At 61.3% G+C, this 227,012-nt stretch carries 215 protein-coding genes and 3 tRNA genes (1 of these 218 running past the window's edge); 107 read left to right on the top strand and 111 right to left on the bottom strand.

Annotation, left to right across the window (positions count from 1 at the left end):
• A protein-coding gene (locus tag E4P32_RS14490; RefSeq protein WP_116435339.1) for an ABC transporter transmembrane domain-containing protein crosses the window boundary here: on the bottom strand, positions 1-16 show its start. Its footprint begins 1,790 nt before the window's first position; the window shows 16 of its 1,806 coding nt (coding positions 1-16); it begins with the start codon at positions 14-16; its stop codon lies off the left edge, out of view.
• A gap of 303 nt (positions 17-319) precedes the next feature.
• On the opposite strand from E4P32_RS14490, the gene egtD reads away from it, so the two are divergent.
• Complete coding sequence (egtD, locus tag E4P32_RS14485) at positions 320-1,264, top strand: L-histidine N(alpha)-methyltransferase (RefSeq protein WP_116435340.1); 945 nt, start codon at positions 320-322, stop codon at positions 1,262-1,264.
• A gap of 48 nt (positions 1,265-1,312) precedes the next feature.
• A complete protein-coding gene (gene egtB / locus E4P32_RS14480) occupies positions 1,313-2,536 on the top strand; it encodes an ergothioneine biosynthesis protein EgtB (protein WP_116435112.1) in 1,224 nt (407 codons plus the stop codon).
• Positions 2,537-2,608: 72 nt separating this feature from the next.
• On the opposite strand, the gene leuA is transcribed toward egtB, so the two are convergent.
• Together leuA and E4P32_RS24365 are read right to left on the bottom strand one after the other, a co-directional pair.
• Entirely contained in the window at positions 2,609-4,312 is a 1,704-nt protein-coding gene (gene leuA / locus E4P32_RS14475) for a 2-isopropylmalate synthase (protein ID WP_116435113.1), read from the bottom strand.
• A 92-nt stretch (positions 4,313-4,404) separates the two neighbouring features.
• Complete coding sequence (locus tag E4P32_RS24365; RefSeq protein WP_255419426.1) at positions 4,405-4,527, bottom strand: hypothetical protein; 123 nt, start codon at positions 4,525-4,527, stop codon at positions 4,405-4,407.
• Between the two features lie 395 nt (positions 4,528-4,922).
• Here E4P32_RS24365 and E4P32_RS14470 point away from each other — a divergent pair, with 395 nt between their 5' ends.
• The 4 genes from E4P32_RS14470 to E4P32_RS14455 are packed head-to-tail and all read left to right on the top strand — an operon-like array spanning position 4,923 to position 8,551.
• Positions 4,923-5,564: a paraquat-inducible protein A gene (locus tag E4P32_RS14470; RefSeq protein ID WP_116435114.1), complete on the top strand. Its 642-nt coding sequence runs from the start codon at positions 4,923-4,925 to the stop codon at positions 5,562-5,564.
• The gene (locus E4P32_RS14465; RefSeq protein WP_199525651.1) at positions 5,561-6,292 is read left to right on the top strand and encodes a paraquat-inducible protein A; all 732 of its coding nucleotides are present in this window, start codon (positions 5,561-5,563) and stop codon (positions 6,290-6,292) included. Before E4P32_RS14470 ends, E4P32_RS14465 begins: the two co-directional genes overlap by 4 nt.
• Positions 6,285-7,928 (top strand): MlaD family protein, encoded by a 1,644-nt coding sequence (locus E4P32_RS14460; RefSeq protein ID WP_116435115.1) that lies wholly within the window; start codon positions 6,285-6,287, stop codon positions 7,926-7,928. The genes E4P32_RS14465 and E4P32_RS14460 overlap by 8 nt, the downstream gene beginning before the upstream one ends.
• Positions 7,928-8,551, top strand: coding sequence for a PqiC family protein (locus tag E4P32_RS14455; protein ID WP_116435116.1), 624 nt, complete (start codon positions 7,928-7,930; stop codon positions 8,549-8,551). Before E4P32_RS14460 ends, E4P32_RS14455 begins: the two co-directional genes overlap by 1 nt.
• 109 nt (positions 8,552-8,660) lie before the next feature.
• On the opposite strand, the gene E4P32_RS14450 is transcribed toward E4P32_RS14455, so the two are convergent.
• Together E4P32_RS14450 and fabI are read right to left on the bottom strand one after the other, a co-directional pair.
• Complete coding sequence (locus tag E4P32_RS14450) at positions 8,661-10,103, bottom strand: DEAD/DEAH box helicase (protein ID WP_116435117.1); 1,443 nt, start codon at positions 10,101-10,103, stop codon at positions 8,661-8,663.
• A gap of 408 nt (positions 10,104-10,511) precedes the next feature.
• Positions 10,512-11,294, bottom strand: coding sequence for an enoyl-ACP reductase FabI (fabI, locus tag E4P32_RS14445; protein WP_116435118.1), 783 nt, complete (start codon positions 11,292-11,294; stop codon positions 10,512-10,514).
• Between the two features lie 288 nt (positions 11,295-11,582).
• Between fabI and E4P32_RS14440 the strand changes: the two genes are divergently transcribed.
• The 4 genes from E4P32_RS14440 to E4P32_RS14425 are packed head-to-tail and all read left to right on the top strand — an operon-like array spanning position 11,583 to position 17,143.
• A complete protein-coding gene (locus tag E4P32_RS14440; protein WP_116435119.1) occupies positions 11,583-13,400 on the top strand; it encodes an extracellular solute-binding protein in 1,818 nt (605 codons plus the stop codon).
• A 37-nt stretch (positions 13,401-13,437) separates the two neighbouring features.
• Positions 13,438-14,496, top strand: coding sequence for an ABC transporter permease subunit (locus tag E4P32_RS14435; protein ID WP_116435120.1), 1,059 nt, complete (start codon positions 13,438-13,440; stop codon positions 14,494-14,496).
• On the top strand, positions 14,493-15,554 hold the full coding sequence (locus E4P32_RS14430) for an ABC transporter permease (protein ID WP_116435121.1): 1,062 nt from the start codon (positions 14,493-14,495) through the stop codon (positions 15,552-15,554). Before E4P32_RS14435 ends, E4P32_RS14430 begins: the two co-directional genes overlap by 4 nt.
• Positions 15,551-17,143 carry an ABC transporter ATP-binding protein gene (locus tag E4P32_RS14425; protein WP_116435122.1) on the top strand — a complete coding sequence of 531 codons (1,593 nt, stop codon included), beginning with the start codon at positions 15,551-15,553 and terminating at the stop codon, positions 17,141-17,143. Before E4P32_RS14430 ends, E4P32_RS14425 begins: the two co-directional genes overlap by 4 nt.
• A gap of 40 nt (positions 17,144-17,183) precedes the next feature.
• On the opposite strand, the gene rbsD is transcribed toward E4P32_RS14425, so the two are convergent.
• The 6 genes from rbsD to E4P32_RS14395 all read right to left on the bottom strand — a co-directional run bounded on the left by rbsD (position 17,184) and on the right by E4P32_RS14395 (position 23,190).
• The gene (gene rbsD / locus E4P32_RS14420; RefSeq protein WP_116435123.1) at positions 17,184-17,576 is read right to left on the bottom strand and encodes a D-ribose pyranase; all 393 of its coding nucleotides are present in this window, start codon (positions 17,574-17,576) and stop codon (positions 17,184-17,186) included.
• 15 nt (positions 17,577-17,591) lie between these two features.
• Positions 17,592-18,506, bottom strand: a complete 915-nt coding sequence (gene rbsK, locus E4P32_RS14415) for a ribokinase (RefSeq protein WP_116435124.1) — start codon at positions 18,504-18,506, stop codon at positions 17,592-17,594.
• Between the two features lie 43 nt (positions 18,507-18,549).
• On the bottom strand, positions 18,550-19,557 hold the full coding sequence (locus tag E4P32_RS14410) for a LacI family DNA-binding transcriptional regulator (protein WP_116435125.1): 1,008 nt from the start codon (positions 19,555-19,557) through the stop codon (positions 18,550-18,552).
• Positions 19,558-19,585: 28 nt separating this feature from the next.
• Positions 19,586-20,560 (bottom strand): ABC transporter permease, encoded by a 975-nt coding sequence (locus E4P32_RS14405; RefSeq protein WP_116435126.1) that lies wholly within the window; start codon positions 20,558-20,560, stop codon positions 19,586-19,588.
• Between the two features lie 38 nt (positions 20,561-20,598).
• The gene (locus tag E4P32_RS14400) at positions 20,599-22,137 is read right to left on the bottom strand and encodes a sugar ABC transporter ATP-binding protein (protein ID WP_116435127.1); all 1,539 of its coding nucleotides are present in this window, start codon (positions 22,135-22,137) and stop codon (positions 20,599-20,601) included.
• A gap of 90 nt (positions 22,138-22,227) precedes the next feature.
• The gene (locus E4P32_RS14395; protein ID WP_116435128.1) at positions 22,228-23,190 is read right to left on the bottom strand and encodes a sugar ABC transporter substrate-binding protein; all 963 of its coding nucleotides are present in this window, start codon (positions 23,188-23,190) and stop codon (positions 22,228-22,230) included.
• Positions 23,191-23,339: 149 nt separating this feature from the next.
• Between E4P32_RS14395 and E4P32_RS24125 the strand changes: the two genes are divergently transcribed.
• Positions 23,340-23,498 carry a hypothetical protein gene (locus E4P32_RS24125; RefSeq protein WP_158559732.1) on the top strand — a complete coding sequence of 53 codons (159 nt, stop codon included), beginning with the start codon at positions 23,340-23,342 and terminating at the stop codon, positions 23,496-23,498.
• A 51-nt stretch (positions 23,499-23,549) separates the two neighbouring features.
• On the opposite strand, the gene E4P32_RS14390 is transcribed toward E4P32_RS24125, so the two are convergent.
• Positions 23,550-25,076, bottom strand: a complete 1,527-nt coding sequence (locus E4P32_RS14390) for a transglycosylase SLT domain-containing protein (RefSeq protein WP_116435129.1) — start codon at positions 25,074-25,076, stop codon at positions 23,550-23,552.
• A 329-nt stretch (positions 25,077-25,405) separates the two neighbouring features.
• Positions 25,406-26,188: a hydroxyacylglutathione hydrolase gene (gloB, locus tag E4P32_RS14385; protein ID WP_116435130.1), complete on the bottom strand. Its 783-nt coding sequence runs from the start codon at positions 26,186-26,188 to the stop codon at positions 25,406-25,408.
• 64 nt (positions 26,189-26,252) lie between these two features.
• Here gloB and E4P32_RS14380 point away from each other — a divergent pair, with 64 nt between their 5' ends.
• From E4P32_RS14380 to E4P32_RS14365, 4 genes are all read left to right on the top strand, one after another.
• Positions 26,253-27,044 carry a class I SAM-dependent methyltransferase gene (locus tag E4P32_RS14380; RefSeq protein ID WP_116435342.1) on the top strand — a complete coding sequence of 264 codons (792 nt, stop codon included), beginning with the start codon at positions 26,253-26,255 and terminating at the stop codon, positions 27,042-27,044.
• A 99-nt stretch (positions 27,045-27,143) separates the two neighbouring features.
• Positions 27,144-27,578 (top strand): ribonuclease HI, encoded by a 435-nt coding sequence (rnhA, locus tag E4P32_RS14375; RefSeq protein ID WP_116435343.1) that lies wholly within the window; start codon positions 27,144-27,146, stop codon positions 27,576-27,578.
• 68 nt (positions 27,579-27,646) lie between these two features.
• A complete protein-coding gene (dnaQ, locus tag E4P32_RS14370) occupies positions 27,647-28,372 on the top strand; it encodes a DNA polymerase III subunit epsilon (RefSeq protein ID WP_116435131.1) in 726 nt (241 codons plus the stop codon).
• Positions 28,373-28,496: 124 nt separating this feature from the next.
• Positions 28,497-28,571, top strand: a tRNA-Val gene (locus tag E4P32_RS14365).
• A gap of 35 nt (positions 28,572-28,606) precedes the next feature.
• Here E4P32_RS14365 and E4P32_RS14360 read toward each other — a convergent pair.
• Together E4P32_RS14360 and E4P32_RS14355 are read right to left on the bottom strand one after the other, a co-directional pair.
• On the bottom strand, positions 28,607-30,001 hold the full coding sequence (locus tag E4P32_RS14360) for a sensor histidine kinase (protein WP_116435132.1): 1,395 nt from the start codon (positions 29,999-30,001) through the stop codon (positions 28,607-28,609).
• A gap of 15 nt (positions 30,002-30,016) precedes the next feature.
• Positions 30,017-30,691, bottom strand: coding sequence for a response regulator (locus E4P32_RS14355; RefSeq protein WP_116435133.1), 675 nt, complete (start codon positions 30,689-30,691; stop codon positions 30,017-30,019).
• 171 nt (positions 30,692-30,862) lie between these two features.
• Here E4P32_RS14355 and E4P32_RS14350 point away from each other — a divergent pair, with 171 nt between their 5' ends.
• From E4P32_RS14350 to mdtD, 5 genes are all read left to right on the top strand, one after another.
• On the top strand, positions 30,863-31,900 hold the full coding sequence (locus E4P32_RS14350; RefSeq protein WP_116435134.1) for an ABC transporter substrate-binding protein: 1,038 nt from the start codon (positions 30,863-30,865) through the stop codon (positions 31,898-31,900).
• Positions 31,901-31,933: 33 nt separating this feature from the next.
• Positions 31,934-32,947: an ABC transporter substrate-binding protein gene (locus E4P32_RS14345; protein ID WP_116435135.1), complete on the top strand. Its 1,014-nt coding sequence runs from the start codon at positions 31,934-31,936 to the stop codon at positions 32,945-32,947.
• A 161-nt stretch (positions 32,948-33,108) separates the two neighbouring features.
• The gene (locus E4P32_RS14340; protein WP_116435136.1) at positions 33,109-33,930 is read left to right on the top strand and encodes an ABC transporter ATP-binding protein; all 822 of its coding nucleotides are present in this window, start codon (positions 33,109-33,111) and stop codon (positions 33,928-33,930) included.
• Positions 33,931-33,993: 63 nt separating this feature from the next.
• A complete protein-coding gene (locus tag E4P32_RS14335; RefSeq protein WP_094563118.1) occupies positions 33,994-34,848 on the top strand; it encodes an ABC transporter permease in 855 nt (284 codons plus the stop codon).
• A 40-nt stretch (positions 34,849-34,888) separates the two neighbouring features.
• The gene (gene mdtD / locus E4P32_RS14330) at positions 34,889-36,256 is read left to right on the top strand and encodes a multidrug transporter subunit MdtD (RefSeq protein ID WP_116435137.1); all 1,368 of its coding nucleotides are present in this window, start codon (positions 34,889-34,891) and stop codon (positions 36,254-36,256) included.
• Between the two features lie 21 nt (positions 36,257-36,277).
• Here the strand turns inward: mdtD and E4P32_RS14325 are convergent, their stop codons facing one another.
• Positions 36,278-36,964, bottom strand: a complete 687-nt coding sequence (locus tag E4P32_RS14325) for a Fe2+-dependent dioxygenase (protein ID WP_116435138.1) — start codon at positions 36,962-36,964, stop codon at positions 36,278-36,280.
• Between the two features lie 25 nt (positions 36,965-36,989).
• Positions 36,990-39,224 carry a TonB-dependent receptor gene (locus E4P32_RS14320; protein WP_116435139.1) on the bottom strand — a complete coding sequence of 745 codons (2,235 nt, stop codon included), beginning with the start codon at positions 39,222-39,224 and terminating at the stop codon, positions 36,990-36,992.
• Between the two features lie 345 nt (positions 39,225-39,569).
• On the opposite strand from E4P32_RS14320, the gene E4P32_RS14315 reads away from it, so the two are divergent.
• The 5 genes from E4P32_RS14315 (at position 39,570) to E4P32_RS14295 (ending at position 43,233) form a co-directional block, all read left to right on the top strand.
• Complete coding sequence (locus tag E4P32_RS14315) at positions 39,570-40,238, top strand: response regulator transcription factor (RefSeq protein WP_016833287.1); 669 nt, start codon at positions 39,570-39,572, stop codon at positions 40,236-40,238.
• A 63-nt stretch (positions 40,239-40,301) separates the two neighbouring features.
• Positions 40,302-41,663, top strand: a complete 1,362-nt coding sequence (locus tag E4P32_RS14310; RefSeq protein ID WP_116435140.1) for a sensor histidine kinase — start codon at positions 40,302-40,304, stop codon at positions 41,661-41,663.
• A gap of 82 nt (positions 41,664-41,745) precedes the next feature.
• Positions 41,746-41,964, top strand: a complete 219-nt coding sequence (locus E4P32_RS14305; protein WP_116435141.1) for a hypothetical protein — start codon at positions 41,746-41,748, stop codon at positions 41,962-41,964.
• Complete coding sequence (locus E4P32_RS14300) at positions 41,964-42,455, top strand: hypothetical protein (protein ID WP_116435142.1); 492 nt, start codon at positions 41,964-41,966, stop codon at positions 42,453-42,455. The genes E4P32_RS14305 and E4P32_RS14300 overlap by 1 nt, the downstream gene beginning before the upstream one ends.
• Positions 42,456-42,579: 124 nt before the next feature.
• Entirely contained in the window at positions 42,580-43,233 is a 654-nt protein-coding gene (locus E4P32_RS14295) for a DUF1345 domain-containing protein (protein ID WP_116435143.1), read from the top strand.
• A gap of 90 nt (positions 43,234-43,323) precedes the next feature.
• On the opposite strand, the gene mgtA is transcribed toward E4P32_RS14295, so the two are convergent.
• Positions 43,324-46,086: a magnesium-translocating P-type ATPase gene (gene mgtA / locus E4P32_RS14290; RefSeq protein WP_116435144.1), complete on the bottom strand. Its 2,763-nt coding sequence runs from the start codon at positions 46,084-46,086 to the stop codon at positions 43,324-43,326.
• 191 nt (positions 46,087-46,277) lie between these two features.
• Positions 46,278-46,409 carry a hypothetical protein gene (locus E4P32_RS24360; protein WP_255419427.1) on the bottom strand — a complete coding sequence of 44 codons (132 nt, stop codon included), beginning with the start codon at positions 46,407-46,409 and terminating at the stop codon, positions 46,278-46,280.
• 458 nt (positions 46,410-46,867) lie between these two features.
• Between E4P32_RS24360 and E4P32_RS14285 the strand changes: the two genes are divergently transcribed.
• The gene (locus E4P32_RS14285) at positions 46,868-47,050 is read left to right on the top strand and encodes a hypothetical protein (RefSeq protein WP_053199787.1); all 183 of its coding nucleotides are present in this window, start codon (positions 46,868-46,870) and stop codon (positions 47,048-47,050) included.
• A 196-nt stretch (positions 47,051-47,246) separates the two neighbouring features.
• On the opposite strand, the gene E4P32_RS14280 is transcribed toward E4P32_RS14285, so the two are convergent.
• Positions 47,247-48,410, bottom strand: a complete 1,164-nt coding sequence (locus E4P32_RS14280) for a diguanylate cyclase (RefSeq protein ID WP_116435146.1) — start codon at positions 48,408-48,410, stop codon at positions 47,247-47,249.
• 206 nt (positions 48,411-48,616) lie between these two features.
• Here E4P32_RS14280 and dacB point away from each other — a divergent pair, with 206 nt between their 5' ends.
• Positions 48,617-50,050: a D-alanyl-D-alanine carboxypeptidase/D-alanyl-D-alanine-endopeptidase gene (gene dacB / locus E4P32_RS14275; RefSeq protein WP_116435147.1), complete on the top strand. Its 1,434-nt coding sequence runs from the start codon at positions 48,617-48,619 to the stop codon at positions 50,048-50,050.
• Between the two features lie 10 nt (positions 50,051-50,060).
• On the opposite strand, the gene E4P32_RS14270 is transcribed toward dacB, so the two are convergent.
• From E4P32_RS14270 to E4P32_RS14255, 4 genes are all read right to left on the bottom strand, one after another.
• On the bottom strand, positions 50,061-51,101 hold the full coding sequence (locus E4P32_RS14270; protein WP_116435344.1) for a diguanylate cyclase: 1,041 nt from the start codon (positions 51,099-51,101) through the stop codon (positions 50,061-50,063).
• A gap of 63 nt (positions 51,102-51,164) precedes the next feature.
• Positions 51,165-51,665 carry a TPM domain-containing protein gene (locus E4P32_RS14265; RefSeq protein ID WP_116435148.1) on the bottom strand — a complete coding sequence of 167 codons (501 nt, stop codon included), beginning with the start codon at positions 51,663-51,665 and terminating at the stop codon, positions 51,165-51,167.
• A complete protein-coding gene (locus E4P32_RS14260) occupies positions 51,665-52,507 on the bottom strand; it encodes a TPM domain-containing protein (RefSeq protein ID WP_199525653.1) in 843 nt (280 codons plus the stop codon). The genes E4P32_RS14265 and E4P32_RS14260 overlap by 1 nt, the downstream gene beginning before the upstream one ends.
• Positions 52,508-52,524: 17 nt before the next feature.
• Positions 52,525-53,118 (bottom strand): LemA family protein, encoded by a 594-nt coding sequence (locus E4P32_RS14255; RefSeq protein WP_116435150.1) that lies wholly within the window; start codon positions 53,116-53,118, stop codon positions 52,525-52,527.
• Positions 53,119-53,238: 120 nt separating this feature from the next.
• On the opposite strand from E4P32_RS14255, the gene pyrF reads away from it, so the two are divergent.
• Positions 53,239-54,057 carry an orotidine-5'-phosphate decarboxylase gene (gene pyrF, locus E4P32_RS14250; protein ID WP_116435151.1) on the top strand — a complete coding sequence of 273 codons (819 nt, stop codon included), beginning with the start codon at positions 53,239-53,241 and terminating at the stop codon, positions 54,055-54,057.
• 102 nt (positions 54,058-54,159) lie between these two features.
• On the opposite strand, the gene E4P32_RS14245 is transcribed toward pyrF, so the two are convergent.
• The 3 genes from E4P32_RS14245 to thiL form a co-directional block, all read right to left on the bottom strand.
• The gene (locus tag E4P32_RS14245) at positions 54,160-54,639 is read right to left on the bottom strand and encodes a CinA family protein (protein WP_116435152.1); all 480 of its coding nucleotides are present in this window, start codon (positions 54,637-54,639) and stop codon (positions 54,160-54,162) included.
• Between the two features lie 137 nt (positions 54,640-54,776).
• Entirely contained in the window at positions 54,777-55,313 is a 537-nt protein-coding gene (locus E4P32_RS14240; protein WP_116435153.1) for a phosphatidylglycerophosphatase A, read from the bottom strand.
• Positions 55,310-56,275 carry a thiamine-phosphate kinase gene (gene thiL, locus E4P32_RS14235; RefSeq protein WP_116435154.1) on the bottom strand — a complete coding sequence of 322 codons (966 nt, stop codon included), beginning with the start codon at positions 56,273-56,275 and terminating at the stop codon, positions 55,310-55,312. The genes E4P32_RS14240 and thiL overlap by 4 nt, the downstream gene beginning before the upstream one ends.
• Before the next feature lie 252 nt (positions 56,276-56,527).
• Between thiL and E4P32_RS14230 the strand changes: the two genes are divergently transcribed.
• On the top strand, positions 56,528-58,840 hold the full coding sequence (locus E4P32_RS14230; protein WP_116435155.1) for an NADP-dependent malic enzyme: 2,313 nt from the start codon (positions 56,528-56,530) through the stop codon (positions 58,838-58,840).
• 111 nt (positions 58,841-58,951) lie between these two features.
• Here the strand turns inward: E4P32_RS14230 and E4P32_RS14225 are convergent, their stop codons facing one another.
• Positions 58,952-59,968 (bottom strand): NAD(P)-dependent alcohol dehydrogenase, encoded by a 1,017-nt coding sequence (locus tag E4P32_RS14225; RefSeq protein ID WP_199525654.1) that lies wholly within the window; start codon positions 59,966-59,968, stop codon positions 58,952-58,954.
• Positions 59,969-60,086: 118 nt separating this feature from the next.
• On the opposite strand from E4P32_RS14225, the gene E4P32_RS14220 reads away from it, so the two are divergent.
• Together E4P32_RS14220 and E4P32_RS14215 are read left to right on the top strand one after the other, a co-directional pair.
• Positions 60,087-60,995 (top strand): LysR family transcriptional regulator, encoded by a 909-nt coding sequence (locus E4P32_RS14220; RefSeq protein ID WP_116435156.1) that lies wholly within the window; start codon positions 60,087-60,089, stop codon positions 60,993-60,995.
• 140 nt (positions 60,996-61,135) lie between these two features.
• A complete protein-coding gene (locus E4P32_RS14215; RefSeq protein ID WP_116435157.1) occupies positions 61,136-63,262 on the top strand; it encodes a TonB-dependent siderophore receptor in 2,127 nt (708 codons plus the stop codon).
• 104 nt (positions 63,263-63,366) lie between these two features.
• On the opposite strand, the gene E4P32_RS14210 is transcribed toward E4P32_RS14215, so the two are convergent.
• Positions 63,367-64,044, bottom strand: a complete 678-nt coding sequence (locus tag E4P32_RS14210; RefSeq protein WP_116435158.1) for an alpha/beta hydrolase — start codon at positions 64,042-64,044, stop codon at positions 63,367-63,369.
• Between the two features lie 126 nt (positions 64,045-64,170).
• Between E4P32_RS14210 and E4P32_RS14205 the strand changes: the two genes are divergently transcribed.
• Complete coding sequence (locus E4P32_RS14205) at positions 64,171-64,806, top strand: hypothetical protein (protein ID WP_116435159.1); 636 nt, start codon at positions 64,171-64,173, stop codon at positions 64,804-64,806.
• 10 nt (positions 64,807-64,816) lie between these two features.
• Here the strand turns inward: E4P32_RS14205 and mog are convergent, their stop codons facing one another.
• The gene (gene mog / locus E4P32_RS14200) at positions 64,817-65,431 is read right to left on the bottom strand and encodes a molybdopterin adenylyltransferase (protein WP_116435160.1); all 615 of its coding nucleotides are present in this window, start codon (positions 65,429-65,431) and stop codon (positions 64,817-64,819) included.
• Entirely contained in the window at positions 65,415-66,017 is a 603-nt protein-coding gene (gene yjgA / locus E4P32_RS14195) for a ribosome biogenesis factor YjgA (protein ID WP_116435161.1), read from the bottom strand. Before yjgA ends, mog begins: the two co-directional genes overlap by 17 nt.
• A 70-nt stretch (positions 66,018-66,087) precedes the next feature.
• Between yjgA and pmbA the strand changes: the two genes are divergently transcribed.
• From pmbA to E4P32_RS14180, 3 genes are all read left to right on the top strand, one after another.
• Positions 66,088-67,452, top strand: a complete 1,365-nt coding sequence (gene pmbA / locus E4P32_RS14190) for a metalloprotease PmbA (RefSeq protein WP_116435162.1) — start codon at positions 66,088-66,090, stop codon at positions 67,450-67,452.
• Between the two features lie 260 nt (positions 67,453-67,712).
• Complete coding sequence (locus tag E4P32_RS14185) at positions 67,713-68,477, top strand: carbonic anhydrase family protein (RefSeq protein WP_158559733.1); 765 nt, start codon at positions 67,713-67,715, stop codon at positions 68,475-68,477.
• A gap of 181 nt (positions 68,478-68,658) precedes the next feature.
• Positions 68,659-70,257, top strand: a complete 1,599-nt coding sequence (locus E4P32_RS14180; RefSeq protein WP_116435164.1) for an MDR family MFS transporter — start codon at positions 68,659-68,661, stop codon at positions 70,255-70,257.
• Positions 70,258-70,334: 77 nt separating this feature from the next.
• On the opposite strand, the gene E4P32_RS14175 is transcribed toward E4P32_RS14180, so the two are convergent.
• The 4 genes from E4P32_RS14175 to puuE all read right to left on the bottom strand — a co-directional run bounded on the left by E4P32_RS14175 (position 70,335) and on the right by puuE (position 73,205).
• On the bottom strand, positions 70,335-70,517 hold the full coding sequence (locus E4P32_RS14175; RefSeq protein WP_116435165.1) for a 4-oxalocrotonate tautomerase: 183 nt from the start codon (positions 70,515-70,517) through the stop codon (positions 70,335-70,337).
• A gap of 18 nt (positions 70,518-70,535) precedes the next feature.
• Positions 70,536-71,273: a class II aldolase/adducin family protein gene (locus E4P32_RS14170; RefSeq protein ID WP_116435166.1), complete on the bottom strand. Its 738-nt coding sequence runs from the start codon at positions 71,271-71,273 to the stop codon at positions 70,536-70,538.
• A 65-nt stretch (positions 71,274-71,338) separates the two neighbouring features.
• On the bottom strand, positions 71,339-72,184 hold the full coding sequence (locus E4P32_RS14165) for an outer envelope protein (RefSeq protein ID WP_116435167.1): 846 nt from the start codon (positions 72,182-72,184) through the stop codon (positions 71,339-71,341).
• 73 nt (positions 72,185-72,257) lie between these two features.
• Entirely contained in the window at positions 72,258-73,205 is a 948-nt protein-coding gene (puuE, locus tag E4P32_RS14160) for an allantoinase PuuE (RefSeq protein WP_116435168.1), read from the bottom strand.
• Positions 73,206-73,359: 154 nt separating this feature from the next.
• Between puuE and uraH the strand changes: the two genes are divergently transcribed.
• From uraH to E4P32_RS14140, 4 genes are all read left to right on the top strand, one after another.
• The gene (gene uraH / locus E4P32_RS14155) at positions 73,360-73,713 is read left to right on the top strand and encodes a hydroxyisourate hydrolase (protein WP_116435169.1); all 354 of its coding nucleotides are present in this window, start codon (positions 73,360-73,362) and stop codon (positions 73,711-73,713) included.
• 418 nt (positions 73,714-74,131) lie between these two features.
• A complete protein-coding gene (locus E4P32_RS14150) occupies positions 74,132-74,854 on the top strand; it encodes a DUF4198 domain-containing protein (protein WP_116435170.1) in 723 nt (240 codons plus the stop codon).
• 227 nt (positions 74,855-75,081) lie between these two features.
• Positions 75,082-75,489, top strand: coding sequence for a DUF2946 domain-containing protein (locus tag E4P32_RS14145; protein WP_116435171.1), 408 nt, complete (start codon positions 75,082-75,084; stop codon positions 75,487-75,489).
• A 102-nt stretch (positions 75,490-75,591) separates the two neighbouring features.
• Positions 75,592-77,853, top strand: coding sequence for a TonB-dependent receptor (locus tag E4P32_RS14140; protein ID WP_116435172.1), 2,262 nt, complete (start codon positions 75,592-75,594; stop codon positions 77,851-77,853).
• Between the two features lie 70 nt (positions 77,854-77,923).
• On the opposite strand, the gene E4P32_RS14135 is transcribed toward E4P32_RS14140, so the two are convergent.
• On the bottom strand, positions 77,924-79,297 hold the full coding sequence (locus tag E4P32_RS14135) for an SAF domain-containing protein (protein ID WP_199525663.1): 1,374 nt from the start codon (positions 79,295-79,297) through the stop codon (positions 77,924-77,926).
• Positions 79,298-79,453: 156 nt separating this feature from the next.
• On the opposite strand from E4P32_RS14135, the gene E4P32_RS14130 reads away from it, so the two are divergent.
• Entirely contained in the window at positions 79,454-80,422 is a 969-nt protein-coding gene (locus tag E4P32_RS14130) for a LysR family transcriptional regulator (protein ID WP_116435174.1), read from the top strand.
• A gap of 23 nt (positions 80,423-80,445) precedes the next feature.
• Here the strand turns inward: E4P32_RS14130 and E4P32_RS14125 are convergent, their stop codons facing one another.
• The 4 genes from E4P32_RS14125 to E4P32_RS14110 all read right to left on the bottom strand — a co-directional run bounded on the left by E4P32_RS14125 (position 80,446) and on the right by E4P32_RS14110 (position 84,418).
• A complete protein-coding gene (locus tag E4P32_RS14125) occupies positions 80,446-80,634 on the bottom strand; it encodes a hypothetical protein (protein WP_029363234.1) in 189 nt (62 codons plus the stop codon).
• 190 nt (positions 80,635-80,824) lie between these two features.
• Positions 80,825-81,475 carry a DUF1120 domain-containing protein gene (locus E4P32_RS14120; RefSeq protein WP_116435175.1) on the bottom strand — a complete coding sequence of 217 codons (651 nt, stop codon included), beginning with the start codon at positions 81,473-81,475 and terminating at the stop codon, positions 80,825-80,827.
• Between the two features lie 228 nt (positions 81,476-81,703).
• A complete protein-coding gene (locus E4P32_RS14115; protein ID WP_116435176.1) occupies positions 81,704-83,455 on the bottom strand; it encodes a methyl-accepting chemotaxis protein in 1,752 nt (583 codons plus the stop codon).
• Positions 83,456-83,653: 198 nt separating this feature from the next.
• Positions 83,654-84,418: a YdcF family protein gene (locus E4P32_RS14110; protein WP_116435177.1), complete on the bottom strand. Its 765-nt coding sequence runs from the start codon at positions 84,416-84,418 to the stop codon at positions 83,654-83,656.
• A 203-nt stretch (positions 84,419-84,621) separates the two neighbouring features.
• Here E4P32_RS14110 and E4P32_RS14105 point away from each other — a divergent pair, with 203 nt between their 5' ends.
• Together E4P32_RS14105 and E4P32_RS14100 are read left to right on the top strand one after the other, a co-directional pair.
• Positions 84,622-85,935, top strand: a complete 1,314-nt coding sequence (locus E4P32_RS14105) for an MFS transporter (RefSeq protein WP_116435178.1) — start codon at positions 84,622-84,624, stop codon at positions 85,933-85,935.
• Positions 85,936-86,305: 370 nt separating this feature from the next.
• Positions 86,306-87,145, top strand: a complete 840-nt coding sequence (locus tag E4P32_RS14100) for an alpha/beta hydrolase (protein WP_116435179.1) — start codon at positions 86,306-86,308, stop codon at positions 87,143-87,145.
• A 95-nt stretch (positions 87,146-87,240) separates the two neighbouring features.
• On the opposite strand, the gene E4P32_RS24355 is transcribed toward E4P32_RS14100, so the two are convergent.
• The 4 genes from E4P32_RS24355 to E4P32_RS14085 form a co-directional block, all read right to left on the bottom strand.
• Positions 87,241-87,372: a hypothetical protein gene (locus E4P32_RS24355; RefSeq protein WP_255419428.1), complete on the bottom strand. Its 132-nt coding sequence runs from the start codon at positions 87,370-87,372 to the stop codon at positions 87,241-87,243.
• Positions 87,373-87,822: 450 nt separating this feature from the next.
• On the bottom strand, positions 87,823-89,223 hold the full coding sequence (locus tag E4P32_RS14095) for a diguanylate cyclase (protein ID WP_116435181.1): 1,401 nt from the start codon (positions 89,221-89,223) through the stop codon (positions 87,823-87,825).
• A 276-nt stretch (positions 89,224-89,499) separates the two neighbouring features.
• The gene (locus E4P32_RS14090; RefSeq protein WP_116435182.1) at positions 89,500-89,937 is read right to left on the bottom strand and encodes a hypothetical protein; all 438 of its coding nucleotides are present in this window, start codon (positions 89,935-89,937) and stop codon (positions 89,500-89,502) included.
• A gap of 95 nt (positions 89,938-90,032) precedes the next feature.
• Positions 90,033-90,737, bottom strand: coding sequence for a metalloregulator ArsR/SmtB family transcription factor (locus E4P32_RS14085; RefSeq protein ID WP_116435183.1), 705 nt, complete (start codon positions 90,735-90,737; stop codon positions 90,033-90,035).
• A gap of 84 nt (positions 90,738-90,821) precedes the next feature.
• On the opposite strand from E4P32_RS14085, the gene E4P32_RS14080 reads away from it, so the two are divergent.
• Both E4P32_RS14080 and E4P32_RS24120 read left to right on the top strand, forming a co-directional pair.
• Positions 90,822-92,240 carry an MFS transporter gene (locus tag E4P32_RS14080; RefSeq protein ID WP_233526682.1) on the top strand — a complete coding sequence of 473 codons (1,419 nt, stop codon included), beginning with the start codon at positions 90,822-90,824 and terminating at the stop codon, positions 92,238-92,240.
• A 53-nt stretch (positions 92,241-92,293) separates the two neighbouring features.
• Positions 92,294-92,452 (top strand): hypothetical protein, encoded by a 159-nt coding sequence (locus tag E4P32_RS24120; protein ID WP_233526683.1) that lies wholly within the window; start codon positions 92,294-92,296, stop codon positions 92,450-92,452.
• On the opposite strand, the gene E4P32_RS14075 is transcribed toward E4P32_RS24120, so the two are convergent.
• Both E4P32_RS14075 and E4P32_RS14070 read right to left on the bottom strand, forming a co-directional pair.
• Positions 92,392-92,982, bottom strand: coding sequence for a YigZ family protein (locus E4P32_RS14075; protein ID WP_116435185.1), 591 nt, complete (start codon positions 92,980-92,982; stop codon positions 92,392-92,394). The genes E4P32_RS24120 and E4P32_RS14075 overlap by 61 nt on opposite strands.
• 31 nt (positions 92,983-93,013) lie before the next feature.
• Positions 93,014-93,901 (bottom strand): hypothetical protein, encoded by an 888-nt coding sequence (locus E4P32_RS14070; protein WP_116435186.1) that lies wholly within the window; start codon positions 93,899-93,901, stop codon positions 93,014-93,016.
• A 150-nt stretch (positions 93,902-94,051) separates the two neighbouring features.
• Here E4P32_RS14070 and E4P32_RS14065 point away from each other — a divergent pair, with 150 nt between their 5' ends.
• Positions 94,052-94,693 (top strand): LysE family translocator, encoded by a 642-nt coding sequence (locus E4P32_RS14065; RefSeq protein ID WP_116435187.1) that lies wholly within the window; start codon positions 94,052-94,054, stop codon positions 94,691-94,693.
• 7 nt (positions 94,694-94,700) lie between these two features.
• Here the strand turns inward: E4P32_RS14065 and E4P32_RS14060 are convergent, their stop codons facing one another.
• The 3 genes from E4P32_RS14060 to E4P32_RS14055 form a co-directional block, all read right to left on the bottom strand.
• Positions 94,701-95,318 (bottom strand): gamma-glutamylcyclotransferase, encoded by a 618-nt coding sequence (locus tag E4P32_RS14060; protein WP_116435188.1) that lies wholly within the window; start codon positions 95,316-95,318, stop codon positions 94,701-94,703.
• Positions 95,319-95,498: 180 nt separating this feature from the next.
• The gene (locus E4P32_RS24115) at positions 95,499-95,651 is read right to left on the bottom strand and encodes a hypothetical protein (protein WP_167321460.1); all 153 of its coding nucleotides are present in this window, start codon (positions 95,649-95,651) and stop codon (positions 95,499-95,501) included.
• Between the two features lie 208 nt (positions 95,652-95,859).
• Complete coding sequence (locus E4P32_RS14055) at positions 95,860-96,726, bottom strand: LysR family transcriptional regulator (RefSeq protein WP_116435189.1); 867 nt, start codon at positions 96,724-96,726, stop codon at positions 95,860-95,862.
• Between the two features lie 122 nt (positions 96,727-96,848).
• Between E4P32_RS14055 and bla the strand changes: the two genes are divergently transcribed.
• The 6 genes from bla to E4P32_RS24110 all read left to right on the top strand — a co-directional run bounded on the left by bla (position 96,849) and on the right by E4P32_RS24110 (position 104,972).
• On the top strand, positions 96,849-97,751 hold the full coding sequence (gene bla, locus E4P32_RS14050) for a class A beta-lactamase (protein ID WP_116435190.1): 903 nt from the start codon (positions 96,849-96,851) through the stop codon (positions 97,749-97,751).
• Between the two features lie 316 nt (positions 97,752-98,067).
• The gene (locus E4P32_RS14045) at positions 98,068-99,681 is read left to right on the top strand and encodes a methyl-accepting chemotaxis protein (RefSeq protein ID WP_116435191.1); all 1,614 of its coding nucleotides are present in this window, start codon (positions 98,068-98,070) and stop codon (positions 99,679-99,681) included.
• A 426-nt stretch (positions 99,682-100,107) separates the two neighbouring features.
• Positions 100,108-101,430: an MFS family transporter gene (locus tag E4P32_RS14040; RefSeq protein ID WP_116435192.1), complete on the top strand. Its 1,323-nt coding sequence runs from the start codon at positions 100,108-100,110 to the stop codon at positions 101,428-101,430.
• A 92-nt stretch (positions 101,431-101,522) separates the two neighbouring features.
• Positions 101,523-103,334: an ATP-binding protein gene (locus E4P32_RS14035; protein WP_116435193.1), complete on the top strand. Its 1,812-nt coding sequence runs from the start codon at positions 101,523-101,525 to the stop codon at positions 103,332-103,334.
• A gap of 3 nt (positions 103,335-103,337) precedes the next feature.
• A complete protein-coding gene (locus tag E4P32_RS14030; protein ID WP_116435194.1) occupies positions 103,338-104,687 on the top strand; it encodes a sigma-54 dependent transcriptional regulator in 1,350 nt (449 codons plus the stop codon).
• 138 nt (positions 104,688-104,825) lie between these two features.
• Complete coding sequence (locus tag E4P32_RS24110; RefSeq protein ID WP_167735766.1) at positions 104,826-104,972, top strand: hypothetical protein; 147 nt, start codon at positions 104,826-104,828, stop codon at positions 104,970-104,972.
• Between the two features lie 33 nt (positions 104,973-105,005).
• On the opposite strand, the gene E4P32_RS14025 is transcribed toward E4P32_RS24110, so the two are convergent.
• Complete coding sequence (locus E4P32_RS14025) at positions 105,006-105,461, bottom strand: hypothetical protein (RefSeq protein ID WP_116435195.1); 456 nt, start codon at positions 105,459-105,461, stop codon at positions 105,006-105,008.
• 272 nt (positions 105,462-105,733) lie between these two features.
• Here E4P32_RS14025 and E4P32_RS14020 point away from each other — a divergent pair, with 272 nt between their 5' ends.
• Positions 105,734-106,615, top strand: a complete 882-nt coding sequence (locus E4P32_RS14020) for a dienelactone hydrolase family protein (RefSeq protein WP_233526684.1) — start codon at positions 105,734-105,736, stop codon at positions 106,613-106,615.
• Between the two features lie 16 nt (positions 106,616-106,631).
• Here the strand turns inward: E4P32_RS14020 and E4P32_RS14015 are convergent, their stop codons facing one another.
• Positions 106,632-107,291: a thiopurine S-methyltransferase gene (locus tag E4P32_RS14015; RefSeq protein ID WP_116435347.1), complete on the bottom strand. Its 660-nt coding sequence runs from the start codon at positions 107,289-107,291 to the stop codon at positions 106,632-106,634.
• 124 nt (positions 107,292-107,415) lie between these two features.
• Between E4P32_RS14015 and E4P32_RS14010 the strand changes: the two genes are divergently transcribed.
• On the top strand, positions 107,416-107,850 hold the full coding sequence (locus tag E4P32_RS14010; protein ID WP_116435196.1) for a hypothetical protein: 435 nt from the start codon (positions 107,416-107,418) through the stop codon (positions 107,848-107,850).
• Between the two features lie 111 nt (positions 107,851-107,961).
• Here E4P32_RS14010 and E4P32_RS14005 read toward each other — a convergent pair whose 3' ends face one another.
• From E4P32_RS14005 to E4P32_RS24290, 3 genes are all read right to left on the bottom strand, one after another.
• On the bottom strand, positions 107,962-108,231 hold the full coding sequence (locus E4P32_RS14005; RefSeq protein WP_135008748.1) for a hypothetical protein: 270 nt from the start codon (positions 108,229-108,231) through the stop codon (positions 107,962-107,964).
• Positions 108,232-108,514: 283 nt separating this feature from the next.
• Positions 108,515-108,751 carry a hypothetical protein gene (locus E4P32_RS24295; RefSeq protein ID WP_233526697.1) on the bottom strand — a complete coding sequence of 79 codons (237 nt, stop codon included), beginning with the start codon at positions 108,749-108,751 and terminating at the stop codon, positions 108,515-108,517.
• A gap of 38 nt (positions 108,752-108,789) precedes the next feature.
• Positions 108,790-109,287: a hypothetical protein gene (locus tag E4P32_RS24290; protein WP_233526685.1), complete on the bottom strand. Its 498-nt coding sequence runs from the start codon at positions 109,285-109,287 to the stop codon at positions 108,790-108,792.
• Positions 109,288-109,380: 93 nt separating this feature from the next.
• On the opposite strand from E4P32_RS24290, the gene E4P32_RS13995 reads away from it, so the two are divergent.
• Complete coding sequence (locus tag E4P32_RS13995; protein WP_116435197.1) at positions 109,381-110,088, top strand: hypothetical protein; 708 nt, start codon at positions 109,381-109,383, stop codon at positions 110,086-110,088.
• Positions 110,089-110,253: 165 nt separating this feature from the next.
• On the opposite strand, the gene E4P32_RS13990 is transcribed toward E4P32_RS13995, so the two are convergent.
• Complete coding sequence (locus tag E4P32_RS13990) at positions 110,254-110,712, bottom strand: hypothetical protein (RefSeq protein WP_116435198.1); 459 nt, start codon at positions 110,710-110,712, stop codon at positions 110,254-110,256.
• A 170-nt stretch (positions 110,713-110,882) separates the two neighbouring features.
• On the opposite strand from E4P32_RS13990, the gene E4P32_RS24105 reads away from it, so the two are divergent.
• From E4P32_RS24105 to E4P32_RS13960, 4 genes are all read left to right on the top strand, one after another.
• Positions 110,883-111,878, top strand: coding sequence for a DUF1488 family protein (locus tag E4P32_RS24105; RefSeq protein ID WP_158559734.1), 996 nt, complete (start codon positions 110,883-110,885; stop codon positions 111,876-111,878).
• A gap of 6 nt (positions 111,879-111,884) precedes the next feature.
• Positions 111,885-112,592 (top strand): hypothetical protein, encoded by a 708-nt coding sequence (locus tag E4P32_RS13970; RefSeq protein WP_116435201.1) that lies wholly within the window; start codon positions 111,885-111,887, stop codon positions 112,590-112,592.
• 51 nt (positions 112,593-112,643) lie between these two features.
• Entirely contained in the window at positions 112,644-112,934 is a 291-nt protein-coding gene (locus E4P32_RS13965) for a hypothetical protein (protein WP_116435202.1), read from the top strand.
• A 118-nt stretch (positions 112,935-113,052) separates the two neighbouring features.
• The gene (locus tag E4P32_RS13960; RefSeq protein ID WP_116435203.1) at positions 113,053-113,793 is read left to right on the top strand and encodes a TraB/GumN family protein; all 741 of its coding nucleotides are present in this window, start codon (positions 113,053-113,055) and stop codon (positions 113,791-113,793) included.
• Between the two features lie 161 nt (positions 113,794-113,954).
• On the opposite strand, the gene E4P32_RS13955 is transcribed toward E4P32_RS13960, so the two are convergent.
• A tRNA-Lys gene (locus tag E4P32_RS13955) sits at positions 113,955-114,030 on the bottom strand.
• A gap of 171 nt (positions 114,031-114,201) precedes the next feature.
• Positions 114,202-115,044 carry a spermidine synthase gene (locus E4P32_RS13950; protein ID WP_116435348.1) on the bottom strand — a complete coding sequence of 281 codons (843 nt, stop codon included), beginning with the start codon at positions 115,042-115,044 and terminating at the stop codon, positions 114,202-114,204.
• Between E4P32_RS13950 and E4P32_RS13945 the strand changes: the two genes are divergently transcribed.
• Together E4P32_RS13945 and E4P32_RS13940 are read left to right on the top strand one after the other, a co-directional pair.
• Entirely contained in the window at positions 115,034-115,324 is a 291-nt protein-coding gene (locus tag E4P32_RS13945; RefSeq protein ID WP_135008747.1) for a hypothetical protein, read from the top strand. The genes E4P32_RS13950 and E4P32_RS13945 overlap by 11 nt on opposite strands.
• 92 nt (positions 115,325-115,416) lie before the next feature.
• On the top strand, positions 115,417-116,112 hold the full coding sequence (locus tag E4P32_RS13940; protein WP_116435204.1) for a mobilization protein: 696 nt from the start codon (positions 115,417-115,419) through the stop codon (positions 116,110-116,112).
• Between the two features lie 55 nt (positions 116,113-116,167).
• Here the strand turns inward: E4P32_RS13940 and E4P32_RS13935 are convergent, their stop codons facing one another.
• Positions 116,168-116,653, bottom strand: coding sequence for a DNA-deoxyinosine glycosylase (locus E4P32_RS13935; protein ID WP_116435205.1), 486 nt, complete (start codon positions 116,651-116,653; stop codon positions 116,168-116,170).
• 157 nt (positions 116,654-116,810) lie between these two features.
• Here E4P32_RS13935 and E4P32_RS13930 point away from each other — a divergent pair, with 157 nt between their 5' ends.
• From E4P32_RS13930 to E4P32_RS13920, 3 genes are all read left to right on the top strand, one after another.
• Positions 116,811-117,560 (top strand): SDR family oxidoreductase, encoded by a 750-nt coding sequence (locus E4P32_RS13930; protein ID WP_116435206.1) that lies wholly within the window; start codon positions 116,811-116,813, stop codon positions 117,558-117,560.
• A 28-nt stretch (positions 117,561-117,588) separates the two neighbouring features.
• Entirely contained in the window at positions 117,589-118,032 is a 444-nt protein-coding gene (locus E4P32_RS13925) for an Mpo1-like protein (RefSeq protein ID WP_116435207.1), read from the top strand.
• A 163-nt stretch (positions 118,033-118,195) separates the two neighbouring features.
• Positions 118,196-118,648, top strand: a complete 453-nt coding sequence (locus E4P32_RS13920) for a hypothetical protein (protein WP_116435208.1) — start codon at positions 118,196-118,198, stop codon at positions 118,646-118,648.
• Between the two features lie 110 nt (positions 118,649-118,758).
• Here the strand turns inward: E4P32_RS13920 and E4P32_RS13915 are convergent, their stop codons facing one another.
• The 3 genes from E4P32_RS13915 to htpG all read right to left on the bottom strand — a co-directional run bounded on the left by E4P32_RS13915 (position 118,759) and on the right by htpG (position 121,873).
• A complete protein-coding gene (locus E4P32_RS13915; protein ID WP_116435209.1) occupies positions 118,759-119,355 on the bottom strand; it encodes a GNAT family N-acetyltransferase in 597 nt (198 codons plus the stop codon).
• Positions 119,345-119,851, bottom strand: a complete 507-nt coding sequence (locus E4P32_RS13910; RefSeq protein ID WP_116435210.1) for an FUSC family protein — start codon at positions 119,849-119,851, stop codon at positions 119,345-119,347. Before E4P32_RS13910 ends, E4P32_RS13915 begins: the two co-directional genes overlap by 11 nt.
• Before the next feature lie 108 nt (positions 119,852-119,959).
• Positions 119,960-121,873 carry a molecular chaperone HtpG gene (gene htpG / locus E4P32_RS13905; RefSeq protein ID WP_116435211.1) on the bottom strand — a complete coding sequence of 638 codons (1,914 nt, stop codon included), beginning with the start codon at positions 121,871-121,873 and terminating at the stop codon, positions 119,960-119,962.
• A 642-nt stretch (positions 121,874-122,515) separates the two neighbouring features.
• On the opposite strand from htpG, the gene E4P32_RS13900 reads away from it, so the two are divergent.
• The 6 genes from E4P32_RS13900 to E4P32_RS13875 all read left to right on the top strand — a co-directional run bounded on the left by E4P32_RS13900 (position 122,516) and on the right by E4P32_RS13875 (position 137,805).
• Positions 122,516-124,057, top strand: coding sequence for a TolC family protein (locus tag E4P32_RS13900; protein ID WP_116435212.1), 1,542 nt, complete (start codon positions 122,516-122,518; stop codon positions 124,055-124,057).
• A 17-nt stretch (positions 124,058-124,074) separates the two neighbouring features.
• Positions 124,075-124,857: a cell envelope biogenesis protein OmpA gene (locus tag E4P32_RS13895; RefSeq protein WP_116435213.1), complete on the top strand. Its 783-nt coding sequence runs from the start codon at positions 124,075-124,077 to the stop codon at positions 124,855-124,857.
• Positions 124,854-126,233, top strand: a complete 1,380-nt coding sequence (locus E4P32_RS13890) for an HlyD family type I secretion periplasmic adaptor subunit (RefSeq protein ID WP_116435214.1) — start codon at positions 124,854-124,856, stop codon at positions 126,231-126,233. Before E4P32_RS13895 ends, E4P32_RS13890 begins: the two co-directional genes overlap by 4 nt.
• 64 nt (positions 126,234-126,297) lie before the next feature.
• Positions 126,298-127,971 carry a biopolymer transporter ExbB gene (locus E4P32_RS13885; protein WP_116435215.1) on the top strand — a complete coding sequence of 558 codons (1,674 nt, stop codon included), beginning with the start codon at positions 126,298-126,300 and terminating at the stop codon, positions 127,969-127,971.
• A 41-nt stretch (positions 127,972-128,012) separates the two neighbouring features.
• Complete coding sequence (locus E4P32_RS13880) at positions 128,013-129,731, top strand: ATP-binding cassette domain-containing protein (RefSeq protein WP_116435216.1); 1,719 nt, start codon at positions 128,013-128,015, stop codon at positions 129,729-129,731.
• A gap of 121 nt (positions 129,732-129,852) precedes the next feature.
• Positions 129,853-137,805 carry a calcium-binding protein gene (locus E4P32_RS13875; protein ID WP_233526687.1) on the top strand — a complete coding sequence of 2,651 codons (7,953 nt, stop codon included), beginning with the start codon at positions 129,853-129,855 and terminating at the stop codon, positions 137,803-137,805.
• 78 nt (positions 137,806-137,883) lie between these two features.
• On the opposite strand, the gene E4P32_RS13870 is transcribed toward E4P32_RS13875, so the two are convergent.
• Positions 137,884-139,398 carry a PLP-dependent aminotransferase family protein gene (locus E4P32_RS13870; protein ID WP_116435217.1) on the bottom strand — a complete coding sequence of 505 codons (1,515 nt, stop codon included), beginning with the start codon at positions 139,396-139,398 and terminating at the stop codon, positions 137,884-137,886.
• A gap of 187 nt (positions 139,399-139,585) precedes the next feature.
• On the opposite strand from E4P32_RS13870, the gene E4P32_RS13865 reads away from it, so the two are divergent.
• The 7 genes from E4P32_RS13865 to E4P32_RS13835 all read left to right on the top strand — a co-directional run bounded on the left by E4P32_RS13865 (position 139,586) and on the right by E4P32_RS13835 (position 144,773).
• Positions 139,586-140,632, top strand: coding sequence for a threonine dehydratase (locus E4P32_RS13865; RefSeq protein WP_233526688.1), 1,047 nt, complete (start codon positions 139,586-139,588; stop codon positions 140,630-140,632).
• Complete coding sequence (locus E4P32_RS13860; RefSeq protein ID WP_116435218.1) at positions 140,629-140,985, top strand: DUF2917 domain-containing protein; 357 nt, start codon at positions 140,629-140,631, stop codon at positions 140,983-140,985. The genes E4P32_RS13865 and E4P32_RS13860 overlap by 4 nt, the downstream gene beginning before the upstream one ends.
• Positions 140,985-141,575 (top strand): LysE family translocator, encoded by a 591-nt coding sequence (locus tag E4P32_RS13855; protein WP_199525655.1) that lies wholly within the window; start codon positions 140,985-140,987, stop codon positions 141,573-141,575. The genes E4P32_RS13860 and E4P32_RS13855 overlap by 1 nt, the downstream gene beginning before the upstream one ends.
• A 39-nt stretch (positions 141,576-141,614) precedes the next feature.
• Positions 141,615-142,517 (top strand): DMT family transporter, encoded by a 903-nt coding sequence (locus tag E4P32_RS13850; protein ID WP_116435220.1) that lies wholly within the window; start codon positions 141,615-141,617, stop codon positions 142,515-142,517.
• 159 nt (positions 142,518-142,676) lie between these two features.
• Positions 142,677-143,135 (top strand): RidA family protein, encoded by a 459-nt coding sequence (locus E4P32_RS13845; RefSeq protein WP_053201751.1) that lies wholly within the window; start codon positions 142,677-142,679, stop codon positions 143,133-143,135.
• A gap of 115 nt (positions 143,136-143,250) precedes the next feature.
• Positions 143,251-144,444 carry a PLP-dependent aminotransferase family protein gene (locus tag E4P32_RS13840; protein WP_116435221.1) on the top strand — a complete coding sequence of 398 codons (1,194 nt, stop codon included), beginning with the start codon at positions 143,251-143,253 and terminating at the stop codon, positions 144,442-144,444.
• Complete coding sequence (locus tag E4P32_RS13835) at positions 144,444-144,773, top strand: DHCW motif cupin fold protein (protein WP_116435222.1); 330 nt, start codon at positions 144,444-144,446, stop codon at positions 144,771-144,773. Before E4P32_RS13840 ends, E4P32_RS13835 begins: the two co-directional genes overlap by 1 nt.
• Positions 144,774-144,855: 82 nt before the next feature.
• Here E4P32_RS13835 and E4P32_RS13830 read toward each other — a convergent pair whose 3' ends face one another.
• Positions 144,856-145,947: an MBL fold metallo-hydrolase gene (locus tag E4P32_RS13830; RefSeq protein WP_116435223.1), complete on the bottom strand. Its 1,092-nt coding sequence runs from the start codon at positions 145,945-145,947 to the stop codon at positions 144,856-144,858.
• A gap of 121 nt (positions 145,948-146,068) precedes the next feature.
• A complete protein-coding gene (locus E4P32_RS13825) occupies positions 146,069-146,452 on the bottom strand; it encodes a tautomerase family protein (protein WP_116435224.1) in 384 nt (127 codons plus the stop codon).
• A gap of 138 nt (positions 146,453-146,590) precedes the next feature.
• On the opposite strand from E4P32_RS13825, the gene E4P32_RS13820 reads away from it, so the two are divergent.
• Entirely contained in the window at positions 146,591-147,463 is an 873-nt protein-coding gene (locus E4P32_RS13820) for a LysR family transcriptional regulator (protein WP_245192557.1), read from the top strand.
• A gap of 225 nt (positions 147,464-147,688) precedes the next feature.
• On the top strand, positions 147,689-148,141 hold the full coding sequence (locus E4P32_RS13815; RefSeq protein ID WP_116435226.1) for an Hsp20 family protein: 453 nt from the start codon (positions 147,689-147,691) through the stop codon (positions 148,139-148,141).
• Between the two features lie 218 nt (positions 148,142-148,359).
• On the opposite strand, the gene E4P32_RS13810 is transcribed toward E4P32_RS13815, so the two are convergent.
• Positions 148,360-149,571, bottom strand: coding sequence for a LysR substrate-binding domain-containing protein (locus E4P32_RS13810; RefSeq protein ID WP_116435227.1), 1,212 nt, complete (start codon positions 149,569-149,571; stop codon positions 148,360-148,362).
• Between the two features lie 159 nt (positions 149,572-149,730).
• Between E4P32_RS13810 and E4P32_RS13805 the strand changes: the two genes are divergently transcribed.
• The 6 genes from E4P32_RS13805 to ligK all read left to right on the top strand — a co-directional run bounded on the left by E4P32_RS13805 (position 149,731) and on the right by ligK (position 155,884).
• A complete protein-coding gene (locus tag E4P32_RS13805) occupies positions 149,731-150,597 on the top strand; it encodes an amidohydrolase family protein (RefSeq protein ID WP_116435228.1) in 867 nt (288 codons plus the stop codon).
• A complete protein-coding gene (locus tag E4P32_RS13800) occupies positions 150,594-151,511 on the top strand; it encodes a hypothetical protein (protein ID WP_116435229.1) in 918 nt (305 codons plus the stop codon). The genes E4P32_RS13805 and E4P32_RS13800 overlap by 4 nt, the downstream gene beginning before the upstream one ends.
• Positions 151,512-151,611: 100 nt before the next feature.
• Positions 151,612-152,946, top strand: a complete 1,335-nt coding sequence (gene dctA / locus E4P32_RS13795; RefSeq protein ID WP_167747549.1) for a C4-dicarboxylate transporter DctA — start codon at positions 151,612-151,614, stop codon at positions 152,944-152,946.
• Positions 152,947-153,062: 116 nt separating this feature from the next.
• On the top strand, positions 153,063-154,100 hold the full coding sequence (locus tag E4P32_RS13790; protein WP_116435231.1) for a porin: 1,038 nt from the start codon (positions 153,063-153,065) through the stop codon (positions 154,098-154,100).
• Between the two features lie 57 nt (positions 154,101-154,157).
• Entirely contained in the window at positions 154,158-155,186 is a 1,029-nt protein-coding gene (locus tag E4P32_RS13785; protein ID WP_116435232.1) for an amidohydrolase family protein, read from the top strand.
• 2 nt (positions 155,187-155,188) lie between these two features.
• Entirely contained in the window at positions 155,189-155,884 is a 696-nt protein-coding gene (ligK, locus tag E4P32_RS13780; RefSeq protein ID WP_280649907.1) for a 4-carboxy-4-hydroxy-2-oxoadipate aldolase/oxaloacetate decarboxylase, read from the top strand.
• Between the two features lie 95 nt (positions 155,885-155,979).
• On the opposite strand, the gene E4P32_RS13775 is transcribed toward ligK, so the two are convergent.
• Entirely contained in the window at positions 155,980-156,264 is a 285-nt protein-coding gene (locus E4P32_RS13775; protein ID WP_116435233.1) for a hypothetical protein, read from the bottom strand.
• A 96-nt stretch (positions 156,265-156,360) separates the two neighbouring features.
• Here E4P32_RS13775 and E4P32_RS13770 point away from each other — a divergent pair, with 96 nt between their 5' ends.
• Positions 156,361-157,554: an MFS transporter gene (locus tag E4P32_RS13770; protein ID WP_116435234.1), complete on the top strand. Its 1,194-nt coding sequence runs from the start codon at positions 156,361-156,363 to the stop codon at positions 157,552-157,554.
• Between the two features lie 6 nt (positions 157,555-157,560).
• Here the strand turns inward: E4P32_RS13770 and E4P32_RS13765 are convergent, their stop codons facing one another.
• The 3 genes from E4P32_RS13765 to E4P32_RS13755 all read right to left on the bottom strand — a co-directional run bounded on the left by E4P32_RS13765 (position 157,561) and on the right by E4P32_RS13755 (position 161,056).
• Positions 157,561-159,522, bottom strand: a complete 1,962-nt coding sequence (locus tag E4P32_RS13765) for a sensor histidine kinase (protein ID WP_116435235.1) — start codon at positions 159,520-159,522, stop codon at positions 157,561-157,563.
• 12 nt (positions 159,523-159,534) lie between these two features.
• On the bottom strand, positions 159,535-160,242 hold the full coding sequence (locus E4P32_RS13760; RefSeq protein WP_116435236.1) for a response regulator transcription factor: 708 nt from the start codon (positions 160,240-160,242) through the stop codon (positions 159,535-159,537).
• 79 nt (positions 160,243-160,321) lie between these two features.
• Positions 160,322-161,056 (bottom strand): siderophore-interacting protein, encoded by a 735-nt coding sequence (locus E4P32_RS13755; protein ID WP_116435237.1) that lies wholly within the window; start codon positions 161,054-161,056, stop codon positions 160,322-160,324.
• 104 nt (positions 161,057-161,160) lie between these two features.
• Between E4P32_RS13755 and E4P32_RS13750 the strand changes: the two genes are divergently transcribed.
• On the top strand, positions 161,161-161,553 hold the full coding sequence (locus E4P32_RS13750) for a MarR family transcriptional regulator (protein ID WP_116435238.1): 393 nt from the start codon (positions 161,161-161,163) through the stop codon (positions 161,551-161,553).
• Between the two features lie 168 nt (positions 161,554-161,721).
• Positions 161,722-162,633, top strand: coding sequence for an alpha/beta hydrolase (locus E4P32_RS13745; protein ID WP_116435239.1), 912 nt, complete (start codon positions 161,722-161,724; stop codon positions 162,631-162,633).
• A 347-nt stretch (positions 162,634-162,980) separates the two neighbouring features.
• Here E4P32_RS13745 and E4P32_RS13740 read toward each other — a convergent pair whose 3' ends face one another.
• From E4P32_RS13740 to E4P32_RS13725, 4 genes are all read right to left on the bottom strand, one after another.
• Positions 162,981-164,189 carry a multidrug effflux MFS transporter gene (locus E4P32_RS13740; RefSeq protein ID WP_116435240.1) on the bottom strand — a complete coding sequence of 403 codons (1,209 nt, stop codon included), beginning with the start codon at positions 164,187-164,189 and terminating at the stop codon, positions 162,981-162,983.
• A gap of 250 nt (positions 164,190-164,439) precedes the next feature.
• The gene (parC, locus tag E4P32_RS13735) at positions 164,440-166,752 is read right to left on the bottom strand and encodes a DNA topoisomerase IV subunit A (RefSeq protein WP_116435241.1); all 2,313 of its coding nucleotides are present in this window, start codon (positions 166,750-166,752) and stop codon (positions 164,440-164,442) included.
• Between the two features lie 31 nt (positions 166,753-166,783).
• Entirely contained in the window at positions 166,784-167,524 is a 741-nt protein-coding gene (locus tag E4P32_RS13730) for a lytic transglycosylase domain-containing protein (RefSeq protein ID WP_233526689.1), read from the bottom strand.
• A gap of 105 nt (positions 167,525-167,629) precedes the next feature.
• A complete protein-coding gene (locus E4P32_RS13725; protein ID WP_116435243.1) occupies positions 167,630-169,618 on the bottom strand; it encodes a DNA topoisomerase IV subunit B in 1,989 nt (662 codons plus the stop codon).
• 272 nt (positions 169,619-169,890) lie between these two features.
• On the opposite strand from E4P32_RS13725, the gene E4P32_RS13720 reads away from it, so the two are divergent.
• Both E4P32_RS13720 and E4P32_RS13715 read left to right on the top strand, forming a co-directional pair.
• Positions 169,891-170,070 carry a hypothetical protein gene (locus E4P32_RS13720; protein ID WP_116435244.1) on the top strand — a complete coding sequence of 60 codons (180 nt, stop codon included), beginning with the start codon at positions 169,891-169,893 and terminating at the stop codon, positions 170,068-170,070.
• Positions 170,067-170,750, top strand: a complete 684-nt coding sequence (locus E4P32_RS13715; protein WP_116435245.1) for a nitroreductase — start codon at positions 170,067-170,069, stop codon at positions 170,748-170,750. The genes E4P32_RS13720 and E4P32_RS13715 overlap by 4 nt, the downstream gene beginning before the upstream one ends.
• Positions 170,751-170,756: 6 nt before the next feature.
• Here E4P32_RS13715 and E4P32_RS13710 read toward each other — a convergent pair whose 3' ends face one another.
• The 9 genes from E4P32_RS13710 to E4P32_RS13670 form a co-directional block, all read right to left on the bottom strand.
• Positions 170,757-171,923 (bottom strand): acetyl-CoA C-acyltransferase, encoded by a 1,167-nt coding sequence (locus E4P32_RS13710; RefSeq protein ID WP_116435246.1) that lies wholly within the window; start codon positions 171,921-171,923, stop codon positions 170,757-170,759.
• Entirely contained in the window at positions 171,920-173,323 is a 1,404-nt protein-coding gene (locus E4P32_RS13705; protein ID WP_116435247.1) for an AMP-binding protein, read from the bottom strand. The genes E4P32_RS13710 and E4P32_RS13705 overlap by 4 nt, the downstream gene beginning before the upstream one ends.
• Positions 173,323-173,916 carry a biotin transporter BioY gene (locus tag E4P32_RS13700; protein WP_116435248.1) on the bottom strand — a complete coding sequence of 198 codons (594 nt, stop codon included), beginning with the start codon at positions 173,914-173,916 and terminating at the stop codon, positions 173,323-173,325. Before E4P32_RS13700 ends, E4P32_RS13705 begins: the two co-directional genes overlap by 1 nt.
• A 30-nt stretch (positions 173,917-173,946) precedes the next feature.
• Complete coding sequence (locus E4P32_RS13695) at positions 173,947-174,540, bottom strand: energy-coupling factor transporter transmembrane protein EcfT (RefSeq protein WP_116435249.1); 594 nt, start codon at positions 174,538-174,540, stop codon at positions 173,947-173,949.
• Positions 174,540-175,325, bottom strand: coding sequence for an ABC transporter ATP-binding protein (locus E4P32_RS13690; RefSeq protein ID WP_116435250.1), 786 nt, complete (start codon positions 175,323-175,325; stop codon positions 174,540-174,542). Before E4P32_RS13690 ends, E4P32_RS13695 begins: the two co-directional genes overlap by 1 nt.
• 147 nt (positions 175,326-175,472) lie before the next feature.
• Complete coding sequence (locus E4P32_RS13685; protein WP_116435251.1) at positions 175,473-176,834, bottom strand: amidase; 1,362 nt, start codon at positions 176,832-176,834, stop codon at positions 175,473-175,475.
• Between the two features lie 18 nt (positions 176,835-176,852).
• Positions 176,853-177,527, bottom strand: coding sequence for a DUF2848 domain-containing protein (locus tag E4P32_RS13680; protein ID WP_116435252.1), 675 nt, complete (start codon positions 177,525-177,527; stop codon positions 176,853-176,855).
• A gap of 94 nt (positions 177,528-177,621) precedes the next feature.
• Entirely contained in the window at positions 177,622-178,944 is a 1,323-nt protein-coding gene (locus tag E4P32_RS13675; RefSeq protein ID WP_233526690.1) for an MFS transporter, read from the bottom strand.
• Between the two features lie 351 nt (positions 178,945-179,295).
• Entirely contained in the window at positions 179,296-180,225 is a 930-nt protein-coding gene (locus tag E4P32_RS13670; protein ID WP_116435351.1) for a LysR family transcriptional regulator, read from the bottom strand.
• A 365-nt stretch (positions 180,226-180,590) separates the two neighbouring features.
• Between E4P32_RS13670 and E4P32_RS13665 the strand changes: the two genes are divergently transcribed.
• The 9 genes from E4P32_RS13665 (at position 180,591) to E4P32_RS13625 (ending at position 190,748) form a co-directional block, all read left to right on the top strand.
• Entirely contained in the window at positions 180,591-180,959 is a 369-nt protein-coding gene (locus tag E4P32_RS13665; RefSeq protein ID WP_116435254.1) for a glyoxalase, read from the top strand.
• Between the two features lie 379 nt (positions 180,960-181,338).
• Positions 181,339-182,313, top strand: a complete 975-nt coding sequence (locus E4P32_RS13660; protein WP_233526691.1) for a MurR/RpiR family transcriptional regulator — start codon at positions 181,339-181,341, stop codon at positions 182,311-182,313.
• Positions 182,310-183,302, top strand: a complete 993-nt coding sequence (locus E4P32_RS13655; RefSeq protein ID WP_116435255.1) for an isoaspartyl peptidase/L-asparaginase — start codon at positions 182,310-182,312, stop codon at positions 183,300-183,302. The genes E4P32_RS13660 and E4P32_RS13655 overlap by 4 nt, the downstream gene beginning before the upstream one ends.
• A 23-nt stretch (positions 183,303-183,325) precedes the next feature.
• Positions 183,326-185,218 (top strand): dipeptide ABC transporter ATP-binding protein, encoded by a 1,893-nt coding sequence (locus tag E4P32_RS13650; protein WP_116435256.1) that lies wholly within the window; start codon positions 183,326-183,328, stop codon positions 185,216-185,218.
• A gap of 43 nt (positions 185,219-185,261) precedes the next feature.
• A complete protein-coding gene (gsiB, locus tag E4P32_RS13645; RefSeq protein WP_116435257.1) occupies positions 185,262-186,830 on the top strand; it encodes a glutathione ABC transporter substrate-binding protein GsiB in 1,569 nt (522 codons plus the stop codon).
• A 182-nt stretch (positions 186,831-187,012) separates the two neighbouring features.
• Positions 187,013-187,933 carry a glutathione ABC transporter permease GsiC gene (gsiC, locus tag E4P32_RS13640; RefSeq protein ID WP_116435258.1) on the top strand — a complete coding sequence of 307 codons (921 nt, stop codon included), beginning with the start codon at positions 187,013-187,015 and terminating at the stop codon, positions 187,931-187,933.
• A gap of 8 nt (positions 187,934-187,941) precedes the next feature.
• Entirely contained in the window at positions 187,942-188,847 is a 906-nt protein-coding gene (gene gsiD / locus E4P32_RS13635) for a glutathione ABC transporter permease GsiD (protein ID WP_116435259.1), read from the top strand.
• Between the two features lie 24 nt (positions 188,848-188,871).
• Positions 188,872-189,927 (top strand): P1 family peptidase, encoded by a 1,056-nt coding sequence (locus tag E4P32_RS13630; protein WP_116435260.1) that lies wholly within the window; start codon positions 188,872-188,874, stop codon positions 189,925-189,927.
• Entirely contained in the window at positions 189,924-190,748 is an 825-nt protein-coding gene (locus E4P32_RS13625; protein ID WP_116435261.1) for a M55 family metallopeptidase, read from the top strand. Before E4P32_RS13630 ends, E4P32_RS13625 begins: the two co-directional genes overlap by 4 nt.
• A 73-nt stretch (positions 190,749-190,821) precedes the next feature.
• Here the strand turns inward: E4P32_RS13625 and E4P32_RS13620 are convergent, their stop codons facing one another.
• The 24 genes from E4P32_RS13620 to E4P32_RS13505 form a co-directional block, all read right to left on the bottom strand.
• Positions 190,822-191,484 (bottom strand): DUF799 domain-containing protein, encoded by a 663-nt coding sequence (locus tag E4P32_RS13620; RefSeq protein ID WP_116435262.1) that lies wholly within the window; start codon positions 191,482-191,484, stop codon positions 190,822-190,824.
• A gap of 11 nt (positions 191,485-191,495) precedes the next feature.
• The gene (locus tag E4P32_RS13615; RefSeq protein WP_348533510.1) at positions 191,496-191,858 is read right to left on the bottom strand and encodes a DUF4810 domain-containing protein; all 363 of its coding nucleotides are present in this window, start codon (positions 191,856-191,858) and stop codon (positions 191,496-191,498) included.
• A gap of 18 nt (positions 191,859-191,876) precedes the next feature.
• Positions 191,877-192,563, bottom strand: coding sequence for a CsgG/HfaB family protein (locus E4P32_RS13610; RefSeq protein ID WP_116435263.1), 687 nt, complete (start codon positions 192,561-192,563; stop codon positions 191,877-191,879).
• Between the two features lie 355 nt (positions 192,564-192,918).
• Complete coding sequence (locus E4P32_RS13605; RefSeq protein WP_135008746.1) at positions 192,919-193,599, bottom strand: 4'-phosphopantetheinyl transferase superfamily protein; 681 nt, start codon at positions 193,597-193,599, stop codon at positions 192,919-192,921.
• Entirely contained in the window at positions 193,577-194,026 is a 450-nt protein-coding gene (locus E4P32_RS13600) for an excinuclease ATPase subunit (RefSeq protein WP_116435265.1), read from the bottom strand. Before E4P32_RS13600 ends, E4P32_RS13605 begins: the two co-directional genes overlap by 23 nt.
• A 38-nt stretch (positions 194,027-194,064) precedes the next feature.
• Positions 194,065-195,327 (bottom strand): beta-ketoacyl-ACP synthase, encoded by a 1,263-nt coding sequence (locus tag E4P32_RS13595; protein ID WP_116435266.1) that lies wholly within the window; start codon positions 195,325-195,327, stop codon positions 194,065-194,067.
• A complete protein-coding gene (gene fabG / locus E4P32_RS13590) occupies positions 195,324-196,061 on the bottom strand; it encodes a 3-oxoacyl-ACP reductase FabG (protein WP_116435267.1) in 738 nt (245 codons plus the stop codon). The genes E4P32_RS13595 and fabG overlap by 4 nt, the downstream gene beginning before the upstream one ends.
• On the bottom strand, positions 196,058-196,471 hold the full coding sequence (locus tag E4P32_RS13585; protein WP_116435353.1) for a 3-hydroxylacyl-ACP dehydratase: 414 nt from the start codon (positions 196,469-196,471) through the stop codon (positions 196,058-196,060). The genes fabG and E4P32_RS13585 overlap by 4 nt, the downstream gene beginning before the upstream one ends.
• 70 nt (positions 196,472-196,541) lie before the next feature.
• Positions 196,542-197,732: a beta-ketoacyl-ACP synthase gene (locus E4P32_RS13580; RefSeq protein ID WP_116435268.1), complete on the bottom strand. Its 1,191-nt coding sequence runs from the start codon at positions 197,730-197,732 to the stop codon at positions 196,542-196,544.
• Entirely contained in the window at positions 197,729-198,268 is a 540-nt protein-coding gene (locus E4P32_RS13575) for a DUF3261 domain-containing protein (protein WP_233526692.1), read from the bottom strand. Before E4P32_RS13575 ends, E4P32_RS13580 begins: the two co-directional genes overlap by 4 nt.
• Before the next feature lie 41 nt (positions 198,269-198,309).
• Positions 198,310-199,548 (bottom strand): NAD(P)/FAD-dependent oxidoreductase, encoded by a 1,239-nt coding sequence (locus E4P32_RS13570; protein ID WP_116435270.1) that lies wholly within the window; start codon positions 199,546-199,548, stop codon positions 198,310-198,312.
• Positions 199,532-201,979, bottom strand: a complete 2,448-nt coding sequence (locus E4P32_RS13565) for an MMPL family transporter (protein WP_116435271.1) — start codon at positions 201,977-201,979, stop codon at positions 199,532-199,534. The genes E4P32_RS13570 and E4P32_RS13565 overlap by 17 nt, the downstream gene beginning before the upstream one ends.
• A complete protein-coding gene (locus tag E4P32_RS13560) occupies positions 201,972-202,601 on the bottom strand; it encodes an outer membrane lipoprotein carrier protein LolA (RefSeq protein WP_233526693.1) in 630 nt (209 codons plus the stop codon). The genes E4P32_RS13565 and E4P32_RS13560 overlap by 8 nt, the downstream gene beginning before the upstream one ends.
• Complete coding sequence (locus tag E4P32_RS13555) at positions 202,598-203,059, bottom strand: acyl-CoA thioesterase (RefSeq protein WP_116435272.1); 462 nt, start codon at positions 203,057-203,059, stop codon at positions 202,598-202,600. Before E4P32_RS13555 ends, E4P32_RS13560 begins: the two co-directional genes overlap by 4 nt.
• Entirely contained in the window at positions 203,052-204,641 is a 1,590-nt protein-coding gene (locus E4P32_RS13550; RefSeq protein WP_116435273.1) for an aromatic amino acid ammonia-lyase, read from the bottom strand. Before E4P32_RS13550 ends, E4P32_RS13555 begins: the two co-directional genes overlap by 8 nt.
• Positions 204,628-205,539, bottom strand: a complete 912-nt coding sequence (locus E4P32_RS13545; RefSeq protein ID WP_199525665.1) for an acyltransferase — start codon at positions 205,537-205,539, stop codon at positions 204,628-204,630. Before E4P32_RS13545 ends, E4P32_RS13550 begins: the two co-directional genes overlap by 14 nt.
• A gap of 80 nt (positions 205,540-205,619) precedes the next feature.
• Positions 205,620-206,378, bottom strand: coding sequence for a glycosyltransferase family 2 protein (locus tag E4P32_RS13540; RefSeq protein WP_116435274.1), 759 nt, complete (start codon positions 206,376-206,378; stop codon positions 205,620-205,622).
• Positions 206,375-208,174, bottom strand: coding sequence for an AMP-binding protein (locus E4P32_RS13535; RefSeq protein WP_116435356.1), 1,800 nt, complete (start codon positions 208,172-208,174; stop codon positions 206,375-206,377). The genes E4P32_RS13540 and E4P32_RS13535 overlap by 4 nt, the downstream gene beginning before the upstream one ends.
• Positions 208,167-208,724, bottom strand: coding sequence for a hypothetical protein (locus E4P32_RS13530; RefSeq protein ID WP_116435275.1), 558 nt, complete (start codon positions 208,722-208,724; stop codon positions 208,167-208,169). The genes E4P32_RS13535 and E4P32_RS13530 overlap by 8 nt, the downstream gene beginning before the upstream one ends.
• Positions 208,711-209,007: an acyl carrier protein gene (locus E4P32_RS13525; protein WP_116435276.1), complete on the bottom strand. Its 297-nt coding sequence runs from the start codon at positions 209,005-209,007 to the stop codon at positions 208,711-208,713. The genes E4P32_RS13530 and E4P32_RS13525 overlap by 14 nt, the downstream gene beginning before the upstream one ends.
• Before the next feature lie 10 nt (positions 209,008-209,017).
• Positions 209,018-209,284, bottom strand: a complete 267-nt coding sequence (locus E4P32_RS13520; RefSeq protein ID WP_116435277.1) for a phosphopantetheine-binding protein — start codon at positions 209,282-209,284, stop codon at positions 209,018-209,020.
• A 3-nt stretch (positions 209,285-209,287) separates the two neighbouring features.
• Positions 209,288-210,118: a lysophospholipid acyltransferase family protein gene (locus E4P32_RS13515; protein ID WP_116435278.1), complete on the bottom strand. Its 831-nt coding sequence runs from the start codon at positions 210,116-210,118 to the stop codon at positions 209,288-209,290.
• On the bottom strand, positions 210,111-210,896 hold the full coding sequence (locus E4P32_RS13510) for a beta-ketoacyl synthase chain length factor (RefSeq protein ID WP_116435279.1): 786 nt from the start codon (positions 210,894-210,896) through the stop codon (positions 210,111-210,113). Before E4P32_RS13510 ends, E4P32_RS13515 begins: the two co-directional genes overlap by 8 nt.
• A gap of 333 nt (positions 210,897-211,229) precedes the next feature.
• Positions 211,230-211,316, bottom strand: a tRNA-Leu gene (locus E4P32_RS13505).
• Between the two features lie 151 nt (positions 211,317-211,467).
• Between E4P32_RS13505 and E4P32_RS13500 the strand changes: the two genes are divergently transcribed.
• A complete protein-coding gene (locus tag E4P32_RS13500) occupies positions 211,468-213,423 on the top strand; it encodes an APC family permease (RefSeq protein WP_116435280.1) in 1,956 nt (651 codons plus the stop codon).
• A 17-nt stretch (positions 213,424-213,440) separates the two neighbouring features.
• Here the strand turns inward: E4P32_RS13500 and E4P32_RS13495 are convergent, their stop codons facing one another.
• From E4P32_RS13495 to E4P32_RS13485, 3 genes are all read right to left on the bottom strand, one after another.
• Positions 213,441-213,839, bottom strand: a complete 399-nt coding sequence (locus E4P32_RS13495) for a surface-adhesin E family protein (RefSeq protein ID WP_116435281.1) — start codon at positions 213,837-213,839, stop codon at positions 213,441-213,443.
• Between the two features lie 312 nt (positions 213,840-214,151).
• Complete coding sequence (locus E4P32_RS13490; protein WP_199525656.1) at positions 214,152-215,174, bottom strand: DctP family TRAP transporter solute-binding subunit; 1,023 nt, start codon at positions 215,172-215,174, stop codon at positions 214,152-214,154.
• Positions 215,175-215,272: 98 nt separating this feature from the next.
• Entirely contained in the window at positions 215,273-216,349 is a 1,077-nt protein-coding gene (locus E4P32_RS13485) for a tartrate dehydrogenase (protein WP_116435282.1), read from the bottom strand.
• An 86-nt stretch (positions 216,350-216,435) separates the two neighbouring features.
• On the opposite strand from E4P32_RS13485, the gene E4P32_RS13480 reads away from it, so the two are divergent.
• Entirely contained in the window at positions 216,436-217,359 is a 924-nt protein-coding gene (locus E4P32_RS13480; protein WP_233526694.1) for a LysR family transcriptional regulator, read from the top strand.
• Positions 217,360-217,374: 15 nt separating this feature from the next.
• On the opposite strand, the gene E4P32_RS13475 is transcribed toward E4P32_RS13480, so the two are convergent.
• Positions 217,375-218,442, bottom strand: a complete 1,068-nt coding sequence (locus E4P32_RS13475) for a substrate-binding domain-containing protein (protein WP_116435283.1) — start codon at positions 218,440-218,442, stop codon at positions 217,375-217,377.
• 161 nt (positions 218,443-218,603) lie between these two features.
• On the opposite strand from E4P32_RS13475, the gene E4P32_RS13470 reads away from it, so the two are divergent.
• The 7 genes from E4P32_RS13470 (at position 218,604) to E4P32_RS13440 (ending at position 226,837) form a co-directional block, all read left to right on the top strand.
• Positions 218,604-220,247: an OFA family MFS transporter gene (locus E4P32_RS13470; protein ID WP_116435284.1), complete on the top strand. Its 1,644-nt coding sequence runs from the start codon at positions 218,604-218,606 to the stop codon at positions 220,245-220,247.
• Positions 220,248-220,375: 128 nt separating this feature from the next.
• Complete coding sequence (locus tag E4P32_RS13465) at positions 220,376-220,654, top strand: hypothetical protein (RefSeq protein WP_135008745.1); 279 nt, start codon at positions 220,376-220,378, stop codon at positions 220,652-220,654.
• Between the two features lie 74 nt (positions 220,655-220,728).
• Positions 220,729-221,208, top strand: coding sequence for a formate dehydrogenase subunit gamma (locus tag E4P32_RS13460; RefSeq protein WP_116435285.1), 480 nt, complete (start codon positions 220,729-220,731; stop codon positions 221,206-221,208).
• A 2-nt stretch (positions 221,209-221,210) separates the two neighbouring features.
• Positions 221,211-222,779, top strand: a complete 1,569-nt coding sequence (locus E4P32_RS13455; RefSeq protein WP_116435286.1) for an NADH-quinone oxidoreductase subunit NuoF — start codon at positions 221,211-221,213, stop codon at positions 222,777-222,779.
• A 39-nt stretch (positions 222,780-222,818) separates the two neighbouring features.
• Positions 222,819-225,698, top strand: a complete 2,880-nt coding sequence (gene fdhF, locus E4P32_RS13450) for a formate dehydrogenase subunit alpha (RefSeq protein WP_116435287.1) — start codon at positions 222,819-222,821, stop codon at positions 225,696-225,698.
• 31 nt (positions 225,699-225,729) lie between these two features.
• The gene (gene fdhD, locus E4P32_RS13445; RefSeq protein ID WP_116435288.1) at positions 225,730-226,569 is read left to right on the top strand and encodes a formate dehydrogenase accessory sulfurtransferase FdhD; all 840 of its coding nucleotides are present in this window, start codon (positions 225,730-225,732) and stop codon (positions 226,567-226,569) included.
• Between the two features lie 31 nt (positions 226,570-226,600).
• Positions 226,601-226,837 (top strand): formate dehydrogenase subunit delta, encoded by a 237-nt coding sequence (locus tag E4P32_RS13440; protein WP_116435289.1) that lies wholly within the window; start codon positions 226,601-226,603, stop codon positions 226,835-226,837.
• Between the two features lie 90 nt (positions 226,838-226,927).
• Here E4P32_RS13440 and E4P32_RS13435 read toward each other — a convergent pair.
• Positions 226,928-227,012: IS3 family transposase (locus tag E4P32_RS13435; RefSeq protein ID WP_135008724.1), on the bottom strand; the 85-nt coding region annotated here is incomplete at its 5' end.

Below are 227,012 nucleotides of genomic sequence, written 5' to 3'. Positions count from 1 at the left end.
TGACGCTTGATGACATGTTAGCAAGATTCTTGATGTTGATGAAGCAACTTTGGCGGCTGGATGTCGGATTTTTTATCGGGCGGTGAACCACGCGATTGATTGCAAGTCGATAGAATGCATAAGTATATGCATTCATCAGATATGCAAGCCGCTGTTCTTTTCCTGGCGCAGAGCTTGAAATGCGCAGGGTGCACGCCATATCTGGTTCTTTAAACGCGATCTAGTGTATTGCATGCGCGGCTACCGTGCCGATCGCGTTCATGATGTTTCATGCTGTTTCAACCAGGAGAGCAAATTGGCTCAACGATTGTTGCAGGGCATGCAGGACGATTGGTCAGAACCCTGTCCCATCCGGAGTGAATTGCAAGACGGCCTGATGGCCGACGTTGCCAGCATTTCTCCCAAATATTTTTACGACGCGCTCGGCTCCACCTTGTTCGAGGCGATCTGCGCGCTGCCGGAATACTATCCGACCCGCACCGAGGCGCAAATCTTCGAGCAGCATGCCGACGACATTGCCGCGACGGTCGGCAAGGGCGTGACGATGATCGACCTCGGCGCCGGCAATTGCGCCAAGGCGGCGCGTCTGTTCCCTTCGCTGCAGCCGCGCCAATATGTGCCGATCGATATCTCGACGGAATTCCTGCGCGAGGCGGTGAACGGCTTGCGGCAAAAATTCCCGGCGATTCCGATGCAGGAAATCGCGATGGATTTTTCCGCCTCGCTGCAATTGCCGTCGACGGTCGGACGCGAGAATCGCCTGTTCTTTTATCCCGGCTCATCGCTCGGCAATTTCGCGCCGGAAGAGGCGCTGCAATTCCTCCGTCGCATGCGTCATGGCTTGCAACTGGGCGAAGGCGGCGGCATCTTGCTGGGCATTGACCTGGTCAAGGAAAAGGCGGTGCTCGACGCGGCCTACGACGACGCGCTGGGCGTGACGGCGGCGTTCAACCGCAACGCGCTGTTGCACGTCAATCGCCTGCTCGGCAGCGATTTCGTGGTCGCTGACTGGCAGCATCGCGGTTTCTTCAATCCGGAACTGTCGCGTATCGAGATGCACCTGGAAGCGCGCCGCGACCTGACGGTGACCTGGTGCGGCGGCGAGCGGACCTTCCGCCAGGGCGAACGCATCCATACCGAAAATAGCCATAAATTCACACCGGACGGTTTCAGCGACCTGTTGCACCAGGCCGGTTTCGGTCAGGCCAAGATGTGGTTCGACCCGCAGAAATGGTTCATGCTATGTTACGCGCGACCGGTGTAAGCAGACCTTGGCCTCACGGGCGAAGAGCTACAAAAGGAGATAAGCAGCATGCATAACGAGACGGCAGTACTGGCGGCAACGAATGCGGCCATCGTCGACGATTTTCTGCGCACGCGCGAATATTCGATGATCCTCGCAACGCCTTTGTCCGACGAGGATTGCGGTGCACAGTCGATGCCGGACGCCAGTCCGGTCAAGTGGCACCTGGCGCACACCAGCTGGTTCTTTGAAACCTTCATCCTCGAAACGTACGAGCCCGACTTTGCGCCGTTTCATCCGGCCTTCCGGGTGCTGTTCAATTCGTATTACGAAGGCGTCGGCGACAAGCATCCGCGTCCGCAGCGCGGCATGCTGACGCGCCCGTCGCTGGCCGAGGTCCGCGCCTATCGCGCCAACATCGACCTGCGCATGCAAGCCCTACTGCTGTCGGATGTGTGCGATGACAATTGCCTGCGCCTGCTGGAACTGGGCATGCAGCACGAGCAGCAGCATCAGGAACTGATACTGACCGACCTCAAGCATTTGCTGTCGCTCAATCCGCTCAAGCCCGCTTACCTGCCGCGCGCCTTGCAGGCCATGCCGGTGCAGACCGAGCTGGAGTGGAATACCTTCGACGCCGGCGTGGTGGAAATCGGTTACGGAAATAAGGAACGTGGCGGATTCTGTTTTGACAACGAGCTGCCGTCGCATCGCCAGTTCGTCGAAGCATTCGCGATCGGCTCGCGCCTGATCAGCAATATCGAGTACCTGATGTTCGTCGAGCAGGGCGGTTACGAGAATCCCGCTTATTGGCTGTCGGCCGGCTGGGACTGGCGCAGCAGCAATCACATCACGCATCCGCTGTACTGGCAGCGCCAGGAGGATGGCGCCTGGCGCGAGTTCACGCTGCACGGCATGCTGCCGCTGGACCCGCATGCGGCGGTGCTGCATTTGTCCTATTACGAAGCTGATGCGTTCGCACGCTGGGCCGGTGCGCGCTTGCCGACTGAGGCGGAGTGGGAATATGCCGCCGGCGAGTTGGGCAACGAGGGGCGGCAGTTCTTCGGCACGGCGTGGCAGTGGACTTCGAGCAGCTATGCGCCGTATCCGGGCTATGCGATTCCCGACGGTGCGGTGGGCGAGTACAACGGCAAGTTCATGGTCAATCAATACGTCTTGCGCGGCTCGTCGGGTGCGACGCCGCTCGGGCATTCGCGCATGAGTTATCGCAACTTCTTCCCGGCCACGGCTTGCTGGCAGTACAGCGGGATTCGATTGGCGCGATCGCTGTAACGACGACGCTGAAGTACAAATAAAAAAGCCGCCGGTTGGATAAACCGGCGGCTTTTTTTGCGTGATCCCGAATCAGGCGGCTTTCGCTTTTGGCGAAGACGGCTGATTTGCGCTCTGGTCGATCGCGATCTGGCGATTGACGGCGCTGAGGACGGCTTTGAACGAGGCGGTAACGATGTTGGCGTCGATGCCCACGCCGAAACCGGTCGGCGCTTCGTTCAAGCGCAGTTCGATGTAGCTGGCGGCTTGCGCGTTGGCGCCGGCGCCGATGGCGTGTTCGTGGAAATCCATCAGCTTGATGTCCAGGCCCAGCGCATTGACGAAGGCGTCGATAGGACCGTTGCCGGTGCCGCGCACGGTGGTCTTTTCGCCGTTGCGCTCAATGTCGACTTCGATCTTGATCGATTCTTCATGCGAGGTGTCTTCCGACATGCGGTGCGCGCGGTAGACGTACGGGGCACTGCGGTCCAGGTACTCGGTCTTGAAGATCGTGTAGATGTCGGTGGCGACGATTTCCTTGCCGCTGGCGTCGGCTTCGCGCTGGATCGCGCGGCTGAACTCGATCTGCAGGCGGCGCGGCAGGGCCAGGCCGTATTCCTGTTCCAGCAGGTAAGCCATGCCGCCCTTGCCGGACTGGCTGTTGACGCGGATCACTGCATCGTAGCTGCGGCCCAGGTCGGCCGGATCGATCGGCAGGTAAGGCACTTCCCAGATGGCGTCGGCTTGCTGCTTGGCGAAACCCTTCTTGATCGCGTCCTGGTGCGAGCCGGAGAAGGCCGTGAAGACCAGGTCGCCGACGTAAGGATGGCGCGGGTGGACCGGGATCTGGTTGCACTCTTCGACGCATTGACGCACGGTGTCGATGTCGGAGAAGTCCAGGCCTGGGTTGACGCCTTGCGTGTACAGGTTCAATGCCAGCGTGACCAGGTCGACGTTGCCGGTGCGTTCGCCGTTGCCGAACAGGCAGCCTTCGACGCGATCGGCGCCGGCCATGACGGCCAGTTCGGCGGAGGCGACGGCGGTGCCACGGTCGTTATGCGGGTGCACCGAGATGATGGAGGACGAGCGGTATTTCAGGTTGCGGCACATCCATTCGATCTGGTCGGCGTAGACGTTCGGGGTGCTGCATTCGACGGTCGACGGCAGATTGAGGATGACCTTGCGTTCCGGAGTCGCGCCCCAGGTTTCGCAGACGGCGTCGCAGATTTCCTTGGAGAAGTCGAGTTCGGTGGTGCTGAAGGACTCCGGCGAATATTCATAGCGCCATTGGGTTTCCGGACGCGCATCAGTCAATTCCTTGACCAATTGGGTGCCGGTGACGGCGATGTTCTTGATTTCGTCGCGCGACATGTTGAAGACGATCTTGCGGAAAGCCGGTGCGACCGAGTTGTACAGGTGGACGATGGCTTGCTTGGCGCCGGCCAGCGAATCGACGGTGCGGCGGATCAGTTCTTCGCGCGACTGGGTCAGCACGATGATGGTGACGTCGTCCGGGATGCGGTTTTCTTCGATCAGCTTGCGCACGAAATCGAAATCGGTTTGCGAGGCGGAAGGGAAGCCGACTTCGATTTCCTTCAGGCCGATTTGCAGGAGCATTTCAAAGAAGCGCAGCTTGCGTTCCGGGCTCATCGGCTCGATCAGCGCCTGGTTGCCATCGCGCAGGTCGGTGCTCATCCAGATCGGCGGCTTGGAAATGAACTGATTGGGCCAGGTGCGATCAGATAACGGGATCGTCGGGAATGCGCGGTATTTTGCTGCCGGGTTGCTTAACATCATGGTGGAACCTCTTTAATTGGTCACTGCTGTACAGAGAAACGTAACTGGGGAAATCATCTGATGTGGCTGGAAGTAGGGCCGCCTGACTGCCACTAACGCAAGGCCAGGCGACCGATCGGTAGTTTTAGCAGCAAACGCGCCGGCGCACGTGCAATGACCATCGCAGCGATCAATTCGCCGGAAATCAGGAATGCAGTGATGGACGTGAAATGCATGGACGGCTTTTCAGGAAAAATTTACAACTTTTTAATTGTGCCGCCATGTGTGCCTGAAGACCCATTTCGGATGCTTTTCAGACCATGACCAGCGAGGAAACTGCAAAAACCAGGGGAGAAACTTGGATCAGCGTTGGATCAGCGCGAAGCTGGTAGTAGCGTCACTAGTAGCAACGCTAGCAGGGCGCCAGCGAAGTGCGATAGTGTCAGGGAGAATTGTGTTGCGGAGTTCATTAGGCCACTTTAGAAGATTGCCGTTTGAATTGTCAAGCTTTATTCGCCCGGTCAGGCCCAATATCCCCGGAAAGCGAGCCGATCCGGTCATTTTTTGTTGTTAGAATCCAAGTTTGCCTAATTAACCAATAAGTCATCAATTTGAACCTCTCTCCCTCTCCATGCAAGAGCGCACCGACCTGATCGTTTGCGAAGAGTGCGATGCCGTCCATCGCCGGCCGGTGCTCGCACATGCCGAGATCGCCCGCTGCCTGCGCTGCGGCGCCGAGCTCGAGCGCGATACCGGCAGCCGCCTGGAGCGCTTGCTGCCGCTGACGGTGGCGAGCCTGATCATGTTCGTGATCGCCAACAGCTTTCCCATCGTGCAGATCGAGCTGCAAGGCCTGACCAGCGACACCACGCTGTTCGGCGCGGTGATGGTGCTCAGCGGCGAGGGCATGTCGCTGGTGGCGATGCTGGTGCTGGCGACGACCATTCTGTTCCCGCTGATGCAGATGCTGGTGTTGCTTTACCTGCTGCTACCGTTCGCGCATGACGTGCACGATGGACATCGTCCCGGCGTGAAGATATTGCTGCGCCTGATGCAGATAGTGCGGCCCTGGGGCATGGTCGAAGTATTCCTGCTCGGCGTGCTGGTGGCGCTGGTGAAACTGTCCAATATGGCGGCCGTGGTGCCGGGCGTTGCCTTGTGGGCGTTTGGCGCGCTGACCATCCTGCTGACGGTGGTGGTGTCGTTCAACCCGCGTTACCTGTGGCGCATCCTGGTCAGCGAACGCCGCAATAGCGGGGAGCCGGTGCGATGAGCGCGGGTACGCACAACGCCGGCGTTGACGGGATGGACGATGCGTCGCAACCAGTCGCGGCCGTACCTCAGCTCGACAGCGCCATCGGCACCGATATTTTCCCCTGCCACCACTGCGGCACGGTCTGGCAGGGCGCGCAGCAGGATGAACAATGCGGCGTCTGCCATGCGCCGCTGCACCGGCGCCGTATCGACAGCCTCAATCGCACCTGGGCGTTTCTTATCGCCGCCTGCATCATGTATATCCCGGCCAATCTGATGCCGGTGATGATCACTTCGACGCTGCTCGATGAGCAGCGCGACACCATCATGAGCGGCATCGTCTATTTCTGGGCGTCGGGTTCATGGGAGCTGGCCATCGTGGTGTTCGTCGCCAGTTTCATGGTGCCGCTGTTCAAGTTGGTGGCGCTGATCATCCTGACCGTCAGCGCGCGCCGTCGCAGCAGCTGGCAGCGCCTGCAGCGCGCCAAGCTGTACCGGGTGGTGGAAACCATCGGCCGCTGGTCCATGCTGGACGTCTTCGTCGTGTCGCTGCTGACCGGACTGGTGCAGATAGAAGGATTTGCCAAGATTACCGCCGGCATCGGTGTGGCGGCGTTCGGCTCGGTGGTGGTGTTTACCATGCTGGCGTCGCTGAGCTTCGACCCGCGCCTGATCTGGGATGAGGTCGATCCGCAAGACGAGCAGGTTACAGATATAGAGCAACAAGAAAAGGATCGCAATGACTGAACCAACGACGCCGACATCGCCACCGTCGCCTTCACCTTCACACCGGCCGGAACCGAAACGCGAGCGCCGCCGTAATTGGCTGCCTTCGCTGGTCTGGCTGATTCCCATCGTCGCCGCCGTGGTCGGCCTGACGCTGGTGGCCAAGATCCTGGTCGAACGCGGCCCGATCATCACCATCAGCTTTGTCTCGGCCGAAGGCCTCGAAGCCGGCAAGACCAAAGTCAAGTACAAGGACGTCGACATCGGCCAGGTGCAGTCGATCACGCTCAGCAAGGATCGCTCGCACGTCATCACCACTGTGCAGCTGACCAAGGAAGCGGAAAGCTTCACCGCCGACGATACCCGCTTCTGGGTGGTGCGTCCGCGCGTGGCGGCATCGGGCATTTCCGGCTTGAACACCTTGCTGTCGGGCGCCTACATCGGCGCCGACGCCGGCAAGTCGGAAGAAACCAAGAAAGAATTCGCCGGCCTCGAGCAACCCCCCATCATCACGCGCGACACCTCGGGCAAGCAGTTCGTACTGCATGCTTCCGACCTCGGCTCGGTCGACATCGGTTCGCCTGTGTTCTATCGCCGTATCAAGGTCGGCCAGGTCGCGGCGTATGACCTCGACCAGGATGGCCGCGGCGTGACGCTGCGCATCTTCATCAATGCACCGTACGACAAGTTCGTCGGCATCAGTTCGCGCTTCTGGCACGCGAGTGGCTTCGACATGCAGATCAACGCCAGCGGATTCAAGCTGCATACCCAGTCTCTGGCGACGGTGGTGCTCGGCGGCATTGCGTTCAAGAGCATCGACGATCTCGATTCGCCGACGCCCGCCAAGGAAAACACGAGCTTCCGCCTGGCCGAAGACGAAGCGGCGGCGATGAAGGAACCCGACGGCCGCTCGCAAACCGTGCTGCTGTACTTCAACCAGTCCTTGCGCGGCCTGGAGCCGGGTGCAGTGGTGGACTTCCGCGGCGTGGTGCTGGGCGAGGTCAAGTCGATCGGCATCGAGTACGACGACAAGACCCGCGAGTTCGTGATGCCGGTGGTGGTGCAGCTGTATCCGGATCGCCTCGGCCGCAAGTTCAACGAGCAGCAGGAGTCGCGCTATACACCGCGTCAACGCTTGAAGTATCTGGTCTCGCGCGGCCTGCGTGCACAGCTGCGCAGCGGCAGCCTGTTGACCGGGCAGGTGTACGTGGCGCTGGACTTCTTCCCGAACGCAGCGCCGACGCAGATCGATATCGAGAGGACGCCGCTGGTGTTCCCGACGATACCGAACAGCCTTGACGAGATCCAGAACCAGATCGGCGACATCACGCGCAAGCTCAGCAAGGTGCCGTTCGACAAGATCGGCGACGACCTGCGCAAGACGCTGGCGACGCTCAACCGCACCCTGACCAGCGCCGAGCAGACCATGAACAAGCTCAACAACGACGTCGCGCCGGAAATCACCGCCGCCATGCGCGATGCACGCAAGACGCTCAGCGCCGCCGAACGGACGTTGTCCGAAGACGCGCCGTTGCAGCAGGATGTACGTCAGACCATGCAGGAGCTGTCACGCGCGGCGGGATCAATCCGCGTGCTCACCGATTATTTGCAGCAACATCCGGAATCGCTGATTCGCGGCAAGCAGGAGGATAAATAATGCAGCGCAGTTTCACTCTCATCTCGACGGCAACAGCAGCAACAGCAGCAGCGGTGCTGCTGAGCGCCTGCGCATCGGCGCCGACGCGCTTCTACACGCTGGCTGACGCTGCCACACCTGCGGCAGCAGCAACTGCAGCGGCCGGACAGACCTTCATCGAGGTCGCCCCGGTCAGCGTGCCGGAACGCCTGGCGCGACCGCAAATCGTGGTGCGCACCGACGCCACGCGCGTGGATATTCTGGAGCAGGATCGCTGGTCGGCGCCGTTCAACAATGAGTTGCGCGACGCACTGGCGAGTGGTGTGGCCAACCGGCTCGGCGCGGTCGACGTGACGCGCGGCGGCCGTCCCAACAACCAGCCGGTCTATCGCATCGTGGTCGAATTGCGCCAGCTCGATGCGGTGAAGGGCGGCAAGGTCGATGCCACGTTCGGCTGGACCATCACGCGCAGCGACAACACCAACAGCGCGGTGTGCCGCCTGACGGTGGTGGAGCCGGCATCGGGATTGAGCGTGGATGGCGTAGTGCAAGGAATGCAGCGCGCGGTGGGCAATGCCGCCGACGCCATCGCCGCCGACGTGACGGCCTTGCGTGCAGGGAAGACGGGAGTCTGCAGCCGCTGACACTGCGCAGTTTTACCCTGCCGGAAATGACAAAGGCCGCTTCATCGAAGCGGCCTTTTGTTTTGCTGCACCGGCAAACATCACCGGTACGGTCAGTCTTTAATGCAGATCAGCGATCGCCGTACGAGCGACGTGCGCCGCCGTCGGAAGAACGTGCGCCAGTACCCTTGTAGCCGCCACCGCCGCCTTCTTTGCGTGGACCACCGCTACCGGCAGGCTTGCCGCCGAAGCTGCGACCGCCGCCATTGCCATTACCGTTGCCGGCAGGACGAGCAGGACCGCTGCGGTTGTCGCCTGGACGCCAGCCGCCCGGCTTGCGCGCGGCGCGTGCAGGAGCTGCTGTCTTCTTTGGCTCGTAGCCTTCAACGACGTCGATAGGAATCGGTTGCTTGGTGAAGCGCTCGATACGTTTGACGTGCATGCCTTCAGCATGGTTGACCAACGAGATGGCAACGCCGTTACGGCCGGCACGACCGGTGCGGCCGATGCGGTGAACGTAGTCTTCCGGGAATTTCGGCAGATCGTAGTTGAACACGTGGGTGATGCCTGGCACGTCGATGCCGCGGGCGGCAACGTCGGTTGCCACCAGCACGCGCACCTGGCCGCGGCGCATGCCGTCCAGTGTACGGTTACGTGCGCCTTGATGCATGTCGCCATGCAGAGCGGCGGCAGCGAAACCGGCGATGTTCAGACGGTCGGCGATGGTGTCGGCGTCACGCTTGGTGGCGGTGAACACAACGGCCTGATCCATGGTCACGTCGCGCAGCAGGAAGTCGAGCAGGCGATTCTTGTGCGACAGGTCGTCGACGAAGTGAACGCGCTGGGCGATGTTTTCATGCTTGGTGGCGGAACCGGCGATCTGGATGATCTGCGGTGCATTGGTGATGCGCTTGGCCATGTTGCCGACGACGCCGTCCAGCGTTGCCGAGAACAGCATGGTCTGACGCGTTGCCGGTGTAGCGGCGACGATCTTTTCGATGTCTTCGATGAAGCCCATGTCCAGCATGCGGTCGGCTTCGTCCAGAACCAGGATTTCCAGTTCGGAGAAATCGATCTTGCCCGAATCCATATGGTCGATCAGACGGCCAGGTGTCGCCACCAGGATTTCAGGATTGCGCGACAGCAATTGCATCTGCTTCGGATAAGGCATGCCGCCCAGGATCGACACGGCCTTCAGACGGCGCATGTGGGCGCAGTACTTGTCGGTCGCGGTGGTCACTTGCAGGGCCAGTTCGCGAGTTGGCGTCAGCACCAGCATCTTTGGCTGTGCAGGACGGAAACGTGGACGGTCACCGCGAGCCTTGGCGGCTTGCGATTCCTGGTTAGGCGTCTTGGCGCCGGGAGCGGCAGGCGGCATAGAGGCGAATTTGTGCAGCGCCGGCAGCATGAATGCTGCGGTCTTGCCGGAGCCGGTCTGCGACGACACCAGCAGATCCTTGCCGGCGATGGCGGCAGGGATCGCCTGTTCCTGGACCGAAGTCGGCGCGGTGTAGCCGGAGTCGGTCAAGGCTTTGATGATCGATGGGTGCAGGCCTAGTGATTCAAAAGTCATGTTTTCTTTCGTTTAGTATGAGCGCCAGACAAATGCTATGCAGCGCAACGATTGCGTCGGTTTGAACGAACGCAACGAGCGCACAGCAAAAGCGGTGAACGCAAAAAAGCAACGCCAACCAACGAAATGACTATGAAAAACAAAGAAATTTCGGCACAAAAGCTTTGCGCCGGGACGGTGTCGCTTAAAAAGTAAGGACACTCAAGGCGGGAGGGCTTTTACTACGTACTGTCGACTGTCTAGCGCGACAATTAGGGCTTGCGAAGCTACTGAGTAATCCGGTAGACCGGATGACGGTTTGTACGTCGTATTGCAACGCACAAACCGAATCATACAGGAAAATGTCGAAGTTGGCACTAGGACTTGTTCGGAGATTTGCCTCGAACAAGCCCTGAACTTTAATGCGTCTTACTCCGAGATACCACCGACGACACGCGAGAAGCCGCCGTCCACGTAGGTGATTTCACCGGTAATGCCGCCGGCCAGGTCCGACAGCAGGAAGGCCGATGCATTGCCAACGTCCTCGATAGTTACGTTGCGGCGCAACGGAGCGTGATCGGAGACGAAGCCGAGGATCTTGCCGAAGCCCTTGATGCCGCTGGCTGCCAGGGTCTTGATCGGGCCGGCGGAAACGCCGTTGACGCGCACGCCCTTGGGACCCAGCGATTCGGCCAGATAGCGCACGCTGGCTTCCAGCGATGCCTTGGCCAGGCCCATGGTGTTGTAGTTCGGGACGACGCGCTCGGAGCCGAGATACGTCAGCGTCAGCAGCGCCGAGTTTGGGCGCAGCAGCGGCAGGGCAGCCTTGGCCATGGCCGGGAAGCTGTAGGCCGAGATATCGTGGGCGATCTTGAAGCCTTCGCGCGAGAAGCCTTCCAGGAAGTCGCCGGCAATCGCATCGGCCGGCGCATAGCCGATCGCGTGCACCAGGCCGTCGAGTTGATCCCAGGACTTGCCGAGGTCGGCGAACAGGGCGTTGATCTGCTCATCGCTGCCGACGTCGCAATCGAAAATCAGCTTGGTGTCGAATTCTTCCGCAAACTTGGTGATGCGGTCCTTGAAACGCTCGCCGACATAGGTGAACGCCAGTTCCGCGCCTTCGCGCTTGCATGCCGTGGCGATGCCGTAGGCGATGGAACGATTCGATAACAAACCTGTGATCAGGATTTTTTTGCCTTGCAGAAATGCCATGTTGACTCCGAGTGATTCGCCGTGCAGCGGCAGCAGGCTGAAAGCCGCGCCGGAACAGGCGAAATAAGGGGGATTCCGGTTCTATGCAGTATATTTGCGCTTGAACTGGGCAAGATTGTAGGGGCTTGCGACGGCGGGGGCAACTTCTGGCGTTTTTACGGCTGCCTGTTATTGCCATTGTGTAAAAATTTATTCTGTAAAATGATCGAATTGCTTTCAAATAGCTCATAAAGCACATCACTTAGCACATCACTTTCAGGAACCAGAAATTCGACATGACAAGTACGCATGCGTAAATTCACCCTCTCCACATTGCTCCTGAGCTTCGCGGCAACACTCGGATTCAGCGGCCCGGCCTTCGCCGACCACGCTTTCTCGCTGTACGACACCCCCAAGTATCCCGCCGGTTTCACCCACTTCGATTATTTCAATCCCGACGCGCCCAAACGCGGCACGCTGTACCTGGCCAATCCGGATCGCCGCACCAGCTTCGACAAGTTCAATCCGTTCTCGCTCAAGGGCGTGGCGGCGGCGGGCGTGTCCACGCTGATGTTCGAGACCCTGGCGGTCGGCTCGTCCGATGAAGTCGCCACCATGTACGGCCTGCTGGCCGACGACATGACGCTGGCGCCGGATCGCATGGCGATGACTTTCCATCTGAACCCGAAGGCGCGCTTCAACAACGGCGACCCGGTCACCGCGGCCGACGTCAAATATTCCTACGACACACTGCTGGCCAAAGGCGCGCCGCAGTTCAAGTCGATGTTCGCCGACGTCAAACAATGCGTGGTGGTCGATGCACAGACCGTGCGCTTCGAATTCAAGACCAGGAACCACGAGCTGCCGCTGATCGTCGGCGGCGTACCGGTGTTCTCCAAAAAATGGGCGGCCGGTACGGCGTTCGACAACATCCAGCTGACGCCGCCGATCACCAGCGGCCCGTATCTGATCGACACCTACGATGTCGGCCGCAACATTACCTACAAGCGCAATCCGGCCTATTGGGGCACGGATATCCCGACGCGCAAGGGCAGCTTCAATTTCGAACGCATCGCCTATCGCTTCTACAAGGACGATGTGGCGCGGCTGGAAGCCTTCAAGGCCGGCGAGTTCGACGTGGTGGTGGAATACAGCGCCAAGAACTGGGTGCGCAACTACAACGGTCCCAAATTCGTCAGCGGTGAAATCGTCAAGCGCGAACTCAAGCACTCCAACGGCGCCGGCATGCAGGGCTTCGTGATGAACCTGCGCCGCGACCAGTTCAAGGATGCCCGCGTGCGCCAGGCGCTGGGACTTGCGCTCGACTACGAATGGATGAACCGGCAACTGTTTTACGGTCAGTATTCGCGCATCTATTCCTTCTTCAACAACAGCACGCTTGCCGCCACCGGCGCACCGGAAGGCGACGAGCTCAAATTGCTGGAGTCGATCCAGGCTTCCGGCACGAAGATCGATCCGGCCGTGTTCGGTCCGGCCCCGGTGCCACCCAACACCAATCCGCCCGGCTCGCTGCGCGCCAACCTGCTGCAGGCGCGTGAGCTGCTGCGTCAGGCCGGCTGGGAATACCGCGACGGCGCCCTGCGCAACGCCAAGGGTGAAGTGTTCGCGTTCGAGGTCCTGGATGATCAGTCGGCGCTGTCGCGCGTGATCAGCATCTACGTCCGCAACCTGCAAAAGCTGGGCATCCAGGTGACGCAGCGCACCGCCGATTTCGCCCTGGTAGCCAAGCGCATGGACGAGTTCGATTACGACATGACCAGTATCCGCTTCCCCGACGTCAGCAGCCCCGGCAATGAAATGTTCGACATGTTCGGCTCCAAGGCGGCCGATGAAAAAGGCTCCAACAATGTGTGGGGCCTGAAGGACAAGGCCGTCGACAAACTGGTCGAAGCGCTGGTCGCCGCCGAAACGCGCAAGGACCTGGTCGCGGCCGCGCGCGGGCTGGACCGCGTCTTGCTGCACAAATACATCGTGGTGCCGCAGTGGTATTCGTCGACGCACCGCGTGGCCTATCGCAACCGCTTCGGCATTCCCGCCGTGGCGCCGCTGTACTACCAGGCCGATCCTTACGTGATCTCAAGCTGGTGGGAAGTGTCGCCGAAATGAATGTCGTGATTACTATTTTTAACCTGCCGGCGCTGCCATGAATATCTGGTCCTATATCCTCAAACGCATCCTGCTGATGTTGCCGACATTGCTGGGCGTCGTCGTGATCACGTTCGCCGTGATCCAGTTCGTGCCGGGCGGCCCGGTCGAGCAGGCGCTGATCGAAATGAAAGGCCTCGGCGGCGGCGGTGAAGCCTCCGGCGGCGGCGCCTCGCAATACCGCGGGCGCCAGGGCATCGACGCCGAGCGCGTCAACGAGATCAAGGCGCTGTACGGCTTCGACAAGCCGCCGGTCGAGCGTTTCTGGCAAATGCTCAAGGGCTTCGCCACCTTCGACCTGGGCAAGAGTTTTTACCATCACGGCGATGTCTGGCAACTGGTGAAATCCAAGATGCCGGTGTCGATCACGATCGGCCTGTGGACCTTTTTCCTGACTTACCTGATCTCGGTGCCGCTGGGCATCGCCAAAGCGGTGCGCGAGGGCAGCGGCTTCGATTCGGCCACCAGCGCGCTGGTGCTGGTCGGCTATTCGATCCCCGGTTTTGTGCTGGGTGTGTTCCTGCTGGTGGTGTTCGGCGGCGGCAGTTTTGTGCAGTGGTTCCCGCTGCGCGGACTGACTTCGGATGACTGGGCCACGCTGTCGCTGGTGGGCAAGGTCAAGGATTACCTGTGGCATATCACCTTGCCGGTGATTGCTTCCGTGGCCGGTTCGTTTGCGGTCATGACCATGCTGACCAAGAACACCTTCCTCGAAGAAATTCGCAAGCAATACGTGCTGACCGCGCGCGCCAAGGGCCTCTCCGAAAACAAGGTGCTCTACAAGCACGTGTTCCGCAATGCGCTGATCCCGCTGGTGACCGGTTTTCCGGCGGCCTTCATCGGCGCCTTCTTCGCCGGCAGCCTGCTGATCGAGACACTGTTCTCTCTCGACGGCCTGGGTCTGCTGTCGTATGAGTCGGTGATCCGGCGTGATTATCCGGTCGTCATGGGTACGCTGTACCTGTTCACGCTGATCGGGCTGGTGGTGAAGCTGCTCGGCGATCTCTGTTATGTCTGGGCCGACCCGCGCGTCCAGTTTGAAAGTCTGGCCAAATGAGCGCGACCATTGTGACTGCTTCTCTTTCTTCCGCTCCTTCGATTTCTCCGGGTCGCCGTATCTGGCTGCGCTTCCGCCAGAACCGCAACGGCTACGTGAGCTTGATCCTTTTCCTGATCCTGTTCGTGATCAGCCTCGGCGCAGAACTGGTCTCCAACGACAAGCCGCTGGTGGCGAGCTATCACGGCAAGATCCTGTTCCCGATTGCACATGATTATTCGGAGAAGACCTTCGGCGGCGACTTCGAATCGCCGGCCGACTACCTCGATCCCTTCATCCAGGATCAGTTCAAGAAGGACGGCAATTGGGCGATCTATCCGCCCAACCACTATCGCTTCGATACGCTCAACTATTTCGCCAAACAACCGAATCCGGCGCCGCCGTCTGCGGAGAACTGGCTGGGCACCGACGACCGCGGTCGTGACGTGTTTGCGCGCTTGCTGTACGGCTTCCGCATTTCCATCCTGTTCGGCCTGGCGCTGACGGTCACCGGCGTGGTGCTGGGTTTGCTGGCGGGCGCGGTGCAGGGTTACTTTGCCGGCCGCACCGACTTGTTCATGCAACGCATCCTGGAAATCTGGGGCTCGATGCCGGAGCTGTACCTGCTGATCATTTTTTCCTCCATCTTCGAGCCCAGCATCAGCCTGCTGCTGGTGCTGTTGTCACTGTTCGGCTGGATGGGTTTGTCGGATTACGTGCGCGCCGATTTCCTGCGCAACCGCAATCTTGAATATGTGCAGGCGGGGCGCGCGCTCGGCCTGTCGAACATGCAGATCATCTGGCGCCATGTGCTGCCCAACAGCCTGACGCCGGTGGTCACTTTCCTGCCGTTCCGCATGAGTGCATCGATCCTGGCGCTGACCAGCCTCGACTTCCTCGGTCTCGGCGTGCCGCCTTCGACGCCCAGCCTCGGTGAGCTGCTGGCGCAGGGCAAGAACAATCTCGATGCCTGGTGGATTGCCTTGTCGACCTTTCTCGTGCTGACCATCACCTTGCTGCTGCTGACCAATATCGGCGACGCCTTGCGCAATGCCCTCGACGTGCGGAGGAAAGCATGAGCCTGCTCGATATTCGCAATCTCTCGGTGCGCTTCGGCGACGCCACGGTAGTCGACGACGTCAGCTTCGGCATCGAGCCCGGTGAAAAATTTGCGCTGGTCGGCGAATCCGGTTCCGGCAAGACGGTCAGCGCCTTGTCGGTGCTGCGCCTGAACCAGGATGCGCGCTACGACGGTCAGATTCTGTTCAACGGCGCAGACATCCTGCAAAAGAGTGAAGCGGCCATGCGCGGCGTGCGCGGCATGGATGCGGCGATGATTTTCCAGGAGCCGATGACAGCCCTGAACCCCTTGTTCACCATCGGCAACCAGATCGCCGAAGTGCTGATGCTGCACGAAGGCCTGAACGCCAGGGCGGCTGCACAACGCACCGTGGCCTTGCTGGAAAAGACCGGCATTCCCGAGCCTGCCCGACGCGCATTGGCTTACCCGCATCAATTGTCCGGCGGCCAGCGCCAGCGCGCGATGATTGCGATGGCGCTGGCATGCCATCCCAAGCTGCTGATCGCCGATGAGCCGACTACCGCACTGGACGTGACGATCCAGGTGCAGATCCTGGAGTTGCTCAATCAATTGCAGCGCGATGAAAACATGGCCGTGCTGCTGATCTCGCACGATCTCAACCTGGTGCGCCACTTTGCCGACCGTGTCGGCGTGATGGAAAAAGGCAAGCTGGTCGAGACCGCCGCCACCGCTGATTTGTTCGCAGCGCCGCAGCAGGCTTATACGCGCAAGCTGCTGGCCAGCCAGCCGCAGCGCAATGTCGACGAGATCGCGCCGGATGCGCCGGTGCTGCTGACCGGCACCAATGTGCGTTGCACCTTTTCGATCAAACAAGGCTGGCTGCGCAAGAAAAAATTCGCCGCCGTCGACGACGTCAGCCTGACGCTGCGCAAGGGTGAAACGCTCGGCATCGTGGGCGAGTCGGGTTCCGGCAAGTCGACGCTGGGCATGGCCTTGCTGCGCTTGTCGACGGCCACGGTCGAAGGCGATATCCGTTTCGACGGCCAGCCGGTCAGCGCCATGAGTTCGGCCGCCGTGCGCCCTCTGCGTGCACGCATGCAGGTGGTGTTCCAGGATCCGTTCGCTTCGCTGTCGCCGCGTCGCACGGTCGCCCAGATTGTCGGCGAAGGACTGGCCTTGCATCAGCCTCAGCTGAGCGCGCAACAGCAGCGCGCCGAAGTAGTCGCGGCGCTGCACGAAGTCGGCATGTCGGAAGACATGCTGCAACGCTATCCGCACGAATTCTCCGGTGGGCAGCGCCAGCGCATTGCGATTGCGCGTGCGGTGGTGTTGAAGCCGGATCTGTTATTGCTGGACGAGCCGACCTCGGCGCTCGACGTCACCGTGCAGCAGCAGGTCTTGCAACTGCTGGCGCAATTGCAGCGCAAGCATGGCCTGGCGTATCTGTTCATCAGCCACGACCTCGCCGTCATCCGCGCCATGGCGCATCAGGTGCTGGTGATGAAGGACGGCAAGGTGGTGGAAGGTGGCGCAGTTGCCGACGTCCTGCAGCAGCCCTCGCATGCTTACACCCAGCGCCTGCTGGCGGCGGCAACTTATGCGGCTGACAACGTAGCAGGGACGTGAGGAGTCTGCCTTTAATTGAGATTGCTTCGCCGGGTCTGACTCAGAACGTCACGCCGGCAATCAGGATGATGTTCGCATACGGCGTGAACTCGCCGGTGCGAATCACCGCCCGCGCCTGTTGCGTGCGGCGCTTGAATTCCTCATGCGACAGGGTCTGCTTGCCGGCCAGTCCGAGCTGCCCGACTTGCTGCGCCAACTGCGGGCTGCGTTCAGCCAGTTCATCGGCCAGCAAGTGATGTTCGACGTGCATTTCAGCCAGCACCGTCTGCAACGTATCCATGAAACCGGGGATGCCGCGCGTCAGCGCCAGGTCTATCAGCGGCACGCCGGGCGGCACCGGTAGGCCGGCGTCGCCGATCACGATGCTGTCGCCGTGGCCGAGCGAAGCAATCAGTTGCGACAGCGCGATGTTGAGTAGTGGTGTCTTTTTCACGTCGGTTCTCCTTGCTCAGTCCGCGACTTCCCGGCGGAAAGGAATGGAAGTCTGTGCACCCATGCGTGCCACGCTGATGGCGGCCGCGCGCTGACCCAGCGCGATGGCGTCGGCTTCGCTGCGGCCTTCCGCCAGCGCGGCGACAAAGCCGCCGATGAAGGTGTCGCCGGCGGCGGTGGTGTCGACCGCCTTGACGGCTTGCGCTGCGAAATGCGCGGAGCCTGATTCCAGCGCCGCGTAGACGCCTTTGTCTCCCAGCGTGACCAGCACGTTGGTCGAGCCGGCCGCGCGCAACTTGCCGATCACGGCGGCAATCTGTTCGTCATTGTCAATGCCACTTGCGGGCATGCCGGCCAGCATTGCGGCTTCGATTTCGTTGGGCACCAGGTAATCGATTTGTCCCAGCAACTCGGTCGGCAAGGCTTGCGCCGGCGCCGGATTGAGCACCACGGTCTTGCCCAGCGCATGCGCCAGTTTGATGGCGTGGATCACGGTCGGTAGCGGCGACTCCAACTGCAGGACCACGATGCGCGCCTGTTCGATCAGGCTGCGCGCAGCGTCGATGTGGGCCGGGCTGAGCTCGGCATTGGCGCCGGACGCCAGCACGATGCTGTTCTGGCCGCTGTCGTCCACCAGGATGGAGGCGATGCCGGACGCCGTGCCGGGTATCGTCGTCACATGGCTGTCGTCGATGCCGTCTTTGCGCAGCGCCGTACGCAGCTCTGCACCGAAGGCGTCATCGCCCAGGCAGGCCACCATCGCGACCTTGACGTCGTCGGCGCTCAGGCGCGCACAGGCCACCGCCTGGTTGGCGCCCTTGCCGCCGGGGATGGTGCGGAACTGGCCGCCGGTGATGGTTTCGCCCGGGAGCGGCATGCGCGGCACGCGCAAGACCAGATCCATGTTGATGCTGCCGATGATAACTATCATGTGTTTCCGACGGTTGATGAAGTGAATTGTTGAACGGTTGTCGTCACGTGCCTACGTCCGACGAACGTACGGTAGAACCGCGCACATGCAATTGCGGCGTGATGGTCTGGCGTTGCACGGGGCGGGTCGGATCGGCGATGCGTTCGAGCAGACATTGCGCAGTCAGCTGGCCCAGCGTGCGCGTGTTCTGCGAGACGCTGGTCAGCGGCGGATGCACGAACTGGGCCAGGTCGATATCGTCGAAGCCGATCACCGACAACTGGTCCGGCACGTCGATGCCGCGCTCGGCGGCGGCGCGCAGGGCGCCGATCGCCATCAGGTCGTTGCAGCAGAAAATGGCGTCAGGCGGCTGCGCGGCAGAGAGCAACGCGCGCGCTGCGGCATAACCGCCTGCGCTGGTGAAGTCGGCGTAGGCCAGCAGCTCCGGTGCAATCGTGATGCCGGCGGTTTTCAGTTTGCCGCGCAGGCCGGCGATCCGTTCGGCGGAAATATCCAGACTCTCCGGACCGCCGATACAGGCGATGCGACGGCGACCAAGCGTGAGCAAATGTTCTGCCGCCAGCACTCCGCCGGCGGCATTGTCGACCGCCACCAGGTCGATCGCCATGTCTTTCGGCGCGCGGTCGAGCAGCACGGTCGGCACCTTCATCTTGCGCAGCAGTTCGCCGTCGGTCTGCGCCAGCGTTGCCACGATCAGGCCATCGCAGCGCTTGGTCAGCAGCACGTTGAGATAGTCGCGCTGCTTGGCCGGATCGTCGTCGGAATTGCACAAGATCACGCTATAACCCGCCTCGTAGCAGCTGTCTTCGATGCCGCGCGCGACTTCCGAAAAGTACGGATTGGTGTTGTTCGGGATGATCAGGCCGATACTGCCGGTGGCGTTGCTGCGCAGCGAGCGGGCAAGTGCGCTGGGCACATAGGCCAGCGCCTCGACCGCCACCAGCACGCGGTCGCGCGCCTCGGCGCTGACCGGGCGGGTCTTGTTCAGCACGTGCGACACGGTGGTGTACGAAACACCGGCGTGGCGCGCTACATCCTTGATGGTTGCCATATTTTTCTTATCGCTGAATGTTCGTTGATTAGTGAGTGTTTCGTTCGCCGCGACGGCGATAGGTATCGAGCACCACGGCGGCGACAATCACCAGGCCGGTAATGATGCGCTTCATCGGTTCGGACACGCCGATCTGGGCCAGGCCGGCTTCCAGCACCGAGATGATCAGCACGCCGATGAAGGTGCTGATGACCGAGCCGCGTCCACCCATCAGGCTGGTGCCGCCGATGACTACGGCTGCGATCACCTGCAGCTCCATGCCGACGCCGCCGTTGGGATCGGCCGCTTCCAGACGCGACACCTGAAACAGCGCGCCTACGCCGGCCAGCAAGCCCATCAGTGCAAATACCAGAATCTTGCTTGGACGCGGATTGATGCCCGCCAGACGCACCGCCTCTTCATTGGTGCCGATGCCGATCCAGTGGCGTCCCAACACCGTGCGCGTCAGCACCAGGTGGCCGATGACCACGACCGCAATCGATGCAATGAAGGCAGGCGACAGGCCGAGGAAGATCGGCGAGCTGATGCCGTCGACGGCGCTGCCGATGTATTCGGTGCGTGAGTTGGTGACCTGGTAGGCCATGCCGCGCGCCATTTCCAGCACGCCCAGCGAGACGATGAAGGAGGGGATGCGCCAGCCCACCGAAATCAGGCCGGTCAGCATGCCGCACAAGCTAGCTACGAGGATGCCGAGCAAGCCGGCGGCAAACAGCGGCCAGCCCCAGCGCACCATCGCCATCGACAGGATCGATGCCGCCAATGCCATCACCGAGCCCACCGACAGATCGATGCCGCCGACGATCAGCACAAAGGTCATGCCGACCGCCATCACCACCAGCGTCGGGATGTCGTTGGACAAGGTGCTGAAGGTCCCCAGCGTGAGGAAGTTTTCGCTCAGGAAGGAGAACAGCACGCACATCGCGAGCAGGGCGCCGATCAGGCCGAGGTAGTTCTTGACGGCGGACAGGCCGTAGACGGAGAAGGTGCGGGTGGGATGGGTCATGATCTTTGTCTGTTTTGCTTGTGTGGGTGTCGTCATGGTCAGGCGGCTTGAGTAGCTGTAGCCGGCGAGTTCATGTAGCCGCTGAACGCCGAGGCAAGGATCGCTTCCTGGCTCCACTGGCCGCGCTCGAAAGTATCGACCAGCTTGCCTGCGCTCATCACGGCGATGCGGTCGCAGATCAGCATCAGTTCGCGCAGGTCGCTGGACACGATCAGCAGGCCCTTGCCCTGGCGCGAGAGGTCGGCCAGCAGTTTGTAGATGTCGAATTTTGCGCCGATGTCGATGCCGCGCGTCGGCTCGTCGAACAGCATGATCGGGCAATCGCGGTAGAGCCAGCGCGCGATCACGACTTTCTGCTGGTTGCCGCCGGACAGTTCGCCCGCTGCCTGCGCGCCGTCGCGCGAGCGGATGCGCAGGCGCTTGATGTAGTCGGCGGCGACCGCGCTTTCGGCGTCGCCGTCAAGCAGGCCCATCTTGCTGACGTCACCTAGTTTGGCCAATGTGGTGTTGACGGCGATCGACTGCGGTAGCAACAAGCCCTGGCTCTTGCGGTCTTCGGTGATCATGGCGATGCCGGCTGCGATCGCGTGTTTGGGCGAGCGGATGTCGGCGGCTTGCGTCCGGTCGCCGATGAAGACTTCACCTTGGTCGGCGTGGTCGGCGCCGAAGATCAGGCGCAGCAGTTCGGTGCGGCCCGAGCCGATGAGGCCGGCGATGCCGAGGATTTCCCCGGCGCGCAAATCGAAGGAAGCCGGCGCCACGACGTCGCCGCGACCGAGACCGCGTACGCGCAGCAGCGGTGCACCGATCTCGCGATGGCCGAGATCGAGTTCCGCTTCTGCCGCGCGGCCCACCATCAGTTGCACCAGCGCGTCGCTGCTGTAGCCGCCGATGGCGTCGTCGCAGACCAGTTTGCCGTCACGCAGCACGGCGATGCGGTCGGCGACCTGTTTCAATTCTTCCAGGCGATGCGAGATGTAAATGATCGCCACGCCTTCCGATTGCAGGCGCGCGATCTGCGCGAACAGCAATTCCACTTCGCGGCTGGTCAGCATGGCGGTCGGTTCGTCCAGCACCAACAGGCGGCAGCTGCCGATCAGGTTGCGTGCGATTTCCACCATCTGCTGATGGCCCACGCCGAGCTCGCCGACCGGCGTCCACGGATCGATGTCGGTCAGGCCGACCGCCGCCATTTGCGCTTGCGCCAGCGCTGCCAGTTTCGGCCGGTCGATCCAGCCGAAGCGTTGCGGCAGCTGGTTCAGGAACAGGTTTTCGGCGATGCTCAGTGTCGGGATCAGGTTCAGCTCCTGCATCACCATGCGGATGCCGAGCTGTTCCGCTTCCGTGCGCGAGCGCGGCTGGTAAGGCAGGCCGTCGAGCAGCATGGCGCCCGTGGTGGATTGCACCAGGCCGCAGACGATCTTCGACAGCGTGCTCTTGCCGGCGCCGTTTTCGCCGGTCAGCGCGAGGATCTGGCCGGGACGGATTTCCAGCGCGACGTCGCTGAGCACCGGTTCGACATAGGTCTTGCCGATGCCGCTGAGCGACAGCAAAGCCGGGGATGATGGATTGGACATGCAGTCTCCACCGTGAAGGTGTGGTTCAGAAATTCGGTGTTGCGGGAAGGGCGGAACGCACACGCGTCCCGCCCGATGCTTCTCTATGGATTACTTGCTGTCCTTGGTCACCAGCTGGACCTTGGTTTCAACCGCACCGCTCAGGCTGCTTTGCTTCTTCTTGTCGGTCAACGCCTTCAGCACGGTTTCGATGCCGAACACGGCTTGCTGCGAAGCGAACTGATCGGCGGTCGCCAGCACGCGGCCATCCTTGAGCATCGGCTTGATGGCGTTGATGTTGTCGTAGCCGACCACCAGCACCTTGCCGGCCTTGCCTGCCGCCTTGACCGCGGCAACCGCGCCCAGCGCCATGTTGTCGTTGCCGGCCAGGATCGCCTTGATGTCAGGATTGGCGTTCAGCATCGAGGCGGCGACCTTGTTGCCCGGATCGATTTCCCATTGGCCCGATTGTACCGACACTACCTTGGCGCCGGCCGCGCCCATGGCGTCCTGGAAGCCCAGCGTGCGTTGCTGCGCATTGAAGGTGGTCGAGACGCCTTCGATGATCGCGACCTTGTCGCCGCTCTTGATCTGCTTGGCCAGGAAGTCGCCGACCAGCTTGGCGCCCTTGCGGTTGTCAGGACCGACGAACGGCACCGTGATGCCCTTTTCCTTCAGTGCGGCATCGTCGAACTTGTTGTCGATGTTGACCACGATGATGCCGGCGTCGATGGCCTTCTTGATGACTGGCACCAGCGCCTTGGAGTCAGCCGGTGCGATCACCAGGCCGCTGACCTTGGAGACGATCATCTGTTCGACGATCTTGATCTGGTTGGCGGTGTCCTGCTCGTCCTTGATGCCGTTGGCGATCAGGTCGTATTGCGCGGCGTGGGCTTTCTGGTGTTCCTTGGCGCCGTTTTCCATGGTCAGGAAGAATTCATTGGCCAGCGACTTCATCACCAGCGCGACCTTGGGCTTGGCGGCTGTTTGGGCTTGTGCCAGCACGGGCAGGGCCGGCAGGGCGCAGGCCAGGACGGCGGCGGCAATCAGCTTGAGGCGGATACGTTTATTCATGATGTCTCCAGATTCCAGATATTCGGGGTGAGCAGCAATTCGTGTGGATCGGCATGCTGTTATTGGTGTGTTTTGCTTGCGATTTACGACAATTTACTTATGCGCGCAAACGTTTGCGCGACTGAATCATAGCACCGGATTTCGGGAAAATGAAGGCGCTGAACATAAGGATTCATGCGGCGATGCGGCAGGCGATGCGCTGGCTTGTTGATACATTCTCAAGAAAACACATCGGGTTGATGGGCATGCGTGGGCAAAGGCGCGCTGAAGCCTGCCGTTTTGCAGTGCGGGAAAATCCGCCGAAATAAAAAAGGCCGGGAACGCATCCCGGCCTTTTTTACAATCCAAAACTGCCGATATCAGCGGCGGCGGTTGCCGCTTTCCGATGCCAGCGTGATCGGCGCCGAACCCTTGCGCGCCTGCGCTGGTGCCGCGCGGGTGTTCTTCGCCACCACGGCAGGCGCCTTGCGGATCGGCTTGGCCGGTGCATGGATTACCTGGCGTACGCGTACCGGCGCTGCAGAAGGCGTCTGGTAAGGCACTTGCAGCTGCAGGCTCTGACCATTGGCCAGGGTGTCGTGATGCAGGCTGTTCCATTGCTTGATCTGGACCACGCTCACGCGGTAACGGCCGGCGATCGAGGCCAGCGTGTCGCGCTTGCCGGCCTTCACGTAGATGCGCTTGAAGTCGGGCACGTCCGGCGCCACGGCCAGGCGGGCGCTGTTGGCCATTTCCGGCGTGATGTCTGCTTCCATCGAGGTTTCGGTCTTCGGCACCAGGATCATGGAGCCGGCTTTCAGGACCATCTTCGGCGGGATCTGGTTGACGCTGCGGATCACGTCCGGCGTGGTGCCGAAGCGGCTGGCGATGGTTTCGATGCGTTCCCGTGCGCTCGACACGGTATGCGAAGTCCACGAGGTCAGCGCTTGCGTGAACTTGGACATGTTGGTCTTGAATTTCTCGGCATTGCTTTCCGGCAGCAGGATCTTGGTGTCGTCGCCGCCGATGATGACCGGGCGGTTGAACTGCGGATTGAGCGCCTTGAATTCGTCGAGCGACAATTCGGCCAGTTGCGCCGCCACCTTCACGTCGATGTTGCGGGTCTTGCCGATGGTGACGAAGTAGGGCTGGTTGTCGACCTTGGGCAGCTCGATGCCGAATTCTCCCGGCACGGCGATGATGTTCTTGACGGCTTGCAGCTTCGGCACATAGTTACGCGTTTCATTCGGCATCTGCGCCGACAGCGTGTTGAAGTCGATCGGCAGGCCGGCGGCCAGGTTGCGGTTGACGGCGCGCTGCACCGAGCCTTCGCCCCAGTTATACGCTGCCAGCGCCAGTTGCCAGTCGCCGAACATGCCATACAGCTTCTGCAGGTAGGTCAGCGCCGCATCGGTCGAGGCCAGCACGTCGCGGCGCTCGTCGGTGAACAGGTTCTGCTTCAGGTTGTAGTCGCGCCCGGTCGATGGGATGAACTGCCACATGCCGGCCGCTTTGGCGGTCGACAGCGCTTGCGGATTGAAGGCGGATTCGATGAACGGCAGCAGCGCCAGTTCGGTCGGCATGCCGCGCTTTTCGAGTTCCTGCACGACGTGGAACAGATAGCGCGAAGCGCGCACGGTGGTGCGCTGAATATAGTCGGGACGCGAGCTGTACCACTGGGTCTGGTTGTCGACCAGCGGGTTTTCCAGATTCGGAATGCCGAAGCCTTTGCGGATGCGTGCCCAGATATCGATGTCTTCCATGCCCGGCAGCGCGGACGAAGGATCGTTTGGATTGATGGCGTTGAAGGCGGCGGGATAAATCGAGATGTCGTTGGCGTGGGCCAGGAGTGGAGTACCGAGAGAGAAAAGCGTTGCGATCGCCAATTTCCGAAATGTTAGCTGCATGGGTACGTGATCCTGTGCCTGAGGCTGAAGAAAAGTTGAGCTTCGCGTTTACATTCGCGTTGCAAATTCACCGGTCGTCTCGGATGGACAGCACCTCCTGCCAGGAAGTATGTGTCCGAACGGAAATAATGAAGCATCCGACGGTTCTGTTATTAAAAAACAACAAAAGCGCCCGTTTATCTAAAAACGGCTTGCAAGCCGGTGGATTTGGAGACTAGACGGAGTGTACGTAAGCCCCTTTTCACTCGTCAAGTAAAAATTCACTTATGTTACAAAGCTTAAGCCCTTGATTCGTTTGGTATTTGTCCGAAAAAAGGCCTATACACCCTCTATTTGTAGGTATTCTTCCATTCGCGCAACGCGCCGAATGTTTCTGCCGGATCAACTAGTTTCCCTGAGGCAGGTAAACGGCCGGCTTCTTGCAGGCGGGCGATGACGGCGCTTTCCTTGTAACGGAGGAAAGGGTTGGTGGCGATTTCGAGTCCGATGGTGGTGGGCACGGTCGGCTCGTTGCGGGCGCGCTTGGCCTGTTCCACACCGATGCGTGCGGCCAGCGCGGCGTTGCCCGGTTCGATTTCACGCGCGAAGCGCAGGTTGGACAGGGTATATTCGTGGGCGCAGTAGACTTTGGTGTCGGCCGGCAGGGCGGTCAGCTTGTTGAGCGAGGCCACCATCTGCTGCGGCGTGCCTTCGAACAGGCGGCCGCAGCCGCCCGCAAACAGCGTGTCGCCGCAGAACAGCCAGCCCTGGCGCGCGGCGTAGTAGGCGATATGGCCCTTGGTGTGGCCGGGCACATCGATCACCTTGAGGTCGAGGCCGAGGGCCGCCAGGTGCACCAGATCGTCTTCCCACAAGGGCTGGGTAATCGTCGGAATCGCTTCACCGGCGGGGCCGTAGACCGGAACTTGTCCATGTTGCAATAAGGCCGGAACACCGCCGACATGGTCAGCATGATGATGAGTCAGTAGAATAGCGGCCAGCGTCAGGCCATGTGCCTTGAGCGCTGCCAGGACCGGAGCCGCATCGCCGGGATCGACGACCGCCGCATTGACGCCGTCATGAATCAACCACAGGTAATTATCGTCAAATGCAGGAACAGTCAGGACACTCAAGGATGTGGATGAATCGGACGATGCTGCTGGCGGGATGGCTGACATGGCTGGATGGGTGCGCGTGATGGCGGAAGTCGATACGGATTCGGGAAAGGCCATTATAGCCCTCGACGACTGGCTGCATACGCCGATGGGCAACTACGTTCGCGCCTGGGAACAGAAGCACCTGGACGCGCTCACGGCCGACATCTTCGGATTCAACGCGGTGCAGATCGGCATGCCGCAGATCAACGCACTGCAGGCCAATCGCATGCCTTACCGCTGGCTCACCGACAACTGCCTGCCGATCGAAGCCTCGGCCGGCATGCAGGAAGGCCGCGAGATCCCGCTGGTGGTGGCGCATGATTTTTCCGAGCTGCCGTTCGCCACGCAAAGCCTCGACCTGGTGGTGCTGCCGCACGTGCTGGAGTTCAGCGCCGAGCCGCATCAGGTGCTGCGCGAAGTCGAGCGCGTGCTGATCCCCGAAGGCCAGGTCATCATCTGCGGCTTCAACCCGACCAGCCTGTGGGGTGCACGCCAGGCCGCAGGACGGCTGACCGGCGCGCACTTCCTGCCGCAGGACGGCGAATTCATCCGCCTGCCGCGCCTGAAGGACTGGCTCAAGCTGCTCAACATGGAAGTCAATCGCGGCCATTTCGGCTGCTATGCGCCGCCGTGCGCCACCGACAAATGGCTGGACCGTTTCAACTTCATGGAAAAAGCCGGCGACCGCTGGTGGCCGTATTTCGGCGCGGTCTACATCGTGCAGGCGATCAAGCGCGTCAAGGGCATGCGCCTGATCGGCCCGGCCTGGAGCAAGCAAAAGGTCAAGGTGCCCAAGGGCATGCCCGCGACCAATCGCATCCATAAGGAATAGAATGCCGCCTCTCCGCAAAAAAGCGGGGCATCATCAACGATCAACATCAACGAACAAAGTAATCAGGAAATGACAGACGCAAGCATGAACAAAGACGAGTTGGAACGTGTAGAGATTTACGCCGACGGCGCCTGCAAGGGCAATCCCGGCACCGGCGGCTGGGGCGCGCTGCTGATCGCGGGTGGCCGCGAGAAGGAATTGTGCGGCGGCGAACGCAACACCACCAACAACCGCATGGAACTCAAGGCCGTGATCGAAGCGCTCGGCGCCTTGACCCGCCGCTGCGACGTCACCGTCTACACCGACAGCCAGTACGTGCAAAAAGGCATCAGCGAATGGATCCACGGCTGGAAGGCGCGCGGCTGGAAAACCGCGGCGCGTGAACCGGTCAAGAACGTCGACCTGTGGCAGGCGCTCGACGCCGCCCAGGCGCAGCACAAGATCGAATGGCGCTGGGTCAAGGGCCACTCCGGCCATCCCGGCAACGAGCGCGCCGACCAGCTCGCCAACCGCGGCGTTGAAACCGTCCTCTGACCTCAGAGTCAGCATCAGAGTCAGCATCAGACTCAGCACCCGACTCAGCACCAGCTAACGGAATTATCATGCGACAAATCGTCCTCGACACCGAAACCACCGGCCTGAACCCCCGCACCGGCGACCGCGTCATTGAAATCGGCTGCGTTGAACTGCTCAACCGCCAGTTGACCGGCAACAACCTGCACTTCTACATCAACCCCGAGCGCGACTCAGAAGAAGGCGCGCTGGCGGTGCACGGACTGACCACCGAGTTCCTCAGCGACAAGCCCAAGTTCGCGGCCATCGTCGACGAGTTCCGCGACTACGTGCGCGACGCCGAAATCATTATCCACAACGCGCCCTTCGACGTCGGCTTCCTCGACGCCGAGTTCAAGCTGCTCGGCCTGCCGCCGTTCAAGGAACACGTCGACAACGTCATCGACTCGCTGCAAATGGCCAAGGAGCAGCATCCCGGCCGCCGCAACTCGCTCGACGCGCTGTGCGACCGCTACGGCATCTCCAACGCCCACCGCACCTTGCACGGCGGCTTGCTCGATGCCGCCCTGCTGGCTGAGGTGTACCTGGCCATGACGCGTGGCCAGAACAGCCTGACCATGGACCTGGCCGCCGGCGGCGATGATGAAGACGGCGCCGTCAAACTCGAACTGGCGCCGCTCGCCGACGTCATCGTGGTGGCCGCCAGCGAAGCCGAACTGGGCCTGCACGAAACCGTCCTGAACGCGCTCGACAAGGAAGTGCGCGGCACCTGCGTATGGCGCAAGGAACCCGAGGCGGAAGCGCCGCCGGCGTAAATTGTTTGAGGAAAATGACAGGGAATTGGGAAGAAATGAAGAGCAGCTTGCCCGTGTCGTCAATTCTGTGTCATAATTCGGGCCGCTTCACACCAACCCTCGCGGTCGGTGGCGACAGCAAAATGGAAGGTTAGCTCAGGGGTAGAGCACTGCATTCACACTGCAGGGGTCCGCAGTTCGAAACTGCGACTTTCCACCAGAATTCAAAAAAGCCAGCGTTCGCGCTGGCTTTTTTCATTTCGGCGACGGCGCCTTCCACGCCGGCAGTCTGACGGTCACCGTCAATCCCTTGCCGTCCCGGTCCGTCCCCAGCGTAATCGTCCCCTGCGCCGCCTGCACGATTTCCTTTACGATCGCCATGCCGAGGCCGGCGCCGTGCTGATCCGGTGCAGCGTTCCGGTAGAAGCGTTCGAACACGCGCTCGCGCACTTCGGCGGGAATGCCCGGTCCGTTGTCGGCCACGGTGATCACTACTTCCTTGTTGTCTTCCAGCGCCACACCCACCGTCACCTTGCCGTGTTCCGGCGTATAGCGCAGCGCGTTGTCGATCAGGTTCATCAGCATGCCCGAGAACAGCGCCTGGCTGCCCATGGCCCAGGCTTCGTCGACGGCGGTTTCCATGCCGAGGTCGATGTGCTTGCGTTGGGCCAGGCTGACCAGTTCTTCCAGCACGGTCGCCGCCAGTCCTACCAGCTCGATCGGCTGGCGCGGGAACGCGGTGCTGTTGGACGCCTCCGCCTGTGACAGTTGCAACAGCTTGTTGGTCAGGTCGGTCATGTTGCGGCTGCTGTCCTGCAAGGCCTGCAAGACTTGCGGCAGGCGCTGCGGATCGTTGAGCTGGCGGGCAAACTGGATCTGCGAATCGATCAGCGTCAGCGGCGTGCGCAACTGGTGCGCGGCGTCGGCGATGAAGCGCTTCTGCACCGCGACCTGGGTGTTGAGGCGCTGGATGTACTGGTTGATGGCGACCACGATGGGACGCAGTTCCACCTGGAGTTCACCGGCGCGCAGGGGCGTGAGCGAGTTGGGTTCACGCGTGGCGAGCTCGTCCTTGACGCGCAGGATGGGGCGCAGCTCCATCGTCAGACCGACCACCACCAGTGCGATCGCCAGCAGCAGCATGATGATCTGGCGGTGCAGGGCGGGGCGCCACAATTCATCCAGCAGTTGCGCGTGGCCGCGCATGGTCTGGCCCACCGACACGGCGACCATGCGCAGCGTGCCGTTGTCGTAGAGCGCGCGTACGTAGCTGACCACGCGTAGCGGCTGGTTGTTGAAATACGTGGTGGCGTAAGCCGGTGCGACCAGCGCAAAGTCGACGTCGACCGGGAAGTCCGGACGCCCGGCCAGCAGCGTGTTGTCGTCCATCAGGACCTGGTAATAGACCTCGTCGTGATCGGGCGAAGCGAACATTTCCAGCGCAGCCGGCGGGATGTTGACCACCGGCGCGCCGTCTTCCCACGTCACCTGGCCGGCCATCATGCGTGCCGAGGCCAGCAGCGCACGATCCTGCACCAGGTCGGCGCTGGTGACCGCGCTGTCGTGCGTGAAGCTGGCGCTGACGCCGACATAGACGGTAAGCGGAATCAGCAGCCACAGCAGCAGCCGCAGTCGCAGGCTAACTATCATCTTTGACGATCATCTCTAACTATCATCTTTTTGTTTTAGCAGGTAGCCGAGGCCGCGCAGCGTCATGATGGCTGCCTGCGACGGTTCCAGTTTCTTGCGCAGGCGCGAGATGTAGATTTCGATGGCGTCGGCGCTGGGCTCGTCGGACAAACTGAAGATGCCGTTCACCAGTGCATTCTTGGACACCGTCTTGCCCTGCTTGAGCATGAGGATTTCGAGTACGTCGTGTTCGCGTGCAGGCAGCGCCAGCGTCTTGCCGGCGATGGCGAACTGACGCGTGTTGCTGTCGTAGCTGAGGTCGCCGCAATGGATTTCGGCGGCCTTGTCGGGCGTCTGGCGGCGGATCAGCACCTTGATGCGGGCGACCAGTTCGCGCACTTCAAAGGGTTTGACCAGGTAGTCGTCGGCGCCGGCGCCCAGGCATTCGACCTTCTCGTCGATGGAGCCGCTGGCGGTCAGGATCATCACCGGCACCGCGTTGTGGCGCTCGCGCAGACGGCGCAGCACGTTCTTGCCGTGCATCTTGGGCAGCATCAGGTCGAGCAGCACGACGTCGTAGTTTTCCGTATGCAGCACGTGATCGGCCATCTCGCCGTCGCTGGCGACGTCGACGCTGAACTTGTTCTCCCTGAGGATCTGCGTGAGCCAATGCGCCAGCGGCGGGTTGTCTTCGATCAGCAGCAATTTCATGCAAAAGGCCCATATTTTTGTTGCGGTGCACAGAAGAAACACCGGATTTGGAAAGCTGGATGAAGGTTTCCGGTTCTTAGAATAGCGGCACTATATTAATAAGAACTTGAGCTGGCTGCTTGCATGCTGACATCGTGCGGCAGTCTTCCATCTCATTCAGGAGGCATCATAATGCGTCAACGCTTCAATGTGTGTGCTTATGTCATCGGCACGTTATTTTCCACCGCTCTCATCAGCGCAGCCGTTCTGACAGTCACGGCACCGGCAGCCCAGGCTGCCGACAACAAGATCACCATCATGGTCGGCGGCATCAACAAGCTGATCTACCTGCCGCCCAAGCTGGCGGAAAACCTCGGCTATTTCAAGGACGAAGGCCTCGACGTCGAGCTGCAGTCGCAGCAGGCCGGTGTGGACGCCGAGAATGAACTGCTGGCCGGCGCCGTCCAGGCCGTGGTCGGCTACTACGATCACTCCATCGACCTGCAGAGCAAGGGCAAGGAAGTCCAGTCCATCACCCAGTTGCTGGTGGTGCCGGGCGGCATGGAAATGGTGCGCAGCGACCTCGCAACGCAAGTACGCAGCATGGCCGACCTCAAGGGCCGTACGCTGGGCGTGACCGGTCTCGGTTCGTCGTCGAGTTTCCTGGCGCAATACCTGGCCAGCCGCAACGGCCTCAAGACCAGCGATTACTCGATGCTGCCGGTCGGCGCCGGCAATACGCTGATCGCTGCGCTCAAGCAGAAGCGCGTTGACGTGGTCTGGACCACCGAACCCACCACCTCGATGCTGCTGGCCAGCGGCGAAGCCAAGGTGCTGGTCGACATGAACAGCGCCGCCGGTACGCGCGCTGCGCTGGGCGGCCTGTATCCGGCCTCGGCGGTGTATGTTCAGGGCGCCTGGCTGAAGACGCACAAGCCTGAAGCCGCCAAGCTGGCGCGCGCATTTGTCCGTACACTGCAATACATCCAGACCCACAGCGCGGAAGAAATCGCCGCCAAGATGCCGGCCGATTATTACGGCGGCAACAAGGCGCTGTACGTGCAGGCCCTGAAGGCCTCGCTGCCGATGTATTCGCCGGACGGCAAGATGCCGGCCGAAGGTCCCGAAGTGGTGCTCAAGGTGATGGCGGCGTTCAACCCCAACATCAAGGGCAAGAAAATCGACTTGTCCAAGACCTACACCAACGAATTCGTCAATCAGGTGAAATAAGAACTTCACAACTACAAACATTCAGGAGACTCCATGAACAAGAATATCCGTCGTACGCTGATTTCGCTGGCCGTTGCCGGCGCCACCATGATGGCTTTGCCGGGTACGGCTTCCGCCGCAGGCAAGATCACCATCATGGTCGGCGGCATCACCAAGATGGTTTACCTGCCGGCCAAGCTGGCCGAGCAACTGGGCTACTTCAAGGAAGAAGGCCTGGACGTCGAGCTGCAATCGCAGCCGGCCGGCGTCGACGCCGAGAATGAATTGCTGGCCGGCGCGGTGCAGGCAGTGGTTGGTTTCTACGACCACTCCATCGACCTGCAAAGCAAGGGCAAGGAAATCACCGCCATCGTGATCTTCGGCCAGGTGCCGGGCGAAGTGGAACTGGTCTCGACCAAGGCTTCCGCCACGATCAAGAACATGGGCGACGTCAAGGGCAAGACACTGGGCGTGACCGGTCTCGGCTCGTCGACCAACTTCCTGACGCAGTACCTGGCGTCGCGCTACAACATCAGCTCCAAGGAGTATTCGGTGCTGCCGGTCGGCGCCGACAACACCTTCATCGCCGCCATGAAGCAGGGCCGCATCGACGCCGGCATGACTACCGAACCGACCGTGTCGCAGATGCTCAAGACCGGCGAAGCCAAGGTGCTGGTCGACATGCGCTCGGTGGAAGGCACCGTGAAGGCGCTCGGCGGCCTGTATCCGGCATCCAGCCTGTACGTGCAACGCAACTGGCTGAACGGCCACAAGGATGACGCCGCCAAGTTGGCGCGCGCCTTTGTGAAGACGCTCAAGTTCATCAAGACTCACAGCGCCGCCGAGATCGCCGACAAGATGCCGAAGGACTACTACGGCAACAACAAGCCGCTGTACATCCAGGCGCTGGAAAATTCGCTGCCGATGTATTCGGCCGACGGCAAGATGCCGGTAGGCGGACCTGAAACCGTGCTGTCGGTGCTGGCCGGTTTCAATCCGAACGTCAAGGGCAAGCACATCGATCTGTCCAAGACTTACACCAATGAGTTTGTGAACCTGGTCAAGTAAGTAGCAACCGAGACCGGTTCACTGGCTCGCCCGTTTGCATCAACCGGGCGAGCCTGTTTCACCCAAGCGCGAATACAAACACCTGACGTGGACGTTCTACGGAACGCCCTCGGCGGGACGCTTCGCGGCCAGCAATCCAAAAAACAGACGAGAGAGTCTCCATGAATCAAACCGCCACCGCTTCTGCAAAACCGGCCAACAAGCTCGACACGCCGGCCATCGAGCTGGACAACGTGTCATGCCGCTTCATCACCGCCGACGGCAATGTCACCGTCGCCTTGCGCGATTTTTCCATGAGCGTCGCGCGCGGTGAATTCGTCGCCGTGGTCGGCCCTACCGGCTGCGGCAAGTCGACCACGCTGAGCCTGATCACCGGCCTGCTGAAACCGACCATCGGCGAAGTGCGCGTGATGGGCGAGCCGGTCAACGGCATCGACCCGCGCATCGGTTTCGTGTTCCAAAACGACGCCGTGTTCCCGTGGCGCAGCGTGCGCGACAACGTCGCCGCCGGCCCGCTGTTCCGCGGCAAGCCGAAGGACCAGGCCTATGAACTGGCCAACGAATGGATCCGCCGCGTCGGCCTCGACAAGTTCGGCGACCACTATCCGCATCAATTGTCAGGCGGCATGCGCAAGCGCGTGGCGCTGGCGCAGACCTTCATCAACAGCCCGGAAATCCTGCTGATGGACGAGCCGTTCAGCGCGCTCGACATGCAGACCCGCACACTGATGCAGGACGAGCTGCTGCAATTGTGGTCGGCCCATTCCGGCTCCGTCGTGTTCGTCACCCATGACCTGGAAGAAGCGATCGCGCTGGCCGACAAGGTGTATGTGCTGACCGCGCGTCCGGCGACCTTGAAGAGCACTTACCAGATCGATCTGCCGCGTCCGCGCGTGATGGAAGAAGTGCGCTATGAGCAGCGCTTCATCGATATCTCCAGAAAAATCTGGTCGGATCTGCGTGAAGAAGTCCAAATCAAATAGACGTTTTTTACAGAAACAGTTTCTGCTCTTTACACCACACCAACGACAAGACAGGTGAGCAACATGACACAAGTAAATACAAGCCGCGCCATGAGTCCGGAAGCGATCGCCGAAGTCGAACGCGAAGCGCAACGCAAGATCAAACAACGCTACTGGCTGGTGATTTCACTGCGCCTGGCGATTCTGGTCATCATCCTCGGCGGCTGGGAATTGTCCGCCACGATGCAATGGATCGATCCTTTCTTCTTTTCGCAGCCGTCGCTGATCGTGATCCAGATCTATGACTGGATCATGGAAGGCACCTCGCAAGGCCCGCTGTGGGTGCAGGTCATGGTCACGCTGGAGGAAACCGTGCTGGGCTTCCTGATCGGTTCCGTCGCGGGCATCATTGCCGGCATCGCGCTCGGCCGCAACAAGCTGATGTCGGACGTGTTCAGCCTGTACATTCAGATCGCCAACTCGATTCCACGCGTGGTGCTGGGCTCCATCTTCGTCATCGCGCTGGGCCTGGGCATGGCGTCCAAGGTGGCGCTGGCGGTGGTGATGGTGTTCTTCGTGGTGTTCGGCAACGCCTTCCAGGGCGTGCGTGAAGCCGACCGCTACATGATCGCCAATGCGCAGATCCTCGGCGCCTCGCGTCGCCAGGTGACGATGGCGGTGGTGATTCCCTCGGCGCTGAGCTGGATCCTGGCGAGCTTGCATGTGAGCTTCGGCTTCGCGCTGGTCGGCGCCGTGGTGGGCGAGTTCCTCGGTTCCAAGCAGGGTATCGGCTTGCTGATCTCCACAGCCCAGGGCGCGTTCAACGCCAGCGGCGTGTTTGCGGCGATGATCGTGCTGGCGGTGGTGGCCTTGCTGGCGGATTACCTGCTGACATCGCTGGAGAAGCGCTTGCTGAAATGGCGTCCGGCGGCATTCTGATCTTGTTGCCGGCTCCCAAGGGACGATAGAATCTTCTTCCATGTCCCTTAACTCTTCCCGTTCTCAAAAAGCCCTGTTGTGGATCGTCGCATCGGGCTTTTTCATGCAGACGCTGGACACCACCATCGTCAACACCGCCTTGCCTTCCATGGCGGCCAGTCTCGGCGAACCGGTGCTGGCGATGCACCCGGTGGTGGTGTCTTATACGCTGGCAATGGCGTCGCTGACGCCGGCATCCGGTTGGCTGGCTGACCGTTTCGGCACACGCCGCGTCTACTTCCTTGCAATTCTCATCTTCGTGCTCGGCTCGCTGCTGTGCGCCAATGCGCATTCACTGTCGCAACTGTTATTGGCGCGCGTGGTGCAGGGCGTGGGCGGTTCCATGCTGCTGCCGATCGGCCGTCTTGCCGTGCTGCGCAGCGTGCCGGGGGCGCAGTACATTTCGGCGCTGGCCTTCATTTCGATTGCCGGGCAGCTCGGGCCGGTAGTGGGCCCGGTGACGGGCGGCTGGTTGTCGCAGACCATCGGCTGGCACTGGATTTTCCTGATCAACGTACCGGTCGGCGTGGTCGGCATGTTTGCCGTGCATCGCTTCCTGCCGGCTGAAGAAATCGTTTCGCCGCCGCGTTTCGACATGCTCGGCTGCGCGCTGCTGTCGACCTGCATGGTGACGTTTTCGCTGGCGCTGGATGTGCCGATGGACGAGCATCGCGGGTGGTGGAGCGCAGGCTTGTTGGGGATTTCAGTGCTGACGGTGTGGTGGTATGTGGTCCACGCGCGGCGCGACGAACAGCCGCTGTTCCGGCTTGGGCTGTTCAATGAACCCAATTTCAGCGTCGGCCTGATCGGCAACCTGATCTGCCGCATCGGCTCGTCGGCGGTGCCGTTCCTGTTGCCGCTGCTGTTGCAGGTCAAGCTCGGCTTCTCGCCCTTGCATGCCGGGCTGGTGCTGCTGCCTGCGGCGGTTGCAGGCACTATCGCCAAGCCGTGGATCGCGCCGCTGGTGCGTCGCTACGGCTATGAGAATTTCCTGCTGGTGAACACGGTCATGGTCGGCGCGGCGATCGTGTCATTCGCGTTGATTACACCGGCCTGGCCGATCTGGATCGGCATCGTGCAACTGGCGGTCTTCGGCGTGTGCAACTCGATGCAGTTCGCGGCGATGAACAGCGTTACGCTCAAGGGACTCAATAGCAAGGACGCCGGCAGCGGCAACAGCCTGTTCTCGATGGTGCAGATGCTGGCGCTGGGTCTGGGCGTGACGATTGCCGGCTCGATGCTGAGCGGGCTCGACGGTGTGGCGTGGGCGAGGGACTGGAGCTTTACGCTGACCTTCGTCTGCGTCGGCGTGGTGACTTTGTTGTCTGCGCTGGTGTTTCGCCGGATGGATGCGCGTTACTTCAATTGAACTTCAGGCACCGCCATCAGATCAGGTGTCCGTCCACTGACGAAGAATGTTGTGATAACAGCCTACCAAAGTGCGCCGTGCAGTTTCATCGGCGCCGGTCTGGTTGAGCTTTTGAATGGCGTTGTCCATGTCGAACAGCATGCTGCGCTGGCCGTCGTCGCGCACCAGGCTTTGCACCCAGAAGAAACACGCGGTGCGCACGCCGCGCGTCACCGGCGTCACCTGATGCAGGCTGGTGGCAGGGTAGACCAGCAGGTCGCCGGCTTCCAGCTTGGCGGTATGCACGCCGTAGGTATCGTGGATCTGCAATTCGCCGCCGTCGTAAGTCGACGGATCGGACAGGAATAAGGTGGCGGAAATATCGGTGCGCAGTTTGCGACCGGTATGCGGATCGATGCGCACGCTGCCGTCCACATGTGCACCGAAGGTCATGCCTTCGCTGTAACGATTGAACATCGGCGGGTAGACCGTATTCGGCAAGGCGGCGCTGATGAAGCGCGGGTTGCGTTCCAACGCCGACAGGATGATGTGCTGGCATTGCGCAGCGACTTCCGAACGCTCATCGATCTGCTGGTTGTACTTGACCGGCGCACCTTGATAGCCGGCGGTCGCACGACCATCCACCCATGCCGGACCGGCCTGTTCCAAGATCTGACGCACGGCGTTGAGTTGTTGCGCGTCGAGCAGCTTGGGAATGGCGATCAGCATGGGTGAATTTCTTTCCTACTTCAGATTACATACGATAGTTGACCGAGATCATGCCGGTGCGACCGGTGCCGGGCACCGAGCGTCCGCCGTCGGATTGGATCAGCGCATCGTAATACATTTTGTTCGTCAGGTTGAGGATGTTCAGACGAATGTCGTAGTCTTTTTGGATATAAGCCAGGGTCGTATCCCAGCGTACGTAACCGCCGACCTGCACCGTATTGGTCGGATTGGCGTAGCGTTGCGACATGTACGTCGCGCCGCCGCCGACTTGCCAGTGCGACACGATGTCATACGTTGTCCAGGTGGTCAGCGTGTGCTTTGGGGTGTTGGTCGGGATCTTGCCGACCGCGGTGTCTCCCGCAGCGCCGCTCAGGACCTGCGCATCCAGATAGGTATAGCCTGCCGCGACCTGCCATTGCTTGTTGATGCGGCCTGTTGCCCCGGCACGCGCGCCCTTGACGCGCACATCGCCCGACAATGCGTACACGCCGGTCGAAATCAGGCTGCGCGCATTTTGCTTGTCGATCTGGAACACGGCGGCATTGAGCGACAGGTTTTCCGCCCAATCCCATTTGCCGCCCAGTTCATACGACTTGTTCTTTTCCGGATCGAGGTTGGTCTGGCCGACGGTGCCGGTCAGTTGTTCCAGCGAAGGATTGAACGAGGTGCCGTAGGACACATAGTAAGACTGCGCTGCGGTCGGTTGCCAGATGGCGCCGGCGCGTACGCTCAGGAAATTGACGCTTTGATTGGCGTAGGCCAGCGCAGTGTTCTTGGCTACTGCCGGCATGTTGCTGGAGTTGATCGAGTTGCTGATCTGCGCGACAAACTTGTCATAACGCAAGCCGCCGACCAGCTTGACTTGCGGGGTCAGTTCCAGCGTATCGCCGACATAGGTCGCGATGGTGTTGGAGCTGCCGCCCTGATGGTTGCCGATCGAACTGGTTACGCCAGTGCCCGCTGCGCTATAGGTTGGATTGACCAGAGGAATACAGTCGGCGAAACCCGAAGTCGGAGTCGCTGCACCGGTCAACGCGACACCATTACAACTACCGTTGCGATAGTAGTTTTGCACGTCGTAGCCATCGTGACCCACTTCCAGACCGACCAGCGCATCGTGCTTGAAGCCCAGGAAAGTGCCTTTGCCCGACAGCTCGGTCTGGTTGAAGATCGAGTAATCGCGAATCGTGCGGTCGTGGCTCTGTGCTTGCACGAACAGGCTCGACAGCGGCAGGGCGCTGACACCGCCGGTCAATGCCGTATAGCCGCCGGCGCCGACGGTGCCGATGCCTTGCGGTGCAGTTTCGACGGCGTTGGTGCGCACGTAGTTGAATTGCGTCTGGTTGCGCAGCGTCACGTCCGGCGTGATCTTATGCTTGATGCCGGCGTTCAGCGAGACCACGTCCTGATCGGTGCGGTCGGTGTTGAGGCCGTAAGCGGTGTCGCGGTCGACGCCGACCGGACGGCCGTTCAGCGCCGGCAGGCCGTAGTCGGGTTGATCGTGGTTGTGCTGGATCAGCGTCGACAGGGTGATTTCCGTTGCGGTGCCGATGCCGGTCACGTAGGAAGCGGCCAGACCGAAGTCCTGCACATTGCTCTGGTTGCGCGTGGTCGCGGCGCCGTCTTGCGCCATCACGGAAACGCGTACAGCGGATGTCTCCGACAGCGGGTGATTGTAGTCGGCGGTAGTGCGCACCAGACCGTTGGTGGTCACGGAAGCGGAGACCTCGGTCGATTGCTTCAGGTTGGCCTTCTTGGTGACCTGGTTGATGATGCCGCCGGTTGAACCGCGGCCGAACAGCATGGATGATGGTCCCATCAGGACTTCGATCTCTTCCATCGCGAAGGTGTCGCGGAAGTACTGGCCGCGGTCGCGGAAGCCGTCCAGGTAAATATCGGTGCGCGCCGAGAAGCCGTTCAGGTTGATGTTGTTGCCGATCTGACCACCTTCTGCGCCGCCCAGCGTGATGCCGGCGACGTTACGAAGCGCATCTGACAGCGAGGTCGCTCCTTGCGACTGCAGCAGGGCCTTATTGACCACCACCACCGATTGCGGCACGTCGTGCAGATCAGCGGGGAGTTTGGTCAACGCGGTCGTCGCAGTGTTGAAATCATCGCGCTTGCCTTCAACGACGACTTCCTTGAGCGAGGAGGAAGGCGCAGTAGAAGAAGCGGGGGCGGAAGTTTGTTGCGCATGCACGGCAACTGGCGCGGCAAACACGGCGACAAGTGCAGCGGCGATCGGCGTAAGACGGTTCATTTGGGCGTTTTTCTGTCTGGTTTAGTCACATGAAGGTCGGCTGGCGATGAGGGCGGAAGGGCCGTCTGGCTGGCTGGATGCAGATGGAAATAATTGATTGCGATTCTCATTCCAATTGCTTGTGCGCTAGACTAAAGCGGTGTGCTGTCGATGTGCTGACGACTTGCTGACATTATGCTGACTGTGGCTAAAATAAAACGATGAAGCGGCTCAAAGTGCCTTTGTAGCGGTGTTGCCGGGGCTACAATACGATCTTCATGTCCGGAAAATACGAGATTCGGCATGCCTCCCGAGGCACGTATATTTCTCCTGACACAACTTGCTTTACTAATCTGGTCCCGATATATGAACGTTCTGCTGGTGGAAGACGATCTGGTGCTGGCCGACGGTTTGTCGCGCATGCTCAAGTCGCATGGTCTGAGTGTCAACACGGTCAACAACGGCACCGACGCCGACGCGCTGCTGCAGCGTTACACCGCGACCGTGCTGGTGCTCGACATCGGCTTGCCCGGCCTCGACGGTTTTGAAGTGGTGCGTCGCCTGCGCGCACGCGGCAGCAACATGCCGGTGCTGTTGCTGACGGCGCGCGACACCATTCCCGATCGCGTGCACGGCCTTGAGCTGGGCGCCGACGATTACCTCGTCAAGCCGTTCGCGACGCCGGAGCTGGTGGCGCGCATCAAGGCATTGATCCGCCGCAGCAGTCCGCAGCCGACGCAACTGACCATCGGCGGCCTGTCGCTCGATACCTCCTCCAAGCGCGCCACCATCGACGGCAAGAAAGTCGATTTCTCGGTGCGCGAATGGACTGTGCTGGAATACCTCATGCAGCAAGCCTCGCGCGTGGTGTCCAAGCAGCAGATCATCGACGCCGTGTTGCCGTGGGGCGAAGACGTCACACTCAACGCGGTGGAAGTCTACGTCTCGCGCATCCGCACCAAGACCGCCGGCTCGGGCGTCGCCATCCGCACCATTCGCGGCTTCGGCTACATGCTGGAAAAGAGCGAAGCCTGAGGAATGCGGCGACAAGTCGGCCCGTCTTTTTTCCGCCGCGCCGGCTGAGGGCCTGAGATCGTCATGCGCCCCAGCATCAAAATCAATCTCCTCAAATGGCTGATCGCGCCGCTGCTTGCGGTCAACCTGATCGGCGCCGGCCTGACCTACTGGCTGGCATGGCTGCCGGCGCAGGACGCGTTCGACCAGAGCATCACCGATGCCGCATGGGCGCTGACTTCGCAGATCAAGCGCGTACGCGGCAAGACCTCGCTGGAGCTGACCAAGCAGGCCGAACAGATGCTGCGCTCGGACCATTTCGACACCATGTATTTCGTGGTGCGCGACTCCAACGGCGAGACCCTCGCCGGCGATCACAATTTCCCCTCGGTCAACCAGGTCGCCGAGCCCAACGAACCGGTCACCTATGACGGTGTGATGAACGGCGAGCAGGTGCGCATCGCTGCACTGTATGTCAGCATCGAACGCACGCCGATCTACATCGGCATCGCCGAGACCTTCCGCAAGCGCAACCAGACCCACTACGTAATCCTGATTTCGCTGCTGCTGCTGGACGGTGCGCTGACGTTCTTCTCGATCGCGATCGTGATGATCGCGGTCAACAAGGGCTTGAGCCCGCTGCGTGAATTGCGTCAGAACCTGGACCAGCGCAATCACGACAATCTCACGCCGATCGAATTCAAGGAGACCGCCGAAGAGCTGTCGCCGGTGATCGGCGCGATCAACAGCCTGCTGGAAAACATCCGCAAGGCCGCCAGCGCACAGCAGAATTTCCTGGCCAATGTCGCGCACCAGATCCGCACGCCGCTGACCGGCCTTCGGCTGCAACTGGAGTGGCTGCACCAGCGCCACGCTGACGAGCCGGAGACGGCGCATTCCACCGAACTGATGACTTCGTCGGTCGAGCGCATGGTGCGCCAGAGCAATCAGTTATTGGCGCTGGCGCGTGCCGAGCCTAGCCGCTTCAAGCCGACCCATCTGGAAGACCTGCTGCTTGACAAGCTGGTGGAAGAATCGGTGCAGCATTTCATCGAACAGGCCGACAAGAAACAGATCGACCTCGGCTTCGACCTGCAGCCGGCACGCATGAAGGGCGACCGTTTCATGTTGCGCGACCTGATCGACAACCTGGTCGACAACGCCGTGCGCTATTCGCCGCCGCAGAGCACCGTCACCGTGAGCTGCCGCGAGCAGGAAGACGCCACCTTGCTGACTGTGGAAGATTCCGGTCCCGGCATCGCGCCGGAACATCGCGAACTGATTTTCGACCGTTTCTATCGTGTCAACGACAAGATCGCCGGCAGCGGACTCGGCCTGGCCATCGTGCGTGACATCGCCAAGGACCACGGCGGCGAAATCACGCTGACCTCGGGCGAAGCTAATTGCGGGACCGTATTTACGGTACGTTTCCCGCGCCAGGCCTGAGTTTGCGCTTAACGTAAAAATTGCCCCGAACCTGTTCGGCATGCCTCTGTCCAATCCTCTATCAACATTGATGGAGGTATCCATGACAGAGCAAGTCCTACAAAGCGGCACCCACATCGCCCGTTTCGACGCGGTCAAAAAAGACGACGACGTGTTCGAGGCGCAAGTCTTCGTGCGGCTCACGCGTGAGCCCGAAGTGGCCGAAACCTACATTCCCGCGGGCCTGTTCGGTTCCATGCAGGAAGCGCTGGAGAATGCCAAACAGCGCGCCGAACGGGCACTCAAGGAGCATGAGTTCTGATGCGGGTTGCAGCCTTTTCTTCGTTCGAACGTACTCTTAAACGCATTCTTGCCGTCCTGATTCTGAGCACCGGCCTGGCCGCCTGCGCCACCGGTCATTCGCAATCAGGGACGCGCTTCGAAATCCACGCCGCCAGCCTGGTCGCCAGTCCGGATTGGCAAAAAGCCAACTTGCTCGACGATCCCGGCACCACTGTCTACGTGGCGCCGGAAGTCTTGCTGGACAATTCCGATGTGGCCTTGGCCAACGCCAAGAAGGATCTCGGCGGCCAGGTGCTGATCGTGATCCAGATGACGCCGGCCGGTGCCATCCGCATGGGCATGGCCTCGCGCGTGCTGCTGCGCCAGCGCATGGCGGTAATGATCAACGGCGAGGTGATGACGGCGCCGGTGGTGTCGGCGCCGCTGTCGGGAAATCGCTTTGCGATCACCGGCTTCAAGTCGCTGGAAGAAGCGCAGGAAATCGCCCTGGGCATTGCGCCGAAGAAGTAATGCATAAGTAGCGCAACAAGTAACGCAATCAGACTCATCCGATTGGCAGTGCGCGCAGCAGACCGCCCGCATGATAAGGTTGCGGCAATTCAATTGCTGCCGGGTCTCACGACCCGCCTACACCATGTCCGTCGCCCGCCATATCGTCCAGGTTCATCCGCGTTTGCTCATCGCTGTCGCCGTCGGCGCAGCGGGGTATTTATTGTGTGCTGACGGCGAGCTCATCACGCGCCTGCTGACGGGGTGGAACGCGGGCGTGGCCTGCTACCTGCTGACGATCTGGGTGATGATGTTCCGCTACAAAGCGGACGACACCAAACGCCTCGCCGAGAAGGAAGATGAAAGCGCAGAGCTGGTGCTGGCCACCGTCTGCGTGGCCGCCATCGCCAGCCTGGCCGCCATCATCATCGAGCTGGCCGATGCGTCACATCTGGAGCGTGGACAAAAGCTGCTGCACTATGCCTTCACCGGCGGCACCGTACTGGGCTCCTGGTTCCTCATCGGCACGGTCTTCACCTTGCACTATGCGCGGCTGTTTTACGCCGAGGATGACGACGCCGAGCCGCCGCTGCGTTTTGCCGACGGCGAGAAGAATCCGGACTATTGGGACTTCCTCTATTTCGCGTTCACCATCAGCGTCGCCGTGCAGACATCGGACGTTGCCGTCGGCACGCGCGCCTTGCGCAAGACCGTGCTGGCGCATTCGGTAATCGGCTTCCTGTTCAATGCAGCGATCCTGGGTTTGTCGATCAATATCGCGGCAAGCCTGGTGGGGTGATTCATCGGGTTACGAAGACTCAATAAAAAACGGGATGCGTTTGCGCGCATCCCGTTTTTTTACGTCACAAGATTGACTTCATCCTCAGCGTCATTGCCAGCCATAGCGCCGGGTATACCACTTCTTCATCAGCTGGATCAGCGCGGCGTAGGCGATCAGGATCGCCAGCAGCCACGGGAAGTAGCTCAGCGGCAGCGCCTGCAGCTTGAAGTAGCTGGCCAGCGGCGACATCGGCAGGATGATGCCGATGGCCATGATGATCAGCGTCATGCCCATCAGCGGCCACGAAGCGCGGCTCTGGAAGAACGGAATGCGCTTGGTGCGGATCATGTGCACGATCAGCGTCTGCGACAGCAGGCCTTCGATGAACCAGCCCGACTGGAACAGGGTTTGATGGTCAGGCGAGTTGGCGCCGAAGATGTACCACATCAGGGCAAACGTGCTGATGTCGAAGATCGAGCTGATCGGACCGAAGAACACCATGAAGCGGCCGATTTCACCCGGATTCCAACGCTGCGGCTTTTCCAGGAATTCCTTGTCGACGTTGTCGAACGGGATGGAAATCTGCGACACGTCATACAGCAGGTTCTGCACCAGCAGATGCAAGGGCAGCATCGGCAGGAAGGGCAGGAAGGCGCTCGCCACCAGCACCGAGAACACATTGCCGAAGTTGGAGCTGGCCGTCATCTTGATGTACTTGAGCATGTTGGCGAAGGTCTTGCGGCCTTCCAGCACGCCTTCTTCCAGCACCATCAGGCTCTTTTCCAGCAGGATCAGGTCGGCCGCTTCCTTGGCGATGTCGACTGCGGTGTCGACCGAGATGCCGATGTCGGCTGCGCGCAGGGCCGGCGCATCGTTGATGCCGTCGCCCATGAAGCCGACCACGTGGCCCTTGTCATGCAGCACGCGCACGATGCGTTCCTTGTGGGTCGGGCTGAGCTTGGCGAAGACGGTGGTCTTTTCGACCGCGACGGACAACTCTTCGTCGCTCATCTTTTCCACGTGCGAACCGAGCAGCATGCCTTCGACTTCGAGTCCGACTTCGCGGCAGATCTTGGCGGTCACCAGTTCGTTGTCGCCGGTCAGGATCTTGACCGTCACGCCATGTGCGCGCAGTGCCGCCAGCGCCGGTTCTGTCGATTCCTTCGGTGGATCGAGGAAGGCGATGTAACCGATCAGCACCAGGTCCGACTCATCGGCGACGCTGTAGGTTTCCTTGGTCGGCGGCAGGTCCTTGGCGGCCACGGCTACCACGCGCAGGCCTTCGGAGTTCAGGCTGGCGGTGGTTTTTTGGATATCGGCCAGCAGCTCGGGCGTGAACGGCACGATCTCGCCGTTGTTGCGCGCGTGGGTACAGATCGAGACGATTTCTTCGACTGCGCCTTTGCAGATCAGCTCATGGTGATCTTCGCGTTCGCTGACCACCACCGACATGCGGCGGCGCTGGAAGTCGAACGGGATTTCATCGACCTTGCGATAGGCCGAGGCGAGCGCCATTTCACTTTGCAGTTCGGCGTGTTCCAGCACGGCGACGTCGAGCAGGTTCTTCAGGCCGGTCTGGTAGTAGCTGTTGAGGTAAGCGTATTGCAGCACTTCGTCGTTCGGCTCGCCCAGGATGCCGGTATGGCGCTCCAGGAAGATCTTGTCCTGCGTCAGTGTGCCGGTCTTGTCGGTGCACAGCACATCCATGGCGCCGAAGTTCTGGATCGCGTCGAGGCGCTTGACGATGACCTTCTTGCGCGACAGCGCGACGGCGCCTTTGGCCAGCGTCGAGGTGACGATCATCGGCAGCATTTCAGGCGTCAGGCCGACCGCGATCGACAGGCCGAACAGGAAGGCCTCGACCCAGTCGCCCTTGGTGAAGCCGTTGATGAAGAACACCACCGGCGTCATCACCAGCATGAAACGGATCAGCAGCCAGCTGACCTTGTTGACGCCCGACTGGAACGCGGTCGGGGTGCGGTCGGTGGCAGTGACGCGTTCGGCCAGCGCGCCGAAATAAGTGCGCTTGCCGGTGGTCAGCACCACGGCCGTGGCCGAGCCGCTGACGACGTTGGTGCCCATGAAGCACAGGTTGTCGAGCTCAAGCGGATTGCCGGCGTCGACGCCGCGATGCTCGGCGAATTTCTCCACCGGCAGCGATTCGCCGGTCATGGCGGCCTGGCTGACGAACAGATCCTTGGCGGCCAGCAGGCGCAGGTCGGCCGGGATCATGTCGCCGGCCGACAACTGCACGATGTCGCCGGGCACCAGCCTCTTGATCGGCACTTCGACGCGGCGCGCGCCTTTCGGATGCAGGGTGACGTCGAAGTAGCGCTGGGCTTCTTCGGCGATGTCCTGCACGATGTCGTGGCGGATTACGGTCGCGGTGTTGCTGACCATTTCCTTGAGCTTGTCGGCGGCGGTGTTGGAACGCGACTCCTGGATGAAGCGCATCAGCGTCGACACCACCACCATGGTGCCGATCACGATCGCAGCCTTCATGTCTTCGGTGTAGTAGGAGACGGCGGCCAGCACGGTCAGCAGCAGGTTGAACGGGTTCTTGTAGCAGTGCCACAGGTGGACCCACCAGCTCAGCGGCTTTTCGTGTTCGACTTCATTGGGGCCGACTTCGAGGCGAATGGCGTCGGCTTCCTGTTCGGTGAGGCCGTCGGTGCGGGAATGCAGTTTTTGCAGCAGTCCGGACAGCTCGGTGCGGGAGGCGTCCACCAGGCTTTGCGCCACGGTTTGCGGGACTTCCTTGGTGGTCGGCGAACTGCGGAACATGTCCACGCCGATTCGATGGAAGTGGCGATCCATGCCGCGTGCACGGATGAAGTTCGCGAAGGTTTCTTTCAACAGATCCAGATTCATGATGAAGCTCTTTTTCTTTTTGCAGCGGTTTGCAGTGCGGACGGCGTGCCTTGACGGGGCGTGGCGGTCCGGTTCGTGCGGTCATCGGAGAGAAAGATGAGGAAAGCGTCAGACTGTAACGAATCCTCCTGACATCTCGATGACAGCAGGCGATCAGGTGCGAGATATATCGGGCATAAGGCCTCCGCAGGTCAGGTTTGCGAAGACCCTTTCATCGGTAATTGTTCCATCGACGGCGTGCGCACGGCGCCGGCGGCCAGGCCGGGCAATGGCAGGTCCGGCCGGCGCGCAGTCTGAACTGTGGCGCTGGCCGCGAGAGGCATCGGCGAATCAATGCTTATGTCGTGGACGCGTATGGCCGCAAGCCATGCAGCATCCGGACGTGCGCCGGTGCGGGTCGGTCTGTAGCGTGCTGTGTTGTACGGTGGAAAAGGCCTGCGCCTGAAGCGGTGCATGCCTGATGCCGTCATCTGCTCCTGCAAGATGACGGCAGGGAAGTCCTGCGTTATCTTGCCGAGGCGAACCGGGAAATTTCCCGGCAACAACTGTCACTCGAACAAGTGCCCATGAGAGGGACTCCATAAAAATAAGAACGGGCGGAGTCTACTCCCGCACCGCAGCATGGTCAAGCCCATTCAACAACACTTCCGCAAATAAGGAGCATCGCTGCAAGCGGCGCGGGTTGTGCGCTGCGGGGCGGCGGTATCGAAAACTCTCCTTGTTTTATGCGCGCAGCGTCCTATACTCAAATCATAAAGAAAACAGGTAGGAGACAAAGATCATGCCCAATATCGTCACGAACAATCTCATGTTCTTTTTGCCGATGGCATTCGCCGGGTTGGTGTTGTTCGGCGAAGTGCCCGTAGCGTCAAAATTTGTGAGGACGGTGTTGCGAACGATTGGCGCCGTAGGTGGGGCGCTGATTGCGCTTTTAGTGCTGGAGGTACTGCCAGTGCTAATTTAAACGAGCTTTCTTGCTCGTTCGCCGCGCAAGCGGCGGTGGCTGGAACGTCGGAGGGAGTCGGCATCTTCAGTATGCGTGTACTCCGAGAACTCGTCGGGCGTTCCACCTTTTTCCCGAAGCCGTTGCGTCATTCCCTAAGATGACGCGGCGGCTTTTTCTTGTTCTCCGCCTTGCCGCCTTTCACCTTCGGCCACCTTCAGTTACCCTCGACCACCAGGCAATCGCGTCCGCTATCCTTTGCGCGATACATTGCGTTGTCGGCGCGTTGCAGCCAGGAGTAATGCGCCTCCATGTCGCTATGGAAGGACACCAGGCCGGCGCTGATGGTGCAGCCCCACAAGGTATTTTTCTCGGTGCGGTGCCGGCGCACCTGTTCAATCAGCCGCGCCGCCAGCGTCTCGGCTTCGCTGAGGCTGATGTCGCGCAGGATCACCACGAATTCTTCACCGCCATAGCGTCCGATCAGATCGTCCGCGCGCAGATTGTCGCGCAGCAGCTGGGCGAAGTTCTTGAGCACTTCGTCGCCGACCAGATGGCCATGCGTGTCGTTGATGTTCTTGAAATGATCGAGATCGAGCAACAGCAGCGAGGAGCCTTGCTTGCGTTCGCGGCAGATGTTGAATTCCTCGATCAGCAAGGTTTCCCAATAACGTCGATTCAGCAGGCCGGTAAGGCCGTCGCGTTGGCTCACGGTTTCGAACTCGCGTGAACGCTCGGCCAGTTTCTTGGACATGTCGTAAGTCGACTTGCCCAGCGCCAGCGGATAGAGCGCCAGCATCGGCAGGCAGGCGACGACGGTATAGATGTCGGATTGCGGGAGGAAACGGAAATTGAGCAGCAGCAGGCCCAGCAAGGCTCCCACGACACTGCCGATCAGGCCGCGCAGGAACAGCCGGGTGCCGCCTGCGGCGATGTTGTCCATCGACAGCATCGCCAGGATCACGGCGCCGGGCACCAGGTTGCCTTGCATGGCGATGAGCCAGAAGCCGCCGAAGGTCGTGTCGATCACCAGGTTGAAGCGTTCGGCGCGATACGGGATCGTGCTGCGCAGTGCCAGGTGGTAAGCGAGATGCGGCCAAAGATAGCCGTGGAATATCAGCAAGGCCCACAGCGGCCATCCAACCGGATTCTGCAGGAAACCGGCGGCTACGCAAAAAAAGCCGATCGACAGTCCGATCACGCGCAGCTTGTAGATGCGTTTGACGAAGCGCACGCCTTTGCCGATCAGTTCTTCCGGTGACGGCGAATCACTCAACGCACGCTGCGCCCGCCGGAACGAAAAGAAGGACGCCGGGCGACCATGCGAACTATCGGTGCCGTGGCTGCCGTGGTTGCGGGATGGGGCGTTGCGATGCGACATGATCAGGGGTGCTTTCCGATGTTGGCATGCCGTCCGCGGCGGCGTTCTTGTTGTCGGGCATGATTTGCATCCAGCCAATATATGTCTACATTACAACATCTCTCGCACTATCACCAGAACGGCGCGCGGAAATAGGAGTGAAAAGCCGACATATAATGCCGGGTCCCCTCGTTCGGGTCTTTTCCCTCTGTCCTCCCTCGCTACTCATGCCCATCTTCAAAGAATTCCGATTCCTGGCGCTGTGCGCTTTCGCAGCCTGCGGCATCGCCTCCGCGCAACACCTTGCGGCGCAAGAATTGCCGCCTACCATGAGCGGCGCGCTGCGGCAGGCGAAGATCCCGGCGCGCAATGTTGGCGTGTTTGTCCAGGCTGTCGACGCCACGCGTCCGACGCTGGCCTTCAACGCGACGGCGCCGTTCAATCCGGCGTCGGTGATGAAGCTGGTGACCACCGATGCTGCGCTCGAATTGCTCGGCCCCGCATTCAACTGGAAAACCCAGGCCTACACCGACGGCGTGCTCAACGACGGCATGTTGATGGGCGACCTGAGCATCAAGGGCAGCGGCGACCCCAAGCTGGTGATGGAAAACTTCTGGATGTTCCTGCGCCAGATCCGCGCCAAAGGCATTCGCGATATTCGCGGCAACGTCGTGCTGGACCGCAGCGTCTTTGAAGAAAACGTCTACGATCCGGCGCAATTCGACGGCGATCCGCAGAAGCCCTACAACGTCGGTCCCGATGCCTTGCTGCTGAACTACAAGACCGTGGCGATCCGCTTCATGCCGGACGAAGCCGGCGGCGTGGTCAATGTGGCCATGGAGCCGCCGCTGTCGGGGTACACCGTCGCGGCGCCGCGCCTGTCGAAAGAGCCGGCGTGCGGCGATTGGCAGGGCAAGTTGCAGGCTGACATCGGCGTCGGCGCGGCGGTTTTCAACGGCGCATTTCCGGCCGTTTGCGGAGAAAAGGTCTGGTACATCCATCCCTACCGCATGAGCGCCACGCAGTATTTCGGCGCGGTGCTGCGTCAGATGTGGAGCGAGTTGGGTGGCACCATCTCGGGCAAGGTCATGCCCGGCAACGTCGCCCCGGTGGCGCGCTTGCTTGCGGAGTGGCAGTCTCCCGCCGTGCCGGAGGTGATTCGCGACATCAACAAATACAGCAATAACGTGATGGCGCGTCAACTGCTGCTGACCATCGGTGCACAAGTGTCGCAGGCGCCCGGCAGCACCACGCGCGGCGCCCAGGCGATTCGTGGCTGGTTGTCGGCCAAGGGCATCGCCGCGGATGAACTGGTGATCGAAAACGGCGCCGGCTTGTCGCGCAACGAGCGCATTGCGCCCACCACGCTGGGTCAGGTTCTGGTGGCGGCGTTTCACTCGCCGGTGATGCCCGAGTTCATCGCCTCGATGCCACTGGTCGGCTACGACGGCACCATGCGCAAACGCCTGCGCGGTGAAAGCGTGGCCGGGCAGGCGCACATCAAGACCGGTTCGCTCAACGACGTGCGCTCGATTGCAGGTTTTGTGCAGGCGGCGTCAGGCAAGATGTATGTGGTGGTGTGCCTGATCAATCATCCGAATGCGCCGCTCGGACAGGCGGCGCAGGATGCCCTGCTGCAATGGGTGTTTGAAAAGGGTTGACCGGGTTGCGTCATGGCGCCGCACTGACGCGGTTACGCCCGCTTTGCTTGGCGTTGTAGAGGCAGTCGTCGACGCGCTTGATGAGGCTGACGATGTCGCCGCCCTGAACGGGATGCGCGGTAGCGGCGCCGACGCTGACGGTGATGTGATCGACGGCTTTCGAGGTCGCATGTGCAATGCCGAGAGCGGCTACCGCCCGGCAGATTTTTTCAGCAAGTTCCTTCGCGCCGGCGCTGTCCGTGTTGGGCAGGACGACGGCGAACTCTTCGCCGCCGTAACGCGCCGCCAGATCGGCCGGGCGCGCGGCGCCGGCTGCAATGGCCGCGCCGACACGGCGCAGCACGTCATCGCCGGCGACATGGCCGTAGGTGTCGTTGTACAGCTTGAAGCAATCCACATCCATCAACAGCAGCGACAGCGGCGTCTTGTCGCGTTGCGCGCGCAGCCATTCCTGTTTCATGTAGTCGTCGAAATAGCGCCGGTTGGCGATGCCGGTGAGGCCGTCGGTATGCGTCAGACGCTTGAGCTCGGCGTTGCTGGCCTCCAGCTGTTTCTGGCTTTCATGCAGGGCGGCGTAGGCGGCGTCGCGTTGCAGCAGGTTGATGTAGGAGCGTGAATGGTAGCGAATGCGTGCGACCAGTTCGATGGTGTCGTAGGACTTGACCACGTAGTCGTTGGCGCCGGCCAGGAACGCATCTTTCTTGATCAGCGGTTCGTCGGTGCTGGAGAGCACGATGACCGGCACATTCGCCAGCAGGGGGCTGCTGCGGTATTGCCGCACCAGTTCGAGGCCGTCGGCGTCGGGCATGACCAGGTCTTGCAGGATGACGGTGGGCCGGCAGGCTTCAGCCTTGGTCAGCGCATCGGCGGCCTTGCCGCAAAAGTGGAAGTCGATGTCGGTTTCCGGCCGCACGGCGCGCCGGACTTTTTCCTGGACCACCAGCTGGTCGTCGATGAGCAATACGCTGAAGCGATATTCCTGCGTCGTGACGGAGGGCTGCTGAGAAGGCGCCGCGGGCTGCTGCGATTGTTCGGGACCGGATGTGCTCATCATTCCCCCCATCGTTGTTGTTGAGTCGCAGCTTGTTTGCCGGTCGCCGGTCGCGCAGGGATGTCAGAGCATCAGCGGCCGGTTGGAAATCTCGTTCTTTTGCTGCGACGTCTGGGGAAAATGCAGCGCGAGCAAACGGTTCAACTGTGCCAGCCCTTCCAGTGCGCCGTCATGGTAAATCCCGTCGGCAAAGCTTCGGGTCATTGTACTGCAAACGGATTCCCAGTCAGCGCGCTTGAGGGCGCGGCCGACGGTGCGATCGGTGACGATTTCGACGCGATGATCGGCCAGATTGAGGTAGATCAGCAGGCCGCTGTTTTCTTCGGTATCCCAGATGCGGTAGTGCGAAAACAGCTCATGGGCGCGAGCGCGCGAGGACTCGTTGCGCAGCACTGCGCTCAACGGCAGCGCTGCTTCGATAACAAGCCGTACTTCAGCGCGGTGTTCCGCTTCACCGGCGCCGATGCAGGCCTGGATTGCCTGCAGCGTGGCCGGTGGGAACTGCGCGCGAGCCAGAGCGCGGGTGTGGCTCAGGTGCCTGAAGAGGCGCTTGAATGTGTTCATCACCAGTCCCCCGAGGCGCCGCCGCCGTCAAAGCTGCCGCCGCCGCCCGAAAATCCACCGCCGCCACTGCTGAAGCCTCCACCACCACCGCCGCCGAAGCCGCCGCGTCCGCTGCTGCTACTGCGGGCCGCTTCATTGAGAATGCTGCCGATGATGACGCCGGCGGCATTGCCCCAGCTATTGTTGTTGAGGTTGTTGCGGCCGGTGGTGCGGCGTCGCACCAGCAGCAGCGCGGTGAAGAACACCGCCAGCATGATTGCCAGGACCGCAACTTCAAGCCAGCCGGCATCGTATTGTCCGGCCGCCTCCTTCTTTTCTGCCGACGGCAGATTCTCCTGGTCAAGCAGGCTGGTCAGCGCCGAAACACCCGCTGCGAGGCCGCCGTAATAATCGTTCTGGCGAAAGTGCGGCGCGATCACGTCTTCCAGGATGCGTTTCGACTGGGCGTCGGTCAGGCTGCCCTGGACGCCGCGGCCGGCTTCGATGCGCAAGCGCCGCAGAGCCTTGGGATTGTCCTTGGCGACGATCAGGATGACGCCGTCGTCGATGCCTTTGCGGCCCAGTTTCCAGGCGTCGGCGACGCGGATGCCGTATTGCTCGATGGCCTCCGGCGCGGTGCTGGCGATCAGCAGCACGGCGATCTGGCTGCCGGTGCGGGTTTCGTACTCGGTCAGGACCTGGTCCAGCGTACGCCGCTGCTGTTCGTCCAGCATGCCGGCCTGGTCCGTCACGTGAGAGGTCAGCGCCGGGACGGCGACGAAATCCTGCGCCCCGGCAACCCGGGCGGAGCCGGCCAACAGGACGAACAGACAGAACGCCAGCAGGCGAGGGAAGCGCAGCATAAGCAGCTTATTCAGAGTTATTTGCCGAAATTGACGGCAGGCGCTGTGGAAATCGCTTTCTCATTCTCGACCGTGAAGGACGGCTTGACCGGATAGCTGAACATCTTGGCGGTGATGTTGGTCGGGAAGCTGCGCGCCAGCACGTTGTATTCCTGCACCGAGACGATGTAGCGTTGACGCGCCACGGTGATGCGGTTTTCGGTGCCTTCCAGTTGCGACTGCAGGTCGCGGAAGCTGGTGTCGGCCTTCAGTTGCGGATAGTTTTCCGACACCGCCATCAGGCGCGACAGCGCCGACGACAGCTCGCCCTGGACCTGCTGGAACTTGTTGAAGGCTTCCGGATTGTTCAGCACTTCCGGCGTGATCTGGAAGCTGGTCGCGGCGGCGCGGGCGCGGGTCACGGCTTCCAGAGTTTCTCTTTCGTGCGAGGCATAGCCCTTGACGGTGTTGACCAGGTTCGGGATCAGGTCGGCGCGGCGCTGGTACTGGTTGACGACTTCGCCCCAGGCGGCCTTGGTGGCTTCATCCTTGGCCTGGAAGTCGTTGTAGCCGCAGCTGCTCAGCGTCAGGACGGAAGCGGCGATCGCCAGCCATGCAAACCATTTTTTCATTGTATGCCTCGAGGAGATAGAGAGATTCGTTACTTTGCTTACTGGTGCGCGCGCCGTCAAGCGGGTAGGGCGGGCTGCCGGCGCGTTACAATATCGCATCTTTGCATATTAAGGCTTACCGTGACATTTATCGAACAATTATCCGCTGCGTGGAAGACCAACAATTCGCTGCTGTGTGTCGGCCTCGACCCGGATATCGCCAAATTTCCCGCGCAGTGGAAGGACCAGCCCGACGCCATTTTTGCTTTCTGCAAAGGCATCATCGACGCCACCGCCGATGTGGCCTGTTCGTTCAAGCCGCAGATTGCCTACTTCGCCGCCTTGCGCGCCGAAGACCAACTGGAAGAAATCTGCACCTATATCCGCACCACCTATCCGCACATCCCCATCGTGCTCGACGCCAAGCGCGGCGACATCGGTGCCACCGCAGAGCAATATGCGCGTGAAGCCTTCGAGCGCTATGGCGCCCAGGCGGTGACGGTCAGCCCGTACATGGGTTTCGACTCGGTCGCGCCGTATCTGGAGTGGAAGGACCGCGGCGCCATCGTGTTGTGCCGCACCTCCAACGCGGGCGGCTCCGACCTGCAATTCCTGAAGGTCGACGGCGTGCCGCTGTACCAGCACGTGGCCCGTCTGGTTGCGGACAAATGGAACACCAACGGCCAGTGCGGCCTGGTGGTGGGAGCGACTTTCCCGGAAGAACTGGCGCAGGTGCGCAGCATCATCGGCGACATGCCTTTGCTGGTGCCGGGCGTAGGGGCGCAGGGCGGCGACGTGGCCGCGACCGTGAAGTCGGGCAAGACCGCGGACGGCGGCGGCATGATGATCAACTCATCGCGCGCGATCCTGTACGCCAAGCCGCAAGCCGGCGAAGACTACGCGGCGGCAGCGCGCCGTGTGGCGCTGGAGACGCGCGACGCGATCAATCAGTATCGCTGAGGAAATGTACCGGCTTGCAGCGTAGCTGCAGCCGCCGCAGCAGCAACCAGAGCCGTCGCGATCACTCGCTGCGGCTCTTTTTCATGCACGTTTGCCGGTCGCTCAGGTCAGCAAGCGCAGCAAGCCTTGCAACGAATGCACTACGGCTTGCTCACGCACTGCGCGGCGGTCGCCGGTGAACACCAGGCGTTCGGTAAAGGTCTGGTCGCCGACCTTCCAGCCGAAGCAGACGGTGCCGACCGGTTTGCCCGGCACCGCGCCGCCCGGACCGGCGATGCCGGTGGTGGAGACGGCGACGTCGGAGCTGCTGTTGGCGATCGCGCCTTCGGCCATGGCGGCGGCGATCTCTTCGCTGACCGCGCCGTGCTGGGCGATCAATGCTTCGGAAATCTCCAGCAATTCATTCTTGGAGGTGTTGGAATAGGTGATGAAGCCGCAGTCGAACCATTCCGAAGAACCGGCAATATCGGTAATGGCCTGGGCGACGCCGCCGCCGGTGCAGGATTCGGCGGTGGAGAGCAGCAATTTCCTGGCTTTGAGCGCGATTCCGACGCGCGCGGCGAGGTCAGTCGAGGTATCCATGTTGATGTCATCCTTCAGGGTTGGCGGGTGGTCAACGTGATGGGCGCGATGTACGTCTGATGAACATCGACATGAAATATTTCATGGAAGAGTTCGTCGCATTCCCATGTGCTCAGCATACTCTTGTTGAAGCAGGTTTACATAGAGCGCCAGAACGCAAATACCAGCAGCGTGTAAAACGCCGCCACGATGTCGTCCCACATCACGCCGAAGCCGCCCTTGAAGCGGCGATCGAAATAGGCGATCGGCGGCGGCTTGACCATGTCGAACACGCGGAACCAGAAGAAGGCCCAGCATTGCGTCTTGAAGTCGGCGGGCGTCAGCACGACCAGCACCAGCCAGAAGGCGATGATTTCATCCCACACCATGCTGCCGTGATCGGGCGCGCCGAGGTCGCGTCCGGTGCGATGGCAAGCCCACACGCCGACAAAGAAACCGACGAAGATGATCAGCAGCCACGCCGATGGCGTGAAGACGGCGGGCCAGCGCAGGTTCAGCACCGCATACGCCAGCCAGGCGAACAGCGTACCGGAGGTGCCCGGCATGATCGGCGAGAGGCCGCTGCCGAAACCCTGCGCCAGCAGGCGCGCCGGATGCCCCAGCATGAAGCGCGCGGTCGGGCGCACCGGTTTGGTCGAATACGCCTTGCGGCCCGGGTCTATTGTTGTTGTCATGAACTGAAATGGTCGAAGGAAGAGGGCGTCAGGTCGAGCGGTTCACCGCCGGCATCCACCAAGCGCAGGCCGGGGGTGGATTCGATGGTGCCGACGCGGGTGGCTTCGACGCCGGCTTGTTCCGCCGCCGCAAGCACCTGTTCGCGCCGGTTCTGTGGTGCGGTGAAGCAGAGTTCGTAGTCGTCGCCGCCCGAGAGCGTGAAGGCGCGGCGTAGCGCCTGCGCCTGCGTGCGCAGCACCGGACCGGCCGGCAGCGCGTCGACGTCGAGGCGTGCGCCAACCTGCGAGCGCGCGAGGATATGGCCGAGGTCGCCGGCCAGGCCGTCGGAGATGTCGATGGCGGCATGTGCGATGCCGCGCAGCGCCATGCCGAGCGCCACGCGTGGTGTCGGTTGGTGCATGCGTGCGCCGGCGGCGTGCAGCGCCTCGGCGTCGAGCGCAAGCTCTTTGCGATACCCGGCCAGCGCCAAGCGCGCATCGCCGAGCGTGCCGGATATCCAGATGTCGTCGCCATCGCGTGCGGCGTCGCGGCGCAAGGCCTGAGTGAACGGCACTTCTCCGAACACGGTGATGCTGATCGTCAGCGGACCCTTGGTGGTGTCGCCGCCGATCAGTTCGCAACCGTGTTCGTCGGCCAGCTTGAGCAGGCCTTGAGAGAACGGCGCCAGCCAGTCTTCGCGCGCCTCAGGCAGGGCGAAGGCCAGCGTAAAGGCGATCGGCTGCGCGCCCATGGCGGCCAGGTCCGACAGATTGACGGCCAGGCATTTGTGGCCGAGCGCATACGGGTCCGCATGCGGGAAGAAATGACGGCCTTCGACCAGCATGTCGGTCGACACCGCCAGTTGCATTCCCGGGGCCGGCGTCAGCAGGGCGCAGTCGTCGCCCACGCCGAGCGCGGTGCGACTGTCCTGCGCCATCGGGCGCGTGAAATAACGGGAGATAAGTTCGAATTCGCTAAGCATGGGCGTGATTGTAACCAATACATCAGAGATATTACGCGTTGGCCTTCGATGAATTTCGGTGCATCCGCGAGGGCTATTTTGGTGCGGATTGGTAGGACCATTGGTCTCTTTGTTTTATCCGTGGAACCCGCACCGGCAAAGGCTTGCCGAATGCCGCGGTGCACCATAAATGGCGTGCATCCGCGCTATGAGAGCGGGCCGAGCTCTGCTAAAATCGCAGGTCTTCGACAAGTCTAAAAGAGAACGCAGAGTATGGATTCGATGATCAGCAAGAAAGAAGAATTGCGTCAGCAACTTCGCCAGGCAGCGCTGGAGTACCATGAGTTTCCAACGCCGGGCAAGATCAGCGTCACGCCCACCAAGCTTTTAACCAATCAACGAGACCTGTCTCTGGCGTACTCGCCGGGCGTGGCTGCGGCCTGCGAAGAAATCGTCGCCGATCCGGCCAACGCTTTCAAATACACCGCGCGCGGCAACCTGGTCGCCGTCATCAGCAACGGCACCGCCGTGCTGGGTCTGGGCAACATCGGCCCGCTGGCTTCCAAGCCAGTGATGGAAGGCAAGGCCGTGCTGTTCAAGAAGTTCGCCGGCATCGACGTCTTCGACATCGAAATCAACGAGACCGACCCGGACAAACTGTGCGACATCATCGCCTCGCTGGAACCGACCTTCGGCGGCATCAACCTGGAAGACATCAAGGCGCCGGAGTGCTTCTACATCGAGCGCAAGCTGCGCGACCGCATGAAGATCCCGGTCTTCCATGACGACCAGCACGGCACCGCGATCATCGTCGGCGCAGCGATCCTGAACGGCCTCAAGGTCGTCGGCAAGAGCATCAAGGAAGTCAAACTGGTGGTCTCCGGCGCGGGCGCTGCGGCGCTGGCTTGCCTGGACCTGATCGTCGATCTCGGCTTCCCGATCGAAAACATTTACGTCACCGACCTGGCCGGCGTGGTCTACAAGGGCCGCGTCGAACTGATGGATCCGGACAAGGAACGCTTCGCGCGCGAAACCGATGCGCGCACCCTGGCCGATGTCATCCCTGACGCCGACATTTTCCTCGGCGTGTCCGCCGGCGGCGTGCTCAAGCAAGACATGGTCAAGAAGATGGCGCCGCGTCCACTGGTGCTGGCGCTGGCCAACCCGACGCCGGAAATCCTGCCGGAAGACGTCATGGCAGTGCGCGACGATGCGATCATCGCGACCGGCCGTTCCGACTATCCGAACCAGGTCAACAACGTCCTGTGCTTCCCGTACATCTTCCGCGGCGCGCTGGATTCCGGTGCGACCACCATCACGCGTGAAATGGAAATCGCCGCGGTGCACGCGATTGCCGAACTGGCGCAAGCCGAGCAATCCGACATCGTCGCTGCGACTTACGGCGTGACCAACTTGTCGTTCGGTCCGGAATACATCATTCCGAAGCCGTTCGATCCCCGCCTGATGATCAAGATCGCGACTGCGGTTGCGCGCGCTGCCGAGACTTCAGGCGTTGCCGCCCGTCCGATCCAGGACATGGGCGCCTATGCCGAAAAGCTGGAACAGTTCGTCTACCACAGCGGCACCTTCATGCGTCCGATCTTCCAGGCCGCCAAGAAAGCGCCGGACGCCAAGAAGCGCATCGTCTTTGCCGAAGGCGAAGAAGAACGCATCCTGCGCGCGGTGCAAGTCATCGTCGACGAATGCCTGGCCAAACCGATCCTGGTCGGTCGTCCGGAAGTGCTGGAACAGCGCATCAAGAAATTCGGCCTGCGCCTGCGTCCGAACGTCGACTTCGAAGTCATCAACCCGAACTTCGACGAACGCTATCGCGACTACTGGCAGACCTTCCTGGAGATGACCAAGCGTCGTGGCGTCACCGAGCAATACGCCAAGCTGGAAATGCGCCGTCGCCACACCCTGATCGGTTCCATGGCGATCCACAAGGGCCATGCCGACGGCATGATCTGCGGCACCTACGGCACTACCCAGCTGCATTTGCACTACATCGACCAGGTGCTGGGCAAGCGCGAAGGCGTCAACGTCTACGCCGCCATGAACGGCGTCATCCTGCCGAGCCGCCAGCTGGTATTGGTTGATACGCACGTCAACGAAAACCCGACTGCAGAGCAACTGGCGGAAATCACCATCATGGCAGCGGAAGAAATGCGCCGCTTCGGCCTGCACCCGCGTGCAGCGCTGCTGTCGCATTCCAACTTCGGCTCCAGCAACAGCGAGTCGGCCGTCAAGATGCGTACCGCGCTGAAGCTGCTGCAGGAGCAAGCGCCGGAACTGGAAGCCGACGGTGAAATGCACGGCGACACCGCACTCGATCCGAAGCTGCTGGCGCAAATCATGCCGGATTCGCCATTGAAGGGCGACGCCAACCTGCTGGTGATGCCGAACATCGACGCCGCCAACATTGCCTACAACCTGTTGAAGACGGCGTCCGGCAACGGCGTGGCCATCGGCCCGATCCTGCTGGGTTGCGCCAAGCCGGTGCATATCCTGACGGCATCGGCGACGGTGCGCCGTATCGTCAACATGACGGCCTTGTGCGTCATGGATGCGATGTCGGAGCGTTGATCCCAGCCAAGTCAGGCTGATCAGCAAGCAACAAGCAACAAGAAAAACGGCGCATTTCGAAAGGAATGCGCCGTTTTTGTTTGTGCCGAATCCGGATGAGCGCAAGCGCAGTCAATCCATGCGCACCACCAGCTTGCCGAACGGGCCGCGCTCCAGATGATCAAGCGCGGCCGGCAGTTCTTCCAGCGCATAGACCTTGTCCACCACGGGCTTGAGACCGAGGTGATCGACTGCGCGGATCATGTCTTCCAGCGCGCGGCGATGACCCACGCCGATGCCCTGGATGGTCGGCCGGCCCAGGAACAACGGCACGCTCGGGCTGTGGATTTCGGCCTCGCCCAGCATGCCGATCACCGACACGCGCCCGGCCTGTTTCAATGCTTGCAGCGACAGCAGCAGGTTGTCGCCGCCGACCATTTCCAGCACGTGGTCGGCGCCGCGTCCAGCGGTGAGGTCGCGTACGGTAACGTCCCAGCGCGGCGTCTTGCGGCGGTTGATCGCATGCGTGGCGCCGAGCTCTTTTGCGCGCGCCAGCTTGTCGTCGTCGCCGGAGAGCACGATCACATTGGCGCCGTGCGCCGCGGCGAATTGCAGGCCGAACAGCGACACGCCGCCGGTGCCCTGGATCACCACGGTCTGGCCCGCGTGCAGATGACCTTGCTCAACCAGCGCAAACCACGCTGACAGCGCGGCGCAGGGCAGGGTGCTGGCATGAACGTCAGCCAGCGTGGCGGGTGCGTGTACGGCCCATTCCTGTTTCAGCACGACATATTCCGCCAGCGCGCCGGTCAACGGTCCGCCCAGTGTGGAGGCATGCGCCGGCCAGGGACCGTCAATCCAGTCAGCCCAGAACGTCCCGAGCACGCGGTCGCCAGTGCGGAATCGGTTGACGCGCTTGCCCACCGCCACCACGGCGCCGCTCAGGTCCGAGGCAGGCACCAGCGGCGGCGTGATCTGCAGGCCGCCGCTGCCGTCTTCGATATTCAGCTTGTCGCGGTAATTCAATGCCGCCGCCGCGACCTTGACCAGGATTTCATCGTCTGCCGGAGTCGGGACATCGACCTGTTCCAGTTGCAGGTGCTGCCGGCCGAATTGAGGAAGACGCCATAGCCGCATGGTATTGCTCATTGCTTGCTCCTTGATGGATGGGAATGAGCATGAGTCTATCGGCGACGTGTTTTGTCATGTGGTGGCGATTTTTCATTTGAATGTAGAATTTAATTCTTCAATTGAGAGGAGAAAGATCATGACCGACCGGCTCAGCGGCATCGCCGTTTTTGTCCAGGCGGTGGAGGCGGGCAGCTTCGCCCGCACCGCCGAACGCATGCACCTGTCACGCTCGGCCGTGGCAAAAAGCATCGCGCGGCTGGAGGAACGTCTGGGCGTGCGGCTGTTCCATCGCACCACGCGCAGCCAGAGCCTGACCGACGAAGGACAGGCATATCACGAGCGCTGCTTGCGCGCGCTGGATGAGCTTGAGAGCGGCGAAGCGGCCGTCAACGCGGGTCGCGGCCTGCCGGGCGGCCGCGTGCGGCTGAGCATGCCGGTGCTGTTCGGACGCCGTTGCGTGGCGCCGGTGCTGGTGCGCCTGGCGCAACGCTATCCGGCGCTGGAGTTGACCACCTCGTTCACGGACCGTGTCGTCGATTTGGTGGATGAAGGCGTGGATCTGGTGATCCGCAGCGGCCCTCTGCTCGACAGCAGCGGCATCGTTGCGCGTCGTCTGGGCATGCAGGAAACCTGCTTGTGCGCGGCGCCGGCGTATCTCGCCCGTCGCGGCATGCCGCGGAGTATCGCCGATCTGGCGAGCCATAGCGCCATCTTGTATGGTCGCAGCAGCCGCGATGCACAGATGAAGATGCGTGACGAAGAGGGTAAATTGCGCGACGTTGTCATTCCACATCAACTGCGCTTCGACGACCTGGAGGCCATCGCCGAGGCGGCACTGGACGGCGCCGGGCTGGCACGGCTGCCAAGCTGGAGCATTGCCGAGCATCTGGCGCAGGGGCGGTTGGTGCCGGTGCTGGAAGAGGTTTCCCAGGTTTCTTTCGACATGCACCTGATGTGGCTGGCGAGTCGGCATGTGCCGCAGCGCCTGCGCGTCGTCATCGACGAGTTGATGGCGAGCGTGCCGCTTTTGCTGACGGGAACCTGACGTATAACTACAACATACTCGTGACAATTCGCTGTTTTATGGGATGTTTGGCGCCAAATTGTTACAAGAATTTACACACACTTACAATTGAAAGCTAATATTAATGAGAACGATTAACATTAATAATGAGGTAAGGAACAATGGAGTTTCGCATCAAGCCGGGTTACCTGGCAGTTCTGGCGACGCTGTCGCTGACATCGATCAACACAGCGTGGGCGCAAAGCGCCGGCAGCCTGCCTGAAGTCCAGGTCAGCGGAGCCCGTGAGGGCTACGTCGCGCCGACCTCCGTCAGCGCCACCAAGAGCGAAGCGCCGCTGCGTGACATTCCGCAAACCATCAACGTCATTTCCGCCGAAGTCATTCGCGATCAGCACGCGACTTCGCTGCAGGACATCCTCAAGAACGTGCCCGGCGTCGGCCTGTCGACCGGCGACGGTCAGCGTGACCAGGTGTACATACGTGGCTTCACCGCCATCGGCGATCAGTTCGTCGACGGCTTCCGCGACGATGCGCTGTATTTCCGCGATCTGTCCAATGTCGAACGGCTCGAAGTCATCAAGGGCCCGGCAGCCGTGCTGTACGGCCGCGGCTCGTCGGGTGGTCTGATCAATCGCGTCACCAAGAAGCCGGGCGTCGACATCAGCGACGTCAGCGTCAGCTTCACCAGCACCGCCGGCCGTCGCGGCGAGATCGATGTCGGCCGCAGCGGTGAGACGGTGTCGTGGCGTCTGACCGGCGCGCGCGAGCAATCCGACAGCTACCGCGCCCAGCAATTCATCGACCGCACGGCGATCTCGCCATCGGTCGAGGTCAAGTTCACTTCCGACACCAAGTTGTTGCTGCAGGCCGACTACATCGAAGACCGTCGCCTGACCGACTTCGGCATTCCTTCGTATCAGGGCCGTCCGGTCAGCGTGGATCCGGGCAAGTACTATGGCGCCGCCAATGCGCGCGACGCCGATTTCAGCCAGTCGCGCGTGGCATCGACTGCGGCGACATTGACGCACCGTTTCAACGACAGCCTGTCGCTGCGCAATGCGTTCCGTTACTACGACTATCACCTGAACCGCAACAACACCAATATCAGCGGCAACGTCAACGAAGTTGATCGTACGATGCAATTTGGTCATGCTGCGTTGAGTCGCGACGAAAATGGCTGGTTCAACCAGACTGAGCTGACACAGAAACTGACGATCGCCGGTACAAAGCATGAAATCCTCTATGGCGTGGAAGTTGGTCAGCAAAGCAAGGATTCGGTGAGTTCCAGCGGTCCAACGTCGGGGCCAACCTCGATCTTCAATCCGTTTTTGCCGACCATCGTCGCAAGCGCGGTGACCGTGACCAACCGCACCTTCGGCACCTATGACACGTTGGCCGGCTATGTGCAGGATACGATCGCCTTCAGCGACCAATGGAAAGCGTTGCTGGGTGTCCGCTACGACAGTTTCAAGCAGCAGTCGCGTGTTGTTACGACCAGCACTGCAAACTTGTCGCGCACTGACAATGCCTTCAGCCCGCGCGCTGGCCTGGTCTGGCAACCGGGCGAGACGCAGTCCTATTACCTGTCGTGGAGCCGTTCGTTCCAGCCTTCCGGTGAAACGTTGCCGCTGGCGACTACCAACGCCGACATCGCGCCTGAAAATACGCGCAACACCGAAGTGGGCGCAAAGTACGATTTTCTTGATGGCCGGGTCAGCGCGACCGTGTCGGTATTTCGTCTTGAGCGTGACAACATCAAAGCTGCGGACCCTATCACCAAGGTGATTATCCCTGTTGGGAAACAGCGTACGGATGGTGTGGAACTGACCTTGAGCGCGGATTTGAAACAAGGCTGGAAGGTACTGACCGGATATGCCTACCTGGATACCAAGGTGACCGACTCGATCGCCGTTGACAGCAGCACCAACGTCGCCGGCAGCCCAACGGTTGCCAACAACGTTGCGATCAAAGGAAAACGCGCCACGTTGACAGCAATGCACTCTGCCAATTTGTGGTTGACGAAAGACGTCGGAAATGGATTTACCTTGGGTGGCGGCGCCAACGCCGTGGGCAGCCGTTTCGCGAATCCGGGTAACACCGTGAGCCTGCCGGGTTATTTCACTGCCGACGCGATGGCGGTGTACAAGGCGGCCAAGTACTCGGTGCAGTTGAATGTCAACAACATCTTCAACACCGGCTACATCGTCTCCGGCCACGGCAGCAGCCCGAACCTGAGCTTGCCGGGCGCGCCGCGAAATGTCGCGCTCACACTGCGTTACTCCATGTAATCGAAGTAATCCCGGTACGCCGGGCGCAACATGAAAAAAGCCTGCGATGTGATCTACATCGCAGGCTTTTTCTTTGGCGAGGCAGCTTCTTGCTGCAACCAGATTTACTTCGGCAACACCCGCGCCAGCCACTGGCCGATGTCGTCGATTTCTTCCTGGCAGACCGAATGCTGCATCTGGTATTCATGCCATTCGATGTCATGGCCGAGCGCCTTGAGCGCATCGCGCGACTGTTCAGCGCGTGCAATGACAACGACCGGATCCTGGCGGCCATGCGCCATGAAAATCGGCGAGGCGTGATTGGCGGCATGGCGTTCAGCTTCGATCATCGCGGCCAGCGGCAGGTAGCCGGACAGGCACATCAGGCCGGCCAGCTTTTCCGGATGGCGCAGGCCGGTTTGCAGGGTCATCGCGCAGCCTTGCGAGAAGCCGGCCAGCACGATGCGTTCGGCCGGAATGCCGCGCGCCTTTTCCTTGGCGATCAGTGCTTCGACCAGCGCCTGCGAGGCGCGCAGGCCGGGTTCATCTTCGCGACGCACCAGGTCGGGCGTGAAGATGTCGTACCAGGCGCGCATGACATAGCCGCCGTTGATCGTCACCGGCATCGTCGGTGCGGTCGGGAAGATGAAGCGGATGGCCTGGCTGCCGGACAGGTCGAGTTCGCGCACGATAGGCACGAAGTCATTGCCGTCGGCGCCGAGGCCGTGCAGCCAGATCACGGCGGCGGTGGGGTTGGGAGCGGATTCGATTTCGATGGTCTGGAGCGGGGCGGGTGCGGACATGTATTTTCTTCGGGTCAGGTTTGCGCAGCTTGGTGCACAATAACGTTTTACGGCGGAGATGCCGGAAGCGCCATGATACGACGATCCCGGCGGAAAATCTCCCGCCTGCCCCGATGGAGACCCTCGATGAAAAAAATCGCCGCGCTGCTGGCCTGCGCACTGACCCTGACTGCAACTCTGACCGCGATGCCGGCGGCGCACGCAGCGCTGGAAGGCAGCCTGTTCCAGCCCAATGGTGAAAACCTCATCATCCAGCCGCCTACCGGCTGGCGTCTGGCCTACATGAACGGCGATCCGAACGGCGACTATGTGGTCGAGTTCCTGCCGCAGAACGAAAGCCATGACTCCTGGCGCGAAGGCTATATGTCGGTGCAGCGCGGCGCGGCCTCCGTCAGTCCTGGCGTGCACATGTCGACCCAGATCGTGCAACGTGTGCTGCAAGGCGCGCAAAACGGTTGTTCCGGGCACTTCACGCCGATGAAGCAGAAGGACTCCATGACCAACGGCGCGTACACCTCAATCAGCGGCGGCTTTTGCGATCGTTATGGGCCTGCAGCACCGTTCGGCGAAGGCAGCCTGGTGGCGGTCATTGAAGGAACCAAGAATCTGTTTCTGGTGCAGTTCGGCTGGCGGCCATCGACCCCCAACGAACTGAATGGATATCCCCTGCGCATCACGCCGCAGCGGCTGCAGGTGCTGCTTGATCAGATCAATCGTGCGATGTTGTGCGGAGGAGCAGATCAGCTGACCTGTCCTCGTTGAAGAGGATTGCTTATTTGGCCGGACGTATTGCCGACTTGGGACGGAAGGCCTTGCAGACCGCTTCGTTGGTCTCGATGTACGGGCCGCCGATGAGGTCGATGCAGTAAGGCACAGCGGCGAAAATGCCGGCCACCTGTTGTTTGCCGTCGGCATCCTTGACGCCTTCCAGCGTTTCGCGGATGGACTTGGGCTGGCCCGGCAGATTCATGATCAGGGCGGCGCGGTCATTCGTTTCACGAATCACCGCGACCTGGCGCGAGAGGATTGCCGTCGGCACGAATTGCAGGCTGATCTGGCGCATCTGTTCGCCGAAGCCCGGCATTTCCTTGGTGGCTACCGCCAGCGTGGCTTCCGGCGTGACGTCGCGGCGCGAAGGGCCGGTGCCGCCGGTGGTCAGCACCAGGTCGCAACCGACCACATCCACCAGCTCGATGAGTGTCTGTTCGATTTGTGCGCGGTCGTCAGGGATCAGGCGGGTTTCCATGCGCCACGGGCTGGTCAGCGCAGCGCCGAACCATTCCTGCAACGCCGGAATACCCTTGTCTTCGTAGACACCACCGGAAGCACGATCAGAGATCGACACCAGGCCGATCAGCAGTTCGTCCGGATCAGTCTTCGTGCTCATCGTCCAACTCGTCTGCGTCATCTTCCGCGGCATTGGCGCCACGCGACGCAACCTGCAGTTGCTTGAGGATCTGGAAAATTTCGCGATACGCCTTGGGCGGCTTGTTCTCGGCCTGTTCCTTGCGGGCATTGCGAATCAACGTGCGCAGGTGCTGCGCGTCGAGGTCGGGATGCTGGGCGAGCAATTCGGTGAGGGCGTTGTCGTCTTTCAACAACTTTTCGCGGCGACGCTCAAGTGCATGCATGGAGGCGGTGTCCGCTTTGGACAGGCCGCGCCAGCTGTCGAGCGTCTTCTGGATGGCGGCAATTTCGTGCTCCTCCAGCGTGCGCATCTTCTTGCCGACGAATTGCATCTGGCGGCGACGACCTTCGTGATCCTTGATCTGCTGGCATTCAAGGATGACGTCACGTACATCTTCGGGCATGGGGACGCGCTTGACGCGGTCGCGCGGCTCGGCAACCAGTTCTTCGCCCAGTTTCTGCAACGCTGTCATATCGCGTTTCAGTTGGGATTTGGAGGGACGGTCGTATTCCTGCTCGAATTCGTTGGATTGGAAGCCGCAGGACCCGCGATTGGGATTTGGCATGATTCAGAAAAAATAAGCTAAACGACTGCTATCATACCCGTTTTATACGCATTCCGAAGAAAACAGCCCAATGAGCGATACCGTATTTACCCACAGTCAAGACCAATTGAAGCAGCTTGCCCAGGATGTGTTGCGTTACGCCAAGGAAAAGGGCGCTTCGGACGCAGCGGTCGACATCAGCGAAGGCAGCGGATTGTCGGTAGCGGTGCGCAAGGGCCAGATCGAGACCATCGAGCAGAACAAGGACAAGGGCATCGGCGTCACCGTGTACCTGGGTGAAGGCCGCAACGTGCGCCGCGGCAACGCCAGCACTTCGGATTTCTCGCAGCAGGCGCTCAAGGAAACGGTGGAAGCCGCCTACAACATCGCGCGCTTCACCGCGATCGACGACTGCGCCGGTTTGCCTGACGAAGAAAACCTCGAACTCAATCCACGCGATCTCAAACTCTGCACGCCCTGGCTGATCACCGCCGAAGAAGCGGTCGAACTGGCGCAGCGCTGCGAAGCCGCCGCGCTGTCGGTCGACAAGCGCATCACCAACAGCGAAGGCGCCAGCGTCTACGCGCAGCAATCGCATTTTGTCGCGGCCAATTCGCGCGGCTTCATCGGCGGCTATCCGTTCTCGCGCCACACCATTTCGGTGGCGCCGATTGCCGGCAAGGGCTCCAACATGCAGCGCGACGACTGGTATTCGTCGATGCGCGATCCAAAGAAACTGGCCAAGCCGGAAGCCATCGGCCGCTATGCCGCCGAGCGCGCGCTGGCGCGTCTGAACGCCTGCAAGCTGTCGACGCGCAAGTGTCCGGTGCTGTTCGAAGCGCCATTGGCGGCGGGTTTGCTGGGCGCCTTCGTGCAAGCGGTGTCGGGCGGCGCGCTGTATCGCAAGTCGACCTTCCTGCTCGACTCGCTGGGCAAGCAAGTGTTGCCCGACCATATCCAGATACTCGAAGATCCGCATGTCATCGGCGGCGTCGGCTCCGCCCCCTTCGATGACGAAGGCGTCAAGACGCATCGTCGCGAAGTGGTCAGGGACGGCGTCGTGCAAGGCTATTTCCTGTCGACCTACTCGGCGCGCAAACTGGGCATGGAAACCACCGGCAACTCCGGCGGCTCGCACAACCTGTCGATCACATCGTCGCTGACCACAGCGTCCGACAACTTCAAGGGCATGCTCAAGAAACTCGACACCGGCCTGCTGGTGACCGAGCTGATGGGGCAGGGCGTGAATTATGTGACCGGCGACTATTCGCGCGGCGCGTCGGGCTACTGGGTCGAGAAGGGCGTGATCCAGTATCCAGTGGAAGAAATCACCATCGCCGGCAACATGAGAGACATGCTGCGTCAGATCGTCGCCATCGGCAACGACACCCTGATCCGCGGCACCAAGGAAACCGGCTCCATCCTGCTGGAAAGCATGACCATCGCGGGCGACTGATAGCGCCTTCGCTCTTGCCTGTCTCTCTTCGTACAGCCGCCTGAATTTTCTTCAGGCGGCTCGTCAGACTCTCCGGTTATCAGCTTCCTGATAGCGACTCTCTCCCTGTTTTACCCAGTGTTGTCACAACGATAAAGACGTCGTTCGATTTCGAACAGGCCGTTGTATATCGGTTAATCCTCTTCACGCGACGTGTTTCGGACAAGCGCGCGACTAAAATTTCGGCCTCAGTGACGAACAACATGGGACCGAGGATTTTCATGAAATCAACGATTTTTTTGGGGGCCGACAAGGCGTTGCCTGCGATGCTGTTATTCACGGTCATGCTGGCCGGCGCTACGCCGGATGCGACGGGAGAAGGCGTGCGCTTTGATTATGCGCATCAGGCAGGGTGGAAGGAAGTGCATGGTGACCGCCAGTCGCCGGTTGCACTTGATTCGAACAACGCGATGCCGGATCTCGACGACGATGAAGACGACAGCATCAAGATAGTGCGCACGACCAGAGACGCCATCGTGGTGGACAATTCACACACGATACAAGTCAATGTATTGCCGGGAAATTTTGCGACCATCCGCGGCCGCCGCTTTCAACTGCAGCAGTTCCACTTCCACACACCGGCCGAGCATGTAATCGACGGCAAGCGATATCCGCTGGAGCTGCATCTGGTCTACCGCGCCAAGAACGGTCGCCTTGCCGTGATCGGTGTGCTGTTTCAGAAAGGCGCCGCCAATCCTGCATTTGACGCCATCATGCGACGCGTCGTACGCGCAGGGCAGGCGGAGCCGATGCCTGAGTTTGACATCAGTCCGTTGCTGCCGGCAGACCTGAGTTATTTCCAATATCTCGGTTCGCTGACCACACCGCCGCTGACCGAGAACGCGGAGTGGCATGTGCTGTCGCAGCCGGTCACCTTGTCGTCTGCCCAACTGGAAGATTTTCATCGCTACTACACGGCCAACAGCCGTGACCTGCAGCCGCTGAATGGTCGCGAGGTGCTGTATCACCGCGACGCGAAACGCTGACGCCGGCATCGTTGCCACGACATTCTGCAGGGTACGTCCGCAATTGATAGAATGACGGTTCAGTCACTTCAGGCTGGCGCCTGTGATGAATGTGGTCGTGCACGACAAGTAATCATTTCCAGGTGCTTGTCGTTTCGCCAACATCAACATCTGCAAGCCCCGGCCAAACGATTTTCCCAACATGTCTCCACACAAAGAAGCCGCGCATTCGAGCGGTCAAGTCTTGCCTTTCCGCGAATCCCTGATGGCCACGCTCGGCATCTGCTTCGTCATCATGCTGGTGGCGCTGGACCAGACCATCGTCGGCACCGCCTTGCCCACCATCGTCGCCGAGCTCAAGGGCTTCGACCTGTATGCCTGGGTGGCGACGTCGTATCTGCTGACGTCGGTGATCACCGTCCCGATCTTCGGCCGGCTTGGTGATTATTTCGGCCGCAAGCCGTTCCTGATCGCTTCCATCATCATCTTCGTGATCGCCTCGATGCTGTGCGGCATGGCCGACAGCATGCTGTTCCTGGTGCTGGCGCGCGGCCTGCAAGGCATCGGCGGCGGCATGCTGGTCGGCACCGCGTTCGCCTCGGCGGCGGATCTGTTCCCCGATCCGCACATCCGCCTGCGCTGGCAGATCATCCTCAGCGCAGCCTATGGCATTGCAACTTCGGTGGGCCCATCGCTGGGCGGCTTCCTGACCCAATCGCTGGGCTGGCGCTGGACCTTCTACGTCAATTTGCCGGTGGGCCTGGTGTCGCTGTTTTTTGCAATGCGCTACATCCCGCACATCCGTCATCACAAGCACGTCGGCAAGGTTCGCCTTGACTGGGTGGGCGCGCTGCTTATCTCGGTGGCGCTGGGCAGCTTGCAACTGCTGGTGGAGCTCTTCCCCAAGCGCGGCCTGACCGGCGGCATGCTGGCCTTGCTGGTGGTTGCCATCGGCGCGTTTTACGCGTTGTGGAAATGGGAGCGCCAGGTCGAACAACCGATCCTGCCGTTCGAGATGTTCAAGGATCCGGCGCTCTCCAGCCTGTTCCTGCTGTCGGTGCTGGCTGGCTTTTCGATGTTCTCGATGCTGATGTATGCGCCGCTGCTGTTCCAGGGCGGTTTCGGCATGTCACCGCGCGAAGCGGGCCTGCTGATCACGCCGCTGGTGGCCTGTATCACCGTGGCGAGCATCGTCAACGGCCGCATCGTCACGCGCATTCCCAATCCCAACATGATGATGTACGTCGGCTTCGTGCTGATTGCGCTGTCTTGCCTGGGCATCGTGCTGTCGCAACGCAATACGTCGACCGGCTTCATGCTGGCGACGATGCTGGCCGGCGGCTTCGGCCTCGGGCTGGTGCTGCCCAACCTGACCGTGTTCGCCCAGCAGGCCGCAAGCCGCGAACATCTCGGCATCGCCACCGCCTTGCTGCAGTCGCTGCGCATGATCGGCGGCATGCTCGGCACCGCCGTGACCGGCACGCTGGTCACGCAGATGTACGGCAGCGGCGTCGAACGCGCGCTGGAAACCGATCACGCAGCGCAGTGGCTGGCCGAATTCAAGGACCCGGAAATCCTCGTCAACCACGACATCCAGTCGACCCTGCTGGCGCAAATGCTGCAAGCGGGACATAACGGCTCGGCCTTGCTGGATGCTGCGCGCGATGCGCTGGTCGGCGCCATCCACATGGGCATTGCGCTGGCGGTCGTGTCCGCGCTGATCGGCTTGTGGATGGTGCGACGGGTGCCGCTGATCCGTTTCACGCCGAATGAAAAAGTGGAGACGGTGCTGTCCGAATAGAACGATTTCAGGATTCACAAATAGAAAAACGGCGTGCACATCCTGCACGCCGTTTTTCTATTTCTGCAGTGTCGATGTCAGTCCGACCAGAGCTTGCCGGCGGTCGCCCAATTCTCCTTGCGCACGTCCTGGATGATGATGTCGACCGATTCGGGACTGCATTGCAAGGTCTTGCAGGTCGCTTCGGTAATCGCTTTCACGAGTTCGCGTTTTTGTTCGATGCTGCGGCCTTCGAACAGCTGGATGTTGAATGTGGGCATGTCGTCTCCTCGGTAAAATCAATTCTTGTAGGACGCGTCGATCGCATCCAGCTTGCGCAGCAATGCCGGCCATTCGAGCAGGCCTTCGGGGCTGCCGTCGCCAAGCAGTTGACGGTGCGTCTTGCGGCAGACATCCGTCGCCGGCATGTGCAGCGCCTGGCCGCCGGCTTGCGCCAGCAGCTGGATGCGACAGGCCTTGTCGAGCGTATCCATCAGCACGTAGGCCTCGGCAATGGTGCGCCCGCACACCAGACTGCCGTGGTTGCGCAACAGCAGCGCCGGCAAATCGGCCAGGCGTTCAATCAGACGGGTCTGCTCGGTCGGCGTCAGCGCCAGTCCTTCGTAGTCGTGGCAGGCGATGGCCTCGTAGAAGCGCAGCGCGTGTTGCGATAGCGGCAGCAAGCCCTGCGGCTGGGCGCTGACGGCCACTGCATGATCATTGTGCAGATGCATGACGCACAGCGCATCCGGACGCGCCGCGTGCACCGCGCCGTGGATGGCGAAGCCGCTGACGTTGATACGATAGGGGCTGTCGCCGACGATCGCGCCGTGGCGGTCGACCTTGACCAGGTTCGAGGCGCAGACTTCATCGAAACGCAAGCCGAAGGGATTGAGCAGGAAGTGGCCGGGCTCGTCCGGAACGCTGGCCGAGATGTGCGTATAGATCACGTCGTCCCAACCCTGCAGCGCGCACAGGCGATAGCAGGCGGCGAGGTCCAGGCGGGTCTGCCATTCATTGCGGCTGATGTCGGTCATGGGCAATCGGGTGTGTCAATGAAAAAGGGGACGCAAGTGCGTCCCCCGGTATGTTACACGCAGACTCAGAAGTGATATTCCGCGCGCAGCATCGGCGTCTTGGCGAGCGAGCCCGGCACCGTCGAACGGTTGCCGAACTTGTTGCGCCAGTACTGATATTCCACGCCGACGCGGAAGGTGTTCTTGCCCATGCCCAGCGGGGTGCCGACGTCGTACATGATCTGGCCGTCGAAGTTCAGCTCCGGGCTGGTGCTGTTACCGAATTCATCCTTGCCCTTGGCGGCGATGTAGTTCAGATAGCCTTCGAACGCGAAGCCGCTGGTGCCGAACGGAATGCCCCAGGCGGCGTTGAACATCGGATGGGTGTCGTAGGAATAGCGGTTGGCGATGCCGACCGGCTTGTTGCTTTCCCACAGCGCGAAGATGCTCAGGTTGAGGAAGCCCGGCACGTCCATCATCAGCGTCGGACCGGCCACCCACATGCGCTTCTTGGAGCCGTAGCCCGGATCGTTCTTGGTGTTGAGGTCAACGCCCAGCGTGAAGCCGACGCCGCGCGCCGGGCCGAAGGCCAGGTCCTTGCCGCTGATCTTGCCGATATCGAGCGTGTGGCGATAGGTCAGGTAGGCTTCCTGTGCGTTGCTGTCCTTGTTGTCGGACATGAGGAAGTCGACGTTGAGGAAATTGGTGCCGTACTTGTAGCCGCTGGCATGGGTGAAGTTGACGATGTTCTTGCTGATGTCCTGCGTGTTGAACGGCTCTGCGAACTTGGTGCCGTAGCGATAGCCGATGGAATTGTCGCTCCAGTCGGCGCCGTGTGCGTGCTGCACGGCAGCCAACGCCGACAGTCCGATCAGGCCGGCTGCGAGATGTTTGCCCAGTGGCGTGCGCACAATTGCGTTTGCTTTCTGCATGGTGTCTCCTCCATTGAATGGTATAGGTGTGCTGCTTTTTTATGGTTTTCCGTGGAGCCGCCACGGCGGTAGATCAAAGCTTGAACGGATTGGTAAATGGATGAGTAGCGCGCCAGTGCTCGGCGATGTCGATGCGACGTGTAATCCAGACCTTGTCGTGCTGCTGCACGTAATCGAGGAAGCGCGCCAGTGCGGCGGCTCGCCCCGGCCGGCCGACGATGCGGCAGTGCAGGCCGACCGACAGCATCTTGGGACGATCGAGTCCGGCCGGATCGCCTTCGGCGTACAGCACGTCGAAGGCGTCCTTGAGGTAGTCGAAGAATTGCGTGCCGGTGTTGAAACCCTGCGGCGCGGCGAAACGCATGTCGTTGCTGTCGAGCGTGTAGGGTACGATCAGCTGTGGAGTCGCGCCATGCGCGGTTTGTACATTGTCCCAATAGGGCAGGTCGTCGGCGTAGCTGTCGGCGTCGTAGGCGATGCCGCCGTGTTCGGTCACCAGGCGGCGTGTGTTGGGAGAATCGCGGCCGGTGTACCAACCCAGCGGCGCGTTGTTGGTGATGTCCTTGATGATCGCGATCGCTTCGGCGATGTGGCGGCGTTCGGTAACTTCATCGATGTTCTGGTAGCTGATCCAGCGCAGGCCGTGGCAGGCGATCTCGTGGCCGAGCTCGAGGAAGGTGGCGGTGGCTTCCGGATTGCGCTGCAACGCGCGCGCCACGCCGAACACGGTCAACGGCAGCTTGCGCTCTTCAAACAGGCGCAGCAAGCGCCACAGGCCGGCGCGTGAGCCGTATTCGTAGAGCGATTCCATGCTCATGTGGCGGGCGGCGAAACTCTGGGCGCCGATGATTTCGGACAGGAAAGTTTCCGAGCCGGCGTCGCCGTCGAGCACGCTGTTCTCCGCGCCTTCTTCGTAGTTCAGCACGAACTGCAACGCGATGCGCGCGCCGTTCGGCCAATGCGCATGCGGGGGCGTACGGCCGTAACCGGTGAGGTCGCGAGGATAAGTGGAATCTGTCATGTCTCCTGCCTTGGAATCGTTTTTTGCATCTTCGCCGAATTATGTCTTCAGAATTGATTACAGATATAACGGCGAACGTATATGGACCTGATCTCAGCGGTATATCATTTGCGACTGAAATGATCTACAAAATTTGTCAACGAGAGGAAACACAATGGGAAAACTGAGCACCCACGTCCTGGACGTCACCCAAGGCAAGCCGGGCGTCGGCGTCAAGGTGGCCTTGTTTGCGGTCCGCGGCAACGAGAAGGTCCTGCTGAAAAACGCCGTCACCAACAGCGACGGCCGCTGCGATGCGCCGTTGCTGCAAGGCGACGAATTGTTGGCGGGACGTTATGAACTGGTGTTCGGCGCCGGCGATTATTTTGCGGCGCAGGGCGTGCAACTGCCGGCCCCGCGTTTCGTCGACGAAGTGGTGCTGGCGTTCGGCATTGCCGACCCGACTCAGAATTACCACGTGCCGCTGGTGGTCTCGCCGTGGTCGTATTCGACGTATCGCGGCAGCTGAACACGCCACGCTGTTGCGCGGACGTAAAAAAATCCGGCCCTCCCTCAAGGAGCGGCCGGATTTTTCATGGGCGGTCGGGAAAAATCCGATCAGAACTCGTTCTGCAATTTCTTGTAGCCCTGCACCAGCTCATTTTAACTGCGGCTACCTGCGCCGATGAAGGCGCACGGTTTTGCCGATAAAGAGCGGCACCCATTTTAGGGGGCTTTTCGGATTCAGGGTTTTGTCAGCTTCTGCTATAATGATAATCATTCTCGATAATTAAAATAACCGAGCCGAAAGCCAGGTTGGCGCCATCCGGCGCTGCGCATGATCTCCCGTTTCGTTCTTCCTCTCCGGCATGGCGTTGTTCGTTGCGCCGGAGAGAGTTTGTCGTTTTGCATCATAAAAACACCTAGCCCCTGAAAGGAAGCACTACATGAAACTGAAACGTCTCGTCATTCCCGCCTTGCTGTCCACCTTGCTGCTGGCCGCGTCCGCGCAGGCTCACCACGTCTGGCTGCAGCAGGACGCCAAGTCCGCTAACCTGTACTTCGGCGAGTTCGGCGAAAACCTGCGCGAAACTTCGCCTGGTTTGCTCGACCGCTTCGTACAACCGAGCGCCGTCCTGCTGGGCGCCAACGGCGACAAGACACTGGACGTGAACAAGGGCAAGAACGCCTACGCACTGTCGGCACGCGCCGGCAAGGGCGAGTCCATCGTTGCTGAAGAAGCCCACTATCCCATCCTCGAACGCAAGACCGGCGAGACCGTGACGCGTACCCTGTGGACCCCGGCTGCACGCCTGGTCACCGGTTTCGCCGAACAGGCGCCGCGCCTGACGCTGGACATCGTGACCACCGGCAAGCCGGGAGAATTCAAGCTGGTCTACAAGGGCCAGCCGCTGGCCAAGACCAAGATCAGCATCATCACCTCGGCAGGCTGGGGCAAGGAAGGCCACACCAATGAACAAGGCCTGGTGAACTTCGATCTGCCATGGCAAGGCACTTATGTCGTTGAGGCGCACCACATCGACAAGACCGCCGGCGAGCGCGACGGCAAGCCTTACGACGTCGCCAGTTTCGTCACCAGCCTGACCGTGGCGCAGACCAAGGGCATCAAGGCGCTGCCGACGCCACCGGCCGCAACGCCGAACAAGTAATCCGGACGATTCACCCCTGCAGACTTCCCGGCTTGCAGGGGTGCGACAATTTGTCGCACCTGCTTTCATCCGGTCTTGCCGTGGCGGCCTGCATCGTTTGCAGACCGCCACCGGCAAGCCTTTCCAGCCTCTCAAGTTTTTCCCTCCCCGCCGCGTACGCATCGCCATCGGCCTGAACACCAGTTCCGGCGCTGCATTGCCGTGCATGTGCATGCTACATTCGCAAGATGGGGAAGCAGACATCGGGCCGTTCGAGCCCATCCATCCGCAACACAATCACCGCGTGGACCGCCATTTTGGCGGTGCTGCTGATGGTGCTCGCCCCGACGTTTTCCGCGGCGTCGCAAGCGTGGTCGCAGGAGCGCGGCGGCTCGTTCTGGATGGAAATCTGCAGCGCCTTCGGCGACAAGACCGCCAACGACGCTGACCGCGACACCGGTAAAAAGGAGGCTTCTTCCTCGCATTGTCCGTATTGCCTGATGCATGCCGACGCCGTCGCGCCGCCACGGCAACCGATGCCGACCGAGACCGTGTTTACCATTTCACATTTCCTGCCGCGCCTGTTTTATCGCGCACCGCAGCCGCTGTTTGCCTGGACCGTCGCATTGTCGCGGGCGCCGCCGCTGGTTGCCTGAATGTCGTGGCAACCGTTGCGGGTTTGACGGTTGCCTTCCCTGTTCAGTCAACTTGTGCAAGTGCGGCTCTCGTCCGCATCTGCGCCGCCGGTCCGGATCAACATGAAAAATACCAAGCCATTTCCATTCCCTTTGCGACCCTTGTTGCTGGCGATGATCGCCGCGTGGAGCCCGCTCAGTCAGGCGCAAACTCAATCGCAAGCTGAAGGCGCTGCCGCCTTGCCCGAAGTGGTCGTCAAGGAGTCGCGCTCGGTCAGCGAAAAGAACCAACTGCCGACCACCACCGAAAGCATCACCGCCGCCACGGCGGCCGACACCGTCAACGCGATGAACGTCGAGGACACACTCAAGTACCTGCCCAACGTGTTGGTGCGCAAGCGTTACATCGGCGACACGCAGGCGCCCATGTCCACGCGCACCACCGGCATCAACGCCGGTGCGCGCAGCCTGATCTACGCCGACGGCATGTTGTTGTCGGCGCTGATCAACAATAATAACGGCAACGGTTCGCCGCGCTGGTTCATGGTCGCGCCGGAAGAAGTCGAGCGCATCGACGTGCTGTACGGTCCGTTCGCTGCGCAGTACCCGGGCAATTCCTACGGCGCCGTGACCGAGATCACCACGCGCATGCCCGATCACTTCGAAGCCAGCGTCAAGGCCAATACCGCGTTCCAGGATTTCAGCCAGTACGGCACCAGCAATACTTATCGAGCACAGGAGTTGAGCGCCACGCTGGGCAACCGCAGCGGCGACCTGTCGTGGTGGTTCAGCGCGAATCATCTGGACAGTTATAGCCAGCCGTTGACCTACGTGACTGCCGCCACGGCGCCGGCCGGCAGCATCGGCGGCTACGCTGCGCAAGACCGCACCGGCAAGAATATCTTCGTGCTCGGGGCGAACGGCCTGACGCATACCGTGCAAGACAACGCCAAGCTCAAGCTGGCCTATGATTTTTCGCCGACGCTGACCGCCGCCTATACCCTTGGCTATTGGCAGAACCGGGCCGATTCGCATGGCCAGTCCTACCTCCGCAACGCGGCCGGGACCATCATTTATCCCAGCGGGCTGGCCAGCAATTACACCGAACAGGAGCAATGGATGCAAAGCCTGTCGGTGCGCAGCAAGACCCAAGGCGTGTTCGACTGGGAAGCAGTCGTGAGCAATTCCTCCATGTCCAAGGATCTGACACGTACGTCGACAGGTCTTTATCCTGCTGCACAAAACGGCGGCGCCGGCACTGTCGCCGATGCCAGCGGCACCGGCTGGAACACGCTCGATCTCAAGGGCATCTGGCGTCCGGACGGTCTCAAGGGTGCGCACATCGTCAGCTTCGGCGGACACTACGATCAATACAAACTGGTCAGCCCGACTTACCTGACCAGCAACTGGGTTTCCGGCAGCAACGGCGCCTTGTCGACCGATTCGCGCGGCAAGACCGAGACGTCCGCCGTGTGGGCGCAGGATGTCTGGCGCCTGGCGCAAGACTGGAAGGCGACCCTGGGTGGGCGCTATGAATGGTGGCGCGCGTTTGGCGGCTACAACTATGCGGTCGCCGGCGGCGGCATCAATCAACCTGAAGTGCGCAATTCCGGCTTCTCACCCAAACTGTCGCTGGCATGGACGCCCGGCGATGCGTGGCAGGTGACCGGTTCGTTCGGCAAGGCCCTGCGTTTCCCGACCGTGGGCGAGCTGTACCAGAACGTGCAGGGCAGCGACGGGATCTTCCGCCAGCCCAATCCCAACCTGCAGCCGGAGCGCGTGCTGTCGAGCGAACTGGCGATCGAGCGTGCGCTCGACAAAGGCAAGGTGCGCGTGTCGCTGTTCCAGGAAGAAGTATCGGACGCGTTGATTGCACAGACGGCGACGCTGGGCACGGTGGTGTCGTCCTATACGCAGAACATCGACAAGACGCGCCAGCGCGGCGTCGAACTGGTGCTGCAAAAAGACGACGCGCTGATCCGCGGACTCGAGATCAACGGCAGTGTGACGTACGTCGATGCGCGCATCCTCGGCAACAGCAGTTTCGTCTCGACCACCTCGACCTCGGTCGGCAAGCGCACGCCTTACGTACCGGAGTGGCGCGCTACGCTGGTCGGCACTTACCGTCCCGACGACAAGTGGGCCTACACGCTGGCGGGACGCTATAGCGGCCGCTTGTACGCCACCGTCGACAACAGCGACGTCAATACGCATACCTACCAGGGCTTCGACAGCTACGTGATTTTTGATGCGCGCGTACGCTACAAGATCGACAAGCACTGGAGCACCGCCGTCGGCATCGACAACATCACCAACAAGGATTACTTCCTGTTCCATCCGTTTCCGCAGCGGACCTTGTTTGCAGAGTTGAAGTACGACTTCTGATACGTCGTCGCCAAAAGAAAATCGCCGTCCGGTGTCATGCCGGACGGCGGTTTTTTCATGCGAGTTCAGATCATGCGGCGATGCTGTCGCGCGGCGCCGCCAATCCCATTTCCTTGCGGAACAGCGCCTCCATTTCTCGCCGCACCTGGATCGCCTGCACGCTGCTGTCGATGGCGACGTCGCTCCAGCGCACTGCCTGACCCGCTGCAACCGGACGCTGCAGCACGATGTGATGCGCCAGGCCGATCGGCAATGCTTCGGCGTTGAGCGAGTCGGCTGCCGGCATCAGTTTGCCGTAGACCATGTGGCCGCCTTCGCCGTCCAGCTTCTCGCCCGGTTTGAGATCGCGCTTGGCGGTGGCGACGGTGTCGCCGCTGAAGGCCAGCGTGCTGCCGGTGGCCTGGCCGCGCACGGCGATGTTGGCCACCGAGATGCCGAGCTCGAGGCCGATCAGGTGATACGGTTTGTACATGGTGGCGTAGCGGCCGCTGGCATCGGTCTTGAGTCCGTACTGGGCGAAGCAGTCGCGTACATAATCGCTTGGCGCTTCGAAGGTCACGTACACGCCCCAGCGCAAATCGCGGAACACCGGACGGCCGTCACGCTCCAGCGACGACACCACTTCCACCGTGCCCGAGTGCGGCAGGATGCCGCCCGCCGAGGCAGGCTTGAGCAGGTTCGGCAGATCGTCCACGCCGCAGGGCGGGAAGGCCAGTCCGTCGGCGCCCGGCGTCAGGCCGCAGGCGTTGGCCACCGCGCCCATTTCCAGCGCCGACTTGGTGCCGTCGAGGAAAGAGTTGAACATCTGCGCATTGAAGTCGCCCGACGCCACTTGCGCCTCGCTGAAGCCGTAGTGGCCCCACACGGTATCCGGTGTGGATTGATGATAGATGGGCAGATACTTGGTGCCCTTGCCGGCGCACACCACGTCGAAGCCCGAGGTGCGGGCCCAGTCGACCATCTCGGCGATCAGCGCCGGCTGGTCGCCGTAGGCCATCGAATAAATGATGCCGGCTTCGGCCGCACGGCGCGCCAGCAGCGGTCCCGCCAGCGCATCGGCTTCGACGTTGACCATGATGATGTGCTTGCGGTACTGGCAGCACAGCAATGCGTGGCGGATGCCGGCGGCGGGACTACCGGTGGCGTCGATGACGATGTCGAGTTGCGGATGCGCGATCATCGCTTCGGCGTCGTCCTGCACGAAGGTGCTGCCGTCGCGCAGCGCTTCATCCCACGAGCGCGCGGCGTGCATGTCGTCCTTCCAGCCGACGCGTGTGAGCGCCTGTTTGGCGCGCGCCGGCGAGAGGTCGGCGATGCCGAGCAGATGCACGCCGGGCGTGCGCGGCACCTGCGAGAGGAACATCGAGCCGAACTTGCCGGCGCCGATCAGGCCGACCCGCACCGGTTTGCCGGCCTGGGCCAAGGCCTTGAGCTGATTGAACATGTTGGACATGCGGTCTCCTTTGTAGGTTTGTCGCCCGCATCAGCAAGAAAATGAACGTGCAGGCGTAAAAGCAGAAAAAGAGTAGCATTGGGATTTTTCCCGGTAAATGCCGAATATCACACACTTCATGTGCAAAAAATCGCATACGGAAATCCCATGAACAAGTTCGACTGGAATGACCTGCAAGCCTTCCTCGCCGTGGTCCGTGCCGGCCGCCTGACGGTCGCTGCGCGTCAGCTCGGCATTGATCATTCGACGCTGAGCCGGCGTATCGTCGGGTTGGAACAATCCCTCGGCGCGGCCTTGTTCGACCGTCGCTCGGCCGGTTACGCGCTGACCGTCGAAGGCGAGCGCCTGATCCCCGAAGCCGAAGCGATGGAAAGCCTGGCGGTGCGCATCCATGCGCGCCAGGACGATCCCGCTCAGGGGCTGACCGGCTCGATCCGCATCGGCACGCCGGAAGCCTGGGGCACCTATTTCCTGGCGCCGCAACTGGACCTGCTGGCGCAGCGCCATCCGGAGCTCGAAGTGGAACTGATCGCCAATCCGCGCCTGTTCAGCCTGTCCAAACGCGAGGCCGATATTGCCGTGAGCATGACGCGGCCCGAGCAGGGACGCTTGTATGCGCGGCGTCTCAACGATTACGAACTGGGCATCTACGCTGCACGCGACTACCTGCGCCGCCAGCCTGCCATCGGCGACAAGTCGCAACTGGAGGCGCATCCCTGGGTCGGCTATGTGGAAGACCTGATGTGGTCGCGCGAGCTGGATTACCTGTCCGAGATTTCTCCGACGTTGCGGCCGCGCATCCGCATCTCCAACATCATCAGCCAGATGGCGGCGGTGGTCGGTGGGGCAGGCTTGGGCGTGTTGCCCTGTTTTATGGCGCGGCGCGAGAAGAAACTGGTGCGCCTGTTGCCGCAGGTGAAACTGTATCGGTCCTACTGGCTGATCACGCATGCCGACGCGCGCGACATCGTGCGCGTCAACGTGGTGGCGGATTTCATTGCGGAGCGGGTGGAGGCGGAAGGGGCGTCGTTCTGGATCGACGATGACGGCAGCGTGGTGACGCGTGATGCCGCTCGGGAAATAATGTCAAAAAAGAAACGTAACAAGTCAGGCTAGGAGAAGTGACGGCAGGCGGCGCGTCAATTGCTCCTGGCCTTTTCAATCGTGGAGCGGGCGGCTTCCATCAGCGCAGCCGGTTCTTCCGCATCGGAATCGAGGTATTGGTTTTCCAGATTGATTGCCAGATTGCTCATTTTTTCAGCAAGGTCGGCGAGTGCGACGCTGAGTTCGCACATCAGGCTGGACATTGTTTTGGGAGAGTTTGCCATGTCTCTTTCCTTAAACGGATTCGACAGGGCGGACCTGTCGGAACTGCTGGATTTTCACAGACGGTCGACAACTAAACGGCGCAATTTACTGGTCAATGCTACCGGCTTATTTTAAGCCGATTCCCAGTTTGACTGTGGACTGCGCAAAAAGTGCGTGCAAGAAGCGTGCTTGCAGCGCAACTCTGTCGCGTCAAAGATACTTGATCTCGATCGTGGCCGAGCCGTCCAGCGGCACGTCTTGATTCAATGGCAAGTTTTCCGGCTTGTTCAGAACCGCCTGGACGTTGATGGTCGCGGCCAGCGTCTTGAGTGCGACCGGTGTCGTGCCGCTTTGGGCGAAAGAGAAATAAGCGCCGTCGTGGTCGAGGTAGTTGGCATTGCCGCTCCACGAAGCGCCCTTGTCCCTGGACGAGATGGCGGAGACCGGCTGACCGTCTGCCAGGGCGGTGGCGGACAGCATCATGGTGTAGCCGCCGACGTTCTTGCCGGCAACACTACCGAGACCGAAGTTGTAGGCGGTGTCGGCGCGAATGCTGTCGACCACGCCGTCGACGCGTGAAGCGCTGCGGTTATCGAGCACCACCAGCGCAATCCTGGCGGTGGCGTCGCAGGTCACGGAAAGACTGACTTGCTTGACGTCGAGTTTCTTGTATTGACCGGCCTGCAAGGTCTTGGCAGGGATGGTGCCGTAGTCGGCCACGCCGCTGTTGCCCAGCGTCGGGGTGCAGGCGGAAGGGCGGATCACGCCGGTCACGCGCAGTTCCACCGTCGGCGCGGCATACGCGGCGGCAGCGGCGCACAAGGCGGAAGTCAGGACGATGAGGGCGGCGAGGCGGTTCATGGCGATCGTGGTTTCATGTGGGCGCTTTGCTTCAGCGCGATGTAACCATTCTCGCGATTCACGTCCTCAAATAATATGAGAAAACTCTCAAAAAATGACTGCTTCGACAAGCATGGCGGCATTGTCGCGGTGAAAGAAAATGTGCCGGATCAACGCATGAAAAAAGGGCTTGCACTGAGATGCAAGCCCTTCGTTTTGCTACCCGTCACGATGATGCAGGGACGTCCGTCAGAAGGTTTCCCAATCCGAATCGGAATCCGGCATCGTCGGTTTCGATCCCGCCGATTTGGCAGGCGCCGAGGCGATGCGCGGCGCTGCAGCAGGAGCAGCCGCCTTGGGTTTGCCGGCGACGGCAGCAGGCCGGACCGGCGCCTTTGCCACCGCAGTACGTACCGGCGCGGCAGCACGCACGATCGGCGCCGCCTGCACGTGAGCACCATCGAGCTTGAAGCGTCCCACCAACTGGGCCAGCGTGGCGGCCTGGTCTTGCAGCGATTGCGCAGCGGCGGCGGCTTGTTCCACCAGCGCGGCGTTTTGCTGCGTGCCTTCATCCATCTGGGTGATGGCCTGGCCCACTTCACCGATGCCGGCGCTTTGTTCCTGGCTGGCCGAACTGATTTCGCCGACGATATCTGTTACGCGCTTGACGCTGGCGACCACCTCGTTCATGGTTTCGCCGGCCTGCTGCACCAGCTTGCTGCCGACGTCGACCTTGGACACCGAGTCATCGATCAGCGTCTTGATCTCTTTCGCCGCAGCGGAAGAGCGCTGTGCCAGGCTGCGCACTTCACTCGCCACCACGGCAAAGCCGCGACCCTGTTCACCGGCGCGGGCAGCTTCCACTGCGGCGTTCAGCGCGAGGATGTTGGTCTGGAAGGCGATGCCGTCGATGACGCTGATGATGTCGACGATCTTGCGCGACGATTCATTGATCGAACCCATCGTGTCGACCACCTGGCTGACGACCGCGCCGCCCTGGATCGCGACTTCGGATGCAGACACCGCCAGCTGATTGGCCTGGCGTGCATTGTCGGCGTTCTGCTTCACGGTCGAGGTCAGTTCTTCCATTGCCGAAGCGGTTTCTTCCAACGAGCCGGCCTGCTGTTCGGTGCGGTTCGACAGGTCGAGGTTGCCGCTGGCGATTTCACTCGATGCAGTGGCGATGGTGTCGGCCGACGATTTGATATTCGAAATCGTGTGCGTCAGCGAATCGCGCATGCGCTTGAACGCATACACCAGGCTCGAAGTATCGCCCGGCGCGGTGTTGATGACCAGGGTCAGGTCGCCGTCGGAAATACGGTTGGCGATTTCCGCCGCGTCGCCCGGGTCGCCGCCGATGGTGCGCAGGATGCTGCGGTTGTTGACCACCACCAGCGCGATCAGAATGATGGCGAAACCGGCGAAGATCGCGATCAGCTGATAGACCGATTGCGTGAACGCCGAATTGACGTCGTCCATGTACACGCCGGTGGTGACGATCCAGTCCCATGGTTCATACCGGAACGCATAGGAAGTTTTCGGCACCGGATCGGGCGAGCCGACTTTCGGCCAGATGTAGTTGATGAAACCGCCTTGGGGCGCGGCGGCAGCCTTGGAGATATTGACGAACACCTGATTGCCGGCCGGATCCTTGAAGTTGGTCAAGTCCTTGCCGTTCAGCTCCGGTTTGATCGGATGCATGACGGTCACGGCCGAAGAGTTGGATACCGAGAAATAACCGTCAGTGCCGTAGCGCATCATCTTCACACGCGCCAGCGCGGTCTTCTGGGCTTCTTCCTTGGTCATCGTGCCGTTCTTGGCCAGCTCACCGTATTCCTTGATCGTACTCATGGCAACCTGCGCCACGTTGATCAGGTCTTTCTTGCGTTCTTCCAGGCGGATGTTGTGCGCCTGGTAAGCGTTGAAGATCGAAATCGAGAGCAGTGCAATCAGGCTGATGACGAGCGGCGCCCACAGACGTTGTTTGAATGAAAGTTTCATTCCATGGTCTCCAGAGTTTTCTTTAATTAAATGTGGATATGGTCGGCGTGTCTGTGCATGCCTTGAAAACTTGGATACAAATACCCGAGTTGTCGTCCGGAATGCTGCCCGGACTGTGTCGTTAACGGCGCGACAACAGGATAACTTTAAACGTGGTAGAAAAAAAGAAAGCCCCGATTAGTGGGGCTTTCCTTGGCCTTATCGGCTCTTGTCCGCGGCCGGTCGCAGCGCGTACCAGAGCAGGCCGATCCATTCGTGCAACGCGTAGTTGCTGCGTCGCAAGCCATCGCCTCCGGGTAATAGATCGTTGAAGGTAAAACGTTCACCGCTGAAAAAAACCGTCGGCGCCGGGATCACCTCGATGCCTTGTGCACGAAAGCTGCGTACCGCGCGCGGCATGTGCATGGCATCGGTCACCAGCAGCACATGTTGTACCCCCGCATTGCGCAAAATCGGCACGCTCAGCCGGGCGTTGTCCGCGGTAGTGTCGGATGCCTGCTCCAGCCAGCGTGTGGCGACACCGAAGTCGTCATGCAGGCTGCGCGCCATTACCGCCGCCTCGCTTTCGGTCGAGCCGTCAGGCTTGCCGCCGGTCACGAGTATGGGCAGGCCACTGGCGCGATGCAGGTGCGCGGCATATTGCAAGCGGGCAAGTGCGGCGTAGCCGGGCATATCCCGATTGCCATATTCCGGCGCATTCGATTGCCTGCCTCCGCCGAGCACAATAATCGCTTGCGCTGTTGACGGTATGACCGACAGCGCGGGGTTTTGTACTTCCAGTGGTGCCGTCAGCAACATCGTACCTACTCGTGTGCTGAACATGAACAGCAGCGCCAGCGCCGTCCAGGTCAGCCACACGGCCCGGTGCCAGCGGCGTTGCAACAATAGTCCGAGCGCTGCAAGCAGCAACAGGTTGAGAGGGAACAGCAGCAAGGCGCTGAAAAATTTGACGAAGATGAACATGGACCGGATAGTGGAATGAAGGCCGCCCATTGTCGTCGATTCTTTCCATTAGGAACAAGCGCGATGACGACGACGGTAGAATGGATGCCGGGAAACAGGTCGGACCGCAGAAGGCGGTCAGCGGTCATCTGAATGGGGAATAAAACGTGATACGTCTGGTGTTGTTGTTGCTGGGAGCGGATTTTATCCGACGATATTGGCATGTGCTGGCATTGATCGGACTGGCCTGGGCGGTCATCGGCGTGAGCCTGTGCATCGATGCGCTCGACGGCGTGCTGGTGTTTCCGCTGACGCTGTTCGGCTGGCTGCTGCTGCTGGAAAGCCTGGCCACGCTGTTCCTCGCGTCGAGCGGGGTGGGCGCGCAGAAAACGCTGCGCTACGTCAAAGGCGGCCTGTTCCTGGCGATCGCACTGCTGATCATTTCGGCCTATCACCACAGCGACATGCTGCTGGCGATGCTGTTCGGCACTGCTTTCACGATCGGCGGCGGCTTGCAGATCATCTCGGCCGCCATCGTGCATTTTCCACGCTGGCGCATGGCGCTGGCAGGTGGTGTCGGCCAGATCCTGATCGCGATTTTTTTCTTTCAGCCTTACCCCACGCATTACAAAGGCACGGTGCCTTACTGCCTGGGCATGGGGCTGATCTTCAGCGGCTGGAGCATGATCTGGCTGGCCAGTCGTTCACGCCGTTTGCCGCGTGATAGTTCATTGTCGCAGCTGGCTTATCGCAACGCCGATTCGGATCGGCCGCTCGATGCGGGCAGCTACGACGGCCAGCTGGCGGTGACGACGCCAGCAGCAATCGCGTCGGCAGCGCCGTTGACGGTGCACGTCTGGACGCCGGCCGGTTCAGCCAGGGAAGCGACGCTGCATCGCCCGATCGTCGATCGCTACATCGCCGCGGTCGACGCCAGCGGCCGCATCTCGACCGGTCACGCCGCGCTGGAGATTGCCCCAAGCCTGTACATCAGCCTGTATCCGGCGGTTGAAATCGATCGGTCACCGGGCGAGTTTTCACGCCTGCTGCGCGCCACGCCGGACAACAATGTGCGCGGCCGCTATCTGACCGACTATCCGTCGGAATCGGCGTCGTGGTGCGAGTCCACCGAAAAGATTTCTTTCCGCGATTACGATGCGCGCCACTTGCAGCAATTCTGGCAGGACTATCGCCGCGAAGAGATCTACAACCTGACCCACCGCAATTGTTCCAGCACGGTCGCGCATGCGCTGGAGGCTGCATTGGAGGGCGTGATCGGCAAGCGCACCGACCACTGGCTGAGCTTCGTCAAGATCCTGTTCACACCGGAAGTCTGGGTCGCCAGCCACATCCGCAAGCGCGCCATGACCATGGCGTGGACGCCGGGCCTGATACTCGACTATGCGCGCGCCTTGCGTGCGGTCGTGCATCCGCGTCCGCTGTCATGGCTGGCCAGCGTGCAACTGGCGATCCGGCGTGTCCGTCGCACACGCCGCCGTCAGGACACCGAAATAGCGGGCCAGGATTCACAACGATAAGCGCGCAATAGCAGCAGGAGCCGGCGTCTCCGCGACAGGAGAGCTTGTCCTACAAGGCAATCCGGCATCGTCCGATTGGTGGCGCGCAGAGGCGAATTTATTATCTGGTCTCGATACCGGAGTTGGCGGTTAGAAAATATACCAACACCAATTCCTCCGGAGCGCCGAATGCGACGCTCCGCCGCCGCCGGGCTAGCTGCAGTGTGATTTTTCAGGCAGACAGTCCGGCGCGCTTCTCTTCTTGTTGTGCTCCCGTTTTTCTTCGCTGCGTATGCGCCGTTTTCACAAGGCGGACGCGATGCTGTGCATTGTCGATTTTTAGGGCAATATGCAGACGTCCGAGATCTTCCATTCAAGGAAACGCAGCGCCATGTCCGACAATAATCAAAATACAGGATTTCTCCAGGCCGCCGACGGCGTCCGACTTTTCTATCGTGAATACCTCCGTCCGCAGCCGCGCGGCGCCGTTGTGCTGGTGCATGGGCTGGGCGAGCACGGCGGTCGCTACGGCCAACTGGCGAGAATTTTCCATGAAGCCGGTTTCTCGGTGCGCATCCACGATCATCGCGGCCATGGTCGCTCGGAAGGTGCGCGCGGCAGCGTGCAGGCGAGCGACGATTTCCTTGCCGATCTCAAAATCGTATTCGACGATTTCGCCGCAGCCGCACAGACCACGCCATTTTTGTTCGGGCACAGCATGGGCGGTCTGATAGCGGCGCGCTTCGCCACCGGTGGTTGGTCGAAAGTGCGCGGACTGATGCTGTCGTCCCCGGCGCTGGCGATCCGGATGTCGGCCTTTCAAAAATTCCTGCTGACCCTGACTACCCGGATTGCGCCGGGTTTTGCGGTGCCGACCAGCCTGCCGGCGCAGCGTTTGTCACATGACGAAGCGGTAGTGCGCGACTTCCTCGGCGATCCGCTCAACCATGGCAAGGTGGCGGCGCGCGTCGTCAATTTCATGCTGGACGCGATGGCGTGCGTGCAGCGCGATGCCGGCACATTTACCTCGCCGCTGCTGCTGCAGTTCGCCGGCGACGACGCCTTCGTCGATCCTTCCGGCAGCCGCGCGTTCTTTGCGCATGTGCCGCAAGTCGACAAGACCGCGCATTGCTACGATGACGCGTTCCACGAGATTTTCAACGAATCCTCAGAGCGCCGTTTGCGCGCGCACAACGACCTGATCGCATGGCTCGAATTGCATTTGCAGTGAGATAGAGAAAGAGGGGCACAGGTCTTTTTGTTGCGCTGCACTGGGGGCCATTCAAGGCAGGAAACTTAACACCGATTTGCAAGTGTAAATTGCTCTCAGGGCTGCCCGCTGGGCAGATTGGTGAAGCCGCAGCGACTGTCAAAACCCACGAAACCAGGGACACAGGCACAGCCGGTGATTGCCAGCGCCAGTGCTGTCGCGAGGATGAGGGTCATGATGCGCGGCATGAGCAGTCTTTCGAAAGGGATGGAAGCGAAATGAAGCGAGGAGTGTAAGGCCAACCAGACACGGTCACCCAGCTCCATAACGGCTGCAAGGACGGTTACTTGAAAGTCGGGGGGGAATTGTAAAGATGCGGAAAAGAGATTTTCCGGCAGGAGGAAAAAGCAAAAGGGCGGAAATATCCGCCCTTTTTTGTCTTCTGTGAACTACCGGCCGGCCTGCAATCACTCGCGGCAGGCCTGTCGCCATGGATCAGCGGGTCGACGCAAAGTAACGGGCGACCATTGCAGCGATCAGCAGGGTGTATGGCAGGATGTCGATCAGGATACGCATGGTGGGCTCCGCAAGAAAGTGATTTATGTTGCGTTGCAGTATGCGTGTTTCAGACGTCCTTTTCCAATTTCGATTCCCAATACCAGTTATCGGTTTGTTGAATATCTGACCCCTGACGCCCCTCAGCTCATCTGGAAAGCGGGTGTTGCCGTCAGCGCAAATGATTCCTGGCGAGCCGTGCAGACCCGATTGCGGCCGCTTTCCTTGGCCTCGTACAAGGCCTTGTCGGCCGCCAGCGCCAGCGCAGTCGTACTGCCGCCGGAGGCCGGCACCATCGCCGACACGCCGATGCTGAGGGTGACGTGGCACAGCGGCTGGTTGTCGGCGTGCGGAATGCTTGCGGCGGTCAGGTTAAGCAGCAGGCGTTCCGCGACCAGGCGGGCGCCGGCGGCATCCGTGTTGGGCAGAATGACCACGAATTCTTCACCGCCGTAACGCGCCGCGACGTCGCCAGGCCGGTTGATCACGCGCAACAACTGCTGCGCGATCTGGCGCAGGCAATCATCCCCGGCCAGGTGGCCGTAGCAATCGTTGTACTTTTTGAAATAGTCGACGTCGATCATCAGCAGCGCCAGCGAACGCTTGTCGCGGCGGGCGCGATTCCATTCAATTTCCAGCACCTGGTCAAAGCAGCGCCGGTTCGACAGCGAGGTCAGGCCGTCCTGATTGGCTTGCGTCAGGAGGATTTGGTTGGCTCCGGCAATGCTGTGGTACAGCCGCGTGATGCCGTACAACTGCGAAACCAGCACCGCCAGCGAAGTGAACAGGCTGGTCATCTTGGCGAAATACCAGCCCAGCGAAAAACGCGCGCCGCCATACAGCGTCAGCCAGACGTCGATACAGGCGGCGACCATGCCGACCATGAGCCATAACTGTTCCGGTTTTTCTTCGCGCATGCGCATTACGCAGAGCAAGCCGATAACGTTGACGCCGAACACCAGCCCCGGAATCAGCATGGTTGAGTTGTCAAAGAAGTCGCGGCCGTTGCGGAGAACTTGCGGCAGGTAAGGTAATCCTTGCGTGGCAGCCAGCGTCAGCAACGCCACCACGGCAATCGTGGTGAGGATGGATCTGCGCACGCTCGTCGCGGTGCCCGCGGTTTCTTCGGAATTCGTTGCGTAGCGGATGATGAGCAGGCCGAAACCGGTATGCCAGCCGCACCATAGCCATACTGCGCTGCTGGTGCTGCCGATGATGGGAGCTTCCATGAGGCCGCCGGGGAAGGCCGCGATCAGCGGCACGAAAATCACCGTCACGAAAAAATACGCCGTGCCCAGCCTGATCGTGCGCTCCTTGCTTTCGATCAGGCCTTTGGCGAACAGCAGCGAGGCCAGGATGATGTTGACCACGACCATGGCGATGCCGAAGCCGCTCATGTAGCCCGGGATCGGCAGCAAGGGGGTTGTTGCGAGCGGCGTGGCGACCGCCGCCGACAGCAGCAGGATGCCGATGATGACGCGCGCCAGGCGAATCTGGCGCGGACTCACGCCAGCGTCTTTGATGAGATAGAGTTCTTCGTCCATGAGAGAAATTTGTTGTAGATTTTTCCCCACATCTTAGTGCTGAAGAAGCGCATCGGCGCGCGAAGAATGATGACCGATTGATAATTTTTCAGAGAGTGTTGTTATTTCGCCGGGATAGTTTTTCTGAAGAAATCTTTATGTCGTATCCGTCCCGAAAAGCGCGCGCCACGGGCATTGCAGAACGGCATCGATTTTCTGCCCGGCATTAAAAAAGCGCGGGCTTTGCCGCGCTTTGTACCGAGGGCCGGAAAAACCGCCCGGACGAACGTCCCTGCTTCATTTTTCCAGTTGCAGGGTCGCGCCTTCCTTGTCGCCGCCGATGACCACCTTGTAAGTGCCGGGATTCTTCAGATCCACGCTGATCTTTCTGGTCTGCGGATAGGTCGAGCTGTTCAGCGAATGTACGGGCCTGATGCTGAAGTCATAGCTGGTCCCGGGCTTGAGCCAGATGCTGAGGCGTTCTCCCTTCTGGATCTGCGCCAATACCACGTCATTGATCGCCAGCTCCAGCGGCGCGTTCCCGAACAAGAAAGACGAGCCGCGTGAGAACTGCACTTCGGCCGTACCCGACGATGGCGACAGCATGCTCTTGATATAAACGCGCGCCGGCGGCACTTGTCCGGTCGAGGTTGTTTGCTCGGCGGCCGGCTGGATTGCGCAGGCGCTCAACGCCATGGTCAGCGCCAGCAGGCATGCGTTCATCGGTGTCTTCATTGCAGCTTCCTTATGTGGATGGTTTTCATGTTGCACGACAGCGATTCTGACATGAAGCCGTCAGCATTGCCTATACAACTTTGCGGGGGCCGCGCTTATGTATTGTCGATGCATTGCCGATGCATTGCCTCGGCATTCCTGACGCGATAGACGCAACGCCGCGCGCCGGCCAGCAGGTGCTCTTCGCGCGTCACCGAGGCGATGTCGCCAAGGACTTCGCTGAACAGCTGCAGCTCCGAGCGGCAAAATCCCTGGCAACTGCTTGCCGCCGCACAGATCGGGCAGTGGTCTTCGATCAGCAGCCAGTCCTTGCCATCCTTCTCGACGCGCGCCATGTAGCCTTCGGCGGCGCGCAGGGACGCCAGCTTGTCGAGTTTTTTCGGAATGCCGGCGAGGCCGCTGCAGGCCTTCAGGTAATCCTTGCGCATCTCGCCTTCACGCTGGGAAATCAGGCGGTCCAGTCCTTCTTCGCCGAACAGCTGTCTGATCGAACCGATCAACTGGATCGTCAGGTAGGCATGCGTATCGGGGAAGCGCGCGTGGCCGGCTGCACTCAACTCCCAGTTCTGTCGCGGCCGTCCGGCGCCGGCAGCGGCTTCCTGCACGCCGCTGATCAATTCGTCCGCCAGCAGCTTCTGCACCTGCAACCGCGCCGCTTCTGCCGTCATCCCGAGTTCCTGCGCCAACGTCGCGGTGGAGGCAGGGCCGCGCGTCTTCAGCCGGAGCAGGATGCGTTCGGCGGTCGACATGTCGGGGTTAATGGTAATTTTATTTTCCAAGTGTTTACTTGTGTAATTCATGGTGCGGGTTTAACATGCGTTCAAACAATATCCAAACAAACGCTTGCATATTAGGCGTTATCCATCCGAATGTCGAGGCCAGTCATGAAGTCTGAAACCGTTGTCGTCACGTCCTGGAGCGAATTGCTGACCGGCCGCAATCTGCTGCGCTCGGTCGCCCTGACCGGCGGCGTTGCGCTGCACGCGATCAATGTCCACATCGTCACCACCATCCTGCCGTCGGTGGTGCGCGACATCGGCGGCCTGGCGTACTACGCCTGGAACATCACGCTGTTCGTGGTCGCCTCCATCGTCGGCTCGGCGCTGACCAGCAAGCTGCTCGACAAGCTCGGCCCGCGCCGTGCCTATCTGCTGGGACTGGCGGTGTTCACGCTGGGCTCGGTCCTGTGCGCGACGGCATTGTCGATGCCGTGGATGCTGGCCGGGCGCAGCGTGCAAGGCCTCGGCGGCGGTTTGCTGGCCGCGCTCGGCTATGCGCTGATCCCGGTGCTGTTCGAACAGCGCCTGTGGTCGCGCGCGGTGGCGCTGGAGTCGGGCATGTGGGGCGTGGCGACCTTGCTGGGACCGGCAGTCGGCGGATTGTTCGCGGCCGGCGGCGCCTGGCGGCTGGCGTTCTGGTGCCTGTTGCCGGTGGCGCTGCTGCAGGCGGTGATCGTGGCCGGACAGCTGGGCGGCAAGCCGGTGCAGGGCGACGCTGCGGCTTCTGGTCCGGTACGCATTCCACTGCTCAAGATTGCCTTGCTGGCGCTGTCGGTGCTGCTGGTGGCGTTGGCCGGACAGGTCGAGGACAGCGCCGGAAAATTGCTCGGCGTCGCGGCCGGACTGGCGGCGGGTGGGCTGGTCGCCTGGCTTGACCAGCGTCCCGACGTGGCCTTGTTGCCGACCGGCGCCTATCAATTGAGTACCGCAATGGGGAAGGTATTCGCCTGCGTCTGCCTGCTCATGATCGGCAGCATGACCGAAATCTTCGTGCCGTACTTCCTGCAGACCTTGCATGGTTACGCGCCGCTGCAGGCCGGTTACATGACGGCCGCCATGGCCGGCGGCTGGAGCCTGGCGTCGCTGCTCAGTTCGGCGCGCAGTGGCAAGGATGCCGATCGGATGGTGCGTTTCGGACCGCTGGTGATGACCTTGTCGCTGCTGTCGCTGGTGTTGCTGTTGCCCGGAGACGTCGATGTCGCAGCCGAAGGATTGTGGCTGGCGCTGGCGCTCGGCGGTGTCGGCTTGGGTATCGGATTGGGCTGGCCGCACCTGCTGACGCGGGTGTTGAAATCAGCGCGCCGCGGTGAAGAGAACCTGGCCTCTGCCGGCATCACCACGGTGCAGCTCTATGCCATGGCGATCGGCGCGGCGTTGGCCGGGCTCACGGTGAATGCAGCCGGTCTGACCGAACCGGGCGGCATCGATGGCGCACGGCATGCGGCTTACGCCTTGTTCGCCTGCTTCGCGCTGACGCCGGCGCTGGCGATCGTGCTGGCGCGCCGCGTGGCGCGGGACAGGTAAGCGGGGACATGCTCATGCCAGCGACGACCGTAACCTGTGAGGAGCACGCAGCCATGGATCCCATCAGCGAGATTGAATATCACCTCGTGGTGGCCGAGTTCGATGCCTTGTGGGGACGTCCCTGCAGCGACGCCAACCGGCGCCGCATGGATTACATGATCTGCGTGATCGCAGCGTTTGAAGAAAGCCGCGGCAAGCTGTCCGCAAGCTGAGGCAGTTGCGCTGCCGGCAAGCGCACATGCAGGCGCGCCAGCGTGTCGTGGCGGCTGCTGAGCAGGGCGTATTGCTTCTGTTGCAGCCAATAGCGCAGCTGCGATTCATCGGCATAGGCGATGGCGATTTCCACTTCGGCGTAGACGATGCGCTCGACGCGCTGCGCTTGTTTGAGCGCGGTGGCGATGGCGTCGGTATAGGCGCGCACCAGGCCGCCGGCGCCGAGCTTGATGCCGCCGTAATAGCGCACCACCGCCGCCAGCACGCCGTCGAGTTCGTGGTGGCGCAACACTTCCAGCATCGGCCGTCCGGCCGTGCCCGACGGTTCGCCGTCATCCGACATGCCGGACTGGCCGCCGGCCATCAGCGCCCAGCACACGTGGGTGGCGGCGCGATGTTGCATGCGCAGTTGTTCCAGTTGCCGTTGTGCGGCATCGCGGTTGTCCACCGGCATGACGATGCCGATGAAGCGGCTCTTGCGGATCTCGAGTTCGATCTCGACGGCGGCGGTGAGGGTATAGACCGGCAAGGGCGGTTATCGATTATCTGGTATCGCGGGCTCAGGCGGTCACGCCGCGCAGTGCGTCGATTTCCGCCTGCAGGGCCTGGTTCTCGGCCGTCAACTCAGCGACGCGCGCGTTGAGGGTGGCGATTTCGGCGCGCAACGCAGCTGCATCGTCGCCGTCAACCGACCATGGCGGCGCGGCGCCGTCGTTGGCGCTGCTTGCCGCTGCAGTTTCAGTTTCAGTTGCGGGAGCCGCGCGCGGCGTACGGTTGGCGGCTTGCTTCTCGCGCACCATCTTGGCGGCCTGGCGCAATTCCTTCTTGCCCCCGGCTACGGCCGTGATCTGTTCTTCGCTCGGCAGCGACGCCACTGCAGCGGCGGCGTTGATCGAGATGGCGCCCGTGCGCACTGCTTCGACCAGTTCCGGCGCGGCGGTCTTGCGGATCTTCTCGATCTGGCCGATGGTGTTGGAACTGATGCCGGCGACACGGGCGATGTCTTCGCGGGTCTTGATGGAGGCGCTTGGGATCGCGGTTTCTTCTGCCTGTGTGTTGCTGCTTTCTTCCGGCGCCGTGCCGTCCGCCTTGGCGGCGATGGATGCATCCATTTCGGCGCGCACGCGGGCGGAGATGATGTCGCGCTTGCGCAGCGCCAGCACGCCGCGCTGGAAGTCGGTCACGCTGCGGCGGCCGAGCTGGTTGTCGATCATCCACAGCATGACGTCATCGATCGAATTGAAGCCGGTGTTTTGCACGGTCTTGAATTCGATGTCGTACTTGCGGCAGATTTCGTAGCGGTTGTGGCCATCGACCAGCACGTCGCCCCACAGCACCAGCGCATCGCGGCAACCTTCGGCCAGCAGGCTGCGTTCGAGGGCGGCGTATTCGTTGGCGGTGAGCGGGTCGATGTATTGGAGAAGTTCGTTATTGATCGTGATAGTCATGGCATCCCTGGACCGCTCCGGCGAATCGGAGGCGGACCGGAATTTTACACTACGGGTCGCGGGCGGCTGCCGAGCAGTCATCGCGGCCACACGGAAATCCCGCGGCTGATAAAATCGCGATTCCCCTCACGTTCAGGAAACGGAAGCAACATGGACGCCTTGTTCTTCAGCCCCGTCGCGATCATGCTGGCGCTGGTGCCAGGTCCGAATAATTTTTGCGCGCTCAACAATGGCATTCGCCGCGGCGTCGGCGTGGCGCTGCTGGCCACGTTCGGGCGTGTGACGGCGTTTGCGATTTTCCTGACGGTGTCGGCGGTCGGACTGGGCGCCATGCTGCTGGCTTCGGAAGCAGCCTTCACGGCGGTCAAGTGGGTCGGTGCGTTGTATCTGTTCTATCTCGGCTGGCGCGCCTGGCGCAGCCGTGAATTCCACGGGCTGGAACTGGCCGACGGCGTCGGCCCGGGCGCTGCGACTTCGACGCAAGTTCAGAAAGGGGTCTTCGCACTGGTCATGCAGGAGTTTCTGCTCGGCATCACCAATCCGAAGGCGATCATGCTGTTCGCCGCAATCTTCCCGCAATTCATCGATCCGGCGCGCCCGGCGGCGCACCAGTTCCTGGTGCTCGGCTCGATCTACCTGTGCGCCGAATTCGTCTCCAGCGCGGTGTATTCGGCCTGCGGCAAGCAGATCCGTCGCTACATCCGCACCTCGCGCGGCGTGGCGCGGCTGAACAAGGCCACCGGCGGTTTCTTCATCGGCGCCGGTGCTCTCCTGCTGGCGGCGCGTCAGTAAGTTTCATTCAAGGATGCGGCGGTCCTGCCGCATCCGTTCCCTTGTCGTTCTCCGTATTCATCTCCCCCAGCAATTGCAGGTGACGCTCGATTTCGAACACGTGCGGATCGTCCTTGCCCAGTTCGCGCAAGGCCACCGCCAGTCCCAGCAGGTAATCTGCATTGCGCCCGCTCGGGCCTTCCGCGCCGGCGATCTGAAGTGCGATGTCGCGTTCCGACGCCGGACCCAGGAAGGCGGCGTTTTCTTCCGTGGCGATATAGATCAATCCTTCGGTGCAGTTGCCGTCTTCAAACAGGATGTCGGTTGCCAGGCGCAGGTAGCCGTTCTTTTCGCGGTAGTCGAGATGGCCGAACACTTCCGGTGTAATCAGGTAAGCCATGCCGGCGCAGGTCGCACCTTCATCCCGGATCAGCGTCACGACGCGGCCGGGCGCCTGCACGGTGCCGCGATGGTCATGCGAGCCCTGCCAGAAGCGCCGGCTCCAGCCGACGATGTGGGCCGGACGGCGCTCGATGAAAGGGAAGTCGGCCTTGAAGATCAGCGACCCGTAGCCGAACAGCCACACGCTGTCGTGCTGGTCGAAACGGGTCATGGACTTGTTGCGGGCGATGGTGTTGTCGGACATTGCAGGCGATACGCGCCGGGAAGGGCGTGACGGAATGTTGATCTGCTGAAATTATAAAGGCAAGCGCCGATGGGCGTGTCGGCCAGGGCGGCAGGGAGATGATGGCCGCGCGGAGAAGAGGGGAGGAATCTGAAAAATGCAGCCTGGGCGGACAGTTGGCCGCCCAGGCAAAGTCGGACGTCAGTTCTTTTCGTGACCCTGTTCCATGTCGGACAGGCCCGAGTACATGCCGCAGCAATGCGGCTCGCCGCGGTGCGATCCGGTCGTGAGGGCGCTGGAGTCGTTGAGGTAATCGACCAGTTTCCGGTACAGCGCAGCGAAGTAATTTTTCATGATGTCCCCCGTTTCCTTGTTGGGTTGAGACACGTTGCAAGCCGCCCGATCTCGTCGGGATGTGACCTGCAATCCGCATTTGTAAACGATTACATCACCTTGGCAAGTCTTGATGTGTGCGGATGTAAATAGTTTATATCATTTATTTTACGGTGTGTTCTCTTTTGCAACTATCAGGCGTTTCCTGATACCGGATGTGGTCTTTTGTCTACGCCACGCTGCTTGCATGTGCCAGCAGCCAGCTGCGGAAGACCTGCATCGCCGGCGTCTCCTGCCGCGATTTCAGGCGCGTGAGCCAGTACGCGCCGTCGCTGATGGAAATGTCGAAGGGGCAGGCCAGACGGCCCTGGCGCAGTTCGCGTTCGAACATGTTGACCGGCAGCAGCGCCACGCCTGCTTGCTGCGCCACCGCTTCGGCCATGGTCAGCGAGGAGTCGAACACGAAGCCGCGGATCGGCGGGCAGGGCGCACCGGCGGCGGCGAACCAGTGGTTCCATTCGTCGGTGCGATAGGAGCGCAGCAGCGTTTCACCGGCCAGGTCCTGCGGCCGGCGCAGCCGCGCAGCCAGCGCCGGCGCGCACATCGGCGACAGCGGTGCGGCGAACAGGCGCTCGGCGTCGGTGCCGTGCCAGGCGCCATCGCCGAAACGGATCGCGTAGTCCAGTCCTTCGCCGGCCAGGTCGACGCGGTTGTTGTTGGTCAGCAGGCGCAGATCGACGAACGGATAGGTCTGCTGGAATTCACGCAGCCGCGGCATCAGCCAGCCGACCGCAAACGTGCCGACCGCGCCCAGCGTCAGCACTTCGCGCATGCGGCCGTTCTCGAACTGGCTCAGTACGGTGGCGATGCGTTCGAAGGATTCGGCCAGCACCGGCAGCAGCGCCAGGCCTTCGTCGGTCAGCGCGAGACCGCGCGGAAGGCGACGGAACAGCGTCACGCCGAGGCGCTCCTCAAGATTTTTGACCTGCATGCTGACGGCGGTCTGGGTCACGTTCAGCTCATCGGCGGCGGAGGTGAAGCTGAGATGGCGCGCCGCCACTTCGAAGGCGCGCAAGGCATTGAGGGGAAGATGCATGAGTCGTCCGAATTCATCCTGGGATCAGTTTTTCTGTGGTCTGGGGCAAATTATCGTGAATTGCGATGACCGTACTTGCTGCCTATCATTTCGCTTCGTCTCCAATTTTGCAAGGAAAAATGATGACTGACAGAAGACATTTTCTCGCCATGACCGGCGTTGCACTGGCCGGCTGCGCCAGTGGCGCGTGGGCAGCCGGTACCGCTGAGGCAAAAAAATCTAAGGACTCTGCTTCCCTTGTGGCGCGTCTGGCGAAACTGGAAGCCAGCGTCGCCGGTCGCCTCGGCGTGGAAATCCTCGACAGCGGCAGCGGCCGCCGCTGGGGCTATCGCGCCGACGAACGCTTCCCGATGTGCAGCACCTTCAAGTTCCTGGCGGCCTCGGCCGTGCTCAGGCGCGTCGACACCGGCGCCGAACAGCTCGACCGCCGCATCGTCTACGGCGAAGACGTGTTGGTCAATTACTCGCCGACCACCGGCAAGCACGTCGGCGGCGACGGCCTGTCGCTGGCGCAATTGTGCGAAGCGGCCATCACGCTGAGCGACAACACCGCCGCCAACCTGATGCTGCGCAGCCTCGGCGGCCTCGACGCGTTCAATAAATTCGTGCGCTCTTTGGGTGACGACACGACGCGCCTGGATCGCTTCGAAACCGAACTCAACACCTCCATCCCCGGCGATCCGCGCGACACCACGACGCCCACGGCGATGACCGGCAACCTGCAAAAGATCCTGCTCGGCGATGCTTTGTCGGCGGCGTCGCGACGCCAGATCACGGCCTGGATGCTGGCCAACAAGACCGGTGACCGCCGTGTGCGTGCCGGCATGCAGCCGGGCTGGAAAGTCGGCGACAAAACCGGCTCGGGCGACTATGGCACCACCAATACCGTCGCCATCATCTGGCCGCCGCAAGGTGCGCCGTTGCTGGCGTCGATTTATCTCACCGAAACCAAGGCATCGGAAGAGCAGCGCAATACGGTGTTGGCGGAAGTCGGAAAATTGATCGTCGGCGGTCTTGATCGATAAGATGTGCGTATTCGATTTGCTCGTTGGATTTGCTGGCCGATTTGTTCTTTCGACAAGACCGTGGTTGTTCCGATAACGCTTGTGACGCCAATCTTGTCGAAGCATTAATGCCATTCCCATTTTTTCGATGCCTTTTGCGCAACATATGCCTCAAAGCCCCGATCTGCGGGGCTTTTCATCGTATGTTGCGACGAATCAAATATCCCGTTTTGATTTGTAATGGCGACCTGCCCGGCGGTGCTGAGCGGATCGGGGTCGCCTCGAGAATTTAAAAACACGTCGCAGCAGCGACGGTAAAACGGGATTGAAAATAGCAATGAACATTATCGGAAACATGCGAATCGGCAAGCGCCTGGCGTTGGGCTTCGCCCTTATTCTGGCCTTCTCCATCGTGATCACGGCCATCGGCATCTGGCGCTTGCAAGCGGTATCGTCGGCCACGCGCGAGATGATGAGCCAGCCTCTGCTGAAGGAGCGCCTGATCGGCGACTGGTACGCCAACCTCGCCAGCGGCATCCGCCGCACGATCGCCATCGCCAAGAGCAGCGATCCGTCGCTCGGCCCGTATTTCGCGGCGGAAGCGGCGGCCTCGTCCAAGGGCTCAGGCGAATACCAGAAGAAGGTTGAGGCACTGCTGGAAAGCGACGAAGAAAAGAAGCTGTTCCAGAAGATCGGCGAACAGCGCAAGCTGTACTTGAGCTCGCGCGACGCCATCAACAAGGCCAAGGCGGCTGGCAACATCGAGGAAGCCGAGCGCGTGCTTGAAAAGGATTTCGTCCCGGCATCCAACGCCTATCAGGACACCATGCGCCAGTTGGTCGAACTGCAGCGCAAAGACATCGACGACACCGCGAAACACATCGACGTCATCGCCGAAGACAGCCGTATCTTGCTGCTCGCGCTCGAAGGCCTGATTCTGGCGCTGGGCGTGCTGTGCGCCTGGTACCTGACGGTCGGCATCACGCGGCCGATCAATTCCGCCGTGACCATTTCACGTCGCGTTGCCGAGGGCGACCTGACCAGCGACGTCCAGGTCAGCAGCAAGGATGAAACCGGCCAGCTGCTGCAAGCGCTGCAAGACATGAATCTCAGCCTGCGCGGCATCGTCAGCAACGTGCGCACCGGCACCGACACCATCGCCACGGCATCGAGCGAAATCGCCGCCGGCAACCTCGACCTGTCCTCGCGCACCGAGCAGCAAGCCAGTGCGCTGGAAGAAACCGCGTCATCGATGGAAGAACTGATCTCCACCGTCAAGCAGAACGCCGACAATGCGCGCCAGGCCAACCAACTGGCGGTATCGGCATCTGAAATCGCCACCCAGGGCGGCGGCGTGGTCGGTCAGGTGGTCGATACCATGGGCGCGATCAACGACTCGTCGAAGAAGATCGTCGACATCATCAGCGTGATTGACGGCATCGCTTTCCAGACCAATATCCTGGCCTTGAATGCCGCTGTGGAAGCCGCGCGTGCGGGCGAGCAGGGTCGCGGCTTCGCCGTGGTCGCCTCCGAAGTGCGCAGCCTGGCGCAACGCTCCGCGGCGGCCGCCAAGGAAATCAAGGTGCTCATCAACGACTCCGTGGAAAAGGTCGGCAACGGCAGCAAGCTGGTCGAGCAGGCCGGCGCGACGATGGCGGAAGTGGTCAACAGCGTCAAGCGCGTCACCGACATCGTCGCCGAGATCAGCTCCGCCAGCGAAGAGCAGACTACCGGCATCGAGCAAATCAACCACGCCATCACCCAGATGGACCAGGTTACCCAGCAGAACGCCGCGCTGGTGGAAGAGGCTGCCGCCGCTGCCGCCTCGATGCAGACCCAGGCCGACAGCCTGGCGCAACTGGTCAGCGTGTTCACGTTGAGCGGCACGCCGGCCTTGCCTTCCGCGCGCCGCACCATCGACATCACGCCGTCGGAGCCGCGCCTGCGCTGATCCCTCGGAGACGTTGCAACAAGAAGCCCGGCCCGGCAACGGACCGGGCTTTTTTATCGGCGTTCGCTTTGGCTGGATATCCGCAAAAAGGCTGTGCGGGATTCCGGATGTTCGCAAGGAAGTTGCTTCCCTTGTCGTAACGAAATTTTTAAAAATCCTTTGAAATCAGCATGTTGAGCGATTTCATCTGATTGGCACGATGCCTGCATATAAGTCTCCCAAAACAATAAAGCAGGAGACAGATGTGACGCCGCTTCCTTCGCCGTAATCCGGCAAATCAACGTCCTTTCTCGCTCTTGTCGCACCGTGCGCAACATGTTCGCGGCCGCGATTGCAGGCACACGCCTGGCACAAATATCAAACAGCCGGTTTGCCCCGTGATTTTTCGTGGAGCACCTCCGGCCGCTTACAAACCTGGAGATAGCAATGACTCAAACAGTTTCCACCACCTCGACCACGCCCGTCCCGGCCGCTGGACCATCCACCACCAAGCAGCGCATCTTCGCGATCCTCGGCGCCTCATCGGGCAACCTGGTCGAGTGGTTCGACTTCTATGTCTACTCATTCTGTGCGATCTATTTCGCACCGGCCTTCTTTCCCAAAGGCGACACCACCACGCAATTGCTGAACACTGCCGGCGTGTTCGCCGCCGGTTTCCTGATGCGCCCGATCGGCGGCTGGCTGTTCGGACGCATCGCCGACAAACACGGCCGCAAGACCTCGATGATGATTTCGGTGTTGATGATGTGCGGCGGTTCGCTGATGATCGCCTTCCTGCCGACCTATGCCGTGATCGGCACGGCGGCGCCGTTCCTGCTGCTGGTGGCGCGCTTGTTCCAGGGCCTGTCGGTGGGTGGTGAATACGGCACCAGCGCGACCTACATGAGCGAAATCGCGCCAAAAAATAACCGCGGCTTCTTCGCCTCGTTCCAGTACGTCACGCTGATCGGCGGACAGTTGCTGGCGGTGCTGGTGCTGGTGGCCATGCAGCAGACCTTGAGCAATGAAGAGCTGCGCGCTTGGGGCTGGCGTGTGCCGTTCGTGCTGGGTGCATTCGGCGCGCTGATTGCGCTGTACCTGCGCAAGTCGCTGACCGAGACTGCCTCCGCAGAAACCCGCAACAAGAAAGAGGCCGGCACCTTCGCCGGCCTGTGGAAGCACAAGCGCGCCTTCTTCACCGTGGTCGGCTTCACCGCCGGCGGCTCGCTGATGTTCTACACCTTCACCACCTACATGCAGAAGTATCTGGTCAACACCGCCGGCATGGACGCCAAGACCGCCAGCGCAGTGATGACCGGCGCGCTGTTCGTCTACATGATCCTGCAGCCGGTGTTCGGCGCACTGTCCGACAAGATCGGCCGCCGCAACATGATGTTGTTTTTCGGCGTGCTCGGTACTCTGTGCACCGTGCCCATCCTGCACATGCTCAAGGACGTCACCGATCCGTATGCGGCCTTCGGCCTGGCGATCCTGGCGTTGTGCATCGTTAGCTTCTACACCTCGATCAGCGGCCTGATCAAGGCCGAGATGTTCCCGCCGGAAGTGCGCGCGCTGTGCGTCGGCCTGTCGTATGCAGTCGGCAATGCATTGTTCGGCGGCTCGGCCGAGTTCGTCGCGCTGTCGTTCAAGGCGGCCGGCATGGAGTCCAACTTCTACTGGTACGTCTCGATCATGTGCGCGATCGCCTTGCTGATCACGTTCCGCATGCGCGATCCGAGCAAGGTCGGTTACCTCAAGGACGAGGACTGATGGATTTGCGGGAGGCAGGGGAAGAGAAGGACAGGGCAGGGCGCGCCAGCGGGTATCATGGCGGCATGTATGTTCAGAGCACCTCTCCAGCCATGACTTCCCGCAAATTTCCGATACTGATCGCCGTCGTCGCGCTATGCGCGGCGGCGGTTTTTTTTGCGTCGTATTTTGTCGCCGCGGAAAAAGCGCGCAGTGATCTGCATGCCGCCGGTGAGCGCCAACTGCAGATCGTCGCGCTCGACCTGCAATCCATCCTCGACAAGTTCGAGATCATGCCGTATGCGCTGGGTGCATTGGCCGACGTTGACCAGGTGCTGCATCAGCCCGACGATGCGGCCGCAGTGCAACGCCTCAACCTGAGTCTGCAAGCGATCCAGAAGCAGTCGAAGGTGCTGGCGATCTACATGATGGATGCACGCGGCATGACGCTGGCGGCCAGCAACTGGAATGAAGAAACCAGTTTCGTCGGCCGCGATTTCGGCTTCCGGCCCTATTTCGCCGAGGCGCTGGCGGGCGGCTCCGGACGCTTCTACGGCATTGGAAATATCTCCAGCGAACCGGGCTATTTCATGGCCCAGCCGATTTATCCGGCCGGTGCACCGCGCGGTGAAGGCAAGCCGATCGGCGTGATGACGGTCAAGGTCGACCTGTCCGAGTTCGAGCACACCTGGCGCAGCAATGAAGACCCGATCACGCTGGCCGATCACAGCGGTGTGGTATTCCTGAGCAACCGGCCCGAATGGAAATACCATAGCCTGCGTCCGCTCGACGGCAAGCTGCAGCAAGAGCTGGCCGGCACGCATCAGTACGCCGACCAGCCGATCACGCCGGTGGCCGGAATGCCGAAGGAATTGCGGCGCGGTTTCGGCGATCATGTAGTGCGCGCCATCGACAAGCAGGGCTGGCAGCTGATGCTGTTCCCGTCCGAGGCCCGCATCACCCGCATCGCCATGCTGTGGTCTATGTGGGTCGCGCTGATCATGGCGATCGCAGCGATTTCTCTATGGGCTATCTATCAGCGCAGACGACGCCTGCAGGAGCGCCTGGAATCGCGTGATGCCTTGCGCCGCGCCGCGCAGGAGCTCGACGCCACCATCGCCGTGCGCACCCAGGAACTGCGCGTGGCCAACCAGGCCCTGGAAGGAAAATACGTCACCCTGCAGCAGACCGAAAGCCTGCTGCGCTCGACGCAGAACGAACTGGTGCAGGCCGGCAAGCTGGCCATGCTGGGACAGATGGCGGCGGGCGTCACGCATGAGCTGAACCAGCCGCTGGCGGCGATCCGCGCCTTCGCCGACAACGCCGTGCAATTCATGCGCCGCGGCCAGTTACCGCAAGTGGAAGAAAACCTCGAACACATCAGTGGCGCCAGCGCCCACATGGGCAAGATCATTGCGCAGCTGAAGGGCTTCGCGCGCAAGAGCGGCGACGCCATCGCCGTGGTCGACGTGGCGCAGACGGTCGAGGCCGCGGTGCTGTTGCTGCGCAATGAGCTCCATCAGCAGGGCGTCGCCATCGAGATCGATGTGCGCAGCCCGGTGCAGGTGATGGGTGACGTGGTGCGCACCGAGCAGGTGCTGATCAACCTGCTGCGCAACGCCATCGATGCGGTGGAGACCGTTGAATACGTTGCCGACAAGCGGGTGACGGTGATCGTCGAACACGATGCCGGCGAGGCGGTCATCCGCATCCGCGACAGCGGCCCCGGCATTCCCGATGAAGTCGCGCCGCACCTGTTCGAACCATTCTTCACCACCAAGCCGAGCGGCAAGGGGCTCGGATTGGGACTGGCGATTTCATCGTCGATCGTGCAGGCGATGAACGGCCGCCTGTCGGCGCATAATCTGCCCGAAGGCGGCGCCGAATTCACCGTGCGCCTGCCGGCCCCGGCCCCCGGGTTGTAATCCATGGAGACATCATTGAACATACCCAACGCATTCGCCATCCTGATTGAAGACGAACAAAGCGTGCGCAAGGCCACCACGCAGACGCTGGAACTGGGCGGATTCAGCGTGCAGGCCTGCGCCGACGCCGAGCAAGCCTTGCCGCTGCTGCACGCCGGGTTCGCCGGCATCGTCGTGACCGACGTGCGGCTGCCGGGACGCTCGGGCCTGGAAGTGCTGGCGCATGCGGTGGCCGCCGACGCCGACCTGCCGGTGATCGTGGTGACGGGCCACGGCGACGTCGCCATGGCAGTGGAAGCGATGCGCGCCGGCGCTTACGATTTCATCGAGAAGCCCTTCGCCGCCGATCGCCTGCTGGAGACCGCGCGACGCGCGCAGGAGAAGCGCAGTCTGGTGCTCGACAACCGTCGCCTGCGCGAAGCCTGGCTGGCCGATCCCGCCACCCCTGCGCTGGTGGGTCAGTCGGCGGCAATGGAGCGCGTGCGTACGTTGATCCGCAGCGTCGGCCCGACTTCGGTCGATATTCTCATCAACGGCCAGACCGGCGCCGGCAAGGAAGTCGTGGCGCGCCAGTTGCACGCCGCCAGCGAACGCAAGGGGCCCTTCGTGGCGATCAATTGCGGCGCACTGCCGGAGAGCGTGTTCGAAAGCGAAATCTTCGGTCACGAAGCCGGCGCCTTCACCGGTGCGCAAAAACGCCGCATCGGCAAACTGGAATACGCCAACGGCGGCACGCTGTTCCTCGACGAAATCGAAAGCATGCCGATGGCTTTGCAGGTCAAGCTGTTGCGCGTGCTGCAGGAACGCAGGCTGGAGCGCCTGGGCGGCAATGAGTCCATCGCCATCGATTGCCGCGTGATCGCCGCCAGCAAGACAGACCTGCTGCAACTGAGCGCGCAGGGCGCATTCCGCGAAGACTTGTACTACCGCATCGGCGTGGTCAGCATCGACTTGCCGCGCCTGCGCGACCGGCGCGACGACATTCCGCTGCTGCTGGCGCATTTCATCCATGCTGCCGCAATCCGCTACGGTCGCACGGCGCCGGCGTGGACGGCGGCGCTCATGGCGCAATGGCAGCAACGCGACTGGCCCGGCAATGTGCGCGAGCTGCGCAACTTCGCGGATCGCTGGGTGCTTGGTGTGGCGGACAGCAACGCCGCCAATGTTGCCGTGTCGTCGCTCATGACCAGCCTGCCGCAGCAACTCGACGCCTATGAACGTACGCTGATCGAGGATGCGCTGGCGGGAGCCGACGGCAACGTTGCACTGGCGGCGGAACAACTCGGCATTCCACGCAAGACGCTGTACGACAAGATCAAGAAATACGATCTTGCGAATGCGCGCGGCGCATAAGTGCGCAGCACGGCGCAAGCGAGTTATCCTTTGTTTTTGGGAAGGGCTGGGTTAGACTCTTGTCCCAGGGAAATAAGGGTGCGATTTCAAGCTGCAGCAACGACTCGCAGCATCGGCCCATCACTATCGGGGAACAACATGAAGCGTTTCATCGCCATTTCGCTGGCTGCCTGCATCGCCTTTATCCTGTGCGCCTGCGAACGCACCGAATTCGAAAAGAAATCAGAACGTGACGCCGACGCCCGCCGCGCCGTCAACACCAAGCCGAAGTCACCTGGATACTGAACCATTGGATTTGCCAGGCTGCGGCCGCACCGTTCAATAACGCTGCGGCCAGTTTTTCGGCGTTTTGTAGGCATGGCTGACGACGATGCGGGTGGCGGCGATCAGCCCGCTCAGCCCCAGCACCAGCTGCGTCAGCGTATCGCCGGGCAGTGCCCACACCGATGACGATGGCGCCACGACGCCGGTTGCCGCGCTGATCACCGGCGCCACCCATTCAGCCTCTTCCGTCACGTCCAGCAGGATGTCGCCTTCCGACGTCGTGTGCAGGTACACCTCGCCGCCCAGTTCCATGCAGAAGCAGATGCCATAGCCCTTGGTGTTGTCCTTCTTCACCGCCTGTTGCAAATCCCGGTTGTAGTTGTCGATCCACGCTTCCACGTCGTAAGTGGTGGTGAGCACGATCCACGGACGGGTCGGCTGCACTTCGGGAGAATCTTGATCGGGGTCTTGCATCGGCTGGGCATGATGGCTGGCTTGGGAAAGCAGCATTATCGCTTTATTTCGAGATGTGTAGCCGTAAAAGGCATGCGCCATCTTCAACTCCTGACGAGCTTGTCAGCCAAGGCGTGGCGCTTGCTGGCATGATGGAGGGCAATTTTTTGAAGGCCGACATGAACTCGAAAAAAATATCCCCTCCGATACGTCGCCATCTGCAAGCACTGATGTGCGTTCTTGCAGCGTGTTGCCTGCTCTGGTCGGGCCTTGCCTCTGCCCAGCAAAAGATCAGCTTTCCTTCGGCCGAATACGCCAACAAGTTCGAAATGGCAAAGCGGGCGGGCAAGCCGCTCGAGATTTTCGGCTACCTGACGCTGCCGCCGAATCCGCCGGCCGGCAAGATTCCCGTGGTTGTGATTGCGCATGGCAGCGCCGGCGTACAAGCCAAGGACACCGGTTTCTGGGCGCCGTATTTCAACAAGCTCGGCTTCGCGACCTTCGTGGTCGATTCGTTTACCCCGCGCGGCGTCGAGAGCACGGTGGATGACCAGAGCCTGGTCAGCAATGCCGCCGACACCGCCGATGCCTTCTTTGCGCTGAAATTCCTCGCCGCCGATCCGCGCTTCGATGCCGACCGCATCGGCATCATCGGCTTCAGCCGGGGCGGCACCGCGGCCAACGAAACGGCGGTCAAGTCCTTCCGCGACAACGTGCTGCGCGAGAACCGGAATCTTCAATTCGCCTTCCACATTCCCGCCTATCCCGGTTGCCAGAATTCACGCTTCCGCAAAAACGGCAGCTACGACAAGACCGGCGCCCCTATGCTGTTCCTCATGGGCAGCAAGGACGACTACACGCCGGCGAAGTTCTGTCTCGACCAAATCAAGGGCATGCAGGAAGAATATCCGGGTGTCATTGACTATCGCGTCTACGACGGCGCGCATCACAGCTTCGACGGCAACCAGGGCGTGCATTACCTCAGGCTCGGCACCTCCACGCGCAACTGCCCGATGACCGAAACCGACATTCCGAGCTGGGCGCGTAGTCTGGTCGGCAGCGGCGACAAACTCTCGCCTGCGGACGAGCGCAAGCTGTACAAGGATTGCCAGGCCGTCGGCGTCACCGTCGGCTCGTTCGACAATCGCTATCGCGATCAGGCCGGCAAGGATGTCGAAGACTTCCTGCGCAGGATCGGGCAGATCAGATGATGTGTGACGAGAGCAATCAGCGTTTGCGCTGCAGCTGATAGACCACCGTGTCGAGCCGGCTGACACCGCGCTCGCTGAACTTCGGTTCCTTGTCGAGGATGTCGCGACGGTCGATGACGAGCGCTTCGGAATGCGCCGCGAAGATCGCCTGCACTTCCGCATCGCCGACCGAGAACGGCGGGCCGTCCATCTGTTCTTGTGGGTAGTCGAGCGTGATCAGGATGCCGCGATATTGTGCGGACAACTGGCCATAGACGTGCTGCGCATAGCGTGCGCGCATGTCGGCCGGCAGCGCCACCAGAGCGGCGCGATCGTAGACGCCGACGCAGGCCGACAGCAGCGCCGCATCCAGCTTGAAAATATCGCCGCAAATGATCTCGACGTCGCCGGCCGCATAATGGCGACCGTAGGCCGATTCACTGATCTGCGGCTGCAAGCGGTTCTCATCGAAGAACTGCTCGACCGCCAGCTGCGACAATTCCACGCCCAGCACGCGATGTCCCTGCGACGCCAGCCACACCATGTCGAGCGACTTGCCCGCCAGTGGCACCAGCACCTGGCTGCCCTGCGGCAGCGCCAGTGTCGGCCAGTATTTTTGCAGCAGCGGCGTCACGCGGGTTTGATGAAAATGCGTGCGCCCGTCGCGCCAGCGCTCCAGCCAGAATTCTGCGTCCATGAACTTGTCCCGTGAATTTGTTTGACGCATATTGTAGCCGTCCATGGCGCGCAGGAGGGGTTGCCTTCATGCAAGAGGGGCATATGCTACGATGGCTGTTAATTATTTATTGAGGCAGAAACAAATGGCGCAGTACGGTTCCACCCATCGCGGCAAGCACTTCATCGTGATCGACAGCACGCAGCCCGGCAAGAAGGGTGTGTTTTGCAGCATCAAGGTCGACGGTGAAGAAGAATACCCGGACATCAAGGGCTCGCCCTTCGACACGGTCCACGCCGCCCAGATGGCCGGCGCGGCATTCGCGCGCGCGCTGATCGACTCCGAACTCGACCTCGACTCCTACGAACACAAGGGCTACTTCATCCGCGCCAGCGGCAGCGAACAACGCGACGGCACCTGGGTCGGCGCCTATCAACTGCATCGCAACGACAACCCGGTGCCGTTCCGCCGCGCCAATGTCCCGACGTTCCGCGGCAACACACGCAAGGAAGCGGAAGACAACGCAATCGCGGTGGCGCGCGAGGCGATTGATGAGGATGTGGCGGCGGGGAAGTTGTAGGTGTAGCCGCGGAATCAGAAACCCACGCAAGAAAATGATTTGCAAAACATCCCGCCTGATGGCGGGATGTTTGTTTCTGGAGCGTGTCCGTGTGGCTCGGGTTGGCGCGGCTTACTTTGTGCCTGCTTTCCCTGTATCAGGATTGGTGTTCCCTTTTGTTGACCAGTTATTTGTTGTCGTGTGATCTTTGGTCGAGCGGTTGTGGCTATCGACGTGGGTGCCGCTATGGGTTGTGTAGCTGCTCACATGTTGCCGTGAAGAGCTTGATCCCGTTCCGGTAGCGGCTTTATACGAATGGCCTCCACCGCTGCTTTTCGCGATGCTGGATGAACTTGTGATTACCAGCGCGACAATTGCCAGTGCCTTGCATACTTTATTCATGTCACCTCCCGTTGTTGGACTGCAGTCCGTTTTGTTATTTTTTATCGGATGTCGGTGTTTGCGGCTTGATTGCGTTGCAGGCCGACATCCACTGCATTGTGGCGAATCGCACGCCATGCGTCTTCATTCAAACGAATGAGAAAGGGATCAGGGGCGGGAGAGTTTGTTTTGCTGTCGGCAAAAGAAAAGGACCTGAATCTTTCGATTCAAGTCCTTTGTATTCTTTGGTGGGGCGTGAGTGACTCGAACACTCGACCTACGGATTAAGAGTCCGGGCAACGATTCAGGTCTGGCGCGGGTTTGCACCTAGTTCTCGCTCCGAAAACGTACCGGATTTATCGCCTTTTCGCTCGCGTACATATGTTTCCGTCATGGCAAGAGATTTATGGCCCAACTGTCGCTGCGCGGCGCGCATATCGCCGGCCTCGTCGGTACCGGCTTTCGCCCGGAGATCCTGAAGCTGGAACTGAGTGCTTTTGACTCGTGTCTTTTTCCGGACATCGTAGAAGCGCTGCCACAACGCATCTTGTGACAGCGGTCGGCCTTTTTCGTTGATGATCAATTCTGCGCACGACGCACCGTAGAAGTTCTCCGAAACCGCTTCCGTGCCACGATGCGTGCCAGCACCTTCTCCAGTTCCCCGATGATCTGAATGCGCAGTTTCTTCATCGTCTTGTTCTGGGCAAGCTCAAGGTGGCCGTCCTTGAGATCGATTTCCCTGTATTTCGCCGTGTCTACGGGCCGCTGGCCGGTCAGGTAGGCGAGATCCATCGCATCCTTGGTCGGCTGGTCTGCGGCGGCGTAGACGACGTTGAACACCTCATCCTCCACGTACACGTCGCGACCGGTCTCGGTGTTCCCCTTGATGCCGGCGCAGGGATTCTGAGCTTTCGTCAGCCCCCAGTTGCGCGCCATGTTGAAGACGTGCGAGAACAACGCTTTTTCGCGATTCGCGCGAACCAGGCCCTCGGGGATCTTCAATAGAGCCAAGCCACGCTCAAACAGCTGCGCGATGCGCGTTACAGCTTCTTCCACCGTGCTGGCCGAACGACGCATGCTGTCAGCGGCGGAGTTTGCGGTAGCCGCGGCGCGTCTCTTCGGTGTTGACGTAGGTCATGCTAGGATTCCTCCAAAATATGAGGGGGATTGATGGACAAGAAACTCACCTGGGTGGAAGTCGTATTGCTGATCGCATGCTTCGCCGCGACATTCGCCGTGATCGGAATGGCATTCGCGCACTTCACTCATGAGGTCGACAAAGACAAGGTCGGTGACGCGGCAACTTGGGTCGGGGCAATATTCGCTGCCGCGGCATTTTGTGGAACCATCTATTTGGCGACGAAGGAAAGCCGCGATAGTTTGAAGGAGAAATCGGATACTGCAATCGTTCTTGCTGCAGGTATGATTGAACGAATTGGAGCGGCAAAACGAGCTGTCAAAGCGGTAGATTCTTGGATAGTAGATGCTATTCTCGACATCGAAGAACATCCAGATCCCGATCAGTTTGCTCAGGCAAATCTTCGTCCATTCGCCGAAAAGGTCCATTACGCTCTGCTGCAATGTCCTGAATTCACTGTCGACGAGCTCAAGGGAATTATCATTCTTCCGAATCATTGTGCTGCGCACCTTGCCGCTACGGCTCAACGAATTCGCGTGATTAGGGACGATGCGAAGCGACTCAGTGATGGAATGGCGGATGCCAGTCTGAAGGCAATGGCGTATCTCTCTGCAAGCAGAGGAAATCTGGCTACCTGCATAATCTCTTTCGGAGTTGCTGAGAGAGAATGCAGGATCGCGATCGCTGACCTTAATGCCGACCTGTTGTCTCGTGATGCAAAAAAGGCTGATGTAGGCTGATGGGCGCGACTGAATTACCTGCGAAATGTTCTCATCGCTTCCAATATGTATATTCTGCTGAAATGCAGTGGTGCCAGGTCGACGCCGCTGATGGTGCTTTGGCACCATCCCCGTTCGGCAGGGGAGCGTAAGCAGTCTAGATTTCCATTTCGCGCATGATGTTCTTCAAGGTCGGTTATCGGTGCCGCAGTTGGCGCAGTTGCTCGTAAAGCGCTGGTTATCGCCTACGAACCGGCCGCAACCGGCGCAGTTGTAGATGTCCTTACCCAGGCGCCCCTTCTTTCTGGAGAACCATTCAAATTCGATCGGCTTGCAAGTCGGGAACGCACACGCCTCAGTCAGAGCTTGGCGGTTTGGAGTTGTATTCGGAACTACCGGCCCAGCATCGCCGTCGACGGTGCGCGGCTTCGGCGGCACGGCCATGGCTTCTACTGCAGCGCAAGGCACGGCGAACGTGCTTTCCCCGCTGCTGTAGTAGCCAAGATGGCCTTGTATCCGCTCGCGGGAGTATTTTCCTGCCCAGGAAAGCGGCCACTTGTAACTGGAATCGTTCGGCCCCCAGAAGGTTATGTAAGGCGCGTCGCGCCGTGTGTGCCTGGTGCTGGCGATGTAGAACTCGCTCACTTTTTCACCTGGTGGGCTTGTGATTGTGCGGCCGCGCGGTCGATGCGCTCGATCTCGGCGAGGATGAGTGCTCCAGCGCGCAACAGGTTGCTGCGCTTGCTTTTTGGTTTCCACCAATCCCGCGTCCGCGGCCAGTAGGTCGGGACGACGCCGCGCCCCAGATCTCTTTCGTGTGGAAAGCCGCAGGCGAGAGCGTAGTAGCCGGCCGCCGTGGCCATCTGTCCGTCGCGGTGATCATCGTCGTTTTCTGGTGTCCAGCTTTCGTCATCCTGCTGACGCTGGCGTTTGTTCGATCTGAGCGACAGGAGCAACGCGCTGCGGGAAGGCCGCGAGGAGGGCAGAGCGGTATTGATATTGAATCACCAGCTTGTCGTCAGTCAGGGCGCAATGCAGGGTTTGGTGCTTGTTCATGCCGTCGCTTTCTGAATGAATTTATTGAACCAGCGGCGAATGCAATAGCCGCGCACGATGGAGATGATTGTGTAAAAGACGCCGAGCATGATGTTTTGCTGAAGCGAGATATTCCGCCGAACAGCGGGAAAATCAGCGCGTTGGCGGTCAGGTTGATTCCATACCCGATCAGCACGTTTATAAGCGCTTCGACCAGAGATCCTTTGCGGTTTTGTGTCATGGTAGGATTTAGCACACAAAAAAATGAATGGAGAACGAACATGGCTCAGGCATTTGCAGACATTCCGCGAGTTAGGCCGGGAAATGGAACGGTGGAGTTCCAACGACTCGGTGACGGGAAAATCGAGGACTGGGGCATCTCTTTTGAGGCGCTGACTGACGAACTCAAGGCGCCGTCGTTGGAGGAGGCTGACCTGCTCAGTACGTTCGCGAAGAACCGCAATACAATTCATACGATTGCTCAACACGTGTTTGCTGCAGAAGGAAGTCCTCGGTGTATTTTGTCGAAGGATTTTTCTTTGTTGAATGCACCTTTTGAGGCGATCAATCCGATTCATCATCGGGAGGTTGTAATGACTGCGATTGGTTTTGAGACGGTTCGCGGAGAATGGCGCGCGCGGGTGATCTACGAAAAAAACGGCATTCCTGAAGACGTCATGAATGCGGCTCGCTTCAGTACTCAGGCGGAAGCGGAGTCGAATGCGCTCGCCGCTGCCAAAGCCGACTATGACGAACGCTTTTGGAAAAAACAGTAGCGATGCATGTGGTACGCTTCCCCCCCAAAACAGGGGGAAGAAATGAAGGCTTGGTTGAGCGAGTGGTACAACAAATACGCCATTCTTGTCATTGGTGCCGCAATAGGTGTGGGTGCCTATCATGCAACATGCTGGAGCGTGCTTACCGCTTCCGATTGGGCGGCATGGGTGGGCGCCCTTGGTACGGTGGGGACATTGATCGGAGCCATATGGATCGCGACAACTCAACAGCGAGCCGCCGAGCACGAGGCAATCTCTCTTGCAGAGGTGACCCTCATGAGTATGCAGTTTCGATTGAACAATCTTCGGCGGCAACTTGAAAAGTGGGCCATTGCGCTCGACGCGTGGAAGCCTTCCCACGATCATTTCGTGAACTACAATCACGCAGCGATACTTATCAAAAATTACGCACAGCTGGATGTTGCAGAGATCGAGAGAGTTCGCGTGCTTGATAAAGATATCGCTATCGGTATGGCTGCGGCGATCGACTTCATTACGTATTGCACGGATCTGCTTGTCGATGCATCGGAAAACCCAAAAATCCAACATGAAAATGAGCATCAGCGATTTTGCTGCGAAATGAGCGAACTGCTTGCGTGCGCAGCGATGAACATTCGCGCAGCTGGAATTTTGGCGGCTGGAATAACAGGCCGTAAGGAAACCGTCTACGAAAGCAACGGCATCCCAGAGATTGCAGTGCGAAGTAGACGTTGAGCAGTAACCGAGTTTTTTAGCTAATGGCATGCAGATTTTGTAACGATTTAAATGAAGAACAAAAAAAATGTTCCGTGTGGATGCCACTTTGAGGTGCCACGCAACGACGGCGGGGGCCGTTATTTCATCAACGTAGTGCGCATGCACGGCATGCTGGCGGGTCGGATCAACATCGGCCAGATCACGACAGCAACGCAGAAGGAAGATGCGTTTCAGTTCTCCTACGATCTGGATCAGGCCGCGCATATCGACAGTCGCACTTTGCTGCGGATCGCAATCGGGCAGTCGATCAGCGAGCATCGGTTTTCCTATTTGAGTGGGCCTGTTTTCTATGGGGGGTAATCGCAAGCTCAGCAAAGCAGTTTGATTTGACGAAACACGACACGGCGTACTGTGAGGGGGCAGCTCAGTCATCTTGACCTACCCATACTGATGACTCCGAACATAAGGGAGGCCGCAAATGTACTTTGAACTGACAGGCACTAACGTGCGCATCTTAGGATCGCTTCACGTCTTTCCGAAAGCCTTCCCCCACTGGCCGAGGTGGGCTGTTGACGCTGCAGCATGGGCCGAACACATCATTCTTGAATTAGATGGTCAGCAAGTCGGAGGTACTTTTAACGTTCCCCCTGAGCTTGCTTGCCAAGCCCTATTGCCGGCAGATACTTGGCATAGACTTTCGGTTTGCTGGCCGAACGCTTATCCATCATTACACGAGATGCCGCCCTGGCGTGCGGCCGCGCTCCTCAGCACGTTAAACCGAGAAGAAAGCCCAACCGGAGGACTTGAACATGGCTATACCAGGTGGGCGGAAGAGAATCACATCGATGTGGCCTATTTAGAGACCGCCACCGAATTTAGGGACGCGCTGAGTTCCATACCCTTGCCGGACGTGGAGGCGTTGATGCTAGATGCCTTGACGAACCTTGGGCGAAATAATGACAAGCTACTGCGGCTGTACCAGGATTGGAAGGGGCGCAAATTGGAGGTAATGTTTCGGAGGGCGCAGAAAGAGCTGCTGTGTTCGATGCCCTCGACTCGTGATGCCTTATTCGGGAGGAGAAACAGTGCATGGTTACCGAAGATCGAAGCTGCCTGCAAAAGCGAACGGCGGACACTCGTTGCGGTCGGAGCGCTTCATTTGTGTGGGCCGGGGAACGTTCTGGAGCTTTTGGGACGGCCGTACTCCACTGTTAAGTGAAGTGCGTGTCCAGAATCTCGCGTAAAGCAGTCCGAAAGCAAACGCGACGTTACACGTACTCGCATTAATGGCGGCGAAACGTTGGACAATTTTGCGGAGCGGAGAAAAAATTGCGGAGCAAAAGAAAAGGGTTCCAATCGCTTGGAACCCTTTGTATTCTTTGGTGGGGCGTGAGTGACTCGAACACTCGACCTACGGATTAAGAGTCCGCTGCTCTACCAACTGAGCTAACGCCCCCCGATGAAGAGGCGTGATTATAACCCGATTATTTTCAAACTTGGAAGCCCCTTTTTGAAAAAATCTAAAAAATATCCATCTCCCTCTGAAAACCCGCGCCGGCGCTGCTATTCAGCTGCATATATGAACGATTGAGGCGGCTTGCCGGACCTGTCGAAGCAGATGCCCCGCTCAGAAATTGCTCTTGATCCCGTTCACCCACGATTTCGCCGGCAGCTTGGTGGCGGCCTTGATTTCTTCCGCGCGCTCATACAGCGCCGGGAAGTCGAATTCGACCGCGTTCCTGAACGCGATCGCAACGACGTTGCCGTCGTGGACTTCCGGCAGCGAGATGACCTGGTCGAAGGCGTAGCGCATGGCCTTGAGGTTCTTGGCGTAGCTGGGGTGGTCGCCGAACAGGTTGACCGTCATGACGCCGTCCTCGCTGAGGCTGTCGCGGCAGGCTTTGTAAAACTCCGGCGTGTCGAGCATGGGGCCGCGCGCGGTGGCGTCGTACAGGTCGACTTGCAGTGCATCGATGGTGCCGTGGCGTTGCTCGTCGTGGATGAAATCGTTGGCATCCATTTCCAGCAGCGACAGGCGGCCGTCTTCGGGCGGCAGCTTGAACATGCTGTGGCAGATCGCAATCACCGACGGATTCAGTTCGACCGCCGTGATGTTCGCTTTGGGAAACTGGCGATAACTGTACTTGGTCAGCGCCGCCGTGCCCAGACCGAGTTGCACGATGTGTTGCGGCGCCTTGTTGAACAGCATCCAGCTCATCATCTGCTGCGCGTATTCGAGCTCGATCCAGTCGGGCTTGCGGATGCGCATGGCGCCTTGCACCCATTCGGTGCCGAAATGCAGGTAGCGTACACCGTCCTGCTCCGACAGCGTGACCGGCGCAAAGCGCGGCTTGCGCGGCGCGGCGACTTTGGGCTTGGATTTGACCTTGTCCTTGTCCTTGTCTTTGTCTGGACCGGGGCCGGCTTTGGTGTTGGCTTGCGCCTCGATGGATTTGCGTTTGATCAGCATGATGTTGCCCGAATTCGAATTGCCGAATGATACCTTGCCGGACGGATCGGCATGCAGAACGGTGCGGCTCGCGGAGGAGAAATCCTTTTTGACGCCTGCGCTTGACGCCCGGCGCGCAGGTTCGGCTACACTTGCGTCCATGCTCAAGAAAATACTCTTCATCCTCCGGCTCGCCATCGTCTTTGGCGGCATCGTGCTGTTCGGCCGGGCGGTGCAATATCTCATTCTGAACGGCGGCTTCAACGGCTCGTTCTACGATATTCTTTTCTTCCGGTCATAGTCCTGATCTGGTTCGTTGCTGGCACGCTCATTGCCTGCTGTTGACGTTCTCGTCTTTGCTCAACATTTACTCGTTTAAAAGGATCCACAGCAATGAGTCATATTCACTTCATCGGTGGTGAAAAAGGCGGCGTCGGAAAATCGCTGGTTTCCCGGGTGCTGGCGCAATACTTCATCGACTGGAATATTCCTTTCCGCGGTTTCGATACCGACAAGTCGCACGGCGCGCTGCTGCGCTTCTACGGCGATTTTTCCGCGCCGATGACGCTGGACCAGCATGACAGCCTGGATCCTTTGATTGAACGCGCATTGGAAGATCCGCAAGGCCGCATCCTGGTCGATCTCGCGGCCCAGACGCAGCAGTCGCTGGCGGCCTGGATCGAGGATTCCGGCGTGCTCGATTTTGCGGCGGAGCATGGCATGACGCTGACTTGGTGGCATGTCATGGACACCGGACGCGATTCGGTCGACCTGCTGCGCAAGTGGCTCGATCAGTTCGGCGGGCGACTCAAGCTGGTGCTGGTGCTCAACGAAGTCCGCGGCGATCGTTTCGACATCCTGGATGCATCGGGCGAGCGCGAGCGCGCGGAACAACTGGGAGCGAGCGTGATCCACCTGCGCCGCCTGCCGGACACCACCATGCAAAAGATCGATCAGCAAAGCGCCAGTTTCTGGGCTGCACTCAATCACCCCGACCGCGCCACCACTGGCCTGGGCATGCTGGAACGCCAGCGTGTCAAGGTGTGGCTGAACCGCGCCTATGGCGACATCAGCAAGCTGGCGCCGTAGAGCGCAATTCGCTTGCCGGAGACGATGCGCCGCATCGTCTCCCGGAATCATCCGATTACATCCGAAGGCTGTTCCACTGTGCCAGCTTCTTCGCATAAGCCATCGTATGCGCCGGGCTGCTCGACGGCAGCAGCACGATGCGGTATTGCGCCGCACGTTCGCCCAATACCTTCAATCCCAGCTTCGCAGCGGTGCCGCCGTTGAAACCTATCGTCGTCAAGTGCGGCAATTGGTCGAGCAGGCCGGTCAGGTCATTGCCTGCATGATCGGCGATATTGCTGTCAAGGCTGCCTTCACGGCGCGCCTCGGCGATCACGTCCCACAATCCGATGCCATGCCGCAGCAAAGCCGGCAGACGTTGTTCGTAAGTCATCGCGCGCAGATTCTCACCGACCACTTCCGATATCAACTCCCAGAATTTGTTTTGCGGATGCGCATAGTACTGGCTCTGCGCCAGCGAAGCGTCGCCCGGCAGGCTGCCGAGGATCAGTACGCGGGTGTGGGCGTTGGTAACGTGGGGGAAGCTGCGTTTGCGCGTCATGAATTCGTGGTCGGGAGCGATGGTGGGTTGAAATCGAGTTGAAATCTTTTCAGGCCCGCCCCTCAAGACGCGGCCGGGGGAATAAGGCTACACTATTTGGCGAAGGTTTTACTCTCGCCATCAAGGCGCCTCACGACCACATACAAGGATAAAACACATGGGACAACCAGTCATTATCGTCACCGGCGGCAGCCGCGGTATCGGTGCTGCAGTTGCACAATCGGCCGCCGCGCGCGGCTACGCAGTCGCCATCAGTTACGTATCGAATAGCGCTGCGGCCAACGCCGTGGTAGACGGCATCGTCAAGGCCGGCGGTCGCGCCATCGCAGTGAAGTCGGACGTGGCGGTTGAGGCCGACATCCTGCATTTATTCCAGACCGTCGACAAGGAGCTCGGCACGCTGACGGCGCTGGTCAACAACGCCGGCATCCTGGAGCACCAGTCCCGCTTCGATGAACTGAGCGCCGATCGCATCAACCGCGTGCTGCTGACCAACGTCACCGGCAGCCTGCTGTGTGCGCGTGAAGCGGTCCGTCGCATGTCGACCAAACACGGCGGCAAGGGAGGCGGCATCGTCAACCTGTCGTCGATGGCGGCCAAGCTGGGCGGTCCCGGCGAATACGTCGACTACGCCGCATCCAAAGGGGCGATCGACGCCTTCACCATCGGCCTGGCCAAGGAAGTCGCTGCCGAAGGCATCCGTGTCAACGCCATTCGTCCCGGCCTGATCTACACCGACATCCACGCCAGCGGCGGCGAAGCAGGGCGCGTCGACCGTCTCAAGGACGCAGTGCCGATGAAACGCGGCGGCAGCGCCGAAGAAGTCGCCAATGCGGTCATGTGGCTGCTGTCGGATGAAGCATCGTATGCGACCGGCACCTTCATCGACGTTTCGGGCGGCCGCTGACCTTTCTTCGTTCCGTCTGGAGGCAGACATGAGTACGCTTACCCATCGCCGCATCGACGTGCTGCTCACGCGCTACGCCGAAAGTCATCAGCATCACGTCAACGAGTTGATCCATTGCCTGTGCGTGCCGGCCATCGTGCTGGCCTTGCTGGGGCTGTGCTGGTCGCTGTCGCCAATGCTGGCGGTGGGACTGGTGCTGGTATCGCTGGCGTATTACTTCACGCTGTCGCCGCCGTTTGCGCTGGGCATGCTGCTCATGGCGAGCGTGATGCTGCTGGTGCTGGCGGGCTTGCCGCCGCGCGCGGTATTGCCGGCATCGGCGGCGATCTTCGTGATTGCGTGGATCGGGCAGTTCATCGGGCACAAGATCGAAGGCAAGAAACCGTCGTTTTTCGAAGACGTGCGCTTCTTGCTGATCGGTCCCTTGTTCGTTCTCAGCCTGTTTTATCGCCGCTTCAGAATCCGATATTGAGAACCGTTGAAGAAATGAACGAAAGCGCGGAAAGCCGGTCAAGAAGCGGTCTGTATTAGAATGTGAAGAGTTGTTTGCAGTGCCTGAAGTGTTCAGAATATGGCATGCAGCATGAACGCCGCCCACTCCCCATGACCGGGCAAACTTTCCGTTGGAGTCTTGTATGAAGAAATTGCTTTTAATCGCCGCCATCAGCACGCTTGCCGCAGGCTGCGCCGTTACCCCGAATTCCGCCAGCGTCTACAACACGCGCCAGGCGCAAGGTGAACAGACGGTGCGCATGGGTGTGGTTGAGTCAATCCGTAACGTCACCATCGACAAGGGCGCCACCGGCGTCGGCACCGTCGCCGGCGGTGCATTGGGCGGTATTGCAGCCGGATCCGCCATCGGCGGCGGCAACGGTGCGCTGGCGGCAGGCATTGTCGGTGCCCTGATCGGCGGCGTTGCCGGCAATCGTGCGGAAGCCAGCCTGGCCAACAAGCCGGGCCTGGAAATCACCGTACGCCTGGACAACGGCGAACTGCGCGCGATCACGCAGGATGCGGATGAGTTGTTCCGCGTCGGCGAGCGCGTGCGTTTGTTGTCGTCGGGCCGCACTACGCGCGTGACCCACTAAATCCGATAAACCTGCGCTGGTCCGCGCCAAGCAGGATTGTCCGCAATGCCAACCGCTGTGTTCCGGCCTTCAGGCCGGACCCAGCGGTTTTTTCATGGGCCTCAGGGACCTCATGGGCGTACAGGAAGCGGTTGCTCGAAGCCGTCATAGGCCGCCTGCAGCAGCCACTGTTCGCGCCTCAGCCGATACAGCACGTGCACGCTGAGCGGGTGTCCGGTGGGCAGGCGCGGATGTTCGAAGTTCTCGTCCACCCGCGTATACATGCCGAGGCGACGCATGACCGCCTGCGAGCGCTTGTTACCGGCGGTGGTGAAGGACACGATCTCTTTCATGCCGAGCACATTGAAGGCGTGGCGCAGCACCGCTTGCGCGGCCTCGGTGGCGTAGCCTTTGCCCCATGCGGCAGGAACCAGGCGCCAGCCGATTTCCACCGCGGGCGTGAAGTGCGCCTCGAACGCCACGCGCAGCAAGCCGACGAAGCCGGCAAACTCCAGCTCACCAGGGATTTCCAGCACCCACAAGCCGTAGCCGTGTTCATTGAAGTGTTCATCGATGCGCCTGACCAGCAGGGCATTGTCGGCTGGACTCAGCACCGACGGGAAATAGCGCATCACCTCGGGATCCGCTGTCATCGCTGCACAGGCTGCTGCGTCCCCGGCGCGCCAGGGGCGCAGCAGGATGCGCGAGTGGCGCAGTTCAGTCGCCATGGCGCAGGCGATTGACGAAGCCGATGTAGACCACGGTCTGCAGCAGCGCAACGGTACTGCCCGCGATCACTTCGGACACGCGCAGCAGCGCCAGGTGAAGCTCTTCATGCAGGCCGCCGCCGGCAAACGCGGCCGACATCAGGATCACCACCGTCGCCGGCCCCAGCCGCCAGTTGCTCGGATAGTTCTGCCACAGCATGGCCACCAGCACCGCCGTGGTCAGGGCGATCAGCATCGACATGAACGTGGCGCCGAAGATCACCAGGCACAGGCAGGCGATGATGGCGCCCGAAATGGTGTTGATCAGGCGCGCGCGAAAATTCGCCTTGGCGACGATCATGTCCGGCTCGGTCACGATGATCAGCGAAATCATTGCCCAGTACGGCTCAGGCAAGCCGCAGGCGCGCAGTCCGTACCACAGGATCAGCGAGCCGGAGAGGATCTTGATGAGGTAGACCAGCGCGTTCTTGCGCGGATTGATGAAGTTGAATTCCATGAGGATCGATACGAAGGCCGATGGCGAGCTTTACTGTAACGGAAAACCTCGCCGGAAGCGACAACGGCGACCGCAAGGCCGCCGTTGAGAAGACTGCAGGCGTCGGTCTTACTTCGACGCCATGCCCAGCAACATGTCGTTGAGGCGTTTGACGAAACCGGACGGATCCGTCAGCGCGCCGCCTTCAGCCAGCAAGGCCTGGTCGAACAGGATGTGCGACCAGTCGTCGAACTTGGCGTCCTCATACTTCAGACGCTGCACCAGCGGATGTTCCGGATTGATTTCCAGAATCGGCTTGGCTTCCGGTGCGTCCTGGCCGGCCGCCTTGAGCATGCGCAGCAAGTTGCCCGACAGCTCGTTCTCGTCCGCCACCAGGCAGGCCGGCGAATCGGTCAGGCGGAACGTCACGCGCACGTCCTTGGCCTTGTCGCCCAGCGAGGTCTTCATCTTCTCGACGAGGTCCTTGAACTGGGTTTCGGTTTCTTCGTGCTGCTTCTTCTCGGCTTCGTTTTCCAGCGAGCCGAGGTCGAGGCCACCCTTGGCCACCGATGCCAGTTCCTTGCCGTCGAAATCCTGCAGGAACGACAGCATCCATTCGTCGACGCGATCGGTCAGCAACAGGACTTCCACGCCTTTCTTGCGGAAGATTTCCAGATGCGGGCTGTTCTTTGCCGCGTGGAAGTTTTCGCCGGTGACGTAGTAAATCTTGTCCTGGCCTTCCTTCATGCGGCCGATGTAATCGGCGAACGAGGTGGTCTGCGCGTCGGAGTCGTTATGCGTCGACGCGAAGCGCAGCAGCTTGGCGATGCGCTCCTTGTTGGCGGCGTCTTCGCCGATACCTTCTTTCAGCACCTGGCCGAACTCGGTCCAGAAGCCGGCGTACTTGTCTTTCTGTTCCTGCTCGTCGCTGTTGGCCAGCTCTTCCAGCAGGCTCAGCACGCGCTTGGTCGAGCCTTCGCGGATGGCCTTGACGTCGCGCGACTCTTGCAGGATTTCACGCGACACGTTCAGCGGCAGATCGGCCGAATCGATCACGCCCTTGACGAAGCGCAGGTACACCGGCATCAGTTGCTCGGCATCGTCCATGATGAACACGCGCTTGACGTACAGCTTGATGCCGCCGCGCTTGTTGCGGTCCCACATGTCGAACGGCGCACGGGTCGGGATGTACAGCAGTTGCGTGTATTCGCTGCGTCCTTCGACACGGTTGTGCGTGTACGCCAGCGGTGCGCCGAAGTCGTGCGAGATGTGCTTGTAGAACTCTTCGTATTGTTCAGGCGTGATGTCGGACTTGCTGCGCGTCCACAGGGCGCTGGCCTGGTTGACGGTCTCGAGCTCGTCCTTCGCAACGGTTTCCTTCTTCTCTTCGTCCCATTCTTCCTTCTGCATCAGGATCGGCAGGGAGATGTGGTCGGAGTACTTGCGGATGATGTTCTTCAACTGCCATGACGACAGGAACTCGTCTTCGCCTTCGCGCAGGTGCAGGATCACGTCGCTGCCGCGGCCCGGCTTGTCGATGGCTTCGATCGAGAACTCGCCGGCGCCTTCGGATTCCCAGCGCACGCCTTCATTGGACGGTGTGCCGGCGCGGCGGGTTTCGACCGTGATGCGGTCGGCAATGATGAAGCCGGAGTAGAAGCCGACGCCGAACTGGCCGATCAGCGCTGCATCCTTTTGCTGGTCGCCCGACAACTTCGAGAAAAATTCCTTGGTGCCGGACTTGGCGATCGTGCCCAGGTGGGAGATCGCTTCCTCACGGTTCATGCCGATGCCGTTGTCGGAGATGGTGATCGTGCGTGCAGCCTTGTCGAAGGCGACCGTGATCTTCAGTTCCGGATCGTTCTCGAACAGTGCGCTGTCGTTGATTGCTTCGAAGCGCAGCTTGTCGGATGCATCGGACGCGTTGGAGATCAGCTCGCGCAGGAAGATTTCCTTGTTCGAATACAAGGAATGGATCATCAACTGCAACAGTTGTTTGACTTCGGCCTGGAAGCCCAGGGTTTGCTTCTCGGGTGCTGCCATGTGTACTTACCTCATGAATTGAAAAAGGAGTGGTGATTGCAAAAAAAATGAATTGCGACCACGTCTCAGGGAACGCCTGAGTGTCGCGACCGCGTATTTTAAGGAAAATGCGGTTGCCGGGGCGAATTTCAATGGCAACCCGGAAAAATTTCCCTCCGGGAATGTTAGTGGCACGCCAATTGCTGACATTGTCATACGCACACAATAATTGGTCAGGACAATGTCGTTTGTGCTGTGACATCATCAAATTGGTGCACGCATTTGTCGACAATCTCGTTATTTAACGGCAACTCATTGATTAATTATGTGTTTTTAATGCGAGCAGATTCTTAGTGTTGTCTAACGTATAATGCGGCAGCAACAATAAAGGTCCCACCAAAAATCAAAATAAAAAGATATGGCATTTCCGGGGACGATTGAAGTCGGTCAGGTTGCAGGCTCATTGAATTTCATTCGTATGATGGGAGGGTGATCAGTCTCCGGATTGATCTGTTGTATCTAATAATGACATATAGAAACAAGACGTTAGTCTTTGGTGCGCTGTTCTTATCGATCGTATCGGACGTGCTTGCAGCATCGGACGCTATTACATTGCCTGCGCTTTCCAGTGGAAAATTTCTCTCCGGAAATTTAAAGTCCGGAATGCCTCTGCTCGCGCAGGCAAAACCCGTTGCGCCCGCCCTGGACATGCCGCCTCAAATGCGAGTAAATCCCGCGCGCGACGAAGATTTCGCGCCTCGATCCGCTGCTGCTGCAACAGCGGCGACCGATGCCGCCACCAAGGCCGAGACAGCCGCTGCGTCCAGTGATGAAATCCTGGCGCTGCTGCGTCAGTCCGACTCCGGCTTCACCGGGAGCGCCATCGATCTGCCTGATGTGACCTCGGAAACCGTCGGCGATGAACAGGTGCCTTTCCTGACGCTGGATCAGGTCATCGACCTCGCGCTCAACAACAGCTACAGCTATGCCGCCACCTCGGCCCAGGCCGATCAAGCCGACTATGCCGCCAAGGCGTCGCTGGGGCAACTGGGGCCGACGCTGGATGTACGTACCCAAAAAGGGCGCGAGTATTCTTCGCCGGCCTCGTTCCGCGATGGCAACGGCGATATCGTCCAGGCCGACCAGCACAAGCGCTGGGACGCTACGCTGATCGGTCGCCAGCCGATTTTCGCGCCTGGTTCCTTTTTCGACTTCCAGAAACAGCGCGCCATGTCGCGGGCCGCCGACCAGCGCCGCGACGACGCGCGCGAGTCGCTGTATTACGCGGCCATCAAAGCCTATTACGACGTGCTGCGCGCCTACTCCTCGCTGTCGTTCGCGCGCAGTTACTCTCAGCGCATGTCGGACTTGCTGGAATACATGCGCAAACGTGTCGAAGGCGGCGGCGCCAGCAAACTCGATTTCGACCGTGTACGCGGCCGCTCGCTGCAGGCCGAATCCACCGTTGCAGAAAGCGAAGGGACGTTGGAAAGCACGATGGTGACGCTGATTCAACTGATTGGCCGGCGCGTGCAGCAGGTGCAGGTGCCCGAACGCATGATGCCGAAAGTGCCGCCGACATCTCGCCTGGCCTTGCAGGATGTCTTTGACAACAACCCCGGCATCCGCGCCGCGCGCAGCGACACCGAGGCCGTGCGTGAAGAACTGAAGTCGGCGCGTTCCAAATTCTCGCCGTCCTTCGCGGTCGAGTGGACGCAGGCCAAGACCCGCGGCGCCGGCGGCGACCAGACGCTGGTGACCGATCGCCGCCTGATGCTGGTGATGACCATGAACCTGCTCAACGGCGGCTCGGACGCGTATTACCAGAGCCAGATCGGCGCCAAACTGGTGGAAAAGAGCAATACTGCCTCCGACCTCGAGCGCAAGCTCAAGGAGCAGGTCGAGATCAATTACCGCACACTCGATGCGGTCAGGAAGCGCATGACGATTTCGCGCGATACCTATGTGACCAACGCCAACGTCGCGGATGCCTTCCTCGAACAGTTGTCGGCCGGCAGCAAGCAATTGCTCGACGTGCTCGACGCTTATCAGCAGGCTTATCAGACGCGCATGGATTTTGCATTGCTGCTGTTTCAACAAGCCGATATCAGTTACCAGATATTGCGCAACACCGGGCGCTCGTGGACGCCGCCCGACGACAAATCGCGCGACCGGTTGAATGACCAGTCGCGTAACGGCAAATAGGGAAGGCTGGGGACGCAATGGATGCGGGAAGCAAGGAACAGAATTTCTGGCCGGGGTTCGTGGATGCATTGTCCAACGTCGTCCTGGTCATGATTTTCGTGGTGGTGGTGTTCGTCGTGACGCTCTTCTACTATTCGCAGAAGCTGGCGGAAATGCGCGTCAGCAAAATGGTCTCCAAGGGCCAGGTACAGGTCCAGAGCGGTTCCACCAAGGTCAAGCCGGATGTGATCGACGCGCCGCAAGGCGCCGACGCCGATACCGCACGGCTCAAGAGTGAGAGCCGCGACAAGAGCAGCGAAATCGACAAACTCAAGCGCGAGATCGCCGACCTCAAGTCACGCCAGGCCGCTCCGCCGTTGCAGGCCGACGCCGGCAGTCTGCGCAGCGACGCCGCAGCAGCGGGCGGCAACAACAATATCCAGGTGCGCGTCGAGAAGGCCAAGGAAATCGCTCCCGGCACCAACAAGGTCGATGGCAGCGACAAGGCAGTCGTGTTGCATTTTGAAAAAGACACCACCGAGCTGAACGCCGAAGGCGCAAAAACGCTCGACGGCAGCATCGGCGACTGGGTGCGCCGGGTTAAGTCGCAGCAGGGCAAGATCGTCATCACCGGCGTGATCGGCTCGGCCGAGTTCTCCGAAGCGCGCCGCCGCGCCTACTATCGCACCGTGGCGGTGCGCAATCACCTGATCGACGCCGGCGTCGACAAGGAGCGCGTGGTCAGCCGCGTCGCCACGTCCGAGAACAGCGCCGAAAGCAATGCGCGCGTGATCATTCAATACCAGGCGGGTCAAAAATGACCAAGCTGCCCAACGACAATTTGCGTTGGGATTTGCGTCTGCGGTTGCAACTGCAGGCGCGCAGCCGTCGTCTGATGCGACTCATCGCACCGCGTCTTGATCGCCAACTGGGCGATCACAGTGAACTCGCGCGCCCGCGCCAGTTCATCCTCGTCACCGTCTTCCTGCTGCTGTGTCTGCTGGTGTGGTCATGGTTTGCCCAGATCGACATGGTGGTGCGCGGCGCCGGTCGCATCGTGGCGTCCGAACACAATCAGATCATCCAGCATCTGGAAGGCGGCATCGTCTCCGCCATCCTGGTGCGCGAAGGCGCCGCAGTGAAGAAGGGGCAGACCCTGATTTCGATCGCCGACGTGCGCGCCAACGCCGACCTCGGCGAAGGCAACGTCAAGATCCTCGGCCTGCGCGCACGCATTGCACGCCTCAAGGCCGAAGCCGGTGGCGCATCGTCGGTGGCCATGTCGGCCGACCTGCGCAGCGATGATCCGGCAGTGCAGAGCGAGCTGGCGTCGTTCGCCGCGCGTCAGTCCAAGCTGTCGCAGGAGCTCAGCGTGCTGCGCGAACAATCGGCGCAGCGCCAGGCTGAAGTCGGCGAAGCCGTCAGCCGCCAGAAGAGCCTGGTGTCCGAATTCGATCTGGCGCAGCGCCAGTACAAGCTGGTGCACGGCATGTTCGAGCGCAACGCCGCCTCGCAACTGGAAGACATCCAGGCGCAGTCCAAGGCGCAGGATGCGCAGAGCCGCCTCTCGGCGACCAATGCCATGATCCCGCGCCTGACTGCCGCCATCGCCGAAGCCCAGGCCAAGATGGGCGAAGCCGCCTCGCGCTTCCGCGCCGACGCGCGCAGCGACCTGACCGTCAGCGAAAACGAACTGGCGCGCCTGCAGGAAGAAATCAAATCGCGCAACGACCGCGTGTCGCGTTCGGAAGTGCGTGCACCGATGGACGGCATCGTCAATCGCGTGCTCATGAACACCGTCGGCGGGGTGGTCAAACCGGGCGACGCCATCATTGAAATGACGCCGACCGACGACAAGCTGGTGATCGAAGCCAAGGTGGCGCCGACCGATCGCGCCCAGTTGATGACCGGTGCGCCGGCGCGCGTGAAGGTTTCCGCCTATGACTATGGTGTCTACGGCGCCATGAAGGGCGTGGTCACCGAGGTCAGCGCCGACACCGTGCCGGAAGAACGCGGCGAGCGCTTCTACCGCGTCAAGATCGAAGTCACGCGCGACCCCAAACTCGATACCGGCCTGCCGCTGATGCCGGGCATGACTGCTACCGCCGACATGATCGTGGGCCGCCGCACCGTATGGCAATACCTGATGTCGCCGCTGAGCCGTTTCGGCCAGACCGCGCTCCGGGAACCGCGTTAATCCACGGAGCCGCGATGAACACTGAATTCTTCTTATCTTGTTTTTACTTTCGGAACCTGAACGTATGAAAAACCTGCGCAACTTCTATGCACTCGCCGCGATACCGTCGCTGTTCCTGCTGCTCGGCGGTTTCCTGTTCAGGGACTTCGTCCTGCACGCGATCCGCATCAATCCTTTCCTGAATCTGTTCATCATCGGCGTGGCCGTGTTCGGCGTCGCGCTGATCGTCTACAACATGTGGCGCGTGAACTGGGAATACGACAAGCTCGGTTTGTTCTACTCGCGCGTCAATGGCGGCGAATCGATGGAAGAGCTGGTCAAGGCGCCCGAGTTCCAGGGCAGCGAGATCGCCAAGGTGCTGGTCAGCGTCGCCAACACCAAAGGCCGCCTGACTTCGCGTATCGAACAGGAAACCATCGAGGGATCGCTGTCGGACCTGACCGCCCACCTCGAAGCCAAGACTGAATTCCCGCATTTCCTGACCGGCTTCATGATCGCGCTCGGTCTGCTGGGCACCTTCATCGGCTTGCTCGAAACGCTGGTCGGCACTGCGGCGCTGATCGACGGCTTCGGCAAGGCGACCCAGGGCGGCGACATGGATGCGTCGTTCATGCATCTGGTGTCCGATCTGCAAAAACCGCTGGCCAGCATGGGCACCGCGTTCTCGGCCTCGATGTTCGGCCTGATCGGTTCGCTGGCATTGGGCCTGACGCTGACGCCATTGCGCGCCGCCAACAAGAAACTCGTGTCGCGTGCGCGCGAATGCATCAGCGAAATGGTCCAGCACGTCATCCACGACATGACCGGTCCCGGCGCCAACGCCAGCGCCCGTCAGGGCGTGTCGGAACAATTCCTGGCCGAGTTCCTGCAGGATCTGATGGTGCTGCAACGCGAATCCATCATGGCTGCACGCGCCAGCTCGGAAGCCTCGATGCAGGCCGGTATCAAGCTCGAGGGCATGAACGACCGTCTGCAGAATATCGTCGAGCTGTTCCATGCCAGCATGGATGAATCCAAGAATCTGCGCCAGTTGGTGTCCTTCGGACCGCGCATGCACGAAGTCGGCCAGCAGACGCTTGAAGAAATCCGCAATGTCGGCCAGATCATCAACCAGAAGATGACATCTGCGCGCGACCTGACGCAGAGCTTGTCGCTGCTGGAAGAGCGCCTGTCGGTCAACGGCGATATCGCGCTGCGCAGTTTCGACATGTTGCCGAAGGTCGTTTCCACGATGGAAAGCGGCCAGATGTCGCTGCAGTCGGCGCTGACCTCCTTGCAGGCGCAGCAGTCGGAAGCCGCCAACATGACCGAAAAAACGGCGCAGCACATCGCGCAGATGCCGACGCTGCTCAACCAGATTTCCATCCGTATTGCCGACGAACTCGGCGCCATCCAGCATCAGGGCGAAATCCACTCGGCCGTGTCCGAGCGTCTGGGCGAACTGGGCAAGGCCATCGGCGAGAACTCCAGCAACATGACGCGCGACGCCTTGTCGTCACGCCAGCTGCAGATCGACCTGGCCAAGCACATGGCGATGATGAACGATCGCGTCAAGAACCTCACCGCCATCCCGACCTCGCTGACCTCGATCACGGAAGCGCTGATGCGTCAGAACATCAATACCCAAACCGTCATCGACGAAATGCGCAGCGGCCGCCAGACCATGGTCAAGGACTTGCGCCTCGAAATGCGTGAAGCGATTCGCGAACTGTCGACAATGAACAAGGACGCCGGCTGAGGTCGTTGACCCCAGCCACCGCCTGAAGCGTGAACGGACCCATGAACCAAAGCGATCAGATCTCCGTCGACCAGCCGCAAGCCGATTTGCGCTCCCTGCGCAAGGACCCGGTGTACCTGACGCTGATGCGCGCCTACGGCAGCCGCTTCGTCGAGATCGTCGTGGCCGGTGTGCTGATCAATGTCTTCGGGTTGTTCATGCCGTTGTATTCGCGGCTGGTGTACGACAAGGTGATCGGCAACCACATCACCGAAACGCTGTGGGCGCTGACGCTGGGCATGGCTTTGTTCATCGTGCTGGAACTGGTGTTGCGCATCATCCGCATGTATTACATCGAGCAACTGGCGGGGCGCTTTGACATCGAGTTCGACAACCGCTCGGTGCGCCGCCTGCTGGAGTCCAAGGTGACCGCGCCGGTCGGCGTGGTGCTGGCCAAGTACCGCGACCTCAGCAGCGCACGCGACCTGCTGTCGTCGAACTACATGCTGATGCTGATCGACCTGCCGTTCCTGTTGATGTACGTGGTGGCGGTGGGCCTGCTCGGCGGTCACCTGGTGTGGGTGATTCTGGTCGGCGGTGGCCTGCTGGTGGCCGCGCAACTGCTGTGCAAGATTCCGGCGACCGACTACGGCAACGCCGCCATGACCTCCGGCATCGGCAAGATCGACAAGCTGGCAAGCCTGGTGTTCGGCATGGAGACGCTCAAGACCTCGCCGCTGCAGGATCGCCTGGTCAAGGCCTTCCTCTCGGATGCCGCCGATAACGCGGTGAGCCAGGCCAAGAGCCGGTTCTGGATGAACGCCGGCTACGCCTTGTCGACCGTGGGCTACACACTGATTTCGGTGGGCACGCTGGTGATCGGCGTGTACCTGGTGGAAGACAACGCACTCACGGTCGGCGCGCTGATCGCCACCTCGCTGCTGATCAGCCGCGCCACTTCGATGCTTTCATCGGTCACGATGGTGCTGGGACGCATGGAAATGTTCAAGCGCGCCCGCGCCGCATTTGAGGAAATGTTCGACGACACCGGGCCGGAGCAGGTGATCGCCGACGTGCTGCGCCAGGACATGCGCGGCCTGATTCAGGTGGTCAACCTGACGCTGCATCTCGACAAGAATGAAAAGCCGGCGCTCGACAACGTCTCGCTGGCGATCCAGCCCGGCGAAAAGGTCGGCATCGTCGGCCGTTCCGGTTCCGGCAAGACCACGCTGATGCGCGCGCTGGCCGGCTTGCACAAGGTCGACGCCGGCAAGGGCCAGGTGCTGATCGACGGCGTGGCGGTGGCGGCCTATGCGGCGCCGGTGCGCATGCGCTGCATCGGTTACAAGCCGCAGGAACCATTCCTGTTCGACGGCAGCCTGGCGGCCAACATCTTCGTGGGCGACCGCATCGACAGCAACGAATATGAAGCGGCGCTGGCGGTCTCCGGCGTGGACGACCTGATCGCGCGCGGTGAACTGCGCCTGGACCAGATGCTCAAGGCGCCCGGCAACCTGTCCGGCGGACAGCGCCAGATGGTCGCCTTGGCACGCGTGGTGGCGGGCATGCCGACTGTGATGCTGCTGGACGAACCGACTACCGGCATCGATCTGTCGACCGAAACCAGGATCATCGAAAAACTGATCGCGTATTCAGCGCAACGCACGCTGGTGGTGGCAACGCACAGCACCGCCTTGCTCAGGCGCATGGACCGCATCATCGTGCTCAATGACGGCAAGGTTGTCGCTGACGGTCCGAGCGCGACGATTTTGCAGCAGTAGCGATGAGAAAATAGCTGCGACGATAACGGCAGCGGCAGCAACGAACGAAAAAAGGGCAGTGCGGCGAAGCCATCGCGCGCTGCCATGACTAATGTGATTGACTTCCTCAGCGAGGTTTGACATGGCGACAGCAGCTCCAGCAAAAGTAAATCCGGCAAATTCGGCAAATCCGTCGAATGCAGCCAATGCCGCGCAGGCCATCACCGGCTCCGCGAGCGTGGCCATGCCCGACCAGAACGGCAGCTTCCATCTCAACGTGCCGCGCGGTGCGGTCAAGCACGTGCAGGTAGTCGACGTCGACATGGTCCTGCAGCTGACTGACGGCAGCAAGGTCGTACTGGCTGGCGGCGCCATGGGGGCGATGGACGAGAAGTCGAAGATCGTGTTCGCCGATACTTCACAGGACACCGGGCGCATGCTCGACCTGGTCGGAAAAATCCCGCTGCGCAACAACGACCAGTCGCAGATTCTCAACTCCGATCCGGTGAACAGCCAGGCCGAAGGCAGCGCACCGGACAACCACTTCAACTCCAACAACAATTCAGCCCAGGTCAATCCCGCCGCCACCAGCCAGCTGGCAAAGATCATCCAGGACAATGCCGGTTCGCTGACCAGCAACGGTCTGCAAAACCTGGTGCTGCCGTCGATCCCGGTGCCGCCCGCGCCGCCGGTCACGACCGGCGCCGATTCGCTGATCAAGCAATTGTCCCCGGAGATATCGGAACGTGCGGGCTCCGTGCTGACGCCGATTGTGGTGGGGCCGCAGACGCCGGCCATGACGCTCAACCTGCTCAACCTGACCACCACGACCCAGGTCGGCAGCGTGCTGTTCGGCAGCGGCGGTTCTCCCGCCTCGGCCACCGACGGTTCCAACTCGGTGCAGTTTGCGACGCAGGTGATCAATGCCGGTAACGATGTACACACCATCTACGCCACCGGCAGCACCACGCAGAGCGACTTCATCAAGATCTTCAAGGTCAACGTCACCGGCGACGGCACGGTGAAATCGGTGCTGATCACCGGCGTGCCGTCGAACATGACGATCCTCAACGCCACCAATCTGGGCGGCGGCAGTTATCAGATCACGCCGACCGCCGGCGAAAAGAGTTTCGACCTGCAGGTGCAGTACACCACTACCGCAGCTGATCCGACGCAACCGACGGCGCCGACGGCGACCATCAATTTTGACGTGTCGGTGCTGACCACCGACGGCCTCACGCATCTGCTCGATTCGCGCGTGGTGGTGATCAAAGACGCCAGTTCCTACACCGACCTGACCTATCTCGATCCGGCCACCGGCAAGAGCGTATGGGTGCTGCCGGCGCAGGGCGTGCCGCATGAAATCCATGCCGGCGACGGCGGCGTCACCATCTATGGCAGCAACGCCAACGACTTGCTTTACGGCGGAGCCGGCGCTGACACCATCATCGGCGGTAGCGGCAATACCTACTTCGAAGGCGGCGCCGGCGCCGACGTGCTGACCGGCGGTACGCAGGGCATCAACACTGCGGGCTACAAGAATTCCGCCGCGGGCGTGACGATTGATCTCGCCACCGGTTTGGGCACCGGCGGCGACGCCCAGGGCGATGTGCTGAGCAACATCCAGAATCTGATCGGCAGCGCCTTCAACGATACCTTTGTCGCCAGCGACAAGGTCAATCGTCTTGACGGCGGCAGCGGCGGCGTCGATACGGTGTCCTATGCCAATTCGACTGCGGGTGTGACAGTCAACCTGATCACCGGCCTGGGCAGCAACGGCTACGCCGAAGGCGACACTTACGTCCATATCCAAAACGCGACCGGCAGCGCCTACAACGACATGTTCATCGCCAATACGCTGGCCAATCGTTTTGACGGCGGCAGCGGCGGTTCGGACACGGTTTCCTATGCCAGTTCGGCGGCCGGCGTGACGGTCAACCTGAGCACCGGCGCCGGCACCGGCGGTTCGGCGCAGGGCGACACCTATGTCCACATTCAGAATGTCATCGGCAGCGCCTTCAATGACACCTTCGTCGGCAACATCGACGCCAATAGTTTCGACGGCGGCAGCGGCGGCCAGGATACGGTCAGCTACGCCAATTCGGCGGTGGGCGTGTCGGTCAACTTCGTCAGCGGACGCGGCGTCGGCGGCGATGCCGAGGGCGACACCTACAGCCACATCCAGAACGTGATCGGCAGCGCTCACGACGACGTCTTCGTCGCCGGCATCGACAGTCGCGTCTTCAATGGCGGCAGCGGCGGCTCGGATACCGTCAACTACGGCGCATCGACCGGCGGCATTATCGCCAACATGGTGACGATGACCGGCAGTGGCGGTTACGCGGACAACAATACTTACGTCAACATCCAGAATATCGTCGGCAGCTCGTCGGGCGACATCTTCATTTCGGGCGCGGGCGCCAACCATTTCGACGGCGGCTCGGGCGGCTCGGACACGGTCAGTTACGCCTCGTCGAATGCCGGCGTCACCGTCAGTTTGTTTGACGGCAGCGCCAGCGGCGGCTATGCACAAGGCGACACGCTGCTGCATATCCAGAACGTCATCGGCGGCGCTTATGACGATCTGTTCATCGCCAGCGCCGACAACAACCGCTTCGATGGCGGCGGCGGCGTGAACACCGTGAGCTACGAGAAATCGGTGGGGGGCGTGACGGTAGATTTGACCAATAGCATCGGCACCGGCACCGGCAGCACTTACGCCAACGGCGACTCCTTCGTCAACATTCAGAACCTGATCGGCAGCATTTACGATGACATCTTCATCGCCAGTGCGGACGCCAACAAGCTCGAAGGCGGTACCGGCTCGGCGCACAATCGCGTCAGCTATGAGAATTCCAATGCCGCCGTGACGGTGGACCTGAATTACACCGACGGCACCGGCACCAGCGGCGGCTACGCGGCCGGCGACAAGCTGAGCAACATTCAGGATCTGACCGGCAGTTCCGGCAACGACACCTTCGTTGCCAGCAATGTCGCCAACAATTTCGACGGCGGCGCCGGCTCCAATACGGTGAGTTACGCCGCTTCCAATGTAGGCGTGACGATTGACCTGGTGCTGGGTGGAGGTAATGGCGGCTACGCTACCGGAGATGCCTATACTCGGATCCAGAACATCATCGGCAGCGCCGGCGACGACATGTTCATCGCCAACGGCGACGCCAACAGGTTCGATGGCGGCGGCGGCACCAATACGGTCAGTTATGCCAAGGCCAGCGACAGCATCGGCGTGGTAGTCGATCTCGTGAACAACACCGGCAGCAACGGTTTCGCCGCCGGCGACACCTATGCAAATATCCAGAACGTCATCGGCTCGACCAATGACGACACCTTCATCGCCTCGTCGGTGACCAACGTATTCGACGGCTTGCAGGGTTCGGATACGGTGAGCTATGTGTATTCGACTGCAGGCGTCACGGTCAACCTGGTCACCGGGCTGGGCGCCAACGGCTATGCCGCCAGCGATACCTACGCCAATATCGAAAACATCATCGGTTCCTCCTCGGACGATTTGTTCGTCGCCAGCGCCGATGCCAATACCCTGGACGGCGGCGTCAGCACGGCGGCCTCGCACAACCGCGTCAGCTATGCCTCGTCAACCACAGGCGTCACGGTCGACCTGAGCCGCACTGACGGCGTCGGCACCTCTGGCGGCTACGCGGCTGGCGACAAGCTGAGCAATATCCAGGACTTGACCGGCAGTGCCTTCGACGATACTTTTGTGGCGAGCGCGGCGGCCAATAATTTCGACGGCGGCACCAGCACATCTTCTTCGCACAACCGCGTCAGCTATACCAATTCGACAGTGGCGGAAACCGTCGACCTGTTCCTCGGGACCGGAAGCGGCGGTGCCGGCAGCCTGGCCAACGGCGATACCTATACAAACATTCAGGACGTGACCGGCGGCGCCGGCAACGACATTTTCATCGCCAGCGCGGCGGCCAACAAATTCGATGGCAGCGGCGGCACCCACAACCTGGTCAGCTACGTCAATTCGACCGTGGCCGAAACCGTTGACCTGTTCGCCGGAACAGGTGCCGGCGGCGCGGGCAGTCTGGCCAATGGCGACACGTACACCAACATTCAGGATGTGACCGGCGGTTCGGCCGACGACACTTTCGTCGCCAGCGCAGCGGCCAACAAATTCGACGGCGGCGGCGGCACCCACAATCGTGTCAGCTACGCCAATTCGGCGGTGGCGGTGACGGTCGATCTGGTGGCCGGCGCGGGCACGGGCGGATTGGCCGATCTCGACACCTACACCAATATCCAGGACGTCACCGGCGGCGCCGGCGATGACACCTTCGTCGCGAGCGCGGCAGCCAACAAATTCGATGGCGGCGGCGGCACTCACAACCGTGTGAATTACGCGACTTCAGCGGCGGCGGTGACGGTCAACTTGTTCACCGGCAACGGTACCGGCGGGCTGGCCGATCTTGATACCTACACCAACATCCAGGACGTCACCGGTGGTCTGGCCGACGATATTTTTGTCGCCAGCGCAGCGGCCAACAAATTCGATGGCGGCGGCAGCAATCACAACCTGGTCAGCTACGCCAATTCGGCCGTATCGGAGACCGTCGACCTGGTCCTCGGGACCGGCAGCGGCGGCGCCGGCAGTCTCGCCAATGGCGATACCTACACAAATATTCAGGACGTGACCGGCGGTTCGGCCGATGACACCTTCATCGCCAGCGCGGCGGCCAACAAATTCGACGGCGGCGGCGGCACGCACAATCGTGTCAGCTACGCCAATTCGGCCGTGTCGGAAACCGTCGACCTGTTCCTCGGAACCGGCAGCGGTGGCGTCGGCAGTCTGGCTGCGGGCGACACTTACACCAATATCCAGGACGTGACGGGCGGTTCCGGCGACGATATCTTCATCGCCAGCCTGGTTGCCAACAAGTTTGACGGCGGCAACAGCACCTCGACGTCGCACAACCTGGTCAGCTACGTCAATTCGACTGTGGCCGAAACCGTTGACCTGTTCGCCGGAACAGGTACCGGCGGCGCGGGCAGTCTGGCGAATGGCGACACGTATACCAATATTCAGGATGTCCTCGGCGGCTCGGGCAACGATACCTTCATCGCCAGCGCTGCAGCCAATAAATTCGATGGCGGCGCCAGCACCGCGGCATCGCACAACCGTGTCAGCTACGCCAACTCGGCCGTGGCGGAGAAGATCGATCTGTTCCTGGGCGTCGGCACGGGCGGCGCCGGCAGCCTGGCCAACAACGATACGTACGCCAACATTCAGGACGCCACCGGCGGCTCCGGGGACGATACCTTTGTCGGCAGTGCCGCCAACAATAATTTCGACGGCGGCGCCAGCACTGCGACTTCGCACAACCGCGTGGATTATTCCAACTCAGCGGCGACTGTGACGGTCAACCTGGTGACCGGCGTGGGCGTCGGCGGTCTGGCCGATGGCGACACCTATACGCGTATTCAGGACGTCACCGGCGGCTCGGCAGATGACTTGTTCGTCGCCAGCCTGGACGGCAACAAGTTCGACGGCGGCGCCAGCACCGCGACATCGCACAACCGCGTCAGCTACGCCAGTTCCACCAGCGCAGAAACCGTCAATCTGTTCAGCGGCGCCGGCAGCGGTACCTACGCCGCCAACGATACCTACACGAATATCCAGGACGTCACGGGCGGCACCGGCGACGATATTTTCTTTGCCAGTGCGGCAGCGAATAATTTTGATGGCGGCACCAGCACCGCGACATCGCACAACCGCGTCGACTACTCGAACTCGACTGTCGCCGAAACCGTCGACCTGTTCAACGGCGTCGGCAGCGGCGGCGCCGGCAGCCTGGCGGCGGGCGACACCTACACCAATATCCAGGACGCCACCGGCGGTACGGGCGACGATATATTCATCGCCAGCGCAGCAGCCAACAAGTTCGACGGCGGCACCGGTTCGGACACGGTCAGCTACGCCGTCGCCAATGACGGCAACGGCGTGAACGTGAATCTGAATACCAACGTCGGCACCGGCGGCTTCGCCGCAAACGACGTATATGCCAGCATCGAGAATGTCATCGGCACGCAGTATAACGACACCTTTGTGGGCAATGCTTCTGCCAACACGTTCAACGGCGGATTGGGTTCGGATACGGTCAGTTACACCGGTTCGAGTTCACCCGTCACCGTCAATCTGAGTGTGGGCGGCGGCGCCGGTTCCGGCGGCAATGCACAGGGTGATACCTACATCAGCATCGAGAACGTTATCGGCGGCAGCGGCGCTGATACGCTGACGGGCGCCACCACGGGGGCGACCGTACTGACCGGCGCCGCCGGCGGCGATACGCTGGCCGGTGTGGCGTCGAACCGCGCCAATACTTATGCCAGCTATGCCGGATCTGCCGCGGTGACCATCAATCTGAATTTCACTGACGGCACCGGCACCAGCGGCGGTGACGCGGCAGGCGACAAACTCAGTTTCATCGACAATCTGATCGGTAGCGACAATGACGATATTTTCATCGTCAATGGACAAGCCAATAATCTGAACGGCGGATTGGGTTCGGATACGGTCAGCTACATCAGCTCGGATGGCGGAGTGACGGTCAACCTGAGCACCGGCCTCGGCGCGAATTTCTATGCGCAGGGCGACGTTTACACCAGCATCGAGAATGTCATCGGCAGCACTTTCGCCGATACGCTGACCGGCGCCAACACTGGCAAGACCGTCCTGACGGGCGGTTCCGGCGGCGATACCTTGACCGGTGTGACGGCCAATCGCGCCAACACCTACGCCAGCTATGCCGGCTCGGCGACCGGCGTCATCGTCGATCTGAACGCGACGGATGGCACCGGCACCAGCGGCGGCGATGCTGCGGGCGACAAGCTCAGCTTCATCGACAATCTGATCGGCAGCAGCTTCAACGATACTTTCGTCGCCAACGGCCAGAACAACAGTTTTGACGGCGGCGCGGGCGGCGTCGATACCGTGAGTTACCTGGCCTCGAATGCCGCCGTGATTGTCGACCTGTCGAACACTACCGGCGCCGGCACCAGCGGCGGTTATGCCGGAGGCGACAAATTCACGGGCATCAGCAACATCATCGGCAGCAACTTCGACGACACTTTCTTTGCCAGCTCGGCTGCCAATTTCTTCAACGGCAGCGGCAAGCAAACCGCCGGCGATACGGTCAGTTATGCGCGTTCGGGCATCGGCGTGGCGGTTGATCTCTATCACAACACCGGCGGCGACGCCGGAGCTACCGTCTCATTTGCCCACGGCGATACCTACGCCAATATCCAGAACGCGGTCGGCAGCACCGGCAACGACATTTTCTACGGCAATGGCGACGCCAATACCTTTACCGGCGGCGGCGGCGTGGACACAGTCAGCTATCTGTATGCCGGCAGCGTTTCGGGCAGCTCGACCATCATCGCCAATCTCGGCTCGGGTGTCGGCACCGGCGGCGATGCCAACGGCGACAAGTACTTCAATATCGCCAACCTGGAGGGTAGTTCCACCGTCGACAGCCAGCTGACCGGCGACTCCAACGCCAACGTCCTGACCGTGCAAGGCTTGCACACCACCAACACGCTTAGCGGCGGCGGGGCGGCGAGCGGCACCGATGTCTTCAATGTGGTGGACGGCGGGAGCAACAGCGTGGCGGTCGGCGCCGGCCTCAATACGATCAACGTCAGCGCCGGTTCGCATAGCTCGCTCGGTGCGCAGAGCGACATGGTCAACCAGACCACGGGGGTGTCAAACATCTCCACCATCAGCGGCGGCGCCGGTACGACGACCTTGCACTTCGCCGACCTGGGCAGTTCCATCACCCTGGCCAATTTCTCCAACAAGGTTACCGGCATCACTACCCTGGACATGACCAGCGGCAGCGGCACCAATATCGTGATCACCGCTGACGATGTCATCAAGATGGGCATGGCCAGCGGTGCCACGTCGCACATTCTGACGGTCAAGATGAGCAGTAACGAGAGCTTGCAGATTGCGGCCAACGGATCGGACCACTACGTCTACTTCCCCGGCACAACGGACTATGCGTTTTACAATGCGTCCAATGTGGAAGTTGCGCGGATTCACTTGGCCTGACGGGTTCGTTGTCCGCGCGTGTTGCCCTTGTTTGTCGCTCGCTATTCCGCTACCTGAATTGATCAGGTAGCGGAAGTTTCAACGTCCCAGTTCTTCGTCAAGAAAACGCCAGATCGCCGGATCCGTCATGCTGGCGACGTTGATGCGCATCTTGGTCGACGGCAGCTGGTTCGGTGAGAACAGGCTGCCTGGCGCCAGCAGGAATCCCTGCGCCATGGCCTTCTCGGTCAATACACTGGTATCGCGGCCGGCATCGGCCCACACGAACATGCCGTTCGAGGTCGCCGTGCCGGTGCCCAGTCCGACTCTTTCCAATTGCCGCACCACCTTGTCGCGCACGCCGTTGAGGCGATTGCGCAGCCGTTCGGTGTGTTTGCGGTAATGGCCTTCCGAGAGAATCTTGTAGACCACGCGCTCGCCGATTTCGGTAGTGGTCAGGGTCGACAGCATCTTGCGATCGGCCAGGTGGCGCGCCAGGTCCGGCGAGGTGGCGATGAAGCCCACGCGCAGGTTGGCCGACAAGGTCTTGGAAAATCCCCCCAGATAAATCACCCGGTGCAATTGGTCCAGCGCCGCGATGCGCGTGGCCGCCTGACCGCCTGCGCCGGCACCGGTATTACCCGCATGCATGTCGCAATAGATGTCGTCCTCGACGATGGTGAAGTCGTGTTCTTCGGCGATGCGCAGGATCTGAAACGCCTTGGCCGCCGACAGCGACGTCGAGGTCGGGTTGTGCAGCACCGAGTTGATCACGTACAGGCGCGGCTTGTGCAGCGCCGCCAGTTCCGCCAGCTTGGCGATGTCGGGGCCGTCGGCCAGACGCGGGATGCCGACCACCTTGGCGCCCATCGCGGCAAACGAACCGAACATCAGGAACCAGGCCGGATCGTCGACGAAGATCACATCGCCGGGACGCAGGAAATGACGCGCCACGATGTCCAGTCCCTGCGTCACGCCGGAGGTCATCAGGATCTGTTCGGGTGCGGCGGAAATCTCCAGTTCGGCCAGCTTCAGCTGCAACTGCTGGCGCAGCGGCAGGAAGCCTTGCGGCGTGCCGTAGCTGAGCAGCAGCGACTGGTTTTGCCGACCCACCGCGCGCAGGCCGTTGGCAATCAGGTCGCCGTCCAGCCAATCGGGCGGCAGCAGTCCGCCGCCGGGCATTTTTTGCGCCGGCATCTGGCGGAACATGTTGCGCACCAGCCAGACCACATCGAGCTGTTGTGGCTGCGATGCAGCATCGCTGCCGGGACTGTGGCCTGCAGTCGACACAACTGTACCGGTCATTGACGGATTGGCAACAGGTGAGCGCTCACGCACGAAAAAGCCGGAGCCGCGCCGCGATTCCAGAAAGCCCTGGGCCACCAGGCGATCGTAGGCTTCAACAACGGTGAAGCGCGACACGCTGTGCAGGTCGGCGAACTGGCGTATGGACGGCATGCGCGCACCGGTGCGCAACAGTTTGTCGTCGACGCGCGACTGCACCGTGCGCACGATCTGATCGACCAGCGAATCGCCGCTTTCGCGCGACAGCAGCGGCAGGGTGGTCGGTACGGCCGCCGGCGGGAGCGTTTTGATACGGGCTGTATTGGTCATTTTACCGTGACAATGTAAGCAGTTATTTGGTTAAGTGTACTGGTACTGTACTGGCGATGTCGATTAGGATAGACCCATGTCAAGAGCGGCGTCAATCATGAAAATCGACCGGACCCCGATTCTTGTTCAATTGACCAGAAGCAGATTCAAAACAGATTCAAACCAGATTCACAACAAGGAGACCTTCATGACCCATTTATTGCCAACGCATGCCGACATCGAGCAAGCCGCCAAGGCCGTGTACGCCGCCATGCCGGCGACGCCGCAATATGCGTGGCCGCTGCTGAGCGAAGCGCTCGGCGCCGAGGCCTGGGTCAAGCATGAAAACCATACGCCGACCGGCGCTTTCAAAATTCGCGGCGGCCTGGTGTATCTGCAGAATCTGGCGCAGCGTCCGCGCCAGCAGCAGGTGCGCGGCGTGATTTCCGCCACGCGCGGCAATCACGGCCAGTCGGTCGGTTTCGCCGCACGCCGTTACGGCATCCCGGCCACCATCGTGGTCCCGCAAGGCAACAGCCGTGAAAAGAACGCCGCCATGCGTGCTTTGGGCGTTGAGCTGGTGGAGTTCGGACAGGAGTTCCAGGAAAGCCGCGAGCACGCCGCCATGCTGGCGCAGCAAGATCAACTGCACATGATTCCGTCCTTTCACCGCGATCTCGTCAGCGGTGTGGCGACGTACTGGATGGAGCTGCTGCGCGCGCAACCCGACCTCGACGTGTTGTTCGTGCCGATCGGCCAGGGCTCGGGCGTGTGCGCTGCGGCCGCGGCGCGGCGCGCGCTCAATGTGCGCACCCGCATCATCGGCGTGGTGTCGGCGCATGCGCTGGCTTACAAGCTGTCGTTCGACGGTCGCAGCAAGATCGAGTCGCCGGTAACTACCGTGATTGCCGACGGCATGGCCTGTCGCGTGCCGGATGAAGCCTCGCTGGAAGTGATCCTGAATGAAGTCGATGAAGTGATCGCCGTCAGCGACGATGAAGTCGCCGCGGCGATGAAGCTGTATTTCACTGCCACCCACAACATCGCCGAAGGCGCGGGCGCCGCAGCGCTGGCGGCAGCGATGCAGATCCGCCATCGTTTGCAGGGACAACGCATCGGCCTGACGCTGTCAGGCGGCAACGTCGACCACGACATGTTCGCGCAGATTCTGTCGCGCCCCGATCAGGATGCGCAATCGGTCGACCTCAACTCCGACCTTAATTCCAACCTCAACCAACAGAGGAGGGTGGCATGACTGCACTGACACGCGAACATCATCATCTGCACCTGGGCGCCGGTGCGCTGGCCTCGGGCAAGTTCGAACGCAGCCGCCTACTGCTGGTGCGGCGCGGCTATGTCTGGGTCACCCAGGAAGGCCGCCCAGAAGATTTCTGGCTGCATGCCGGCGACGCGCTGATCGTGCACCCCGGTCGCACCATCGTGGTGGAGGCCGTCATCGCCAGCGAAATCTTCATGGAAAACCGTAGCAAGCCGGGCGCAGGCTTGTGGTTCAAGGTGCGTTGCTTTGCGGCGCGCGGCTTGTTGCAGCGTGGATTTGCCCGGTTTGCGCGGTTTTCGCACATGACTATCCGCCAGGGAGGACATTGATGGAAGCCTTGTTACCGCTGGCCTCGTTTGCCTTCGTGACGTCGATCACGCCGGGTCCGAACAACATCATGCTGACGTCGTCGGGCGTGTGGTTCGGTTTCCTGCGATCGATTCCGCATATGCTCGGCATCACCTTCGGTTTCATGGTGCTGCTGGCGATCTGCGCCGCCGGCATCGGCAGCCTGGTGATCGCCGTGCCGGCCATCCACGTGCTGCTGAAGATCGCCGGTTCCGGTTATCTGCTGTACCTTGCATGGAAACTGCGCAGCATGCGCTTCAGCCAGGAAGACAGCGCGCATGTGCGGCCGATGTCGTTCATGGGGGCGGCGCTGTTCCAGTTCGCCAATCCCAAGGCCTGGGTCATGGCCATCACGGGCGCAGCCGCGTTCCTGCCGCTGGTGCAGCCGGTGTGGCTGGCCATCGCCATCTATTGCCTGGTGTTCGGCGTCATCAACTTGCCGTGTGTCGGCGTGTGGGCCGGCGCCGGTGCGATGCTGCGGCGCTACCTGACGCAACCGCTGTGGCGCACCGTGTTCAGCACGGTGATGGTGTTGCTGACCATTTATTCCGCCGTGGCGATCTGGCTGTAATTTAAAAATAAATATAAAAACAAATATAAAAGGAAACTGATGAACAACGAATCAAAAGGGATGTGGCTGGGTTTTGTCGGTGTGGCGATATTCAGCCTGACGTTGCCGTTTACCCGCGTCGCCGTGGCTGAACTGAATCCGGCTTTCGTCGCATTCGGCCGCGCGGTGGTGGCGGCGGTGTGCGCGATTGTCATGCTGTGGCATCTGAAGGCGAAGCTCCCGACCCGGCTGCAAGTGCGCGGTTTACTGATCACCGCGCTGGGCGTGGTGATCGGATTTCCCTTGTTCTCCTCGATCGCCATGCACTACGTACCCGCCTCGCACGGTGCGATCGTGGTGGGCTTGTTGCCGCTGGCAACGGCCTTGTTCGGCGCGCTGCGTTTCGGCGAGCGTCCCTCGACCGGATTCTGGATTGCGGCGCTGATCGGCAGTTTTATCGTGATCGCTTTTGCGTTGCGCCAGGGCGGCGGCAGTTTCCACACCGCCGACTTCGCGTTGTTCGCGGCGGTGGTGGCGGCGGCGATGGGCTATGCCGAAGGCGGTCGCCTGTCGCAGAGCATGGGTGGCCAGGAGGTGATCTGCTGGGCGCTGGTGCTGTCGATGCCGGTGTTGCTGCCGGTCACGATCTGGCTCGGCATGCACTACGGCGTGCAGGCTTCTCCGCAGGCGTGGATGTCGTTTGCCTACGTGTCGTTTTTCTCGATGTTCATCGGATTTTTCTTCTGGTACAAGGGGCTGGCGCTGGGCGGCATTGCGCGAGTCGGCCAGGTGCAACTGCTGCAGCCGTTCATGACGCTGGTAGGCGCAGCGGTGATCGTCGGCGAAACCCTGGATGCGAGTCACTTGTTGTTCGCTACCGCGGTTATTGCCGTTGTGGCAATTGGGCGGCGCATGGCGATCAGGCGCGCACCCGTCATGGAGCCTCAGTTGAATCGGCGCTAATTCAATCGGGGCAACGCTTTTCACGATGTTCTCCGTCACAACTCTGCGATATTTGCGATAATGGCGGACTACATTTTGTTTTCATTTCGAAACGTGCTGCCTTGCCGGGCGTCAATACATTGACGACGGCGAGCCGGCCACAGCAAACAGGAGCACCGCATGTCCGTCTACGAAAAACTCAAAGCCCTGAATATCGAATTGCCAGCCGTGGCCGCACCGGCCGCCGCCTACGTCATGTATGCGCAAACCGGCAATACCGTATTCCTGTCCGGCCACCTGGCCAAGAAGGACGGCAAGGTATGGGTTGGTCAGCTCGGCAAGGACACGACGACGGAACAGGGCAAGCTGGCAGCCCGCGCGGTGGCGATTGATTTGCTGGCGACATTGCAAGCGGCTTGCGGCGGCGACCTCACACGGGTCAAGCGCATCGTCAAGCTGATGAGCCTGGTCAACTCGACCGGCGATTTCACGGAACAACATCTGGTGACCAACGGCGCCTCTGAACTGATCGGCGAATTGTTCGGCGAGCAGGGCAAGCATGCGCGTTCGGCTTTCGGCGTGGCGCAGATCCCGATGGGCGCTTGCGTCGAGATCGAACTGATCGCCGAGATCGCCTAAGTCAACCAACCAAACCACTTTGTTGCCGAACCGGCGGATGATCGGTCCCGGCTGTATCCAATACGTGTAACCGATTCTACGACTCTATTACACGACCCTATTTTTGGCAGGCATCATGAAAATCGAAAACCCCAATCCGCTTCAGTGGAATTTCTCCAAACGCTCGCAGCAGCTGCAAAGCTCGGCCATCCGCGAAATCCTGAAGATCACCATGCGTCCGGAAATCACCTCGTTCGCAGGCGGCCTGCCGTCGCCGGCGACCTTCCCGGTCGAGCGCATGAAAGCAGCATTCGACACCGTCCTGACGAACCAGGGCAAGATCGCGCTGCAATACGGTCCGACCGACGGCTACGGCCCGCTGCGTGAATGGGTGGCCGATTCGCTGTCCACCGACGGCGCCCGCATCCTGCCGGAACAAGTGCTGATGGTGTCCGGCTCGCAACAAGGCCTGGACCTGCTGGGCAAAGTGCTGATCGACGAAGGCAGCAACGTGATGGTGGAAACGCCAAGCTATCTGGGCGCGCTGCAGGCGTTCTCGATCTACGGTCCGAACTTCATTTCTGTGCCGAGCGATGAGCAGGGCCTGATCCCCGAGGCCGTCGAACAACTGGGCAAGGGTGCACGCCTGCTGTACTCATTGCCGAACTTCCAGAACCCGACCGGCCGCACGCTGCCGCTGGAGCGCCGCTTCGCGCTGGTGGAAGCTTGCGCACGCCTGGGCCTGCCGCTGATCGAAGATGATCCGTACGGCGCGCTGAGCTATCGCAACGATCCGCTGCCGAAGATGATCAACATGAATCCGGCCGGCGTGATCTACATGGGTTCGTTCTCGAAAGTGCTGACGCCGGGCATCCGCCTCGGCTACGTGGTTGCGCCGACACCGCTGATCCTGAAGATGGAACAGGCCAAGCAAGCGGCCGACCTGCACACTGCGCAACTGACCCAGATGGTGGTGTACGAAGCGGTCAAGGACGGCTTCCTGCAAACGCATATCCCGACCATCCGCAAGCTGTACGCGGATCAATGCCAGGCCATGCTCGACGCGCTGCAGACTTACTTCCCGGCCGGCACCAGCTGGACCAAACCGGAAGGCGGCATGTTCATCTGGGTGACGCTGCCGGCGCACATCGACAGCGGCGCCTTGCTCAAGGAAGCGGTCGAACAGCACGTCGCCTTCGTGCCGGGCGCGCCGTTCTACGCCAACGAACCGCAACAGAACACGCTGCGTCTGAGCTTCGTCACCGTGCCTCCGGAAAAAATCCGCGCCGGCATCGAGCGCCTCGGCAAACTGATCGCCGCCAAGCTGTAATGGAAATCGGCAACCTGCCGTTCGGCACCACCGACTGGAGCACCGTCGAGCGTACCGAACACAAGGGCGACACTGGTATGGCCACCTGGCGCACGCGCCAGTTCGGTCCGATTCGCGTGCGCATGGTCGAGTACACGCCGGGTTACCTGGCCGACCACTGGTGCAAGAAGGGCCACGTGTTGCTGTGTCTGGAGGGGGAGTTGCATACCGAGCTGGAAGACGGTCGCACTTTCCTGCTCAAGGCCGGCATGAGCTATCAGGTGGCCGACAATGCGGAAGCGCATCGGTCGTCAACGTCGACGGGTGCGAAGCTGTTTATTGTTGATTAGTACGTCAGCGGTAACGACAAGCTGGTTCAAAGAATCGCAGGGAAAGAAATTTCCCTGCGATTTTTTTTATGCGCAGATCAAATCAATCTAGTTTTATCGTCTCACCGTGTTTGAGCACGGTAAATTCCTGCGCCGGCAACCCGGCGTTCTTCACCGCCTCGGCAAGCAGTTGAGGCGGTTCGTCGAGCGGTTCGTCGGCCAGTTCAAAGGTCCCCCAATGAATCCCGATGGAGCGCTTCGCATGGACGTCCTTGTGGATCTGCACGGCCTGTTCCGGATCGACGTGCTGGCCGTGCATGAACCAGCGCGGCGCGTAGGCGCCGATGGGGATCAGCGCGAAGTCGAAGCTGCCGAACTTGCGGCCGATGTCCTGGAAGTCTTTTGAATAGCCGGTATCGCCGGCAAAGAACAGCGAGAACGGATGCGGCGCGCCCTCGGCCGTCTTGATCACCCAGCCGCCCCACAGCGTCTCGGAGCGGTCAGTCAGGCTGCGCGCCGACCAGTGCTGCGCCGGCACGAAGCTGATCTCGAGCTTGCCGGTGCTGGTCTTGTCCCACCAATCCATTTCGCGCACGTTGGTGATGCCGACGCCGGCCATCCATTCCTTCACGCCCAGCGGCACCAGGAACAGCGGCGGCCCGCCGGCCTGGCCATTGAGTTTTTCCACGCTGGCCTGGTCGAGGTGATCGTAATGGTTATGCGAGATCACCACCACGTCGATATGCGGCAATTGCTCCGGCGTGATGTTGAGCGGCACCTTGCGCTTGGGACCGATGAAGCTGAACGGCGAGGCGCGCTCGGAGAAGATCGGATCGGTGATCACGTTCATGCCGCTGATCTGCAAGAGCGCCGTCGCATGGCTGATCCAGGTCACGCTGGTGACGCTCTTGTTGGCTTGCAGCCAGGCGATCTCGGGCGTGGCCATGGGGAAGTTGTAATTGTTCGCGGGCGCTTTCGGCAAGCCTTGGGTGAGGCGTTCCCACTGCCATTTCAGCAGCGACGCGCGCGGTTCTTGCGGATAAGTATTGCGGAAGCCGGACGGTGTGCGATTGGGTTTTTCAGGGTCGTAATACTTGCTGGCGGCGGCGCAACCGGCGCTGACCAGCGCCAGCACGATGGCAATGCGGCGCAGGATGCTGCGGGAAGTCTTGGGCTTGCTGCTGGTTGTCGGCATGTGGGAAAGGATGGCAAGGCAAGTTGATCAGGCTTGCCATGCTATCAGCTATCAGTTATCCCGGGCCGGGGCAGACACATGGGTTGCAGTGCAGATTGCAACGCGGACTCAGGACGCAAGCCTACGATGCATACTGCGCAAGCCCGTGGCCGAACGACCAGTTCTCCTTGTTCACTTCGACCAGGCTGATGAAGATGTCTTCCGGCCGGATGCCGGGTTGCAGGTTCAGGCGCTCGACAATGCGCGCGTACAGCGCTTTCTTCTGATCGATGGTGCGCGTGTTGTTCGCGGTCAACTGGATAATCACGAACTTGTCGCTGCGGGCGATGTTCATGTAGGTCTTGCTGAAGACGAAGTTCTCCGGATCGTATTCATCAATCACCATGAACTTGTCGTCTTCCGGCACGTTGAAGGTTTCGATCATGGCCTCGTAGAGATTGTCGAGGATGGCCTGACGGTATTCGCGGGTCTCGCCGCGGCGGATGAAGACTCGGGCAAAAGGCATGGTGTTCTCCTTGAAAATGATGGTTGACGGTGGGTGATGCATGCATCTTAGATCAGGTGTATCATTTTTAGAATGCATCTATGTATATTTCAATGATATTCATTTGAAATGACTGATGCCCATCCATAAGCAATCTCAATGAGTCAAAAAATGGAACCGACCCAACGCCCGCTTGACCTCGACGCCGTCCAGGCCTTTGTTTTAGTTGCTGATATGCAAAGTTTTACGCGTGCGGCCGAGGCGCTGTACACCACGCAGTCCGCCATCAGCCTCAAGCTCAAACGGCTCGAGGATCGTCTTGGTCGCCGCCTGCTGGAACGCACGCCGCGGCAGGTGCGTTTGTCTGCCGACGGACTCGGTTTTCTCGACGCCGCACGCAATCTGCTGACGGCGCACGAGAGGGCGCTGGGGCGCATGGAGACGACGACGGTGCGCTTGAGCCTGGGCATCAGCGACCATATCGCCGGCGACGGTTTGCCGGCCATCCTGGCGCAGATCAATGCCTTCGATCCCGGGGTGGTGGTCGAAGTGCGCATCGGCGCCTCGCGCGATCTGCTCGCCATGTATGACCGCGGTGAGCTGGAAGCCGTCATCGTGCGCCGCGATGGCGAGCGCAGCGACGGCGAACTGATTCAGGAAGAACGCATGGGCTGGTTCGCCGCGCCGCAATGGCAGCCGCGCGCCGGTGAGCCGCTCCGGTTGGCGACGTTTTCTCCCAGCTGCGGCATTCGCGAACTGGCGGTGCGACGTCTGGAAGACGCCGGTATTCCATGGGTCGAAGTCTTTGTCGGCGGCGGCGTGCATGCCGTCGCGGCGGCGGTGACGGCAGGGTTGGCGGTGACCGCGTTGTTGTATCGCGTCAAGCCGGCCGGCGCGATCGACGTCGGCAAGAGCATGAAGCTGCCGTCATTGCCGCTGGCGCAGGTGATGCTGCATACCAGCGTGCGCGATGCGCGTGCGCAAGGCGTGTTGCGCACGGTTGTTGCCGCGATGAAAAATGACGGCCGTTGAACATCGGGGTTGAAAAAAAGGTATTAAAAATCAAGGCCAAAAAATCAATTTAAAAAAATAATCGAGACTATAAAAAAATCTCTTGAAAAGAAAAAGTCCGAACGTATATCGGTAACAAGGCAGCGGAGAACGGCAGTAAATAAGCAGCAAACTTCTCGCCGGCCCAGCGAATGCTCAATGGAGGTTCGCGCTCATTTATCGCTTTTTTCTTACAAGGATACTGTTATGCGTACTCACGATTTTTCCCCACTCTACCGTTCCGCAATCGGCTTCGATCGCCTGGCTCAACTGTTCGACAACGCGCAGCGCGCGGATTCGCAACCGAGCTACCCGCCTTACAACATCGAGCTGGTTGCCGAAGACAAATACCGGATTACCATGGCCGTGGCCGGTTTCAGCAATGCTGAAATCGACATCGAAGCCGAAAACGACACACTGAAAATCGTCGGTCGCAAACAGAAGGAAGACCAGGCCGTCAACTTCCTGCACCGCGGCATCGCGGCGCGTGATTTTGAACAGCGCTTCCAGCTCGCCAACCATATCAAGGTGGTCGGCGCGCAAATGGAAAACGGTCTGCTGAGCATCGAACTGGTGCGTGAAGTGCCCGAAGCGCTGAAGCCGCGCAAGATCGAAATCAACGGCGACAATGTGCATCGCCTGGAACGCAACGCCGCTTAATCTCTGAGTAGTTGCTGTTGTAGTAGAGGTACCTGTAGTTGAAGCTGTAGTTGCAGTCGAAAGTTGAAGTTGCAATTGATGTTGAAGACGGTTGTAGCTGTAAATGTACCTGTAGCTGTAGAAGTACCTGCTGTAGAAGCACCGCCGGCGGCAACATTGCCGGCGTCCGACAAAGCCCGCTCCGTGCGGGCTTTGTCGCGTCCGTGTACGGCGCCGGTTCAATGATCGATACGTGACTGTTCGCGCAGATGTTCAATGAAAGCCTGCTGCACGCGCGTCGCCAGCCAGTCGGCGCGGGTAGTGAAGCCGACCGTGCGCTCGGCCTGCGGCGGCGCGATGTTCAGCGCCACCACGTCGTTGCGGTAATTGCCGTACAGGATGTGCGAACGTGACAGCAGCGAGATGCAGTCGTTCTCTTCGAGCATGGCGATCATCATGGCCAGCGAGCTGGTTTCCACCACCACACGCGGCCGTTGCGGCAGCGTCTCCAGCATCATCTCCACTACCGTGCGGCGCGGCATGTCCTTTTGCGGCACCACCCAGCCGTAGGCGGTCAGGTCCTTGCGGGTGATGGTCTTCTTGCCGGCCAGGGCATGTCCTCGCCGCACCACCACTGCGTAGGGATCGGTGAACAATTCGGATTCCACCACGCTGCCCTCCAGTCGCGGTTCGCGCAACGCGCCGACGATGATGTCGAGCTCGCCGAAGCGCAGATCGTTCATCAGGCGCGAATGCGCACCCTCGCGGATCGTCACTGCGACGTCCGGATATTCTTCCTGCAAGCGGCCTATTGTGCGCGCCAGCAGACGCTGCGGCAGCAGGGGCAGCACGCCCACCGACACTTGTCCGCCGGCGACGCCGCGCGCGGACGCCAGGTCGACTGCGGCCTGGCTGATTTCATGCAGCGCAAGACTGAGCCGACGCGCGAACTCGGTGCCGGCGGCGTTGGCCGAGACGCTGTGTACGCGGCGCCGGTACAGCGTCACGCCCACTGTCTCCTCCAGTTCGCGCGCGGCGCGATGCACGGCCGGTTGTGAAATGCCGAGTTTGCGTGCGGCATCAACGGCGGAGCCAAGCTGGGCGATGGCGATGTGGCAGCGGATCTGCGCATCGGTCAGGTGGCGACAGACGGCGGCGGCATCGTGGCTGCGCGTCTTGGCGCCGCTCAGCACGGCGGCTACGGCGGCTTCGATCTGGTCCAGCATGCGGCGCACGCGCCGATGCAGCAGCGTGCCTTCCAGCGTCAGGTCGCTGCCGCCGTAGCCGCGCTCGAACAACACCGCGCCGAAACTTTCTTCCAGCTTCTTGATGGCCAGGCTGACGGCGGGTTGGGTCAGACCGACCGCTTCGGCGGCGTGGCCGATGCCGCCTTCACGGCATACCGCATCGAAGAAAAACAATCGCCGCAAGCGCACCGTATCGTCGGACATGTCACTTTCACCTTCTGCAAAGAGCTAAATTTTAATGATAAAGCTTAACTTAAATTTATGTCTTGTTGCCTGTTTAAAATTAGATAAGTGCGCTCGATTTCAATACACTTCGTTCACTTTCTCGATCTACCAACGTGAAACGCATATCGGAGCTTAACAATGTACGACATCGTCGATACTCACACCCACGCCATCTCACCGGACCATGACCGCTATCCGCTGGCGCCGGTTGGCGGCCGCCAGTCGGACTGGTCGGCGCATCGGCCGGCCGACTACGGCAGCCTGTTGGCGGCCATGGACGCCGCCGGCATCGCCCACGCGATGGTGGTGCAGGCGTCGACCGCGTACGGCAACGACAACAGCTATGTGGTTGACGCCGTCAAGGCGCATCCGGATCGTTTTTGTGGCGTGTTCTCCATCGACGTGCTGGCGCCGGATGCACTCGACAAATTCAAATTCTGGATCGCGCAGGGCATGAGCGGCCTGCGCCTGTTCCTGACCGGCACCACCATGCCCGGCCAGGCGTCGTGGCTCGATGACGAGCGTTCGTATCCGGTGTGGGAATATGCCCAGGCCAACAACATTTCGATCTGCCTGCAAATGACGGCGGCCGGTATTCCTGCACTGCAACGCATGCTCGGCCTGTTCCCGAGGATCCGCGTGCTGCTCGATCACCTGGCCCGTCCCGACCTGGCCGGCGGCGCGCCGTACACATCGGCGGACTCGCTGTTCGCACTGGCGGCCCACCCCGGCGTCTATCTGAAACTGACCAACCGCACCATCACCGAAGCCGGTCGCGGCGCCTCGACACCGCAGGATTTCTTCCCGCGTGTGGTGCAGGCGTTCGGCGCCAAACGCATCGCCTGGGGTTCCAATTTCCCGTCGGCGGAAGGTTCGCTGGAATCGCTGCTGGCCGAGGCCAAGGCCGGCTTGTCCATGCTGTCGGCGCAAGACCTGGCCTGGATCTTCGGCGACACCGCGCGCTCGATCTATCCGGAACTGACCAGAATGGGATCGGCAACATGAAGATCGACAACGGCGTATTGCACCTGACCACGGCAATCAAGAAATATCCGCACACCGCCAAATTGATGAGCGGCGAGATCACGGCGCCGGATGTGCGCCTGGACTGCCTCGACATCGAGCCCATCCATCGCGCGTTTGCGCCGATGGCACGCAGCCAGGCCTATGACGTCAGCGAAATGGCCATCGCCACTTACCTGCAGGCCAAGGCCTACGGCAAGCCGCTGGTGATCTTGCCGACCGTGCTGGCGGCGCGCCTGCAGCAGGGTTGCATCGTATACAACGCACGGCGTCGTCCGATGACGGTCGGCGACCTCGTCGGGGCAAAAGTGGGCGTGCGCGCCTACACCCAGACCACCGGCATGTGGGTGCGCGCGATCCTGGAAGGCACCTACGGTGTGCCCACCACGAAGATCGAGTGGATTACCTTCGAAGGCGGCCATTTGCTGGAATACCAGGATCCATCCTTCGTGACACGTGCACCGGCCGGCAACGAAATGCTGCAGATGCTGCTGGACGGCGAAATCGATGCCGCCATTTTCGGCAACGACCTGCCCAGCATCGACGGCATCGTTCCGCTGATTCCGGATCCCGCCGCGGCCGATAAAATCTGGTACGACAAGCACGGTTTCGTGCCGGTCAACCATGTCGCAGTGATGCATCGCGCCGTGGCCGAGGCGCATCCGGACAGTGTCAAGTCGGTGTATAAACTGTTCAGGCAGGGCAAGGCCGCCGCAGCCAATCCGGCTGACCCGACCGCGTTGTTGAAGCGCTTGCCGGATGGCATCGACGCGCTGCGCGGGCCGCTGGAAATGATCCTGGCCTGTTGTGAAGAACAGCAATTGCTGCCGCGCAAGCTGGGCGTCGACGAGATCTTCGCCGATTGCCTCGAGTTTCTCGGCGATGAAGCGTACTGAGCGCATTGAGCGAATTTTTTAAGAATGCAACCTGAAGTCGCCGCCCAAGAGCGACACAGTGAAAACTGATTTACCCATTGAGGAGAGGACAACCGTGGACATGAAAGACATACCCGTCCAGGGACCAAAACGAAAGCGCCGGTTTTACGAGGACGTATCCTTCCAGGTGTTTTTCGGCATCATCATCGGCGTCGTCGTCGGTCACTACTGGCCCGACATCGGCAAGACTATGCAGCCGTTGGGCGACGCCTTCATCCGTCTGATCCAGATGGTGGTCGGTCCGATCATTTTCTGTTCCGTGGTGAGTGGCATCGCCAACGCCGGCGACATGAAGAAGGTGGGACGCGTTGCGATCAAGGCGCTGATCTATTTCGAAGTGGTCACCTCGGTGGCGCTGGTGATCGGCCTGGTCACGATCAACGTCCTGCAGCCTGGCGTTGGCATGAATATCGACGTGCAGTCGCTCGACACCAATGCCGCCAATTCCTATATCACGCAGGCGCACCAGTTCGTGTCGACCAGTACTTTCCTGCTCAACCTGATTCCGAAAACCATGGTTTCCGGTTTCGCCAACGGCGACGTGCTGCAGATCCTGTTCTTCTCGGTGCTGTTCGGCTTCGGCATGGCGGCGGCGGGGGAGCGCGCCAAGCCGATGATGAACGTCATCGACAGCTTTGCATCGGGCATGTTCTGGATCATCGGCCTGGCCATGAAGATTTCACCGATTGCCGCATTCGGCGCGATCGCCTTCACCGTCAGCAAGTTCGGTGTCGGCTCGCTGGTGTCGCTGGGCAAGCTGGTGCTGGAGTTCTACCTGACCTGCGGCCTGTTCTTCGTGCTGGTGCTGTTCCCCGTGACCTACTTCAGCGGTTTCAACCTGTTCAAGCTGATGCGCTACATCCGCGCCGAACTGCTGCTGGTGCTGGGCACCAGCTCGTCGGAAAGCGTGTTCCCGCAATTGCTCAAGAAGCTCGAACAACTGGGCTGCGAAAAGTCGGTGGTCGGCCTGGTGCTGCCGGGTGGCTATTCCTTCAACCATGACGGCACCTGTCTGTACTTCGCCGCGGTTGCCGTGTTCCTGGCGCAAGCCACCAACACCGCGCTCGGCTGGGAGCAGCAGGTCGCGTTGCTGGCGGTGCTGCTGGTGACCTCGAAGGGCGGGGCCGGCGTGGCCGGATCGGCGATCGCCGTACTGGCTGCAACACTGGCTGCGACCAATGCCATCCCGGTGGCGTCGATTGCCCTGATCCTCGGCGTGCATCGCCTGCTGTCGTCGGCCTTCGTGTTCGTCAACATCACCGGCAACGCCGTCGCCACCGTGGTGGTGGCAGGTTGGGAAAACGCGTTGGATCGCCCCCGGATGAAGGCAGAGCTGGATGCCGGCTATGTCGAACCGGACATCGTCATTCACAAGACTGTCGCCGCAAGCAGATAAACCAGGCGGCCGGCATGCAACGATCCCGGCCGTTGCAAACCTCGCTGTACTTCGCTGCACCACACAACATCATCAACATTACACCGGATGTCATATCCATCCGGGAGGGAGATCTCATGAAAAAATTTGCCTGTACCGTCGCCGCCATCGCTGTTTCCGTGCCATTGGCGGGCATGATGAGCAATGCGCAAGCCCAGACCAACGTCACCATCTTCGGAACGGTGGACGGCGGCGTGCGTTACCAGACCAACGCCAACGCCACCGGCGGCAGCAAGTTGTTCATGGGTTCGAACGGTTGGAACAGTTCCAACAAGATCGACATCGCCGGCACCGAAGATCTCGGTAGCGGCATGGAAGCGCACTTCCTGCTCGAGAACGGTTTCAACCTGGCCACCGGCAGCTTCGACAACACCACCAACACGCTGTTTAACCGGCAATCCTTCGTCGGGTTGAAAGGCGGCTTCGGGGCCATCGATCTGGGTCGCCAATACACCATCTCGCATGACTTCATCCTCGAGTACGATCCCTACGGCTTCAACTACACCTCGCTGATTCCGCTGACCCAGGCGTCCAGCGGCACGCGCTTCAGCAACGACGTCAAATACACCGGCATGTTCGGTCCGTTCAAGCTGGAGGTGGAGAATTCCTTCGGTGAAAACGCCGGCAGTTTCGCCAACGGCTCGGCGCATGGCTTCGGCCTGCAGTACTACGTCGGCGACCTGGTGCTCGGCGGCTCCTTCAATCGCCGAAACGTGCTGGTCGGAACCACCTATCGCGACGAGGATTATTACCTGGTCGGCGCGGCCTGGAAATTCGGCGACTGGAAGGTTTCCGGCGGTTACATGAAGGACACGCTGAACATGCAAACCACCGCGCTCGACACCGTCACGCGCAACATCTTCGGCGGTGTGGCGTACTCCATCAGCAACAACCTCAAGCTGACCGGCGGCTTCTATCGCACCGCCGTGTCGACCGACAAGGCAATGCGCAAGGACATGACCATCATCGGTCTGGATTACTACCTGTCCAAGCGCACCAAGCTGTACACCGAAGTCGACTACAACAAGTACCGCAAGACCGTAGTGTCGACCCTCAACGCCGCAGGCGCACCGCACCAGACGGCCATGACGGTCGGCATCAACCATCGTTTCTAGTATTGTCCGGGCTGCGCAGAAAAATGCGGGTCCGGTGTTTGCACACAGGAGAGTTTCATGATCATCGATTGTCACGGCCACTACACCACGGCCCCCAAGGCCCTGGAGCAATGGCGTCAACGGCAGATTGCCGGCATCAAGGATCCGGCGTCGATGCCGTCTGTTTCCGAGCTGAAAATCAGCGACGACGAACTGCGCGAGACCATCGAAAGCAACCAGTTGACCTTGATGAAGCAGCGCGGCATCGACATGGTGATCTTCTCCCCACGCGCCAGTTTCATGGCGCACCATATCGGCGACTTCAACGTCTCGGCGACCTGGTCGGCGATCTGCAACGAGCTGTGCTTCCGCATCAAGGAACTGTTTCCGGATCACTATGCGGGCGCCGCGATGCTGCCGCAGTCGCCCGGTGTCGATCCGCGCACCTCGGTGGCGGAACTGGAAAAGTGCGTGAAGGAATACGGCTTCGTCGGCATCAACCTGAACCCCGATCCCTCGGGCGGCCACTGGACTTCGCCGCCGCTGTCGGACCGTCACTGGTATCCGATCTATGAAAAGATGGTGGAGCACGACATCCCCGCGATGATCCACGTCAGCACCAGCTGCAACGCCTGTTTCCACACTACCGGCGCGCACTACCTGAATGCCGACACGACCGCGTTCATGCAATGCCTGACTTCGGATCTGTTCACCGATTTTCCGACGCTGCGCTTTTTGATTCCGCATGGCGGCGGCGCGGTGCCGTATCACTGGGGGCGCTTCCGCGGTCTCGCACAGGAGCTCAAGAAGCCCTTGCTCAAAGATCATTTGCTGAACAATATTTTCTTCGATACCTGCGTCTACCATCAGCCCGGCATCGACCTGCTGAGCAAGGTGATCCCGGTCGACAACATCCTGTTCGCCAGTGAAATGATCGGCGCCGTGCGCGGCATCGATCCCGAAACCGGCCACTACTTCGACGACACCAAGCGCTATATCGAGAACACCCCGCACCTCAACGCCGAGACGCGCTACAAGGTGTACGAAGGCAATGCCCGTCGCGTGTTCCCGCGACTGGATGCGGATCTCAAATCGAAAGGACTGTAATCATGGCCGGCCCAATGAACAACCTCGGCATCGTCAAACGCAACATCGTCCGCGCCGACAAGGCTGCGGTCGAGAAACTGTCGCGCTTCGGCGTCGCCACCATCCATGAAGCCATGGGGCGCTTGGGATTGATGAAGACCTGCATGCGTCCGGCTTACACCGGCGCTGCGATGTGCGGCACCGCCGTCACCGTGCTGTTGCAACCGGGCGACAACTGGATGCTGCACGTTGCCGCTGAGCAGATCCAGCCCGGCGACGTCGTCGTCGCTGCTTGCACGACCGACAACGAAGACGGATTTTTTGGCGACCTGTTGGCGACCTCGTTTCGCTCACGCGGTGCGCGCGGACTGATCATCGATGGCGGTGTGCGCGATGTGAAGGAACTGGCGGACATGGACTTCCCGGTATTCTCGCGCGCGATCAGCGCCAAGGGCACGGTGAAGGCGACCCTGGGTTCGGTCAATATCCCGGTAGTGTGTGCCGGCGCCGCGGTCAATCCGGGTGACGTCGTGATTGCCGACGCCGACGGTGTGGTGGTGGTGCCGGCGGCCGTGGCGCAACAGGTGGCGGATGCCGCCGAGGCGCGCGAAAACAATGAGAGCGACAAACGTGCGCGCCTGGCTGCAGGTGAACTTGGTCTCGACATGTACAAGATGCGCGAGTCGCTGGCGGCGGCGGGCTTGAAGTACGTCGACTGAAGACGGCCGCCTCGACGTACAAGCCCGCCGCGTGCGGGCTTGTTGCTTTGTGCAGTCGCAGCCCGCAAGTTTCCAGGGTTCGGCAAGAATAAAAACTATTCTGTATAATCGGCCGCAAATAACGAAACAGAACGTCCTGGGTTAAGCTGAAGTTGTTTTTTCTTTGCTTCCTCCTTGCCGGCCTCCTGCTCCGTTACGTAAGCGTTCACGTCAACCAACGCGTCATTCACGTGCATGCCTGAAGGTTCAGGCAGCGATTCCGTCGCACGCACGTGTATAACGCCAAGGTGAAAAATTGACGATACGCTTACTTCCCCAGGATGGGCCTGCCCTGTCCTCAGTGACCTCCACATTGAACTTCCCAGCAGCCAGGGCTGCATTGCATTTCCTCGCTGACATGCTGAGCATTGCGTTGATCGCCATGTCGATCAACGACTGCGCGCGTCCGCTCATTTCCATCCGGGATCGATAAAATCATGACTACAACAACACAATCATCCAACGACAGCGTGGCAAGCGGTTTGCTGCCGCTGGTCGCCATCGTCTTCACCAGTTTCCTGTGCATCGGCATTCCGTTGCCGGCCTTGCCGCTGCACGTCAACGGCGTGCTCGGTTTCAGCGCCTTGACGGTGGGCTGGGTGGTCGGGATCCAGTCGTTCTCGACCATTTTTTCACGCAAATTCTCCGGCTCGTACTGTGACCGCCACGGTCCCAAGCGCGCGGTCGCGGTCGGCTTGCCGATGGCGGCGGTCGCCGGATTGCTATACCTGGCGTCGACGCTGATTGCCGATGCCGGGACCAGCCTGGTGGTGCTGTTCATCGGTCGCCTGCTCATGGGGCCGGCGGAAAGCCTGTTCCTGACCGGGACAATGACGTGGGGCATCGGCCGCGTCGGCATGCAGCGCACCGGCAAGGTGATGGCATGGCAGGGCATCGCCATGTTCGCCGCGCTGGGACTCGGCGCACCGATCGGCATCGCGATCCAGCAGCGCTTCGGCTTTGCCGGCGTGGCGCTGACCACCATGGTGTTGCCGCTGGTCGGCCTGGCCATTGCAGCGACGCTGCGCGGTCTGCCTGCATTGGGCAGCAAGGGCGGCGGCGTGGCCATGTCGGAAGTGCTGCGCCTGATCTGGCGCTTCGGCATGGCGCTGGCATTGAGCGCCATGCCGTTTGCGATCATCACCAGTTTCCTGGTGCTGCTCTACGCCACCAACAACTGGTCGGGCGCGGGCATTGCGATTCTTGGTTTCTCGGTGGGCTATGTCGGCGTGCGCCTGTTCTTCGCGCACCTGCCGGATCGCATCGGCGGCGCCAAGGTTGGCGCGGTGTCTGTGGCGATCGAACTGGCCGGGCAATTGCTGCTGTGGCAGTCGCATGATCCCGTCATGGCGGGCCTTGGCACGCTGCTGACCGGTATCGGTTTTTCGCTGGTGTTCCCGTCGATGGGTGTGCAGGCAATGGCGCGCGTACCGGCGCATTCGCGCGGACTGGCGGTGGCGACCTTCATGGCTTTTATTGACTTGGCAGCGGGCCTGACCGGCCCGGTGGTGGGAGTGTTGATCGGCTACTTCGGTTACGGCGCGGCGTTCCTGGCCGGCGCGGTAGCGTGCGTACTGGCGCTGTTGCTGATGTTGTCGAGCATGGGGTCGGCGCAGGCATCGGCGGGATAAAAAACTTCAGGCTGATCTGTCCTTGCGTTCCAGTGGCAGCCAGAGCGTGAATCGGGTGCCGCCGGACGCGGGGACCCACGTCACGGCGCCGCCCAGTGCTTGCGCGCGGCGGCGCTGATTCTGCAGGCCGCGGCCGGATGCCTTGGCGAGCGCCTTGTCGACGTCGAAGCCCTGGCCGTTGTCTTCTATCGTCACTGTGACGCCGCCGTCGGCACGTGCGGTGGCGACGCGGATGCGGTCGGCGCGCGTGTGGCGCAGAATGTTGGCGATGCTTTCCTGCACGATGCGCAGGATGTGCAGCGCGCTGGACGGCTCCAGCCAATCCAGCGTCGGCAGTTCCTGCACCTCCCACACCAGCGCGATGTCAGTGCCCTCCAGGCGCGGCTCCAGGCGGAAGCGCAAGGTTGCCAGCAACAGCAGCAGGTCCGCTTCGACCGGTTCCATCGAGTCGATGGTCAGTTTGAGGTCGTCGAGGCAATCCTTGAGGATTTGCGAGACGTTGACGTCGCTGGCGCCACCGTGTTCCACCGAGCGGATTGCGCTGATCAGCGTTGAGCCGAGGCCGTCGTGCATGTCTTGCATGAGGCGCTGGCGTTCGTCGCTGATAGTCTGCCGCTGGGCCGCTTCGCGCAGGCGGCGATGGGTTTGCTCAAGCTCACGCTCGCGTGCTTCGAGGCGTTGCGCCAGACCTGCGTTGACCAGTTCGACTTCAGCGATGGCGTTGACGTAGCGGCGATACATCAGCGTGCCGAACATGGCGAAGGTGACCGCATTGGTATAGGCGCCGAGGAACCAGCCTTCCGGACTGACGACGTTGTTGTGCAGCAGCCAGTCGGACATGCCCAGCAACGTGGACACCGCAACCCCCAAAGTGAGCAGCGAGCCTTCGCGGGAACGATTCCAGGAGCAGATGCCGCCCGCCACGCTGACCGCAATGCCCATTGCGACCGCAATCGCATAGGCCAGCGGCACCAGCAGCGAGGTGCTCGGAAAGACCGGCAACACGCCCAGCACCGGCAGCGACAGGATGCTGATGATCAGCGTGGTGCCGACGATGACGCGCGTGAGCCGGCGCAGCGGACGTCCATGCAGCTGGCAGAGGAAAAGGTGGATCACCGTGAGCAGCCAGAACAAGGCGTTGGCGGTCAGCCAGGCGAACCAGTCGACCACGATGGGCAGGCTGACGTAGTAATGCAGATGCCCCACGAACGAAACCGCCGCCAGGTTGAAGAACAGCAGGTAGCTGGTTTCATGGCGACGCCGGAACCAGACGAACAAGGCGAAAATCCCGACCACCATGAATGCGGCGCTGAGCGTGGCGGGTAACTCCCGTTGCAGCCATTGGCGCAGGTAATAGCGTCCCTGCAAGGTTTCGGCGGGACCCAGCCAGAGCGTCGACAAGCCTACCGGCGTTTCCGGCGCGTGCTCCACGCGAATCAGGATTTCCTTGAGCGGCGCGCCGTCGGCGGCCTGGTCCGGCAAGACCCAAAGCGGCGTGAACAGGCTGTTCCACAACTGGCCGCGTTGCTGCACGCGATGGACCAGACGACCATTGAGATACACCGCGACAGTGCCGTCGGTTTTGATGCGGCTGCCGTACAGCGCCAGCGGCCCAGTCGGTGTGTCCGGTAGGTGCAGGTCCGCCAGCGCAAAGCGCATCCAGGTGGTGCGCACGGTGAGATCGGGGGCGGCGAGGGCGGCCACCGGCAGCGCCGATGGCAAGCTTGCTTGGCGCCATGAGGGCGGCAGGGTGGTGCTGTCTACCAGCGCGGGCGGCGGGTTGAAATTGCGTCCGTCGCTGTCCTGCCAGTCGACTTGCGTCAGATGCAAAGTGGCGTCGGCGTGTGGGGCGTCGCTCTGTACGTACCAAGCGCCCACGGCAATCAATAGCGTCACGGACAGCAGCAATACGACGCCCGAGAGCAGGGGCGCGGGAATTTTTCTCGTGCGCGAATGAGTAGCGGACATGCGTCGGGCCGATTAATCGGGCAGCAGCCCGAGGGTCCTGGCTTCGTAGATGGCCTCCGTCTTCGAGGTCACCTTGAGCTTGCTGTAAATGCGGCGCACGAAGGTGCGCACTGTAAACGGCGACAGCTCCATCAGCCGGGCGATCTCCTGCGCAGTGAAGCCTCGGGTGATGTAGTCCAGTACTTCCTTTTCGCGCGCCGACAACAGCGTTGATGGTTCTGCCGGTGAGGCAGAGGCGGAAGGGCCGGCAACAATATCGGCAGGCGCCGCCGCACGGAAACGCGCCAACACTTGGCGCGCAATGATCGGACTGATCGGGCTGCCGCCGCTGGCGAGGCTGCGGATTTCGTCGACGATTTTGGCGGGAGAACTGTCCTTCAGCAGATAGCCTGCCGCACCAGCCTCGATCGAACGCATGACATGGGTTTCATCGCCGAAATTGGTGCTGACCATGATGTTGCAGCTGGGCCAGCGGAGGATCGCTGCATGGATCACGTCGATGCCCGAACCGTCGGGCAAGCCCAGGTCGACCAGCAGCACGTCCGCCGGTGGGCCTTGCAGCATCGCCAGTCCTTCGGCGCGGGTGCCGGCGATATTCGCCAGCCGCATGTCCGGCGCGGTTTCCAGCACCTTGCTCAACGCATCGCGGAAACTCGGATCATCCTCGACGATGGCGACGTGGATGGAGGGCGGAACAAGGGAGTCGGAAGTGGATGACATGGCGCCGCTATTGTACGACGGCGCACCGGCCGCGCTTGTAGCGCGTTTGCGCTACAAGCGTGCATATCGCTGCACCGGCTCAGTCCAGCTTTTCGTGGAAGTCGGAGGCGCCGCGCTTCCAGTAGGCGGACACGCGCATGGCTTCTTTCGGATGCTGCTTCTCTTCCGCCATCACGGCGCGCACCGCTTTCATCACCACGGCCTCGCCGGCGGCCCAGACATAGCCTTCACCGGCCGGCAGCGTCAGCGCACGCACGGCGGCGAGCAACTCCTCACCCGAACGCACCCATGTGACATCGAGGTCGGCCTGGGTATCGAACTGGCGGATGTCGCCGTCGGAGGCTTCAATGATGGCGAAGACCTTGGCGCCGGCCGGCAATTCCTGGAGACGGCGCGTGATCGCCGGCAAGGACGACAGGTCGCCCGCCAGCAGATGCCAGTCGTAATCGAGCGGCACCACCATCGAGCCGCGCGGGCCGGCGATGACGGCGTCCATGCCGACCTCGGCGCGGCGCGCCCAGTCGGTAGCCGCGCCTTCGGCGTGCAGGGCGAACTCCAGCACCAGCTCTTTGCGCTGGGCATCGTGGCCGATCGGGGTGTAGTCGCGCCGCACCGAGGCGCCGGACGCATCCGGAAAAACGAACTTGATGTGGTCATCGAACGACAGCGACGTGAAGTCTTCCAGTGCGTCGCCGTGGAAGGTCACGCTGAGCATGTTGGCGCCGGTGGCGCGGACGGCGGCAACTTTGACGTCGCGGAGCTTGATTTCATAACGGACGCGTTGCACTTCGCGGGAGATTGATTTGGTTTCCATGATGTGGGGAATTGGTTGATAATGTCATCATTATGAGAAAACAAGTTGATAAAGTCAACCAATCACCTGCCGCCGAAAGGGTCTTTGACGCCATTCACACGGTCATGCACCTCTATCGCTCCGGTCGCTCGCAGGCGTTTCGCGACGATGAGCGTGGCGTCACGCACATGGAAAGCCGCGTGCTCAACTACTTCGCGCATCATCCCGGCGCCACGCAAAAAGACCTGGCCGCCCATTCGCGCCGAGACAAGGCGCAGCTCACCCGGCTGGTGCGCAGCCTGCGCGACGGCGGCTATCTGGAGTCGAAGGAAGACGTCACTGACCGGCGCAGCACCTGCCTGCAACTGAGCCCGCAGGGCCAGGCGCTGCATGGCGAATTGATGAAGTCCGGCGCGCAGATATTGGAGCGCGCAGTCGAGGGTTTGTCCGCGCAGCAATGCGAAGACCTAGTGCAATTGATGGAAATCATCCAGACCAATCTGGAAAAAGGGCGCTAGACGCAAGCACAAGGGACGGCTGACTGAACGGCTTGCAATAAATGCAAGCCTCGGGCATTCCGCAACAAGGCAGACGGCCGCGCGCAATAAAAAGATTGGCTTGTCCATCTATCTTGGGCAATATCCCGTGATCAGGCCTATCGGCCTGACCAACCAAGGGGGTCGTCAATGAAAAGAATAATCGCGCTCTGTATCCTGATGCTGTCGTTCAACACCATGCAAGTCCGCGCCGAAGTCACACCGTTCCCGGCCGGATTCAAGACACAAAAGATTTCCACCAACGGCGCACTGCTAAATGTCCGTGTCGGCGGCCAAGGCCCGGCCGTCGTCATGCTGCACGGCTACGGCGAAACCGGCGACATGTGGGCGCCGCTTGCCATCAAGCTGATGAAGGATCACACCGTCATCGTGCCGGATCTGCGCGGCATGGGCCGCTCGGATCATCCGGCCGGCGGTTATGACAAGAAGAATCAGGCGCGCGATATCGCCGGCGTGCTCGATACCTTGAAGATCGGCAATGTCAGTGTGGTGGCTCACGACATCGGCAATATGGTGGCTTATGCCTTCACCGCCGAGAATCCTGCACGGGTTACCAAGCTGGTGTTGATGGATGCGCCGGTTCCGGGTGTGGGGCCGTGGGATGAGATCCTGAAAAGCCCGCTGCTGTGGCATTTCCGTTTCGGCGGACCTGACATGGAGCGGCTGGTGAAGGGGCGCGAGCGTATCTACCTGGATCGGTTCTGGAATGAGTTCTCAGCCAATCCCAAGAACTTCGACGAAGCTTCGCGTCGTCACTACGCCAAATTCTATGCTTTGCCAGGCGCCATGCGTTCCGGCTTCGCGCAATTCGGCGCATTCGATCAGGACGTCATCGACAACAAGGCCTATCTCGCAAAAGGACCATTGCAGATGCCGGTGCTGGCGATTGGTGGGGAAAAATCGTTCGGAACGATGATGGCAACGGTAGCGCAAGCTGCGGCGACCAACGTTACGGGTGCCGTGATCCCCGGCGCCGGTCATTGGCTGATGGAAGAGCAACCGGAGGCGACGGTCAAAGTGATTGCCGATTTCCTTCAGTAAGGCGAACACGGTTTACCGATAGTGGCAAATCATCATCGCCATATGCAAAAAGCCCCGCATTGCGGGGCTTTTCCATTTTCACCAGGCTGCACGCCGGGAAGCCCCGGTGCAGCCAAGTGCTATCGCTGCAACATCAGCCTTGTGCGGCGTCACGCGCGGCGACTTCGGCGCTGAGTTCTTCCAGCATGCTGTTGAGCAGCTTGGCGAAATAGATGCGATAAGTTGCTTCCATGTATTTGATTCGACGGAGTTTCCGCATGACATTCCTTAGTTTGTTGACAAGATTTCAGGATCATCGCTGATGATCGGTGCCGGAGTATAACGCAACGGGCGGTGAGCCCGCTGGTTCAGGCCGCCGACGCGCCGGCGGGCGCCTCCAGGTGATGCAGCAGCTTGCCGACCATGCTGACCACGGTCAGGCCCACGACCACGAAGAAGATCGCCATTGGCGTGAGGCTGTGGAAGGGCACGAAGCCGGCCAGTCCCATCATCAGCGACGACACCAGCAACAGCGCGAAGCCGAGGATGGCGCTGGTCAGTCCGGCAATGTGCGGGAAGATTGAATTGCCCTTGGCCATCAGCGTCGGATACATCGCCCCCGCGCAAAACGCCATGAACAACACCGGCAGCGTCAGCGTCCAGACTTCCAGACCGACGGTCAGCGCCAGGATCAGCATCAGGACCGCAGCACCCGTCATCACGCGTGCACCGATGCGCAGGCGTTGTTCCGGCGTCGGCAGGCGCGGGTGATGAATCCGGTTTGAAATCCCGCCGAGGAAGTACATCAGCCCGATCGCCAGCGCCAGGTAGCCGAAATAGGTCGGCGGCTTGTGCAAGGTCTCCTGCACCATGAACGGACCGACGATGTTGAACACCAGCAGGATGCTGTAGCACAGTCCTTGCGCCAGGAAGCAGCTCTGGAACACCGGGCTCTTGAGCACCATGACGGCATTCTTGAGCAGGGTTTTCGGATTCAGATGCACCGGCTGTTTCAGCGTCTCTCTGTAGCGCGTGAGCACAGCCCACATCACGAATGAATAGATCAACAGGAAGGTCAGGCATGAACGCCAGCCGAACGCGGTCTGCAGGTGCGCACCGATGACCGGCGCCAGAATCGGCGCCAGCCCCCAGGCGATCGCCATGTAGGTGAACGCATGCATCAGCGCGATACCGGAAAACGAATCGGTGATGATCGCCTTGGCCAGCAGGTTGGTGGCGGCGATGCCGAAACCTTGCAGGCAACGCGCGAGGATGAAGGTTTCCAGGTTATTGGCCGTGAGCGTCAGCAGGCAGCCGCAAGTGAACATGAGCATGCCCAGCACCAGAATTTTCTTGCGGCCATAGGCGTCCGCCAGCGGTCCGAAGAGCAGTTGTCCGAAGGCATACGCCATCAGGTAAATCGTCACGCTGGACTGGATCGCCTGCGCCGAGGTCTGGAAATATTGCGCCATCGTCGGCAGCGCCGGGACGTAGATATCAATTGCCAGTTGGCCCGCAGAAGCCAGCATGCAAATGAAAAAGATGAGGAAGCGCGGGTGGTTCGCGGTGGTATTCATGGAAAGGGACAGCCGGAGGAGGGATGAAAACCCTCTATTGTGACGGCTTGTCGAAGTCTCTGCTGGAGACCGGCTGGGTGAGAAGAGTTTTGTTCTTAATCTCGTGCTCAATTTCGTACTCAATCGCCTGATCGAAACCATCAGGGTTCGATCACAGCAATATGCAATATCGTAGCTCCCCAAGAAAAAAGGATGTCGCATTCAACGACATCCTTTTTCTTTGCTGCTTCAATGCCCAGGGTTCAGACGACTAACCCACCGCGGCCAGCGCCGTCGCCTTCAGCTTCGACTCCAGCGCCTTGCCCTTGCGTGCGCGCTTGCCGATGTGCAGGCCCAGCGCCACCGCCGACAGCGTGACGTCCTGCGCCTTGCCGCCGCGACCGGTGCCGGACACCAACACACCCTTTTGCGTGATCGCTTGCGCGGCCAGCAGCTTCTCGTTCTTTTCCAGTTCCATCAGGATCACGCCGCGGCCGCCGCTGGCCAGGGTCTTGATCTCGTCCAGGCCGAACACCAGCAGGCGTCCTTGTCCCGACAGGCAGGCGATGGCGCTGGCGCCGGCCGGCATTGGGCGCGGGGCCAGCGGCAGGTCGCCTTCATCCAGTGTGACGAAGGTCTTGCCACTCTTGTTACGGCTGAGCATGTCGCCGAGCTTGGCCGTGAAGCCGTAACCGGCATCGGACGCCAGCAGCATTTGCGTGTCGAGCGGACCGGCGAAGTAGTGCAGCAGGTTGTTGCCGTTGCCGAGGTCAACCAGCGTGGTGATCGGCACGCCGTCGCCGCGCGCGTTCGGCAGCGAATTCACGCCGACCGTGTAGATGCGGCCGTTGGAGCCGAAGCCCAGCAGGTTGTCGACGGTGCGGCACTCGAATGCGCCGTACAGGCCGTCGCCGGCCTTGAACGTGAACTGCGTCGCATCGTGACCATGGCCGCCGCGTGCACGCACCCAGCCCTTTTGCGAAATGATGACGGTCACCGGCTCGTCGATGACCTTTTGTTCGAGCACGGCTTTTTCGGCTTCTTCGATGATGGTGCGGCGGTCATCGCCGAACTGCTTGTCGTCGGCTTCGATTTCCTTGATGACCAGGCGCTTCATCGAGGATGGATTGTCGAGCAGGTCCATCAGCGTCGATTTCTCGTTGCGCAGTTCGGCCAGTTCCTGCTGGATCTTGATGGTTTCCAGGCGCGCCAGTTGGCGCAGGCGGATTTCCAGGATGTCTTCGGCCTGGCGGTCCGACAGCTTGAACGCCTCGATCAGCGCCGGCTTCGGCTCATCCGATTCGCGGATGATGCGGATGACCTTGTCGATGTTGAGCAGGATCGCTTCACGGCCTTCGAGGATGTGAATGCGGTCCTCGACTTTTTGCAGCTTGAACTGGCTGCGGCGTGTGATGGTGACGAAGCGGAACGCGATCCATTCGCCGAGGATGTCGGTGAGGCCCTTCTGGCGCGGACGGCCGTCGCCGCCGATCATCACGAGGTTGATCGACGAGCTGGTTTCCAGGGACGTCTGGGCCAGCAGGGTGTTCATGAATTCGGTCTGGTCCTGGTTCTTGGACTTCGGTTCGAACACCAGGCGCACCGGCGCTTCGCGGCCCGACTCGTCGCGCACGGCGTCGAGCATGGCCAGGATGCTTTGCTTTTGCGCCTGCTGTTCCGGCGTCAGTGTTTTCTTGCCGAGCTTGATCTTGGGATTGGTCAGCTCTTCGATTTCTTCCAGCACCTTCTGCGACGACACGCCGGGCGGCAATTCGGTGATGACCGCTTGCCACTGGCCGCGCGCCATGTCTTCGATCTTCCAGCGCGCGCGCACCTTGAGGCTGCCGCGGCCGCTCTGGTAAATCTCGGCGATGGTCGACGGCGGTGTGATGATCTGGCCGCCGCCCGGGAAGTCCGGGCCGGTGACGTGGGTCATCAGTTCTGCGTGCGTGATTTTCGGATTGCGGATCATTGCGACGGCGGCGCGCGCCACTTCACGCAGGTTGTGCGACGGGATTTCGGTGGCCATGCCGACCGCGATGCCGGAGGCGCCATTGAGCAGCAGGAAGGGCAGGCGCGCCGGCAGCAGTTTCGGTTCTTCGGTGGAGCCGTCGTAGTTGGGCTGGAAGTCGACCGTACCCATGTCGATTTCATCGAGCAGCAATTTGCTGATCGGCGTCAGGCGCGCTTCCGTGTAACGCATCGCCGCCGCACCGTCGCCGTCGCGCGAGCCGAAGTTGCCCTGGCCGTCGATCAGCGGATAGCGCAGCGAGAAATCCTGCGCCATGCGCACCAGCGCGTCGTACACCGACTGGTCGCCGTGCGGATGCAGTTTACCGAGCACGTCGCCGACCACGGCGGCCGATTTGCGCGGCTTGGCGGTGGCGTTCAGGCCGAGTTCGTTCATCGCGTACAGGATGCGGCGCTGCACCGGCTTCTGGCCGTCGGCGACGTCGGGCAGGGCGCGACCCTTGACCACCGAAATGGCGTAGTCGAGATAGGCGCGCTCGGCGAAGGTCGACAGCGTCAGCGATTCGCCCTCGGGCGGTGCAGGTTGTTCAAACAGGTTGGCTTGTTCAGTCATGTGGCTGGGTTGCGTTCAAGTTCAGTAATGGTTATTCGATCGAAGTCGGCGGCGGCATGCTGCGCCGGCCCGGCAAGATGATTTCGACGCGGCGGGGCTTGTCGGTGTTGCCGCTGCTGTTTGCGGCGCCGCCGCCTGGTTGGTACAACTGGTAGAACTGCGCCACCAGCTGGACGTAATTACGTGTTTCGGGATACGGCGGAATCTGGTTGTTGTACTTCTGCACGGCGCGCTCGCCGGCATTGTAGGACGCGATCGCCAGTTCAAGACGCTTCGGGAACAGCACCTGCAAATCGCGCAGGTAACGCGCCGCCAGTCGGATGTTGATCTTCGGGTCGGTCAGCTTCTGCTGGATGGTCTTGCGGCGGTCGCCCTGCACGCCGTAGCGCTCGGCGGTCTCCGGCATGATCTGCATCAGGCCGATGGCGCCCTTGGGCGAGACCGCGCCTGGATTGAAGCCGGACTCGGCCGCCATGATGGCCTTCAGCAGGGCGGGGTCGACCGAGAATTCCTTGGCGCTCTGGTCCAGCATGGCTTCATACTTTTTCAGATTCGGATGCTGCAGCATCAGCTTCATCAGCGGCGAGGACATGTTCGGCTTGACGTCCACGCCCGGCACACCGCGGCCGATCTTGTCGGAGTCGAAGGTGGCGTCGCCGCGCATGAACAACTGATAGCGCTCGTCGAGCTTTTCGGTCGACACGTGCGCCATTCCCTCGGCGTCAATGTAGCCGTAGACGTCTGCGTGCACAGACGCTGCGGTCAACGACATGCACAACGCAGCCAAAGCCGGCAACGCTCCCGAAAGGAAGCGGCGCCAGAGGCCGGGTTGAGAGATGTCGTTGCCGTTGTCCATCGTGTTGATTGCCTTGATGCTTTAAATATCCGCTTCCGCTTCGTTGCCGTGCTCTTCGATCCAGGCCCGGCGCGAGGCGGCTTCGCCCTTGCCCATGAGCATGGTGAAGCGCGCGTCCGAGGCAATCTGGTCCAGCTCGCCCAAGGTGACCGGCAGCAGGCGGCGGGTGTCGGGGTTCATGGTGGTTTCCCACAACTGTTCCGCGTTCATTTCACCCAGGCCTTTGAAGCGCGAGATGCTCCACGCGCCTTCCTTGAGGCCGTCCTTGCGCAGCTTGTCTTCGATCGCTTCCAGTTCGCCGTCGTCCAGCGCGTACAGCTTCTGCACTGGCTTCTTGCCGCGTGCAGGCGCGTCGACGCGATACAGCGGCGGACGCGCGATGCAGATGTGGCCGTGGTCGATCAGCTTGGGGAAGTGCTTGAAGAACAGCGTCAGCAGCAACACCTGGATGTGCGAGCCATCGACGTCCGCATCGGAGAGGATGCAGATCTTGCCATAGCGCAGGCCGCTCAGATCGGGGGTGTCGGTGTGACCGTGCGGATCGACGCCGATGGCCACCGCGATGTCGTGGATTTCATTGTTGGCGAACAGGCGATCGCGTTCGGTTTCCCAGGAGTTCAGCACCTTGCCGCGCAAGGGCAGGATCGCTTGAAACTCTTTATCGCGGCCCATCTTGGCCGAGCCGCCGGCGGAGTCGCCCTCGACCAGGAAGATTTCGTTGCGGGTGATGTCGTTGGATTCGCAGTCGGTCAGCTTGCCGGGCAAGACAGCCACGCCGGAGGATTTTTTCTTCTCGACTTTTTGCGCCGAGCGCAGGCGGCTTTGCGCCTGCTTGATGACCAGGTCGGCCAGCTTCTTGCCGTATTCGACGTGCTGGTTCAGCCACAGCTCCAGCGCCGGGCGCGAGAAGGTCGACACCAGCCGCACGGCGTCGCGCGAGTTCAGGCGTTCCTTGATCTGGCCCTGGAATTGCGGGTCGAGCACCTTGGCCGACAGCACGAAAGAGACGCGTGCGAACACGTCTTCCGGCAGCAGCTTGACGCCCTTGGGCAGCAGCGAGTGCATTTCGACGAAGCTCTTGACCGCAGAGAACAGACCTTCGCGCAGGCCGGATTCATGCGTGCCACCGGCCGACGTCGGGATCAGGTTGACGTAGGATTCGCGCACCACATTGCCTTCTTCGGTCCACGCCACCACCCATGCCGCGCCTTCACCTTCGGCAAAACCTTCGGCGTCGGGGCCGGCATATTGCTCGCCTTCGAACAGCGGGATCAGCGGATCGGCGCTGGTCGATTGCGCCAGCGATTCCATCAGGTAGCCGCGCAGGCCCTGGTCGTATTGCCAGGTTTGCACGTCGCCGGTCTTGCCGTTGATCAGCGAGACCTTGACGCCCGGCAGCAGCACCGCTTTGGAGCGCAGCAGACGTTGCAGCTCCTGTTGAGAAATGGTCGGCGAGTCGAAGTACTTGGGATTCGGCCAAACGGAAACGCGGGTGCCGGACTTCTTGTCTTCGCGCGTGATCGGACGCGACTTCAGTTTTTCGATCAGGTCGCCGTCGGAGAAGGCCAGCGTGTGGACGCCCGCTTCACGCCATACCGTGATTTCCAAGCGCGAGGCCAGCGCATTGGTGACCGATACGCCGACGCCGTGCAGGCCGCCTGAGAAGGCATAGGCGCCGCCGCTGCCCTTGTCGAACTTGCCGCCGGCATGCAGGCGGGTGAAGACGATTTCCACGGTCGGTACGCCTTCTTCCGGATGCAGGCCGACCGGAATGCCGCGGCCGTCGTCCTCGACACTGACGCTGCCGTCGGGATTGAGCGTGACCATGATGTTCTTGGCGTGACCGCCCAGCGCTTCATCGGAGGCGTTGTCGATGACCTCTTGCAGGATGTGCAGGGGATTCTCGGTGCGGGTGTACATGCCCGGACGCTGTTTGACCGGTTCCAGTCCCTTGAGGACGCGGATGGATGATTCGCTGTAGTCGGACGGGGAGGTTTTTTTAGTTGCCATGCAGATGAGGGTCGAATCGAAAATCGAAGAATCGGAAAATCAGGAAATCGGAGAATCAGGGTACGGCAGCCGGCCATGCGCCGCCGAAGCTTTGCCAAATGCGCATTCTAATGAAAAATCGGCGACGACAGGAAGTTTGCAGGCGGGGTTTGTGGACGGTTTGACAACTGTTGCGAGAGTGGCAGTTTGTTTCCTCAAGGTAAAACTCGCCCAAACGTGGTGTTATCCGTCTTATTGGTGTAATTTGCCCGCAACTTCAGGGGGAGTGGCGCATGGATTGCATTTTTGATCAGGTTTTGTTCATTGAAGACGGCAAGGAAAAAGATCTGCTCGATCCCGTCCGCTATCCTGTTCTTTACAACAATCACGGCGAAAGTAGGCAATGGCAGCCGTCGCACGGTATGCGCACGCACATTGCACCCACTTCCATCATCACGATCGACGCAACATGACGCCTGACCAGAATTTTCCCTTTTCAGAACTGCTGACCCAGCGCAACTCCACGCGCCGCTTCCTCGACCGGCCTTTGCCGGACGGTACCTTGGCGGAGTTGCTGGCGCTGGCGCGACGCGCGCCTAGCGGTGCCAATCTGCAGCCGGGCGAATTCATTGCGCTGGAAGGCGATGCGCGGGTGCGCTTGTCGGCGGCATTGGTGGAGGCTTTCCGCGCGGGCAGGCAGGAGCCGGAGGACTATTCTTATTTTCCGCAGCCGATGCCGCAGTCCTTGCGGCGTCGTCAGGTCGCGGCCGCCAAAGAGTTGTACGGCGCTTTGCAGACCGGGCGCGACGATCGTGCCGGGCGCGACCGGCAGTTCGAGCGCAATTTCAATTTCTTCGATGCGCCGGTGGCGCTGCTGGTGACCATTGATGCGCGCATGGGCAGCGGTTGCTACATGGATCTGGGCATGTGCCTGTACGGCCTGATGCTGGCGGCGGCTGCGCATGGATTGGGCAGTTGCGCCATCGGCGCCCTGGCGTCGTATCCGAGTTTGATTCGCTCGACGCTGGAACTGGGCGATGAGCATCACATCGTGTGCGGCATTGCGCTCGGCTACGCCGATCCGGATGCGGCGGAAAATGCCGTGCGAACGGAACGCCTGAAACCGGAAGAGTTTTTCAGAACCTTGCGTTAGCAGTCTTCAGCAACGTTCAACGACGGCGGCCGCGCCGAGGCCGCCAGCCGCAGCAATTGCAGCGAGCCCCAATGCACCGTGCGGCGCCTCCTGCTGCATGTCTGCCAATAATCTCACCAGACTGATTGCGCCCGATGCGCCGATGGGATGACCGCGTCCGAGTCCGCCGCCGTGGCGATTGAGTTGCTCCGGCGAGAGCTTCAATGCCTCGCAAAAGGCGATCGCCTGCGCCGCAAAAGCGTCGTGCAATTCCACTCCCCACAGGTCGTCGATGCTGTTCGCGGTGCGCGCCAGCGCCGCCTGCGCGGCATCGATGGCGGCCAGCATCGGCGTTTCAGGCAGGGCGCCGACGCTGACGCCTGCCCGCCATGCGAAGTGCGGGCGCAGATTCAGACGGCGTGCGGCGTCGCGTGTGGCGATGACGACGAAGGCGGCGCCGTCGGCGCTCGGCGAGACGGCGATGCGGCTGACGGCATGGCGTTGCCGGGTCGCTTCATCGACGCTGACGTCGTCTGACATGGTCAGCACAGGCATGCGCGCCAGGTGACGCTGGTTGAGCGCGCGCGGATAGCTGTCCTGTGTTGCGGGGCCGATGCCGATGATTTCATTCTGGAGATGCGCGCGTGCAGCGACGGCGCGGGCGTGGCTTTGTACTGCCCAGGCGTCCTGCTGCTCACGCGTGATGCCGGCCTTCAGCGCATGACGCGCAGCGGCCAGCAGCATGTCGGGGTCGCGGGCAGGATCGGGCGCGAAGGCGGGGCTGTCGTAGGTGATGGCTGCTTCGCCCGCATGACGTGGACGGTGCTGGCGGATCGGCGCACGGCTCCATGCTTCGACGCCGCCGGCGATGACAACGTCGGCGTTGCCGGCGGCAAGCATGCCGTGGGCGAGCGCGATGGCGTCGAGTCCGGCGCAGCATTGGCTATCGACCGACAAGGCCGGAATGCGGTCGTTGAAACCTGCGGCCAGCGCCAGCATGCGCGCGGGGTTGCCGCCTGCACCCATGGCGTTGCCGGCGATTACGGCGTCGATGGCGGTCAATGGAATACCGAAGCGCTGCAGAATGCCTTGCACCACGGGCGCGGCGATTTCATGCGCCTGCAGTTGCGACAGCGCGCCGCCCAGCGGCGTCACCGCGCTGCGGCCCCAGCCGAGGATGACGGCGTCATTCATAGCGCTGCCAGCGTCGGCATGGCGGGATCGTCGAGCCGTTGCGCCAATTGCTTGTGATCGGTCTTGCCGCTGGGCGTGAGAGGCCAGTCGCTGCAGGTGTAGAAGCGGCGCGGAATCTTGTAGGGTTCGATGCGTTCGCGGCACCACGCGGTCAACGCTTCGGGGCTGACGGCTTCGTTCAGTTTCAGCAGCGCCGCCACTTGCACGCCGCGTACCGCGTCCGCGATGCCTTGCACCGAAGCGGCAGCTACTGCCGGATGTGCGGCGAGCACGCTTTCGACTTCTTCCGGGAAAAGGTTTCTGCCATGCGCCAACAGCATGCGTTGCTGGCGGCCCAGCAAATGCAGGCGGCCTTGTTCGTCGAGATGGCCGACGTCGCGCACCGATAGCCAGTCGCCGTCGCGCAGCAGCGCCGGTTGTTCGTCGCTGTCCCTGAGCGTGACGTAGTCGGTGAACACCATCGGACTGCGCACGTAAATCAATCCCGGCGTATCGGGAGTGGTCGCATCGATGCGTACCTCGACGTTGCTGAACGGCCGTCCGACGACATGGTCGGGCAGGGCTGCATCGCTATCGGTCCAGGCGATGAAGCTGGTTTCCGAGGCGCCGTAGAACTCGATGATGCGGGCCCGCGGAAACAGTTGTTGCAGTTCCGGCGTGCGGGCGCGATTCCACGGCGCGCCGCCGATCATGAGCAACTGCACGCCGGGCATCGCCGGTAATTTTCGGCGCTGCGCCAGCTCCAGCATCAGGATCAATTGGCTCGGCACCGCCACCATCGCGCCGGCATCGCCGGATGCCAGCGTGTCGAGTGCAGGGCCCGGCGCGAAGCGCGACTGCAGTCGTACGCCGGCGCCGCTCCACAAGCCCAGCAGCGCGCCGAACAAAAAGGTCGAATGCGACAGCCGGCCCGGCACCAGCATGGTGGCGCCAGCGCCGGCGCCGAAGCTTTCCCGGCAAATGTCGAAGCTGCTGGTCCACGAGCCGTGGCTGCGACGAAAGCCCTTGGGCAAGCCGCTGCTGCCGGAGGTGAAGCCGATATAGAACGGGGAAGAAGAAGTGGCTTCAGCCAGCGCAGCTTCAGCGCCGACCCCGGCCGCGACGCGCGCCAGGATCTGCTCGCGCACCGCCGGCGGCCAGTCGGGATCGCTGACGGCGGCAGTGCGGCCGGCGGCGAGGATGGCAAGGAAGCTGAGCAGTTGCGCGCCCGAGTCTGGGACATCATCGACCCAGCAGGCCGCGGAAGAATGAGATTGCCGCAACGCCGCCGCACGCGCAGCGACTTGCTGCGCCAATGCCGCGAAATCAAGACGGGTGACGCCGTCGTCGATCGCCACCGTGCGCGGCGTCGCTTCCGCCCAATGCGCCAGCGGCGCGTGGACGGTGTCGAACACAGGCATCAGTCGCGGTCCAGGCGCCAGGACGGCATGCCGCGCACGACGCTTTGCACGAGGATGGCGCAGACCGCGCACTTGACCAGATCGCCAGGGACGAAGGCCAGCATCGCCAGTGTCGCTTGCGTGGCGCTCAGGTGCGCCGCCAGCATGAGGCCGAGGATGCCGAAGAAATACATCACCACGATGCCGCCGATCAGCGACGACAGGAAAGCGGCGATCAGAAGGCCCTTGCCTTTGGCGTCAGGCATGCGCTTCATGAACTGGCGCATGGACATGCCGCAGACCACCGCGCCGAGCAGCCAGCCCAGCAGGAAACCGGCCGACGGCGCCACGAACACGGCGACGCCGCCGCGTCCGCCCGACAGCAGCGGCAAGCCCAGCGCCACCGCCACCAGGAACAGACCGACGGTATAGAACGCACGCTTGGGCCCCAGCAGGCAACCGACCAGCATGATGCCAAGCGATTGCAGGGTGATCGGCACGCCGAACGGCAGATCGATTTTCGGGATCAGGCCGAACACCGCGATCACGGCGGCGAACAGGGCGATATAGGAAAGCGAGCGGGTAGAGGTCATGGTTCCGGTAGTAGTCGTCATCGATGGATCTCTTTCAAGGAAAAAATAGTGTCAGCCGCCCAGCCGGGCGGCCAGTGCATCGGCCACGCGTTCGGCGGTCTGCAGCGCGCGTATCGCCAGCGGCGCCAGCAGGCGCAGGCCGCCGCTGCGGCCGGTGCGCGCGCGATGGGCGTCGTCGAGGCGCTGCCATTGTGCATAAAAATTCTCGGCGAAGCGCAGCGTCAGGCCGATCGCCAGCGCAATTCGCCCGACCGGCAGGCCGAAGCGGCCCAACGGCGACAGGATGGTTTCCAGCACCGTCAGCAAATCGTCGAAACGGGTCGTGATGGTCAGCATCAGCGCCAGCATGGCGGCGGCCATGATGCGCAGCGCACTGACCACGCCGATGGCGGGATTACCCATCGCCCAGTGGAAACCGGCGATCAGCGCCGATGCAATCAGCAGGCCGCGCAGCATGCGCCACTGGCGCCATCCGGCCGGACCGAGCGAAGCAAACAGCGCCAGCACCACCGCCGCAGCGATGGCGATGCCGCGCACATCGGCAGTCAGCATCAGCACGGTGCCGCCCAGCGACAGCGCGACCAGTTTGAGCCAGGCCGGTACGCCATGCAGCCAGGTGCGCCGCGTTGAATAAAGGCTGCGCATTACGTCGCGTCGGCCTGGGCCGCGTGTTGCAAGACTTCTGCGGCGGCATTGCTGGCAGCGCGCTCGCGCACGTCCTGCGCGTAAGCAGCGCAAATGTCACGCCCCGGACCGTCGCCGCGCAATTTGCCCTTGTCCAGCCACAGCACGCGTTCAAAGTCCTGCACGTGCTCCAGCAGATGCGTCGACAGGATAATCTGCTGGCTGGTCGCGGCGATCTGCGTCGACAGGCGCAACTGGCTCGGCAGGTCCAGCGCGGAATACGGTTCGTCCAGCAGCAGCGTAGCGGGCGTGGTGATTTGCAGCGCCATCAGGCAGACCTGCTGGCGCTGGCCCTGGCTCAGTTCGCCGACGGCGCGCTCGGCCCAGTCGGGCAGGCCGCGTGCGGCCAGGAAATCGCGCGCCTGTTGGCGCGCCTGCTGCTTGCCGATGCCGGCCGCAGTCAGGCTGAATGCCAGCTCTTCGGCCACCGTCGGAAAGATGATCTGGTCGTCAGGATTCTGGAACATCAGGCCCACATGCTGCGGCAGCTTGCGGCGCTCGCTCGCCTCGTCGGTGCGGTAGCCGTGCACGCTCACGCGGCCGCTCTGCGGCTGGTCCAGCCCGCAGATCAGGCGGAACAGGCTGCTCTTGCCGGCGCCGTTGTCGCCGACCAGGCCGATGCGTTGCTCGGTCAGGTGCAGGTCGATGTGTTCCAGCACGACGCGGTCGCCGCGCGCCAGCGTGATTGATTCGAGCCGGATGCCGGGCGTTGCTGCACCCGCGGGAGGCAAAGTTTTCAGGGTCATAAGGTAATTCGGCCTGTGTCTGCCGTAGGGCCGCCATTATATGACAGCGGGGAAGGAGTGCCGGAGGGCTTGCCTGGAGGAAATTCCGTCAAGCCGCGACGCCTGCCGGAGCAGAAACAAAAAAGCCGGCTGATGCCGGCTTTTTCTTTACGATTTCAATGCAGTTTCCACCGCCAGCGCCATCGACAGCAGCCGGTGATCGTGACCGCCGGGCGCGGCCATGCTCAGGCCCACCGGCGCATTCCCGGGTACATGGCAGGGCAGCGATATGGCGCAGCCGTCGAGGAAGTTGATCATGGTCGGATTGCGCAGGATCAGGCCGTTGGCGGCGTAGTAGGCGTCGTCGCTGGCTTGCAGGTCGGCGATCTTCGGCGCGACGATGGGCACGGTCGGCATGATCATCGCGTCGAAGCCGGCCAGTTGACGTTCCACTGCGGCGATCCAGCGGCGGCGGCTGTGGATGACGTCGAGCAGGTCGGCGGCGCCCATGTCCTTGCCGCGCTTGATGCGCGACACCACGCGCTGGTCGTAGGCCGCTTCGCGCTCGGCGATCAGCTTGCGGTGCCAGGTCCAGGCTTCGGCGGCGGTGAAGCCGCCCTTGGCGTTGATCGAGGCCAGTTCGCTGAAGGCGTCGATCTTGCTCTCAACGATCACGGCGCCGGCTGCCGACAGGCGCGACAGCGCCGTTTGCAGGGCGGACGCCACCTGTTCGTCGATGCCGTCCAGCACCACGTTGGTCGGCATCAGCAGGCGCAGGCCGCGCAGCGGATGCGCGACCGGTGCGACATAGGTTTCCCCGGCCAGCACCGCATCCATCTTGGCGCAGCACGTCACGGTCGGCGCCATCGCGCCGATCGAGTCGAGGTATTCGGACAGCGGCAACACGCCTTGCATGGAGACGCGACTCGCAGTCGGCTTGAAACCGGTGAGGCCGCACAGCGCCGCCGGAATGCGGATCGAACCGCCGGTGTCGGAACCCACGCCGGCCACCGCCATGCCGTCCGTCACCGAAATCGCCGCACCCGACGACGAGCCGCCCGGAATGCGACCACCATCGATATCACCAACGTCGCGCTGCCACGGATTGCGCGGCGTGCCGTAGTGCGGATTGATGCCCAGGCCGGAGTAGGCGAACTCTGTCATGTTGGTGCGACCGACGATCACCGCGCCGGCGGCGATCAGGCGCTGCACCACCACGGCGCTCTCGGTCGCCGCCGGATAGCCGCGCAAGGCGACCGAACCGGCCAGCGTGGTTTCGCCGGCGACGTCGAACAAGTCCTTGATGGAGACCGGCAAGCCCTCGATCGGCGAGCGCGTCAGGCCCGCTGCACGCAGCGTGTCAGAGGCGCTGGCGGAAGCACGTGCGCTGTCGGCGTAAAGCCGGGTGAAGACGCGCGCGCCTTCGCCGTCGGCTGCGGCGGCGAGGTCGAGGGCGCGTTCGGTCAGTTCGAGCGAGCTGCTGCGGCCGCTGCGCAGGTCTTCGCTGTGTTGGTGCAGGCTGGGGATCATGGCGTCAGGAATAAATAATTAGGCAACTTCGGCGAGGATTTCCGCTTCGTAGGTGTGGCGCAGCGAACGTTGACGACGCGGGTCGAACAACTCCATCGTGAACGAAGTCGCAGGGCGGATGCCGCCGATGGCGCCGACCGTGCCGCAGGTCATGCCGCTGCCTTCGGGCAGGATGTCCTTGCCGCCGGTAAAGCCGGCGATCAGGTCTTGCGGCGTGCGCAGGCTGGCCAATGTGCCTTCCTGGTACAGCACTTCCTTGCCGTCTTCCTTGATCCAGGAGCGGATCACCAGCTCATCCCAGTAAGCGGCGACGTCGGCCAGTTTCCAGGCGGCGGCGGCCACGGGTTTGATGCAGGCTTGCTTGGAGAAGGCCACGCTGTGGGCTTCCAGCTTGCGGTCAGTGTGGTCGGAGGCGATGCTGACGTACAGTTCGCCGCCGGCGTTGAAGACGAAGGTCTCGACTTCGCCCGACGATTCGGGGCCCAGGACTTGCACCGTCGCCGATTGCGTGAGCTGGTTGCTGGCCACGCGGTAATACAGCGGAACCGCGCTCGGGCGTGGAATGCCCAGCGCCGCCAGTTCTTCGATGTGGTGCTCGATGGCGGCCAGGTCGCGACCAGCCCAGCCGGCGATGATCAGGTTGTCGATGTCGACGTTGAGGGTTGCTGCGTCAGTGTGGAAAGAGAGTTTCATAAGGCTGCTTCAGGTACGTGAAGTGAATAAAGGGTGCGCCGCCGGGGCAGAAATGCAGGAACAGAATGGCGGCGCAGGGACAACTCAGAAATAGTTAAGCTTGCGATTTCTTGACGAATACGACCACCAGGAAGCTCGCCAGGAATTCCAGCGCGGCCACGAAATACAGGCCAGAGGACAGCGACCCGGTGCTGGTCTTCAGCGCGCCGATCATGTAAGGAGCGACGAAGCCGGCCAGGTTGCCGATCGAGTTGATCAGCGCGATGCCGCCTGCCGCTGCAGTGCCTGCGAGGAACGCGGCAGGGATCGACCAGAACACCGGGAACGCGGCCAGGATACCGATGGCGGCGAGCGTCAACGCGCACAGCGCCATGACGGCGTTGCCCAAGGTGAGGCCGGTCAGGATCAGGCCGACGCTGGCGATCAACGTGGCGATGGCGCTATGCATGCGGCGCTCGCCGGTCTTGTCGGAGTGGATGCCGTTCCAGATCATGGCCAGCGTGCCGGCGATGAACGGGATGGCGGAGATCAGGCCGATCTGCAGGTTGCCCTTGATGCCGATCTCCTTGATGATCGACGGCGTCCAGAAGGCGATGGTGGCGTTGCCGCTGACCACGCAGAAATACACGGCAGCGCACAGCCACACACGGTAGTTGCTACAGGCGTCCTTGAACGACAGGTGCTTGCTGGCGGAGGTGTTTTCGGCGACCAGCGCCTGGGTGACGGCTTGCTGTTCGGCGACCGAGAGCCACTTGGCGTTGGCCGGCTTTTCCGGCAGGTACAGCAGCACGAAGACGCCGGCGATCAGCGAAGGAATTCCTTCCAGGATGAACAGCCATTGCCAGTTGGCGAGGTGGCCGACGCCTTCCATCTGGCTCATGATGGTGCCCGCGATAGGGCCGCCGACGGCGCCGGCAATCGCGAACGAGGTCATGAACAGGCCGTTGACGCGGGCGCGGCGCTGGGCCGGGAACCAGTAGGTCAGGTACAGCACGACGCCGGGGAAGAAGCCTGCTTCGAATACGCCCAGCATGAAGCGCAGGATATAGAACGAGGTCGGCGACGTGACATAGGCCATCGCCATCGAGGCCAGGCCCCACAGGATGGTGATGCGGGCAAGCGTCTTGCGCGCGCCGATTTTTTCCAGCAGCAGGTTGCTTGGCACTTCAAACAGGAAGTAGCCGATGAAGAAGATGCCGGCGCCGAGGCCGTAGATCGCTTCCGAGAATTGCAGGTCCTGAAGCATCTGCAGCTTGGCGAAGCCGACGTTGACGCGGTCGATCCAGGCCAGCACGAACAGGAAAACCAGGAAGGGGATCAATCGCCAGGCGATTTTCTTGTAGGTGACTTCCATGTCTACCGCGCTTGGCGTGTAGATGGAATTCCCTGTCGGGGATGTTGCCGATGTCGAGGTCATGCTTGCCTTCTCCTGCTTTTGAGATTGATTGAGCGGTCGCTTCATTCTCACAGCACGAGAACATGCAGGACATGGGAGTGTCTCGGTGAAATCGTAGCTGGAAAATGCCTGGCGGAAATCTGTCGCTTGCTTTTGCGCCGGCATGTGCATCCGGCGCCATGAACGATCTTGTGATCTTGTGTGAATTCAGTATGCGTAGCGAGGGCAGCGCTGTCCAACAAGAAATTGTTGGCGCAGATGATTGGAAAATCTTATGAGCAAAAATGGGTGGGCCGTTGCGCCGTTGTGGTGCTGCGGTGCTGCGATGCAAAACGCGTGCAGGCCTTGCCGGCGCTGACTTGGGGATGATTGCTACTGCGCCTGCGACGGCAGCCGTGCGATCTCGTGTCCCCAATTGAGTGCGAAGTCGGCGGCGGTTTCCTGGGCGATGCGGGCTACGGTTTCGGTCAGCGGGTTCTCATTGTCGGAACGGAAACAGGCCAGCATCACCAGCGCCGGGAACTCGACGTCGACCCGCAGCGTGTGCAGGATTTCTTCATTGAGCTCGCGCTGGATGATCGCCGGCGGCACTGCCGCCACGCCGAAGCCATCGGTGACCAGCCGGATCATGGTGGCGACCGAGGCGATGCAATTGATATGCAAGGCACCGCGTTCGCTGCCGGAAAGCAGCCGCTCGATCACCGCATGCGGACCCGAGTTACGCGCGAAGCTGATGATGGGGAAGGTCGCCAGGTCGGACAGGCTCAGCGTCTCGCTGCCGATATTGAGCTTGGGACTGCCGACCCAGCGCATCGGAAATTCGCACAGGTTGATGTTGGTGATGTGGGTGCCGATCACCGGCTCGGCCTGCAGCACGATGTCGAGGTTGCCCTTGCTGAACTGTTCGCGCAGATGAATGGTGGTGTCGCTGGCGATCTCAATCTGCAGGCGCGGGAACATCTTGTGCACGCGGCCGAGGAAATCCGGGAACCAGCTGTGCACGATCGATTCGATCACACCGATGCGGATCACGCCGGCGTAGACCTGCTTGTCGGACATGTCGTCCTTCATCTCGCGCATCAGCTTGACCATGCGCTCGGCATACACCAGCGCCTTGCTGCCGTCGGTGGTCAGCGTGACTTCACGTGCGCCGCGATCGAACAGGCGCACGCCGAAATCCTGTTCCAGCGTGGCGATGCGGCTCGACACCGCAGCTTGCGTGGTGTGCAGGCGCTCGGCGGTCAGGCGGAAATTTTTCAGCTTGGCCAGCCAGACGAAGGTTTCGAGGAAGCGGATGTTCATGGCCGTCATTCTCTCAAAGCCGCAGCTATTAAGCCAGCAGGCAATCCGGCCAGCAGCATGATTGCATGAAGCTTTTGTTTCCCCCCTTGCACTCCCTCCCCTTCAAGGGGAGGGTTGGGGTGGGGATGGGTTTGAAGGGGGGGCAGCACATTTGTCTTATTTCCATATGGCCTTATTCCAAACACACAGAAAAATGAAATATTGCATGTCCATTGGTAACCCATCCCCACCCCGGCCCTCCCCTTGAAGGGGAGGGAGCGCTCAGGCAAGGCGTTTTTTGCGTCGCCAGCGGCGCTTGCGGCGAAGGGATAGAATCCTCGCAGACTATTTCCGCAGCCAGCCTGCCGCCAGCAAAGAGGATTCCCATGCCAGTCACCGCCATCGATCATATCCAGCTCGCCATGCCCGTCGGCGGCGAAGACGCCGCGCGGCGCTTCTTCGGCGGCATCCTCGGCATGCCGGAGTTGCCCAAGCCGGCAGCCTTGCAGGCGCGCGGCGGCCTGTGGTTCCAGTGCGGCGTGCTGCAACTGCATCTTGGCGTCGACAAGGATTTCCAGCCGGCGCTCAATGCCCATCCGGGCCTGATCGTCGATACGCTGGCGCCGATGATCGTAACGCTCAAAGAGGGCGGCTTCCCGGTGCAGGAAGACGCGCCGATCCCCGGTTTCATCCGTATCTATACCGCCGACCCATTCGGCAACCTGATCGAATTGCGGGAAGTCGTGCCGCGCTGAAATCTGTTGCTGCGCCGTCCGGGCGCATTCCGCAAATCATTTTCCTTTATTTCCGGTTTCTGCCGGTCTGAGTTGCTCTCGTTCTGCTTCACTGCAGCATGAGGGCCTCGCATCGCCGTGTTTTCACGGTGGTTTATGCACGTCCGTTTTCGTTGTCGCGAGCGTGGGCGCGGGTCGGAGTTCGTCACACCGTGGGGCTTCCGCTTTGGTGCATCGCACCCGAATTTGCCTAGTATTTCTCGCTATCGCGGTGCATTTGCGCGCGCTAAAGGTGCAAAGATTTTTACTTTCATTTTTGAAAGGATATTTTCTTTACTTTTGAAAATAATGAAAATATATTTACATTTTTTGCAGCTTCCCGAATTTCGACCGACGTCACATGTACAACTCAAAGACCACATCCTTGCAGGGCGGCGGCGCCGTAGCGCGCGTGCTGGGCAAGTTGTACCCGAATTTGTCGAAGGCGCATCGCAAGACCGCCGATTACGTGCTGGCCAACACTTTCCGTGCCGCCACCATGACCATCGACGAGCTGTCAGAAGCGGCTGGCATTTCGCTGGCGACCGCCAATCGCTTCGCGCATGCGCTGGGTTTCGACGGCTATGCGCCGTTCCGCAATGCGCTGGTGGCCGACTTCGCCTCGTCGCTGGCGCCGGTGGAAAAGATGCGTCACGAAGTGCAGAAGAGCGCAACCAGCGTGGAAATTATTTCCGCCGCGCTCAGCAACGACATCCGCAACATCGAGGCCACGCGCCAAAGCCTGGTGGCCGAGCACTGCGACCAGGCCGTCGAGATGATCCTGAAAGCCGAGCGCATCTTCGTGATCGGTTTCGGCGCCAGCGCGTTCCTGGCGGGCATCATGGTGCATGCGCTGGAGCCGTTCTGCCGCACCGTGCTGTCGGGCGTGCATCCGGGCGGGCCGTCGCAGACCGGGCGCCAATTCTTCAAGCTGGACGAGCGCGATGTCGTCATCGCCATGGCTTACCCGCGCTACGCCACCGATACCGTGCGCCTGGCGCGCCGCGCGGTCGAGAAGGGCGCCAAGCTGATCGCCTTTACCGACCTGCCGCATTCGCCGCTGGTGCCGCTGGCCGACGTGACCATTTATTCGCAGACCGAGCGGCAGTTGTCGCCGACCTCGGACGCCGCCGCACTGGTGTTGATCCAGGCGCTGTGCGATGCGGTCGCGCATCGCGCCAAGCGCTCGGTGCAGGCCGCGTCCGAAATGACCGAATTCGTATTGCCATGGTTGTACCAGGCCGAGCAGCATGAGGCGGTGCGCGTGGCGAAGAAAGCGGCTGCCGGCATCACTACCGCCCACGGCAAGTCTGTCACCAGGAACAGGAAATCATGAACACCCCAGTCATCGCCATTCACGGCGGCGCCGGCACCATCACGCGCAGCGCGTTGAGCGCCGCCGACGAAGCCAACTATCATCGCGAACTGCACGCGATCCTGAAGTCAGCACAAGCGGTGTTGACCGCCGGCGGTTCGGCGCTCGACGCCGTCAGCGAAGCGGTGCGCCTGCTGGAAGACTGCCCGCTGTTCAACGCCGGCAAGGGCGCGGTCTATACCCGCGCCGGCACGCATGAACTCGATGCCGCCATCATGGACGGCGCCACCCTCAAGGCCGGCGCCGTCGCCAATATCACCTGCGTGCGCAACCCGGTGCTGGCCGCGCGCGCCGTGATGGACAAGAGCGCGCACGTCTTGTTGGCCGGTTGCGGCGCCGACGCTTTTGCACGGCAACAAGGCCTGGACATCGTCGATCCGACCTATTTCCACACCGACGCGCGCCATCAGCAATGGCTGCGCGTGCGCGAACAGAGCGGCATGATGCTGGATCACGACGCGGCGGCGTTCACCTTCAAGGAATCCGCCCACGGATCGGCTGCAGGTGCTGCGATTGATCCGATTGATCCGGACAACAAATTCGGCACCGTCGGCGCGGTCGCACTCGACATGCACGGCAACGTCGCGGCGGCGACCTCCACCGGCGGCATCACCAACAAGCAGGTCGGCCGCATCGGCGACACGCCGCTGATCGGCGCGGGCTGCTATGCGGCCAATGCGACGGTGGCGATTTCCGCAACCGGCACCGGCGAAGTATTCATGCGCACCGTTGCCGCCTACGACGTCGCGGCGCGCATGGCCTATGCCGGCGCGACCTTGCAGGAAGCCATGGAACAGGTCGTCATGCAGGTCTTGCCGGCCTACGAAGGACGCGGCGGCCTGATCGCCGTCGATGCGCAAGGCAACCTCGAGCTGACGTTCAACACCGAAGGCATGTATCGCGGTTATGCCCGTGGCGGCGACACGCCGGTCACGGCAATCTATAAATAAGCAGTAGCGAAGGACGCAACGAAATGGCCATGCACGATCAACAATCGCCGATCTCCGATATCGTAGGCAGCGCACAGCGCGTGCTGACCGTCGACAATCTCGGCGTCACCTTCACCGGTTCCGAACGCACGGTGGAAGCGGTGCGCGGTCTGTCTTTCCACGTCGACAAGGGCGAGACGCTGGCCATCGTCGGCGAGTCTGGTTCCGGCAAGTCGGTGTCGTCGCTGGCCATCATGCGCCTGATAGAACACGGCGGCGGCCGTATCGTTTCCGGCAACATGCAATTCCAGCGCCGCAACAGCAGCACGCTGGACCTGGTCACGGCGCCGCAATCCACCATGCGCAGCATTCGCGGAGCCGAGATCGCGATGATCTTCCAGGAGCCGATGACCTCGCTCAATCCGGTCTTCACGGTGGGTGAGCAGATCGCCGAATCGATCCGCCTGCATCAGCGCAAGAGCCGCTCCGCCGCGAGCGCCGAAGCATTGCGCATGCTGGAAATGGTGCGCATCCCGGAAGCCAAGCGCGTGCTCGGTCGCCATCCGCATCAACTCTCGGGCGGCATGCGCCAGCGCGTGATGATCGCGATGGCCTTGTCGTGCAAGCCCTCGCTGCTGATCGCCGACGAGCCGACCACGGCCCTGGACGTGACCATCCAGGCGCAGATCCTGCAACTGATCCGTTCGCTACAGGAAGAAATGCAGATGGCGGTGGTCTTCATCACCCACGACATGGGCGTGGTGGCGGAAATCGCCGACCGCGTGGTCGTCATGTGCCGCGGCGAGAAGGTTGAAGAAAACGACGTGCGCAGCATTTTCGCCGCACCCGCCCATCCTTACACACAAAGCCTGCTGGCTGCGGTGCCGCGCCTGGGCGCCATGACCGGCACCGACACGCCGTCGCGCTTCGGCATCGCACCGAGCGCCGAAGCTAAGCCGGACGCCATCGCTGAAGAACTGCAGGCGGCCTCGGAGATCGCGCAGCAGCGCCAGCCTATCCTCAAGGTCACCGACCTGACCACGCGTTTCGACGTCAAGAGCGGCATCTTCGGTCGCGTCAAGCAACGCGTCCATGCGGTCGAGCGCGTCAGCTTCGATCTGTATGCCGGCGAGACGCTGGCCATCGTCGGCGAGTCCGGCTGCGGCAAATCGACTACCGGGCGCTCGCTGTTGCGCCTGGTCGAGATCAGCGGCGGCAAGGTCGAGTTCGGCGGCCGCAACCTGGCGGAACTGCCGCGTTCGGAATTGCGCGAACTGCGCCGCGACATCCAGTTCATTTTCCAGGACCCGTTCGCCTCGCTCGATCCGCGCCTGACGGTCGGCTATTCCATCATGGAGCCGATGCTGGTCCATGGCATGAAAGAGGGCGCACAGGAACGCGTCGATGCGCTGCTCACGCGGGTCGGCCTGCTGCCGGAACATGCCCAGCGCTATCCGCACGAATTCTCCGGCGGCCAGCGCCAGCGCATCTGCATCGCGCGCGCCCTGGCGCTGAATCCGAAGATCGTCATCGCCGACGAATCGGTGTCGGCCTTGGACGTCTCGATCCAGGCGCAGATCGTCAACCTGATGCTGGACCTGCAGGCCGAACTGGGAATCTCGTTCATCTTCATCTCGCACGACATGGCGGTGGTGGAACGCATCAGCCATCGCGTCGCCGTGATGTACCTGGGCCAGATCGTCGAGATCGGTCCGCGCCGCGCCATTTTTGAAAATCCTCAGCATCCTTACACGCGCAAGCTCATGGCCGCCGTGCCGGTGGCCGATCCCGAGCTGCGCCACCTGAAGAAAGGTTTGCAAAATGATGAGATTCCAAGCCCCATTCGCGCCATCGGAGACGATCCGCTGGTCGAACCTTTGAAGCAAGTCGGCCCCGGCCATTTTGTTGCTGCACATCGCATTTCCGCTGCTTTTTAATTTGTTGTCACCTTCATTAACCAAGACATTCAGGAGCCACAGCATGACTACTCAATTTTCCCGTCGCGGCGCCACTGCTATCCGATGGCTGGCTCTTGGCGCCATCGGCACCACGCTGCAGTTCGCCGCGGTGCACGCCTGGGCCGCCAAGAGCGTGACGCTCGCGGTCGCCTCGACCTTCACCACGATGGATCCTTACGACGCCAACGACACGCTGTCGCTGGCCGTGACCAAGTCCTTCTACCAGGGCCTGTTCGCGTTCGACAAGGACCTCAAGCTGGTCAACGTGCTGGCTGAAGGCTACCTGGTCAGCAAGGACGGCCTGGAATACACCATCCGCCTGCGCCAGGGCGTGAAGTTCCATGACGGCACCGTGTTCAAGGCCGACGCCGTCAAGGCCGTGATGGACCGCGTCACCAATCCGGACAACAAGCTCAAGCGCTACAACCTGTTCAACCGCGTCGCCCGCACCGACGTGCTCAACGACTACACCGTCAAGATCGTGCTGAAGGAACCGTTCTCGGCCTTCATCAACGTGCTGGCGCATCCGTCGGCGGTGATCATTTCGCCGACTGCGCTGAAGCAGTACGGCAACAAGGACATTGCCTTCCATCCGGTCGGCACGGGGCCGTTCAAGTTCGTCGAGTGGAAACAGACCGACTACATGAAGGCCGAGAAATTCTCCGGCTACTGGAAGGCCGGCTATCCGAAGGTCGACGAAGTGATCTGGAAGCCGGTGGTCGACAACAACTCGCGCGCCGCCATGATGCAGACCGGCGAAGCGAACTTCACCTTCCCGCTGCCGTATGAGCAGGCCGAGCTGTTGAAGGGCAAGGGCGCGCTGGATATCGTGAGCGGTCCATCCATCATCCAGCGTTATATGTCGATGAACGTCAAGCAAAAGCCATTCGACAATGTGAAAGTCCGTCAGGCCATCAACTACGCGATCAACAAAGATGCGCTGGTCAAGGTCGCCTTCAGCGGCTATGCCGTGCCGATGGACGGCGTGCTGCCGCAGGGCGTCGACTACGCGGCCAAGACCGGCCCATGGCCGTATGACGTGAAGAAGGCCAAGGCGCTGCTGGCCGAAGCCGGTTACCCGAACGGTTTTGAAACCGAACTGTGGTCGGCCTACACCCACACCACCGCGCTGAAGATCATCCAGTTCCTGCAACAACAACTGGCGCAGGTCGGCATCAAGGTCAAGGTGCAGGCGCTGGAAGCCGGTCAACGCGTCGAGAAGGTCGAGACTGCTCAGAATCCGGACACCGCGCCGGTGCGTCTGTACTACAGCGGCTGGTCGTCGTCGACCGGTGAAGCCGACTGGGGCCTGCGTCCGTTGCTGGCTTCCGAAGCCTTCCCGCCGAAGCTGTACAACACCGCTTACTACAAGAGCGACAAGGTCGACAGCGACATCGCCCAGGCGTTGACCGTGACCGATCGCACGCAGAAGGCAGCGCTGTACAAGGATGCGCAAACCGAAATCTGGAAGGATGCGCCATGGGCCTTCCTGGTGACGGAAAAAGTCCTGTATGCACGCAGCAAGAACCTCAAGGGCGTGTACGTGATGCCTGACGCGTCGTTCAACTTCGATGAAATCGAACTGAAGTAAGCATCGTCGCAATACCTGTCGCAACAGGCGTAGCAAAGGTTCCGCCGTCCCGCTCAACCGGGATGGCGGAACCGGTATCACCGCTTCATGCAGCACCGCATTTCAGAATTCCCGGCAGTCGCCCACGCAATCCATGCGCGCGGCTGCTCCCCCAAAGTAGTTGAATCATTGCAGGACGCGCCATGTTTTCTTATGTCTTAAAACGTCTTCTGGGCTTGATCCCGACCCTGTTGCTGGTCGCGGTGATGGTATTCCTGTTCGTCCACTTGCTGCCCGGCGACCCGGCGCGGCTGGCGGCGGGGCCGGAAGCCGACGAGCAGACCGTGGCGCTGATCCGTGCCGATCTCGGCCTCGATCAACCCATCCACAAACAATTTGTGCGTTTCTTCGTGAACGCCGCCCATGGCGACTTCGGCACCTCGCTGCGCAGCAAGCTGCCGGTCAGCCAGGAAATCATGGAGCGCTTCTGGCCGACCATGTGGCTGACCGTCACCAGCATGGTCTGGGCAGTGATCTTCGGATTGTTCATCGGCGTTTTTTCCGCGGTATGGCGTAACGAGTGGCCCGACCGCGCCGGCATGACGCTGGCGGTGTCGGGGATTTCCTTTCCGCCGTTTGCGCTGGGCATGGTGCTGATGGAAGTGTTTTCCGTGCAGCTGGGCTGGCTGCCGACGGTCGGCGCCGACAGCTGGCGCCACTACGTGCTGCCGTCGCTGACGCTGGGCGCCGGCGTGGCCGCGATCATGGCGCGCTTTACGCGCTCCTCCTTCATCGAAATCATGAAGGAAGACTTTGTCCGCACCGCGCGCGCCAAGGGTCTCAACGAACGCATCGTGATCGCCAAGCATTGCCTGCGCAACGCGCTGATCCCGGTGGTGACGATGATGGGACTGCAGTTCGGCTTCCTGCTGGGCGGCTCCATCGTGGTTGAAAAAGTCTTCAACTGGCCCGGCATGGGACGCCTGCTGATCGACGCCGTCGAGATGCGCGACTATCCGATCATCCAGGCCGAGATCCTGCTGTTCTCGCTGGAATTCATTTTCATCAATCTGATTGTCGACGTGCTGTACGCCGTCATCAATCCGAGCATCCGTTACAAGTGAGGCAGCGCATGTCGACTTCCATTACCCCTGCCGCAAATACCGTGACCACAACCGCATCCAAACCGATCCGCACGCCCTGGAGTGAATTCTGGCGCAAGTTCAAGAAGCAGCCGCTGGCGCTGGCGGCCGGCGCCTTCGTGCTGTTCCTGGTGGTGATCGCGATTGTTTCGCCGTACATCTCGCCGTACGACGCCGAGAATTATTTCGACTATGACGCCCTCAATGCAGGGCCTTCATTGGCGCACTGGTTCGGCGTCGATTCGCTGGGCCACGACATTTTCAGCCGCATCCTGGTCGGCACGCAGCTGTCGCTGGCGGTGGGTTTTTCGTCGGTGGCGGTGGGCGCCCTCGTCGGCACGTTCCTGGGACTGGTCGCCGGTTACTATGAAGGCTGGGCCGATCGCGTCATCATGCGCATCTGCGACGTGCTGTTCGCGTTTCCCGGCATCCTGCTGGCGATCGCCATCGTGGCGATCCTCGGCAACGGCATGACCAACGTGATCATCGCGGTGGCGATCTTCAGCATCCCGGCGTTCGCCCGTCTGGTGCGCGGCAATACGCTGTCGCTCAAGCAGTTGACCTACATCGAAGCGGTGCGCAGCATCGGCGCCAACGACATGACGATCATCCTGCGGCACATCTTCCCCGGCACGATTTCGTCGGTGGTGGTGTATTTCACGATGCGTATCGGCACCTCGATCATCACCGCCGCCAGCTTGTCTTTCCTCGGCCTCGGTGCGCAACCGCCGACACCGGAGTGGGGCGCGATGCTCAATGAAGCCCGTGCCGACATGATGACGGCGCCGCATATCGCGATCTTCCCCAGCCTGGCGATCTTCCTGACGGTGCTGGCGTTCAACCTGCTCGGCGACGGCCTGCGCGATGCGCTGGATCCTAAGCTGGATCAGAAGTAAAAGCGCTTACTGCGTCTGCAAGTCATGAGCAAGAAATATCCTCCCCACATTGGGCGCCTGCCTGCCGGCTCCACGAACAGCATCGCTGACGTAGCCGGCGTGACGGTCGGGCATTGCACGCTGAACTATGGCGGGATCCAGACCGGCGTCACGGTGGTGCGTCCGCATGGCGGCGATTTGTTCCAGAAGAAGATTCCGGCAGCGGCGGTGACCTTCAACGGTTTCGGCAAAAGCGTCGGCCTGATGCAGGTCGAGGAACTGGGCGTGCTGGAGACGCCGATCGCCCTGACCAATACCTTCGCCGTCGGCGCCGTCGCCACTGCGCAGACACGCGCCGCCGTGCGCGACAATCCGGGCATCGGCCGCAGCCTGCCCAGCATCAATCCGCTGGTGTTCGAATGTAATGACGGCTATCTGAACGACATGCAGGCCTTCGCAGTGGAAGAACAGCACTACCGGCACGCGCTCGACAACGCCTCCGACAAGGTCGTGCAAGGCGCGGTCGGCGCCGGTCGCGGCATGTCGTGCTTCGATCTCAAGGGAGGCATCGGCAGCGCTTCGCGCAAGGTCGTGGTCGGCAGCGCCGAATACACGGTCGGCGCGCTGGTGCTGGCCAATTTCGGAAAACTGCCGGACCTGGTGCTGGACGGCGAGCGGGTCGGCAAGACGCTCAAATGCCTGCAGAAACAGCTGGACGAACCCGAGAAGGGTTCCATCATCATGCTGATCGCGACCGATGCACCGCTCGATGCGCGCCAGCTGCGCCGTCTGGCCGGGCGTGCGGGAGTGGGCCTGGCGCGTACCGGCTCGGTGTACGGTCACGGCAGCGGCGACATCGCACTGGCGTTTTCCACGGCGCAGACAGTGCCGCATCAGGCCGATGCGGCCTCGCCCGCACTGCATTTTTCCTGCTTGCACGATAACCTGCTCGACCCGCTGTTCTACGCGGTGGCCGACAGCACCGAGCAAGCCATCCTCAACGCCTTGTTCGCTGCCGAAGCGGTCAAGGGCAGGGACGGTCACCAGCGCCGCTCGCTGAGCGATTTGCTGGAGACCCTCGCTACCATGGAGCACGCATGAACATCCTGATTTCGGTCGACATTGAAGGTATTGCCGGCGTATTCCATCCCGAGCAGACGCGTCCCGGCAACGGTGAATACGAACGCGCGCGGCGCCAGATGACCGAAGAAGCCAATGCCGTCATCCGCGGCGCGCTGGCCGGCGGCGCCGGCAACATCGTGGTCAACGATTCGCACGGCAGCTTCCGCAACCTGTTGCCTGACCTGTTGCATCCGGCCGCGCGCGCCGTGCTGGGCAAGCCGCGTGTGCTCGGCATGATGGGTGGCGTGGCGGGCGACATCGACGCCGTCATGATGGTCGGCTACCACTCGCGCTCGCAGACCGGCGGCATCCTGGCGCACACCATCAACAGCTTTGCGTTTTCACGCGTGTGGCTCAATGGCTCCGAGCTGGGCGAAGCCGGGATTTACGGCGCCCTTGCCGGCGAGTATGGCGTGCCGGTGATTTTCGGCAGCGGCGACGACGCCTTCGTGGAAGAGACGCAGCCGCTGTTCCCGCAGGCGCGCTTTGCCGAAATCAAGAAAGCGCATGGCGCCAACAGCGGCGATTCGCTGTCGCCGCAACAAGCGTGCGTCTTGCTGGAAAAGGTTGCGCAGGAAGCCGTGCAGGCTGCACGCGCGACCCAGATGCCGAAGTACCGCATCGAAGTCCCGGTCACCTGCCGCCTGCAGGTGCAGACGCCGGCGCTGACCGACCTGTTCTGTCAGTTGCCGATTGTCGAGCGGGTGGATGCGGTGACGCTGAAGTTCGATGCACCGTCGGTGGAGTTTGTGGTACGTGTGCTGAACAGTTTGTCGGCGATGTCGTTCATGCTGCGTTAAAAAATAGACTGCCGCGACGTAAAAAAAGCCGGATGAGAATCCGGCTTTTTATTTTTGTTCAGCCAAACAAGGCTTAGTCGCTTTGGTATTTGGGCGAACGCGGCCCGTACAGCATGCCGTTCTTGTGGCCCGCCATCAACAACCGGCTACTGGTAACACCGGCAATCTTATAGCTGGCGTCGGTGCTGGTGGCGATGATCTGATTGACGATGGCGGACACCAACATGCCGACCAGACCGTTGCTGTTGTTCTGGTTTTCATTGCTGGACGCGGTTGCGCTGCCTTCCCACAAGACCTTGCCGTTTCTCAGGTCGATTAGTTTGGCTTCGGCCGTGACCATCGTGACGCTATTGACGACGATGTAGCTGGAGCCATAGTTTTTGACGTTGACGTACAGACCTGCATCCGCACCAAAAATTTCACGCAGCTTTGCCGGCGATACCTCATGGATGTCATTGGGTGTAGTCAGGCCGTTTTGCTTGAAGGTCTCATCTACCAACGCTACCGGCAGTACGTAGTAACCGGACTCTGCCAGAGGATAAGTCACCTGCGACATCATGCCGTAGGTCGCTGCAACGTCGGGCGAGTTGTTCAGCGGCGGCAACACCAGGATGGTGCGTGGGCGGCTTTCCTTGAACGCCGCGTAGTCATACGGCTTGCGTTGAGTGGCGCAGCCCGTCGCCAGTACTGCCAGCAACAAAACGGCTGCAATTGTTTTGAATGAAGAGAATCGCATGTGAGGGCCTTTTATTTTTTGAGTTTGGCGAGCAGGAAGTTCATGTACGGAGCCGATTCAGGGAAGAGTGCCTTCTCTGTTTCGAATTCCTGCACGACCATGTCAGGCTTGCCTGCGTTCGCATACAACATACCAAGGTGTGCGTGATAGCCGGGCGGCAAAGGTGCGCCTTTGGAGCGGTTTTTTTGTATGCTTTCTTCCAGGGCTGCAATTTGCTCTTCGTTGCTCTTGGTATCCGCCTTGAAATATTCATACACCTGTTGCTGGTAGTTGCCCCAGCCGTAGATAGGTTGTTGTCTGGTTGCGCAGCCGGTGAGAATGAGCAGCGAAAGTGGCAGCAGCGTCGCGAAACGGAAAACGGTTTTGGTCATCATGATGTCGGGTCCTTTCGCTTACTTGGCAGCGGTCACAGGACGCCATGCACCAGAATCGATACCTGCGACGAGATTGTTGATCGCTTCACGAATGGCAAGATCCAATACTTTGCCGTTGAGCGTGGAGTCATAGCTGGAGGTGCTGCCGAAACCGATGATTTCGCGGTTTGACAGACTGTACTCGCCGGCGCCTTGCGACGAATAGACTACTTGCGAGGTCGATACGTTGACGATGTTCAGGTTGACCTTGGCATAGGCGACCTGGGATTTTCCGCGACCGAGAATGCCAAACAGCTGACGATCGCCAACTTCCTTGCGGCCGAACTCGGTGACGTCGCCCGTAACGACAAAGCTGGCGCCTTTGAGTGCTTGCGCCTGATTGTTGATCTTTGCTTCCTGGCTGATTTCGGCCATGTTGTCGCGATCAAGAACATCGAATCGACCAGTCTGTTGCAGGTGTGTGATCAGGATCGTTTTGGCTTGTCCGCCGAGACGGTCAACGCCGTCGCTGAAAAGTCCGCGCATGAAGGCGGAACGGTTGTCGAATTTGCCCACGGCGATGGCGCTGCGAGCGCCTTGATAAGAAGTTGTCGCGGCGACCGTTTGTGTGATCGGCACAACGCGTGACTGCTCTTCGGTGACGCAACCGGCAAGCGCGGCTGCGGCAACCATCGCCGCAAGGGCGGACGTTATCTTTTTGGACATGTTGGAAAACCCCCAAATTGTTATTGTTAATAAAGCATGATTCAGCAAGACGCAAGCGATGTTCATTTGCAGGTACGCGGAGGCTGCAATATTGACCGATTGGCGGCTTGCTGATGTTGAGATGATTTTTTGAGACGCAGTCATCTTCTTTTTAAAACCTGCATGACGAAAATGTCATCATCGACAACGATATTTTTTGTTGGAAATGTGGATGACAGAATTTCAGGCGGAGACGATTGTAGCTGAGTTCGGAAGCGCTGCAACACCAGGATGTAAAGGTTTTTTACATACTCCTGAGTAGTAGAATTTTATTGAATTTGTTGTGTATTTTTCGACAATGCTATGTCGTGAAACTTCAAATGGCGTTGAGCTCAACGATATTGACGACGGAGACCTCGCGAACGCTGCACAGACAGATTCCCAACCGCGCATGCAGCAGAATACGGCAGTTCCAACCTGCGTTGATCGCCTGCGGTTCTTGTCCCTGGTTATGCAGTAATTTGTAGAGCGCCTCGTTGCAATTCCAGAGACGATAAAACGCTTCCACACGTTGTGCTTCCGGCAGTTTCCCCAACCAGCTCATTTCATCAGGGGTGAATGCTGCAGCGCTGAGTGCGGCGATGTTGCGTGGGGAGTTCTTGTCTTCGATATCAAGTCCGACGTGACATGACACGCTGGCGGCACAGGCTATCCAGCCGCGGCTGTGCGACAGACTGAAATAAAAAGAGGGCGGGTCATGCTGCGGCGACAGGGTAAGCAAAGGCGCCTGAGCTTCTCGTTCGGTGACGACAATCTGTTCGTTGTCGATGCCAAGCATGCTGCACGTGGCGCGCCGCAGCAGGATTCGGCCAAGCAAAAACTCTCTTGCTCGCTGCGGACGCTGAAAATTGCGATAGCGAAGACGTTCGCTTGGGCCAAGTTCGGCTGCAAGCGAAGCGATTCGCGCTTCATCCACCAGATCGCCGTTCAGCAACCAAAGCGTAGCTGCCGTCGCGGTGCCTGGCGATGACGGATCAGTTGTCGGCGACTTTGGCAATGTCCGCCTTGAGGAAGAGGATCACGCTGAAGCTGCCGGCATGACATTCAAAACGTGTTTCGCTACTCATTTCAGTATTCTGGTAATAGCTGACGATGTTGATGACGGCATTGCCGCTCATTTTCTTCGTGCGTTCCTGCAACTCGGTCAGGCTGCTGACCAGCGCTTCATTGCAGGCGGCGACGTCGGCAGTGCCGGAGAAACGGACTTTCTTGGAAATGATGTCGGTATGGATGACTTCTTGAACCACCGGCGTGACTTGCTTGCCGAAATAGAATTTGACCGATCCGTCAGGCTTTGCTGCAAAGGTCGTGGCTTTCAGTGCGGCATCGATGGGCAGCATGAAGGTTTCGTTGCGGGCCTGCGCGGGCAGCGCAGCGGAGATGAGAATGCCGAGCGCGACAGAGAGGGAAACGATTTTTTGCATTTTGTGTGCTCCTTGCTGTGGGGTGAAATGATGGTTGTTCAAGCGCAGCGTTTGAAAATCAGCGACGTATTGATCCCGCCGAACGCGAAATTGTTCGACATGACGTATTCGCATTCGAGTCGGCGGCCCTCACCGGCGATGTAGTCGAGCTGGCCGCATTCCGGATCGACGCGTGTCAGGTTGATGGTCGGGGCGAACCAGTTGGCATGCATCATTTCGATGCTGAGCCAGGCTTCCAGCGCGCCGCAGGCGCCCAGCGTGTGGCCCATGTAACTCTTGAGCGAACTGATCGGCGTCTTGTCGCCGAACACGCGCGCGGTGGCGTTGGACTCGGCGACGTCGCCCTGTTTGGTGCCGGTGCCGTGGGCATTGATGTAGCCGATCGCGGCGGCGTCCAGGCCGGCGTCGGCCAGCGCCATCTCGATGGCGATCTTCATGGTGTCGGCGTTGGGATTGGTGACGTGGCTGCCGTCGCTGTTGGTGCCGAAGCCGACGATTTCCGCATAGATGCGGGCGCCGCGCGCCTGTGCATGTTCCAGGTCTTCCAGGATCAGCGTGCCGGCGCCTTCGCCCAGCACCAGGCCGTCGCGTTGCTCGTCGAACGGGCTGGGCGTGATGGCCGGCGTGTCGTTGCGCACGCTGGTGGCGTACAGCGTGTCGAACACGGCGGCTTCCGAGGCGCACAGTTCTTCCGAGCCGCCGGCGATCATGGCGACCTGGCGGCCGCTGCGGATCGTCTCGTAGGCGTAGCCGATGCCCTGGCTGCCGGAGGTGCAGGCGCTTGAGGTGGTGATGATGCGGCCGGTAACGCCGAAGAACACGCCCATGTTGACCGGCGCGGTATGCGCCATCATCTTGAGGTAGGTGTTGGCGTTGATGTTCCGGGTGCTTTTTTCTGTGAACAGCATGCTGAAGTCGGCAACCGCACTGGGCGTGCCGGCCGATGAACCGTAGGCGATGCCGATGCCGCCGTTGCGCAGCAGCGGATCGTCGAGCAGGCCGGCGTCGGCCAGCGCCCATTCGCTGGCGCGGGTCGCCAGCAATGCCACGCGGCCCATGCTGCGCGTGCTCTTGCGGTTGTAGCGATCGGATAACTCGAAGGCGGCAGCGGGGGCGCCCAGGCGTGTATGCAGGCCGTCGTATTCATCCCATTCAGGCATCCGTACGACCGCATTGCGATAGCTGCGCAGGTGTTCCTGCGCGCTGCGCCAGTCGTTGCCGATGGGGCTGATGCCGGCCATGCCGGTGACGACGACGCGGCGTTCCTGAAGCGGGCGATTTTTCGAATTGCCGGCGCTCATACCAGGCCTCCGTTGACCGAGATGACCTGGCGCGTGATGTAGGCGGCGTCTTCCTGCATCAGGAAGCTGACTGCCGACGCGACTTCTTCCGGCTTGCCGGCGCGACGCGCGGGGATCAGCTTGAGGATGTCTTCCATCGGCAATTCATCGGTCATGTCGGTGTCGATCAACCCCGGCGCGACGCAGTTGACGGTGATGTTGCGCTTGGCCAGTTCCAGCGCGAGCGCCTTGGTGGCGCCGATGATGCCGGCCTTGGCGGCGCTGTAATTGACCTGGCCGCGATTGCCGACCATGCCGGAGACCGAGGCCAGTGTGACGATGCGGCCGGGCTTGCGGCGCTGGATCATCGGCATCACCAGCGGATACAGCACATTGTAGAAACCGTCGAGGTTGGTCTTGATCACGCTGTCCCAGTCGACGCCGGGCATGGCCGGGAAGGCGTTGTCGCGCGCGATGCCGGCGTTGCAGACCACGCCGTAATAAGCCCCGTGTTGTTCAACGTCCTGCAGCAGGATGTCGGACGTCTGTGCGCGCTCGCCGATGTCGAATTGCAGCACGCGTGCGCTGCGTCCCAGTGCTTCGATCTCTTTGGCTACTGCATCGGCGGCATCGCGCCGGCTATGGCAATGCAGGACGATGTCGTAGCCGTCGCGCGCCAGGCGCAGCGCAATCGCCTTGCCGATGCCCCGGCTCGAGCCGGTGACCAGGATGGTGTTGTTCCCCGTGCTTGTCATTGATTCCCCTCTTGTAGAAACTCACGGGCGTCATGCGGCTGGAAGACCGAAATCGTCGCCTGCGCCAGTTGTTGTTGTGAGCTTGCGTCCTTGATGCTGCAGGCGAACGATCCGAGACCGTTGTCGGCCTGCAGCAGTTTTTCTACTTCAACGTGCAGCGTGCTGCCGGTGGCGAAATACGGCACGTTGGCGTCATAGCGGCGCGAACCGAGCAGGAAGCCGATCTTGACCGCTTCGCCGCGTTGTTGCGCATGATAACCGGCCCAGGCGGCGATCGCCTGCGCCATGTATTCGATGCCGACCCAGGCACCGACGCCTGTTCCGGTCTGGAACAGGCTGTCATCGGCGATGGCGACTTCCGCGCACAGCTTGTCGGCGTCGGCGCTGACCACGCGGTCCAGCAGCAGCATGGGCGCAGCATGTGGGACCAGGGTGGCGATCTGCGGAAATTGCGCTTCTGTCTGCGCTTCTGTCTGCACTTCAGTTCCTCCCCAGGATCAGGGCGGCGTTGCTGCCGCCGAAGGCGAACGAATTGCTCAACACATAACGCGGCGGTCGTCCCAGCGATTCTCCGACCCGCACCGTATGCAAGGCCGGCAGCGCCGGATCGGCCTGGCCGTCCCACAAATGCGGGGGCAGCATGCCGGCGGGATTGTCGTCTTGCATCGTCAGCCAGCACAGGCCGGCTTCGATGGCGCTGGCGGCGCCCAGGGCATGTCCGGTGAAGGACTTGGTTGAGCTGACCGGTATTTCCGTACCAAACAGCTGATGGATCGCCTTCGATTCCATGGCGTCGTTTTGCAGTGTCGCCGTGCCGTGAAGATTGATGTAGTCGATCTGTTCCGGCGCAATGGCGGCGCGTTGCAATGCCTGCCGGATTGCGAGGGTGGCGCCGATGCCTTCCGGATCGGGGGCGGAAATGTGATGGGCATCAGACGATTCGCCCCAGCCGCACAAGGCGACAGCGGCAGCTTCGGAGGTCATCAGAAACAGGGCGGCGCCTTCGCCGATATTGATGCCGCGGCGGTTGACGCTGAGCGGGTTGCAACGCTCGTCGCTGACCGAATCCAGCGATGAAAAGCCGGCAATCGTGAAGTCGCACAAGGTATCCACGCCGCCGCTGATGACGGCGTCGCACAGGCCCATGTTGATCAGGCGCGCAGCGCTGGCCATGGCTTTGGCGCTCGATGAGCAGGCGCTGGAATGGACATAGGCAGGGCCGCTGAGGCCGAGCGTGGTCGCCAGTGCGGCGGCCGGCGAGCCGAGCTCTTGCTGGCCGTAGTGGAACTGCGCGGGGAATTTTCCGTGGGCGACGTAATGCCTGAAGGCCGTTTCGCCTTCTGCAATGCCGGAGGTGCTGGTGCCGAGAACGACGCCGATGCGACCCGGGCCGAAGCGCGCGATCAAGCTGTCCACTTCAGGACGTATCTGGGCGAGCGCAGCCAGCGCGACGCGATTGTTGCGACTGCGTTCTCGCAGCGGCAAGTGCGCCACTGAGGGAAGTTCTTCATCGGCAAGGGTAACGCCGCCCACGATGCGCGGGACCTTGTCGGATGCGTACCGGTCGCTGGCGCGCAGACCGCTGTTGCCGGCGAACAGGCGTTGCCGGATATCGGCGTGCGTGGCGCCGAGCGAGCAAATCATCCCCAATGCGTTCAGATAAATCGTCATGGTGCGGTGACAACTGATTGAATGGTCAGCTTGTAGTGATAGCGCAAGTTGGTCAGGATCACCTTGCCGCCCCACGCTTTGCGGTCAGGATAATCGATTTGTGCGATGACTTCGCGGTTCAGGAGCAAGGTCCGCTGCATGCCGTTTTCCTCCAGCTCCCAGCCGGGCGGCAGTGCGGCGCGGAGGGCCGCCGCCGGCCACAGCGTCAGTTGCACGTCCTGCAATACGTCTTCGCCCTGGACTTCCTTGGGCAACATGAAGTGGCGCCAGGTTTTCAGCTCCTTGCCGTCGTAGTGCAGGGACATGACGCGCTGGCCGAAAGCCAGGCCGACCAGGTCCAGATGATCCGGCTCGATTTCGAGCACGGTGTCGATTTCATCGATGCGGCCGGCGCGTTCCACGGTCAGATGTTGTTGCAGGCTGAGCGAGGCGCCGAGCGAGGCCGGCGACAACTGCAGATGCAGGCGGGCCGACGGCATCGGTGGCGCTGTCGGAAGTGTCGGCGCAGTGCTGCAGGCCGACAGCAACAGCGCCATGATTGCCGCGGCCGCACAGGATCTGAAGGGATTTGTAAAACTCAGGCGCATATGCTTTCCAGTGCGGTCAGGCGACGCTTGCTTTCGGTCACGAAAGGATTGCCGGTATCCCACGCGTAGCCGGCCAGGATCGACGAAATCATGCGGCGGATGGCAGGCTCCTGCTGTTCGTGGAAGATGATTTTCTGGAAGCCGCCGGCATACCAGGATTCGACGAAGGTGCGGAAGGTGTTGACGCCTTTCTTCAGCGGCACTGCGTAGTCGGCTTCCCAGTCCACGCTTTCGCCGGCGAGCATGCGCGTGAGCGTCTCCGCGGCCAGGCTCGCGGACTTCAGTGCAATCGTCACGCCCGAAGAAAAGATCGGATCGAGGAATTCACCGGCATTGCCGAGCAGCGCGAAGTTCTTGCCCCACAGCGAGGTGACATTGGCGGCATAGCCGGAAATGGCGCGCGCAGGCGTATCCCATTCAGCGTGCTGCAACAACGCGCACAGGGCAGGGTCTTGCATGACCAGCGTGCGCAGTCTGTGCGTTTCGTCGCCGGCAATGGTCGCCAGGAAAGATGCTTCGGCCACCACGCCGATGGAGCAGCGTCCCTGGGCAAAGGGGATCAGCCAGTACCAGACGTCGTGATGTTCGGGATGCACCGTGATGCGGATCTTGTTGCGATCGAACTGCGGATCGCGGATGCCGTCGGCGATGTGGGTGAAGTACGCGCCGCGCAGGGGAAATCCGGATGGCCGCTCCAGATCAAGCAGGCGCGGCAATACCCGGCCGAAGCCGCTGGCGTCGAGGATGAAACGGGATTCGATCGTGTACTCGCGGCCGTCGGCGTCGCGCACCTGGGTGCGCGGACGGTCGCCGGCCAGGTCGACTGCGGTGACGCTGTGGCGATAGCGTATCTGCGCGCCCTGGAGTTCGGCTTGCTGCGCCAGCAGATGGTCGAAATCGGCGCGCTGCACTTGATACGTAGTGCCCCAGCCCGGCGAATGCTTGTCGCGGAAGTCGAATGCGGTCTGGCGTTCGCCGCAGACGAAGGAGGCGCCGTTCTTGAACTGGAAGCCGTGCTCCACGACTGCTTGCAACATGCCGGCCTGTTCCAGGAAGTCCATGCTTTGCGGCAGCAGGCTTTCGCCGATGGAGAAACGCGGAAACTGCTCGCGCTCGACCACCAGCACCTGATGGCCGCGGCGGCGCAACAAAGCTGCGGCCACCGCACCGGCCGGACCGGCGCCGATGATGAGGATGTCATGCTGTTCGATACTATTGTCTGGTTTCATGAGGGCTCGAAGAGGAAGAAGCGGCGCCGCGAAAACACGGCGAAATGAGCCAGACCAGGGCCATGCCGATCAGCATGGTCAATCCGAATGCATGCAAGGGAGGACTGTTGCTTAACGCCAGCAGTCCGAAGGAAAGCAGGGCGCTGATCGCCGACAGGCCCACCGTCAGCCACGAAAAACGCTGGTGACGATCGGTCGGCTCCTGGAGGAAGATGCCGTAGTCGACACCAAGTCCCAGTAGCAATAGACAAGCCAGCACGTGGAATAGTTGCAGCGGCTGCCCGATCAGGCCGAACAGCGCCAGCGTCGCCAGCGTCGCCAGCAGCGGCGGGGCAATCGCGCGCCAGGCGGCGCGGCGATAACGTAATGTGAGCAGCAGGAAAATGGTGAAGTAGGCCGCCAGCAACGCCCATGTCATGTACTCGCGGTAATAGTGCAGCACCGCAGAAATATCGGCTACCTTGTCGACCCATTGCACGCCGTCGGCAGGGGCGGCGGCAGCGGCCAGCAGCGGCAACTGCCGATAGTCGTTCAGGCCGCGTACGGCCACGATACTGGCGTACTGCGTGGCGTATTGCGCGCCGGTCTTTCCCAGCCACAGATGACGCCACGGTTGCCCCGCCGGCGAATCGATGAAGGCTTGCGGCAGCAGCGGTTCAGCGTGCGCCGACAAGCGTTGGCGCATGTCTTGCACCCATTGGGCGGGTTCGTCGATGGCGGCGGCGATGGCGGCAAGTGGACCTTGGGGCGTCAGCAGGGTCGCGTCGATCAGGTCGCGGTCGGCGTGTTGCTGCCGTTGCGACGGCACCCAGTTGGAGACGGCCTGCACGCCGCTGATCAGTTTCTTGCCGATCAGGTCTTGCAGCCGTTGCTTCAGTTGTTCCTCGCGCTGCAGGACTTGTTCGGCCGTGTCGCCGCGCACCAGATAGAACTGAGCCGGCGTCGGCGTGTCGAGCAGCTTGCCGAGTTTGATCTGATCGTCGATCAGACGTTGCGGTGTTTTTTGCAGTGCGCGGATGTCGTCGCTGACGGACAGGCGCATCAGTCCGATCGTGGCAAAGACGGCAAACACCGCCGCCAGGAGATAGCCGTTGCGGTTGGCGCGGAAACGCGGCCAGCGACCGATGCTGTGGCTGCAGCGGTCGGCCAGTGGAGTGCTGCGCAAAGTGTCTGCATGGATCAGCGCCGGGAACCACAGGATTACAGTCAGCCAGGCAAACAATAGTCCGAGTACCGAGAACACCGCCATCTGACGCAATCCCGGGAAGGGCGTCAGCGCCATCCCCAGATAGCCGATGACGGCCGCCAGCAGCATCAGCGCAAGGCCGGGCAGCAGGCGGCGCAGCAGCGTGCTCGAATCGGTCTGCGCTGCCGTACCGAGCCGCGCGCACAGAAAATAAATCGCATAGTCCTGGGCAATGCCCACCAGGCTGGCGCCGAACACCAGCGTGAGCAAATGCAGGCGACCGAACAGCAGCCAGCTGACCGACAGCGCGCCGAGGCAGCCGATGGCGATGGACAGGGCAATCAGCGCAATCGGCTTGAGCGAGCGAAAGGTCAGCCACATCAGCAGCACGATGCCGATCAGCGAGCCGGCGCCGATGGTGGCCATTTCGCTGCTGGCCTGCTGACTGCCGGCAGCTGCGTGGAGGATGACGCCGGCGGTGATGATTTCCGCATCGGGAACCGCTTGTTTCGCAGCCCGGCTGGCCTGATCAAGAAGGGGAATGACTTGCTGCTGGGCGGAGATCGAGAACGCCGACTGCTGCAGGTTCATCAGCAGCAACACATACGAGCGGCCGCCGCTCTCGACGAACAGGCGGCCGTCGCGCGGGCGTACCGGGGTTTCCTGCGCGCGCGCCTGTACCCAGCCGCTGAACAGGCCGAACGGGTCATCCTGCCACGCGCCCAGCCGCGGACCGCCGAAAGCGCCGTACATCGTGCCGAGCGCCAGTTGCCCCCATTGTTGCGGCGAGTCGCTGCGCAGCTTGTCGCGCTGTTCCTGCGTCAGCAGCATCAGGCGGCTCCGGTCGAAGCTCGCCAGCCAGTCTCCCTGCAATTGTGCGGCGTCGCCCGCCATCGGTTGCAGCAGCGCAGGCTGTTTACGAATGACGGCTTCATAGGCCGATGCGGCTTGCGTCGCCTTGTCCCAGTCCGCTTCACCGATGAGGACCACCACTTTTTGCTGGGCGCTGTCGACCATGTGCACAAAAGCCTGCTGCATCACATCGTCATGACGCGACGACGGCAGCAGGGCAAGGATGTCGGTGTCGGGGCTGGTGCGCTGCACCAGCCACAGGTAGGCGTTGTGGCCGAGCAGCACGGCCACCACCAGCAGCCACGCCAGCGCAAGAGCGCGCCCTGCGCCGCGCAGGGATTTACCCGGGGAGGCTGCCGATGTGCCGGCGTCCTGGTCGGCCGGTTCAGTCAAACATCGCTCCTTCTTCCGCAGTCATGGCCTTGTCGCCGGTCTGGATTGCGGAGAACACGATCTCGGTATGGTCGCCCGAGGCTTCCTGCATGATGACCTTGTTGACGAAGGCGGCGCCTTCGAGCCGGATGTCGCCGATGGCTTTGGCCAGGCCGGGTTCGCGCGCCTTGAGGGCGACGTTCCAGTTGCCGTTCTTGATGGCGCCGTCCAGTTCGAAGAGCTTGTCGAGCTGGCTCAGGTCGCCGGCCAGCAGCGAGAACAGCACGTTGTTGATCATCTTGACGACCGGCTCCTGCTGGGCGTCCAGGCGCATGGCGACGCGGCCGTTCTGCATCTGCACGATGGCGTTGCGCGTAATGCGCAGGGTGCTCGGGAAGGGTTGCAGCGTCTGCCACAGGATGCCCTTGCCGGCGGCGACGCAGAAGCGTCCGTTCGACAGCAGCGGCTTCTTGATGCCGGTGAGTTGCTTAGTCTGGTCGAAGCGCCCGCACATCACGGCGGGCTTGGTCAGCGCAGCCTGGATTTGCGCGACCGGGGCGGCAGCCTCGGCAACCGTGTTTGCTGCTGTGAACACGGCGAAGAATGCAGCGCAGGCCGCCAATTTGCGGAGAGTCATAGTCATGTCGGTTCCGGATAAGGTAAGCCCAGCTTTTGCCATAACACCGGCGGACTGAGGAAGCACATCTCGCGTTTGTCCATCTGCACCGCCACCTGCGTGGTGACGCCGCGCGTCAGGCGTTGTCCGCTGGCGGCGTCGGTGACGAGGTATTCCATCTTCAGGCGGTTTTCCCATTCGACGATGGCGGCGCGTACCTTGATGCGTTGGCGGAAGGTGGCCGGGTTGGAATAGCGCACCTGCAGGTCGATGATCGGCCACATGTAGCCGGATTCCTTCATCTCGTCGTAGTTGTAGCCGATTTTGTCGAGCAGCGCGCAACGGGCCGCTTCAAAATATTGGATATAACGGCCGTGCCAGACCACTTCCATCGGATCGATGTCGTAGAACTGGACTTGCAGTTCCACTTCACCGCTCCATGGCGAATTGGCCGGCGTGATTTTCCCCTGGGGCAGCTCAGTCATACAGGCTCCAGGCGCGCGCGCGGATGCGATCCAGCAGCAGGCGCAGGTCGGGTTCCAGCATGCGGTCTTCGGCGATCGGCGCGATGTCGGCGCACAGCGCTTCCTGCATCGCCGCCAGACGGCCGCCGGGCAGTTCGGCCAACGGGATTTCCGGGTTCTGCTCGTTGCGCAGCCAGACGCCCTGGCGCACCGTGATCAGCAGCGCCGCCACGACTTGTTCGGTCAACTCCAGCACGCGCAGGCAGTCGCGCGCGGCGATGGTGCCCATGCTGACCTTGTCCTGGTTGTGACACTCGGTCGAGCGCGAGAACACCGAGGCCGGCATGGTCAGTTTCAGCGCTTCCGCAGTCCATGCCGAGGAGCTGATTTGTAAAGCCTTGAGGCCATGGTTGATGGCCGCGCGCGAGCCTTTCACGCCGGACAGGTTGGCCGGCAAGCCGTTGTTGTAGCGGTTGTCGACCATCAGGGCCATCTGGCGATCGAGCAGGTCGGCGATGTTGGCGACGGCGTTTTTCATGCTGTCCATGGCGAAGGCGATATGGCCGCCGTAAAAATGGCCGCCGTGCAGCACGCGCTCGTTATCGGGATCGATCAGCGGATTGTCGTTGGCGCTGTTGAGTTCGTTTTCGATATAGCTGCGCAGCCACGGCAAGGCATCGGTCAGCACGCCGATCACATGCGGCGCGCAGCGGATCGAATAGCGGTCCTGCAGGCGCTTTTCATTGCGCAGCGGCTGGTCGCAGCGCAGGTCGGTCTGCAGCCAGCCGGCCACTTGCTGCTGGCCGGGGTGTGGCTTGACCGAGAACAGCGTGGCGTCGAAATGATGGGCGTTGCCGTCCAGCGTAAAGCTGGCCATGGCGGTGATGCGCGTGGCCAATTTGCAGAGGTATTCGGCCCGCTCGTAGGCCATGCATGCCAGCGCGGTCATGACGGCGGTGCCGTTCATGATGGCCAGGCCTTCCTTCGGACGCAGGCGCAGCGGCGTCAGGCCGGCGGCTTGCAGCGCAACGGCGGCGTCGACTTGTTCACCGCGATTTTTCTCTGGCCCCCACACCTTGCGTTCGCCGCACAGCACCGCCGCCAGATAGGACAGCGGCGTCAGGTCGCCGCTGGCGCCGACCGAACCCTCGGCCGGGATCAGCGGCAGCAGGTCGTGCTGCAGCAGGGCGGCGATCTGGTTCAGCAGTCCCACGCTGACACCGGAGTAACCCTTGCTCAGCGAAGTCAGCCGCGCCGCCAGGATGGCGCGCGTCTGTTGCGGCGAGAACAGTTCGCCGAGGCCGCAGCCGTGGTAGGTGTAGAGATGATGCGGCAGTTCCGGCACCAATTCCGGCGGCACGTTGACGGTGCAGGAATCTCCGTAGCCGGTGGTGACGCCGTAGACGGTACCGTCTTCACGCAGCAGGCGATCGAGGAAGTCGGCGCCGCGCTGGATGCGCGCGAGGAAGTCAGGCGCGTCCGACAGCGCCGCGCGTGCAGAACCGGCGGCGATCGCATTGACGTCTTCGATGCTCAGGGGCTTGGCGCCGAAGGTGACGAAAGTAGTGTCATCTGACGAAGTCGGTGTATCAATGGGGCGCATGGCGGTTGTCCGGAGAAGGGGACGTCTGGGGCTGAGCCCAGAAATCATAGAAATTGAACCATTGCAAAGGCGTTTGCAGGCAATGGTGCTCGAGGCGGGCGGCGTAGTCGGCCGCCAGTTCGCTGAACAGCTGTTCGCGCTGTTTGCGCGGCAAGCTGATCTGCTCACGGAAAGGTTCAAAACACAGCGTCGCGCCATGGCGCGTGCGCTGCGAAAACATCAGGTAAGTCGGACATTCCAGCAAGCTGGCCAGGACATATGGGCCAATCGGAAATGGCGCTTCCGCACCCAGGAAATTCGCGGTCGTCACGCGCGGCGACCGCGAGACCGGCACGCGGTCGCCGGCGATCACGACGAATTCGCCGCGCGCGACTTTTTCCGCCAGCAGCACCGCCGTGGCGGGCGTCATCTCGGTCACCTGGATCAGGTCGAGCTGGCTGCGCGGATCGAGCTGCGCCAGCATCCGGTTGAAGGCTTGGGCGTGCTTGGTGTGCACCAGCACGGTCAGTTTCAGTTCCGGGTGACTCCGGCCTGCCACGCGGCACAGTTCCAGGTTGCCGAGATGGGTGCAGATCAGCAGGCCGCCGCGCTTGGCGGCGACCGCGTCGGTGACGATCTCGCCGCCGCTGACGGTGACTTTGTCCAGCGGGAACAGGCCGCCCCACAGCAACATCTTGTCGAGCAGGCTCTCGCCGAAGGCGGCGAAGTGGCGCAGCGCACCGCCCAGGCCGGAAGGAATGCGCAGGTCGGGACGGCGGCGCTGTACGCGCGCCAGGTAGTCGAGCGAGGCTGCGCGCGCGACCGGATTGCGCGCCATGTACCACAGCAGCACCGGATACAGCATCAGGCGGAACGGCCAGCGTCCAAAGATGCGGTAGACCGCAAACAGCAGGCGCATGCCGCCGACGAAGCTGACCTCGTTGATGTGCGCCCAGTGGCGGCCGGATTCGGTTCCGGCTTCGGGTTTCAGCGTCTCGCTCAAGCGGTTTTCCTCCGCAGCTTGCGCGCCAACAACAGCGGCAAGCGCCACAGCATGCCGAAGAACAGTACGGTGTGCATGCGTGAAATCAGCACGTTGTCGAGCCACAGTTTGAAATGCGACACGCCGTCGCTCGGGTAGCGCACGCGCGTGGGCAGGTTGATCACGCGCACGCCGCGCCAGTGCAGGCGCACCAGGATTTCAGTGTCGAAGTCCATGCGGCTGCCGATCTTTTGCACCGACGTCAATGCCGTGACCGCCGCCAGCGGATACAGGCGGAAGCCGCACATCGAATCGCGGATGTCGAAGGACAGCGTATTGATCCAGACCCATACGTGGGTCAGGTAGCGCGCATACAGTCGCCCCTTTGGCACGCTGTCGTCGTAGATCGGACAGCCGCTGACGACGGCCTGCGGATCGCGTGCGGACAGCGCGATGAACTGGGCGATATCGGCCGCGTCGTGCTGGCCGTCGGCATCGATCTGCAGTGCATGGCTGTAGCCGTGTTGTGCCAGGTAATGCAAGCCGGTGAGGACGGCGCCGCCCTTGCCGCGATTGGTTGCATGGCGCAGCAGCGTGACATCCTGTGGATGCTTGTCGGCCAGCCGGTCCAGTACGGCGGCACAGACAGCGTTGCTGCCGTCGTCGACCAGCACACAATGGAGTCCGTGCGAAAGTCCATGCGCCAGCACCGCCGCCAGTACATCGGGGATCGCGCGCTCATGGTTGTAGACGGGGATCACGACACCGGTTTTCATGCCGCCTCGCCGAACAGAATGCGGCCGCTGGCATGCTGGCCGTTGGCTGAATGCAGGCGGAACGCCAGGGCGTTTTTCTGCGTATCGTTTTCGAGCTCCAGTGTCAGCGTCGCGCCGGGCGTGACGACGCGCTGGAACTTGAGCGCCTGCAGGGTGCGAAAATGTGCGGGCAAATCGAAATACTGCTGTCCCAGCGCCAGCGCCCAGTCGACCTGGACTACCCCGGGCAGGATCGGTGTCGCGGGGAAATGTCCGTCGAAATACAGCAGGTCCGGCGGCACGCGCAATTGCAGGGTAACGCTGCGATCATCGCGTTGCAGGACGGTTTGTTCGGGCCATAGCGGGCGCTTCTTCGAAATTGGAGCGGAAGCTTGTTCAAGCAATGCCGTCAGCGCCGCCACGGTGGTTTTGCCCTGCGTATTGGCGGGCAGGGCGTCGAGGTAGCGCCACAGCCTCGGCAGGGCCACGCTTTCGATGGCGCCGGCCAGGACCGTGCGCAACTGCGTGTTGAGCGCCAGCTTGCCTTGTTGTTCGAGCACTGCACGTCCGGCCGCAGTCGGCACCACGAACGCGGCGATGCGTTCACGTCGCGAGGACAACGACAACGATGACGACGATGACGACAACGACGACGGTTCCTGATGCACCAGCACGCGCGCTTCGGCCGCCAGCGGCGAGGTCAGCAGCAGTCGCTCGATCTGGTCCAGCGAGATGCGCTTTTCTTCGAGCTTGACGATGCGGTCGGCTCGGCCGCGCAGGTAAAAATTCTGCGCGGGTTTTTGCCCGCTGCTGAACTCGACGCGGTCCGCCATGCGCAGCCATTGGTCGTCCGGCAAATGCGGCGAGCGCACTTCGAGGCAATCGTGTTCGCTGTTGAGTCGCACCTCGACCCTCGGCATCGGCTGCCAGCTGTCGTCGCGGGCAGCGCCGGCGAGCTCTTGCGGTTGGCGCCAGGCGATGCCGCCGGTTTCCGAACTGCCGTAGATTTCAATCGGGCGATGGCCGAGCAGTTGCCGGGTTGCTACCGCCACGTCGGGCAGCAGCGGTCCGCCGGAAGAGAATATCGCTTGCAACCGGGAGACGTCCGGCTGCACCGGACTGTCGGGCAGACGTTTCAGGTGTGCCGGGCTTGACAGCAGCAGCCAGGGACGCTGCGGCACGATCGCGGCCAGGTCTTCCGGGAAGAACGCGCTGCGCGCATGGATCGCGCGGCCGGCCGCGAGCGGCCACAAGACCTTGAACAGCAAGCCGTAGATATGCTGATGAGAGACCGTGGAGACGATGTCGGCCGAGCCTGCCCGGGCGCCGAACAGCGCTTCCAGCGTGGCGACTTCAGTGGACAGTTGCGACAATTTTTTCGGGATGGCCTGCGCCGTGCCGGTGCTGCCTGAGGTGTAGACCACCAGGGCCGGAGCGTCGGCGTCGAGGCGTTGCGGCGACTGAGCCTTGTCGACGGCCGGCAGCGGCTGTAGTGGTTGCAATGCTGCGTCAAAGTCGCCGATGAAGCCGTCGACTTCCAGCGTCAGCGCCTTGCAGGTTTCGGCCAGCGTGTCGCTGGGCAGATAGATGGTTTTCCCCGCTTGCCATGCGCCGAACAACGCGGCGGCAAAGGCGATGGTGTCCTGCAGGTAGAGCGCGAAACGCGTACCGGGATGGCGCAGCAGCTGTTGTCGCCATCCCTCGGTCTCAAGGGTGAATCGGGTGTGCGTCACGGCGTCGTCGCCGCGCCAGCCGATCACATCGCTGTCTGCGCGTGCGGCCGGCGGCAACGCCGTCACATCGATGAAATCAGGCATGGTGTTGACGCCTGACATAGAGCCGGACCAGGTATTCGCCGGCGAACAACGCGCCCATGAGCACATACGAAATGAGACCTGTATACAGCGACCAGATTGCTTCCGATGCCCACACCGCCGTGGCGAACGCGATGCAGCCATTGAGCGCGAAGAACAGGCACCAGACCTGGGTCACGCGGCGTGTATAAGCGATGGCGAAGGCCGGCAGATCGGGATCCTGGATGCGTGCAATGCGTTCGATGATCGATGGCGGGCGCAGCAGACTGGCGCCGAACAGGGCCAGCATGCCGATGCTGATGGCGACCGGATATAGCTTGAGCGGCAGCAGCGCGTTCCAGAACAGCGCCGGCGCCGCCAGCAACAGTGCAGCCAGGCTCATCCAGCGATAGCGCTGGCCCATCCTGAAGGTCAGCAGGCGCAGCGCGGCGACGCCCAGCAGCACCAGCGCGAGCTGGCGCGGTTCGATCCTGCCGTGGGCGTACCAGACCAGCAGCGGGTAGACCAGGATGACCAGCGTGGTCAGGACCTGGGCCATTTCAGGCCTTTTCATCAACCTTGTTCACGTTGTCCGCCTGCAGCAGCGTTGCCAGCACGTCGACCACATCCTGCACCGTGCGCACGGTGCGAAACACGTCGGGCTGTATCCGCTTGCCTGTCATCTGGTTCAGTTTGACCACGATGTCGACGGCGTCGATGCTGTCGATGTCGAGATCGGAATACAGATTGGATTGCGGCGTGATCTTCGCTTTGTCGAGCTCGAACATCTCGTGCAGCATGTCGACGATCCAGACGGTGATCTGGTCCTTGGTCATGGAGGGCGCTAAGGTAGTCATGATGATTCGTTTATTGTTGGCGATGGCTGGCAATGAGGGCGGCAAGCGATTGCACCGATGCGAAGTGCTTGCGGGTTTCTTCCGAGTTCGCGGAGAGGACGACGCCATAGCGTTTTTGCAGGGCGACGCCGAGCTCCAGCGCATCGATCGAATCCAGTCCGAGGCCATCGCCGAACAAGGGTGCGGCGGCGTCGATGTCGGACGGACGGAGGTCTTCCAGTTGCAGAACGTCGATGATGAGTTCTTTGATTTCCTGGTCAAGGTCAAGACTTGGCATGGCCTAGCTTTCTTTCATGAAATAGTTTTGCAGGTAATACGTAAGCTGGCGCGCGGCAAGGGTAGGGTTGCCGGCGTCGCCGGTCACCCCGGGGATATCGCGGATATCGATATCCTGCTGAATCTCGATCTCGAAGTGTGCCATGGTTGCCGGCACTTTCCACCATTTGTTACCTTTGCCGAGCGTCGCCGGCGTACAACGGATGATCACCGGCGTAATGGCGCACGCGCCGCGTACGGCGACGTTGGCGGCGCCACGTTTGAAGGACATGTTGCCGTCTGCGGGGGTGCGTGTTCCTTCGGGGAAAATGATCAGGTTGCCGCCGTTGCGCATCGAGCTGATGCAATCGGCCACCAGTTCCGGTCCGTGGGCATTGCTGATGTAACCGGCCGCGCGCACCGGGCCGCGGGTAAAGGGGTTGCGCCACAGGGCGCTCTTGACGATGCAGTCGGCCTGTTTGACGAAGGCCATCAGCAAGACGGTATCGATCAGGCTGGGATGATTGGCCAGGATCAGCAGGCCGCTGCGCTGCAGCCGCTCGCGACCGGAAATGCGGTAGCTGAGCACGCCCAGCGCGCTCATCAGTTCGACGAATGCGCGGAAAGTCAGGCGGATGATGCGGCGCGCCCAGACGGTGCGCGACTGTTCGTTGCGCACGATCAGATTGAGCAGGGGGAAGACCATGAGGCGCAGCACGAGGCCGCCGACACCGAAGGCGGTGAAGCTGATCGCTGTACCACCTACGCGCCAGTATTTGTTGAGCAAACTGTTCAGCCGTTTGAGCGATTGCTGTATCGCCCGGACGGTCGTCGGCTTGCCCGACCGGTCAAGCATGACGACTCCAGCGCCAGCGGCGGCCGTCGGCGGCGCGTGTCAGTTCGGCGTCGCGCCGCAGGAAGAAGCGCAGGATATCGAGTCCGCCCGGCAAGGCGTCGTCGGATTGCGCTGCGCTTGAGGCATTGGCGTCGGCGGCAGTCCAGGACAGTGAAAATCGTTCGCCGGCATGGGCTTGCGCTTGCGCCTTGTCATCGGCCTGCAGCAACCAGGCCCAGGCAAATCCCTGTTCGGCGCAATCGCCGTAGGCGGAGAAGATTTCCGGCGGCGGATTGTCAGCCATTACCAGCAAGACTTGCCCGGCGCCGTCGGCGAGCAGGCCGCAGGCTTCGATCAGCGCATGTTCGACGGTGCTTGATCCTGCTGCGATAGCGATGTTGTTGCTGCGATCGCCGCGTGCAATCGACCACAGCCCGCCGTTGGCATTGTGTACGGAAAGACTGAATGAGGTCGGCGACAGCGGCGCATGCTGCGCCAATTCTTGCAGCAACTCGACCGAGCGGGCGCATTCGCCGTGACGCGAGGCGAAAATTACCGGGAGATCCGTTGTGGCTGCTTGTTCGGGCAGGCAGGCATAGGCGGTTTCGAGCGCCATCTTGCCGGTGACGCTGGCGCGACGGCGCAGCATCGGAGGCATTTTCGCGACTTTGGGGTCGGCAGCCGCAGTATTTGTCTGCGCACGGCCGTGAGCCCACTCCAGCCAGGCGGCGGCGGTGTCCAGACCGGGCGCCCAAGCCGTATGCGATGCGACAGAAAAACTGACATCCCCAAAACGCATATTTCTATTCGATGCTATCGATTGACCATGCTCTCTTCGCTGACGTTATCTTTATTTCAATATCGTGGCCGGGCCAGGACAGAGTTGATAATCGCCGCGATCCCCTCGCATTTTTTGTTAATGTGATAACGAGAGCAGGCTTGTTGAACGTCAAAAAAAGTAAAGCAAATATTACGATAAAAGCCTTGCGAGTAATTCGATTTTTAGACGAATATTCAGGCCAAAAAAAAGGCAGGGACGAATGATCGTTCCTACCTGTTTTGTTCGCCGGCGCTTTGTTCTCTGCGCACCGCCGTTTGTTTCCGTATTGCCAACCACATGCTGCCGCACTACTGGTGCCGGGAGCCGGAATCGAACCGGCACGGTGTCACCACCGCGGGATTTTGAGTCCCGTGCGTCTACCTATTCCGCCATCCCGGCAACGCAAGACCGCGATTATGACCCATTTTGGACGACCGGGCAATACCTTCATTGACGTTCTGACATGCGTTCTGATGCCGCACCGCAGTACAAAGGGGTATCATCGCCGCTTGAACGGAAAAAATGCTGATCAGTATCTGGCACACATCGTATGTTGAAGATTCGAGAAATTTTGTTGGGCAAGGCGTTGGATCCCCTCAAGAGCGAGACGCGCCACTCGCTGGCCCTGGTGGCTTTTCTGGCATGGGTGGGATTGGGGGCGGACGGTTTGTCGTCCTCGGCGTACGGCCCGGAAGAGAGTTTTCGGGCGCTCGGCGAGCATACCCACCTGGGCCTGTACCTGGCGCTGGCGACCGCACTGACAGTGTTCATCATTGCGCTGGCTTATAACCAGGTCATTGAATTATTCCCCACCGGCGGCGGCGGTTACCGCGTCGCCACCAAGCTGGTCGGTCCTTATCTCGGCCTGGTTTCGGGCGTGGCGCTGATCCTCGATTACGTGCTGACCATCGCCATTTCGGTCGCCTCCGGTGTTGACGCGCTGGCGTCGCTGCTGCCGCTGGGTTTCCAGGACTACAAGTTGTGGGCCGAGGCCTTCTTCGTCGGCATGCTGATCGTGCTCAACCTGCGCGGGCTCAAGGAAGCGATCCGTTTCCTGCTGCCGGTGTTTCTCGGTTTCGTCGCCACCCATCTGGTGCTGATCGTCTACGGCATTTTCGTGCATGCGGAATACTTGCCGGCCCTGGTGCCTACCACGCTGGCCGACACCGGCAAGCTGACCCAGCAAATCGGCTGGGCCGGCGTGGCGAGCATGCTGCTGCTGGCGTATTCGCAAGGCGGCGGTACCTACACCGGGCTGGAGGCAGTTTCCAACAACGTCAACATGCTGGCCGAGCCGCGCGTACGCACCGGCAAGATGACCATGTTGTACATGGCCTTGTCGCTGGCGTTCACGGCCGGCGGCATCTTCCTGCTGTATCTGTTGTGGGATGCGCGCCACGTTGATGGTGAAACCCTCAACGCCACCACCTTCCGCCTGATCATCGACAGCATGGGCACCGGCAACCAGTGGCTCAATGACCTGCTGCTGGCAGTGGTGCTGGCGTTCGAGGCCGGCTTGCTGTTCGTGGCCGCCAATACCGGTTTCCTGGGCGGGCCGGCGGTGTTGTCCAACATGGCGGCCGATTCCTGGGTGCCGCATAAATTTCGCTACCTGTCGACGCGGCTGGTCACGCAGAACGGCATCCTGGTGATGGGCATTGCTGCGCTGGCGATCCTGTTCTGGACCCAGGGCAGCGTGACGCTGCTGATCGTGCTGTATTCAATTTCGGTATTCCTGACCTTTGCCATTTCATTGTTCGGCTTGTGTCGTTACTGGTGGCGTCAGCGTCGTCAGTTGGCGCATTGGAAGCGGCGCTTCCTGTTGTCGCTGATCGGCTTCGTGATTTGCGCTTCGATCCTGTCGGTGCTGCTGTACGAAAAGATGTTCGCCGGTGGCTGGGCCACGGCCGTGATCATCGCAGGCATTGCAGCGCTGTGCATCTACATCCGTAATCACTACCGCGAGACGAAAGAAGCGATCCGCTCGGTCGATCAGATTTTTTCCAGCCAGCCGTTCGGCCCCAACATCGACACGATCGCGCCGGACCCGGTCAACCAGACCGCCGTGTTCATCGTCGGCACCTCGCGCGGCGGCGGCCTGCATGCCTTGCTGTGGGTGCAACGCATGTTCCCGGGGCATTTCAAGAACTTCATCTTCGTCAATGCGCGCACGGTCGATTCGCACGCCTACGGCGGTGAGGGCGCGGTCGAGCAGATGCGCGCCGAAGCCAATGCGACGCTGCAGTTCTTCGTGGATTTTTGCCGCAGCCACGGCATGGCGTCGTCGTCCTACCTGGGCTTCGGCACCGACGCCGTGCAGGAAGTGACCAAGCTGTGCTTCGACATCAGCAGGGAATATCCGAATGCGATTTTCTTCACCAGCAAGCTGATTTTCGAACAGGACAACTGGTTCATCCGCCTGCTGCACAACCAGGCCGCGCTGGCGATCCAGCGCCGTCTGCATTTTGACGGCCTGCAGATGGTGATCCTGCCGATGAAAGTGTAACCGGGGAAAGGTGCGGACTACTTGAGACCGCAGATGATCTTGATCATTTGTGCGCCGGTCGAGCCTGGCACGGCGTCCTGCAATCGGGTGTCACCGTAGGAGAGGTAAGGGGAAAACAGCGCGCCGCCCTGGGCATCCGCCTTGGCGTACATGGTACGGCTGCCGAAACCGATGCGTTTGTCGTCGCAATCGATGTAGGCGATGGATACTTCCGACGCGTAATACTTGCCGTGACCCTGCAGCACTTGCGGCTTGGTCCAGTTGAGCAGGACGTTGGCCTGCAGAATGCTGCGTCCGCGCTCGATGCTGGACTTGTCGACAAAGAAGGTGCCAAGGTCGTTGTCGCCGAGCAACGACCATTGCGCGGCAAATACCTGGTTCGACACCAGCAACAATGCCAGCACTGCAAATTTCATCTTGTCCCGTTCGGTGAGAGTGGGGTGTTCATGCGCATCATGACAGCATGAACGCCAGCATGGCCACGTCGTCTTCCAGCATGATCAGCAGCGTCACTGACCACAGCAGCGTATAAGCGCTGCCTGCGGCGATGTAGTGCGCGAGTCGAATCTTCATGAATTTTGCTGGTGGACGTCTGGTCATTTTACGGCGCAAATCCTAACACGGCATGAGGCCGCTGTAATTCCGAAATTGTCACAGACGCAAAAAAGCCGGCATTCCTCGCAGGAAACGCCGGCTTCGCGATGCTTGCATCCTGCGTATTTTCTATTTTATTTGCCGTCCGGTCCGCGCCCGATTTCCTTGTAGATCGATTGGATCAGGTCCTTGCCGATGCGGTCTTCCATCTCGCGATGGACCTTGTACTGGATGGCTTTCCATTCGTTCTTTTCTTCCGGCGTCATGGTCAGGATTTTCATCTTGCCGGTTTTGCGGATATCTTCCAGCGCATCGTCGTTTTCCTTCTTGGCGTTGCTGTTGAAATACTCGGTGGCGTCCTTGACCGCCTTGTCCATGACCGGCTTGAGATCGGCCGGCAGCGAATCCCAGAAGCGCTTGTTGGCGATGAACACATAGCCGTGATAGCCGTGTTCCGAGATTGTCATGAACTTTTGCACTTCAAACAGCTTGGCGGTGCTGACGATGGAGGGCGGGTTCTCCTGGCCGTCGACCACGCCGGTCTGCAAGCCCTGGTAAATCTCCGACCATGGCATCACCTGCGGCAGCGCGCCGACCACGCGGGTGCGCGCGTCGATCACCTTGGATGACTGGATGCGGATCTTCATCCCTTTGATGTCGGACGGTTTCTGGATCGGCTTGTTGGAGGTCCAGTCAAGGAAGCCGCTGTCCCACATCGCCAGTCCGGTCAGGCCCTTGGCGTCGAGCTTCTTCAGCAGCGCGTGGCCGATCGGCCCCTGCGTCACCTTCTGTGCCTGGGCCATGTTGTCGAACAAGTAGGGCAGGTCGAATACTTCGAACTCGCGCACACCCATCGGGCCGAATTTGCCGAAGGTCGGCGCCAGCATCTGCACCGAGCCCATCTGCAGCGCTTCCAGTTCTTCCTTGTCCTTGTAGAGCTGGCTGTTGGGATAGACCTCGACCTTGACGCGGCCGCCGGTGCGCTCCTCGACGATCTTCTTGAAATAGTCTGCAGTCTTGCCCTTGGACGTGTTGGCCGCGACGACATGGCTGAATTTGATGACGATCGGTTGCTGCGCGGTTTGTGCCTGCGCTTGTGTCGTGGCGCTGCACAAGGTGATGGCCGCGGTTGCGACGATGGCTTTCCAGTGTTGCATGGTGTCTCCTCCTGTCTGGGATGGCATCCGTTTGGGTGAGGCGGTCGCGCTTCTGTCGAGCGCGATCCGCATCCGGACGTTTTGCTAGCGTTACTGCATCAGATCGCCGCAGCAATCGCCTTGCCCACCGACGTGGTGTCGCCGCTGCCGCCGAGGTCAGGCGTCTTCGGTCCATCCACCAGCACTTTTTCGATCGCGGCCAGGATGGCGTCGTGGGCTTGCTTGTACTTCGGGTTACCGTTGCCAAGGAAGTCCAGCATCATCGCGCCTGACCAGATCGTGGCGACCGGGTTGGCGATGTTCTTCCCGGCGATGTCAGGCGCCGAACCGTGCACCGGCTCGAACAGCGACGGCAGCTTGCGGTCCGGATTGAGGTTGGCCGACGGCGCAATGCCGATGGTGCCGGCGCAGGCTGGACCCAGATCGGACAGGATGTCGCCGAACAGGTTGGGCGCGACCACCACGTCGAAACGCTGCGGATTCAGCACGAAATGCGCGGTCAGGATGTCGATGTGGTATTTGTCGGTCTTGACGTCGCCGTAGTTCTTGCCCATCGCTTCGACGCGCTCGTCCCAGTACGGCATGGTGATGGCGATGCCGTTGGACTTGGTGGCCGAGGTCAGGTGTTTCTTCGGACGGCTCTGCGCCAGGTCGTAGGCGAACTTGAGGATGCGGTCGACGCCATGGCGCGTGAATACCGATTCCTGGATCACGATTTCGCGATCGGTGCCTTCATACATGCGGCCGCCGATGGACGAATATTCGCCTTCGGTGTTTTCGCGCACCACGTAGAAATCGATGTCGCCGGGTTTGCGGCCGGCCAGCGGGCAGGGCACGCCGGGCATCAGGCGCACCGGGCGCAGGTTGACGTACAGGTCGAAGTCGCGGCGGAACTTCAGCAGCGAACCCCACAACGACACGTGGTCGGGCACCGTGGCGGGCCAGCCGACCGCGCCGAAGAAGATCGCTTCGAATCCCTTCAACTGATCGAACCAGTCGTCCGGCATCATCTTGCCGTGTTCGGCGTAATAGCCGCAGTGGGCCCAGTCGAAATGGGTGTACTCGATCTCGATGCCGAATTTCTTCGCGGCGGCGTCGACCGCGCGCAAGCCTTCGGGGATCACTTCCTGGCCGATGCCGTCGCCGGCGATGACGGCTACCTTGTGTTTGGTCATGCTGCGTTCTCCTATAAAGACGGAAATCATAACGGCCTGCGGTCTCGCTATAATTCACAGATCGGTTACTTCATAAAACACAAATCGTGAACAATCAAACCATCGCCCCACCGCTGCTGGAAGACCTGCGTTTGTTCTGCGTGGTGGCGCGCAAGAGCAGTTTTGCCGAATCGGCCAAGGAGATGGGGGCGTCGCCGGCCTACATCAGCAAGCGCATCGCGCTGCTTGAGGCTGCCCTGGGCGTGCGGCTGTTCCATCGCACCACACGCAGCGTGGTGATGACCGAAGAGGGCAGCAACGTGCATGAATGGGCGCGCCGCATCCTCGACGACGTCGACCAGATGCTGGAAACCGTGAGCAGCGCCAAGCAGGTGCCGCGCGGGCTGCTGAAGATCAGCACCAGCTTTGCGCTGGGCCGCAAATACGTGTCGCCGCTGCTGTCCGCGTTCGCGCGACTGCATCCGGCGCTGCGCATCCAGCTGGAATTGTTTGATCGCCAGGTCGACATGATCAACGAAGGCTTCGATCTCGACATCCGGGTCGGTCCGGTGCATGAGCCGCACCTGTTCGCCAAGCGCATCATCGCCAGCCAGCGCGTGCTGTGCGCCAGTCCCGATTACCTCAGTCGTCATGGCGCGCCGCAGACTCTGTCGGACCTGACCCGGCATCAATGCCTGGTGATCCGCGAGCGCAATCAGTCGTTCGGCATCTGGCGCATGATGGGGCCGAACGGTGCCGAGACGGTCAAGGTGGCCGGCGGGCTGGCCTCGAACCACGGTGAAATCATCCACCAATGGGCCATCGACGGCCACGGCGTGATCCTGCGTTCGATCTGGGATGTCGCCGCAAGTCTGAAAGACGGCAGCCTGGTGCGGGTGTTGCCGGCGTACTTCCAGGAAGCCGATCTGTGCGCGGTGTATCCGTTGCAACTGAAGAATTCCGCCAAGGTCAGAGAGTGCGTGCGCTTCCTGCAAAAGAACCTGAATGTGCACGCCGTGCATGCGCGCTGAGCATCGCTGCGAAGCTCAGGGAAAAGCCTCCTGCACACTCTGTATCTTGCCGGTGTCGGCGCTCTCGTAGCCGGCCAGGTCGTCGACCACGGCGCGGAAGGTCGGCGACTGCAGGATGTCGACCACCGCTTGGACGAGAGGGTCGTTCAGCGACGCCGTCGGCAATGCAAAGAAATAGCGCTCGCGCACCAGCGGGATGAAGTCCAGTCCGAAGCGATGCGACGCCGTCTGTACGCCGAAGCCGACGTCAGCCATGCCGCTGGCGATGAAGGCCGCCACCGCCGAGTGGGTAAATTCGGTGTTCTCGAAACCGTTGATCTTCTTGTGTGAAATCCCTTGTCCGGCCAGCATCAGTTCCAGCAGCATGCGCGTGCCCGAGCCTGCTTCGCGGTTGACGAAGCGCAGGTCGCTGCGGGTCAGGTCGGCCAGGCCGTGGATATTCTTGGGATTACCGGTGGCGACGAACAGGCCCTGGCTGCGCACGGCCAGGTGGATCAGGCAATCGCTGCGCTTGTTGAGCCATTTGGCGTAGGTGGCGATGGCCGGTTTTTCAAATTCTCCCAGCGGCACATGAAAGCCGGCCAGGTCGCATTCCTGGCGCGACAGCGCGGCTACGGCGTCGGTGCTATGGCGATAGCGCACTTCCACCGGCAGCTTGGCCTGGTTGAACTGCTTGAGCAGTGCGGCCACGGCGAAACCGTGGCTGGCGTTCAGGCGCACGGTCTTGGATTTGCCTTCGACGGTCTTGCCCAATTCGATTTCCAGTTCCGACGCCAGGCTGTCGAGCGTCGGTGACAGCCGCGCGCTGACCATGCGGTCGGCCCAGAGCAGTTTGCTGGCGAAGGGCGTCAGCGTGGTGCCGCGTCCGCGTCCGCTCTCGATCAGGCTATGGCCGAACAACTGCTCCGACGTGCGCAACAGGCCCCAGGCGTGCCGGTACGATTGCCGCAATTGCAGCGCCCCCTTGGCGATGGAGCCGGTTTGCTGGACTGCCGTCAATAGCGCAAGCAGTTCCGTGGTGTCGAGCGGGGAGTCATCGCCGTGGCCGATTTCCCAGTGTGGTTTGATGCTGACTTTGTACATATATATGAAAAAAATAGCATATTGAGTCGGTAGAATTTCAATGATACCTTCGCGACAGTACGCGTAGTTCAGAAAAACTATAGGCATATTTTTGCATAAATAGCCGAATTCATTCGACTTGCATATAATTGCCGCCCCACAACATCAAAGAGGAGGGAATAATGGCCTTTGATTTCCTGCAAAAGGAACACACCATCGCCAAGCCCGGTTTCAACCGCTGGCTGGTACCGCCTGCCGCATTGGCAATTCATCTGTGTATTGGCATGGCATACGGTTTCTCCGTATTCTGGCTGCCGCTGTCCAAGGCGCTCGGCATTAAAGAGTCGATCGCCTGTGCGCCGGATACCGGCTTTTTCGCACAAGTATTCTCCACCACCTGCGACTGGAAGATTTCCATGCTGGGCTGGATGTATACGATGTTCTTCGTCCTGCTCGGCATTTCCGCCGCGATCTGGGGCGGCTGGCTCGAGCGCGCAGGTCCGCGCAAGGCCGGCGTGGTCTCCGCGCTGTGCTGGTGCGGCGGCTTGCTGATTTCCGCCTTCGGCGTCTACACCCACCAGATCTGGCTCATGTGGCTCGGCTCCGGGGTGATCGGCGGCATCGGCCTTGGTCTCGGCTATATCTCGCCGGTGTCGACCCTGATCAAATGGTTCCCGGACCGTCGCGGCATGGCGACCGGCATGGCGATCATGGGCTTCGGCGGCGGCGCGCTGGTCGGCAGCCCCTTGGCCGACAAGCTGATGAAGCACTTCGCCACACCGACCTCGGTCGGCGTGTGGGAAACCTTCGTCGCCATGGCCGTGATCTATTTCATCTTCATGATGGCTGGCGCACTGGGCTACCGCGTTCCGCCTAGCGGCTGGAAGCCGGCCGGCTGGACGCCTCCCGCGACGACCAACAACACCATGATCACGCAAAACCACGTGCACGTGAGCAAGGTCTGGGGCATCCCCCAGTTCTGGCTGGTGTGGCTGGTGCTGTGCCTGAACGTGTCGGCCGGTATCGGCGTCATCGGCATCTCGTCGCCAATGCTGCAGGAAGTCTTCGGCGGCCATCTGCTGGGTGTCAACGTCGGCTTCAGCGATCTGTCGCTTGAGCAAAAGGCAGCGATTGCGGCGATTGCGGCGGGCTTCACCGGTCTGATCAGCCTGTTCAACATCGGTGGTCGTTTCGTGTGGGCGTCGTGCTCCGACTTCTTCGGCCGCAAGATGACGTACGTGATCTTCTTCGTGCTCGGCTTCATCCTGTACGTGAGCCTGCCGTGGTCGGCCAAGGCCGGCAGCATCGCGCTGTTCGTCGGTGCAGTCTGCATCATCCTGTCGATGTACGGCGGCGGTTTTGCAACGGTGCCTGCGTACCTGGCTGACTTGTTCGGTACCCAGATGGTCGGTGCGATCCACGGTCGCCTGCTGACTGCATGGGCTACCGCCGGCATCCTCGGCCCGGTCGTGGTGAACTACATGCGTGAGTATCAGTTGTCGCTCGGCATGCCGCGCGACCAGGTGTACAACACCACGATGTATATCCTGGCAGGCATGTTGGTGCTTGGCCTGATCTGCAACCTGCTGGTTCGTCCGGTCGCTGCGAAGCATTTCATGACGCCGGAAGAACTGGCTCGTGAAAAGCAACTGGCGCACGAAAAATCATCCTCCGACAACACCGCGACGCTGTCGTCGGCAGACATGGCGCTGGTCGGCCGTGGCGGCAATCCTGCACTGATCGGTGCAGCATGGCTGGCAGTCGGCATCCCGCTGATCTGGGGGATTTCGCTGACGTTGCAAAAGACGGCGGTGCTGTTCAAGTAATTGAGCGTGACGTAGTCGACAAGTAACAAGAAACAAGGCTGCCGCGAGGGGAAATACTTTGCGGCAGCCGGCTTCACCACCGTAGTGTTCTGTACCAACCCGATGCATCATTGACAGGCAGGGAGAACATGAAATCGTTTGATCATTCGCCGATCCGATCGCGTGCCGCAACGCTCTTCAGCGTAGCGCCCGGGTTTGTGATCGCCAGCTTCGTTGGCGCCGCTGCAGTCCTTGCGGTTGCGTTCTGCATTATTTTCTTTCCCACATTTCTGAGCTTTGCCGCGCCGTTCGCGCCGGCAGGGGTCGCCGTATTCGTCGCCGCCGGCTTGTTGTCTGCAGCGCATAAAACAGCATCGCAACAACAACGTCGTCGTCCGGTTCCGGCAAGGATCAGGCGGCGCGACTAGACGTGTTTTTCCACGGCCCGGCAAGATAAAAATACATACCGGGACCGGACAGTAGTTCAGCAGGAGACGAAACCATGAACAGACAACAGCCATTCGACGTCGGTGCGGTCAGAGACGTCATCGCCGCGCGCCGGCACATGCCCGGCGCCATGCTGCCGATTTTGCACGGCATCCAGGATGCGGTCGGCTTCGTGCCGGGCGATGCGGTGCCGATGATCGCCGACGCGCTCAACGTATCGCGCGCCGAAGTGCACGGTGTGATTTCCTTCTACCACCATTTCCGCCAGCAACCGGCCGGCAAGCACGTGGTGCAGGTGTGCCGTGCGGAAGCCTGCCAGTCGGTCGGCTCCGAAGCGCTGGCGAAGCACGCCGAGAAAGCGCTCGGCTGCGCTTTCCATGAAACCACCGCTGACGGCCAGTTCACCCTTGAGCCGGTGTATTGCCTGGGGCTGTGCGCTTGTGGTCCGAACGTGGTGGTCGACGGCGAGCTGCATGCGCGCGTCGGCGCCGACAAACTCGACCGGCTGCTGCAAGCCAAGCGAGGTGCAACGTGAGCATGAATACGAGCATCAACGTTTATGTGCCGCGCGACTCCGCGGCGATTGCATTGGGCGCCAATGAGGTGGCGGCGGCAGTTCTGCGCGAAGCTGAACAGCGCGGCGTCGAGGTGAACATTGTGCGCAACGGTTCGCGCGGCATGTTCTGGCTGGAGCCGCTGGTTGAGGTCGAGACCGAGCAAGGCCGCGTCGCCTATGGCCCGGTCGATCCGGCCGATGTTGCGGGTCTGTTCGACGCCGGTTTCCTGGAGGACGCGACGGATGCATTTGAGCATCCGCTGGCGCAAGGCCTGACCGAAGAAATTCCCTATCTGAAAAAACAGGAGCGCCTGACCTTTGCGCGCGTCGGTATCACTGATCCGGTGTCGCTGGACGACTACCTGGCGCATGAAGGCTATGCCGGACTCAAGCGCGCCGTCGGCATGAGCAGCGAAGCCATCGTGCAGGAAGTACTGGATTCCGGCCTGCGCGGACGCGGCGGCGCGGCGTTCCCGACCGGCATCAAGTGGAAGACGGTGGCCGCTGCAAAGGCCGCGCAAAAGTACATCGTCTGCAATGCCGACGAAGGCGATTCCGGCACCTTCTCGGATCGCATGGTGATGGAAGACGATCCCTTCGTGCTGATCGAGGGCATGACGATTGCCGGTCTGGCCGTCGGCGCGACGCAAGGCTACATCTACGTGCGCTCCGAATATCCGCACGCCATCGCCGCGCTCAATGAAGCGATAGCTGCCGCAAATCAGAATGGCTATCTGGGCGACAACGTGCTCGGCTCGGGAAAGGCGTTCCGCCTGGAAGTGCGCATGGGCGCCGGCGCCTACATCTGCGGCGAAGAAACCGCGCTGCTCGAAAGCCTCGAAGGCAAGCGCGGCGTGGTGCGCGCCAAACCGCCGCTGCCGGCGCTGGAAGGCCTGTTCGGCAAGCCGACCGTGATCAACAACGTGATTTCGCTGGCGACGGTGCCGATCGTGCTGGCGCGCGGCGCGGCGTTTTACAAGAATTACGGCGTCGGCCGTTCGCACGGCACCTTGCCGTTCCAGCTGGCGGGCAACGTCAAGTACGGCGGCCTGGTCGAAAAAGCTTTCGGCCTGACTCTGCGCCAGCTGCTGGACGACTTCGGCGGCGGTACGCTCAGCGGCCGGCCGATCCGCGCGGTGCAGGTGGGCGGCCCGCTCGGCGCCTACATGCCGCAGCAACAGCTCGACACGCCGCTGGATTACGAAGCCTTCGCCGCTATCGGCGCGATGGTCGGCCACGGCGGCATGGTGGTGTTCGATGATGGTGTCGACATGGCGCAGCAGGCGCGCTATGCAATGGAGTTCTGCGCCATCGAATCTTGCGGAAAATGCACGCCATGCCGCATCGGCTCGACACGCGGCGTCGAGGTGATCGACAAGATCATCGCCAATGACAATCGTCCCCAGCAGATCCACCTGCTGCGCGACCTGTGCGACACCATGCTCAACGGTTCGCTGTGCGCCATGGGCGGCCTGACGCCGTACCCGGTGCTGTCGGCGTTGAATCATTTTCCCGAAGACTTTGGTTCGCCGGCTGAAAAAGCCGCCTGAGCCAAACCTGTTCCACGTATTCAGCAAGGAGTTGTTGCCATGAACCAGCTCAACGAAACAGATTACGGCACGCCGGCGCGTGTCTCCGAGACCGAAGTCACCCTGGAAATCGACGGCGTCAACGTCACCGTGCCGGCCGGCACCTCGGTCATGCGCGCGGCGGTGGAGGCGGGCATCAACGTGCCCAAACTGTGCGCCACCGACAGCCTGGAACCGTTCGGCTCCTGTCGCCTGTGCCTGGTCGAGATCGAAGGCAAGGATGGTCGCAAGATGAAGGGCTATCCGGCTTCCTGCACCACCCCCTGCGAACCCGGCATGAAGGTGCAGACGCAGACGCCCAAGCTGGCCGACATCCGGCGCGGCGTGATGGAGCTGTACATTTCCGACCATCCGCTCGATTGTCTGACCTGCCCGACCAACGGCAATTGCGAACTGCAGGACATGGCCGGCACGGTCGGCCTGCGCGAAGTGCGCTACGGCTACGAAGGCGAGAATCACCTCGAGATGAAGAAGGACGAATCGAATCCCTACTTCACCTACGATCCGTCCAAATGCATCGTCTGCAACCGCTGCGTGCGCGCCTGTGAAGAGACGCAAGGCACCTTCGCACTGACCATCAGCGGCCGCGGTTTCGAATCGCGTGTCACGGCCGGGCAGATGGATACCTTCATGGAATCCGAATGCGTCTCTTGCGGCGCCTGCGTGCAGGCTTGTCCGACCGCAACGCTGACCGAGAAGACCGTGATCATGATGGGCCAGGCCGAGCACAGCAAGGTCACCACCTGTGCCTATTGTGGCGTCGGTTGCGCGTTCAAGGCCGAGATGAAGGGCAACGAAGTGGTGCGCATGGTGCCGTACAAGGACGGCAAGGCCAATCACGGCCACTCCTGCGTCAAGGGGCGTTTCGCCTGGGGTTACGCGACCCACAAGGACCGCATCACCAAGCCGATGATCCGCAGCAAGATCACCGATCCATGGCGCGAAGTGTCGTGGGAAGAAGCGCTGACGTATGCCGCCAGCGAATTCCGCCGCATCCAGGCCAAGCATGGCAAGGATTCCATCGGCGGCATCACGTCCTCGCGCTGCACCAACGAAGAAACCTATCTGGTGCAAAAGCTGGTGCGTGCCGCCTTCGGCAACAACAACGTCGACACCTGCGCGCGTGTCTGCCATTCGCCGACCGGCTATGGTCTCAAGCAGACCTTGGGCGAATCGGCCGGGACTCAGACCTTCGATTCGGTGATGAAGTCCGACGTCATCATGATCATCGGCGCCAACCCGGCGTCGGCGCATCCGGTGTTCGCTTCGCAGATGAAACGCCGCCTGCGCCAGGGCGCCAAGCTGATCGTGATCGATCCACGCACGACGGAAATGGTCAAGTCGGCGCACATCCAGGCCGATTACCACCTCAAATTGCGTCCGGGCACCAATGTCGCCGTGATCACTGCGCTGGCGCACGTGATCATGTCCGAAAATCTGCAAAGCGAGGAATACATTCGCGAACGTTGCGATGTCCAATCCTACGAGCAGTGGAAAGAGTTCGTGCTGCGTGAGGACAATTCACCGGAAGCCTTGTCCGCCATCTGCGGCGTGCCGGCCGAAGAACTGCGCGGCGCTGCGCGTCTGTTCGCCACCAGCGGCAACGGCGCGATCTATTACGGCCTGGGCGTGACCGAACATGCGCAGGGCTCGACCATGGTGATCGGCATCGCCAACCTGGCGATGGCCACCGGCAACGTCGGCCGCGAAGGCGTCGGCGTCAATCCGCTGCGCGGCCAGAACAACGTCCAGGGTTCCTGCGACATGGGCTCGTTCCCGCATGAGCTGCCGGGCTATCGCCACATCTCGGATTCGACCGTGCGCTCGATGTTTGAGCAGGCCTGGGGCGTGACGCTCAATCCGGAGCCGGGTTTGCGCATTCCCAACATGTTTGATGCGGCGATGGATGGCAGCTTCAAGGGTCTGTATTGCGAAGGCGAGGACATCGTCCAGTCCGATCCGAACACCCAGCACGTCGCGGCCGCCTTGCAAGAGATGGAGTGCATCGTGATCCAGGACTTGTTCCTCAACGAGACCGCCAAGTATGCGCACGTGTTCCTGCCGGGTTCGTCCTTCCTCGAAAAGGACGGCACCTTCACCAATGCCGAGCGCCGCATCTCGCGCGTGCGCAAGGTGATGCCGTCGAAGTCCGGCAAGTCCGACTGGGAAGTCACGGTGGCGCTGGCCGAAGCGCTCGGCTACCCGATGCCGTACAATCATCCATCGGAAATCATGGATGAAATCGCGGCCCTGACGCCGAGTTTCCACGGCGTCAGCTACGACAAACTGGAGCGCCTCGGCAGCATCCAGTGGCCGTGCAACGATGCGGCGCCGGAAGGCACGCCGATCATGCACATCGGCAGCTTCATCCGCGGCAAGGGCAAGTTCCTCAACACGCAATATTTCGCCACCGACGAGAAGGTGACGCAGCGTTATCCGCTGATTCTGACCACCGGCCGCATCCTGTCGCAATACAACGTCGGCGCGCAGACGCGCCGCACCGAGAATTCGCAATGGCACGATGAAGACCGTCTGGAAATCCATCCGCACGACGCCGAAGACCGCGGCGTGCGCGAAGGCGATTGGGTCGGCATTGAATCGCGTGCCGGGCAGACGGTGTTGCGTGCGACCGTGACCGAGCGGGTGCAGCCGGGCGTGGTCTACACCACGTTCCACTTCCCCGAGTCGGGCGCCAACGTGATCACCACCGACAACTCGGACTGGGCCACCAATTGCCCCGAGTACAAGGTGACGGCGGTGCAGGTCATGCCGGTGTCGCAGCCGTCCGAATGGCAGCAGCATTACGAACAGTTCAACCGTGAGCAGCTCGGTTTGCTGAAAGGCGAGAAGGTTTCTCAGGAGCCTCTGGTCACGAAATAACCAAACAATGAAATGAAGAAAGAAGCAGTCAATGAATGCATGTCCCATCCCGTCGCCCGATGATATCTCCACTGAGTTCTCCACCGCGGCCAAGGTTGAGGTGGAGAAGTGGCGCGACGGCCAACGCGAAGTGGTCACCGACGTGGTGGCCGAAGAAGTGCCGATCGCGCTGGAGTACAACGGCATTTCGCACGCCGTGATGATGGCGACGCCGGCCGACCTGGAAGACTTCGCGCTGGGATTTTCATTGACCGAAGGCATCCTGGCCAACCCGGGCGAGCTCTACGATTGCGAGATCGTGCAGGGCGCCGAAGGCATCCAGGTGCAAATGAACGTGGCCACAGAGCGCTTCGTCGCGCTGAAGGAAAAGCGTCGCAACCTGACCGGCCGCACCGGCTGCGGCTTGTGTGGGGCCGAGACGCTGGAGCAGGCGGTGCGCCATCCGGCCGCGGTGCAAGCCGACGCGCTGCAGTTTTCGGCCGACACATTGCATGCGGCGCTGGATGCGATGCAGGCGCAGCAGGAATTGCAGCAGCAGACCGGCGCTACCCACGCGGCGGCATGGATGGGCCACGACGGCAAGATCACGCTGGTGCGTGAAGACGTCGGCCGCCACAATGCGCTCGACAAACTGATCGGCGCATTGGCTGAGGACAAGCAGGATTTTTCAGCCGGCGCCGTGATCATCACCAGCCGCGCCAGTTATGAAATGGTGCAAAAGGCAGCGACCGTCGGCATCGGCTTCATCGCCGCGATTTCGGCGCCGACCGCACTGGCGATTCGCCTGGCGAAAGAGACCGATGTGACGCTGATCGGTTTCGTGCGGCGGCAAGGGCACGTGGTGTATGCCGGACCGCACCGCCTGATCTGACGGTAATACTTAACAGAATCGAGACCACATCATGAACGTTCCGCACCTCATCAAGATGGCCAACCAGATCGGCACTTTCTTTTCCACCATGCCCGATCGCGCGCAGGCGGAAAAAGACCTGGCTACGCACATCAAGCGTTTCTGGGAGCCGCGCATGCGGCGCGCCTTGCTGGAGTATGTGGAGCAGGAGGGTGGCTCGGAGCTGAGCGAGATCGTATTGGCGGCGGTGAAGGCGCATACCGCCGAGCTGCAGGTCGCGGTTCAATAGACCGACGCGCCTTCGCAGAGACTCTCCGCCGAATAAAAAGGCCGTCCATCGTGAACTGACCCCGTAAAGTTGGACGGTCATGTAAGCCGGTTAAGGCCTTGAGGGCTGGGTTCTGTATTGAACAGGACTCAGCCCTTTTAACTTGCTTTTGATGCGGTAATGATTGTAGTAGCGG

The organism is Herbaspirillum sp. 3R11 (assembly GCF_004563925.1).
In the GTDB taxonomy this organism is placed as follows: Bacteria; Pseudomonadota; Gammaproteobacteria; order Burkholderiales; family Burkholderiaceae_D; genus Herbaspirillum.
The sequence above is the reverse complement of the archived record's forward strand: the minus strand, read 5'-3'. Positions and strand labels throughout refer to the sequence as shown.

Excerpts from the sequence above, each read along its gene's own strand:
- E4P32_RS14260 (WP_199525653.1), bottom strand. The coding sequence starts at position 52,507 with ATGCTGCGCTTCCCTCGCCTGCTGGCGTTCTGTCTGTTCGTCCTGTTG.
- E4P32_RS14030 (WP_116435194.1), top strand. The coding sequence starts at position 103,338 with ATGGAGACATCATTGAACATACCCAACGCATTCGCCATCCTGATTGAA.
- E4P32_RS14345 (WP_116435135.1), top strand. The coding sequence starts at position 31,934 with ATGAACAAGAATATCCGTCGTACGCTGATTTCGCTGGCCGTTGCCGGC.
- E4P32_RS14170 (WP_116435166.1), bottom strand. The coding sequence starts at position 71,273 with ATGACCGACATCAGCCGCAATGAATGGCAGACCCGCCTGGACCTCGCC.
- E4P32_RS14130 (WP_116435174.1), top strand. The coding sequence starts at position 79,454 with ATGAACAAGTTCGACTGGAATGACCTGCAAGCCTTCCTCGCCGTGGTC.
- E4P32_RS13675 (WP_233526690.1), bottom strand. The coding sequence starts at position 178,944 with ATGACCTCGACATCGGCAACATCCCCGACAGGGAATTCCATCTACACG.
- E4P32_RS13455 (WP_116435286.1), top strand. The coding sequence starts at position 221,211 with ATGAATACGAGCATCAACGTTTATGTGCCGCGCGACTCCGCGGCGATT.
- E4P32_RS14410 (WP_116435125.1), bottom strand. The coding sequence starts at position 19,557 with ATGGCAACCATCAAGGATGTAGCGCGCCACGCCGGTGTTTCGTACACC.
- E4P32_RS13650 (WP_116435256.1), top strand. The coding sequence starts at position 183,326 with ATGGCCATGCACGATCAACAATCGCCGATCTCCGATATCGTAGGCAGC.
- E4P32_RS14175 (WP_116435165.1), bottom strand. The coding sequence starts at position 70,517 with ATGCCCACATTCAACATCCAGCTGTTCGAAGGCCGCAGCATCGAACAA.
- E4P32_RS13825 (WP_116435224.1), bottom strand. The coding sequence starts at position 146,452 with ATGCCTTTTGCCCGAGTCTTCATCCGCCGCGGCGAGACCCGCGAATAC.
- E4P32_RS14040 (WP_116435192.1), top strand. The coding sequence starts at position 100,108 with ATGACTCAAACAGTTTCCACCACCTCGACCACGCCCGTCCCGGCCGCT.
- E4P32_RS13620 (WP_116435262.1), bottom strand. The coding sequence starts at position 191,484 with ATGCGATTCTCTTCATTCAAAACAATTGCAGCCGTTTTGTTGCTGGCA.
- dctA (WP_167747549.1), top strand. The coding sequence starts at position 151,612 with ATGAAAGACATACCCGTCCAGGGACCAAAACGAAAGCGCCGGTTTTAC.
- E4P32_RS14270 (WP_116435344.1), bottom strand. The coding sequence starts at position 51,101 with ATGAGCACATCCGGTCCCGAACAATCGCAGCAGCCCGCGGCGCCTTCT.
- E4P32_RS14085 (WP_116435183.1), bottom strand. The coding sequence starts at position 90,737 with ATGAATTACACAAGTAAACACTTGGAAAATAAAATTACCATTAACCCC.
- E4P32_RS24110 (WP_167735766.1), top strand. The coding sequence starts at position 104,826 with ATGAAGCGTTTCATCGCCATTTCGCTGGCTGCCTGCATCGCCTTTATC.
- E4P32_RS13670 (WP_116435351.1), bottom strand. The coding sequence starts at position 180,225 with ATGAACATCCGCTTCCTCGAAACCTTCGTCTGGCTGGCCAAGCTGAAA.
- E4P32_RS14120 (WP_116435175.1), bottom strand. The coding sequence starts at position 81,475 with ATGAACCGCCTCGCCGCCCTCATCGTCCTGACTTCCGCCTTGTGCGCC.
- E4P32_RS13600 (WP_116435265.1), bottom strand. The coding sequence starts at position 194,026 with ATGCAAAAAATCGTTTCCCTCTCTGTCGCGCTCGGCATTCTCATCTCC.
- E4P32_RS13460 (WP_116435285.1), top strand. The coding sequence starts at position 220,729 with ATGAACAGACAACAGCCATTCGACGTCGGTGCGGTCAGAGACGTCATC.
- E4P32_RS13490 (WP_199525656.1), bottom strand. The coding sequence starts at position 215,174 with ATGCAACACTGGAAAGCCATCGTCGCAACCGCGGCCATCACCTTGTGC.
- E4P32_RS13545 (WP_199525665.1), bottom strand. The coding sequence starts at position 205,539 with ATGCGCCTGCTGTTTGCGGTCTACCGCATCTTTGGACGCTGGCCGTTC.
- E4P32_RS13655 (WP_116435255.1), top strand. The coding sequence starts at position 182,310 with ATGAACACCCCAGTCATCGCCATTCACGGCGGCGCCGGCACCATCACG.
- uraH (WP_116435169.1), top strand. The coding sequence starts at position 73,360 with ATGGGAAAACTGAGCACCCACGTCCTGGACGTCACCCAAGGCAAGCCG.
- egtD (WP_116435340.1), top strand. The coding sequence starts at position 320 with ATGCAGGACGATTGGTCAGAACCCTGTCCCATCCGGAGTGAATTGCAA.
- E4P32_RS14185 (WP_158559733.1), top strand. The coding sequence starts at position 67,713 with ATGAAATCAACGATTTTTTTGGGGGCCGACAAGGCGTTGCCTGCGATG.
- E4P32_RS13875 (WP_233526687.1), top strand. The coding sequence starts at position 129,853 with ATGGCGACAGCAGCTCCAGCAAAAGTAAATCCGGCAAATTCGGCAAAT.
- egtB (WP_116435112.1), top strand. The coding sequence starts at position 1,313 with ATGCATAACGAGACGGCAGTACTGGCGGCAACGAATGCGGCCATCGTC.
- E4P32_RS13860 (WP_116435218.1), top strand. The coding sequence starts at position 140,629 with ATGACTGCACTGACACGCGAACATCATCATCTGCACCTGGGCGCCGGT.
- E4P32_RS14255 (WP_116435150.1), bottom strand. The coding sequence starts at position 53,118 with ATGAAAAAATGGTTTGCATGGCTGGCGATCGCCGCTTCCGTCCTGACG.
- E4P32_RS14045 (WP_116435191.1), top strand. The coding sequence starts at position 98,068 with ATGAACATTATCGGAAACATGCGAATCGGCAAGCGCCTGGCGTTGGGC.
- E4P32_RS14335 (WP_094563118.1), top strand. The coding sequence starts at position 33,994 with ATGACACAAGTAAATACAAGCCGCGCCATGAGTCCGGAAGCGATCGCC.
- E4P32_RS14470 (WP_116435114.1), top strand. The coding sequence starts at position 4,923 with ATGCAAGAGCGCACCGACCTGATCGTTTGCGAAGAGTGCGATGCCGTC.
- E4P32_RS14440 (WP_116435119.1), top strand. The coding sequence starts at position 11,583 with ATGCGTAAATTCACCCTCTCCACATTGCTCCTGAGCTTCGCGGCAACA.
- E4P32_RS13830 (WP_116435223.1), bottom strand. The coding sequence starts at position 145,947 with ATGCCGACAACCAGCAGCAAGCCCAAGACTTCCCGCAGCATCCTGCGC.
- E4P32_RS13710 (WP_116435246.1), bottom strand. The coding sequence starts at position 171,923 with ATGAATGACGCCGTCATCCTCGGCTGGGGCCGCAGCGCGGTGACGCCG.
- E4P32_RS14080 (WP_233526682.1), top strand. The coding sequence starts at position 90,822 with ATGAAGTCTGAAACCGTTGTCGTCACGTCCTGGAGCGAATTGCTGACC.
- E4P32_RS13685 (WP_116435251.1), bottom strand. The coding sequence starts at position 176,834 with ATGATCCCCAGCCTGCACCAACACAGCGAAGACCTGCGCAGCGGCCGC.
- mgtA (WP_116435144.1), bottom strand. The coding sequence starts at position 46,086 with ATGAATCTGGATCTGTTGAAAGAAACCTTCGCGAACTTCATCCGTGCA.
- E4P32_RS13835 (WP_116435222.1), top strand. The coding sequence starts at position 144,444 with ATGGAAATCGGCAACCTGCCGTTCGGCACCACCGACTGGAGCACCGTC.
- E4P32_RS14310 (WP_116435140.1), top strand. The coding sequence starts at position 40,302 with ATGCGCCCCAGCATCAAAATCAATCTCCTCAAATGGCTGATCGCGCCG.
- E4P32_RS13790 (WP_116435231.1), top strand. The coding sequence starts at position 153,063 with ATGAAAAAATTTGCCTGTACCGTCGCCGCCATCGCTGTTTCCGTGCCA.
- E4P32_RS13725 (WP_116435243.1), bottom strand. The coding sequence starts at position 169,618 with ATGGCAACTAAAAAAACCTCCCCGTCCGACTACAGCGAATCATCCATC.
- yjgA (WP_116435161.1), bottom strand. The coding sequence starts at position 66,017 with ATGCCAAATCCCAATCGCGGGTCCTGCGGCTTCCAATCCAACGAATTC.
- E4P32_RS24360 (WP_255419427.1), bottom strand. The coding sequence starts at position 46,409 with ATGCCTCTCGCGGCCAGCGCCACAGTTCAGACTGCGCGCCGGCCGGAC.
- E4P32_RS14400 (WP_116435127.1), bottom strand. The coding sequence starts at position 22,137 with ATGTCCAATCCATCATCCCCGGCTTTGCTGTCGCTCAGCGGCATCGGC.
- E4P32_RS14465 (WP_199525651.1), top strand. The coding sequence starts at position 5,561 with ATGAGCGCGGGTACGCACAACGCCGGCGTTGACGGGATGGACGATGCG.
- E4P32_RS14380 (WP_116435342.1), top strand. The coding sequence starts at position 26,253 with ATGGCGGAAGTCGATACGGATTCGGGAAAGGCCATTATAGCCCTCGAC.
- E4P32_RS13615 (WP_348533510.1), bottom strand. The coding sequence starts at position 191,858 with ATGATGACCAAAACCGTTTTCCGTTTCGCGACGCTGCTGCCACTTTCG.
- E4P32_RS14350 (WP_116435134.1), top strand. The coding sequence starts at position 30,863 with ATGCGTCAACGCTTCAATGTGTGTGCTTATGTCATCGGCACGTTATTT.
- E4P32_RS13610 (WP_116435263.1), bottom strand. The coding sequence starts at position 192,563 with ATGTCCAAAAAGATAACGTCCGCCCTTGCGGCGATGGTTGCCGCAGCC.
- E4P32_RS14060 (WP_116435188.1), bottom strand. The coding sequence starts at position 95,318 with ATGTCCGACAACACCATCGCCCGCAACAAGTCCATGACCCGTTTCGAC.
- E4P32_RS14305 (WP_116435141.1), top strand. The coding sequence starts at position 41,746 with ATGACAGAGCAAGTCCTACAAAGCGGCACCCACATCGCCCGTTTCGAC.
- E4P32_RS13500 (WP_116435280.1), top strand. The coding sequence starts at position 211,468 with ATGTTGAAGATTCGAGAAATTTTGTTGGGCAAGGCGTTGGATCCCCTC.
- pmbA (WP_116435162.1), top strand. The coding sequence starts at position 66,088 with ATGAGCGATACCGTATTTACCCACAGTCAAGACCAATTGAAGCAGCTT.
- gsiC (WP_116435258.1), top strand. The coding sequence starts at position 187,013 with ATGTTTTCTTATGTCTTAAAACGTCTTCTGGGCTTGATCCCGACCCTG.
- E4P32_RS14315 (WP_016833287.1), top strand. The coding sequence starts at position 39,570 with ATGAACGTTCTGCTGGTGGAAGACGATCTGGTGCTGGCCGACGGTTTG.
- E4P32_RS13755 (WP_116435237.1), bottom strand. The coding sequence starts at position 161,056 with ATGGAAACCAAATCAATCTCCCGCGAAGTGCAACGCGTCCGTTATGAA.
- E4P32_RS13715 (WP_116435245.1), top strand. The coding sequence starts at position 170,067 with ATGACGCCTGACCAGAATTTTCCCTTTTCAGAACTGCTGACCCAGCGC.
- E4P32_RS24120 (WP_233526683.1), top strand. The coding sequence starts at position 92,294 with ATGGATCCCATCAGCGAGATTGAATATCACCTCGTGGTGGCCGAGTTC.
- fdhD (WP_116435288.1), top strand. The coding sequence starts at position 225,730 with ATGAATGCATGTCCCATCCCGTCGCCCGATGATATCTCCACTGAGTTC.
- fdhF (WP_116435287.1), top strand. The coding sequence starts at position 222,819 with ATGAACCAGCTCAACGAAACAGATTACGGCACGCCGGCGCGTGTCTCC.
- E4P32_RS24125 (WP_158559732.1), top strand. The coding sequence starts at position 23,340 with ATGAAGGCGCTGAACATAAGGATTCATGCGGCGATGCGGCAGGCGATG.
- E4P32_RS14015 (WP_116435347.1), bottom strand. The coding sequence starts at position 107,291 with ATGGACGCAGAATTCTGGCTGGAGCGCTGGCGCGACGGGCGCACGCAT.
- gsiD (WP_116435259.1), top strand. The coding sequence starts at position 187,942 with ATGTCGACTTCCATTACCCCTGCCGCAAATACCGTGACCACAACCGCA.
- E4P32_RS14100 (WP_116435179.1), top strand. The coding sequence starts at position 86,306 with ATGTCCGACAATAATCAAAATACAGGATTTCTCCAGGCCGCCGACGGC.
- E4P32_RS24365 (WP_255419426.1), bottom strand. The coding sequence starts at position 4,527 with ATGCATTTCACGTCCATCACTGCATTCCTGATTTCCGGCGAATTGATC.
- E4P32_RS14090 (WP_116435182.1), bottom strand. The coding sequence starts at position 89,937 with ATGAAGACACCGATGAACGCATGCCTGCTGGCGCTGACCATGGCGTTG.
- E4P32_RS13820 (WP_245192557.1), top strand. The coding sequence starts at position 146,591 with ATGAGTCAAAAAATGGAACCGACCCAACGCCCGCTTGACCTCGACGCC.
- E4P32_RS14395 (WP_116435128.1), bottom strand. The coding sequence starts at position 23,190 with ATGAATAAACGTATCCGCCTCAAGCTGATTGCCGCCGCCGTCCTGGCC.
- E4P32_RS13585 (WP_116435353.1), bottom strand. The coding sequence starts at position 196,471 with ATGCTGCTGCTGGACCGCGTGGTCAGCGCCGACGCCGACAAGCTGTGC.
- E4P32_RS13770 (WP_116435234.1), top strand. The coding sequence starts at position 156,361 with ATGACTACAACAACACAATCATCCAACGACAGCGTGGCAAGCGGTTTG.
- E4P32_RS14115 (WP_116435176.1), bottom strand. The coding sequence starts at position 83,455 with ATGAAACTTTCATTCAAACAACGTCTGTGGGCGCCGCTCGTCATCAGC.
- E4P32_RS14320 (WP_116435139.1), bottom strand. The coding sequence starts at position 39,224 with ATGAACCGTCTTACGCCGATCGCCGCTGCACTTGTCGCCGTGTTTGCC.
- E4P32_RS14425 (WP_116435122.1), top strand. The coding sequence starts at position 15,551 with ATGAGCCTGCTCGATATTCGCAATCTCTCGGTGCGCTTCGGCGACGCC.
- E4P32_RS13910 (WP_116435210.1), bottom strand. The coding sequence starts at position 119,851 with ATGGAATTCAACTTCATCAATCCGCGCAAGAACGCGCTGGTCTACCTC.
- rbsK (WP_116435124.1), bottom strand. The coding sequence starts at position 18,506 with ATGATAGTTATCATCGGCAGCATCAACATGGATCTGGTCTTGCGCGTG.
- E4P32_RS14460 (WP_116435115.1), top strand. The coding sequence starts at position 6,285 with ATGACTGAACCAACGACGCCGACATCGCCACCGTCGCCTTCACCTTCA.
- E4P32_RS14295 (WP_116435143.1), top strand. The coding sequence starts at position 42,580 with ATGTCCGTCGCCCGCCATATCGTCCAGGTTCATCCGCGTTTGCTCATC.
- E4P32_RS13555 (WP_116435272.1), bottom strand. The coding sequence starts at position 203,059 with ATGACTGAGCTGCCCCAGGGGAAAATCACGCCGGCCAATTCGCCATGG.
- htpG (WP_116435211.1), bottom strand. The coding sequence starts at position 121,873 with ATGGCAGCACCCGAGAAGCAAACCCTGGGCTTCCAGGCCGAAGTCAAA.
- E4P32_RS13535 (WP_116435356.1), bottom strand. The coding sequence starts at position 208,174 with ATGCCTGATTTCATCGATGTGACGGCGTTGCCGCCGGCCGCACGCGCA.
- E4P32_RS13630 (WP_116435260.1), top strand. The coding sequence starts at position 188,872 with ATGAGCAAGAAATATCCTCCCCACATTGGGCGCCTGCCTGCCGGCTCC.
- E4P32_RS13515 (WP_116435278.1), bottom strand. The coding sequence starts at position 210,118 with ATGCTTGACCGGTCGGGCAAGCCGACGACCGTCCGGGCGATACAGCAA.
- E4P32_RS14150 (WP_116435170.1), top strand. The coding sequence starts at position 74,132 with ATGAAACTGAAACGTCTCGTCATTCCCGCCTTGCTGTCCACCTTGCTG.
- E4P32_RS13965 (WP_116435202.1), top strand. The coding sequence starts at position 112,644 with ATGAAGAACAAAAAAAATGTTCCGTGTGGATGCCACTTTGAGGTGCCA.
- E4P32_RS24355 (WP_255419428.1), bottom strand. The coding sequence starts at position 87,372 with ATGCCGCGCATCATGACCCTCATCCTCGCGACAGCACTGGCGCTGGCA.
- E4P32_RS13870 (WP_116435217.1), bottom strand. The coding sequence starts at position 139,398 with ATGACCAATACAGCCCGTATCAAAACGCTCCCGCCGGCGGCCGTACCG.
- E4P32_RS14210 (WP_116435158.1), bottom strand. The coding sequence starts at position 64,044 with ATGTCCGCACCCGCCCCGCTCCAGACCATCGAAATCGAATCCGCTCCC.
- thiL (WP_116435154.1), bottom strand. The coding sequence starts at position 56,275 with ATGCTTAGCGAATTCGAACTTATCTCCCGTTATTTCACGCGCCCGATG.
- E4P32_RS13580 (WP_116435268.1), bottom strand. The coding sequence starts at position 197,732 with ATGACGATTTATCTGAACGCATTGGGGATGATTTGCTCGCTCGGCGCC.
- E4P32_RS13915 (WP_116435209.1), bottom strand. The coding sequence starts at position 119,355 with ATGGCGACTGAACTGCGCCACTCGCGCATCCTGCTGCGCCCCTGGCGC.
- E4P32_RS13520 (WP_116435277.1), bottom strand. The coding sequence starts at position 209,284 with ATGCCAAGTCTTGACCTTGACCAGGAAATCAAAGAACTCATCATCGAC.
- E4P32_RS14435 (WP_116435120.1), top strand. The coding sequence starts at position 13,438 with ATGAATATCTGGTCCTATATCCTCAAACGCATCCTGCTGATGTTGCCG.
- E4P32_RS13805 (WP_116435228.1), top strand. The coding sequence starts at position 149,731 with ATGTACGACATCGTCGATACTCACACCCACGCCATCTCACCGGACCAT.
- E4P32_RS14180 (WP_116435164.1), top strand. The coding sequence starts at position 68,659 with ATGTCTCCACACAAAGAAGCCGCGCATTCGAGCGGTCAAGTCTTGCCT.
- E4P32_RS14325 (WP_116435138.1), bottom strand. The coding sequence starts at position 36,964 with ATGCTGATCGCCATTCCCAAGCTGCTCGACGCGCAACAACTCAACGCC.
- dnaQ (WP_116435131.1), top strand. The coding sequence starts at position 27,647 with ATGCGACAAATCGTCCTCGACACCGAAACCACCGGCCTGAACCCCCGC.
- E4P32_RS13440 (WP_116435289.1), top strand. The coding sequence starts at position 226,601 with ATGAACGTTCCGCACCTCATCAAGATGGCCAACCAGATCGGCACTTTC.
- E4P32_RS13810 (WP_116435227.1), bottom strand. The coding sequence starts at position 149,571 with ATGTCCGACGATACGGTGCGCTTGCGGCGATTGTTTTTCTTCGATGCG.
- E4P32_RS13930 (WP_116435206.1), top strand. The coding sequence starts at position 116,811 with ATGGGACAACCAGTCATTATCGTCACCGGCGGCAGCCGCGGTATCGGT.
- E4P32_RS14390 (WP_116435129.1), bottom strand. The coding sequence starts at position 25,076 with ATGCAGCTAACATTTCGGAAATTGGCGATCGCAACGCTTTTCTCTCTC.
- E4P32_RS14220 (WP_116435156.1), top strand. The coding sequence starts at position 60,087 with ATGACCGACCGGCTCAGCGGCATCGCCGTTTTTGTCCAGGCGGTGGAG.
- E4P32_RS13690 (WP_116435250.1), bottom strand. The coding sequence starts at position 175,325 with ATGACCCTGAAAACTTTGCCTCCCGCGGGTGCAGCAACGCCCGGCATC.
- E4P32_RS14125 (WP_029363234.1), bottom strand. The coding sequence starts at position 80,634 with ATGGCAAACTCTCCCAAAACAATGTCCAGCCTGATGTGCGAACTCAGC.
- E4P32_RS13935 (WP_116435205.1), bottom strand. The coding sequence starts at position 116,653 with ATGACGCGCAAACGCAGCTTCCCCCACGTTACCAACGCCCACACCCGC.
- E4P32_RS13695 (WP_116435249.1), bottom strand. The coding sequence starts at position 174,540 with ATGCGCAGCCTTTATTCAACGCGGCGCACCTGGCTGCATGGCGTACCG.
- E4P32_RS13895 (WP_116435213.1), top strand. The coding sequence starts at position 124,075 with ATGGATGCGGGAAGCAAGGAACAGAATTTCTGGCCGGGGTTCGTGGAT.
- E4P32_RS13550 (WP_116435273.1), bottom strand. The coding sequence starts at position 204,641 with ATGCGCCCCATTGATACACCGACTTCGTCAGATGACACTACTTTCGTC.
- fabG (WP_116435267.1), bottom strand. The coding sequence starts at position 196,061 with ATGACAAGCACGGGGAACAACACCATCCTGGTCACCGGCTCGAGCCGG.
- E4P32_RS14285 (WP_053199787.1), top strand. The coding sequence starts at position 46,868 with ATGCCCAATATCGTCACGAACAATCTCATGTTCTTTTTGCCGATGGCA.
- E4P32_RS13525 (WP_116435276.1), bottom strand. The coding sequence starts at position 209,007 with ATGACTACCTTAGCGCCCTCCATGACCAAGGACCAGATCACCGTCTGG.
- E4P32_RS13465 (WP_135008745.1), top strand. The coding sequence starts at position 220,376 with ATGAAATCGTTTGATCATTCGCCGATCCGATCGCGTGCCGCAACGCTC.
- E4P32_RS14165 (WP_116435167.1), bottom strand. The coding sequence starts at position 72,184 with ATGCAGAAAGCAAACGCAATTGTGCGCACGCCACTGGGCAAACATCTC.
- E4P32_RS13850 (WP_116435220.1), top strand. The coding sequence starts at position 141,615 with ATGAACAACGAATCAAAAGGGATGTGGCTGGGTTTTGTCGGTGTGGCG.
- E4P32_RS13840 (WP_116435221.1), top strand. The coding sequence starts at position 143,251 with ATGAAAATCGAAAACCCCAATCCGCTTCAGTGGAATTTCTCCAAACGC.
- E4P32_RS13495 (WP_116435281.1), bottom strand. The coding sequence starts at position 213,839 with ATGAAATTTGCAGTGCTGGCATTGTTGCTGGTGTCGAACCAGGTATTT.
- parC (WP_116435241.1), bottom strand. The coding sequence starts at position 166,752 with ATGACTGAACAAGCCAACCTGTTTGAACAACCTGCACCGCCCGAGGGC.
- E4P32_RS13995 (WP_116435197.1), top strand. The coding sequence starts at position 109,381 with ATGGACAAGAAACTCACCTGGGTGGAAGTCGTATTGCTGATCGCATGC.
- E4P32_RS14070 (WP_116435186.1), bottom strand. The coding sequence starts at position 93,901 with ATGACTATCACGATCAATAACGAACTTCTCCAATACATCGACCCGCTC.
- E4P32_RS13510 (WP_116435279.1), bottom strand. The coding sequence starts at position 210,896 with ATGCGTTTTGGGGATGTCAGTTTTTCTGTCGCATCGCATACGGCTTGG.
- E4P32_RS14240 (WP_116435153.1), bottom strand. The coding sequence starts at position 55,313 with ATGACAACAACAATAGACCCGGGCCGCAAGGCGTATTCGACCAAACCG.
- E4P32_RS14360 (WP_116435132.1), bottom strand. The coding sequence starts at position 30,001 with ATGATAGTTAGCCTGCGACTGCGGCTGCTGCTGTGGCTGCTGATTCCG.
- E4P32_RS13705 (WP_116435247.1), bottom strand. The coding sequence starts at position 173,323 with ATGCCTGTGTTCGACACCGTCCACGCGCCGCTGGCGCATTGGGCGGAA.
- E4P32_RS13940 (WP_116435204.1), top strand. The coding sequence starts at position 115,417 with ATGAGTCATATTCACTTCATCGGTGGTGAAAAAGGCGGCGTCGGAAAA.
- E4P32_RS13570 (WP_116435270.1), bottom strand. The coding sequence starts at position 199,548 with ATGAAACCAGACAATAGTATCGAACAGCATGACATCCTCATCATCGGC.
- E4P32_RS14135 (WP_199525663.1), bottom strand. The coding sequence starts at position 79,297 with ATGTTCAATCAGCTCAAGGCCTTGGCCCAGGCCGGCAAACCGGTGCGG.
- E4P32_RS13815 (WP_116435226.1), top strand. The coding sequence starts at position 147,689 with ATGCGTACTCACGATTTTTCCCCACTCTACCGTTCCGCAATCGGCTTC.
- E4P32_RS13845 (WP_053201751.1), top strand. The coding sequence starts at position 142,677 with ATGTCCGTCTACGAAAAACTCAAAGCCCTGAATATCGAATTGCCAGCC.
- E4P32_RS14455 (WP_116435116.1), top strand. The coding sequence starts at position 7,928 with ATGCAGCGCAGTTTCACTCTCATCTCGACGGCAACAGCAGCAACAGCA.
- ligK (WP_280649907.1), top strand. The coding sequence starts at position 155,189 with ATGGCCGGCCCAATGAACAACCTCGGCATCGTCAAACGCAACATCGTC.
- E4P32_RS14265 (WP_116435148.1), bottom strand. The coding sequence starts at position 51,665 with ATGAACACATTCAAGCGCCTCTTCAGGCACCTGAGCCACACCCGCGCT.
- dacB (WP_116435147.1), top strand. The coding sequence starts at position 48,617 with ATGCCCATCTTCAAAGAATTCCGATTCCTGGCGCTGTGCGCTTTCGCA.
- E4P32_RS14145 (WP_116435171.1), top strand. The coding sequence starts at position 75,082 with ATGGGGAAGCAGACATCGGGCCGTTCGAGCCCATCCATCCGCAACACA.
- E4P32_RS14025 (WP_116435195.1), bottom strand. The coding sequence starts at position 105,461 with ATGCTGCTTTCCCAAGCCAGCCATCATGCCCAGCCGATGCAAGACCCC.
- E4P32_RS14065 (WP_116435187.1), top strand. The coding sequence starts at position 94,052 with ATGGACGCCTTGTTCTTCAGCCCCGTCGCGATCATGCTGGCGCTGGTG.
- E4P32_RS13665 (WP_116435254.1), top strand. The coding sequence starts at position 180,591 with ATGCCAGTCACCGCCATCGATCATATCCAGCTCGCCATGCCCGTCGGC.
- E4P32_RS13775 (WP_116435233.1), bottom strand. The coding sequence starts at position 156,264 with ATGCAGCCCTGGCTGCTGGGAAGTTCAATGTGGAGGTCACTGAGGACA.
- E4P32_RS13880 (WP_116435216.1), top strand. The coding sequence starts at position 128,013 with ATGAACCAAAGCGATCAGATCTCCGTCGACCAGCCGCAAGCCGATTTG.
- E4P32_RS13960 (WP_116435203.1), top strand. The coding sequence starts at position 113,053 with ATGTACTTTGAACTGACAGGCACTAACGTGCGCATCTTAGGATCGCTT.
- gsiB (WP_116435257.1), top strand. The coding sequence starts at position 185,262 with ATGACTACTCAATTTTCCCGTCGCGGCGCCACTGCTATCCGATGGCTG.
- fabI (WP_116435118.1), bottom strand. The coding sequence starts at position 11,294 with ATGGCATTTCTGCAAGGCAAAAAAATCCTGATCACAGGTTTGTTATCG.
- E4P32_RS14280 (WP_116435146.1), bottom strand. The coding sequence starts at position 48,410 with ATGTCGCATCGCAACGCCCCATCCCGCAACCACGGCAGCCACGGCACC.
- E4P32_RS13660 (WP_233526691.1), top strand. The coding sequence starts at position 181,339 with ATGTACAACTCAAAGACCACATCCTTGCAGGGCGGCGGCGCCGTAGCG.
- puuE (WP_116435168.1), bottom strand. The coding sequence starts at position 73,205 with ATGACAGATTCCACTTATCCTCGCGACCTCACCGGTTACGGCCGTACG.
- E4P32_RS13745 (WP_116435239.1), top strand. The coding sequence starts at position 161,722 with ATGAAAAGAATAATCGCGCTCTGTATCCTGATGCTGTCGTTCAACACC.
- E4P32_RS14055 (WP_116435189.1), bottom strand. The coding sequence starts at position 96,726 with ATGCATCTTCCCCTCAATGCCTTGCGCGCCTTCGAAGTGGCGGCGCGC.
- E4P32_RS14355 (WP_116435133.1), bottom strand. The coding sequence starts at position 30,691 with ATGAAATTGCTGCTGATCGAAGACAACCCGCCGCTGGCGCATTGGCTC.
- E4P32_RS14340 (WP_116435136.1), top strand. The coding sequence starts at position 33,109 with ATGAATCAAACCGCCACCGCTTCTGCAAAACCGGCCAACAAGCTCGAC.
- E4P32_RS14245 (WP_116435152.1), bottom strand. The coding sequence starts at position 54,639 with ATGGATACCTCGACTGACCTCGCCGCGCGCGTCGGAATCGCGCTCAAA.
- E4P32_RS14430 (WP_116435121.1), top strand. The coding sequence starts at position 14,493 with ATGAGCGCGACCATTGTGACTGCTTCTCTTTCTTCCGCTCCTTCGATT.
- E4P32_RS13530 (WP_116435275.1), bottom strand. The coding sequence starts at position 208,724 with ATGAAAAGGCCTGAAATGGCCCAGGTCCTGACCACGCTGGTCATCCTG.
- E4P32_RS14010 (WP_116435196.1), top strand. The coding sequence starts at position 107,416 with ATGGCGCAGTACGGTTCCACCCATCGCGGCAAGCACTTCATCGTGATC.
- E4P32_RS24115 (WP_167321460.1), bottom strand. The coding sequence starts at position 95,651 with ATGAAAAATTACTTCGCTGCGCTGTACCGGAAACTGGTCGATTACCTC.
- E4P32_RS13575 (WP_233526692.1), bottom strand. The coding sequence starts at position 198,268 with ATGGCGCTGTTGCTGTCGGCCTGCAGCACTGCGCCGACACTTCCGACA.
- E4P32_RS13720 (WP_116435244.1), top strand. The coding sequence starts at position 169,891 with ATGGATTGCATTTTTGATCAGGTTTTGTTCATTGAAGACGGCAAGGAA.
- E4P32_RS14405 (WP_116435126.1), bottom strand. The coding sequence starts at position 20,560 with ATGACCCATCCCACCCGCACCTTCTCCGTCTACGGCCTGTCCGCCGTC.
- E4P32_RS14215 (WP_116435157.1), top strand. The coding sequence starts at position 61,136 with ATGGAGTTTCGCATCAAGCCGGGTTACCTGGCAGTTCTGGCGACGCTG.
- leuA (WP_116435113.1), bottom strand. The coding sequence starts at position 4,312 with ATGATGTTAAGCAACCCGGCAGCAAAATACCGCGCATTCCCGACGATC.
- bla (WP_116435190.1), top strand. The coding sequence starts at position 96,849 with ATGACTGACAGAAGACATTTTCTCGCCATGACCGGCGTTGCACTGGCC.
- E4P32_RS13485 (WP_116435282.1), bottom strand. The coding sequence starts at position 216,349 with ATGACCAAACACAAGGTAGCCGTCATCGCCGGCGACGGCATCGGCCAG.
- E4P32_RS13760 (WP_116435236.1), bottom strand. The coding sequence starts at position 160,242 with ATGTCATCCACTTCCGACTCCCTTGTTCCGCCCTCCATCCACGTCGCC.
- E4P32_RS14225 (WP_199525654.1), bottom strand. The coding sequence starts at position 59,968 with ATGAGCAATACCATGCGGCTATGGCGTCTTCCTCAATTCGGCCGGCAG.
- E4P32_RS13900 (WP_116435212.1), top strand. The coding sequence starts at position 122,516 with ATGCCTCTGCTCGCGCAGGCAAAACCCGTTGCGCCCGCCCTGGACATG.
- E4P32_RS13765 (WP_116435235.1), bottom strand. The coding sequence starts at position 159,522 with ATGTCCGCTACTCATTCGCGCACGAGAAAAATTCCCGCGCCCCTGCTC.
- E4P32_RS13950 (WP_116435348.1), bottom strand. The coding sequence starts at position 115,044 with ATGCTGATCAAACGCAAATCCATCGAGGCGCAAGCCAACACCAAAGCC.
- E4P32_RS13560 (WP_233526693.1), bottom strand. The coding sequence starts at position 202,601 with ATGACTATGACTCTCCGCAAATTGGCGGCCTGCGCTGCATTCTTCGCC.
- E4P32_RS13885 (WP_116435215.1), top strand. The coding sequence starts at position 126,298 with ATGAAAAACCTGCGCAACTTCTATGCACTCGCCGCGATACCGTCGCTG.
- E4P32_RS13470 (WP_116435284.1), top strand. The coding sequence starts at position 218,604 with ATGGCCTTTGATTTCCTGCAAAAGGAACACACCATCGCCAAGCCCGGT.
- E4P32_RS14300 (WP_116435142.1), top strand. The coding sequence starts at position 41,964 with ATGCGGGTTGCAGCCTTTTCTTCGTTCGAACGTACTCTTAAACGCATT.
- E4P32_RS14205 (WP_116435159.1), top strand. The coding sequence starts at position 64,171 with ATGAAAAAAATCGCCGCGCTGCTGGCCTGCGCACTGACCCTGACTGCA.
- E4P32_RS13890 (WP_116435214.1), top strand. The coding sequence starts at position 124,854 with ATGACCAAGCTGCCCAACGACAATTTGCGTTGGGATTTGCGTCTGCGG.
- E4P32_RS13595 (WP_116435266.1), bottom strand. The coding sequence starts at position 195,327 with ATGAGCGCCGGCAATTCGAAAAATCGCCCGCTTCAGGAACGCCGCGTC.
- E4P32_RS14110 (WP_116435177.1), bottom strand. The coding sequence starts at position 84,418 with ATGTTCATCTTCGTCAAATTTTTCAGCGCCTTGCTGCTGTTCCCTCTC.
- E4P32_RS14005 (WP_135008748.1), bottom strand. The coding sequence starts at position 108,231 with ATGAATAAAGTATGCAAGGCACTGGCAATTGTCGCGCTGGTAATCACA.
- E4P32_RS13680 (WP_116435252.1), bottom strand. The coding sequence starts at position 177,527 with ATGAAACTCTCTTTCCACACTGACGCAGCAACCCTCAACGTCGACATC.
- mdtD (WP_116435137.1), top strand. The coding sequence starts at position 34,889 with ATGTCCCTTAACTCTTCCCGTTCTCAAAAAGCCCTGTTGTGGATCGTC.
- mog (WP_116435160.1), bottom strand. The coding sequence starts at position 65,431 with ATGAGCACGAAGACTGATCCGGACGAACTGCTGATCGGCCTGGTGTCG.
- E4P32_RS13920 (WP_116435208.1), top strand. The coding sequence starts at position 118,196 with ATGAAGAAATTGCTTTTAATCGCCGCCATCAGCACGCTTGCCGCAGGC.
- E4P32_RS13740 (WP_116435240.1), bottom strand. The coding sequence starts at position 164,189 with ATGAATACCACCGCGAACCACCCGCGCTTCCTCATCTTTTTCATTTGC.
- E4P32_RS13865 (WP_233526688.1), top strand. The coding sequence starts at position 139,586 with ATGACCCATTTATTGCCAACGCATGCCGACATCGAGCAAGCCGCCAAG.
- E4P32_RS13785 (WP_116435232.1), top strand. The coding sequence starts at position 154,158 with ATGATCATCGATTGTCACGGCCACTACACCACGGCCCCCAAGGCCCTG.
- E4P32_RS13800 (WP_116435229.1), top strand. The coding sequence starts at position 150,594 with ATGAAGATCGACAACGGCGTATTGCACCTGACCACGGCAATCAAGAAA.
- E4P32_RS13925 (WP_116435207.1), top strand. The coding sequence starts at position 117,589 with ATGAGTACGCTTACCCATCGCCGCATCGACGTGCTGCTCACGCGCTAC.
- E4P32_RS14450 (WP_116435117.1), bottom strand. The coding sequence starts at position 10,103 with ATGACTTTTGAATCACTAGGCCTGCACCCATCGATCATCAAAGCCTTG.
- E4P32_RS13625 (WP_116435261.1), top strand. The coding sequence starts at position 189,924 with ATGAACATCCTGATTTCGGTCGACATTGAAGGTATTGCCGGCGTATTC.
- E4P32_RS13540 (WP_116435274.1), bottom strand. The coding sequence starts at position 206,378 with ATGAAAACCGGTGTCGTGATCCCCGTCTACAACCATGAGCGCGCGATC.
- E4P32_RS13855 (WP_199525655.1), top strand. The coding sequence starts at position 140,985 with ATGGAAGCCTTGTTACCGCTGGCCTCGTTTGCCTTCGTGACGTCGATC.
- E4P32_RS14230 (WP_116435155.1), top strand. The coding sequence starts at position 56,528 with ATGGATTCGATGATCAGCAAGAAAGAAGAATTGCGTCAGCAACTTCGC.
- E4P32_RS14095 (WP_116435181.1), bottom strand. The coding sequence starts at position 89,223 with ATGGACGAAGAACTCTATCTCATCAAAGACGCTGGCGTGAGTCCGCGC.
- E4P32_RS13970 (WP_116435201.1), top strand. The coding sequence starts at position 111,885 with ATGTGGTACGCTTCCCCCCCAAAACAGGGGGAAGAAATGAAGGCTTGG.
- E4P32_RS13700 (WP_116435248.1), bottom strand. The coding sequence starts at position 173,916 with ATGACGACTACTACCGGAACCATGACCTCTACCCGCTCGCTTTCCTAT.
- E4P32_RS13475 (WP_116435283.1), bottom strand. The coding sequence starts at position 218,442 with ATGTACAAAGTCAGCATCAAACCACACTGGGAAATCGGCCACGGCGAT.
- E4P32_RS14035 (WP_116435193.1), top strand. The coding sequence starts at position 101,523 with ATGACTTCCCGCAAATTTCCGATACTGATCGCCGTCGTCGCGCTATGC.
- E4P32_RS13750 (WP_116435238.1), top strand. The coding sequence starts at position 161,161 with ATGCACCTCTATCGCTCCGGTCGCTCGCAGGCGTTTCGCGACGATGAG.
- E4P32_RS14140 (WP_116435172.1), top strand. The coding sequence starts at position 75,592 with ATGAAAAATACCAAGCCATTTCCATTCCCTTTGCGACCCTTGTTGCTG.
- E4P32_RS13730 (WP_233526689.1), bottom strand. The coding sequence starts at position 167,524 with ATGTCGTTGACCGCAGCGTCTGTGCACGCAGACGTCTACGGCTACATT.
- E4P32_RS14020 (WP_233526684.1), top strand. The coding sequence starts at position 105,734 with ATGGCAAAGCGGGCGGGCAAGCCGCTCGAGATTTTCGGCTACCTGACG.
- E4P32_RS24290 (WP_233526685.1), bottom strand. The coding sequence starts at position 109,287 with ATGCGTCGTTCGGCCAGCACGGTGGAAGAAGCTGTAACGCGCATCGCG.